Source organism: Bradyrhizobium sp. RDI18 (assembly GCF_043203335.1).
Classification (GTDB): domain Bacteria; phylum Pseudomonadota; class Alphaproteobacteria; order Rhizobiales; family Xanthobacteraceae; genus Bradyrhizobium; species Bradyrhizobium retamae.
Genome location: NZ_JBICRN010000008.1, coordinates 3178085 through 3408770 on the forward strand (window position 1 = coordinate 3178085; position 230686 = coordinate 3408770).

At 60.4% G+C, this 230686-nt stretch carries 190 protein-coding genes and 13 pseudogenes (2 of these 203 cut by a window edge); 91 read left to right on the top strand and 112 right to left on the bottom strand.

Annotation, left to right across the window (positions count from 1 at the left end; genetic code table 11):
• Nucleotides 1-512 carry the 3' portion of a Spy/CpxP family protein refolding chaperone gene (locus tag ACFXS9_RS24380; protein ID WP_392692829.1) on the top strand. The gene continues 478 nt to the left of window position 1, outside the view, so only the last 512 of its 990 coding nucleotides appear in the window; its start codon lies off the left edge, out of view; the stop codon is at nt 510-512.
• 520 nt (nt 513-1032) lie between these two features.
• Here the strand turns inward: ACFXS9_RS24380 and ACFXS9_RS24385 are convergent.
• The 12 genes and pseudogenes from ACFXS9_RS24385 to ACFXS9_RS24440 form a co-directional block, all read right to left on the bottom strand.
• Nucleotides 1033-1413, bottom strand: a complete 381-nt coding sequence (locus ACFXS9_RS24385; RefSeq protein WP_334376658.1) for a hypothetical protein — start codon at nt 1411-1413, stop codon at nt 1033-1035.
• Between the two features lie 189 nt (nt 1414-1602).
• Nucleotides 1603-1893: a hypothetical protein gene (locus ACFXS9_RS24390; RefSeq protein WP_392692830.1), complete on the bottom strand. Its 291-nt coding sequence runs from the start codon at nt 1891-1893 to the stop codon at nt 1603-1605.
• 223 nt (nt 1894-2116) lie between these two features.
• Nucleotides 2117-2980, bottom strand: coding sequence for a sugar phosphate isomerase/epimerase family protein (locus ACFXS9_RS24395; protein ID WP_392692833.1), 864 nt, complete (start codon nt 2978-2980; stop codon nt 2117-2119).
• On the bottom strand, nt 2980-4173 hold the full coding sequence (locus tag ACFXS9_RS24400) for a dihydrodipicolinate synthase family protein (protein WP_392692836.1): 1194 nt from the start codon (nt 4171-4173) through the stop codon (nt 2980-2982). The genes ACFXS9_RS24395 and ACFXS9_RS24400 overlap by 1 nt, the downstream gene beginning before the upstream one ends.
• A gap of 12 nt (nt 4174-4185) precedes the next feature.
• The gene (locus ACFXS9_RS24405; protein ID WP_392692839.1) at nt 4186-5337 is read right to left on the bottom strand and encodes a Gfo/Idh/MocA family protein; all 1152 of its coding nucleotides are present in this window, start codon (nt 5335-5337) and stop codon (nt 4186-4188) included.
• Nucleotides 5334-6737: a hypothetical protein gene (locus tag ACFXS9_RS24410; protein WP_392692842.1), complete on the bottom strand. Its 1404-nt coding sequence runs from the start codon at nt 6735-6737 to the stop codon at nt 5334-5336. Before ACFXS9_RS24410 ends, ACFXS9_RS24405 begins: the two co-directional genes overlap by 4 nt.
• Nucleotides 6738-6748: 11 nt before the next feature.
• Nucleotides 6749-7597 carry an ABC transporter ATP-binding protein gene (locus tag ACFXS9_RS24415; protein WP_392692845.1) on the bottom strand — a complete coding sequence of 283 codons (849 nt, stop codon included), beginning with the start codon at nt 7595-7597 and terminating at the stop codon, nt 6749-6751.
• 153 nt (nt 7598-7750) lie between these two features.
• A complete protein-coding gene (locus tag ACFXS9_RS24420; RefSeq protein WP_065744176.1) occupies nt 7751-8749 on the bottom strand; it encodes an ABC transporter substrate-binding protein in 999 nt (332 codons plus the stop codon).
• A gap of 55 nt (nt 8750-8804) precedes the next feature.
• Nucleotides 8805-9613, bottom strand: a pseudogene (locus ACFXS9_RS24425) (ABC transporter permease).
• Between the two features lie 249 nt (nt 9614-9862).
• Entirely contained in the window at nt 9863-10570 is a 708-nt protein-coding gene (locus ACFXS9_RS24430; protein WP_392692848.1) for a TetR/AcrR family transcriptional regulator, read from the bottom strand.
• 98 nt (nt 10571-10668) lie between these two features.
• Nucleotides 10669-11541, bottom strand: a complete 873-nt coding sequence (locus ACFXS9_RS24435; protein WP_392692850.1) for a VOC family protein — start codon at nt 11539-11541, stop codon at nt 10669-10671.
• Nucleotides 11538-12797 carry a Glu/Leu/Phe/Val dehydrogenase gene (locus ACFXS9_RS24440; RefSeq protein ID WP_392692852.1) on the bottom strand — a complete coding sequence of 420 codons (1260 nt, stop codon included), beginning with the start codon at nt 12795-12797 and terminating at the stop codon, nt 11538-11540. Before ACFXS9_RS24440 ends, ACFXS9_RS24435 begins: the two co-directional genes overlap by 4 nt.
• Before the next feature lie 242 nt (nt 12798-13039).
• Here ACFXS9_RS24440 and ACFXS9_RS24445 point away from each other — a divergent pair, with 242 nt between their 5' ends.
• On the top strand, nt 13040-13933 hold the full coding sequence (locus ACFXS9_RS24445; protein ID WP_392692854.1) for a sugar kinase: 894 nt from the start codon (nt 13040-13042) through the stop codon (nt 13931-13933).
• Nucleotides 13934-13957: 24 nt separating this feature from the next.
• Nucleotides 13958-14872 carry a ribokinase gene (gene rbsK, locus ACFXS9_RS24450; RefSeq protein WP_392692856.1) on the top strand — a complete coding sequence of 305 codons (915 nt, stop codon included), beginning with the start codon at nt 13958-13960 and terminating at the stop codon, nt 14870-14872.
• 19 nt (nt 14873-14891) lie between these two features.
• Here rbsK and ACFXS9_RS24455 read toward each other — a convergent pair.
• Nucleotides 14892-16113: pseudogene (locus ACFXS9_RS24455) on the bottom strand (NAD(P)/FAD-dependent oxidoreductase).
• Between the two features lie 272 nt (nt 16114-16385).
• On the opposite strand from ACFXS9_RS24455, the gene ACFXS9_RS24460 reads away from it, so the two are divergent.
• Nucleotides 16386-17177 (top strand): enoyl-CoA hydratase/isomerase family protein, encoded by a 792-nt coding sequence (locus ACFXS9_RS24460; RefSeq protein WP_392692858.1) that lies wholly within the window; start codon nt 16386-16388, stop codon nt 17175-17177.
• A 171-nt stretch (nt 17178-17348) separates the two neighbouring features.
• Here the strand turns inward: ACFXS9_RS24460 and ACFXS9_RS24465 are convergent, their stop codons facing one another.
• Entirely contained in the window at nt 17349-19055 is a 1707-nt protein-coding gene (locus tag ACFXS9_RS24465) for an IlvD/Edd family dehydratase (RefSeq protein WP_392692860.1), read from the bottom strand.
• Nucleotides 19056-19222: 167 nt separating this feature from the next.
• Between ACFXS9_RS24465 and ACFXS9_RS24470 the strand changes: the two genes are divergently transcribed.
• Nucleotides 19223-19360, top strand: a complete 138-nt coding sequence (locus ACFXS9_RS24470) for a hypothetical protein (RefSeq protein ID WP_392692862.1) — start codon at nt 19223-19225, stop codon at nt 19358-19360.
• Entirely contained in the window at nt 19357-20049 is a 693-nt protein-coding gene (locus tag ACFXS9_RS24475; protein WP_392692864.1) for a GntR family transcriptional regulator, read from the top strand. Before ACFXS9_RS24470 ends, ACFXS9_RS24475 begins: the two co-directional genes overlap by 4 nt.
• On the opposite strand, the gene ACFXS9_RS24480 is transcribed toward ACFXS9_RS24475, so the two are convergent.
• Nucleotides 20046-20870: an NAD-dependent epimerase/dehydratase family protein gene (locus ACFXS9_RS24480; RefSeq protein ID WP_392692867.1), complete on the bottom strand. Its 825-nt coding sequence runs from the start codon at nt 20868-20870 to the stop codon at nt 20046-20048. The genes ACFXS9_RS24475 and ACFXS9_RS24480 overlap by 4 nt on opposite strands.
• Nucleotides 20871-20964: 94 nt before the next feature.
• Here ACFXS9_RS24480 and ACFXS9_RS24485 point away from each other — a divergent pair, with 94 nt between their 5' ends.
• The gene (locus tag ACFXS9_RS24485) at nt 20965-21933 is read left to right on the top strand and encodes an SMP-30/gluconolactonase/LRE family protein (RefSeq protein ID WP_392692869.1); all 969 of its coding nucleotides are present in this window, start codon (nt 20965-20967) and stop codon (nt 21931-21933) included.
• Between the two features lie 2 nt (nt 21934-21935).
• Here ACFXS9_RS24485 and bla read toward each other — a convergent pair whose 3' ends face one another.
• The 4 genes from bla to ACFXS9_RS24505 all read right to left on the bottom strand — a co-directional run bounded on the left by bla (nt 21936) and on the right by ACFXS9_RS24505 (nt 28317).
• Nucleotides 21936-22826, bottom strand: coding sequence for a subclass B3 metallo-beta-lactamase (gene bla / locus ACFXS9_RS24490; RefSeq protein ID WP_392692872.1), 891 nt, complete (start codon nt 22824-22826; stop codon nt 21936-21938).
• Between the two features lie 148 nt (nt 22827-22974).
• On the bottom strand, nt 22975-24405 hold the full coding sequence (locus tag ACFXS9_RS24495) for an aldehyde dehydrogenase family protein (RefSeq protein ID WP_392692874.1): 1431 nt from the start codon (nt 24403-24405) through the stop codon (nt 22975-22977).
• 190 nt (nt 24406-24595) lie between these two features.
• Complete coding sequence (locus ACFXS9_RS24500; RefSeq protein ID WP_392692877.1) at nt 24596-25693, bottom strand: ISAs1 family transposase; 1098 nt, start codon at nt 25691-25693, stop codon at nt 24596-24598.
• Between the two features lie 257 nt (nt 25694-25950).
• Entirely contained in the window at nt 25951-28317 is a 2367-nt protein-coding gene (locus tag ACFXS9_RS24505) for a transketolase (RefSeq protein ID WP_392692880.1), read from the bottom strand.
• Between the two features lie 136 nt (nt 28318-28453).
• Here ACFXS9_RS24505 and ACFXS9_RS24510 point away from each other — a divergent pair, with 136 nt between their 5' ends.
• Both ACFXS9_RS24510 and ACFXS9_RS24515 read left to right on the top strand, forming a co-directional pair.
• Nucleotides 28454-28915 carry an Lrp/AsnC family transcriptional regulator gene (locus ACFXS9_RS24510; RefSeq protein WP_057844495.1) on the top strand — a complete coding sequence of 154 codons (462 nt, stop codon included), beginning with the start codon at nt 28454-28456 and terminating at the stop codon, nt 28913-28915.
• Between the two features lie 809 nt (nt 28916-29724).
• Nucleotides 29725-30618, top strand: coding sequence for a LysR family transcriptional regulator (locus tag ACFXS9_RS24515; protein WP_392692883.1), 894 nt, complete (start codon nt 29725-29727; stop codon nt 30616-30618).
• 9 nt (nt 30619-30627) lie between these two features.
• On the opposite strand, the gene ACFXS9_RS24520 is transcribed toward ACFXS9_RS24515, so the two are convergent.
• Nucleotides 30628-32067: an FAD-binding protein gene (locus ACFXS9_RS24520; RefSeq protein ID WP_392692886.1), complete on the bottom strand. Its 1440-nt coding sequence runs from the start codon at nt 32065-32067 to the stop codon at nt 30628-30630.
• A gap of 453 nt (nt 32068-32520) precedes the next feature.
• Here ACFXS9_RS24520 and ACFXS9_RS24525 point away from each other — a divergent pair, with 453 nt between their 5' ends.
• The gene (locus ACFXS9_RS24525) at nt 32521-33669 is read left to right on the top strand and encodes a DJ-1/PfpI family protein (RefSeq protein ID WP_392692888.1); all 1149 of its coding nucleotides are present in this window, start codon (nt 32521-32523) and stop codon (nt 33667-33669) included.
• 118 nt (nt 33670-33787) lie between these two features.
• Here ACFXS9_RS24525 and ACFXS9_RS24530 read toward each other — a convergent pair whose 3' ends face one another.
• The 11 genes and pseudogenes from ACFXS9_RS24530 to ACFXS9_RS24580 all read right to left on the bottom strand — a co-directional run bounded on the left by ACFXS9_RS24530 (nt 33788) and on the right by ACFXS9_RS24580 (nt 46103).
• Nucleotides 33788-34870: a zinc-binding dehydrogenase gene (locus ACFXS9_RS24530; RefSeq protein ID WP_392692891.1), complete on the bottom strand. Its 1083-nt coding sequence runs from the start codon at nt 34868-34870 to the stop codon at nt 33788-33790.
• Nucleotides 34871-34913: 43 nt separating this feature from the next.
• Nucleotides 34914-37799, bottom strand: coding sequence for an autotransporter domain-containing protein (locus ACFXS9_RS24535; RefSeq protein WP_392692893.1), 2886 nt, complete (start codon nt 37797-37799; stop codon nt 34914-34916).
• A gap of 248 nt (nt 37800-38047) precedes the next feature.
• On the bottom strand, nt 38048-38989 hold the full coding sequence (locus tag ACFXS9_RS24540) for a DMT family transporter (protein ID WP_392699989.1): 942 nt from the start codon (nt 38987-38989) through the stop codon (nt 38048-38050).
• A gap of 199 nt (nt 38990-39188) precedes the next feature.
• A pseudogene (locus ACFXS9_RS24545) lies at nt 39189-40047 on the bottom strand (HpcH/HpaI aldolase/citrate lyase family protein).
• A 4-nt stretch (nt 40048-40051) separates the two neighbouring features.
• Nucleotides 40052-40507: a MaoC family dehydratase gene (locus ACFXS9_RS24550; protein WP_392692896.1), complete on the bottom strand. Its 456-nt coding sequence runs from the start codon at nt 40505-40507 to the stop codon at nt 40052-40054.
• Complete coding sequence (locus ACFXS9_RS24555) at nt 40507-41283, bottom strand: enoyl-CoA hydratase/isomerase family protein (protein WP_392692899.1); 777 nt, start codon at nt 41281-41283, stop codon at nt 40507-40509. Before ACFXS9_RS24555 ends, ACFXS9_RS24550 begins: the two co-directional genes overlap by 1 nt.
• Before the next feature lie 69 nt (nt 41284-41352).
• Entirely contained in the window at nt 41353-42069 is a 717-nt protein-coding gene (locus ACFXS9_RS24560) for an ABC transporter ATP-binding protein (RefSeq protein WP_392692902.1), read from the bottom strand.
• Nucleotides 42066-42824 carry an ABC transporter ATP-binding protein gene (locus ACFXS9_RS24565; protein WP_392692905.1) on the bottom strand — a complete coding sequence of 253 codons (759 nt, stop codon included), beginning with the start codon at nt 42822-42824 and terminating at the stop codon, nt 42066-42068. The genes ACFXS9_RS24560 and ACFXS9_RS24565 overlap by 4 nt, the downstream gene beginning before the upstream one ends.
• A gap of 2 nt (nt 42825-42826) precedes the next feature.
• Nucleotides 42827-43849, bottom strand: coding sequence for a branched-chain amino acid ABC transporter permease (locus ACFXS9_RS24570; protein ID WP_392692908.1), 1023 nt, complete (start codon nt 43847-43849; stop codon nt 42827-42829).
• Complete coding sequence (locus tag ACFXS9_RS24575) at nt 43846-44748, bottom strand: branched-chain amino acid ABC transporter permease (protein WP_392692910.1); 903 nt, start codon at nt 44746-44748, stop codon at nt 43846-43848. Before ACFXS9_RS24575 ends, ACFXS9_RS24570 begins: the two co-directional genes overlap by 4 nt.
• Before the next feature lie 95 nt (nt 44749-44843).
• Nucleotides 44844-46103 (bottom strand): ABC transporter substrate-binding protein, encoded by a 1260-nt coding sequence (locus ACFXS9_RS24580; RefSeq protein WP_392692913.1) that lies wholly within the window; start codon nt 46101-46103, stop codon nt 44844-44846.
• A 169-nt stretch (nt 46104-46272) separates the two neighbouring features.
• On the opposite strand from ACFXS9_RS24580, the gene ACFXS9_RS24585 reads away from it, so the two are divergent.
• From ACFXS9_RS24585 to ACFXS9_RS24630, 10 genes are all read left to right on the top strand, one after another.
• The gene (locus ACFXS9_RS24585; RefSeq protein WP_392692915.1) at nt 46273-47769 is read left to right on the top strand and encodes an AMP-binding protein; all 1497 of its coding nucleotides are present in this window, start codon (nt 46273-46275) and stop codon (nt 47767-47769) included.
• A complete protein-coding gene (locus tag ACFXS9_RS24590) occupies nt 47766-48422 on the top strand; it encodes a TetR/AcrR family transcriptional regulator (protein WP_392692917.1) in 657 nt (218 codons plus the stop codon). Before ACFXS9_RS24585 ends, ACFXS9_RS24590 begins: the two co-directional genes overlap by 4 nt.
• Nucleotides 48412-49185, top strand: a complete 774-nt coding sequence (locus ACFXS9_RS24595) for an SDR family NAD(P)-dependent oxidoreductase (RefSeq protein WP_392692919.1) — start codon at nt 48412-48414, stop codon at nt 49183-49185. Before ACFXS9_RS24590 ends, ACFXS9_RS24595 begins: the two co-directional genes overlap by 11 nt.
• A gap of 14 nt (nt 49186-49199) precedes the next feature.
• Nucleotides 49200-51110: a flavin-containing monooxygenase gene (locus tag ACFXS9_RS24600; RefSeq protein WP_392692922.1), complete on the top strand. Its 1911-nt coding sequence runs from the start codon at nt 49200-49202 to the stop codon at nt 51108-51110.
• Nucleotides 51111-51647: 537 nt separating this feature from the next.
• Nucleotides 51648-52277: a 2-hydroxychromene-2-carboxylate isomerase gene (locus ACFXS9_RS24605; RefSeq protein ID WP_392692925.1), complete on the top strand. Its 630-nt coding sequence runs from the start codon at nt 51648-51650 to the stop codon at nt 52275-52277.
• A gap of 120 nt (nt 52278-52397) precedes the next feature.
• Entirely contained in the window at nt 52398-53411 is a 1014-nt protein-coding gene (locus ACFXS9_RS24610; RefSeq protein WP_392692928.1) for a GAF domain-containing protein, read from the top strand.
• A 290-nt stretch (nt 53412-53701) separates the two neighbouring features.
• Nucleotides 53702-55396: a TolC family outer membrane protein gene (locus ACFXS9_RS24615; RefSeq protein ID WP_392699991.1), complete on the top strand. Its 1695-nt coding sequence runs from the start codon at nt 53702-53704 to the stop codon at nt 55394-55396.
• Between the two features lie 255 nt (nt 55397-55651).
• Nucleotides 55652-57868 (top strand): type I secretion system permease/ATPase, encoded by a 2217-nt coding sequence (locus tag ACFXS9_RS24620; protein ID WP_392699992.1) that lies wholly within the window; start codon nt 55652-55654, stop codon nt 57866-57868.
• A complete protein-coding gene (locus ACFXS9_RS24625; RefSeq protein WP_392692931.1) occupies nt 57855-59108 on the top strand; it encodes an HlyD family type I secretion periplasmic adaptor subunit in 1254 nt (417 codons plus the stop codon). The genes ACFXS9_RS24620 and ACFXS9_RS24625 overlap by 14 nt, the downstream gene beginning before the upstream one ends.
• A gap of 222 nt (nt 59109-59330) precedes the next feature.
• Nucleotides 59331-60344, top strand: coding sequence for a transglutaminase-like cysteine peptidase (locus ACFXS9_RS24630; protein WP_392692933.1), 1014 nt, complete (start codon nt 59331-59333; stop codon nt 60342-60344).
• Between the two features lie 84 nt (nt 60345-60428).
• Here the strand turns inward: ACFXS9_RS24630 and ACFXS9_RS24635 are convergent, their stop codons facing one another.
• Nucleotides 60429-74024 carry a DUF5801 repeats-in-toxin domain-containing protein gene (locus ACFXS9_RS24635; protein ID WP_392692936.1) on the bottom strand — a complete coding sequence of 4532 codons (13596 nt, stop codon included), beginning with the start codon at nt 74022-74024 and terminating at the stop codon, nt 60429-60431.
• Between the two features lie 213 nt (nt 74025-74237).
• On the opposite strand from ACFXS9_RS24635, the gene ACFXS9_RS24640 reads away from it, so the two are divergent.
• Together ACFXS9_RS24640 and ACFXS9_RS24645 are read left to right on the top strand one after the other, a co-directional pair.
• Complete coding sequence (locus ACFXS9_RS24640) at nt 74238-74681, top strand: hypothetical protein (RefSeq protein ID WP_392692939.1); 444 nt, start codon at nt 74238-74240, stop codon at nt 74679-74681.
• A 216-nt stretch (nt 74682-74897) separates the two neighbouring features.
• A complete protein-coding gene (locus tag ACFXS9_RS24645; RefSeq protein WP_392692942.1) occupies nt 74898-75281 on the top strand; it encodes a hypothetical protein in 384 nt (127 codons plus the stop codon).
• A 470-nt stretch (nt 75282-75751) separates the two neighbouring features.
• Here the strand turns inward: ACFXS9_RS24645 and ACFXS9_RS24650 are convergent, their stop codons facing one another.
• Nucleotides 75752-76069 (bottom strand): hypothetical protein, encoded by a 318-nt coding sequence (locus ACFXS9_RS24650; protein ID WP_392692944.1) that lies wholly within the window; start codon nt 76067-76069, stop codon nt 75752-75754.
• 18 nt (nt 76070-76087) lie between these two features.
• Entirely contained in the window at nt 76088-76297 is a 210-nt protein-coding gene (locus ACFXS9_RS24655) for a hypothetical protein (RefSeq protein WP_392692947.1), read from the bottom strand.
• 399 nt (nt 76298-76696) lie between these two features.
• Here ACFXS9_RS24655 and ACFXS9_RS24660 point away from each other — a divergent pair, with 399 nt between their 5' ends.
• On the top strand, nt 76697-77947 hold the full coding sequence (locus ACFXS9_RS24660; protein WP_392692950.1) for a GTP-binding protein: 1251 nt from the start codon (nt 76697-76699) through the stop codon (nt 77945-77947).
• 1309 nt (nt 77948-79256) lie between these two features.
• Nucleotides 79257-84423, top strand: a pseudogene (locus tag ACFXS9_RS24665) (DUF4082 domain-containing protein).
• A 134-nt stretch (nt 84424-84557) separates the two neighbouring features.
• Here ACFXS9_RS24665 and ACFXS9_RS24670 read toward each other — a convergent pair.
• Nucleotides 84558-85145 (bottom strand): acyltransferase, encoded by a 588-nt coding sequence (locus ACFXS9_RS24670; RefSeq protein WP_392692952.1) that lies wholly within the window; start codon nt 85143-85145, stop codon nt 84558-84560.
• 578 nt (nt 85146-85723) lie between these two features.
• Here ACFXS9_RS24670 and ACFXS9_RS24675 point away from each other — a divergent pair.
• Entirely contained in the window at nt 85724-86902 is a 1179-nt protein-coding gene (locus tag ACFXS9_RS24675; RefSeq protein WP_392692954.1) for a metallophosphoesterase family protein, read from the top strand.
• On the opposite strand, the gene ACFXS9_RS24680 is transcribed toward ACFXS9_RS24675, so the two are convergent.
• The 3 genes from ACFXS9_RS24680 to ACFXS9_RS24690 form a co-directional block, all read right to left on the bottom strand.
• Nucleotides 86856-88169 carry an HlyD family type I secretion periplasmic adaptor subunit gene (locus ACFXS9_RS24680; protein ID WP_392692957.1) on the bottom strand — a complete coding sequence of 438 codons (1314 nt, stop codon included), beginning with the start codon at nt 88167-88169 and terminating at the stop codon, nt 86856-86858. The two genes, ACFXS9_RS24675 and ACFXS9_RS24680, sit on opposite strands and share 47 nt — an antisense overlap.
• Nucleotides 88154-90106 carry a type I secretion system permease/ATPase gene (locus tag ACFXS9_RS24685; RefSeq protein WP_392692960.1) on the bottom strand — a complete coding sequence of 651 codons (1953 nt, stop codon included), beginning with the start codon at nt 90104-90106 and terminating at the stop codon, nt 88154-88156. The genes ACFXS9_RS24680 and ACFXS9_RS24685 overlap by 16 nt, the downstream gene beginning before the upstream one ends.
• Nucleotides 90107-90189: 83 nt before the next feature.
• On the bottom strand, nt 90190-93171 hold the full coding sequence (locus ACFXS9_RS24690) for an Ig-like domain-containing protein (protein ID WP_392692963.1): 2982 nt from the start codon (nt 93169-93171) through the stop codon (nt 90190-90192).
• Between the two features lie 746 nt (nt 93172-93917).
• Here ACFXS9_RS24690 and ACFXS9_RS24695 point away from each other — a divergent pair.
• Nucleotides 93918-94170: pseudogene (locus ACFXS9_RS24695) on the top strand (integrase core domain-containing protein); the annotation flags it as partial.
• Nucleotides 94171-94263: 93 nt separating this feature from the next.
• On the opposite strand, the gene ACFXS9_RS24700 reads toward ACFXS9_RS24695, so the two are convergent.
• Nucleotides 94264-95574, bottom strand: coding sequence for a right-handed parallel beta-helix repeat-containing protein (locus tag ACFXS9_RS24700; protein WP_392692965.1), 1311 nt, complete (start codon nt 95572-95574; stop codon nt 94264-94266).
• A gap of 418 nt (nt 95575-95992) precedes the next feature.
• On the opposite strand from ACFXS9_RS24700, the gene ACFXS9_RS24705 reads away from it, so the two are divergent.
• Both ACFXS9_RS24705 and ACFXS9_RS24710 read left to right on the top strand, forming a co-directional pair.
• Nucleotides 95993-96799: a hypothetical protein gene (locus tag ACFXS9_RS24705; protein ID WP_392692968.1), complete on the top strand. Its 807-nt coding sequence runs from the start codon at nt 95993-95995 to the stop codon at nt 96797-96799.
• Nucleotides 96762-97436: a hypothetical protein gene (locus tag ACFXS9_RS24710; protein ID WP_392692970.1), complete on the top strand. Its 675-nt coding sequence runs from the start codon at nt 96762-96764 to the stop codon at nt 97434-97436. Before ACFXS9_RS24705 ends, ACFXS9_RS24710 begins: the two co-directional genes overlap by 38 nt.
• Here the strand turns inward: ACFXS9_RS24710 and ACFXS9_RS24715 are convergent.
• The 3 genes from ACFXS9_RS24715 to asnB all read right to left on the bottom strand — a co-directional run bounded on the left by ACFXS9_RS24715 (nt 97427) and on the right by asnB (nt 101554).
• A complete protein-coding gene (locus ACFXS9_RS24715; protein ID WP_392692973.1) occupies nt 97427-98308 on the bottom strand; it encodes a glycosyltransferase in 882 nt (293 codons plus the stop codon). The genes ACFXS9_RS24710 and ACFXS9_RS24715 overlap by 10 nt on opposite strands.
• 466 nt (nt 98309-98774) lie before the next feature.
• On the bottom strand, nt 98775-99674 hold the full coding sequence (locus ACFXS9_RS24720; RefSeq protein ID WP_392692976.1) for a glycosyltransferase: 900 nt from the start codon (nt 99672-99674) through the stop codon (nt 98775-98777).
• Nucleotides 99675-99685: 11 nt separating this feature from the next.
• Nucleotides 99686-101554, bottom strand: coding sequence for an asparagine synthase (glutamine-hydrolyzing) (gene asnB / locus ACFXS9_RS24725; RefSeq protein ID WP_392692979.1), 1869 nt, complete (start codon nt 101552-101554; stop codon nt 99686-99688).
• A 165-nt stretch (nt 101555-101719) separates the two neighbouring features.
• On the opposite strand from asnB, the gene ACFXS9_RS24730 reads away from it, so the two are divergent.
• The 11 genes and pseudogenes from ACFXS9_RS24730 (at nt 101720) to ACFXS9_RS24780 (ending at nt 112757) form a co-directional block, all read left to right on the top strand.
• Nucleotides 101720-102700, top strand: coding sequence for a glycosyltransferase family 2 protein (locus ACFXS9_RS24730; protein ID WP_392692982.1), 981 nt, complete (start codon nt 101720-101722; stop codon nt 102698-102700).
• 1193 nt (nt 102701-103893) lie between these two features.
• Nucleotides 103894-104397, top strand: a complete 504-nt coding sequence (locus tag ACFXS9_RS24735) for a UDP-N-acetylglucosamine--LPS N-acetylglucosamine transferase (RefSeq protein ID WP_392692985.1) — start codon at nt 103894-103896, stop codon at nt 104395-104397.
• Nucleotides 104394-105032 (top strand): glycosyltransferase, encoded by a 639-nt coding sequence (locus tag ACFXS9_RS24740; protein ID WP_392692988.1) that lies wholly within the window; start codon nt 104394-104396, stop codon nt 105030-105032. The genes ACFXS9_RS24735 and ACFXS9_RS24740 overlap by 4 nt, the downstream gene beginning before the upstream one ends.
• 77 nt (nt 105033-105109) lie before the next feature.
• Nucleotides 105110-106159, top strand: a complete 1050-nt coding sequence (locus tag ACFXS9_RS24745) for a Gfo/Idh/MocA family protein (RefSeq protein ID WP_392699994.1) — start codon at nt 105110-105112, stop codon at nt 106157-106159.
• Nucleotides 106160-106212: 53 nt separating this feature from the next.
• Nucleotides 106213-107715 carry an oligosaccharide flippase family protein gene (locus tag ACFXS9_RS24750; protein WP_392692991.1) on the top strand — a complete coding sequence of 501 codons (1503 nt, stop codon included), beginning with the start codon at nt 106213-106215 and terminating at the stop codon, nt 107713-107715.
• A 30-nt stretch (nt 107716-107745) separates the two neighbouring features.
• Nucleotides 107746-107907 (top strand): annotated as a pseudogene (locus ACFXS9_RS24755) (N-acetyltransferase); the annotation flags it as partial.
• Nucleotides 107908-107967: 60 nt separating this feature from the next.
• Nucleotides 107968-108198, top strand: a pseudogene (locus ACFXS9_RS24760) (DapH/DapD/GlmU-related protein); the annotation flags it as partial.
• Nucleotides 108199-108399: 201 nt separating this feature from the next.
• A complete protein-coding gene (locus tag ACFXS9_RS24765) occupies nt 108400-109509 on the top strand; it encodes a DegT/DnrJ/EryC1/StrS family aminotransferase (protein ID WP_392692994.1) in 1110 nt (369 codons plus the stop codon).
• Between the two features lie 76 nt (nt 109510-109585).
• Entirely contained in the window at nt 109586-110581 is a 996-nt protein-coding gene (locus ACFXS9_RS24770) for an NAD-dependent epimerase/dehydratase family protein (RefSeq protein WP_392699996.1), read from the top strand.
• Nucleotides 110578-111717, top strand: a complete 1140-nt coding sequence (locus ACFXS9_RS24775) for a DegT/DnrJ/EryC1/StrS family aminotransferase (RefSeq protein WP_392692996.1) — start codon at nt 110578-110580, stop codon at nt 111715-111717. Before ACFXS9_RS24770 ends, ACFXS9_RS24775 begins: the two co-directional genes overlap by 4 nt.
• A complete protein-coding gene (locus tag ACFXS9_RS24780; RefSeq protein WP_392692999.1) occupies nt 111714-112757 on the top strand; it encodes a glycosyltransferase in 1044 nt (347 codons plus the stop codon). The genes ACFXS9_RS24775 and ACFXS9_RS24780 overlap by 4 nt, the downstream gene beginning before the upstream one ends.
• Nucleotides 112758-112928: 171 nt before the next feature.
• On the opposite strand, the pseudogene ACFXS9_RS24785 reads toward ACFXS9_RS24780, so the two are convergent.
• From ACFXS9_RS24785 to ACFXS9_RS24805, 5 genes and pseudogenes are all read right to left on the bottom strand, one after another.
• Nucleotides 112929-113178: pseudogene (locus ACFXS9_RS24785) on the bottom strand (IS5/IS1182 family transposase); the annotation flags it as partial.
• A gap of 217 nt (nt 113179-113395) precedes the next feature.
• On the bottom strand, nt 113396-114442 hold the full coding sequence (locus ACFXS9_RS24790; protein ID WP_392693002.1) for a glycosyltransferase family 1 protein: 1047 nt from the start codon (nt 114440-114442) through the stop codon (nt 113396-113398).
• A 756-nt stretch (nt 114443-115198) separates the two neighbouring features.
• Entirely contained in the window at nt 115199-116626 is a 1428-nt protein-coding gene (locus tag ACFXS9_RS24795; protein ID WP_392693004.1) for an HlyD family type I secretion periplasmic adaptor subunit, read from the bottom strand.
• The gene (locus tag ACFXS9_RS24800; protein WP_392699998.1) at nt 116623-118839 is read right to left on the bottom strand and encodes a peptidase domain-containing ABC transporter; all 2217 of its coding nucleotides are present in this window, start codon (nt 118837-118839) and stop codon (nt 116623-116625) included. Before ACFXS9_RS24800 ends, ACFXS9_RS24795 begins: the two co-directional genes overlap by 4 nt.
• The gene (locus tag ACFXS9_RS24805) at nt 118817-119128 is read right to left on the bottom strand and encodes a hypothetical protein (RefSeq protein WP_392693007.1); all 312 of its coding nucleotides are present in this window, start codon (nt 119126-119128) and stop codon (nt 118817-118819) included. Before ACFXS9_RS24805 ends, ACFXS9_RS24800 begins: the two co-directional genes overlap by 23 nt.
• 902 nt (nt 119129-120030) lie before the next feature.
• Between ACFXS9_RS24805 and ACFXS9_RS24810 the strand changes: the two genes are divergently transcribed.
• The 4 genes from ACFXS9_RS24810 (at nt 120031) to ACFXS9_RS24825 (ending at nt 125677) form a co-directional block, all read left to right on the top strand.
• Nucleotides 120031-122103: an AAA family ATPase gene (locus tag ACFXS9_RS24810; protein WP_392693010.1), complete on the top strand. Its 2073-nt coding sequence runs from the start codon at nt 120031-120033 to the stop codon at nt 122101-122103.
• A gap of 5 nt (nt 122104-122108) precedes the next feature.
• Complete coding sequence (locus tag ACFXS9_RS24815; RefSeq protein WP_392693013.1) at nt 122109-122351, top strand: hypothetical protein; 243 nt, start codon at nt 122109-122111, stop codon at nt 122349-122351.
• A 223-nt stretch (nt 122352-122574) separates the two neighbouring features.
• Nucleotides 122575-123768 carry a polysaccharide biosynthesis/export family protein gene (locus tag ACFXS9_RS24820; protein WP_392693016.1) on the top strand — a complete coding sequence of 398 codons (1194 nt, stop codon included), beginning with the start codon at nt 122575-122577 and terminating at the stop codon, nt 123766-123768.
• 430 nt (nt 123769-124198) lie between these two features.
• Nucleotides 124199-125677, top strand: a complete 1479-nt coding sequence (locus ACFXS9_RS24825) for an undecaprenyl-phosphate glucose phosphotransferase (protein WP_392693018.1) — start codon at nt 124199-124201, stop codon at nt 125675-125677.
• Between the two features lie 384 nt (nt 125678-126061).
• On the opposite strand, the gene ACFXS9_RS24830 is transcribed toward ACFXS9_RS24825, so the two are convergent.
• Entirely contained in the window at nt 126062-126424 is a 363-nt protein-coding gene (locus tag ACFXS9_RS24830; protein ID WP_392693021.1) for an H-NS family nucleoid-associated regulatory protein, read from the bottom strand.
• On the opposite strand from ACFXS9_RS24830, the gene ACFXS9_RS24835 reads away from it, so the two are divergent.
• Nucleotides 126423-126935: a hypothetical protein gene (locus tag ACFXS9_RS24835; protein ID WP_392693024.1), complete on the top strand. Its 513-nt coding sequence runs from the start codon at nt 126423-126425 to the stop codon at nt 126933-126935. The two genes, ACFXS9_RS24830 and ACFXS9_RS24835, sit on opposite strands and share 2 nt — an antisense overlap.
• 209 nt (nt 126936-127144) lie before the next feature.
• The gene (locus tag ACFXS9_RS24840) at nt 127145-127492 is read left to right on the top strand and encodes an H-NS family nucleoid-associated regulatory protein (RefSeq protein ID WP_392693026.1); all 348 of its coding nucleotides are present in this window, start codon (nt 127145-127147) and stop codon (nt 127490-127492) included.
• A gap of 1137 nt (nt 127493-128629) precedes the next feature.
• On the opposite strand, the gene ACFXS9_RS24845 is transcribed toward ACFXS9_RS24840, so the two are convergent.
• Both ACFXS9_RS24845 and ACFXS9_RS24850 read right to left on the bottom strand, forming a co-directional pair.
• Entirely contained in the window at nt 128630-130981 is a 2352-nt protein-coding gene (locus tag ACFXS9_RS24845) for an Ig-like domain-containing protein (RefSeq protein ID WP_392693028.1), read from the bottom strand.
• Between the two features lie 1422 nt (nt 130982-132403).
• Nucleotides 132404-132811 (bottom strand): hypothetical protein, encoded by a 408-nt coding sequence (locus ACFXS9_RS24850; RefSeq protein ID WP_392693031.1) that lies wholly within the window; start codon nt 132809-132811, stop codon nt 132404-132406.
• Nucleotides 132812-132951: 140 nt separating this feature from the next.
• On the opposite strand from ACFXS9_RS24850, the gene ACFXS9_RS24855 reads away from it, so the two are divergent.
• The 8 genes from ACFXS9_RS24855 to ACFXS9_RS24890 all read left to right on the top strand — a co-directional run bounded on the left by ACFXS9_RS24855 (nt 132952) and on the right by ACFXS9_RS24890 (nt 138860).
• The gene (locus ACFXS9_RS24855; protein ID WP_392693033.1) at nt 132952-133101 is read left to right on the top strand and encodes a hypothetical protein; all 150 of its coding nucleotides are present in this window, start codon (nt 132952-132954) and stop codon (nt 133099-133101) included.
• 424 nt (nt 133102-133525) lie between these two features.
• Nucleotides 133526-133747, top strand: a complete 222-nt coding sequence (locus ACFXS9_RS24860; protein ID WP_392693035.1) for a PilZ domain-containing protein — start codon at nt 133526-133528, stop codon at nt 133745-133747.
• Between the two features lie 275 nt (nt 133748-134022).
• A complete protein-coding gene (locus ACFXS9_RS24865) occupies nt 134023-135747 on the top strand; it encodes a hypothetical protein (protein ID WP_392693038.1) in 1725 nt (574 codons plus the stop codon).
• Between the two features lie 64 nt (nt 135748-135811).
• On the top strand, nt 135812-136267 hold the full coding sequence (locus ACFXS9_RS24870) for a hypothetical protein (RefSeq protein ID WP_392693041.1): 456 nt from the start codon (nt 135812-135814) through the stop codon (nt 136265-136267).
• A 52-nt stretch (nt 136268-136319) separates the two neighbouring features.
• The gene (locus ACFXS9_RS24875; protein ID WP_392693043.1) at nt 136320-136613 is read left to right on the top strand and encodes a hypothetical protein; all 294 of its coding nucleotides are present in this window, start codon (nt 136320-136322) and stop codon (nt 136611-136613) included.
• A gap of 41 nt (nt 136614-136654) precedes the next feature.
• A complete protein-coding gene (locus tag ACFXS9_RS24880) occupies nt 136655-137686 on the top strand; it encodes a TAXI family TRAP transporter solute-binding subunit (RefSeq protein ID WP_392693046.1) in 1032 nt (343 codons plus the stop codon).
• 140 nt (nt 137687-137826) lie between these two features.
• Nucleotides 137827-138309 carry a hypothetical protein gene (locus tag ACFXS9_RS24885; RefSeq protein ID WP_392693049.1) on the top strand — a complete coding sequence of 161 codons (483 nt, stop codon included), beginning with the start codon at nt 137827-137829 and terminating at the stop codon, nt 138307-138309.
• Nucleotides 138309-138860: a hypothetical protein gene (locus tag ACFXS9_RS24890; protein ID WP_392693051.1), complete on the top strand. Its 552-nt coding sequence runs from the start codon at nt 138309-138311 to the stop codon at nt 138858-138860. The genes ACFXS9_RS24885 and ACFXS9_RS24890 overlap by 1 nt, the downstream gene beginning before the upstream one ends.
• A gap of 310 nt (nt 138861-139170) precedes the next feature.
• Here ACFXS9_RS24890 and ACFXS9_RS24895 read toward each other — a convergent pair whose 3' ends face one another.
• Together ACFXS9_RS24895 and ACFXS9_RS24900 are read right to left on the bottom strand one after the other, a co-directional pair.
• Nucleotides 139171-139500, bottom strand: a complete 330-nt coding sequence (locus tag ACFXS9_RS24895) for a hypothetical protein (protein ID WP_392693053.1) — start codon at nt 139498-139500, stop codon at nt 139171-139173.
• 180 nt (nt 139501-139680) lie between these two features.
• The gene (locus tag ACFXS9_RS24900) at nt 139681-140073 is read right to left on the bottom strand and encodes a hypothetical protein (protein WP_392693056.1); all 393 of its coding nucleotides are present in this window, start codon (nt 140071-140073) and stop codon (nt 139681-139683) included.
• Nucleotides 140074-141150: 1077 nt separating this feature from the next.
• On the opposite strand from ACFXS9_RS24900, the gene ACFXS9_RS24905 reads away from it, so the two are divergent.
• Nucleotides 141151-141321: a hypothetical protein gene (locus ACFXS9_RS24905; RefSeq protein ID WP_392693059.1), complete on the top strand. Its 171-nt coding sequence runs from the start codon at nt 141151-141153 to the stop codon at nt 141319-141321.
• A 220-nt stretch (nt 141322-141541) separates the two neighbouring features.
• Here the strand turns inward: ACFXS9_RS24905 and ACFXS9_RS24910 are convergent, their stop codons facing one another.
• The 4 genes from ACFXS9_RS24910 to ACFXS9_RS24925 all read right to left on the bottom strand — a co-directional run bounded on the left by ACFXS9_RS24910 (nt 141542) and on the right by ACFXS9_RS24925 (nt 145073).
• Nucleotides 141542-141934 (bottom strand): hypothetical protein, encoded by a 393-nt coding sequence (locus ACFXS9_RS24910; RefSeq protein WP_392693061.1) that lies wholly within the window; start codon nt 141932-141934, stop codon nt 141542-141544.
• 588 nt (nt 141935-142522) lie between these two features.
• Nucleotides 142523-142960, bottom strand: coding sequence for an NUDIX domain-containing protein (locus tag ACFXS9_RS24915; protein ID WP_392693063.1), 438 nt, complete (start codon nt 142958-142960; stop codon nt 142523-142525).
• A gap of 423 nt (nt 142961-143383) precedes the next feature.
• Entirely contained in the window at nt 143384-143659 is a 276-nt protein-coding gene (locus ACFXS9_RS24920) for a hypothetical protein (protein ID WP_392693066.1), read from the bottom strand.
• Nucleotides 143660-144827: 1168 nt separating this feature from the next.
• Nucleotides 144828-145073 (bottom strand): hypothetical protein, encoded by a 246-nt coding sequence (locus tag ACFXS9_RS24925; RefSeq protein WP_392693069.1) that lies wholly within the window; start codon nt 145071-145073, stop codon nt 144828-144830.
• Between the two features lie 136 nt (nt 145074-145209).
• Here ACFXS9_RS24925 and ACFXS9_RS24930 point away from each other — a divergent pair, with 136 nt between their 5' ends.
• Entirely contained in the window at nt 145210-146349 is a 1140-nt protein-coding gene (locus ACFXS9_RS24930; RefSeq protein WP_392693071.1) for a PqqD family peptide modification chaperone, read from the top strand.
• 7 nt (nt 146350-146356) lie between these two features.
• Complete coding sequence (locus ACFXS9_RS24935) at nt 146357-147412, top strand: nucleotidyltransferase family protein (protein ID WP_392700000.1); 1056 nt, start codon at nt 146357-146359, stop codon at nt 147410-147412.
• Nucleotides 147413-147491: 79 nt separating this feature from the next.
• On the opposite strand, the gene rfbD is transcribed toward ACFXS9_RS24935, so the two are convergent.
• Nucleotides 147492-148406 carry a dTDP-4-dehydrorhamnose reductase gene (gene rfbD / locus ACFXS9_RS24940; RefSeq protein ID WP_392693073.1) on the bottom strand — a complete coding sequence of 305 codons (915 nt, stop codon included), beginning with the start codon at nt 148404-148406 and terminating at the stop codon, nt 147492-147494.
• Nucleotides 148406-148960, bottom strand: a complete 555-nt coding sequence (rfbC, locus tag ACFXS9_RS24945) for a dTDP-4-dehydrorhamnose 3,5-epimerase (RefSeq protein WP_392693075.1) — start codon at nt 148958-148960, stop codon at nt 148406-148408. The genes rfbD and rfbC overlap by 1 nt, the downstream gene beginning before the upstream one ends.
• 138 nt (nt 148961-149098) lie before the next feature.
• Between rfbC and rfbA the strand changes: the two genes are divergently transcribed.
• The 3 genes and pseudogenes from rfbA (at nt 149099) to ACFXS9_RS24960 (ending at nt 152402) form a co-directional block, all read left to right on the top strand.
• On the top strand, nt 149099-149974 hold the full coding sequence (rfbA, locus tag ACFXS9_RS24950; RefSeq protein WP_392693078.1) for a glucose-1-phosphate thymidylyltransferase RfbA: 876 nt from the start codon (nt 149099-149101) through the stop codon (nt 149972-149974).
• 26 nt (nt 149975-150000) lie between these two features.
• Nucleotides 150001-151067: pseudogene (gene rfbB, locus ACFXS9_RS24955) on the top strand (dTDP-glucose 4,6-dehydratase).
• Nucleotides 151068-152207: 1140 nt separating this feature from the next.
• Nucleotides 152208-152402 (top strand): hypothetical protein, encoded by a 195-nt coding sequence (locus ACFXS9_RS24960; RefSeq protein WP_275185206.1) that lies wholly within the window; start codon nt 152208-152210, stop codon nt 152400-152402.
• 379 nt (nt 152403-152781) lie between these two features.
• Here ACFXS9_RS24960 and ACFXS9_RS24965 read toward each other — a convergent pair whose 3' ends face one another.
• The 3 genes from ACFXS9_RS24965 to ACFXS9_RS24975 all read right to left on the bottom strand — a co-directional run bounded on the left by ACFXS9_RS24965 (nt 152782) and on the right by ACFXS9_RS24975 (nt 154111).
• Nucleotides 152782-152955 carry a hypothetical protein gene (locus ACFXS9_RS24965; protein WP_392693081.1) on the bottom strand — a complete coding sequence of 58 codons (174 nt, stop codon included), beginning with the start codon at nt 152953-152955 and terminating at the stop codon, nt 152782-152784.
• A gap of 309 nt (nt 152956-153264) precedes the next feature.
• On the bottom strand, nt 153265-153639 hold the full coding sequence (locus ACFXS9_RS24970) for a hypothetical protein (protein ID WP_392693084.1): 375 nt from the start codon (nt 153637-153639) through the stop codon (nt 153265-153267).
• Nucleotides 153640-153802: 163 nt separating this feature from the next.
• Nucleotides 153803-154111 (bottom strand): H-NS family nucleoid-associated regulatory protein, encoded by a 309-nt coding sequence (locus ACFXS9_RS24975; RefSeq protein WP_392693086.1) that lies wholly within the window; start codon nt 154109-154111, stop codon nt 153803-153805.
• 1088 nt (nt 154112-155199) lie between these two features.
• Here ACFXS9_RS24975 and ACFXS9_RS24980 point away from each other — a divergent pair.
• The 4 genes from ACFXS9_RS24980 to ACFXS9_RS24995 all read left to right on the top strand — a co-directional run bounded on the left by ACFXS9_RS24980 (nt 155200) and on the right by ACFXS9_RS24995 (nt 158860).
• Entirely contained in the window at nt 155200-155385 is a 186-nt protein-coding gene (locus ACFXS9_RS24980; RefSeq protein ID WP_392693089.1) for a hypothetical protein, read from the top strand.
• An 860-nt stretch (nt 155386-156245) separates the two neighbouring features.
• Nucleotides 156246-157754 carry a helicase HerA domain-containing protein gene (locus ACFXS9_RS24985; RefSeq protein WP_392693092.1) on the top strand — a complete coding sequence of 503 codons (1509 nt, stop codon included), beginning with the start codon at nt 156246-156248 and terminating at the stop codon, nt 157752-157754.
• Nucleotides 157755-157991: 237 nt separating this feature from the next.
• Entirely contained in the window at nt 157992-158474 is a 483-nt protein-coding gene (greA, locus tag ACFXS9_RS24990; protein WP_392693094.1) for a transcription elongation factor GreA, read from the top strand.
• Nucleotides 158475-158584: 110 nt separating this feature from the next.
• Nucleotides 158585-158860 carry a hypothetical protein gene (locus tag ACFXS9_RS24995; RefSeq protein WP_392693097.1) on the top strand — a complete coding sequence of 92 codons (276 nt, stop codon included), beginning with the start codon at nt 158585-158587 and terminating at the stop codon, nt 158858-158860.
• Nucleotides 158861-159070: 210 nt separating this feature from the next.
• Here ACFXS9_RS24995 and ACFXS9_RS25000 read toward each other — a convergent pair whose 3' ends face one another.
• From ACFXS9_RS25000 to ACFXS9_RS25015, 4 genes are all read right to left on the bottom strand, one after another.
• A complete protein-coding gene (locus tag ACFXS9_RS25000) occupies nt 159071-159268 on the bottom strand; it encodes a hypothetical protein (RefSeq protein ID WP_065749664.1) in 198 nt (65 codons plus the stop codon).
• A 246-nt stretch (nt 159269-159514) separates the two neighbouring features.
• A complete protein-coding gene (locus tag ACFXS9_RS25005; protein ID WP_392693099.1) occupies nt 159515-160348 on the bottom strand; it encodes an N-acyl homoserine lactonase family protein in 834 nt (277 codons plus the stop codon).
• A 2-nt stretch (nt 160349-160350) separates the two neighbouring features.
• Nucleotides 160351-160734, bottom strand: coding sequence for a carboxymuconolactone decarboxylase family protein (locus ACFXS9_RS25010; RefSeq protein ID WP_171582870.1), 384 nt, complete (start codon nt 160732-160734; stop codon nt 160351-160353).
• Nucleotides 160735-160778: 44 nt separating this feature from the next.
• Complete coding sequence (locus ACFXS9_RS25015; protein WP_392693102.1) at nt 160779-162122, bottom strand: MmgE/PrpD family protein; 1344 nt, start codon at nt 162120-162122, stop codon at nt 160779-160781.
• A 183-nt stretch (nt 162123-162305) separates the two neighbouring features.
• Between ACFXS9_RS25015 and ACFXS9_RS25020 the strand changes: the two genes are divergently transcribed.
• From ACFXS9_RS25020 to ACFXS9_RS25075, 12 genes are all read left to right on the top strand, one after another.
• A complete protein-coding gene (locus ACFXS9_RS25020; RefSeq protein ID WP_392693105.1) occupies nt 162306-163199 on the top strand; it encodes an NAD(P)-dependent oxidoreductase in 894 nt (297 codons plus the stop codon).
• A gap of 32 nt (nt 163200-163231) precedes the next feature.
• Nucleotides 163232-164227, top strand: a complete 996-nt coding sequence (locus ACFXS9_RS25025) for an MmgE/PrpD family protein (RefSeq protein WP_392693108.1) — start codon at nt 163232-163234, stop codon at nt 164225-164227.
• On the top strand, nt 164224-164628 hold the full coding sequence (locus tag ACFXS9_RS25030; RefSeq protein WP_392693110.1) for a hypothetical protein: 405 nt from the start codon (nt 164224-164226) through the stop codon (nt 164626-164628). Before ACFXS9_RS25025 ends, ACFXS9_RS25030 begins: the two co-directional genes overlap by 4 nt.
• A gap of 102 nt (nt 164629-164730) precedes the next feature.
• The gene (locus ACFXS9_RS25035; RefSeq protein WP_392693113.1) at nt 164731-165681 is read left to right on the top strand and encodes a branched-chain amino acid ABC transporter permease; all 951 of its coding nucleotides are present in this window, start codon (nt 164731-164733) and stop codon (nt 165679-165681) included.
• Nucleotides 165682-165683: 2 nt separating this feature from the next.
• Nucleotides 165684-167456, top strand: a complete 1773-nt coding sequence (locus ACFXS9_RS25040; protein ID WP_392693116.1) for an ATP-binding cassette domain-containing protein — start codon at nt 165684-165686, stop codon at nt 167454-167456.
• Complete coding sequence (locus tag ACFXS9_RS25045) at nt 167443-168150, top strand: ABC transporter ATP-binding protein (protein WP_392693119.1); 708 nt, start codon at nt 167443-167445, stop codon at nt 168148-168150. Before ACFXS9_RS25040 ends, ACFXS9_RS25045 begins: the two co-directional genes overlap by 14 nt.
• 29 nt (nt 168151-168179) lie before the next feature.
• A complete protein-coding gene (locus tag ACFXS9_RS25050; RefSeq protein WP_392693121.1) occupies nt 168180-169439 on the top strand; it encodes an ABC transporter substrate-binding protein in 1260 nt (419 codons plus the stop codon).
• 40 nt (nt 169440-169479) lie between these two features.
• Nucleotides 169480-170700 carry an ABC transporter substrate-binding protein gene (locus tag ACFXS9_RS25055; RefSeq protein WP_392693123.1) on the top strand — a complete coding sequence of 407 codons (1221 nt, stop codon included), beginning with the start codon at nt 169480-169482 and terminating at the stop codon, nt 170698-170700.
• Nucleotides 170701-170732: 32 nt separating this feature from the next.
• Entirely contained in the window at nt 170733-171140 is a 408-nt protein-coding gene (gene pcaC, locus ACFXS9_RS25060) for a 4-carboxymuconolactone decarboxylase (RefSeq protein ID WP_392693125.1), read from the top strand.
• On the top strand, nt 171134-171904 hold the full coding sequence (locus tag ACFXS9_RS25065; protein WP_392693128.1) for an SDR family oxidoreductase: 771 nt from the start codon (nt 171134-171136) through the stop codon (nt 171902-171904). Before pcaC ends, ACFXS9_RS25065 begins: the two co-directional genes overlap by 7 nt.
• Nucleotides 171905-171984: 80 nt before the next feature.
• Nucleotides 171985-172701 (top strand): GntR family transcriptional regulator, encoded by a 717-nt coding sequence (locus ACFXS9_RS25070; RefSeq protein ID WP_392693130.1) that lies wholly within the window; start codon nt 171985-171987, stop codon nt 172699-172701.
• A gap of 51 nt (nt 172702-172752) precedes the next feature.
• Nucleotides 172753-173724 carry a tripartite tricarboxylate transporter substrate-binding protein gene (locus tag ACFXS9_RS25075; protein ID WP_392693133.1) on the top strand — a complete coding sequence of 324 codons (972 nt, stop codon included), beginning with the start codon at nt 172753-172755 and terminating at the stop codon, nt 173722-173724.
• Between the two features lie 148 nt (nt 173725-173872).
• Here the strand turns inward: ACFXS9_RS25075 and ACFXS9_RS25080 are convergent, their stop codons facing one another.
• The 16 genes and pseudogenes from ACFXS9_RS25080 to ACFXS9_RS25155 form a co-directional block, all read right to left on the bottom strand.
• Entirely contained in the window at nt 173873-174145 is a 273-nt protein-coding gene (locus ACFXS9_RS25080) for a hypothetical protein (protein WP_392693135.1), read from the bottom strand.
• Nucleotides 174146-174458: 313 nt separating this feature from the next.
• Nucleotides 174459-174731, bottom strand: a complete 273-nt coding sequence (locus ACFXS9_RS25085; protein ID WP_392700002.1) for a nuclear transport factor 2 family protein — start codon at nt 174729-174731, stop codon at nt 174459-174461.
• Nucleotides 174732-174758: 27 nt separating this feature from the next.
• A pseudogene (locus ACFXS9_RS25090) lies at nt 174759-176070 on the bottom strand (HlyD family type I secretion periplasmic adaptor subunit).
• Nucleotides 176057-177872, bottom strand: a pseudogene (locus ACFXS9_RS25095) (type I secretion system permease/ATPase). Before ACFXS9_RS25095 ends, ACFXS9_RS25090 begins: the two co-directional pseudogenes overlap by 14 nt.
• 45 nt (nt 177873-177917) lie before the next feature.
• Nucleotides 177918-178673, bottom strand: a complete 756-nt coding sequence (locus tag ACFXS9_RS25100) for a hypothetical protein (protein ID WP_392693138.1) — start codon at nt 178671-178673, stop codon at nt 177918-177920.
• A gap of 104 nt (nt 178674-178777) precedes the next feature.
• Nucleotides 178778-179497, bottom strand: a complete 720-nt coding sequence (locus ACFXS9_RS25105; RefSeq protein ID WP_392693140.1) for a hypothetical protein — start codon at nt 179495-179497, stop codon at nt 178778-178780.
• Between the two features lie 77 nt (nt 179498-179574).
• Nucleotides 179575-182169 (bottom strand): TonB-dependent hemoglobin/transferrin/lactoferrin family receptor, encoded by a 2595-nt coding sequence (locus ACFXS9_RS25110; RefSeq protein ID WP_392693142.1) that lies wholly within the window; start codon nt 182167-182169, stop codon nt 179575-179577.
• 231 nt (nt 182170-182400) lie between these two features.
• Nucleotides 182401-183432, bottom strand: a complete 1032-nt coding sequence (locus tag ACFXS9_RS25115) for a FecR family protein (protein ID WP_392693145.1) — start codon at nt 183430-183432, stop codon at nt 182401-182403.
• 106 nt (nt 183433-183538) lie between these two features.
• On the bottom strand, nt 183539-184051 hold the full coding sequence (locus ACFXS9_RS25120; protein WP_392693146.1) for a sigma-70 family RNA polymerase sigma factor: 513 nt from the start codon (nt 184049-184051) through the stop codon (nt 183539-183541).
• 300 nt (nt 184052-184351) lie between these two features.
• Nucleotides 184352-185230, bottom strand: coding sequence for a TonB family protein (locus ACFXS9_RS25125; protein ID WP_392693148.1), 879 nt, complete (start codon nt 185228-185230; stop codon nt 184352-184354).
• On the bottom strand, nt 185227-185724 hold the full coding sequence (gene exbD, locus ACFXS9_RS25130; protein ID WP_392693151.1) for a TonB system transport protein ExbD: 498 nt from the start codon (nt 185722-185724) through the stop codon (nt 185227-185229). The genes ACFXS9_RS25125 and exbD overlap by 4 nt, the downstream gene beginning before the upstream one ends.
• 6 nt (nt 185725-185730) lie before the next feature.
• Nucleotides 185731-186828, bottom strand: a complete 1098-nt coding sequence (gene exbB, locus ACFXS9_RS25135; RefSeq protein ID WP_392693153.1) for a tonB-system energizer ExbB — start codon at nt 186826-186828, stop codon at nt 185731-185733.
• Nucleotides 186829-187264: 436 nt separating this feature from the next.
• Nucleotides 187265-187573, bottom strand: a complete 309-nt coding sequence (locus tag ACFXS9_RS25140; RefSeq protein ID WP_392693156.1) for a hypothetical protein — start codon at nt 187571-187573, stop codon at nt 187265-187267.
• A gap of 217 nt (nt 187574-187790) precedes the next feature.
• Nucleotides 187791-188066, bottom strand: a complete 276-nt coding sequence (locus tag ACFXS9_RS25145; RefSeq protein ID WP_392693158.1) for a hypothetical protein — start codon at nt 188064-188066, stop codon at nt 187791-187793.
• On the bottom strand, nt 188047-188469 hold the full coding sequence (locus ACFXS9_RS25150; RefSeq protein WP_392693161.1) for a hypothetical protein: 423 nt from the start codon (nt 188467-188469) through the stop codon (nt 188047-188049). Before ACFXS9_RS25150 ends, ACFXS9_RS25145 begins: the two co-directional genes overlap by 20 nt.
• Nucleotides 188470-188488: 19 nt before the next feature.
• Nucleotides 188489-190576, bottom strand: a complete 2088-nt coding sequence (locus ACFXS9_RS25155) for a TonB-dependent receptor (RefSeq protein ID WP_392693164.1) — start codon at nt 190574-190576, stop codon at nt 188489-188491.
• Between the two features lie 308 nt (nt 190577-190884).
• On the opposite strand from ACFXS9_RS25155, the gene ACFXS9_RS25160 reads away from it, so the two are divergent.
• The gene (locus ACFXS9_RS25160; RefSeq protein ID WP_392693166.1) at nt 190885-191496 is read left to right on the top strand and encodes a TetR/AcrR family transcriptional regulator; all 612 of its coding nucleotides are present in this window, start codon (nt 190885-190887) and stop codon (nt 191494-191496) included.
• 33 nt (nt 191497-191529) lie between these two features.
• On the opposite strand, the gene ACFXS9_RS25165 is transcribed toward ACFXS9_RS25160, so the two are convergent.
• Both ACFXS9_RS25165 and ACFXS9_RS25170 read right to left on the bottom strand, forming a co-directional pair.
• Nucleotides 191530-191748 carry a gamma-glutamyltransferase gene (locus ACFXS9_RS25165; RefSeq protein WP_392693169.1) on the bottom strand — a complete coding sequence of 73 codons (219 nt, stop codon included), beginning with the start codon at nt 191746-191748 and terminating at the stop codon, nt 191530-191532.
• A 934-nt stretch (nt 191749-192682) separates the two neighbouring features.
• Complete coding sequence (locus ACFXS9_RS25170) at nt 192683-193411, bottom strand: S-adenosyl-l-methionine hydroxide adenosyltransferase family protein (RefSeq protein ID WP_392693172.1); 729 nt, start codon at nt 193409-193411, stop codon at nt 192683-192685.
• A 154-nt stretch (nt 193412-193565) separates the two neighbouring features.
• Here ACFXS9_RS25170 and ACFXS9_RS25175 point away from each other — a divergent pair, with 154 nt between their 5' ends.
• From ACFXS9_RS25175 to ACFXS9_RS25185, 3 genes are all read left to right on the top strand, one after another.
• Nucleotides 193566-193772 (top strand): DUF2905 domain-containing protein, encoded by a 207-nt coding sequence (locus tag ACFXS9_RS25175; RefSeq protein WP_392693174.1) that lies wholly within the window; start codon nt 193566-193568, stop codon nt 193770-193772.
• Between the two features lie 443 nt (nt 193773-194215).
• Complete coding sequence (locus ACFXS9_RS25180; protein WP_392693177.1) at nt 194216-194356, top strand: hypothetical protein; 141 nt, start codon at nt 194216-194218, stop codon at nt 194354-194356.
• 22 nt (nt 194357-194378) lie between these two features.
• On the top strand, nt 194379-194864 hold the full coding sequence (locus ACFXS9_RS25185; RefSeq protein ID WP_392693179.1) for an adenosine-specific kinase: 486 nt from the start codon (nt 194379-194381) through the stop codon (nt 194862-194864).
• A 158-nt stretch (nt 194865-195022) separates the two neighbouring features.
• Here the strand turns inward: ACFXS9_RS25185 and ACFXS9_RS25190 are convergent, their stop codons facing one another.
• The 3 genes from ACFXS9_RS25190 to ACFXS9_RS25200 all read right to left on the bottom strand — a co-directional run bounded on the left by ACFXS9_RS25190 (nt 195023) and on the right by ACFXS9_RS25200 (nt 196838).
• A complete protein-coding gene (locus ACFXS9_RS25190; RefSeq protein WP_392693181.1) occupies nt 195023-195559 on the bottom strand; it encodes a hypothetical protein in 537 nt (178 codons plus the stop codon).
• A complete protein-coding gene (locus tag ACFXS9_RS25195; RefSeq protein ID WP_392693183.1) occupies nt 195538-196392 on the bottom strand; it encodes a Rieske (2Fe-2S) protein in 855 nt (284 codons plus the stop codon). Before ACFXS9_RS25195 ends, ACFXS9_RS25190 begins: the two co-directional genes overlap by 22 nt.
• Before the next feature lie 287 nt (nt 196393-196679).
• Nucleotides 196680-196838, bottom strand: coding sequence for a hypothetical protein (locus ACFXS9_RS25200; RefSeq protein WP_392693185.1), 159 nt, complete (start codon nt 196836-196838; stop codon nt 196680-196682).
• A 311-nt stretch (nt 196839-197149) separates the two neighbouring features.
• Here ACFXS9_RS25200 and ACFXS9_RS25205 point away from each other — a divergent pair.
• Nucleotides 197150-197401 (top strand): annotated as a pseudogene (locus ACFXS9_RS25205) (helix-turn-helix domain-containing protein); the annotation flags it as partial.
• A gap of 138 nt (nt 197402-197539) precedes the next feature.
• Here ACFXS9_RS25205 and ACFXS9_RS25210 read toward each other — a convergent pair.
• On the bottom strand, nt 197540-198484 hold the full coding sequence (locus tag ACFXS9_RS25210; RefSeq protein WP_392693188.1) for a LysR substrate-binding domain-containing protein: 945 nt from the start codon (nt 198482-198484) through the stop codon (nt 197540-197542).
• 217 nt (nt 198485-198701) lie between these two features.
• On the opposite strand from ACFXS9_RS25210, the gene groL reads away from it, so the two are divergent.
• The 5 genes from groL (at nt 198702) to ACFXS9_RS25235 (ending at nt 203013) form a co-directional block, all read left to right on the top strand.
• Nucleotides 198702-200345 carry a chaperonin GroEL gene (gene groL / locus ACFXS9_RS25215; protein WP_392693191.1) on the top strand — a complete coding sequence of 548 codons (1644 nt, stop codon included), beginning with the start codon at nt 198702-198704 and terminating at the stop codon, nt 200343-200345.
• Nucleotides 200346-200518: 173 nt separating this feature from the next.
• Entirely contained in the window at nt 200519-200986 is a 468-nt protein-coding gene (locus tag ACFXS9_RS25220) for a thiosulfate oxidation carrier protein SoxY (protein ID WP_392693193.1), read from the top strand.
• 21 nt (nt 200987-201007) lie between these two features.
• On the top strand, nt 201008-201334 hold the full coding sequence (gene soxZ, locus ACFXS9_RS25225) for a thiosulfate oxidation carrier complex protein SoxZ (protein WP_392693196.1): 327 nt from the start codon (nt 201008-201010) through the stop codon (nt 201332-201334).
• A gap of 84 nt (nt 201335-201418) precedes the next feature.
• Nucleotides 201419-201724 (top strand): c-type cytochrome, encoded by a 306-nt coding sequence (locus ACFXS9_RS25230; RefSeq protein ID WP_392693199.1) that lies wholly within the window; start codon nt 201419-201421, stop codon nt 201722-201724.
• 8 nt (nt 201725-201732) lie between these two features.
• Nucleotides 201733-203013 carry an FCSD flavin-binding domain-containing protein gene (locus ACFXS9_RS25235; protein ID WP_392693201.1) on the top strand — a complete coding sequence of 427 codons (1281 nt, stop codon included), beginning with the start codon at nt 201733-201735 and terminating at the stop codon, nt 203011-203013.
• On the opposite strand, the gene ACFXS9_RS25240 is transcribed toward ACFXS9_RS25235, so the two are convergent.
• From ACFXS9_RS25240 to ACFXS9_RS25295, 12 genes are all read right to left on the bottom strand, one after another.
• Nucleotides 202998-203261 carry a hypothetical protein gene (locus ACFXS9_RS25240; protein WP_392693203.1) on the bottom strand — a complete coding sequence of 88 codons (264 nt, stop codon included), beginning with the start codon at nt 203259-203261 and terminating at the stop codon, nt 202998-203000. The two genes, ACFXS9_RS25235 and ACFXS9_RS25240, sit on opposite strands and share 16 nt — an antisense overlap.
• Nucleotides 203258-205156 carry a heavy metal translocating P-type ATPase gene (locus ACFXS9_RS25245; RefSeq protein WP_392693206.1) on the bottom strand — a complete coding sequence of 633 codons (1899 nt, stop codon included), beginning with the start codon at nt 205154-205156 and terminating at the stop codon, nt 203258-203260. The genes ACFXS9_RS25240 and ACFXS9_RS25245 overlap by 4 nt, the downstream gene beginning before the upstream one ends.
• On the bottom strand, nt 205153-205872 hold the full coding sequence (locus tag ACFXS9_RS25250) for a sulfite exporter TauE/SafE family protein (protein ID WP_392700004.1): 720 nt from the start codon (nt 205870-205872) through the stop codon (nt 205153-205155). The genes ACFXS9_RS25245 and ACFXS9_RS25250 overlap by 4 nt, the downstream gene beginning before the upstream one ends.
• A gap of 55 nt (nt 205873-205927) precedes the next feature.
• Nucleotides 205928-206050: a hypothetical protein gene (locus ACFXS9_RS25255; protein WP_392693209.1), complete on the bottom strand. Its 123-nt coding sequence runs from the start codon at nt 206048-206050 to the stop codon at nt 205928-205930.
• A gap of 14 nt (nt 206051-206064) precedes the next feature.
• Nucleotides 206065-206187, bottom strand: coding sequence for a hypothetical protein (locus ACFXS9_RS25260; RefSeq protein WP_392693212.1), 123 nt, complete (start codon nt 206185-206187; stop codon nt 206065-206067).
• A gap of 31 nt (nt 206188-206218) precedes the next feature.
• Nucleotides 206219-206461 (bottom strand): hypothetical protein, encoded by a 243-nt coding sequence (locus ACFXS9_RS25265; protein ID WP_392693215.1) that lies wholly within the window; start codon nt 206459-206461, stop codon nt 206219-206221.
• Nucleotides 206421-206612 carry a hypothetical protein gene (locus ACFXS9_RS25270; protein ID WP_392693218.1) on the bottom strand — a complete coding sequence of 64 codons (192 nt, stop codon included), beginning with the start codon at nt 206610-206612 and terminating at the stop codon, nt 206421-206423. The genes ACFXS9_RS25265 and ACFXS9_RS25270 overlap by 41 nt, the downstream gene beginning before the upstream one ends.
• Nucleotides 206613-206618: 6 nt before the next feature.
• Complete coding sequence (locus ACFXS9_RS25275) at nt 206619-208307, bottom strand: cbb3-type cytochrome c oxidase subunit II (protein WP_392693221.1); 1689 nt, start codon at nt 208305-208307, stop codon at nt 206619-206621.
• Nucleotides 208304-209761: a cbb3-type cytochrome c oxidase subunit I gene (locus ACFXS9_RS25280; protein ID WP_392693224.1), complete on the bottom strand. Its 1458-nt coding sequence runs from the start codon at nt 209759-209761 to the stop codon at nt 208304-208306. The genes ACFXS9_RS25275 and ACFXS9_RS25280 overlap by 4 nt, the downstream gene beginning before the upstream one ends.
• A gap of 109 nt (nt 209762-209870) precedes the next feature.
• A complete protein-coding gene (locus tag ACFXS9_RS25285; RefSeq protein ID WP_392693227.1) occupies nt 209871-210326 on the bottom strand; it encodes a c-type cytochrome in 456 nt (151 codons plus the stop codon).
• Nucleotides 210327-210338: 12 nt separating this feature from the next.
• Entirely contained in the window at nt 210339-211469 is a 1131-nt protein-coding gene (locus ACFXS9_RS25290; RefSeq protein WP_392693229.1) for a metallophosphoesterase family protein, read from the bottom strand.
• A gap of 131 nt (nt 211470-211600) precedes the next feature.
• On the bottom strand, nt 211601-212338 hold the full coding sequence (locus ACFXS9_RS25295) for a carboxypeptidase regulatory-like domain-containing protein (RefSeq protein ID WP_392693231.1): 738 nt from the start codon (nt 212336-212338) through the stop codon (nt 211601-211603).
• Between the two features lie 266 nt (nt 212339-212604).
• Here ACFXS9_RS25295 and ACFXS9_RS25300 point away from each other — a divergent pair.
• Both ACFXS9_RS25300 and hemA read left to right on the top strand, forming a co-directional pair.
• A pseudogene (locus ACFXS9_RS25300) lies at nt 212605-213170 on the top strand (SCO family protein).
• A gap of 93 nt (nt 213171-213263) precedes the next feature.
• Nucleotides 213264-214499, top strand: a complete 1236-nt coding sequence (gene hemA / locus ACFXS9_RS25305) for a 5-aminolevulinate synthase (RefSeq protein ID WP_392693234.1) — start codon at nt 213264-213266, stop codon at nt 214497-214499.
• A gap of 839 nt (nt 214500-215338) precedes the next feature.
• Here the strand turns inward: hemA and ACFXS9_RS25310 are convergent.
• From ACFXS9_RS25310 to ACFXS9_RS25355, 10 genes are all read right to left on the bottom strand, one after another.
• Entirely contained in the window at nt 215339-215764 is a 426-nt protein-coding gene (locus ACFXS9_RS25310; protein WP_392693236.1) for a FixH family protein, read from the bottom strand.
• Nucleotides 215761-216690, bottom strand: coding sequence for a branched-chain amino acid ABC transporter permease (locus ACFXS9_RS25315; RefSeq protein ID WP_392693238.1), 930 nt, complete (start codon nt 216688-216690; stop codon nt 215761-215763). Before ACFXS9_RS25315 ends, ACFXS9_RS25310 begins: the two co-directional genes overlap by 4 nt.
• Nucleotides 216691-216692: 2 nt before the next feature.
• Entirely contained in the window at nt 216693-217583 is an 891-nt protein-coding gene (locus ACFXS9_RS25320; protein WP_392693240.1) for a branched-chain amino acid ABC transporter permease, read from the bottom strand.
• An 18-nt stretch (nt 217584-217601) separates the two neighbouring features.
• On the bottom strand, nt 217602-218321 hold the full coding sequence (locus tag ACFXS9_RS25325) for an ABC transporter ATP-binding protein (RefSeq protein ID WP_392693243.1): 720 nt from the start codon (nt 218319-218321) through the stop codon (nt 217602-217604).
• Nucleotides 218322-218330: 9 nt separating this feature from the next.
• Nucleotides 218331-219071: an ABC transporter ATP-binding protein gene (locus ACFXS9_RS25330; RefSeq protein WP_392693246.1), complete on the bottom strand. Its 741-nt coding sequence runs from the start codon at nt 219069-219071 to the stop codon at nt 218331-218333.
• On the bottom strand, nt 219064-219975 hold the full coding sequence (locus ACFXS9_RS25335) for a branched-chain amino acid ABC transporter permease (RefSeq protein WP_392693248.1): 912 nt from the start codon (nt 219973-219975) through the stop codon (nt 219064-219066). Before ACFXS9_RS25335 ends, ACFXS9_RS25330 begins: the two co-directional genes overlap by 8 nt.
• An 11-nt stretch (nt 219976-219986) precedes the next feature.
• Complete coding sequence (locus tag ACFXS9_RS25340; protein WP_392693250.1) at nt 219987-220877, bottom strand: branched-chain amino acid ABC transporter permease; 891 nt, start codon at nt 220875-220877, stop codon at nt 219987-219989.
• Nucleotides 220878-220955: 78 nt separating this feature from the next.
• A complete protein-coding gene (locus ACFXS9_RS25345; protein ID WP_392693253.1) occupies nt 220956-222152 on the bottom strand; it encodes an ABC transporter substrate-binding protein in 1197 nt (398 codons plus the stop codon).
• Between the two features lie 339 nt (nt 222153-222491).
• Entirely contained in the window at nt 222492-223214 is a 723-nt protein-coding gene (locus ACFXS9_RS25350; RefSeq protein WP_392693256.1) for a nitroreductase, read from the bottom strand.
• A 12-nt stretch (nt 223215-223226) separates the two neighbouring features.
• Nucleotides 223227-224909 (bottom strand): AMP-binding protein, encoded by a 1683-nt coding sequence (locus ACFXS9_RS25355; protein WP_392693259.1) that lies wholly within the window; start codon nt 224907-224909, stop codon nt 223227-223229.
• 140 nt (nt 224910-225049) lie between these two features.
• Here ACFXS9_RS25355 and ACFXS9_RS25360 point away from each other — a divergent pair, with 140 nt between their 5' ends.
• The 4 genes from ACFXS9_RS25360 to ACFXS9_RS25375 all read left to right on the top strand — a co-directional run bounded on the left by ACFXS9_RS25360 (nt 225050) and on the right by ACFXS9_RS25375 (nt 228983).
• Nucleotides 225050-225892: a TetR/AcrR family transcriptional regulator gene (locus ACFXS9_RS25360; protein ID WP_392693262.1), complete on the top strand. Its 843-nt coding sequence runs from the start codon at nt 225050-225052 to the stop codon at nt 225890-225892.
• Nucleotides 225879-226040 (top strand): hypothetical protein, encoded by a 162-nt coding sequence (locus ACFXS9_RS25365; protein WP_392693265.1) that lies wholly within the window; start codon nt 225879-225881, stop codon nt 226038-226040. The genes ACFXS9_RS25360 and ACFXS9_RS25365 overlap by 14 nt, the downstream gene beginning before the upstream one ends.
• A gap of 64 nt (nt 226041-226104) precedes the next feature.
• A complete protein-coding gene (locus ACFXS9_RS25370; protein WP_392693268.1) occupies nt 226105-227844 on the top strand; it encodes an acyl-CoA synthetase in 1740 nt (579 codons plus the stop codon).
• Between the two features lie 260 nt (nt 227845-228104).
• Nucleotides 228105-228983, top strand: a complete 879-nt coding sequence (locus tag ACFXS9_RS25375) for a Bug family tripartite tricarboxylate transporter substrate binding protein (protein WP_392693271.1) — start codon at nt 228105-228107, stop codon at nt 228981-228983.
• Between the two features lie 318 nt (nt 228984-229301).
• Here the strand turns inward: ACFXS9_RS25375 and rpiB are convergent, their stop codons facing one another.
• The 3 genes in view from rpiB to ACFXS9_RS25390 are tightly spaced (at most 57 nt apart) and all read right to left on the bottom strand, a layout consistent with a single transcriptional unit that may run on beyond the window.
• The gene (gene rpiB / locus ACFXS9_RS25380) at nt 229302-229748 is read right to left on the bottom strand and encodes a ribose 5-phosphate isomerase B (RefSeq protein ID WP_392693273.1); all 447 of its coding nucleotides are present in this window, start codon (nt 229746-229748) and stop codon (nt 229302-229304) included.
• A gap of 57 nt (nt 229749-229805) precedes the next feature.
• Complete coding sequence (locus ACFXS9_RS25385; RefSeq protein WP_392693276.1) at nt 229806-230603, bottom strand: transporter substrate-binding domain-containing protein; 798 nt, start codon at nt 230601-230603, stop codon at nt 229806-229808.
• 17 nt (nt 230604-230620) lie between these two features.
• Nucleotides 230621-230686: the final stretch of an amino acid ABC transporter ATP-binding protein gene (locus tag ACFXS9_RS25390; RefSeq protein WP_392693279.1), read on the bottom strand. It continues 690 nt past the right edge of the window; only the last 66 of its 756 coding nucleotides appear in the window; the start codon falls outside the window, past its right edge; its stop codon occupies nt 230621-230623.

Here is a 230686-nt window from a genome sequence, read left to right on the forward strand (position 1 = left end):
CCGGCCGCTTGCGGGCAATGACGAACCGCGTCAGCGCAACGCTCGACGCGGTGAGGATCGTCCGGCCGGCACTGGAGCAGTTCTATAATTCACTGAATGACGAGCAAAAAGCGCGCTTCAACGCGCTCGGCCCGAACGTCGGCGAGCGTTCGCAACAGCAGCCGCAGCAGGAAGCGAATACGCAAACCGAGCGCTGCGGCGAGCCGAAGTCCAGCCTCACGCAGCTACCGATTGAGCGGATCGAGGCCGTGATACATCCGGCAGGCAAACAGAAGGACGCGCTCGATCTCTTGAGCAAGGCGACGAACGACGCGGTCCAGAAGTTGCAGGCCGCCTGCCCCGACGACGTGCCGCTGACACCGCTGGGACGGCTGGAGGCAATGGAGAAGCGGCTCGACGCCATGCTGCAGGCGGCCGCGCTGGTGCAGCCGGCTCTCGATGAGTTCTATGCCACGCTGAGCAACGAGCAGAAGGCGCGCTTCAATACGATGCCGCAGGTCGCAAGCCAGTGACTGAAACATGCCCGGCATCCTTCTTGACGAGGATCGAATGAGGCAATCGCACTTTGTCACGCTGCTCGCCCGGCCAACATCCAGCCGGCGAGACGCACGTTTGCGGCACGGTCGGACGTTCCTGATAGGCGCGTTGAGCGGACTGGCGTATATGCTTGCTTCGCCTTCCGCCCTGCCCCAGGCGCCGCAAGGCGCGGAGGGTGTCTCAGGACAACAGGCATTCAACAATGCCTGTCGGACGTGCCACATCATGAGAGAGGGCGACAATCGGCTGGGTCCCAACCTGCACAAGATTGTCGGACGGAAAGCTGGATCGCTACCAGACTATGGGTTTTCCAGCGCAATGAAGGAGGCAGGATTCGTCTGGGACGAGGAGAAGCTCGATCGCTTCATTGCCAACCCCGATGAGGTCGTGCCCGGCAACAGCATGAAGCCGTATGGCGGCCTCTCATCGAGCGAGGATAGAAAAAGATCATCGCCTTCCTTGCTCAATCACGATAACGCCGCAGCCTGGGAAGTTCTAGTTGCCCGCCGTGTTGAAGCGGGAAAGGTCGCAATCCCGTTCGGCATATCTCACGCGCCGCAGGCCCTCGCGGTCTTCGACCACGGTCGGCCGGCAGCGTTCCCTCCAGGCAGCCTGGGCGGCTTCATCGGCTTTCAGTTCTTCCGCGGTCCGGGGCGTGATCTTCACGGTGCCGCGGCTGCCGACGTAGAAGTTGGTTTGCTGGCTGGGAAGCAGCGGCGCGCCCGAGGCAATGGCCGCGGCCTTGGCATCCGCTGCGGCCCGCGCCGCGCGGGCGGCCTGGGCGGCATCTGCGGCATGGCCGTGGTCCATCGCGAATTGCGCGGACGCGGACGATACCGAAGCGACGACGATCGAGATTGCGATGAAGACGCGCATGGACACTGCCCCTTGATGAATGCGTCCGTCAGGAATGACTGACAAGCATTGAGGCGGCGTAAAGCTGTGTGACTAACCGGATCGCAATTTGATCGATAAAGGTTTAGCGGTCTTTCGGGCGCGCGTTGCCCACCGTTCATCGAACTGTAGGGCTCGGAATTCTCCTCGCTCGCGGCGAGGAGAATCTTGCTACTCGCTGCGGCCGAACTCGCAGCCCTTGCGGGCGTACACCAGGCGGACGACACCTTCGTTGTCGTAGGTGCGTTTCGGCTTGCAGAACGCTTCCCACTTCTCGATGCTGGCGCGCCTTGCCTTTGCATCTTCCTGATCCTGCGCCTCGCTGCGCACCGGATCGTCCAGGTAGGACGTCGTGCATACCCTGCCGTGGAACTTGCTGTAGGTGCAGCGTTCCACGACCTGCCAGGCCTGCGCCGATGTCGACAGCAGCGCCAGTGTCGCAATTGCGTAAAGGATCTTCATGTTGTCGCTCATCGCTCGAGGAGACTTTCTCCGTGCGACTAGCTAGCGCCGGAGTTTATCGAGGCGCAACGGTAACCCTTTGTTAATCTAAATACCCGCGGAAAAGGTTAAATCTGGAACCGCGCGCTGTCTCTTCACGCGACGCTATCACAACCAGAACGCGCGGCAGTTCACATACGAGACAACATCGTCCGTCATTGAGACAGCGGAAGCGTGACGGCTGCTAGACCACCGTCCGATGCCGCGCGATGCAGGTCTGCAGGACCTCGTCCATCGGCCTTGTCCACCACTCGCTGGAGAAGATTTCGATCTCGGAATAGCCGGCAAAGCCCTGCGCCTCGACCGCTGATCGCACAGATGTGATGTCGACGACGCCGTCGCCCATCATGCCGCGGTCGTTGAGGATGTCTTTTGTCGGCACCAACCAGTCGCAGACGTGAAACGCCAGCAGGCGATCTTTTCCCGCGCGCGCAATTTGCGGCATCAATTCCGGGTCCCACCAGATGTGATAGACGTCGAGCGCAACGCCGAGCGCGCCGGTGCGCTGCGGATCGAGCTGATCGCAGATGTCCAGCGCCTGCTTCGTCGTGTTCACGCAGGCACGGTCGGCGGCGTAGGCCGGATGCAAGGGCTCGATCGCGAGCGGCATGTTGGCCTCTCTCGCGTATTCCAGCATTTCCGCGATCGCGTCATGAACCTGCGTACGCGCAGCCGCAATGTCCTTCGAGACCGCGCTTCCCGGCCGCGAATACTGCGGCAGGCCGCCGACGACCAGCACGATGCAGGGCGCACCCAGCGCCTTGGCTTCATCGACGGCACGGCGGTTGTCGTCGCGCGCCTCGGCGCGATGCGCCGCATCCGCCGTGAACATGCCACCGCGGCAATAGCCGGACAATTCAAGGCCGGCGTCGCGCACGGCCCGCACTGCGCGGTCGAGGCCGATGGCCGCAACCTGGTCGCGCCAGGGATCGATAGCGCGGATGCCGTGGCGCGCACAGGCGTCGATGATGGCAACGAGGTCGCCCTGCTTGCGGACGGTCGCCGTGTTCAGCGACAGCCAGCGATGATCGCTCGAGAAATCACGCATCAGGGTTCGATGCCGCGCGTTGCCAGCACCGTCTTCATGCGCCGCGTTGCCAGTTCAGGGTTGGACAGGAGGCCAGCCTTGTCGGCCAGCCGAAACAGTTCGGCCAGATGCAGCGTCGAGCGCGTGCTCTCCTGCCCGCCGACCATGGTGAAATGATCCTGGTGGCCGTTGAGATAGGCCATGAACACGATGCCGGTCTTGTAGAACCGCGTCGGCGCCTTGAAGATATGGCGCGACAGCGGCACCGTCGGCCCCAATACGTCATGGAAACCGGCCTCGTCGCCGGCAGCCAGCCGCGACAGTGCATAGGACGCCGCCGGAGCGATGGCATCGAAGATGCCGAGCAGCGCATGCGAAAAGCCTTGCGCGTCGCCCGCGATCAGTTCCGCGTAGTTGAAATCGTCGCCGGTATACATTTTGACGTTCTTGTCCAGCCGCCGGCGCATGTCGATCTCGCGCTGCTTGTCGAGCAGCGAGACTTTTACGCCATCGACCTTGGCGGCGTTGGCGTTGATGATGGCAACCGCCGTATCCATCGCCTTGTCGAGATCGGCCGTTCCCCAATAGCCCGACAGCGCCGGGTCGAACATGTCGCCGAGCCAGTGGATGATCACGGGCTCGCGAACCTGTGACAGGACCTGGTTGTAGACCTTTGCATAGTCGTCGGCACTGCGGCCAAGCTTTGCCAATGCGCGCGAGGCCATCAGGATGATGCGGCCGCCGGCCTCCTCGACCGCCGCGATCTGTTCCTCATAGGCGCGGATCACGTCGTCGATCGATTTTGCGTCTTCCACCGCGAGGTGATCGGTGCCGGCGCCGGAAAACACCAGCGCATTGTCCTTCGCTTTCGCAGCCTTTACCGAACGCCGGATCAGTTCCAGCGAAGTCGGCCAATCCAGCCCCATGCCGCGCTGCGCGGTGTCCATCGCTTCGGCAACGCCAAGGCCGAGATCCCAGACATGCTCGCGGAACGCGATGGTGCGGTCCCAGTCGATGGCGGATGTCAGCCACGGGTCGTTGTCGGCGAGTGGGTCCGCCACGACGTGGGCGGCAGAAAACGCCGCGCGGTTGAGCGCACCTTCAAGCTTCGCCGGAAACGTCCGCGATGCCGCCAGGCGATAATCCTCGATTTTGCGATCCGCCGTCGGCAGCTTCAGCGATAGCGACGACATCGGCAGGACGGGCTTGTTCATGTTTAAGCCTCCTCACACCTTGATCGGGGCAACGTCGATCCAGCGCCGCTCGCGCCAGCTCTGCAGCGCGCATTCGGCGAGCTGCACGCCCTTGGCGCCTTCCAGCAGCGTGTATTTGTAGGGCGCGTCCTCGCAGACGTGGCGGATGAACATCTCCCACTGCTCCTTGAAGCCGTTGTCGTAGACAACATTGTCGGGAACCTTCTGCCAGTCGGCGTAGAAATCGTGGGTGCGCTTCTCGTCCGGATTCCACACCGGCCGCGGCGTCGCCTGGCGCGCCTGGATCACGCAGTCGGTCAGGCCCGCCACCGCCGAGCCGTGGGTACCGTCGACCTGGAAGGTGACGAGGTCGTCGCGGTAGACGCGCGTCACCCAGCTCATGTTGATATGCGCGATCACGCCGCCCTTGAGGCGGAAGGTGGCATAGGCAGAGTCGTCGGCGGTCGCCGTGTACTTCTTGCCCTGTTCGTCGAAACGCTCGGGGATGTCGGTGGTGCCGAGGCAGGAGATGCTCTCGACCTCGCCGAAAAGATTGTCGAGCACGTAGCGCCAGTGGCAGACCATGTCGAGAATGATGCCGCCGCCGTCCTCGCTGCGATAATTCCACGACGGCCGCTGCGCTTCCTGCCAGCCGCCCTCGAACACCCAATAGCCGAACTCGCCGCGCACCGACAGCATCCGGCCGAAGAAGCCGGAATCGCGCAGGAAGGCGAGCTTCTTCAACCCCGGCAGGAACAGCTTATCCTGCACCGTGCCGTGCTTGACGCCTCTGGCCTTGGCGAGCTTCAGCACCGCGACCGCCTCCTCCAGGTTGGTCGCGATCGGCTTTTCGCAATAGACGTGTTTGCCGGCCTCGATCGCCTTGGTCAGCAGCGACGGGCGCGCCTGCGTGGTCGCGGCGTCGAAGAAGATCTTATCGCTCTTGTCAGCCAGCGCCTTGTCGAGATCGGTCGACCAGCGCTCCACGTTGAAACGCTTGGCGAGCCGTTCCACCTTGTCGGCATCGCGGCCGATCAGGATCGGGTCGGGCAGCATGCGGTCGCCGTTCGACAGCAACACGCCGCCCTGGTCGCGGATCGCGATGATGGAGCGGACCAAATGCTGGTTGAGTCCCATCCGGCCGGTCACGCCGTTCATGATCAGGCCGAGGCGTTTGGTCGTCATACTGCTTTCTCCAAAAGAATTCTGGCTGTGGGCTGCGCGAGTGGCGACATCGCGGACCAGTCCGGATGCGCGGCCGTGGCGAAGCCAGGTGTGGTCAGCGATCCCGTCAGGAGATCGCCGTCATGGATCGCGAGACGAATTTTATCGCCGTCGCGGACGTAGAGATCGGGATGGCCCGCGAGAAACGCCTCCGCCTCCGCGGCCGGCGTGTCGCCAAAACCATCCACATAGTGGTGGCCGTTGCGCTCGGCATGGGTGACGCCGATCAGTGCGCCGAGCGCGAGGTCCTGCTGCACGGCAAGGCCCGCCTGGCAGGTTAGGTCCTCGCCGGCGATGAAGCATTTCTCGCCGGCGGCACTCCATCTGGCCGCGCGCGTGGCGTTGATCACCGACTTGTAGATGCCCTTGCAGGATTTCGAGGAGATGCCGCGATAGCCGAGCGCCCGCGCCACCGGGAAGGCATCGTAGGAATCGTCGGCCTCGTCGATGATGAAATCGCGCTGCGCCAGCGCGCCAAGCGGCGATTGGCGGGTAATGTCGCGTGGCATCGGCTGCTCGATGTAGAGGAGCTTTTGCGCGATCGGCTGCAGCGCGGCATCGCGGTCGAGTTGCTCGACAAGCGCATTCAATGCAGTGAGGTCGGCGTACTGTTCATTGGCGTCGAGCGTGACACGGAAATCGTACGACAGCGTCGCCAGTTCATTGCCGATCCGGATCAGCCGATCGGCATCGTGCGCGGGGTCGCCGTTTAGCTTGAGCTTGAAGTAGCGCGCGCCGGCGTGTTCTCTGATGTCGGCAACGCCGCCCTCGCCTTCGACCTTGTCGTCCATGCCAACCGTATGCCGGATCGCGACGCGCTCCAGCCGCTTCCGGCCTGCGAGAAAGCGCGACACGTCGTCATCGCCGAGATCGCGCGACAGGCGTGCATCCACGCCGGCGATGTTGTCAGCCATGCCGTCGAAGAAGCCGGTTCCCGTGCAACGCAGCAGCGCGTCGAGAATCGCCTTGTCGATCTCGGCCGGCCCGTAGGCCGCCGCCAGCGGCGGAATGTCTTCTCGCGCGCAGGCCTCGATCTGCGCGCCGATGCAGGCCGCATGCAGGCCGAACGCAGTCTCGAAGCCGGAATGCGCCAGATAGGTGCCGCGCGCGATCAGAAGCGAGCGACGCAGTTCATCGACTGTCTGCTCTGGCGCGAGATGTGGCCGCTTGTCGAACCATTTTGGAACCAAGAACTCGGCGCTCGCGCCGGCAGCCCTGCCCCTGCCTTCGACTTCGATCTCGACGCGCACAAAGGCCTGCGGCGTTGCATTGATCACGACCGCGCCGAACCGGAACGGCCGGGCGAAGGTGACCGGACGTTCGAAAAAGGTGATGTCTCGTACGGCCAAGCGTAACGGCATCGAGCCAGCTTTCAGTCCAGCGCGCTTTGCGTGAAAAAATGCTTGCGAATCCGCTGCACCAGTTCGGTGAAGGCGGGATCGGCCATCGCGTCGAGCGAGCGCGGGCGCGGCAGCGGCACGTCGTAGATCGCGGCGATCGCGCCGGGCCGTTCGGTCATGACAAGCACGCGATCGGCCAGGAACACGGCTTCCGGAATCGAATGCGTGATCAGCAGCACGGTCTTGCCGGTCTCGCGCTGGATCCGCATCAGCTCGACATTCATCTTCTCGCGCGTCATGGCATCGAGCGCGCCGAACGGCTCGTCCATCAGCATGATCTTGGGATCATGTACCAGCGCGCGGCAGATCGAGGCGCGTTGCTGCATGCCGCCGGACAATTGCCAGGGCAGCTTTTTCTCAAAGCCTTCCAGGCCGACCAGCTTCAACAGCGCTTTCGCCCGCGGCAGATATTCGTCGCGCGGCAATTTCTTCATGTCGATCGGCAACATCACGTTGGAGAGGATGTTGCGCCAGGGCAGCAGCAGCGCGTTCTGGAACACGATGCCGACATTGCCGTGCGGTTTTGTAACCTGCTCGCCTTCGACCAGAATCTCTCCCGTCGACGGCGCGAGCAGCCCGGAAATCATCTTCAACAGCGTGGACTTGCCGCAGCCGGACGGGCCGACCACGACAAAGAACTCGCCCTCGTTGATGTGGAAATCCAGCGGCCGCAGCGACGGCACGTCGCCGTCGCGCGAGCGATAGGTTTTTGAGACGCCTGATAGCGTGATGCCAGGTGCCGCGCTACCTGCGCGATCTGACACCAGACGCAGATGTGCGGTTGGTTGGTCGATCTCGGTTGGTTTGGTCGCAGGATTCATTCAGCAAAGTCCATCTTTCCGTCGTCCCTGCGAACGCAGGGACCCATACGCCATGACTTATCGTTCGGGCACTCTGGCAGAGACCCTCTGCAACAACTACGGCCGGTGATTATGGGTCCCTGCGTTCGCAGGGACGACAAGGTCACGCGTCCCTCACGAACCGCCCTGCGGCAGGTAGTCGTTGGTATAAAACGCCTTCGGATTGTCCTTGGCCTTGGCATCCAACCCGCCATATTCGACCATCAGATTAACCGTGTCGGTCATGTTCTGGTCGGTCACCTGGAACGGCCGCTTGTTCTTGGTTTCAGCCGTCCGGTAGAGCGGGATCGTCAGCTCAAAACCCTTCGTCAACGTCTCGATCTTGCCGCCCTTCGGGTTGGCATCGAGGATCGACTGCGCCGCACCCTTCGGATCCTTCTCGGCGGCTTCGACCGCTTTCGTCGTCGCCGACATGAAGCGCTTGACGAGATCGGCATTGGCCTTGACGAAATCGGTGTTGGCGACGACGCCCGAGCAGACCATGTTGATGCCGTAGTCGGCGAACTTGATCGCGTTGACGTCCTTACCCGTCGCGTCCTTGATCTTCATCGACTGGTCCATGACATAGCCGAGCAACAGATCGGCCTGGCCGTTGATGACGGCGTTGAGCTTGGTCTGGCCGTCGCCGGCCACCGTCTGGAAGTCGCTTTCCTTCAGGCCGGTCTTCTTCAAAAACAGCGGCCAGATCTGCGTCATGGAATCGGCCGGCGTGATCGCCACCGTCTTGCCCTTGATGTCCTCGGGCTTCTTGATGTTCTTTTCGACAAAGCCCATCGCCGACATCGGGCTGGTCTGCAGCAGCACGCCGGTGGCCACGATCGGCGCACCCTTCACGGCCGCGCGCATCATGGTGGGCACGTCGACATAGCCGAAATTGGCGGTCTTGGCCGCAACGGCCTGCGTGGTCGCCGCCGAGCCGCGGCCTTCCTGGATCTCGAGGTCGATGCCCTCTGCGGCATAAATGCCCTTGGCCTTGCCGTAATAGAACGGCGCGTGCTCGCCATAGACGTACCAGTTCAGCATCAGCACCACCTTGTCGGCGGCCGATGCCGGAAGCACTGAAAGCGCAGTCCAGATCAGGGCGGCGGAGATCGCCGTTATCACTCGTATCATGGTCATCCTCCCGTTTGGTGATGCAGCCCTTGGATAGGCCGCCTGTTGGTTTGGCTTAGGAAGCAAAAATGATGTCCTCGCGCTGGCTGACATGCCAGGGAATCACGAGGCGTTCGATCCGGTCGACGACCCAGAACAACACCACGCCGAGCAGCGCCAGGATCACCAGCGCGGCAAACATGGTCGGCAGGTCAAAGGTGCCGATCGAGCGCTGCATCACGTAGCCGATGCCGGAATTGGAGCCGACGAACTCGCCGACGACAGCACCGACGACGGCAAGCGTCACCGAGACTTTCAGGCCGGAGAAGATCGCCGGCATCGCATGCGGCAGGTTGACGGCGCGAAACACTTGAAAACGGCTGCCCTGCATCGCGCGGGCGAGATCGACCATGTCAGGATCGACCGATTTAAAACCCTGCACGGCCGACACCACGACGGGGAAAACCCGAGCAGGAACGCCGAGATCACCTTTGGGATGATGCCGAAACCAAACCACACCACGAACAGCGGCGCGATCGCGATCTTCGGCACGGATTGGGAGAATACCAGCAGCGGATAGACATAGCTCTCCACCGTCTTCGATCCCGCGATCAGCATCGCGACGGGAATGCCGAACACGGCCGACAACAGGAAGCCGCAGATGGTGGCGTAAGTGGTGGGCCAGGCCTGCCGCAGCAGTTCCGGCCAATCCGTGCGCAGCACCGCCACGACATCGCCCGGCGCCGGGATCTGGTAGGCCGGAATCTGGAACAGGCGGATGGTGAGGTCCCACATCACCACGATGAACAGCAGGAACAAAAACGGCCGCACCCACGCCGCGTTCAGCGCTTTCGACACGCCACTCTCGCGCTTCAGCTCGGCCACGTCCCGCTCCCTGGTCATCGTCTTATGGATGGGAAATTAACCCGTTGGATAAATACTGGCAAGCGCGTTTTTATGCGACGAAATGGCCTGTTCCGTCGCCCTACGAATGCCCCGGCGTCATGACCCCGTCCCCCCTGCGAACGCAGGGCCCATAACCACAGGTGTCTGTTTTGCGAACGCTGGGGCCGCCGTCCCGGTACGACAATCAAGATCGGTGGTTATGGGTTCCTGCGTTCGCAGGAACGACGGTTAGACCGGCTGATGCGCCGGCGGCCGCACGCCCGGTGCGTCGGGCTTGCCGAAATCCGCGGTCGATTTCCCCGTCAGCGCCGCAAGCACCAGCGCCACCATGTGCGCCAGCCGCTCGTCTCTCGCCTCCTTCTTCAGGAGATCGCGGCCGAAGATCACGGAAAGCGTCGCGCTGTTGGAGAGATAGAAGAAGCACAGCGCGGCGATCGAGATATAGAGCTGGACGGGATCGACAGCGACGCGGAAATCGCCGCTTTCGACGCCGCGCGTCACCACGGTGCGGATCATCTCGACGAACGGCGAATGCATCGACTTCACCTTGGTCGAGCGCTTCAGATGGCGCGCTTTTGCGAGATTTTCAGTGTTGAGCAGCGCCAAAAATTCCGGGTTGCGGAGGAAATAGTTCCAGGTGAAATCGATCAGCCGTTCGATCGCCTCGGGCGGATCGAGATGTTCGAGATCGAGCCCGCGCTCCTCGGAACGGATCTTCTCATAGGCGCCTTCCAGCACCGCAAGGTAGAGGTCTTCCTTGTTGCCGACGTGGTAGTACAGCATGCGCTTGTTGGCGCCGGCGTTGGCCGCGATGCGATCGACGCGCGCGCCGGCCAGGCCATGGGCGGCGAATTCCTGCTTGGCGGCCTCGAGAATGCGAAGCCGCATCCCCTCGGGGTCACGCTGCCATTTCTGAACGCGTTTTGCCTTTGCCAAATCAATCGCCCGTTGGTCGCATCGGGCAAGCTGTAGCATGCAGGGAAGCGTTTGAGAATGAAGGTTGTTCACCCTCCCCCTCCAGGTAGGGGTAAGCTTCAGTCGGGCTTCCCCGCCGAGGGCTGCACCAGCAGCGTGGGCACACCGCATGTGCCGCTCCGTACCGTCATCACCTGCGTTCCGGGCTTGCGGCCGGTGCGAACTTCCGAGACGTCGACGCCGGCCTGGACGAGCCGCGCATGGGTGGCGTCGATGTCGATGACGCGCCAGCACAGGCCACGAAGCCTGTCTCGAAGTTTGTCTTGAAATTTGTCCTGCGACGCATCCGTCTCCTTGCCCGGCCGGTGCGTGACCTCGACGATGAGGTCGCCGCAGCGGAAGAACATCAGCCGGCCCCAATCGGGGTGCGAGCGGTCGAGCGCCATGTCGAGGCCGAGCCGCGCACCGTAGAGTGCTGCGGCCCGTTCCGGGTCCGACGTCGAGACCACGACATGGTCCAGCGCCGTGATCGAGCCCGGCGTGGTTCTAACCGACAGCGGGCGCTCCTTGTCGCGCTCGAGGAAGAACATGCGGACGCCGCGCGTGGCCTCCGTTGCCGCGCGCGTGCGCTTCCACGACAGCACAGCACCCGAGATCGCGTCGCGGCTTTCGACGTCGGCGATCACGTCCGGCTTCAGCGTCAGCCGGTCGAGCCTGCGATGCATTTTGGCGATGTCGCTGGTTCTGAAGCAGATGCTAGCGAGCCCCTCGCCTTGCGCGGCAAGAACGCTGCGAATGCGGTCGGCGTTGGCGCCGTCGCCGCTTGGCGCCATCAATTCCAGCGCGGTGTTGTCGAGCGTGAACAGGACGCGGTCGGCGCCGTCCCCGCTGTTCTGCCAGGCCGGTGCGCGGGCAAACAAGGTCTGGTAGGCGGCGGAGGCTACGTCGATATCGCCGGTGAGAACGACGACGTGATCGAGGCCGATGATCACGGAAAAAGTCCTCGGACGTTCTTGGCGGCGCGCACCTTCTCGACGCCGATCGCCATCGCCGCCGTGCGGTGCGGGATCTTGTCGGCTTTGGCCCGCTGCAGCATCTGGTCGAAGGCGCGATCGAGGATCGCGTATTCGCGCCGCGTCACTTCCTCTTCCTCCCAGAACAATTGCTGCAGGTCCTGCACCCACTCGAAGTAGCTGACGACGACGCCGCCGGAATTGCAGAGAATGTCGGGGATCAGGAACACTTCGCTTTGGCGCTTTTCCAGCACCAGATCGGCTTCCGGCGTGGTCGGACCGTTGGCGCCCTCGGCCAGCACGCGGCACTTCAGGTTCTCGGCGACCCTGGCATCGATCACCCGCTCCATCGCCGCCGGCACCAGCACGTCGCAGGGCAGTGTGAGGATTTGCTCGGGATCGAAAGTCAGCTCATTGGAGAACCCGGCGATACTTCCATGCGCGCCCGCATGTCGCATCAATGCCGGAATATCCAGCCCCTTCGGATCATGCAGCGCGCCGGTGTGATCGCTGACCGCGATGATCTTCAGGCCATATTGTTGTAACTCCAGCGCGGCGTAGGAGCCGACATTGCCAAAGCCCTGGATCACGGCGGTCGCGCTGCCCGGATTGATCGATAGCTCCTTGAGCACCCGCTTGGCGAGATAGGCGACGCCGCGCCCGGTTGCTTCGCGCCGGCCGAGCGTACCGCCGGACGAGACCGGCTTGCCGGTCACGATCTCGGTCACGGTTTGGCCTTGGTACATCGAATAGGTGTCCATGAACCAGGCCATCACCTGTTCGTTGGTGCCCATGTCCGGTGCCATCACATCGGTATGCGGACCGACGAACGGGATCATCTCCTGCATGTAGCGCCGCGACAGCCCTTCCAACTCACGCTTGGAGATCGTGGTAAGATCGACATTGACGCCGCCCTTGGCGCCGCCATAGGGCAAACCGACAAGGGCACATTTCCAACTCATCCAGATCGCGAGGGCTGCGACCTCGCCGATGTCGACAGAGGGTGCGAATCGCGTGCCGCCCTTGGTCGGACCGAGGGTGAGGTGGTGTTGGACACGATAGCCTTCGAATACTGCGACTGTGCCGTCGTCGCGGTGGATCGGGCAAGAGACAGTAACCGCCCGCTTCGGCATCAGGATGCGGTCGCGCTCGTCCATCGGAATTTCCAGATGGTTGGCGATGACGCCAAACTGATTAACCGCCATGTCGAACACGGGACCGGAATAAACCGTCATCATTTTCCTCCACTTTTGTCGCGCCGGTGGGGAAACCAGGGCAGCCGTCAGCCGTTATACGACGGTATGCCCAAGCCCCCCTTAAGGACGGTCGCGGTCTCCTCTATACTCCGATCTCAAGCGGCAAAGACGGCACGGTTGCGAATAATTTCAGCGAATGCATCCGATAACCAGTGCTAATGTGGGTGCGCCGCGCCGGGACCATCTTCGCCCAACACTCTGCAGGATATGACGGAAAACGCATGCAGGCCCTCTTCATCGGACAGACCTATATCGACGTTACCTTCATCACCGACCACATGCCGACCGGCGACGAAAAACATGTGGCCTCGGCCTACGCGGTGTCGTTTGGCGGCAACGCCGTGACGGCGGCGTTCTGCTGCGCCAAGCTCGGAATCGTGCCGGACCTGATCGCGACCATGGCCAACGACTGGCTCGGCCGCATGTTTCAGGACATGGCCGCGAAATATGGAATCTCGATCCATCCACGCAAGGTCAACTCCTCGTCGCTGTCGTTCATCATGCCGAAAGACGGCAAACGCGCCATCGTACGCTGCCGCGACGACGAGCACATTCATCCCTTCCCGATGCTGAACTTGAAAGGCTGCCGCGCGCTGCATGTCGACGGCCATCAGCCGGACGCTGCGATCCACTATGCCAAACTCTGCCGCGAGGACGGCATTCTGACATCGCTCGACGGCGGCGGCCTGCGCACCAACACCCATGAGCTGCTGGAATTCATCGATGTCGCGATCGTGGCCGAACGGCTGTGCGAACAGATGGACAAGACGCCGGAAGCCATGCTGGATTATCTGAAGAGCCGCGGATGCCGGATCGGCGGCGTCACCATGGGCGAGAAGGGCCTGCTCTGGTATGACGAGACCGGCGCCGTCCGCCGCCTTCCCGCGCTTCCGGTTACGCCTGAACGCGTTATCGATACCAACGGCGCAGGCGACGTCTTCCACGGCGCCTATGTCTATTCCTATCTCGCCAATCCCGCTAAAAGCTGGCAGGAGCATTTCGAGCTTGCGCGCGCCGCCTCGACCTTCAAGGTCCAACGTCTCGGCAACGAGGCCGGCCTGCCGACGCTCGCCGACATCCAGGCGATCACGCGGGAGTTTCAGGTCAGCGCCTGAGGAAGCGAACAGGGGTTAGTACGCATGGGGCGCGTGTTCGTCGCCGGCAGCATCAACATGGATGTGGTGGCGACGGCCGACCGGCATCCGAAGGTCGGCGAGACCGTCGCAGGCCAAGCGGTGCATTATTTTCCAGGCGGCAAGGGCGCCAACCAGGCCGTGGCCGCCGCAAAGCTCGGCGCACCGTCAACGCTGATCGGCCGACTGGGCGCGGATGCGTTCGGCCAGCAATTGCGGCAGTTTCTCACCGCCCAAGGCGTCGACCTCGCTTTGGTCAAGGACACCGCGGATGTCCATACTGGAACGGCCGTGATCACCATCGCCGACGCCGACAACACCATCGTCGTCGTACCCGGCGCCAATGCGCTGGTCAGTGCCGGGGATGTCACAGCCCCCGTGCTTGCCAAGGGCGACGTTGCCGTGAGTCAGTTCGAAATTCCGCAAGCCACGATCATCGCCTTCTTCAAACGGGCACGCGCGGCTGGCACGACTACCATCCTAAATCCGGCGCCGGCGACCGTCTGCGGCCGCGAGCTGCTCGATCTCGTCGATATCCTTGTTCTCAACGAAACCGAGCTGGGGATTCTCGCACAGACCGAGCTTCACGACACTGACGACCCCATCCGTTTCGCCGAAGCGGCGCGGCGCCTGCCAACGGGCCTCGACAAAACCATCTGCGTTACACTCGGCAAGCGCGGCGTGCTCGCGCTTGTGGGCGGCGAACCTTTGCTGATTGCGGGACGGGCCGTAAAAGCCGTGGACACCACCGGCGCCGGCGATTGCTTCGTCGGCGCCCTCGCCGCGCAGCTTGCCAACGGCAAGGCAATCCACGACGCGCTCGAATACGCCAATGCCGCCGCATCGATCTGCGTACAGCGAATGGGCGCCGCGCCGTCGATGCCGACGGCGGCGGAGGTGGCGGCGGTTTTGCGTTCGTAGCCTGACTTCGCAGGATGGGCTAAGTCAACGCACCCTTCAAGTCGAAGCTCGCGTCGGCAGCCTGCTCGGGCGTGATCGAGCCATGGGCGGCAAGCAGACGCCGTCCGAACATGTGATCGCCCGCGCGATTGACGGACTCGATGCCGACGAGTTGCCCGCCCCCTGTAGCAAAAGGCCGAGAATGCCGCTTGGGCTTGATCGCCGCGCACGACCACGCGGTCGTAGCCGGTGGTTAGTCCCGCAATCTGCAGCTTGTCGGGCCCCTGATCGCTCCAGAACCAGGGCAGGCCGTCATACGGCTTGGCATCGCCGGTCAGGCGGGCCGCGACGCAGCGCGCGTGGTCGGTAGCGTTCTGCACCGACTCCAGCCGCAGTGAGCCGCCGAAACGCGGGCTCGCAAACAGCGCGCAGTCGCCGATCGCCGAGATATTGGGATCGGCGGTCAGCAGGTGCTCATCGACGATGATGCCCGACGCGACCGGAAGGCCGGCGTCCGCCGCCAGTTCCACATTCGGCAACACGCCAACGCCGACCACGATCAGGTCGGCTTTCATGTGCCGGCCATCGCTGAGGCTGACGCCCGTGACCTTGTGGCCGTCGCTCTCGATGCTGGTGACTTGCACGCCCAGATGAATACGAATGCCCGCCGCGGTATGGCGCGATTGAAAGAATTCCGAGATCTCCGCCGTCACGGCGCGCGCCATCACCCGCGTACCGAGTTCGACGACGTCGACTTCGAGGCCCTTGGCCCGCGCCGTCGCCGCGAACTCCAGCCCGATAAATCCGGCGCCGATGACGACGACGCGCTGGCCTTCGGTGATGTAGTCGCGCAGCGACTGGCTTTCGTCGAGCGTGCGCAAGTAACGCACGCTGTCGAGATTGGCGTTGGGAATGTCGAGCAGGCGCTTGCGCGCCCCGGTCGCCAGCACCAGATGGCCGTAATCGAGCGAAGCGCCAGAGGCGAGCGCCAGCTTGCGGGCGGCGCGGTCGATCGATACCGCACGATCGGAGATCAGGTCGATCTTCTGGTCGAGATAGAATTTTTCTGGCCGGAACATCAGGCTGTCGGGCCCGCCGGTTCCTTTCAGATAGGCCTTGGACAGCGGCGGACGCTGGTAGGGCAGATGGCCTTCATCGTTCAACAACACGATGCGTTCCGAAAAGCCGTGCTGGCGCAGCGAGGCCGCAACCTGATAGCCGGCGTGGCCCGCGCCGATGATGACAACCGCTCCTGCCGTCATAGGGACATCCTACGTTCGAGCGCACGGGAATGACCCATGTCGTTTCCTCTCCAGTGATTTTGGCTTGCCTGCCTCGTCCCCTGGGAGCGGCGCTCGTGTCCGTCCCGAACGATGACGGGTGCTATCTGACCTCATGGAACGACGAGACGCAAGGGCGTCGGCGGCCCTGAGGGCGGCGTTTGCCGCATTTTGCGGGCCTGGCTGGGGATTGTCACGTCTTGCCTTCTCTATTTAAATGTCCGGCCCATACGCCGCGTCCCCGAGGCCTTGCCATGTCGACTTCCGATGAAGCCGCCGCCCCTGCCCTGCTCAGGATCGAGGGCCCGATCGCCACGATCACGCTCAATCGCCCCGCGGCCTTCAACTCGATCAATCTGTCGATCGCGCAAAAGCTCGAGCAACTCGGCGCGGAGGTCGAGGGCAATGACGACGTAAGGGTGCTGGTGATCGAGGGCGAAGGCCGCGCCTTCTCGGCCGGCGGCGACCTGCAGACCATCGGCGCCGCCACCGCGAACGATACGATCGCGCCCGTGGTCGGGGAGCTGTTGAAGCACTACCACGCCTTCATCGAAGCAGTGCGGCGGATGCCCAAGATCGTGCTGTCGAGCGTCCACGGCTCCGCAGCCGGTGCCGGCATGGGCTTGGCATTCGTCACCGACCTCTGCATCGCAGCCGATGACGCCCGTTTCACGCCGGCCTATGCCAAGATCGGCGTCTCGCCGGATGGCGGCAGCACGGTCGGCATGGTCGGCACCGTCGGCACCCGCCGCGCGCTGCAGATCTTTCTGGCCGAAGACAGCTTTACCGCGCAGCAGGCCTATGAGTGGGGCCTGGTCGCCCGCGTCGTTCCGGCGGCAGAGTTGAAGGCTGCAACGCGCAAATTCGCCGAGCGGCTGGCACAGAACCCGCCGGCAGCGATCAGTGGCACCAAGTCGCTAGTCTATCAGGCCGCGGTTACGCCGACGAAGCAGCAGCTCGATGCCGAGGAGGCGAAGATCATCAACGCCATGCAAACGGAAGAATTTCGCGTTGCGGTGAAGAAGTTCACCAGCAAGTCCAAATGAGAGCGCCGAGCAAGTAAACTAGCTGTCGTCCCTGCGAACGCAGGGACCCATAACCACAAGCGTTCGTTGTTTTTGAAGGCGTCAGCCATCTCGCTCTAACCGCGAGAGCAACGCGGTATGGGTCCCTGCGTTCGCAGGGACGACACCTAGGTTCGGGCTGCAGCGGGCAAGCTAGTTCTTCCCCTGCCCACGCATGAAGTTGAAATCGCAGCCCTCGTCGGCCTGCAGGATCGTCTCGTTGAACAGATGCGCGTAGCCGCGCTTGGCCCAATCGGGCGTCCCGGCCGGTGCCAGCGCCGCGCGCCGCTTTTCCAGTTCCGCCTCGTCGACGAGCAGGTCGATGCTACGCTTGGCGACGTCGAGCCGGATCATGTCGCCATTCTTCACCAGCGCCAGCGGCCCGCCCACGGCCGACTCCGGCGTGATGTGCAGCACGATGGTGCCGAACGCCGTTCCGCTCATCCGCGCGTCCGATATCCGCACCATGTCCTTGGTGCCGCCACGTGCAAGCTTCTTCGGGATCGGCAGATAGCCCGCTTCCGGCATGCCCGGCGCGCCTTTGGGGCCGGCGTTGCGCAGCACCAGCACGTCGTCAGCGTTGACGTCGAGATCCGGGTCGTCGACCCGCAGCGTCATGTCTTCGACCGATTCGAATACCACGGCGCGCCCGGTGTGCTGCAGCAGTTTTGGGCTCGCCGCCGATTGCTTGATGACGGCGCCACGCGGCGCGAGGTTACCATGCAGGACGGCCATTGCGCCTTCGGCCTTGATCGGATTGTCGCGCGGACGGATGACATCCTGTCCCGGAACATCTTCCGCGCCGGCGACAACGTCGCGCAGCGTTTGGCCGGTGATGGTCTTGGCGTCGAGATCGATGAGATCGCCAAGTTGCGCCATCAACTTCGGCACGCCGCCGGCATGATGGAAATGCTCCATGTAATGCTCGCCCGACGGCTTCAGATCGACCAACACCGGCACCTCGCGGCCGAGCCTGTCGAATGTCTCGAGGTCGATCTTGTGCGGCGAGCGATGGGCGATCGCGGTGAGATGGATCAGGCCATTGGTCGAGCCGCCGATCGCCTGCATCACGACCTGCGCGTTGCGGAACGATGCCGGCGTCAGAATCTCGCTCGGCCTCGGTCCCTTGGCTTTCGCCATTTCGGCCGCCACCCTGCCGCTAGCCTCCGCCGAACGAAAGCGTTCGGCATGCGGCGCCGGGATCGTCGCGCTCATCGGCAGCGATAACCCGAGTGCCTCGGTAATGCACGCCATGGTGCTGGCGGTGCCCATCACCATGCAGGTGCCGACCGACGGCGCAAGCCGGCCGTTGACGGCTTCGATCTCGTTGTCATCAATTTCGCCCGCGCGATATTTTGCCCAGAGCCGGCGGCAATCGGTACAGGCGCCGAGCACCTCGCCCCTATGATGCCCGACCACCATCGGGCCCACCGGAATGATGACGGTCGGCAGATCGGCTGAGACTGCGGCCATGATCTGCGCCGGTAACGTCTTGTCGCATCCCCCGATCACGACCACGGCGTCCATCGGCTGCGCGCGGATCATCTCCTCGGTATCCATCGCCATCAGATTGCGCAGGTACATCGAGGTCGGATAGGCAAAGCTCTCGGCAATCGAAATCGTCGGGAACACCATCGGCATCGCACCCGACAACATCACGCCGCGCTTCACCGCTTCGATGATTTGCGGAACGTTGCCGTGACAGGGATTGTAGTCGCTGTAGGTATTGGTGATGCCGACGATCGGTCTGTTCAGCGCATCATCCGAGTAGCCCATGGCCTTGATGAAGGCCTTGCGCAGGAATAGCGAGAAGCCAGCATCGCCATAACTCGTCAGTCCCTTGCGAAGTCCGTCGGCCATTTTCTTCTTCCTGTCGTCGTGGATGGGCACTTAAGGAGCCCGACAGATTATTGTCAATGTTTGGATCATTTGGCGCCGTGAGCGGGCCACATCGTCCAACATACCGCGGTATTATTGACAATAATGTGCTTGCGTGCTGACTTTCCGTCCAAACCGGAAACGCGCTCATGAACCAACCGTTGCGCACTGGCATCGTCGGCGCCGGCATGGTGAGCCGCCATCATCTCATCGCCTGGGCGAGCATATCAGATCAGGCCCGCGTCGTGGATTGCCATCGGCGGTCGGGCTGGGAGGCCTTGCGATGAAGCCGCAGGAATCACTGACCGAAATTTCCGCGCCGACGCGCGAGGAGGAACAGGCGGAAGTGATCCGCCGGCTGGAAGAGGACGTCATCTTCGGCCGCTTCGCGCCGGGCTCGCGGCTGGTCGAGGACACGCTGATGCAGCGCTACGGCGCCAGCCGGCATTTCGTCCGTCAGGCGCTATTCCAACTCGAACGCCAAGGCATCGTGCTGCGCGAAAAGAACATCGGTGCCACCGTGCGGTTCTATTCGGCCGAGGAGGTGCGCCAGATCTACGAGGTCCGGGAAATGCTGACGCGGCAGGCAGCGCTGATGATTGCGCTGCCCGCCCCGGCCAGCCTGATCGAGCAGTTGAACGAGTTGCAGCGGCAATATTGCGCCAGGGCCGACGCGCAGGATTTGCGCGGCATTCATGAGACCAACGACGCGTTCCACGTCGCGCTGTTTTCCGCCTGCGGCAACCCGTATCTGGTGCGCTCGCTGCAGGATTACATGAACCTGACGCTGCCGATGCGCGCCAAGAATCTCGCCGACAGCGAGGGACTGGCACTGTCACGTCGGCAGCATGAATTGATGATCGAGCTGTTGAAGGGCCGCGATAGCTGGGCGCTGGCGCAGCTCTGCGTCGATCATATGCAGTTCAGCAAATCGGATTATCTCGGGCGGATCGCCGAGGATGAAGGCAAGCGCTAGCGCTTGCTCCAATCCACGATCCTGCTCTCGTCGCCGTCGAACTCCATGCTGCAGAACGTGCCGCCCTGGTAGTAATCGCCGACCGGATCCGGCTTCAGCTTGGCCTGCTCGGCCATCGCATGCTCGCGGAAATCCTCGGCCCGGCCGGTCGGCCGATAGCCGAGCTCGTAGGCGCGATGGTTGTCCCACCAGGCGCGCTCGTTGTAGGAGGCGCCGTAGAAGATTTCGAAGTGAATGTCGGGGTGGTCGAGCCCGATGCGGCAGAGCTGCACCAAGTCCTCCGGTTTCAGCCAGATTGACAGGCGGCGGTGATCCAGCGGCATCTCGCCGAAATTGCCGATCCGGATACAGGTGATGCCAAGCCCGTGCTTGTCGGCATAGAGCGCGCCCACGGCCTCGCCGAACACCTTGCTGACGCCATAGCGGCTGTCGGGCCGCGCAGTGACGTCGGTGCCGATGCGGTGATGGCGCGGATAGAAGCCGACCGCGTGGTTCGACGAGGCGAACACCACGCGCTTGACGCCTTTTTTCCGTGCCGCTTCGAACAGATTGTAGCCGCCGATGATGTTGGACTGCAGGATCGAATCCCACGGTCCTTCGACCGAGTAGCCGCCGAAATGCAGGATGCCGTCGACACCTTCGCAGATCGCCTCGACCTGCGCCATGTCTGCGAGATCGGCCGGCTTGAACTTCTCGTCCTTGCCGAGATCGGCAGGCGGCTTCAAGTCGCTCAGCAGCAGGTCCGGATAGATCGGCGGCAACAGCTTGCGCAAGGATGTGCCGATCCCGCCGGCCGCGCCGGTCATCAATATGCGTGGCATTTGTTTCCTCTTAGTCTCGCGATCGATTTGCGGTCATTAGCAGGTAATGATAGCTAACCCAAACGCTCTGGAAAGGCACCAACGAGAACAGCAAATGTCCGATGCAGCATCGCATTCAGCCGGCTGGCGCCCGGCCACCTATTACCCCGATCCGGCCATCCGCGCGCTCGATCCGCGGTTCGAAAAATACTGGCTCAAGCTGTCGGCGGTGGAGCGGCTGACCACAGGGTTGCGCTGGGCCGAAGGGCCGGTGTGGTTCGGCGACGGGCGGTATCTGCTGTGCAGCGACATTCCGAACCAGCGTATCATCAAGTGGGAGGAGGAGACCGGCGCGGTCAGCATCTTTCGCAAGCCGTCGAGTTTCGCCAACGGCAATACCCGCGACCGCCAGGGACGCCTGGTCACGTGCGAGCACGGCGGGCGGCGGGTGACGCGCACCGAATATGACGGATCGATCACGGTGCTGATCGATTCCTTCGACGGCAAGCGGCTGAACTCTCCGAACGATGTCGTCGTGAAGTCCGACGGTTCGATCTGGTTCACCGATCCGGTGTTCGGCCTCCTCGGCAATTACGAGGGCTACAAGGCCGAGCCCGAGATCGACGCCAATGTCTATCGGCTTGATGCCGCGACCGGCAAGGCGACCATCGTCGCCGAGGGCGTGCTGGGACCGAACGGGCTCGCTTTCTCGCCGGATGAAAAAATCCTCTACATCATCGAGTCCCGTGGTGTGCCCAACCGCAAGATCCTCGCTTATGACGTCTCGCCTTCCGGCGACAAGCTTTCCGATAAGCGCGTGTTTGTCGATGCCGGCCCAGGCACGCCGGACGGCTTCCGAATAGACATCGACGGCAATCTGTGGTGCGGCTGGGGCATGGGCGATCCCGAACTCGACGGCGTCGTGGTGTTCGCGCCAGACGGCGTCATGATCGGCCGCATTGCGCTACCCGAACGCTGCGCCAACCTCTGCTTCGGCGGCGTGAAGCGCAACCGCCTGTTCATGGCCGCGAGCCAGTCGATCTACGCGCTCTATGTGAACACGCAGGGCGCGCCGGGCGGATAGGTCTACCCCTTCTTTTCCTGCGCGGCGGCGGTTTGCTTGGCAAGCGCGTCTTCAAACGCCTTCTCCAGCGTCGCCGCATAGGCGTTGAACTCGCCGGGGCTGACGAACGGATTGGGCGCGCCATCAGCGAGCTTGGCGCGCTTCTCCGCCATCTTGTACATTTCCGGATGCGGCGCGAGCAGCACATCCGGCTTGATGTCCTTTGCCCGCGCGAACGTCTTCCGGTAATCGGTAACGATGCCGGAATAGGTCGGGTTGCCGGCGAGGCGGTTCAGCGCCACCGTGCCGCTGCAGAAGATGAGGACCGAACGCGTGGCATCACCGTCCTTTACCGAGAACGACCAGCTCGTGCAGCCCGGCGAATGGCCGGGCGTTTCGCGGGCGGTCAACGTGACGTCACCTACCGTGACCGTGTCGCCTTCGCGAACCGTGCGATCGACCTTCACGGGCGGGAACGCCAGCGCGGCATCTTCCTGCGCGCCCGGATAGTAGCCGCCTTCGAGCAGCGGCTTGTCGGCTTCGCCGGCGACCATCTGGCCGCCGCTGGCCTGCTTCATTTCGGCAAGGCCGCCGGTGTGATCGATGTGCGCGTGGGTATTGAGCAGATATTTGATATCAGTGATCTTGAACCCGAGTTTCGCGATGTTCGCTTTGATCTGCGCCGTTGATTCCGGCATTACCGTATCGACCAGGATATGGCCCTGCGGCGACGTGATCAGATAGGAGGCCAGGCCGTCGGTTCCGACATAATAGACGTTGCCGATCATCTTGAACGGCTCGGTCGGCGTGTTCCACTTTACCTTGAGGGCCGCGATCAGGTCCTTCGGCGTCTGCGCCTCCGCGGCGGCAGTCAGCGGCATCAGCGCGGCGAGTGCAACGGCAATTTTCTTCACGGGCATCCTCCACACTTTTCTTGTCGGATCGTCGCTGTATCGGCGCGCGTTGACGTTGGCTTCAGCCTGACGATGATTCTGGTCAAAAAAATGCCGGCCGCGGTTCCGCAGCCGGCATCTTTCACGATCGGCGCGAGCGCCGCATTGATTACGCCGCGTTGTAGCCGGCAACCGCCTTGACCTCGAGATATTCTTCGAGGCCGTACTTGCCCCATTCGCGGCCGTTGCCGGACTGCTTGTAGCCGCCGAACGGCGCGGTGCGGTCGTTCGGCACGCCCTGCAGGTTGACGTTGCCGGCGCGGATCTGGCGGGCGACGCGGCGCGCGCTTTCTACCGTATCGCCGGAGACGTAACCGGCGAGACCATAGGGCGTGTCGTTGGCGATGCGCACCGCATCGGCTTCATCCTTGGCGCCGATGATCGTCAGCACCGGTCCGAAGATTTCCTCCCGCGCGATCGTCATCTCGTTGGTGACGTCGGCGAAGATGGTCGGGCGGACATAGAAGCCCTTGTTGACGCCCTCGGGGAGACCGGGACCGCCAGCAACCAGCGTTGCGCCTTCGTCGATGCCCTTCTGGATCAGCGCCTGGATCTTGTCCCACTGGCCGCGATTGACCACGGGGCCGATGGTGGTGCCCTCGGCACGCGGATCGCCAGCCTTGGTCTTGTCGGCGACGCCCTTGGCGATGGCGGCGACTTCCTTCATCTTCGACAGCGGCACGATCATCCGCGATGGCGCGTTGCACGACTGTCCGGAGTTGTTGAACATGTGCATCACGCCGCCGGTGACGGCCTTGGTGAGATCGGCGCCTTCGAGGATGACGTTCGGCGACTTGCCACCCAATTCCTGGCTGACGCGCTTCACGGTGGGCGCAGCGCGCTTGGCGACGTCGACGCCGGCTCGGGTCGAGCCCGTGAACGAGATCATGTCGATGTCCGGATGCTCGGCCATCGCGGCGCCGACTTCGGGGCCAAGGCCGTTGAGCAGGTTGAACACGCCCTTCGGCACGCCCGCTTCATGGAGGATTTCCGCGAAGATCAGGGCCGAGGTCGGCGTGAATTCCGACGGCTTCAGGATCATGGTGCAGCCGGCGGCGAGCGCGGGCGCGACCTTGCAGGCGATCTGGTTGAGCGGCCAGTTCCACGGCGTAATCATGCCGACGACGCCGAGCGGCTCGCGCACGACGACGGCCGAACCGAGTGTCTCCTCGAAATGATAGTTCTTCAGCACTTCGAGCGTGGAGGCGATGTGGCCGAGGCCGGCGCCGGCCTGCAGCCGTTCGGCCATCGGCAGCGGCGCGCCCATCTCGTCGGACACGGCGGCGCCGATCTCCTTCATGCGGCCCTTGTAGACCGCGACGATCTTTTCCATCAGCGCGATGCGCTCCTCGCGGCTGGTCTGCGAATAGGTCACGAAGGCGCGCTTGGCGGCGGCAACGGCCTTGTCGAGGTCGGCCTTGGAGCCGAGCGCAACTTCATACATCGCTTCCTCGGTCGCCGGATTGACGACGGGTGTGGACTTCTTGACGACAGGATCGACCCAGGCGCCATCGATGTAGAATTGCATGCGATTGACCATCGGAAACCTCTTTAATCTCGGAGCAATGGAGGGAGGAACGGAAGCGTTCGGCAGGCATCCTTGCACGAAAGCCACGGCAGTTGAACCCGCCATATGCGGGGTGCCGCAATGCGGCAGGCGCTGGATATAAGGGTGGCGAGCGGAGGGGGCAAGGTGTGTACCTTTGTTTACCCTCCCCTGGAGGGCAGGGCTATCGCATGTGAGCAATGAGTTCGAAGAGGAAGGCATCGTTCCAGCCAGCGCGCTTGAGCTTGAGGCGCAAGGAGGTGGTTGTGTCGGGATGGGCTCTGGCAACATTGAGGGCAAGGCGCCTGAGTACGGCAAGGTTGGCCGGGCCGTTGTCCTTGCGATTGCGGGCCAGATCCTCGTCGAGGATGACATCGAGCGGCCAGTGCAGGCCGTTTTCGATGGTCCAATGGGTGCGAACGATGCGCAGAACCTGCGTGCGGCTGTAGTTTTGGCTCATCAGGAAGTAGCGCTCGACGGTTTTGTCCTTGCCGCGCTTGCTGCTGATCCGCGCGACGGCTTTGAGGCCCGGAAAGTTGTGCTTCCGCTCCATATCCTTGACGGGCACGACAAGCACGCTGCGCTTTTCCTTTCGGCCATGATCTGCCTCGGTGGTGGAAACCGGCTTCTTGCCCTTGCGCACCGCTGCGGCAATCGCCGCCCTGGCGTCGGCCAACAGCGCTGGCTGGTTCTCCTTCACCGCCAGCACGTAATCGCCGCCCCGCGCCACGATCTCCTTGGCCATGCCGCGATGGCAGTGCAGCGCATCGGCCGTCACCACGCAGCCTTTGAGCTGCAGAAGTTCGATCAACTGCAACGCGCCAGCAGCTTCGTTGTTGTTCGGCGCCTGCACGTTGGCCAGCGCCATGCGGGTCTGCGCCGCCCAAGCGGTCACCATGACCGGCGGCATGTGGCTCCTGCCGCGCTCGTAGCCGCGCCGCAGCGCTTTGCCGTCGAGCGCGATCACGCCTTTTGGCCGTTCGATCTTCGCGCCTTCGGCAAAGGCTTTCATGAAGCGCTGGAAGGCTTTCTCGAACGCTTTCGGATCGAGCATGCGGAACACGCGGCTGAACGTGTCGTGGCTCGGCAGACCATGCTCGAGCACCAGCACGCCCTCCCAAAGATAGGCCTTCATTCGCGCAAACAGCGCCATGTCGGTGCAACTCGTTGCCCCGCACAGCGTCGCCATCAAGGCGATGAACAAAATCTCCGTCAGATCGTGCAGCGCATTGTCCGCGCGCGGGTCCGGCAGTTCCTCGAAGCACTCCGCAAATCGATTCATCGGCCGCTCCATCCGAATCAGGAGCTACCTTCAGAATCAATTTCTCACCGCTTCGCAATAACTTACGGAATTGAACATGCGATTCCCCTGCCCTGGAGGGGGAGGGTCGGCTCACATGAAGCGCAGCGTAATGTGAGACGGGGTGGGGTGATCTCTCAACTCGGGCGCTGCCTGCGAGGAGAGACTGTCACCCCACCCCGCCGAGCATCTTGCTTCGCGCGATGCTCGTCGACCCTCCCCTCCAGGGGAGGGTGAAATCACACCGCCATCTTCCGATGCCGCACCGGCGCGCCTACGGTGAGGCTTTCGGCGGCGTCGATGATGGCGTTGGCGTCGATGCCGTAGTGGCGGTAGAGGTCGCCGATCGTGCCGGTCTGGCCGAACTGCTCGACGCCGAGCGCTTCAGTGCGGTGGCCACGGACGCTGCCGAGCCAGCCGAGCGCAGCCGGGTGGCCGTCGATGACGGTCACAATACCGCAATCGCGCGACAGCGGCGCCAGCAGCTTTTCGATATGACTGAGATGCTGGATGCCACGGCGGTCACGGCGCAAGTTCCGCGCGGCGGACCAACCCGCATGCAGCCGGTCCGCGGAGGTTACCGCCAGTAAACCAACATCGCGGTGGCTTTCGCCGATCAAGCCCACCGCCTCGATCGCCTCGGGCGCGACCGCGCCGGTATAGGCGATCACGATATCGCAATTGGCACCTGGCTCGCGCAGCCAGTAAGCGCCCGCGGTGATGTCGCTCTGCAGGGTCGGCGTCATGATGCGCTGCGGCTGGTCGACCGTGCGGGTCGACAGCCGCAGATAGACCGAACCGCCCTCGCCGTCTTCGCGCTGCATATGGCGGAAGCCCCACCCCATGATCACGGCAAGTTCATCGACGAACGCCGGCTCGAACGAGGTCAGCCCGTCCTGCGCCATGCCGATCAAGGGCGTCGCGATCGACTGATGCGCGCCGCCTTCCGGCGCCAACGTGATGCCGGATGGCGTCGCCACCACCATGAAGCGCGCGTCCTGGTAACAGGCGTAGTTCAGCGCATCGAGGCCGCGCTCTATAAAGGGATCGTACAACGTGCCAACCGGCAGCAGCCGCTCGCCGTTGATCTGATGCGACAGCCCGAGCGCCGACAGCATGATGAACAGGTTCATCTCGGCGATGCCGAGTTCGAGGTGCTGCCCCTTCGGCGAGAACTCCCAGGTGTAGGCGGACGGGATCTTCTCCTGCCGGAACAGATCGTGGTTTTCGGCTTTGGCGAACAGTCCGCGGCGGTTGACCCAGGCGCCGAGATTGGTCGAGACGGTGACATCAGGCGATGCGGTTACGATGCGCGCGGCCAGTTCGGTATCGCCGCGCGCCAGTTCATTGAGCACCAGCCCAAAACCCTGCTGCGTCGACATCTGCGCCGCCGGCTTGAAGGTAAGCCGCTCGGGCACTTCGATCACTGGCGCGGTCAGCCGGCGGCGGCCTTCCTGGTTGAAGGGCGCTGCCGCCAAAAATGCTTCGAGTTCGGGCGGCGATTGCGACAGGCCTTCGAACTTGTCCCATTCATGGCCGGGTCGGATGTTCTGCGCGGCGCGCCACTTCTCCATCTGCGCCACGGTCATCAGGCCGGCGTGGTTGTCCTTGTGGCCCTGCATCGGCAGGCCGACGCCCTTGATGGTGTAGGCGATGAAGCAGACGGGCCGATCGTGATCGATCGATTCAAACGCCTCTATCATGCTGGCCATGTCGTGGCCGCCGAGATTGGACATCAGCGCCAGCAATTCGTCGTCGCTGCGGCGGTCGATCAGTTGCGAGACCTGCCCCTGATCGCCGATGTCGTCCTGCAAGTGCTTGCGGAACGCCGCGCCGCCCTGGAAGCATAGCGCCGCATACATCTGGTTCGGGCAATTATCGATCCAGCGCCGCAAGGCCTCGCCGCCGGGCTCGGCGAATGCGGCCTGCATCAGGCGGCCGTATTTCACGATCACGACCTCCCAGCCGAAATTGCGAAACATCGTCTCGAACTTCGCCCACAGCCCTTCGCGGACGACCGCATCGAGGCTCTGGCGGTTGTAATCGACCACCCACCAGGTGTTGCGCAGCGCATGCTTCCAACCCTCGAGCAGCGCCTCGAAAATATTGCCCTCGTCCATCTCGGCGTCACCGACGAGCGAAATCATCCGCCCCTCGGGGCGCTCCTTCATCCAGCCGTGGGCAGTGACGTAATCCTGCACCAGCGAGGAGAACAGGGTCTGCGCGACGCCGAGGCCGACCGATCCGGTGGAGAAATCGACGTCGTCGGCGTCCTTGGTGCGCGACGGATAGGATTGCGCGCCCTTGAAGCCGCGGAAATTTTCCAGCTTGTGGCGGGTCTGGTGGCCGAACAGATACTGGATGGCGTGAAACACCGGGCTTGCATGCGGCTTCACCGCGACGCGGTCCTGCGGCCGTAGCACGGAGAAATACAGCGCCGACATGATGTTGGCGAGCGAGGCCGATGACGCCTGATGGCCGCCGACCTTCAAGCCGTCGACGTTAGGCCTGACGTGATTGGCGTAATGGATGGTCCATGACGACAACCACAAAACCTTGCGCGCCAGCGCGGTCAGCATTTCCAGGCGTGCGGGCTCGATCGGCATGGCCATGCTCCGGAGCGTTCAGTATGCGCCGATTTTAGCGGGCGGTGGGCCACCAAAATTCTCAATTTCCTGCGACATACCGCCCGATATTGGGATAGTTTCCCACAATCCGCTTCCAAACCCCGAGTTCATCCCAATGCCCTCCCTCGACGCGATCGACCGCAAGATTCTTGCCCTGCTGCAGTCCGACAGCCGCATGACCATGCAGGAACTCGCCGACAAGGTCGGCCTGTCCGTGTCGCCCTGCCATCGCCGCGTCAAGCTTCTGGAAGAGCGCGGCGTCATCACCCGCTACATCGCGACCGTCGACCAGAAATCGTTGGGCTTGCATGTCAGCGTCTTCATCTCGATCAAGCTGGCGCGGCAGAAGGAGGAAGACCTCAACCGCTTTGCCAAAGCGATCTCGAAATGGGACGAAGTACTGGAGTGCTATCTGATGACCGGCAATCGCGATTACCTCCTGCGCGTCGTGGCGGCCGACCTCTCCTCCTATGAAGCGTTCCTGAAGACCAAGCTGACTCGGCTCGACGGCATCGCGTCCATCGAGTCGAGCTTTGCGCTGAGCCAGGTGAAGTATTCGATCGCGCTGCCGGTGTAGCTCGGCGCTCACGCCGTCATTGCGAGCCAACGGGGTCGCAATGACGGGGAGACAGCGACACCCACCATCGTCGTCCCTGCGAACGCAGGGACCCATACTCCGCGGCAGTTCCTGTTGGAAAAGACATAACAACAACCTAACAAGACAACTTCGGCCGGTGGCTATGGGTCCCTGCGTTCGCAGGGACGACGAAAGAGTTTTCGGATTCAATTCTCAAAGCCGAATACACGTTCGCGATCTCGCGACATGAACTGCCCGAGGTTTGCCTAGAATCTCCCGCCCTCTCATTGAGAGGGCGCAGGGAAGACCGGGTGCTGGCTGCACCCGCGGTCTCGTGTGCTGCTTGCGCATAAAAAATGCACACGAGCATACAGGTACAGCGGGAGCATCCCGGCCTTCCCTGCGCAATGGCTTTACGGCTTACTTCGTGCTCTTCCCGGAGAACGGCTTTATTGCCTCCGTCGTCGGCGGGACACTTCCCGCCAACTTAACGCCAGCACCGCGGCGCCCGAACCACACGACTTCGCCGTACGCTTCCTGCGCCTACGTCTTGCGCATTCCGCGTCCATCGCATCTCACCGCACGTTCGTGACGATCGCGAGCGCCCCTCAATGGGTGAGACGGGCGGAAATATGCGGCTGATTTGCCTCTCGCGTGAAGCGGAATATTTTTGATTCTTTCTGATTCCCGGGCTTGACACGATTTCTGAAAATCAGAAGTGATTTGCCTGTCGCGCCTGCCGACCTTGCAATTACTGGGTGTTCGATCCACCTTCCCAAGGGGCGGTATATCAGACGCGGCATATCGAATTGGAACGGTTGGACGATCTCGAAGCCTTCCTGGCGGTCATCGAGAAGGGCAGCCAGGCGGCGGCCTCTCGTCATCTTCGGCGCCCGTTGCAATCCCTCAACCGGTCGCTGATGGCGCTGGAACGTGCGCTCGGCGTCGAGCTCGTCAAACGCACCACGCGGCGGTCGGAGCCAACCGAGGCCGGGCGGGTATTTTACGAACGCATCAAGCCGGCGGTTGCAGAAATCATCGAGGCGCGGGCCGAGGCAGCCAACCTGCGCGGCGAAATTCTGGGGCCGTTGAAAATCGGTGCGCCCATTCTGTTTGCGTCGTCCTACGTGGCGCCGATCGTCAGCCGTTTTCTAAAACTCTATCCCAACGTGGATGTCGAGCTTCGAGCCTCCGACGAGCAGGTCGATCTCGTTGCTGATGGCCTCGATATTGCCGTGCGGATCGGCGACTCCGCCGATGAATCCCTGATCGCACGGCGATTGCATACGCTGCGCGTGGTCGTCGTCGGCGCGCCGTCTTATTTCGCCGAACATGGCCGGCCGCAGCATCCAGGCGATCTCGATCGACACGCCTGCATCTTGCGGGCCGGCGCCGAGGTCACCGACAAATGGCCGTTTCGGATCGACGGCCGGCTGCAGTCGACCAAGGTGCACGGCCGCTTTCGTTCGAACAGCGCCGCTTCGATCCGGGCTGCCGCGCGCGAAGGCACCGGCCTTGCCCGGCTGCCGCTGTGGCAGATCAGCGATCTTGTCGCGCAGGGCGCGCTCACGATCGTGCTGCCGGAATTCGAACCCGAGGGAATGCAGATCCAATTGGTCTGGCCTCCGACACGGGCGCCGCTGGAGCGCGTCCGGCGTTTCTCGGATTTTCTGGCGAGCAGCCTGAAGACCGATCTGCTTTAGGTCAGCACGTCAGAATACATTATATCCGGGCGCCAGCAGATGTTGTGGATCGTAGCGCCGCTTGGCTTCGCGAAGCTGCGGCAAGCTTGATCCGAAGTGAACCTCCCAATCGCCAGGCGACATGGCGAAGGCACCGACGGGATACTGAACGCCGCCGGCTTCGCGAATGCGATCGTAGAGCGTACGATTTGCCGCGACCATCCGCTGTGCCGCCGCCGCATCGTTCGATGCGGGGATGCGAATGAGGTTGAAGACAAAAACGACATCTTCCTCCGGCAGACGAACCAGCGGCGTATGAAACACTCTCGTGAGCAACGGGTAGAGAGTTATCCGCCCGAACGGACCAACAGCATCGCCCTTCAGACCAGCCAAAATATCGCCGGCGACCCGTTCGGCGTTGCTGCCGCGCAGGAACGTCAACAACCAGGGCTGCGAATTGGACCACTGGCCTTTGGAGCGCAGCAGATTTTCGAACTTTCCAAACGCCAGGGCGTCCTCGCGATAGGTCAGGTCGGCGATGACGGCGGCGCCGCGCTCATCCGACAATCCGGAAAGCACCGCCTTGTCATCGGGGGCCGAGCCGCTGCTATAGGGTATCGCGCCGTCGAGCTGGTACCGCCAACCGCCGCTGCCATCGGGAAGAATGGCCCCCTGCAACTGGTCGAAGCGCCCCTCCGTCAGCACGCGCCGCTGGTCCGCCGTCAGGAAGCGCAAATCACGATAGAAGAGCTGAAAGCGCCTGATACGCTCGGGAGCGCGCACCAGGCGCAGCGTTGCCCGCGTAATGATGCCGCATTGGCCCAGGCCGGCGCGGACGCCGTCGAAGAGATCGGCGTTACTGGCCGCCGAGCAACTCAGTTCATTGCCATCGCCCGTCACCACGTCCATCGCAATGACGTTGTCGGTTTGCATGCCATGCCGGGATGACGTCGCGCCGATGCCGCCCACCGCGATCGTTCCTCCGACCGATAGGCCGAGATAGTTGGTCAGCACCGGCGGCGTCAGTCCCTGCGCCAAGGTTGCATCAAGCAGATCTCGCCACACTGTACCGGCGTCGACCACGACGCGATCGTGCTGGATATCGTGGATCACGTTCATCGCGCTCATATCGACTACAATGCCGTCTGCGGACAGCGGGCGGCCATAGATCGAGTGACCCTGACCGCGCGCCGCCACCTTGACGTCGCGGCCTTTCGCCCAGCGCACCAGGCCCGCAATGTCGGCGCTCGATGCGGGCCTGAGCACGCCGCGCGGTTGCTTGTGAATGAGGCGGCCAAAATCATGGGCTGCGGCGGCGCGCACCTCCGGCTCAAGGCGGACATTGGCAGGCAGAGGCGGACCGTCTGCCGACACCGCCTGCGCCGATGCTGCCAAGGCGCTGGCGTGCGAAGCGAGCGCGGCGGTGACGCCGAGGCCTGCGCCCAAGAACATACGTCTGTCCGATGGCATGAAGCCCTCCCTGTCCAGAAGCCGTGACGCTCGCCCGCAAAACTGTGGCGCTACTCGGCATGAGACAATAATTGCCAGCCGGATGGACATTCCCGCAAACCGGGATGATCCCGGCGGCAGCGATCGCCGTTCATGCTGTGAGGTGAAAGTCTGACGCCCATGCAACCGCCGCCGCGATCTCGGCGTGCGTTCCCCGGACGCTGCGCAGCGCGTCAGCGCTGCGCAGCAGAGCCGGGGTCCATCTCACGGGCACAATGGGTCCCGGCTCTGCGGAGCAGCGTTTCACGCTGCGCCGCGTCCGGGACACGAAATTGAGTGATCGCGTCGTCGACATTCACCTCACGACCATTTCGACGCATGGCCGTTTTCGCCGGATTTACGTCATTTCAGGCGGATCACTGCCGCTGTAGACTGCGGTTGGTCGATATGAGTGAGGCGCGTGCCGGCAAACCGATGAATTCGCGACGTGTATTGTGGAGCGCGCTCGGCGCAGTCGCGCTTGTAGCCGTGATCGGCGGAGCCTGGATTTTCTCATTGCCACCGGCGTCCTCGGCCGCGGCCCCGCCGGCGATTACGCAAGACGAGCGCGATGCGACGGTCGCGGCGCTGAAGCCGCCGAAGCGGCAGCGCCCGCTGATCGCGATCATCGGGATCAATGACGCCACCGAAACCACCGATTATTTGATGCCCTACGGCATCCTCCGGCGCGCCGATGTGGCCGACGTCGTGACGCTGGCGACGAAACCGGGTCCGGTAACACTCTTTCCGACGCTCAAGGTCGAACCGCACGCGACAACAGCGGACTTCGATGCGCAGCATCCCGACGGCGCCGACTATGTCATCGTCCCCGCCATGAGCCGCGACGACGATCCCGATGCGCTGCAATGGATCCGAAGCCAGTCGGCCAAGGGTGCAATCGTGATCGGCGTCTGCGCCGGCGCCAAGGTGGTCGGCGATGCCGGGCTGCTGCACGACAAGCAGGCCACCACGCACTGGTATTCCGTCACGGAGTTGCGCGGCAAGCATCCCACCATGCGCTATGTCAGAGACCGGCGGCTGGTGGTCGACAAGGGCGTGGCGACGACTACCGGGATCACGGCGTCGATGCCGATGTCGCTCACGCTGATAGAGGCGATTGCCGGCCCCGACAAGGCGCGCGCCGTCGGCCGCGAGATCGGCCTCGCCGAGTGGGATGCGCGCCACGAGAGCGACGCGTTCAAGTTCACGCGCCCGTTTGCGCTGACGGCTATCCGCAACACGGCCGCGGTCTGGGCGCACGAGCAGCTCGGCATCGAACTCAAGGGCGGCGTCGACGAGGTGTCGCTGGCGCTCGTCACCGATGCCTGGTCGCGGACCTATCGCTCACGGGCGGTGACGTTCGCCAGCACTGCCGGCGCGCAGCACAGTCGCGGCGGCTTGCGGATACTTCCCGACCAGGTCGCGGCGGACTGGCCCGCGGCGCGATTGCTGCCGGCGAACGAGAATGCGAAACCGGCGGAAGCGCTGGACCACGCGCTTGTGGGCATTGCTGCGCGCTACGGAACAGATACCGCCGACTTCGTCGCGATGCAGCTCGAATATCCGAAGCGTCCAGCGCCGTAGGGTGAGCAAAGCGACTTGTCCGCCGTAGCTCGAAGAGCGAAGGTGGAAGCGTGCCCACCATCAAAATGATGGATGGTGGGCACGGCGCAAACGCGCCTTTGCCCACCCTACACGGCCCTCACCGCCACGGCTCGACGATGATCTTGGTGTGCACTTCCGGGTTGGCGAGATCGGCAAAGGCCTTGGCGACGCCGTCGATGCCGACGGTGGAGGTCACCATCGAGGCGGCGTCCACCTGCCCTTCCGCGATCAGGCGGAGCGAATAGGCGAATTCCTCGGGCGAGTAGCCGAGCACGTATTGAACATTGAGCTCCTTCAGGATGCCGAGCATCGGCTCGGAGCGGTCGGTCTCCATGCAGACGCCGACCACGACGATGCGGGCATCGCGCGGCGCGCCCTCGAACACCTGCTGGATCAGGCCGGGCACGCCGACGCATTCGAAGATCAGCGCGGGTTTCAGCGCCGGCAACAGCGCCTGCAGCGGCGGGCGCGCGGCCTTTTCCTCCGGCGACATCTGGGCGTGCTCGGCCCAGGTCGCGTAAGGCTGCGAGCGTGCGGGATCGACGACGACGTCGGCGCCGAGCTTTTCGGCGAGCGCGCGGCGAGCCGGCGAGTAATCGGCGGCCACGATCGGGTGCAATCCCCTGATCTTCAGCGCTGCGATGACGGCGAGCCCGACCGGGCCGCAGCCGATCACCAAGGGCACCTCGCCTCCCCTGATGCTGGCTTTTGCCACGGCATGAACGCCGACCGCGAGTGGTTCGGTGAGCGCGGCGTGTTCGGCGGCGAGACCGTTCGGAACTTCGAGCAGCAGGGTTTCGCTGAGCAGCAGGCGCTCGGCGTAAGCGCCGACATTGTCGTTGGAATAGCCGATGCCCATCGGGCCTTCCGGGGTCAGCAGCGCCGGCAGCGAGCAAACCCTGGTGCCCGCCTTGAACTTGCCCGTGGTGCCAGGACCATAGTCCAGCACCTCGCAGCAGAATTCATGGCCGAACACGACGTCGCGCGAAAGGTCCATCGGCTTGCGGCCCGGAAAATGCTTGGCGAGCTCCACCATGCGCTGCGCGTGCTTGCGCGCATGCAGGTCGGAGCCGCAGATGCCGCAGGCCAGCGACTTCACCAGCACCTGCCCGGCACCGGGTTTCGGCTCCGGCATCTCGTCGACGACAATTTCCCCGATGCGGAAAATGGCTGCGCGCACGAAAGATCCTCCCGGTGATTTTTGCTTACCTTAGCACGGAGGATCACCACGAATAGCGCACAACGCCCTTGCCGGCGTAGGAACTGGTGACGTCGGACAACTGTCCCTCGAAGATCGCGGCGGCCGACCAGCCGTTCAGCCATTTCATCTCGGCTGCGCCCGTGACGAGCGCGGAATCATGCGCCTGCGCGGCGCCGTTGACGATGAAGGCCGCGCCCGGCAGCGTCTGGAAAAGCGCCGTGACGTTGCGATCGGTATTGAAATCGTGCGCCCAGGCGGCGCGGCCGCGCAAGGTGAGGACACCATTTTGCACGGCAAAGGACTTGTCGGTGCGAACGCCGAGTTCGCTGCGCGAGGCCGTGACGTCCTTGGCCGCGTAGTTCAACGCAAAGGTCCCGGTGCCCGCCAGCACCTGCTCGGCATAGGCCGGCAGGCTGTAGGTGGTGAACTGGCCGGCGGCATAGGGCGTGATGCCCATCCACGGCGTCGTATAGCGGTAACCGCCCTCGATGCGGCCGGAATAGGCGGTGGCGTTGAACTCGGCGCGCAGGCGCTCGAAGCCGGCCACCGTGACGGTGCGCTCCGTGGTTACATCCTGCCAGCCATACGCGGCAGCAGCGGTGACGTAAGCCTGACCCATATCGTGCCGCACGAAGGCGCCGGCCTGGAACAGGTCCGAGCGCCCTGAGCCAAAACCCGAGACGCTGAAATTGGTGCCGCCGCCGGCGAGCGCAAAGCCTGCCAGCGTGTCGCGCGAGAGGCGATAATCGGCGCCCACGGCAAAGCCAAACACACGCGCGGTCGCGTCGTTCGAGCCGAGCGTGGCATTGCCTGACGTGTTGCTGCCGCCGCCGAAGACGGAGCCCCAGACGCTCCAGCGCTGGTCGAACAGATCGTTGCGCGCGATGTCCGCCTTGGTCGGGAGTTTGGCAAAGGCGTCGCGCACGGCGCGGGGCTTCTTCGCGGCATAGCCGAGCGCGCTCTCCTCGGCGAACGGGATTGCACCGGTGTTGCCACCGACGCCGCCATTGCGGCCCGCCACGAACGGATCCGAGATCAGCGACAGGAACAGGTTCATGGCATCGAAAGTCGCCTGCTGCGATCCGGTCGCCAGTTCACCGGAGACCTGCGTCAGGCCGGCCGGCGAGAGCGAGGCGAAGCCGGCCGGGATGCCGCCGGTGGTATTGAAGAAATTGGTCAGCGCGTTGGCCACGTTCTGCTGGTTGACATTGAGGCCGCCGCCATAGTTCAGCGCGAAATTCAGATAGACGTTGTTGGCGTCATAGCTGAGGCTCGGGTTCAGGTTCGCCGAAACGCCCGACACAACCGGATTGAACGTGTCCGCTACGCCGCCGGTCGCGGTCAGGATCGTGTATTGCTTCGTCACCGTGCCGCTCGGAACGACCACGACGGTCGCACCACCAAGCGTCGCCACGCCGGTGACCCTGGTGAGATCGCTGCTCGCGCCCGAGACCTCGACCATGTAACTCGACGCCGCCGAGAAGGTCAGGCTGCCCGCCACGTTGAGCGCGCCGATCGAATTGCCCGGCGCCAGCGCGCCGCCATTGACGAGGACATTGTCGATGGTGCCGGTGCCGCCGAGCGTGCCGCCGGCGTTCACGGTCACGAGGCCATTGATGACGCCGTTGACCGAAATCGTGCCGCCGAGCACGTTCCAGTTCTGCGCGCCGGTGCCGGTAACGGTCCAGTTCGAGCTGTCGACCTTGTTGAAGATCGAGAAGCCGTCATATTGCTGGCCGGCGCCGATCAGGCTGAGGTTGAAGGTATCCTTGCCGGTACCGCCAAGCTGCAACGTATCTGTTCCGTTGCCGATCACGAGGCCGTTGATGACGCTGCCGGGTCCGAGCGTCAGGGTGCTGTTGCCGCAGCCGCAGAGTTCGATCGCCGCGAATCCAGCCGCGGCATTGACCGTGCCGGAGTTGAAAACCGTGCCCGTGCCCTGGAGTAAAATACCCGTCGCGTCCGCGCCGACGTTGATCGTTCCGGTGTTGATGATGGAGTTGCTGCCGCCGAAACTGCTGACGTCGATTCCTACGGCGGCGAAGCCATTTCCGACGGTGATGGTGCCGCTGTTGGTGATGGTGTTGGAATCGCCGAGCACGACGATGCCGACCGTATTGGCGACGATGCCGAGCGTATCGTCGCCAAGAAGGATACGGCCGCTGTTGCTGATCGTGGCGGACGAGCCGTTATAGGCGACGCCAGCGCTGTCGGTGCTGCCATTGATGGTACCGAAATGGGTGATCAGTGCGCGGTCGCCCTGCGCCAGGATCCCGACGGTGCTGTTGGCAACGTTGATCACGCCGCTGCTCGTGATCAGGGCATCGTCGCCGAACACATCGATTCCGGTGCTGAGGGGACCCGCGTTGATCGTGCCGGCATTGTTGACGATGGCGCGATTGCCCTGCATCGAGATGCCGGAGGCTTGGCCGAATATGGTAATGGTTGCGCCGGCGAGGTTGCTGACGGTGTTGTCGTCGTTGATCGCCAGGATGCCGTCCGCCGGCCCGGGCGCGGTGATCGTGATTTGGCCTGCGTTCGTCACCGTGCTGTTGCCGGCGACGAAGATTCCCTGACTTAGGTCGGCCATGATAATGACGCCGGAGACGGCGTTGACAATCGTGTTGTTCACGCCGGCGAAGATGCCGGTGCTCAATGTCCCGCCGGTGATCGTTCCGCTATTGGTAATGGTATTGAAGTCATTGACGCCGATGGCCGAGCCACCGCCGCCGTGGCTGACGACAGCCCCCAGCAGCACGTTGACGGTGAGACTGTTGACGCCGCCGCCGGCCTGAAAGCCGCCGAGGGTGCTGCCGCTGCAGGTGACGGTATCGCCGCTCGATGCCGGATCGGGCGCGCAGGCCGCGTTCGCGGGCGCGAGGCTGAGACCAACGAAAAATGCCGACATAGCAACTGCCCGCGCAGCCGCATCCCGGCGACGTCGGCCCTGCGCCGACGGAAGCAACTGAAGAAACAACGCCCGAACCCCATTATCAGGCGCTCTTCCGGCGCCCGTCGGAGCTCCCTAGCATGGGTTCCACCGCAGGATTACGGATGCGGGGTTGAATCCGTTAGTATTGCACGACAACCAGGCGTTTTACCGCGCGGCTGTGGCACGCGCGCCACGTTTTTGGCGGCCAGGCTATTCGGGCGGGATCAGGCGTTGGGCGACGACTCGCCCGAGACCGTCAGAAGCTGCGACCGGCGGACCCGTTCGCGATGGGCGGTGTAGAGGCCGGAGGCGACGATGAAGGCGGCGCCGGTGATCGTGTAGGCATCGGGGACTTCGCCGAAGATCAGGAAGCCAAGCACGCTGACCCACAGCAATTGCGTGTAGGAAAACGGCGCCAGCACGGAGGCGTCGGCATAGCGGAACGCCAGCACCACGATCCACTGCCCCGCGGTCGATGCGACACCGATCAGGATGCCGAAGGCGATATCGTGCCAGGTCGGCGTCACCCAGACGAACGGGACCAGCGCGGAGAGAATGAGCAGGCCCGCGATCGACGAATAGGTCATGGTGGTGATGGCGCGCTCGGTGCCGCTCATCATCCGCGTCATGATCAGCGTGCAGGCCCAGGCCAGCGCCGAGACCAGCGGAAAGAACGCCGCGGGGTGAAACGCGCCGGTGCCTGGACGCAGGATGATCAGCACGCCAACCAGGCCAACGCCGGTCGCGATCCAGCGGCGTAGGCCGACCTTCTCGCCGAGAAAGATGATCGACAGCGCGGTGACGAACAGCGGCGCGACGAAACCGGTGGCAGAGGCCTCCGCAATGGGAAGAAACCGCAGGCCGGAGATGAAGAACAGCGACGAGCCCAACAGCGCCGCGCCGCGCAACAGATGCAGGCCGCGGCGTTTGGTCTGCAGCGCATAGAGCGGGGAACCCGGCAGCATCGCCGGCGTCATGATCATCGCGAACACCAGGAAGCGGATCCAGGCGATCTCGATCGAAGGCAGGGTCGCGGACAGATATTTCGCCGTGACGTCGGAGGCGCCGAGAAACACCGTCGAGGCCAGCACCAGCGCGATGCCCTTGAACGGCCGATCGGCGCGCGCGGGCGCCTTGCGGACGGTGGCGGTTTCCTTCGATGGCAAAGGTAATGGAGCGCTGTCCAGCCTGGCGGCTGCGGCGGGGGGCGGCGTCACGGCAATCTCGATAGGCAGCAATTTTCGAATCGGGCGAGGTTGTAAAAAACACCAATTCGCCCAATGCGACTAGGTCCGAAAACAGGATGCCGATATGCGCTGAGGGCGCGATGGCAACACTTTGTTAAGGATGGTGCAGATGACCGCGCTACCGTCCTCGCAGCGCCAAAATCTTCTCCGCGGCGCGCAGATGCGGCTTGTCGATCATCTTGCCGTCGATCTTCACGACACCTGACGTCGGATTGTCGTTGAACGCTTTGACGACCTTTTCCGACCAGGCGATTTCCTCATCCGTCGGCATGAAGGCGGCATTGACGACATCGACGTGCTTGGGATGGATCACCGCCTTGGCAAGGAACCCATCCTGTCGGGCGGCAATGGATTCCTCCCTGAGCGCGTCGAGATCGTTGATGTCGGTGGCGATGGTATCGATGGCGACGACGCCGGCCGCGGCCGCGCTGATCAGGCAGAGATCGCGCGCCAGCAGGAACGGGCCATGAAAGCGGCCGGCGGTCCGGTTGCGCGACGCGCCGAGCGACGCAGCGAGATCCTCGGCGCCCCACATCATGCCCCACAGCCGCGGGCTCATGTTCTCGAAATCCAGCAACTTGAGCACTGCCCTCGCCGTCTCCGTCGCTACGGTGACGATCCTCGTCGATCCCTGTTCAATCCCGGCGGCGGCCTCGAAGGCATCGAGATACAGCGACAGACGGTTCACGTCGGCAGCGCCGGCGCATTTCGGCAGCACGATGCCGTCAGGTCGGCCCGGCATGACGGCCGCGAGGTCGCCAAGCGTCAAGTCGGTATCGAGCGCGTTGACGCGGACGTACATCTTCTGGTTCGGATTCCGGGCGTCGAGCATCTCGCGCACGATCCGCCGCGCCCCGACTTTCTCATCCGGCGCGATCAGAATCCTCGAGGTCGAGGATCAGCGCGTCAGCCGCGGTCTTCTTGGCGCTCTCGAACTTGCGCAGGCTGTCGCCGGGAACGAACAGGAACGATCGCATCGTTTTACGCTTTCGGTTTGCAATGCATCAGGCCGGTCCGGCGGCAGCTTGCCACCACCTCGCCGCGCTGATTGGTCATGGTATGCTCAAACTCGACAATGCCCTGGTTCGGCCGCGACTTGCTCTCACGCTTGGATATGATCTTGGTGTGCGCCCTGAGCGTATCGCCGTGGAATACCGGTTTTGGAAATTTCACATCGGTCATGCCGAGATTGCCGATCGCGGTGCCGAGCGTCGTGTCGTAGACGCTCATGCCGATCATGATGCCGAGCGTATAGAGGCTGTTGAACAGCCGCTGGCCGAATTCGGTATTCTCGGCGAAATGCGCGTCAATATGCAGCGGCTGCGGGTTCATGGTTAGGAGACTGAACAGCGTGTTGTCCATCTCGGTCACCGTGCGGCTGAACTCGTGATGGAATTCGCGGCCGACCTCGAACTCCTCGAAATACAATCCAGCCATCAGCGCCCCCTGTAGTTTGGCGTTCGCTTCTCGACGAACGCATTCAAGCCTTCCTGACAGTCCTCCGTCGTTGCAACGAGTGCAAAGCTCTCGGCGGCATTTTCGACCGAGCGGCGGAAATCGGCGTCCACCGCCCGCATGAAAGCATCGCGCCCGATCTTCATGACGATGGGGGATTTGGCAGCAAGCTTGCGCGCGACCTCCCGCGCCCGATCCAGCGCGATTCCCTTCGGAACGACCTCACTCAGCAACCCCATGCGAAAGGCAGTTGCGGCATCGAAAGGTTCGCCGAGGAACAGCGGCCCAAAAGCCTGGTGCTTGCCAACCAGCCGCGGCAGTTGCACGAAGTGAATGGCCGGGATCAGCCCGACATCGATCTCGGGATAGCCGAAGGTACAGCCTTCGCCCGCGATGATCATGTCGCAGGAGATCGCAATCGTCATGCCGCCGGCGCGAACCGCGCCGTCGACTGCAGCAATCGTCGGCTTACCCATGCGATACTGGGTATCGTTGAGCGCAAAATACAGCCGTTCGAGAAACTTCTTGGTCTCAATTCCGGGCTTGCCGCGAACAATATCCAGATCGAGCCCGGCGCAAAACACCTTGTGCGCACTGCCGATAATAACAGCGCGCACCTCCTCGTCGTCCCTCGCCTTCGAAAGCGCCGCCAGCAACGCATCGATCAGGTCCATGCTGAGCGCATTGACCGGCGGGCGATCCAGCATGATCTCGGCAATATTGCTAGATACGGAATAACGAACCAGATCGGTACTCATGCCGTGCCTCCCCTGACCTGACGCACCGCGCCGGCCTCGACCAGATCGTCGATAGTGCTGGGCCGAAAGCTACAGCGCGAGATAGCGCTGCCGAATATTGTCGTTGGCTTTCAGCTCTTCGATTCCAGATGTGTAGACGATCTGGCCCTTGTCGATAACCGTCGCGTGGCTCGCAAGGCCAAGGCAAAAATGCATGTTCTGCTCGGCGATCAGCACGGTGGCTCCGGTGCCGCGAAGCTGCCGCAAGAGTTCGCCGATCCGCTGCACGATGATCGGCGCCAGCCCCTCGCTCGGCTCGTCCAGCAGCAGCAGCGCGGGATTGCCCATCAGCGTGCGCGCGATCGCCAGCATCTGCTGTTCGCCACCCGACAGCCTTCCCGCGATCCGATGCCGCAGCGGCTCCAGCAGCGGAAACACGTCATAGATGCGCCGGATCGGCCATTCATCCTCCCCATTGGGACCCTTCTTGGCACCAATGACCAGATTGTCCTCGACCGTGTGTTCGGGAAAGATCTGGCGATCCTCCGGCACGAAGCCGAGGCCGGCGCGCGCGATGTGATGCGGCTTCAGCCCGGAGACAACCCTGCCTTGCAAGGTGACCGTGCCGCGGCGGGCCGGCGCAAGCCCCATGATGGCCTTCATGGTGGTCGATTTGCCGGCGCCATTGCGGCCGAGCAGCGCCATCGTCTCGCCCTGCTGCACCGACAGGCTGACGCCGAACAATATCTGGCTGGTGCCGTAATAGACGTCGAGGTCCTGGACCTGCACGACCGGCTGCGCACTCATACAGTGATCCCCGCATGGTGTTCGGTGCCGAGATAGGCCTCGATCACCGCCTCGTTGCGGCGGATCGCATCCGGTTTGCCGGTTGCAAGAATGCGGCCGTAGCAGAGCACGACGATCTCGGGCGCGATCTTGAACACGATATCCATGTCGTGCTCGATGAACACCACCGTGATCTTCTGCGTCTCCCAGAGCTCCCTCACCTTCTCGATCATCCGCCAGCGTTCTTCAGTGCCCATGCCGGCGGTTGGCTCGTCGAGCAGCAGCACCTTCGGATCGAGCACCAGCGCGAGTGCGATATCGAGCAGCTTCTGGTCGCCATGCGACAGCGTCGCCGCGGTGCGGTTTCGCTTGCTGGCCAGTCCCAGCAATTCCATCGCATGCTCGGCGCGGTCGCGGGTCTCCGCCAGCGGGAAGCGACGGTGCAGGACGCTGGCTTTGCGCTGATCGGCGCACACGGCTGCCAGCATCGTCTCCTGCACCGTCAGCGACGGAAAGATGCTCGCGACCTGGAACGCGCGGCCGATGCCGTGGCGAACGATCTCAGGCGGCGGGCGCCCGGCCAAGTCGAGGCCGTTGAGCAATATCTGGCCGGCGTCGGGCTTCAACGCGCCGGTGATCAGGTTGAAGAACGTGCTCTTGCCGGCTCCGTTGGGGCCGATCACGGCGGTGAGCGAACCATCTGTGAAATCCAGCGTGACATTGTCCGTCGCCTTGACGCCGCCAAATGATTTGGAAAGGGAGCGTATCTCCAGCATGGCTAGCCGCGCTCCCCAGCGCCGTCACGGCGTTGCGCGTACCATTCGACGACGAAATCCATCAGGCCCTTCCGCAGGCCGATCGCAAAGAACAGGATCACGATCCCCAGCACGAGGCCGTGATAATCGGTCAGGCGGGTGACGGTGTCGTTGAGGATCAGGAGCAGCACCGTGCCGACCATCGGCCCGAGGAATGTGGTCACGCCGCCGAGCATGTTGATGAAAATGCCCTCGCCCGAAATGGTCCAATAGGCGAATTCCGGATAGGCCCCGGAGACGAATAGCGCCATGATGATCCCGCCGGTCGAGGCGAACAGCGCCGCGAGCACAAAGATCGTCAGTTTGGCACGCCAGACATCGATGCCGATGAAGCTCGCACGCGTTGCGTTGTCGCGGATCATGCGCAGCGTATAGCCGAACGGCGACTGCGCGATCCGATGCATCAAGAACAGCCCGATCACCAGCAACGCGCAACTCGCGACATAGAGATGCAATTGATTCGACAGATCAATGCCCAAAAATGGCGGCCGCGGAATGCCACCGCGCAATCCCTGATCGCCGCCGGTCAGCGATACCCAGGACAGGATCGTCGAGTGGATCAGCATCTGGAACGCCAGTGTTACGAAGGCGAAATAGATTTCCTTCAACCGCACGCAGATGGCACCAATGACGAGGGCCACGGTAAACGTGATCCCCAGCGTTGCGACGAAAGCCACCGGGACGGGAACGCCGGTTTTCTGCATCATCAACCCGAAGCCGTAGGCGCCGAGGCCGAAGAACATGCCGTGGCCAAACGAAATCAGGCCGGTGTAACCGACCAGAAGGTTGAGCGACGTCGCGAACAGCCCGTAGGCGGCGCAGCGGATCACGAAGTCGAGCAGCAATTTGCTGCTGAAGACCGTCGGCAACAGCGCCAGTACGACAAAGACCGCAAGCGCGATCAGGGCATCCCGATTGCGCCGCGTCTTTGCTTCATGGGGCACCTCGAGTGCCTGCGCGCCCTGCTCGGCCTGCAACTCGGTCATGCGACCTCCTTGCCGAACAGGCCGGTCGGCCGCGACACCAGCACGATCACCATGAACAGGTACATCAGCCCTTCGGTAAACAGCGGAAAACCGAGCGAGCCGAACGAGCGGATCATGCCGATCAGGAGCGCACCGATCAACGCGCCGAGGATCGAGCCCATGCCGCCGATCACGGTGACGATGAAGGATTCGATCAAGACCGAGAATCCCATGCCGGGCGTCAGCGAACGCACCGGCGCTGCAAGTGCGCCGGCAAGTCCCGCCAGCATGCCGCCCAGCGCGAACACGCCGCCATAAATGAGCCCGGTGTTGATGCCGAGCGCGGATACCATGCCAGGGTTATGGGCGGCCGCCCGGATTACCTTGCCGATCCTGGTGCGGGCAAGGCCGAGCCCGAGGATCATGGCGGCCGCGAGCGCAACACCGATCAAGAGCAGATAATATGGTGGCACCACGCCGCCGGCGATGAACAGCGGCGCCACCTGGAACGCCGCCGGCATGCCCATCGATTTGAACTCGGGCCCCCAGATCATCCGCACCACGTCATCAAAGATCAGCACGAAGGCGTAGCAGACGAGAAGCTGCATCAAAACGTCAGCGCCGTAGACCCGGCTCATGAAGACGCGTTCGAAGATCAGGCCGAGGATGGCGGTACCAGCCGCACCACACAGCATCGCCAGCGCAAAACTGCCGGAGAACTGATAGGCCGTCATCGCGAAGTAGGCGCCGAACATATAGAAGGCGCCGTGGCTGAAGTTGACGACCTTCAGTACGCCGAAGATCAGCGTCAGCCCGACGGCGACGAGAAACAGCAACATGCCGATGATGAAGCCGCTGGTGGTTTGCGTCACCAGACAGGCGGAGCTGGCGAGACAGCCGGTAAGCGCGTCGAGGTCCAAGGGAACACATCCATTCCAGCGCGCCGGAACAGCACGCGAAGATCATTCGGCGGCGAACGGGCGGCAGCTTGCGCCGCCTCCGCCGTCGCGGTCAATCAGGTGTAGCCCTTGCTCTTCTTCCACTCGGCTTCGAGTTCGAAGATCGTCTTCCAGTCGCCCGGCTGAACTTGCGGCACGTACGGCTCCTGCGGGATCGTGGTTCCCCAGCCGATCGCATAGCCCACCAGCGTCTGGTCCTCGGCACGCATGGTGACGGTGCCGTCGGCGCCGAACGGCGACTTGATCTTCAGGCCGCGGAGCGCCTCCGCGATCTTCTTGCCGTCGGCCGAATTCGCTTTCTTGGACGCTTCCGCGAGCAGCATGACCGCCGTCGCATTCTCCCACGACCAGTTGGTGGGATATTCGTTGTATTTCGCCTTATAGGCATCGCCCCACGCGGCGTTCTCAGGCGTTGCCGGATAGGTCTTGATGTAACGGTTACCGGAGTGAATGCCCTTCGGCAGGTTCTTCACGACAGTCAACGCGGTGTAGTCGGCCATGTTGACTGCGAACACTTCCATCTGGCTGAACAGCGCGTAGATGTTGGCCTGGTCGATGTAGGACGTGAGGTCGCCGCCCCACAGGCAGGAATACAGCGCCTGCGGCTTGGCCTGCAGGATCTTTGTCACGACCTCGGTGTAATCGGGCTGGAACAGCTTTGGCCAGGACTCGCTGATGATCTCGATGTCGGGCGCGAAGCGCTTCAGATATGTCACGTATTCGCCGGTGGTATCGCGGCCATAGGCGTAATCGGGCGAACAGGTTGCCCATTTCTTCAAGCCCTTGGCTTTCGCAATGGTCGCGGCGTAGCTGCCGCCGACGATCGAATCATGCACGCCCTGGCGCGCGGTGCGGAAGGCGTTCGGAATGTGCTGCTTGGGGTCGGCGGTCAGCGCGGAAGTTTCCGAATTGGTGTGAAGACAGAGCACGCCCAGATCGCGCGCCACCTCGTGCACGGCGAACGCGCCCGACGACGCTTCCGCGTCGATCAGGATTTCGCATCCGTCGGTGTTGACGAGTTCGCGTGCGACGCGGGCGGCTTCCTGCGGCTGTCCCTTTGAATCGCGGATCACCATCTCGATCTGGCGTCCAGCGAGACCGCCGGCAGCATTGACCTTCTCGACTTCCAGCATCACGCCATTGCGCGATGAGGTGCCAAGCTGCGCCACGCGGCCGGAGAGAATGGTCGGCATGCCGACCTTGATGGTCTTGGCTTGCGCGCGCGCCACCCAGGGCGTCGCGAATGAAACGGCACCGGCGCCCATCATCGCCAACGTCGCACGTCGGCTTACGCCCGGTTTGCGGGTTCTCGTCATTGCTTCCTCCCTGTGGATTGGCGTTCCCAATCCGTGGCCGGAGATCGTGACGCCTCCGTATGCCCAGAGGATTTCAGAGCAAGGGGGGTGACGTCAAGCCAAATATGAATTACGAGTCAGAATTCATATATCGGGAAAGCCAGACCGAAAGCGGCGTTTCGAGCGGCAAATGATCAACCTTTCGAGCTTCATCGCTTTTCACGCCCGGCGGACGCCGGAACGCTGTGCGCTGAAATACCGCGGCGAGGATATCTCCTACGCCGCGTTCGATGACCGCATCCGGCGGGTTGGCGGCTGGCTCGCTGCGCGCGGGATCGGCCCCGGCGACGTCGTCGCGGTGCTGATGCAGAACAGCACGGCCTTTCTCGAACTGGCATTTGCGACCAGCCACATCGGCGCGGTGTTTCTGCCGATCAACTATCGCCTGTCCGCAGATGAAGTCGGTTACATCGTCGCCAATTCCGGTGCGCGCATCCTGATTGCGGACGAAGAACTCGCAAGGTTTGCCGCAGGCGGCGCACCGGTGGTGCTGCTCGATGCGTCAGCGCAATCCACGGTCACACGGCTTGCGCCCGACATCGCGCCCGCCCCGATGCACGTCCGGCAGCCGCGCGACCTGATGCGGCTGATGTACACGTCAGGCACCACCGACCGCCCCAAAGGGGTGATGCTCACTTACGAGAACCTGTATTGGAAATCGGCCGATCAGACGCTTGTCTTGGGATTATGCGCGGAGACGCGACTGCTGGTGGTCGGTCCGCTCTATCACGTCGGCGCGCTCGACCTGCCGGGTATTGCGGTGCTCTGGCATGGCGGCCTGCTTTCCATCCACCGCAACTTCGAGCCCGAGCAGGCGCTCGCCGCCATCGAAGCCGAGAAGCTCAACGCCGCCTGGTTTGCGCCGGTCATGACGACCGCGATCCTCGCCTGCCCGACCCGCGACCGCTACGATGTCTCCAGCCTGCGATGGGCGATCGGCGGCGGCGAGAAAACCCCGGAAGCACGCATCCGCGCCTTCTCCGGCTACTTCAAAAATGCCCGCTACATCGACGCCTATGGGCTGACGGAGACCTGCGGCGGCGACACTTTCATGGAAGCCGGCCGCGAGATCGAAAAGATCGGTTCTACCGGCCGCGCCATTGCCCATGTCCAAATCGAAATTCGCGATGACGCCGGCAACCGGCTGCCATCAGGCCAGAACGGCGAGATCTGCCTCCGCGGCCCCAAGGTCACGCAGGGCTATTGGAACGATCCCGGGAAAACCGCGGCCGCGTTCTTCGGTGACTGGTTTCGCACCGGCGACATAGGCTATCTCGACGAAGATGGCTTTCTCTATCTGACCGACCGCAAGAAGGACATGATCATCTCCGGCGGCGAGAACATCGCCTCCTCCGAGGTGGAGCGCGTCATCTACGAGCTGCCGCAGGTGCGCGAAGTCGCCGTGATCGGCATGCTGGACGAGCGTTGGGGCGAGAAGCCGGTTGCGGTCGTGGTGCTTTCGGATGGGGCCACGCTGGATTTGCCTGATCTCATCGAACATTGCCGCACGCGCCTCGCCAGCTTCAAGGTACCGAAGCAACTTATCATCCGCGATCATCTACCGCGCAATCCCTCGGGCAAGGTGCTCAAGCGCGTACTGCGCGCCGAACTGGAAACTCACGCATGACGCAATCATCGCAAGCCGCACCCGGTAAGGTCACGAAGTTGAACCGCGTCGAGCGCAACGCCTGGACCAAGCGCAGATTGTTCGACGCCGCCACCAAGATCGTCGGCAAGTACGGTTACGCCGAAGCCTCCGTCGCCCGCATCACCGAGGCAGCCGGCGTGGCTCAAGGCACGTTCTACAATCATTTCGAGAACCGCCAGGAACTGCTCGATCAATTGCTGCCGAAGATCGGCATCGACATGGTTCACTTCATCCGCGAGCGCACGGGCACCGCAGATGCCGCGAGGCAGGAGATCGAGCGCTTCAGCGCCTTCTTCGATTTCATCCGCGAGGTGCCGGAGTTCCTGCGCATCCTCAACGAGGCCGAGTATTTCGCACCGGTCGGCTACCAGAAGCATCTCGATAACATCGCGACCGCTTATGTGCGCATTCTCAAGCGCGCCCGCACGGCCGGCGCCATCGTTGATTTCAGCGACGAGGAGTTCGAAGCCATCGTTCACATGTTCATGGGCGCACGCGGCTACCTGAGCCGGCGATACTCATACGCTGGCGGCGCGGTCACGGCCGCGCCCGACCACGTCATCTCCGCCTACCGAAAGCTGGTCACGCGCGGGCTGTTCACACCGGACAAAGGCAACAGCCATGACCGCTGAAGGCATCGTTCTCGTCACCGGCGGCTGCCGCGGCATTGGCGCCGCGACCGCAACGCTTCTCGCCGGACAGGGCCGGAAGGTCGTTATTGTCGATATTGCGCCAGAACCGCTCGCGGAAACGCAAATCATCCTGTGGCCCACACCCTTCGATGTCGCGAGCGAAAGCGCTGTTGTCAGCGGCATCGCCGATATCGAGACCGCCCACGGCCCGATCACAGCTCTGGTCAACGCCGCCGGCGTGTTCGGCAAGATGCACAGAATCGAACGCGTGCGGATGGAGCAATGGGACCGCGAGATCAATATCGACCTGCGCGGCACGTTTCTGGTGGCCCGCAACGTCGGCGTGAAAATGGCCGAGCGCCGGCGCGGCGCGATCGTCAATGTCGCCTCCGTTGCCGGCATGACCTCAGGCCCGATCCACGCCTATACCGCGGCGAAGGCCGGTGTCATCCAGATCACGCAGACGCTGGCGGCCGAATGGGGACGCAGGGGCGTCCGCGTCAATGCGGTCTCGCCCGGCTTCACCCGCACCGCGGCGCTGGAAGCCGGCATCGCTTCGGGCGCGCTGAACAAAAAGTGGCTCGAAAGTCCGACCGCGATGAACCGGCTGGTCGAGCCGATCGAAGTCGCGCAGGCCATCGCTTGGCTGCTGTCGCCGCTGAGCAGCGGCGTAACCGGAATCAACCTTCCCGTCGATGCCGGTTATATCGCCGGCACCACTTGGGCCGCCTATGGCGGCTTGCCGGAAGCACCAGGCGCGTAAACGAGGACACCAGCATGAATATCGAGCTGCCGCGCAAGAAACTCGATCTGTCATCGGCCATCGCCGAGGGCGATATCCGCGTCCTGCTGATGGTGCTGGTGCACATGACCGGCGATGCGCGCTGGCTGGAACCGCCTTACAGGCCCAAGCGCGACGTCCGCCTGATTCCGGATCCGCACGCCGGTCTGCCTCCGGAAATCCAGGACGAGATCCGCGCGGCCGTCTTGCAGCTGTTCGCCAACGGTGAACCGAAGCCCGTCATCACCGATCCCGGCAATGAATTGATGCTGAAGATGATGCGGGCGACGCTCGGCGAAGACGTGGCACCCGAATATGCGCCGCTGATGCGCGAGGAAATGGGCTTCATCCCCCGGGAGGCGCGCTGGACCAAACCGCCATCGGACGACAAGCTGGCGCAGCAGCACGTGCTGATCGTCGGCGCCGGTGTCTGCGCCATCGCGCTCGGCGTCGCCCTTGGCCGGCTCGGCATCCCCTACACCATCGTCGAGAAGAACGACGAACTCGGCGGCACCTGGTATGTCAATCGCTATCCCGGCTGCGGCGTCGATACGCCCAACCACTCCTACTCGTTCTCATTCGGCCCGCGTAATCCGTGGACGCGCTATTTCGCCCAACGCCAGGAATTGCTCGACTACCTCAGGAAGGTGGCGCTTGAATACGACATCCGAAAGCATCTTCGCCTCAACACGGAGCTGACATCGTCGCGCTGGGACGAGCGCAAGCGACGCTGGATATCGACGTTGAAGACCGCCAATGGCGAAGAGATGTTTGAATCGACCACGCTGGTCAGCGCGATCGGTCAACTCAACGACCCCCACCCTGCGCACTTCAAGGGCGAGGAAGATTTCAAGGGCGTGATGCTGCACTCCGCCCTGTGGTCCGACGACATCAAGCTCGACGGCAAGCGCGTCGCCGTCATCGGCACCGGCGCTACCGCCATGCAACTGGTGCCGTCGATCGCCGACCGTGTGGCGTCGGTCACCGTTTATCAGCGTACCGCGCAATGGGCGCGCCCGGTCGCGGGCTATTCCGATCCCATCACCGAGGGCGCGCAATGGCTGCTCGCGCACCTGCCGTTTTATGTGCAGTGGTACCGCTTCAACATGTTCTGGCGATATGGCGACGGCCTGCTGCCGTTCCTGCGCAAGGATCCCGACTGGCCGCATCCCGAGCGCGCCGTCAACAAAGGCAATGACCGGCATCGCGAAGAACTCACCAATTTCATCCTCTCGGAGTTGAAGGATCGCCCTGATCTGATCGAGAAATGCGTGCCGACCTATCCGCCTTATGGCAAGCGTATCCTGCTCGACAACAACTGGTTCAAGACGCTGACGAAGCCGAATGTCGAACTGGTCACCGACGGGATCGACCATTTCGCGCGCGACGGCATCGTCGCCTCCGACGGCAAGTTGCGGCCCGCAGACATCATCGTCATCTCGACCGGATTCAAGGTCACCGAAATGGCGGCTCGCCTCAACATCACGGGGCGCGATGGAAAAAATCTGAAGGCAGCCTGGGCCAACGACAATCCGACCGCTTATCTCGGGCTCACCGTGCCGGACTTTCCAAATCTTTTCGTGATGCTCGGCCCCAATTCAGGTCCCGCACATGGCGGCAGCGTGATCTTCCAGTCGGAGTGCCAGAGCCGCTACATCTCGGCCTGCCTCGTCGAGATGATCGAGCAAGGCATCGCTGCCATCGATGTTCGTCCGGAAGCGCACGATCGATACATCGAGAAAGTGGATGCCGAGCACGAGCAACTGATCTGGACACATCCCGGGATGACGACCTATTACCGCAACAAGCAAGGTCGGGTTTTTTCGGCGATGCCATGGCGGTTCGTAGACTACTGGGCGATGACCCACGAGCCTGATTTACACGATTACCGCCACACCAAGGCCTGACATCCAGTGCCCGCGGGAACCCGGCGGATGTTTACTTGACACCTGCCTTCATCTGCCGCAGCATTTAGCACGCTGCACCTGTAGGACTCGCGGAGCATTGGGCTCCCCGCTCCGCAGGCATTGGCGGTTCGGTTAGATGATCGAGGCGACACGCAGCGGAAGCGGACGTATCGTCCGTTGGCCAACTCTTGGAGAGGAGCATGACGCCACCGGATCAGACCGGTGACCTTGCTCAGCGCAAGGTCCAGGTGCGGTTGAGGTCATAAGCAGCTGCCAGCCTCATTGCACCTTCAACAATCCAAATCTATCCGCGGGACTGGAGCGCAAAGGCCACGCGCAAGCCGGATCCTGAGAACATACTGGTGTCTACCAGAAATCCTTCGCCTATAACGAAGATGTAGGGCCCCGCGATGCTCTTATGCACCGGGGCCCATTCGTTTTGGCGGGCTCATTCATTTTGGAATGTCAAAACCGCGTCGCATGGTTCCGTGCTCTACTCGGATCGGAGATACTGATCCGATGGGACAGGGCAACGCCATGGATAGACCGCGCGTCCGCATCTACACCGACTACAAGAGCCCCTACGCGTTCGTCGCCAACAAGCGGCTGTTCGAGCTCGAGGAGATTTACGGCGTCGAACTCGAATGGCTGCCCTACACGCTGCGCATCCCGGAATTCATGGGCACCGTGGAAGAGCGCACGCCGCATTTCTGGCGCAAGGTGCGGTACGCCTATATGGACGCGCGCCGCTATGCCAACGCGCAGGGCCTCATCATGAAGGGTCCGCGGCGCATCTATGATGCCTTCTATGCCAGCGCCGGCATGCTGTTCGCGCAGCGCCACGGCCTGTTCCGCTCCTATCATGACACGGTGTTCCGCCGGTTCTGGAGTCATGATCTCGAGATCGACGAACTCTCCGATATTTCCGGCGTGATCGCCTCGCTCGGCGGGTCGTCAGAAGAATTCGAAGCTTACGTCCACGGCCCCGCGCGGGCAGAACACGACCGCATCATCGACGAGGCGGAAGCGCTCGGTGTGTTCGGCGTGCCGACCATGGTTTTCAACGGCGAATTGTTCTGGGGCGGCGATCGCATCGACATGCTGATCGAGCGCATCCGGAACCCGGAATCGATTGCAGCGGCGCTCGGCAGTCGTCACCGGACATGAGATCGCAGACAAGGGCCGAGACCCCGCACGAACTTTGGGCGGAGCCTGCCTGTAATTTGATCGCACATATCGTCGCCAGATCGCCGATGCTGACGTCAGGCGTAGCGACAGGTGCGTCCGATGAAGACATTCATTCGCGTCGTTGAATTGTGGGTGCCCGACCGAACCCGCACCCGCCTGGAGTTCGGCGGCTGCCTTTGCAGCGACGAATATTCGGAGTTCAAGGCTGTCAGCGAGAACGCGCTGTTTGCCTATGACGAAGGGCTGCCCGGCAAGGCCTGGGCTTGCGGCCATCCCGTCATCCTCACGAAATTTGCAAACTCCTATTTCAAGCGCACGGATGAGGCGATCGAAGCCGGATTGACCTGTGGCGTGGCGCTGCCGGTCTTTGCGGGCGAATTCCTGATGGCCGTGATGGTGCTGTTTTGCGGCGACGACGAAAAGCACGTCGGCGCGATCGAACTCTGGCACAACGATCCCGAGAAGTCCCACGAAATGGGACTGGTCGACGGCTATTACGGTACCGCCGACATGTTCGAGTTCAATTCACGGCATACCAAGTTCCCGCGCGGGTTTGGCCTGCCCGGCCGTGCGTGGAAGGCGGGCATGCCGCTCATTATCAAGGACCTGCACAATGCCAGGAGTTTCCTTCGCTGGGAGGAAGCGAGCGAAATCGGAATCAATTGCGGCGTCGGCATTCCCTACACGACCCCGCCGGATCAGACCTGGGTCATGACCTTCCTGTCCGCGCAGGCAACGCCGATTGCCAGACGGTTCGAGATCTGGGTGCCGGATCCGTCGCGAACGGAATTGGTGTTTCAGTCCGGCGATTGCAGCAGGAATGCCGATCTGGCCTCGCTTTATGCCGAAAAAGACGATACGCAAGGGCGAAGGCAGTATCGGCGGCGCTTGGGCGACGGGAATGCCCGCGATCAACGAACATCTGAAGGTCGACGGTTCCGTTGCAGCGCAGACGGCGCGCGCAGCGGGCATGAACCAGATCGTCGTTCTTCCCGTGATCGAAAACACCCTGCTCAGGGCCGTCTTGGCTTGGTATCTCTGAAGGCGCCTTCAAAAATTCAGCGCGGCGCACGTACACGACAACGGCGCAGGGTCGTGTCCAAGAGATGGTGATTAAAACGAATTAAATATTGCTACTCGAGGCGGCCCCAGTTTTCTTTCCAGAGACTGGGGCCGTTTCACTAGATCCTGCGAGCCGTTCCCGCCGATCCCGTCGGCCCGTCGGTATTAAGCTACTAATTAACCGGAACTCACAGTTATTCAAGGATGCCTTAAGTTGGGCGAACCTGTGGCTGAAATGTCATAGGGGAATCCGGTTCCCTTTGCTAGTTTGTGCCCGATTTAGCGCAGTTATTGAAGCGTTTAACATCAAGTTTTTTCAAGTTGGGTGGGGACGGGGGCAAATGAAATCGTCGTTTTGTGCGGTCGCCAGCGTGCTTTTGGCGACAGCAGCGCCTGTGGCTGCGGAACCCTTTTCCATTAATGATGCATTGAGGCAGGCCACTCTCACGAATCCGGGCGTCGGTGAGGCATCTGCAAATCGGCGCGCAACAGAGTCGGAACTCCGCCAGACACAGAGCACATTGCTGCCACAGGTTCGGGTGGAGGCCCGGTACGGTCCTGAAAAATTCGACCAGAGCGCTGCGGTCGTGAGCGGTTCGGCGTTGCCGGTTCCCGCACCCGGAACCGGCACTTGGCGAAATGGAACCCAGGGGTCGGTTGTCGTACGACAGGTACTGTTCGACGGATTTGCCTCCATTCATGACATCTGGCGGCAAACGGCCAGGGTTAACGCGGCCGCCTTCCGGGTCCGGGAACGGACAGAGCTCATCGCGCTGGATGCAGCGGAAGCCTATGTCGATGTCGTCCGGTATATGAGGCTGGTTGATCTCGGGCAGCAAAACGTTGCCAACCACGAGCGGATATTCTCCAACGTGCAATCCCGCTTCTCGGGCGGCCGGGCCGGCGAAGGCGACTTGGAACAGGCGCGGGAGCGCGTGGAAAACGCGAGGGCGACGCTCGCGGAGTTTCGAAGGAATCTGGAGGAGGCCCGCGCCAAGTACCGCAAGGTCGTGGGACTGGAGGCGTATAATCTGCGCTTCCCGGCCCCGCTGGCGGGGTTGCCGAAAACCAGGGATGAAGCGCTGGCGATCGCGGTTCGCTTCAATCCGACCATCAGGGCCGCGCAGGCAGATGTGGACGCGGCCAAACACGCTTTCCGGGTCACGGACGGCGCTTTCGTGCCGAACCTCTCGCTCGAGGGCCGGGCGACCCACCTCGACAATACCTACCCGTATCTCGGCGTTACTCACGACGACTATAGCGGCAAGGTCGTGATGTCCTGGGACGTCTTCCGCGGCGGCCAGGATAGTTGGCGCCGCACCGAGATGGCCGAGCGTCACACCGAAGCGACCATGCGTCACGCGCGGTTGCAGCGGGACGCGCTGGAATCCATCGACAAGGCTTGGGCTGCGCGGACAGTTACTGCAACACGCGTTGCGGCCTTGACGCGTCAATTGCAGGCGGACCGGAAAGCCATCGCGGCCTACGACAAGGAATACGAACTCGGTCAACGGTCGTTGATCGATCTGCTCAATGCGCAGAACCAGTATTTCAACGCGGCGGTCTCGCTGACCTCTTCGCGTGGCGTCATTGTGTTCGCCGACTATCAGATGCTGGCGGCGATGGGAACGCTGCTTGAATATCTCAAGGCTCCTCCTCCCGTGGATGCCGCGCCGATCGACCTGGCGCCGCTTGGCCTGCCCGTTTACAAGTTCCCGACGCCACGCCTGACCTTGCCGCAGACCGGATCAGAGCCGCTGCGTGTTGCAAATGCAGCCATCGACGCTTCCGCAGCTCCCTTGGCCTTTGCCGCCGCGGAACCACGGGAAGGATTTAGCGACCGCTGGCCGCGTGGGGCAGCCACAGCACGGATGCTCGGAGCGCCGGAATGGTTCGCCCAGAAGCATGGCCGTAGCCCAAGCCAAGCGGTCGTCGCTCACGTCGACCCGACGGCGCAGCTATCGATGTCGTATGCTTCGGCGCATGAGGGCAAGCCGTATTGGCTGCTGTCGGCCTTCCCCTCCGAGAAGAAGTAAACGACAGATTATCTGAGGTGAGAAGTTAATATAAGGCGCGGTTAATGGCGCCGGAAGTGTCTGCTAATTAACTGTCTGAAAGAATAGCCGAATCCAGCCCATGCTTCGGACGGCGATTTATTATATTCTGACGGCTTATTAGCCGCGTCGGTTGCGCGTGTCTTATTTACTTTACTGATGATCAGAGGCACTAGGTTGTTCTCCCGGACCTCCAAACAGGCGCAAGCCCGGCCGGCCGAAGACGAAGCGGACGGGATCGTTAGCGCCGCCGACGTCCATCCGCCACGTCAGGACCCCCTCGCAGCGTCTCTGACCTATCTGGCTGCCCATCATGGCCGAGCGGTAAGTCGCGAGGCGTTACTGGGCGGGCTGCCCATCCTTGATGGACGGCTGTCGGTCGCCCTCTATGACCGTGCCGCGAGGCGCGCCGGACTGGAAACGGAGGCGATCAAGCGGGACATCCTCGACATCCCCGCCATCGTTCTCCCTGCGGTCCTGATCATGAAGACCGGCAAGGCGCTGATCCTTCTGGGAATCGATCAGGCTAGCCAAAGCGCCAAGATCCTAGACCCAACGAACCAGCCTGCCACGCCGCAGGTTCAGAGCATCAAAGCGCTTTATGCGGATTACACAGGCTACACCTTCCTGGTGAGAGCCGCGGCCGAAGCCAATGCACGAGCGGTTGCCGCAGGAGATCTTCCCCGGAGCCATTGGTTCTGGTCGGTCGTCAAGGTGCATTGGCGCAGCTACGGGCACGTCGCCCTCGCAGCCTTTCTGATCAACATGCTCGCGCTGGCGACGCCGCTGTTCACCATGAGCGTGTACGATAGAGTCATTCCGAACGGCGCGCTCCCTTCTCTGGTCGCGCTGGCGATCGGGATGGGTATCGCGATCGTTTTCGACTTCGTGCTGCGCACCGTGCGGAGCCGCATCATCGACATGACTGGAAAGACCGCAGACGTCGTTCTCGCCGCCAACATCTTCGAACACGTGATGGCGGTGAAGATGGCGCAGCGTCCAACCTCAGTCGGCATCATCGCCAATCAGCTTCGTGACTTCGATTCGGTTCGCGAGTTCTTCACGTCCGGCAGCGTGGTCTCCGCGACGGACCTCGTTTTCGCCGTGCTCTTCATCGCCATCCTGTTCACGATTGCCGGTCCGCTGGCGTGGATTCCGCTCGTGATGCTGCCGATCATGATCGCGCTCGGATTTACGATGCAGCGTCCGCTCGACCGCGCCATAAAACGAATGCAGGCCGAGTCCGCGGCACGCCATGGCGTGCTGGTGGAGTCCCTCGCGGGGATGGAAACGGTCCGTGCAACAGGCGCCGAGGCCCGGATGCAAACGGCCTGGGAACGGTCGGTCGCAGCAACCGCGCGGTCGGGAGAGGACGTCCATTTCTGGTCGTCGCTGACATTGACGAGCGCGAATGCGGCGCAACAGCTTACCAGCCTCCTTCTGCTCATCGTCGGTGTGTTTCTCATTCTCGACGGCAAGCTCAGCGTTGGCGCCCTCGTTGCTGCCAATATGCTGGCTGGCAGGGTTTTGGCGCCGATTGCCGGGATCGCGTCCGTCATCACACGCGGCACCCAGACATTGTCTGCGCTCAAGTCGATCGACCGTATCATGTCGCTGGAACGCGAGCGGTCTCCGCAGCGCGCCTATGTCGCCCGCAAGATCGAGCAGGGCCGCATCAGCTTCGAAAACGTCAGCTTCTCGTATCCGAACGCGCCCGGCAAAGCGCTCGACAAGGTTTCCTTCAAGATCGAGGGCAGCGAGCGAATTGGAATTATCGGCCGTGTCGGCTCCGGCAAGACAACGGTCGGACGTCTCCTGCTCGGCTTCTACGAGGCGCAAGAAGGACGCATCCTCGTCGACGGCGTCGACTCCCGGCAATATGACCCGTCGGACCTGCGCGCCGGCATCGGATTTGCGATGCAGGACACCGACCTCTTCTTCGGGAAGCTGCGCGACAACATTGCACTGGGCAAGCCCGAGGCGACGGACGAAGAGGTGCTTGCTGCGGCACGTTTGTCCGGCGTCGAGAGCTTTATCGCCAGCCATCCCATGGGATACGACATGCCCATCGCCGAAGGTGGCCGCAGTCTTTCGGGCGGGCAGAAACAGGCGATCGGGCTGGCGCGCGTGCTCATCAGGAAGCCTCGCGTGCTGTTCCTGGACGAACCCACCGCGCATTTTGACGTGCGCAGCGAAACTGAATTCCTGGAACGGCTCAAGGGCATGCGCGGAGAACAGATGACCATCATCATCTCCACCCATCGCCTTTCGCTTCTCGGAATGGTCGATCGTCTGCTGCTGTTTGACAATGGTCGGCTGGTTGCAGACGGACCGCGGGACAAGGTCCTCGCTCTGCTGCAAGGCAAGCCTGCGGCAGCTCCGCCCGAAACCGTGGCGCAACCCACTGTCGCGCCTCGCGCAGCCCTGGTGCAAAATCCCAATGCCGGCATCTGATTTTGCCTTCGCCAATGACATCCGTGCGGCAGCAGCAATGCGCACACCGCGAACCTCGCGCATGCTCTTGCAGGCTTTCCTCGCCCTGCTCGTGACGTTTCTGGTCTGGGCGCATTTCGCGGTCCTCGAGGAAGTCAAACGGGGCAATGGCCGCGTCGTGCCTTCCCGCCAGACCCAGGTCGTCCAGACCCTTGAAGGCGGTATCGTCGGTGACATCCTCGTTCAGGAAGGCGCCATCGTTAATCAGGGCCAGTCGCTGATGCGAATCGACGACACCAAATTCGCGTCCGAGTTTGGTGAGATCAGGGAACGACGCGGTGCGATGGCGGCGCGCGTTGCACGACTGGAGGCAGAGGCGCGCGGACGAAGCGAGATTACGTTCCCCGAACAACTCGACCAAGTGGTTCCGGCGGTAGTCGCTACCGAGACCAGCGTCTTCAAGATGCGTGGACAAAAGTTGGCGCAGGATGTGGACGTCCTAAAGCAACAGGTAACCAGACTGACGGGCACGCTCAAGCTTCTGGAACGCGAACTCGAACTCACCCGCAAGCTCTATGAGCAGAAGGTCGTACCCGAGATCGAGATGCTGCGGCTCGACCGCCAGGCCACCGAAATGCGCGGGCAGCTCGCCGAGGCACAATCGAAGATCGCCAATACCCTTGCGTCCTTTCGATCGCAGGCAGACGAAGATCTGGCCAAATCAAAGGGAGATCTTGCGGTGCTCGATGAAAACATCAAATCCGCGCAAGATCGTGTGCGACGCACTGACCTGAAGGCCCCGGTGCATGGCATCGTCAATAAATTGAACGTGACGACGATCGGTGCGGTGGTTCAGCCCGGCGCCAATGTGATGGATATCATCCCACTGGATGACACGCTGCTGGTGGAAGGCCGCATACGGCCCCAGGATATCGCCTTCATCCGCCCCAATCAGGACGCGGTGGTAAAGCTCTCGGCCTATGACTCGTCGGTGTACGGCTCGCTAAAGGGCAAGGTGGAGCGGATAAGCGCCGATACTATCGTCGATGATAAGGCGGCCGACCGGTCGGAGCGCCAGGAAACCTTTTATCGCGTGATGGTTCGTACCGATAAAAACCATCTGGGCACGACCAAAAACTCTTTGCCGATCATTCCCGGCATGGTCGCCACGGTCGAGATCCTGACCGGCGAGAAATCCGTGCTCGATTACCTTCTCAAGCCGGCCCGTACCCTGCGGGACGAGGCCATGCGCGAGCGGTGAGCATGTTGCTTAACGGAACGTTGCTGTCACCCGTTCAACTTTGAAGTGATTTTGAAGCATCCGAAAAACCGGCGATTGACCGCCTTTTCCGACATTCCCTCTATCCTTGCCTCCCCTTAACTCACCATAAGCGGCGAAGGCCGCAGTTTCCGTCCCGATAACAGATTGGGGCGGCCGATCGACGCAAAGACGTTGACTGACGCTCCTGACAAAGGGGACGTCATGACGCCGCGCGTAAAACTGCGGAGCCCACGCTCGCATGCGTTGGCCGCGGGGATCGTTCTCGCGCTCTGTGTTGGCGCTGCATCCGGCGCATTGGCCGCCGAGGATGCGTCGCTGGAAGAGGCCGGGGCAGGTCTCGCGCCGGGCGGCGACCAGGCGTCGCCGGCGAAATTCTTCAGCATCAATGCCGTCCTTGCCAAGCATGATCGTCAGCGTGGTCGGAGCATCACCGATGGTGTCCGCCTCGCCGCCCTCACCCCTTCGAACACGGCAACGGATGCGCTGCCTGCGCTTAGGGAAGCACCCGCGGCAGGTGCCGAACCGTTCGGATTGTTCACATTCCGCGCGCCCGACGGCCTCCTCTGGCGCAAATGGCGCGGCGTCGAAGCCGCCATGGTGAAGGAGCAGGCTATCCTCGATCATTGCCGGGCGGACGCCGGCAATTGTCCTGCCCACGCCGCCCAATTCCTTCGGCTCGTCAACGCGGTCGGGGCGAAGTCGGGACGCGACAAGCTTGATGAGGCCAACCGGGGCGTCAACGCGGCCGTCCGCTACGTCAGCGACCTCTCCCAGCACGGCGAGCCCGATCGATGGAGCACGCCGCTTGCGACGTTCGCCTCTGCGAAAGGCGACTGCGAAGATTATGCGATCGCGAAATATGTCGTGCTGAGCGCTGCGGGCTTTGCCCGCAACGACCTGCAGCTCGTGCTGGTCCGTGATCGCGTGGTTCGTCAGGACCATGCGGTATTGGCGGCACGTGTGGACGGCCACTGGCTATTGCTGGACAACCGGTTCTCGACGTTGATGGCGGATACCGAAGCCACGCGCTTCACGCCGCTGTTTGCGATCGATCGTCAGGGCGTTCACCTCTTCGCCACCCCCTATGCGGAGCGACCGCTTGTAGGCAGCGAACTCGAGGCGGCGCCGGCCGCGGCCGTCAGCGGCAAGGCCATTGGCGTCGGTGCGCCCGCCGATAGCGCATCCGGGCTGAACACCCTGCCCCTGCTGATGTAGCGCATACGTTCCGCGCCCATCGGAGCGGCAAGAAAAAAGCCCGCCGGACCGATCCGGCGGGCTTCTTCAATTCGGAGCGTCAGCTCAGAGACCCGGCTGCAGATGAGCCGTATCCACCGTCCCGCCGGCCTGAATGACGGCAAGAGCCATCTTCGCAGCCGCTGCCGAGGTGTCGCCGAAGGCGTCGTGCGTGAGCGGCTGGTCCACTGTGGTGAAATGCGTCAACTCGCCTTCGCCTTGCGAGCCCAGCCCCTCCGGCGGGAAGCTCAGCTCACCATGGCCCGGCCCAAAGTCGAGGATCTGATCGAACCCATGCGGCAGCTCGTGGTGGGTCGTATCGGCCGGAGCAGATGCCCCGAGCGACGCATCGAGATCGACCTCGACGAAGGTGCCGGTGGTGCCGTCCGCGTAAGTAAACGAGCCGACCCCCGCAATCGTCTGCCCGTCGATGGGAGCACCAGCCGTCGTCGCAAGATCGATGCTCTTGATGCCGAGGTCGCTGAGCTTGGTCAGTTCGCCGCCCTCGCTGACGCCGTTGTGGTTGGCGTCCTGCCACATCACGAGATCGCCAAATGCCTGATCCTTAGCGTCGATCACGCCATCATCGTTGCCGTCGAGGCTCGCCAGCGCGGCAATGCCGTCAGCGAAGTGACCGCCATTGAAGTTCGGCGTGAACAGCTCGTTGCCGCTTTCGATCTTGCCGGAGCTGTCGAGATCCAGGGCAAGAATGCCGTCCTGGCCATCGGCGGTCCAGGCGATCTGGTCTTGTGCACCATCGCCATTAATGTCGAACTGGACCCCGTCGCTGATGGAGCTGAACGAAATGCCGTGAGCTCCGAGATCAAGAACTACCGGATCGACGCGCCCGTTCCCGATCAGCGTCGCGAGGCTGGTCCCGCCACTGGTCAGGGTAACATTCTCCAGATCGACCAGGATATCGTTATTGTCGCTCTGGCTACTGGCCACCTGCTCGTAAACATAGGTGTGGTTGACGCCGTCGATCGTGGCCGTGAAAGCTACCGTAGCGCCGCCGCTGCCCAAATCGTTTTGCCGTAGATAGTCGACTACAGCAGCGACATCCTGGATTGAATCAAGCGTGAGCGCGCCACTGAAGGTGTCCGCATCATCGAACGTGATAATGCCGTTCGAAATGGCGTGCGATCTTACCTGATTTCCGCCGATCGTCAGGTCCGAGTTGGATCCGTTCGTACCCGCCGCATTCGAGGCAGCAAAAGGCGTGCCGTTGAGCGTTAGCTTGTCAGCAGCAACATTGAAGTCCTTGATAATATCGTAGCCGGCAATCGTTCCGCCGTCTCCGCTGCCTCCGATAGTAACCGCAGATTCGCCACTAAAGATGCTAAACGTATCCCCGCTAGCACCACCAAACATGATGTCGCGCCCGTCGCCACCGTTAAGTGTATCGGCGAGATTGTTACCGATCAGAACGTCATTTCCGTTATCGCCGTTAAGCGCGTTGGAAGCCCCAGACCTACCGATCAAAATTTCGTTGGCGTTACCACCGGTCAGGGTCGTTGCGCTCGTCGATCTGTTGTCGATCGTCACTGTGACAGCCGCCGTCGTGGCAGATCCATCAGTGGCCTTATAGGTGAACGAGCCGTTGTTCCCGCCGTTCAAGTTGCTTCCATCGTCCGTAAACGTTACAGAACCGCCGTTGCCTGTCCCGGTCGCATGAGAGGTCGTACCGCTGGTGCCTGCGCTGACCGCAGTAACATCCAGTACGTTGTCCAGATCGGTGTCGTTGGCTACCAGCGCCCATTCCGGGATCACGACGGCTGCATTGTTGCCGACATTGGTAATGACCGTATCTGCGGCAGCAGTCGGCGCATCGTTCACCGCGGTGATGTTGATCGTCGCGGTATCGGTGGCGGTCAGCGAGCCACCGCTGCCGGTGTCGCCGGTGTCATTGACCAGCAGCGTCAGCGTCGTATTCGCCGGCGGTGCATCCACATTAGCGTTGTAGACGATCGTACCGCCACTTCCGAACCATCCGCCATTGGTATCGGTGCCGGCCAGCAGATTGTTGAGCTCCGCGAGCGTCCCGGTGACCGTGACAGAGGAGGTCCCGCTGCCGGTGATGCTGTCGACGCCACTGTTACCGGCCCCCACGGTCAGGGTTCCAGTTCCGACCGACAATGTCATGGAGATGACGTTGCTGCCCGCATCGATGTCGCCCACCGAAAGGCCGGTGTTGTGGAGGTTCAGGTTCGTTTGCTCTGTTGCGCTGTAGGAAGCCAGCGTAATCGTCGCCGTCGGCGCGTCGTTCACCGAATTGACAGTGACCGATGCCGTATCAGTTGCGCTCGAGAACGCAGAACTGCCGCCGTTGGACGAGGTGTCCACCTTCGTGCCGGCGGTGCCGGTGCTCTCATCCCACGCGCGGAACGTGATGCCGTCCGTCACGGTGCCGTTGAAGTTGGCGGCCGGCTTGAAATACAGCCGGGTACCGGCATCTGCTGCAAGCAGCAGCGCGCTGGTGCTGCTGACCGCTCCCACCGCAGCCCAAGTGACTCCATTGTTGGTCGAGTAGTACCAGGTGCCGTTCGCACTGTTGGTAGCCGTGATGGCAATGCCGAGGCCCGGGCCATCTGCATCCGTCACGTTATCAAAGCCGCCGCCGCCAAGCGTGCCTACGGCTCCGGACGGCGCAGGCGCATCTTCATTGACGGCCGCGATGACCGGTGAATCCGTGGCGTCGAGAACCGGCGCTCCGTTTACATTGTTGACGTTGATCGTCAGCGTCGAGCTGGCGGTATCGCCGTCATTGTCCGTCAAAGTGTAGGTGAAGGGACGGCCGAAACTGGACGTGATTGTGGACGGCGGCGTGTAGGCATAAGTGCCGTCATCCAGATCAATGACGAAACTCTCGCCGGCGCTGCCGGTGAACGTGATCGTCAACTGGTTGGTGGCGGCATTGAAGGTGGCGGTGTTCGACCCCGAACCCGACGTGGTGATCGCGTCAGTCGCAGGGTTGTAAGTGTAGGTCTTGCCGCCGATTTCGATCGACTTCACATATCCGCCGTCAGCACCGAACGACGTCGGAATGCTGCCGTCGATCACCGAGCCGGTGATGGACGGATTGACCGTGCCGGCCAGCGTCGACTGGAGCTGATTGAGGTCGGTGACGATCAGGGCATCCGTATCGGTGCCCGTGCCGCGCCCGTCATAGGCCAGCGGATCGAGGTAGGTGCTGTGCGCCGAGGAACCCAGTCCGATCGCGAAAGATACGATGTCGTTGGCGTTGACGAAGTTGACCCAATCCGTGAGTTCGTCGCCGGACACTTGTTCGCTCGTCGGATCTGGTTGCCCGTCCGAAATGAAGTAGGCGACATTGCGCACACCGGCCGTCGTCAGCTTGCCCGCATCATCGAAGGCGTCAGGCGCAAGCGCCGTGGCATCGTCGTAGTCGGTGCCATCATTCGCCGTCAGGCCATCGATGTAGGTCTTTGCATCCGCGACCGACAGCCACACGCTGCCCTGCTTTTGCGCGGAGTCGTTGAACTTGATGATCTGGACCCTGACGTCGCCAACGGCGTCATACTGGTCGAGCAATTCCTTGGCGGCGGCCTTGAGCAGGTCGAGGCGCGTTGCGTAACCGGATACGCCTGAACTGAAGTCCATACTTCCGGAACGATCGAGGATCAGCAGGATGTTGGTGTCCGAGGATCCCTCGGTCACGGTCTTGACGATCGGCGCTGCGACCGGGATGTCATCATCGATGGTGATGGCCAGCGTGCCGGTAGCCTTGTCGGCGATAGGCAGCGTGGCATCCTTGACCTGGTAGGTCAGGTTGACGGTCGCGTCGTTCTCGTTGCCGCCCGCATCATGGAGAACCGGCTTCAGCAGCGTGAACACATAGTTGCCGTTGCCATTGTCCGACCCGCCATCCACGACGACCGTGAAGATCGCGCCGCGCGCGGCGGACGATGCGGTCAGGGTATTGTTGGTGGCGTTCCAGCTATACGTAACGCTCTCGGAACCAACCAGACCCGTCGTGCCGTCCATCGGCGCAAAGTTGATCGGATCCGAGGCCGCCTTGCCGTCCGTGTTGTAGTTGTGCAGCAAGGTACCGCCGGCGGTGATGGCCTCCCCGGACAGGTCGTCAGCGAAGGTACTGCCGGCAATGCCATTCGGAAGACCTTCATCGTCCAGCGAAGCCGAGGTGTTTCCTGCGGTCGGCAACGAGTTCGTCTGGACGCTGCCAAGCGTGACGGTTGCCGTTGAGGTATCGCCGTCGCCGTCCCTGATCGTATAGGTGAAGCTGTCAGCACCCGTGTAGCCAGCCTCCGGCGTATAGGTGAAGGTGCCGTTGTTGTTGTACACGACGGTGCCGTGCGCCCCGTTGGTGACGGTAACCTGGCCGGTGAGCGGCGAATTATCCGTATCGACCCCATCGGCGCCGTACTTGTCGTTACCCAACAAGCCGGTCAAGAGCGTCGCACCGGTGATGGTCGTTGCCCAGGTGTCGTTCACCGCTGTTGGGGCGTCGTCGACGATATTGATTTTGATCGTCGACGTAGCAGTTTCGCCGTCGCTGTCCGTAGCTACGACGCTCAGGTTTTCGGGCAGGCCGTTGTTACCCTGCAGCGAAGCATGCTGCCCGTTGTCAACAAGCGTGTAGCTGTAGCTTACGGTGGTGCCGTCGAACGCGGTTACTGCAAACGTATTCCCGGTTGCTGTCGTAAACGAAGTGGCGGTAAAAACTCCGTTCGTGACGATGGCGTGACCGTCAATCGTCAGGCTGTTGAGCCCGTCGGCCGCCGCAATAGTAAATGTTCCGCTCTGCGTGAGGTTTCCGGAGTCCGGGCTCGAGCCGGCCGACTCGCCTACGCCACGGCTCGCCAGCAGATCGTTTTCATGGACGGTGATATCGCCGTCTTCGCCGTTGATCCCCGAAATCGTGACGCCGTGATCGGAAATGCCGATCGTCAACGTGGCGGTCGAGACATCCCCATCGCCGTCGGTCAGCGCATACGTAAAGACGTCGTTCGCAACAACCGGCGACCCGTCGAAACGGGTATAAGTGTAGTCGCCGTTCTCGTTGAGAACGAGCGTGCCGTACTGGCCGATGACCTGGAAGTTTTGCGAGCCGTCCGGCGTCGTGACAGTGGTGACGCCGACGACGCCCGTAACTTTCGCGCCGTCTGCGCCAAGCACGTCTGCGCCGAAATTGGTCGTGCCTACCCCGGTGATGACATTGCCAGTAGCCGTCGCATTGTCGGCGTATGAAAAATCATCGAAACCGAAGTAACCGGGACCGTCGACTACAATCTTGTCGACGCTGCCCAGAGCAGAGAGATTTACATAGGTGGGCCCGCCCGCTGCGCCCTGATGGATGTCCTGGGTAAAGCTGCTGACCAGAACGCCATTCACATAGCCGGAAATGGCAATCGTCATCGGCTCAGAGCCGCTCGACGAGAACCAGGCTCCGAGTGCCGTGAACTTGCTGCCATCGGCGTGGGCGATAGTGATTGGGTCGCCCGCAGTTCCGGTATAGCCCGGCTGCTCCACGCCGTTCTTTTCACCGATGAAGACCAGGTTGCTGCCCGAGTGCGGGGCATAAGTCGCGAACGGCCCGGAGCCCGCCGGATTGTGAATACCCGTCTGAATGAAATTGAACCCGTGATAGGGCGACGCAACCGGCGTCTCGCCATTCTCGCCAAGCACGACGTCATCGAAATTCAGGGTCTGCACGGCACTTGAAACGGAATCGATATCCGCGTTCGCCACCGGAACGTCGTCGTCGACACCGACCGTGAAGCTGCCGTTCACCGCGTCACCGTCGGAATCGGTCGCGGTATAGTTGAACGTCAGGCGGATGTCGTTCTCGTTGTTGCCCGTAGCGTGGTCGAGTTGATCCTTCAGCACGACGCGGAATGCGCCGGCGCCTTCATCGGACAACGATACTTCAATGACGGTGCGTCCGCCGGCAACGCCAGTCAGGATGGTGCCATCGGCATTGGTCGAGAAGACCACCGCCTCGCCCATCGAGGTGAGCGCGGACACGCCCGACACGCCGACGCTCGCATTGGCGAACGTCAGGCTGCGATCGCCGACACCATCCAGATGATCATGGGTCAGCGTGCCGAACGAACCCGAATTGATGTCCACGCCGCTATCGAGGTCATCGGCACCCCACTTGATGTTGAGGTAACCTGTCGACGTCGTCTCATTGGCGTCGCCATCCGTGTTGGCAACGTAATTGTCGCCCGCTTGAGTGTCGTGGCTACCGAACGCGAGCGGTCCTGTCAGACCGTCCTCGTCGACGAAGGTCACGGGAACGAGGCTGACATTGTCGATATAGGCGCCGAGCGAATTCTCCTGGCCGGCTCCTTGGAAGCCGAGCACATCGCCCGCGCCGGTCCCGATCACGCTGACGGTGATCAGTTGCCAGACACCCGCCGTCACGCCCGTCGAGTCGATGGATTTCACCACCTGCCCGTTCCACAACACGTTCAGGCTACCGCTGTCGGCGTTACCCTCGTTGGGACGCGGCGAATAGTAGAACGCCAGTTCATAGGCCTCGCCGGCATGCGTACCGCCGATCACCTGCTGAATGATCGTGTTGGTGTGGCCGGAATCGTTGTAGTGGTCGCCGCCGGACAGATTCCCGCTGCTGAGATCGGAATCGAGCTCGATCAGCGCGTTGCCGTCCTGTGCGAACACGCCGCCGACATTGCCGGTCTGCACTTCGAACGGCACATCACCGTGTGGGCCGGCCGGGCCGAGATTGGCCGAGGTCCAGCCAGCCAGTGAGTGGTAGATCGACCATTGATTGTTGCCGAGACCGTGACCAACTTCGAAGCTGCCGTTGACGACGAGATTGTTCGTCGCGGCCACCGGTCCAATGATCGGCATATCGTCGTCGATCGAAACCGAGAGCGTGCCCTTGACGGCATCGCCGTCACGGTCCGTGACGGTGTAGGTCAGATTGAGCTTGATGTTGTCTTCATAGGCCGTCTGCGTACCGCCGACATTCGGATCATCATGGACAGGATGATCGACCTGACCAAGCAGCGAGAAGCTGTACGCGCCTGTCGACGGGTTGACCTGAATCTTGAACGCAGCCGTCGCGAACGCATGCGACGGCGTATCGGTCAGCGTCGAGGCATAGAGGGTGTTAGTCCCGGCATCCCAGAAGTACTGAAGCGCCTGGTTGCCAGCCGTAATCGCATGATTGCCGGCATCGACAACCGCAAATCCGTCCAGCGGCGCGAAGCTGATCGTGCCCGCCTCGTCCGCGCCGACCAAGAAACTCAGCGTGCCAGTCGCCGGCGACACCGATGCGGCATCGTCGCCCGCAGACGCGGTGTCGTGGTTGCCGGACGCCAGATCGTCCTCGTCGACCGTTACCGTCGCGTTCGGTCCGGTGACCGGAATATCGTCCTCGATCCCGATCGTGAACACGCCGCCACTGGTGGTCGTGGTCGAGGCATAGGAGAAATTATTGACGCGGATCTTGTCGCCATCCGCAAGATCGAAGCGAATGACGAGATGGTCGAACGTCCCGGACGGGTCGATCGTCACCGCGCTTCCATCGCCGGGCAGCGTCAGCGTACCGCTGTCATAACCCGCGCTGCCGGATACCGGCACGCCGCCGTGATAGGCGACCCAGGAAATCGTTCCAGTGCCGCTCCCATTGATGGTGAAGCTGAACGAGTCGGTGCCGGCTCGCCCAACAATGAAGCCCTGGTTGTCCTGGATCAGGTTATTGCCGATCCCGACGCCCTGCCCGGAGACGTTGAACGAGGCTGCATTGTCACCAGCCGTATTGACGAAGCTGTTCGCAGCCGTGCCGGTGAACGTCAGGCCGTCGAACGTCACGCCGCCCACCGTATAGGTGTCGTAGTGTCCGGGCTGCAGGGTTAGCGGGGTGGTCACCGTCGTTGTGGTGGTCGGCCCCTGGAGCTGGATTTTATCACCGTCCTGATCGGTGAACTGGATCGCGCCCGTAAAATCGAGGATCAGCTTCTGGTTGTCGTCATTCGCCGGCGCGTTCGGCAGATGGTCGATCTGGTCCTTCAGCGTGAACGTGTAGTTGCCGTTCGGCTGGACGTCGAGCGTGAACACCACGCGGTCGCCGCCGGAGAATCCGGCCGTACCATCGCTGTCGACATAACCGGTCAGCACCGTTCCCGAGACGCTGTAGAGCACCGCAGCGCCCTTGGACGTCACCGCTGTCAGGCCGGCCGGATTGGCGAGCAGCGAGAACGTTCCCTGCTCGTCGGCGCCGACCGAAACGAGCGTCGCCAGCGATCCCGTCGCGACGGTGGTCTGGCCACCTTCGGCATTGCCGATCGACTGATGATTCGAGTTGGCGTCGGTCAGCGCATCTTCCTGAACCGCACCGGAAACCGAATTCTGGGTCTGAACCGGGATATCGTCCTGGACGGTGATGGTGAAGCCGCCGGAAAGCGTCACGCCGTCACTGTCGTAATCGACGAAGCGTACCACCGACGAGAGATTGATACTGAGGGTGTTCTCGCCATTGCCGACGGCATGGTCGAGTTGGTCCTTCAACGTGAACGTGTAGTTGCCGTTGGACTGGATCTGCAGCGTGAACACGGTGATGCTGCCCGCCTTGGCGGTCAGCGTGTCACCCGAGATGCTGTAGCTCAGTGCGGTGTTGTGAGACGTCAGGTTTTGGTTCTGCAGAGCGGAGATGCCGCTGCTATCGAGAACGAACGTTCCGTTTTCGTCCGCGCCCACTTTGAAGAGCGAGGTCAGCGAGCCGTTCGCAACTGCCTTGCCGCTCGAGCCGTCTTCGTTATTGCCGACAGAATTATTGCCGCTGTTGGCGTTGGTTAGATCGTCTTCTTCAACGGTCGCAGTAACGGACGCGTCGCTGACCTGGATCGGAATATCGTCCCGGATCTGGATCGTAAACGCACCGGTCGCCAGCTTGACCGTGTCGCCATCGCCGTCGGTAGCGATGATGTATTCGGACAGATCAAGCGCTGTCGTCAGCAGGTTTTCGGTGTTGTCACCGTTTTGGCCATCCAGCGACGGATGATCGATCTGGTCCTTGAGCGTGAAGACATAGGAACCGTTGGACCCGACCGTGAGCGTGAAGACCTCGCGATCGGTGCCGGCCTGGTAACCGGAATTCCCGCCCTGATCGACGTAACCGCGCAGCGTATTGCCGTCGGATACGATCAATATGTCGCCGCCCTTGGACTCCAGGCCGGTGTTGATCGGGCTGTTCTGAACGACGAGATCGAATGCCGTTGAAGCCGGACCATCCGCACCGAAATTGACCAGCGCATTCAGCGCGCCCGCGGCAATGGCCGAACCCGTGCCGGTGGTCTCGCCAGTACGATTTGCATCGAGATTGCCCGTGGGCAATCCGTCTTCATCCACGGCAACCGAGATCGTGGCCCCGGTGATTGTCGGGCCGTCATCCTCAAAACGGACTTTGCCAGAAATATCCGCCAGATCCCTCGCGGAGTCGCCGTCACGATCGGTGACCGTAACGGTGGCAAAAACCTTATTGCTTGCGATCGCAACATACTCGTCCGCGTCGCCGGTATTACTGTGTTCCAGCGAGACGTACTGGACTACTGAAACCTTGCCGGTGACCGGATCGATCGCGATCGCAAACGCCGCCGGGTCGCTTCCGGTGTTGGTCGTGCTCGATCCAGAGTCCGGACCGTCATAGCGGCCGACGATCAGATCGCCTTCCTTGAACAGGTAGATGTCCTTGCCATCGGTCGTTTCGAGGCCGGAATTGGTGCCGTTTCCACCATTTAAGGTGAGCGAAAATACCTTGGAATTCGAGCTCGCCGAACCGTCGGCGCCGAAATTGGTCGAAACCGTCAGCGCCGCGCCGTCACTCTGCGCAAATCCGATCGCGCCATCGATCTTTTGGGCGTTCGTAAGATGCGGATCCGAGCCCTTGTGGTGAACATTGGCGAACAAATCCCTGACCGCCTGTACCGTCGTATCGTCGTCGGATGACTGAACGTCCGGCGTCTCGTCATGAACAACGGAGAAGCCGCTCGCGGTATGTACTTCGACCGACGGACCGTCATCGAGGAAGGTGATCAGCTTGCCGATATTGACCGAGTCGGACGACTTGTCGCCGTCGGAATCGGTGACGGTAAGCGTAGCAATGATCTTGCCGTCGAGATTCTGCTGGACCGTAAGCGGGTCGTCGGGCGACGCGTCATTGAAATTAGTGCCGTTATCATTGGTCTCGTTGGAATCGCCACGGTCGTCATGCTTGATCGAGAGATATTGGGCGATGCTGACCTTGCCGTCGGAATCGATGGCAATCGCGAACGCAACCTTACCGTTGAAGGCGCTATTGGCGTCGGAAACCGTGCCGAGGATCAGGCCATCGGCGTTGACGGAAAGAACGATCTTGCCACCGTCGGTTACGAACAGGCCGGAATCCGTTCCGTTGCCGCCTGCCACGCTCAGTGAGAACGTGTGCGGATAAGGTGGATAGTCGGCGCCGATGGTCGAATCGTCGATAACAACAGCGAAATCCGACCGCGCATAGGCGATTGCGCCGTTGCCCGAATTGCCACCATTGTTGTCGCCCGGCACGTCCGGATCATCGCCGACGATACCCGTCGCTTCGAGCTTGGCGAACAGATTCCTGACGCTGCTTGCCGTCGTATCGTCCGCCTGGTTGCCTGGCGTTTCGTCGACCGTGACCGAACCCCAACCAGGATCGATATCGGCATGCGGAACGTCATCAGTCACGTTGATCGTGAACTTGCCGGTCAAGGCGACGGTATCGCCATCCTTGTCGGTGAAGGTGACAATGGAGCCGAGGTCGATGTTGGGAATTGAGTGCTGGACGCCATCATCGAGCGGGCCGGAGCGCAGATCACTGTTCTGGCCGCTACCCTCCGCATGAATCAGTTCGTCATACAGGCGGAATTCATACGCGCCGGTCTCGGTGTTCAGCGTCAGCGAGAAAACCTGGTTGCCATTGGGATTGGGCTCGTAGCCCGTGACGATGATTTCGTGGGAGTCAACCGGGCCGTTGGAAATCGCATAGGTCAGCAGCTTGCCGTTCTCGCCATCTCCTTGGGCGGATTGCTTCGAGTACAATCCAAGCGCGGTCAGCTTCGCAATGGCGTCGGACGAAAAACCGAACGTGCCGGTCTCGTCGGCGCCGACCGAAACCAGGCCCGCCAGCGTGCCCGACACGATCGCAGCGCCAGTGAAATTCTCCGTGGTGGAGCCGTCGGCGCTGCCGTCGTTCGGACTGGTGCCCTGTGACCACCGCGTGAGGATATCGTCCTCATCGACCGTGCGGGAAATCGAGGCGCCGGTCAGGACGGGGATATCGTCCTGAATCTCGATCTTGAACGTTCCTTCGCCCAGATTGATGTGGTCACCGTCACCGTCGGTGGCAACGATAAAGGCCGAAAGATCGAGCGATGTGGTGAGGATGTTTTCGCCGTTGTCGCCCTCAGCATTATTCAGCGTCGGGTGATCGATCTGATCCTTCAGCGTGAAGGTGTAGGAGCCATCCGCTCCGACCGTTAGCGTAAAGACTTCGCGATCGCCGCCCGAGAAGCCCGATCCGGCAACGCCGGTTTCGACATAGCCATGCAGCGTCGTGCCATCGGACACGATCAGCACATGAGCGCCCTGCGACGTCAGGCCGGAATCGACCGGCGTGGTCTGAACAGCCACCTTGAATCCTGTCGCCGCAGGTCCATCGGTGCCGAAATCGACCAGCGAGGCCAGCGAACCGGTAGCAACCGCCGAACCCGTTCCCGCCAGCTCTCCCGTGCGTCCGGCGTCGGCGTTGTGAACTGCCAGTCCGTCTTCGTCGACGGTGCCGATCACGCCACCCTCGCCGATTAGCACCGGACCATCGTCCTGGAAGACGATGCTGGACGTTTCACCGCCGGCGATCTGGATCGTCGCGGAAGATGTCGCGGTGTCGTTGTCGACGTCGGTGATAGTCGCCGTCAGCGTAATGCCAAGGCTTGCAAATACAACCTCGCCCTCATCCTGGTTGGAACTGAGCAGCGTGAGCGCCTTGCTGGAATCGAAATTGTTGCCGTCCTGGCCATGGTCGATTGCCATGTATTGGTCGATCACGAGTTGACCGCCCGACAGGCTGCCTGCGTTGACGAGCGTGACGCGGATCGCGATCGGACCATTGGGATTGTTGCCGACATGACCCACGATCTCTGTGTCACTGACCTTGAAAAGATAGATGGTGTCGTCACCGTACAGGCCGCTGGGATCGGTCACCTTCAGTGTGCTGGCGACGCCGCCAGACGGACCGGAGCCCCCCGTTAGCGAGAAGCTGTACTGATAGGTGGTCGACTTCTCGCCGTCCGTTCCGGGGTCCTTGACCACGCTGAACAGCGCCTGCAGCGCGCCCTGACCCTGCTCTTCGCCGCCCGCGGCCGTCTTCACTTCGCCGATCGGGACGGTGCCGGTCGGATCCGGCATTGTCGAGCCGGTATCATCAAGCGGCCCCGGGAAGCCGTCGGGATTGGGATCAAAGCCGATCGATTCATCGAGCGATAAAGGCGCGAGTTGCGCAGAGCCTTCGACCGGCTCGACCACCGATACGGAAATGGCCGGACCGTCATCGTCGAATGCGACGCCGATGGAATCTGCCGATACGTGCGTAACGACCACGCCGAGCGCATCGGTGACGACTTGCTGAACGAAAACAACGTCCGCGAGCTCGATCCGATCATTCGGATCGAGCGTGTTGCTGTGCTGAACGGCTTCGTATTGTGCGACGCTCAGCTTGAGGGAGACGGGATCCAGATAGAGCGCAAACGCGATTGCGCCGCCGGCGTTGGGAGTCGTGCCGTTCCCCTCACGCGCAACAATGAGATTTCCTTCCGTGAACAGGAAGATCTCATTCCCGGTTGCGGTCGCTTTCAGTCCGGTATCGACTCCGGCAAATGCGGCGCCGGTCGACGTGGTCAGCACATAGGCCACCGTACCGGGACCATTGGTGCCGAAGTTGACGTTCGCCGCGGCGATTTCGGACACAGCGCTCTGCGCCCACCCAATCAGTCCGGCCTGCTGGAAGACGGCCGGCAAGAGTGGATTGGCTTGATCATCTGCGGTGAGTTGTACACCGAGCGTCTCGTCATGAACCGTCAAGGCGCCCGCGAGCGTGAAGCTGCCCGAGGGCGCGACGTTCGGGGTGCCGTTGAAAGTCTCGGGAGTCAGGGCGAAAGTGCCGAGCGACTCCTGTCCGAGCAGGTCGAGCGGATTGCCCGTTGCCAGCGGATCGACGGAGCTATTGCTGAAGTTCGCGCCGCTGGCTTGGGCATTGCCGCCGCCCTCGCCGGCCGCCGGCAAAATCGACTGGTCCGTCGTGATCGGAAACAGGCTTGCGAATTCGCTGACCGAAACGTCGCGCCCCGGCGCCACTTCGATAGTCAGGTTCTTCAGGGCATCATGCCTTGAATCGAAAAACGGCTCGACTGTCACGGTCGACCTGTTGTCGAACAGGATGATCAACCTATCGCCGACATGGACGAGCGTGATCTTCTCGTTCGCGATCCCTGAAAAATCGACCTTGACCTTCTGGTCGTATCCGAGATTGACGACCACCGCCTGGTCGCCCATCGGCTTCGTCAGCTTGAAAATTCGGGGAGGTGAGGAACTGTTGGCGGGAGTGGAACCGGAAAGCTGAGCGACCTGAAATTGCGCGTTCATTAGTCTAAGTACTCCGCCAAAAAATGCGTTTAATTCAAGTTTGCAAAAAATATTCCAAACTTTTGACGTATTAGGCTATTGTTAACCGTATCTAGGGTCAACAAAATCAATTGGTTAACCTCCGCTTTTTGCCTCGCTGTGGTAAATTTGAAATGGCGGCAAGCGCCTTGAAAATGGCTTTGAAATGAGCGGCTTGCCTCGAACTGACCAACATTGGCGGCCGAGCGAGGACATCAGATGAAGGTTTTATTAATCACCGGCGCCCTGTTTTTCGCCGGCCTGGCAGGCTGCGCCTCGGCCCAGGAGCAGTCCCGGACGGTCGAGCGAACGGTCAAAAGCGTGCCGAACAGGGACACCCGGATCGGGGTCTACCTCAACGTGCAACCCGATTGCACATCCGGGCCACTGCCAACGATTCGACTGGTCAGCCCGCCCGCCTCCGGCAAGGTTGTCGTCAAGAACGCGAAGGTCAAGGCTACCAACTACAAGGCCTGCCTTGCGCTGGAAGTGCCGGCTTATGTCGCGTTCTACAAGTCGCCTGCGGATTTCCTCGGTAATGACGTGTTGACGATCGAGGTCAAGTATGCCGGCGGCCGTACGGAAATCCAGAAGATTACTGTGAACGTGATGAGGGCGGGCGGGGAGCAAAAAATCTAATCGCCACGATTTGATTGGTGAGCACCGACCCTGATGGCGAATTCGTCGGGCGATTGTCCTCAACGGTAAATCGCAAGGGCCGGGGTCGATCCAGGTTGACCAGCAGCAACCACCCCAAAGACACAGGTCCTGCCGGTGCACAACGGATTATCAGTTTGACGGTACGGCTGATTCTTGCTCTGTTGACTGCATTCTCTTTTTTACTCGGGGGCAGCCATGCGCGCCGCATTGGGCAAATTCGTTTTGATCACAGCTTCATTGGGATTCACCGCATGGGCGAGTACGCATCCGGCCGGCGCAGCGGACCTCGGTTTGATAGCCGCGGGGCCCGGCTCAATAGGTAATTGCTCCGAAATCGTTTTCACTTGCGAGAATGGCAGGCAGTATCCTCTCTGCCCGATTGCAACGAGCATCGTCGGTGAAGTCGTTACCGCATCGCTGCACACGGGCCATCGCGGGGGCATTCACGTTCGGTTGGTCCCGATGGGCGTCGGCTACCGATATGCCGGGCGCGGAGTATGGCTGGACGGCTTCCGCGAGAACGCGCTGCTCAACTTCGGAAAGCACAGCCAGGTCGCATGCACGATCCAGCGCTCCTGATCACGCACTGACTCCACGTAAAATCGGAGCCGAATAGGCCAGCCCCTACCCCTTTGTGCGGACTACGACGTGCGACGCGCGGGGGCGCATGTAGGCTTTGGGCTGGACAAAGCGTGCACAGTGATCATTCCACTGCTGCAACTGCCAATTCCACTTCAAGCATCCGGATTCCACTGCCGGATCATATCCCCAATCCAGCCGATAAGGCTCATCCCCGAAGGGATAAGGACCGCTGTAAGCGCTGCTGCTTGAAAGGGCCACGAGCGAAATGGCTGCGCCAACAATCGCAAAGAACGATTTTTTCATAAGAACCCCGATCTGGAGCGCACACGCCGAAGAGTGCCAAATGGCTTCACGCTTTTCAAGCGACGAGCAGTGGTTCGACCGCGGTTTCCGCCGGTCCGACGCAACTCTTGTTCTGCCTGATTGATATCGCCCCCGCCTATCATCTTCGGCCAACTGCGCAGGATTTAGATTTCACACGCGGTCAGTCGCGTTGCGGGATCAATCGGTCGTCGGTGCTGCAACTTTCGCTGCGGCTCGACTTCAACCGCGATAGCAGAGAGAAAGATGTCCGGGTCCAGAACATCTCTCCGCAATAACTCGCCCGCCAAAACCTTGACAAAGGAGAGTGCCGCGAAACCATTGTGCGAGGTATCACCAAATGAGCATGAGGTGGCCTGCGGACTCTCCAGTTCGTCTTGACGGCGGTTGAAGGCTGCGATCGCAGCGGCGGATTCTGAGCTCAAAGCAGCCAGCTTGCTAGCAGCGCACGCATTCATGTCCATGAAAAGGGATAGGACTTACTAGGTAGCTCGATCTCGAAAGCGTCGATACTTGGTTGGGACCGGCTCGGCCGGCAGTCCGTTCTCTCCCAGAATATCTGCGACCAGTTCATCCTTGACCACCTTCTCCATCACAGCTCGCACAAGTCGCGTGCGCGAGACACCGCGCTGTTTCGCAGCCTCTTGGAGATACTCAACTTCCACGGGGATAACGATATTCTTGATGGTCACGGCCAGTCCCTCGATGCTCCTTTGCTCTACTGATCTGCTCTCTGCTGACCAGCAATCTTGGCAAGAGTTGGAGAGGACGAAGGCAACCGTCGCCTTTCTGCTTTGCGCTACGCTCATGTGCATGGAAACATGCATAGCCACAAACTGAGATAGATGTTGGCTTGCAATTAACTTCGCCCTGACCGTGGGAAACACTCCGCTAACCCCAAATGGCCTCACGGCAGGGGCACCGAACATCGGCTTGTCATTTAATTTGTGGGAAATCGACTATACTTTACACGATCCAGGGAGCCGTATTAAATGAATGCCGACATTTAATCACGGAGCGAGCTGCGGACGTATTTCAACTTCATCCCGCGCGAGATTCTGTTCCGTCCGCAGGTATAGGCTAGCAATATTATGAAGGAGAGATCGAGCGAGGCAGATCGGCTGCCAGTCACAGTGCTCAGTGGATTTCTGGGCGCTGGGAAGACAACCTTGCTTAATCGCGTACTGATGAATCGCGAAGGCCTACGCGTTGCAGTCATCGTCAATGACATGAGTCAGTTGAACATAGACGCAGACCTGGTCCGCAACGGTGGTGCCAACCTTTCACACACGACCGAGTCGCTCGTTGAGCTCAGTAATGGTTGCATATGCTGCACGTTGCGCGACGATCTCCTGGTGGAGGTCAGGCGATTGGCCGAACAACGGCGATTCGATTACCTTCTGATCGAAGGAACCGGGATTGCTGAACCTCTTCCCATTGCGGCAACGTTCTCTTTTCGCGACGAAGCCGGTGCCTCCCTTTCCGATGTTGCGAGACTCGACACGATGGTCACCGTCGTGGACGCCCTGAGCCTGCTCGCTAACTATAGCAGTCGCGATCTGCTGCGCGATCGCGGCGAGTTGCGCGATACGTACGACCAGCGGACGCTCGTCGATCTTTTGGTTGAGCAGATCGAGTTTGCTGATGTGGTGGTAATCAACAAAGTGTCAGAAGCGACAGAGGCGACACGTGCGGAAATTCGTAAGGTAATTGCCGCACTCAATCCCCAGGCGCGCCGATTCGAGGCTGACTTCGGAGAAATTCCTCTCAAGGCGATTCTTGACACCGGCCTTTTCGACGAAGCGAAGGCTGCGACTCACCCGCTCTGGTATAAAGAGCTATACAGCCCCGATTCCCACGTGCCGGAGACCGAGGAATACGGCATATCCAGCTTCGTTTACAGGGAAAGACGTCCCTTCGATCCCGTTAAGCTGTTGTCGTTTCTCAACAAGCCATGGCCGGGCGTGATACGCGCCAAAGGGCACTTCTGGCTCGCCACGCGTCCGGATTGGGTGGGTCTTCTCTCCGTTGCCGGCATGCAGCGTCGGTGCGAGCCCATGGGCTATTGGTGGGCGACAATCCCGAAGCCGAGTTGGCCAAGCAACCCTCAATTTCAAGAACAACTCAACAGCCGATGGGATGGCGCTTGGGGTGACCGCCGTCAGGAACTCGTGTTCATCGGTTCAGATATGGACGAAGCGCAAATCCGAGCCTCGCTGGATGCTTGCCTTCTCCATTCGGAGAACGGGTTCGATCCGCAGAGCTGGCGTAATCTGAGCGACCCTTTTCCACCGTGGCATTATCCTGATCACGCGAACCAAACTGGCGTCTCCCTTCGTTAGCTAGATGCGAGTTCAATGCCTGCTGGCGCGAGACGTTCCACGGCGAGAACAGTCGGTCTAACTGGCACAATCACCTCGTGAGACGGCCGCCCCTTTTCGCTGTCTCAATCACGTCGAAGGACGCGCTTGGGATCACCAAGCAATCCACGATTCTCTGCCCATCCAATAACAAGCACGGCCCTCACACCCCCTCCTTCTTGGGGGACTTTGGTCTGGAACGAAAGCATCGCAACCTGGCCCACCCCGACGCGACCGAGCGGTCCTCGAACGTTACCGGAGTATACGCTGGCCTGATTCATAATCTCCGGTTGAAAAACTCAGCACGAAACAACCATAATGATTGCTCCAAAAATAGATATCCTACCGAACCAACCAATTCAGAAATCAAAGCTATTCGTCATTTGACGGAGCCCGGATCGATATATAGTTAATCACCAAAACTTGTTGCTCGACATAAGGAAACATTAGTATTAAATACATTTATCTCATTAATTTTTCCGTTTAATTAGACGGAAATTAAACATTGCCGGCGGGCCATGGTCTTAGCAATCATTGTGGATGACGAAGCGGCGGCGGCCAAGCGGCAGATCGAACGCTGTGGCTTGTCGAACCAGGATGCATGCTCGTTCACGGTCACTGCCCACCCTAACTTGGCTTTCCGGCGGTCCGCGATTGGCCCGTCCATTGAAGCTGTCGCTTCGGCATCCACTCAGTCATCTCGGCTACAGAGTTCAGAGCCTGTCATTCGTATTCCCCTCTCTTTGGCGAGGATATCATGAGGTCCTTGTACGAAGCTTCTGGTTTGAGCCGTATTGCTCTCGGATTGCAGGCTTGGCCACGCACAGGCCCGCGAGGCAATACTAGGGCGTCCGATTCAAGCGCCGAATACGAGTCGCTGTTCGCCGCGCGAAACTGGTGGGAATTTCCGAACCTCAACGCTGTCGGTATCGCGCCGTCCGCGTTCACTGAAATTGTAGAGGCCCGCTTTGCAGGTGTGACAGCGGTAGTCCGTGCGCCTGCCTCGGCGGCAGACGAGCCAGCAATGTCAGAGCCCGTCGTCCTCCTTGGCAGGGTCCCTTCGGCGGCGTTAGCTCCACCCCCGATCGGATCTTCGGCTCCGCCTCCGGCGGTTGCCGCCATTTGTGGGTGCGGCTACTTCCTGGCCCCAACACAGATGCTCGATCAAACAGCAGCCACTCTGGCGCATGTGCATTTGATCGGCCAGTTGCAAGGCACTCAAGTGTCCGGCGGGGCGAATTTCGTGTTGACCAGCCAGACCAGTGTCATGGGAGCTTCGGTCAGCGCCGATATGTCCACACAGAACGTTGCTCCGATCAAGGATTGGGCGTTGGTAGGAGGTCAGACTGGCCTCCCGACAGCGCCCGGCCCAATCGGAACTCTGTCTGGTTCGGTTACGACTGCAACGCAGGATATTACCGCAAGGGCCTCACCAGCGACCACAACGACATCGTCCAATCTCGCGGCCGCCGCGGCAACGTCCACAAACCCGATCGTTCTTGAGAATCAAAAGCAGGGCACCCCGCAGAGTGTGTGGGATATCGACGGCGCTGGCAGTTCGAATATCGAAGGTTTTGCCACCGACATCAGCGTCGATAATGGCAGCAGAGTTGACTTCAAGATCAATACGAACTCATCAAACTACCGGATCGAGATCTATCGCCTCGGCTACTACGGCGGCATGGGTGCTCGGTTGGTCACCACGATCCAGCATACGGGCGTACAAAATCAGCCTGCGCCGCTGCGCGACGCGGCCACCGGCCTGGTCGATGCCGGCAATTGGTCTGTCTCCGCATCCTGGGACATCCCGGCGGATGCAGTGTCCGGCGTCTATATCGCAAAACTCGTGCGCCAGGACGGCGTTGAAGGAGCCAATCATATCCCCTTCATCGTGAGGGATGACAGCAGCACCAGCGACATCATCTTCCAAACCTCGGACACGACCTGGCAGGCCTATAATGGATGGGGCGGCGCAAATTTCTATGGCGGCAATGGTCCCGCGACGGGTCAAGGTGGAGGACGCGCCTACGCGGTGAGTTACAATCGCCCGATTGCCACCAGGGGCAGCGTAGGCACTGCTTCCGGTCCGCAGGACTATCTCTTTGGCGCCGAGTACTCGGCGATCTACTGGCTGGAGCAGAACGGCTACGATGTCTCCTACATGGCAGGAGTCGATGTAGACCGTTACGGCAGTCTGCTTCTTAACCACAAAATGTATCTCGATGTTGGTCACGACGAATACTGGTCGGGGCAGCAACGCGCCAATGTCCAGGCGGCCCGTGATGCCGGCGTGAATCTGTCGTTCTGGAGCGGCAACGAGATGTATTGGCGCACGCGCTGGGGCAACAGCATCAGCAGCGACGCCACCGCCTACCGCACCTTGATTTCCTACAAGGAGACCTGGTCGCCGTCAGCGTCGATCGATCCAAGCAACGAGTGGACCGGGACGTTCCGTGATCCGCGCCTCAGCCCGCCGGCGGTCGGCGGTGGCATTCCGGAAAATGCCTTGATCGGACAGATGTTCCAGGTCGATGATGTCGGCGCCAATAATGGCGACGCCTTGCAGGCAATCACAATTCCCTACGACGACGCCAACCTGCGCTTCTGGCGCAACACCAGCGTTGCAAATCTTCAGCCTGGACAGACTGCGACGCTGACCGATAACTATCTCGGCTATGAGTGGGATGAAGCGCCCGACAACGGATTCGATCCCGCCGGACTGGTCCGGCTGTCCTCGACGACGCTTCCAGTCAATACCTATCTACTTGACTACGGTAACACAACCGGGGCCGGCGTCTCGACCCATAACCTGACGCTCTATCGCGCGCCGAGTGGTGCATTGGTATTCGGGGCCGGCACGGTCTACTGGTCGTGGGGCCTGAGCGACAACCACGACCTGGTACCAACTCCCAGCGACCCACGCGTGCAACAGGCGATGGTCAATCTTCTGGCTGACATGGGTATTCAGCCGGGGACGCTTCAGTCAGGCCTGGTCGCCGCTACCGCCTCTACTGACTCCACCGCTCCAACCTCCACCATCAATCCTATAGCAAGCTTCAGTGCGGGAAGTGTGGTCACGATTTCCGGCACGGCATCGGATCTGGGTGGCGGCGTGATCGGCGCCGTGGAGGTATCAACAGACGGCGGCGTGAATTGGTTTAATGCAACCGGTGACGAGAACTGGACCTATACCTGGTCGCCCCAGGTCGCCGGCACCTACACCATCAAGAGCCGTGCGGTCGACGATTCCATCAATCTGGAAACGCCTTCAGCAGGTCGCACGGTAGTCGTCACCGCTCCGTCTTACATTTCGCTCTTCTCGGGCTCGTCAACTCCCGCCACCGTCAATACTGTGGACGCAAGCGCGGTTAATTTGGGTGTGAGGTTTCAAACCTCGGTGGCCGGCGCGGTAAGCGGAATCCGCTTCTACAAGAGCAGCCAGGATACAGGCACACACCGGCCAGCTCTGGTCAAGCACCGGTACCTTGCTGGCAACCGCCACCTTTACGAACGAAACGGCGTCCGGCTGGCAGAGCGTGACCTTCTCCAATCCGGTCACGCTGACGGCGGGTGCCACCTATGTCGCCTCCTACCACACGAATGTGGGCCACTACTCCTCCAGCGTGAACTACTTCACCAGCAACGTGACGAGCGGTCCACTGACCGCTCTCGCCAATGGAAATGGCGTCTATACCTACAGCGGTAACGTCGCGTTCCCGACAAGCACGTTTCAGTCAACGAATTTCTGGGTTGACGTGATGTTCAATACTTCCACCGTCAACAACCAGCCGGTGGCAACGAATGATACCGGGCCAATTCTGACCCAAAATTTGGCCTCGACAATCGCGGCGTCGTCCTTGACCGCCAATGACAGCGATCCCGATGGCGATGCGTTAAGCATCATAGGAGTGGGCGCGCCGACGAACGGCACCGTCGTCCTCAACACCCAGCCCAATCCCCAGAACAACACCATCACGTTCACGCCCACCGCCGGGTATACCGGTCCGGCGAGCTTCAGCTACACGGTCTCAGACGGACGTGGCGGGACGGCGACGGCCAATGTCAGCTTGACGGTAGTGCCGCCTGGAGCGGCTCCGGTCAGCCTGTTTAGCGCGTCGGATACACCCGCGCAGACCAACCTTAATGACGGAGCCCAGCTCGAAGTTGGGATGAAGTTCACGTCATCTGTGGCCGGCCAGATCACGGCTCTGAAATTCTATCGCAGTGCGGGCGACACTGGCACCGACGTCCTAAATCTCTGGACTGCAACGGGCGCCCTTCTCGGCAGCGCGACTTTTACCAATACGGCAGCCAGCGGCTGGCAAACCGTTACCCTGCCGTCCGCGGTTTCGATCGCCGCCAACACCACCTACGTTGCATCCTACCACACGACCGGCGCCTATGTGGCGACCAACAACTACTTCAACACGTCCGTCACAAACGGCCCCTTGACCGCACCTTCCACGGCGGCGATCGCCGGCGGCAACGGTGTGTATGCCTATGGCGGCACCAGCACAACCGGCATCTTCCCGACGAGCACCTATGGCGCCGCAAACTATTGGGTCGATGTGGTATTCACGTCGACCAGCATCAACCAGCCGCCGGTTGCCAACAACGATAGCGGTTACACCACCACGCAGAACACCGCGCTGGCGGTTGCGGCCGCGGCGCTGCTCGCCAACGACACCGATCCGGACGGCGGTACACTGACGGTCACGGGCGCGAGCGGTGCTGTCAACGGCACCGTCAGCTTCAACGCCCAGACCAACGTCGTCACCTTCACGCCGACTACCGGCTACACCGGCGCCGCGTCCTTCAGCTACGCGATCGCCGACGGACAGGGCGGCAGCGCCACTGCAACGGTCAGTCTGACCGTCAATGCGGCAGCCAACCAGCCGCCAGTCGCAAACAACGATAGCGGCTATAACGCCATACAGAATACGGCTCTGACCATTGCCGCATCGGCTCTGCTTGCCAACGACACCGACCCGAATGGCGATCCGCTGACCATCACGGGCGTGAGCGCTCCTGTCAACGGCACCGTCAGCTTCGACCCCCAGACCAATGTCGTCACCTTCACGCCGACTACCGGCTACACCGGCGCCGCATCCTTCAGCTATGCCATCTCGGACGGCCGTGGTGGCGCGGCAACGGCAACGGCAAGTTTGACAGTGAACACGCCGACGGTGAGCTTGTTCTCGAGTTCGAACACGCCGGCGGTTCTCTCGGACCCCGACACTTCCCAAGTCAATCTCGGCGTGCAGTTCACATCCTCCTCCGCCGGCAGCATTACCGGCATCAAGTACTATAAGGGACTAAATGATACCGGCACCCACACCGGCTCGTTGTGGAGCAGCACGGGTACCCTGCTTGCGACCGCGACCTTCACCAACGAAACAGCGAGCGGCTGGCAGACGGTGACGTTCAGCAACCCGGTATCAATCACCGCCGGAACCACCTACGTTGCAAGCTACCACAGCAATGGCCGCTACGCGTACACCAGCAACTACTTCACCACTGCGCACGTCAACGGACCGCTCACGGCACCCGCAGCCAACAACGGCGTCTACACCTACGGCACGGGAAACCTGTTCCCGACAAGCACCTTCAGCGCCACTAACTACTGGGTGGATGTGCTCTTCAGCCCCGCGAGCGGCGGTGCCAACCAAGCGCCGGTCGCAGCGAACGACTCCGGATTCAGCGTCACTCAAGGCTCCACGGTCACGATCGCAGCGTCTGCGCTGCTCGCCAACGACACCGATCCGGACGGCGATAACCTGACGATCACTGGCGTCAGCAATGCCGTCCACGGCACCGCAAGTTTCAACGCCCAGACAAACGCCGTTACTTTCACACCCGACTCCGGCTATACGGGACCGGCCTCGTTCACTTATGCCATTTCCGACGGCCGGGGTGGTTCGGCGAATGCGTCGGCCAGTCTGACGGTCAACCCGGCATCAGCGAGCGTCGTAAGCCTGTTCAGCTCCAATCCAACGCCAAGCCTGGTATCAGTTAACGATCCGAACTCAGTCGAGCTCGGGCTAAAATTCCAGGCGTCCAGCAACGGCGACGTCACAGGGCTGCGCTTCTACAAGGGCCCATCGAACACCGGTACCCATGTCGCGCATCTCTGGACCAGTACCGGCACCCTGCTCGCCACCGCCACCTTCACCAACGAGACGGCGAGCGGTTGGCAGCAGGTGAACTTCGCCACACCGGTGACGATCACTGCAGGAACGACGTATATTGCGTCCTATCACACGTCAGGAAACTACGCCGCCGATCCCGGCCTGTTTAACTCGGCGGTTACCAACGGACCGCTGACTGCACCATCGTCCGCCACGAGTGGAGGAAACGGCGTTTACGCTTACGGATCAGGCGCACTTTTTCCGACGAACAGCTTCAACTCCACGAGTTATGGCGTCGACGTTCTGTTCCGTCCGCAACTTGTGGCCTGACAGGGAGAATTTGCTCGCTTCATCGGGGCTTCGGCGACTTGGACCAAGTCCTCGATCGCCCGGCTCCGATGGACGTCTCGCTGCCGAACGGCATGTCAGATCGATGGATTGCTGCCAAACACTGAGGAGTTAGTTCACTCGTCGGGCCGTTCGGATTTCGGCCGAGATGCTTCAATGCCGTAAAGTCGTGCGGGAGAGCCGAAGGCCTTAGCTCCTGGTGGTATATCCCGATTGACCAGCGAGTTTGCGCCGATCACCGCTCTGTCACCTACCGTCACCCCCATCTGAATGACGGCATTTGGGCCGATGTAGACCCCGTGACCGATTTTTGTCGGCGCGTAGTCGACCGGCTTCGCTCCAAGCGAGATCGAGCGATTCACGGTGTTGTGTGTGTAGATCTGAACACCAGCGGAAATGGAGCACCAATCGCCGATCTCAAGACCCCCACCCGATCCATCCAGAAGGCAGCCCGGGCCGATCCAGGTATTTCGACCAACGATGACGTCACTCAGGACGAGCACATTATCATACATCGTCGTGCCCTCTCCGAACCCATAGGCAGCAGCATTGTCATGCCGTTCGGAAAGCAAATCCGCGATTGACACTCTTCGATTGAACTGTCGTTTCTTGCGAGCTGCAAGAAGTTGAAAAAAGCGCCGACAGAGCGCCAACCATTCGTCAGCCTGTTCTTCGGTGATTCGATGATCAAACCTTGAGTCCATGGGCTTCTGCGCTCTCCGCCTACGCATGAATGGGATCTCGACCTGAAACTACGCGTTCTGGCATGTCATGGGAATGGCGAAGTTGCCGGTCGTTGCACTTGGCGTCACAGCCCCTGGTGACCTGTCAAAAGAATTCGTCTTCCTGCGTATCCTTAACCGGCCAAAGTTTTCCGAACGCGCGGCAGCCCTTCCACTGAGGGATGCTTTTCGTCAATCCTGGACCTCCCAAGGAAATAGCTCTACGGCATCGACGTTAGTGGATTGCGACAACTTCGCAGCCAAGAACGGGGCGAGCTTCTCTGCGATCCTCTGCCGGTCAACTGTATCTCGCGACCGATCGCCTCGGAATACAGACGCTGCATATGGTGTTACGCGGCATCCTGCATAGGACTTGGCCGGACTCTGTTGTTGCGGGCACCAAGAGGGCTTGCCCATCCCAAGTGACATGGTCGAACAACCAGTGAATCACATTAAATATCTCCAATTTAATGTGAGATATTATATTGCGGCAATTTTCTCGGCAAGCTATCATTTAAATATATTATATTATCATTTAAAATTAAGAGCTTGTCTATTTTATGCTCGAAGAGCTCCTTGTCATTATTGGCTTGGAAGTGGTTCTACTCGTTTCGATCGCAGCGATGACGTTTCATCATAGGCGAATGGATGTGCTTAGTGGACGCTACTTTGCAAAAGATCAAAGCGATCACATGACGCCTGATTCGGGCATCGAGCGGCTCGAGTGCGAGCAAACGGCACGGCAGAAGGACGTGCTGACACCTCCGCTCGACGAGAGGTCAAAACCGCCTCTGCCCCGTAGCTCCGAACCGACACGTATTCGGGAGTTGTGGCGCTCTTGCATTCGCCGCCTTGCAGCCGCCCAGGTCTCGGCGCCGGCGGGTCGAGCTTGGGGTTCGCGGCGCGCGCAATCCATGTCGAAGGCTGACGTCTCGACCAGGGCGCTTGGCCAGGGCAACCAAACGCGCGCGGCACTCCCTGAAGGTATCAGAATATATGCGGTGGGCGACGTGCACGGCCGCTCCGATCTTCTGGAGAGGCTGCTGGCGGCCATCGACGCCGACTGCAAACAACGTCCGGCCCCCCGCCCAATTACCGTCTTTGTCGGTGACTATATTGACAGAGGACCCGACTCGCGAAATGTGCTCGATTTGCTGCTACGATGGCAGCAGTGCCACGAAGCAATCTTCCTTCGCGGAAACCATGAAACATTCCTGCCGCGTTTCCTCGCCGATCCACGCAGCTTGGACGAATGGCGACAGTACGGCGGTCTCGAAACCCTGCTTTCGTATGGTCTTAGACCGAGCATCAATCCTGATCGAGACGAACAGACCATGCTGGCGACCGAGTTCGCGGAAGTTCTTCCGCGAGAGCATCTCGATTTTCTGCAATCGCTCGACTTGACGTTTAGCTGTGGCGATTTTCTCTTCGTCCATGCCGGCGTTCGTCCCGGCGTTCCAATCCACGAGCAGACCGAGAATGATCTGCTGTGGATTCGTGACGATTTTCTCAACTGCGAACAGCCGTTCGAACGATTTGTGGTGCACGGCCATACACCAGTGAACGAGCCCGATCTGCGGCTGAACCGGCTCAATATCGACACAGGAGCTTACGCAACAGGGCGGCTTACCTGCGTCGTCATCGAGAACACTGCTATTATCCAGTTAGCCAGTGACGAGTTGGACGCAACGCTCAGCGCTCCTTCAATGCGTGCTGCGCCTGATCCTGCAAGGGCTTGAGCAGATAGGACAGCGCGGTTCTCGACGGCGTCTTGATAAAGACCTCGACCGGCATACCTGGCACCACCTTGGCCGATCCGAGCTTTGCCAGTTCCTCGGGCTTGAGCAGAACGCGAGCCGTGTAATAGCTCGCGCCAGTTCGCTGCTCCTGCGTGAGGTCTGCGGAGACCACCGCGACCTCCCCGTCAATCTCGGGGGTCGTCTTCTGATTGAAGGTCGCGAACCGGAGCGTCGCCAGTTGCCCGACATAGACCTGATCAATTTCGCGGGGAGCAATCTTGACCTCAATTGCGAGGGCGTCGGCGTCCGGCACGATAAGCATAATCTGCTCGCCCGGGGCGATCACGCCTCCGACAGTATGGACCGCGAGCTGGTGAACTCGGCCGGACTGAGGCGCTCGGATGTCGATGCGATTGAGCTGGTCCACCGCCGCGATCTTTCGTTCAGCAAGTTCGGACAGCTTTGAGCGGGTTTCGATCAAATCCTTGCCGACCTCGGTTCGCAAATCCTGATCGATTTGGATGATCTGAAGCTCGACCTCGGCGATTTTTCCCTTTGCCTGCGCGATCATCCCGGCCAGTTGACTACGCTCGCCCTCCAGACGAGCGCTGTCGCGCTCCAGCGCGTTGAGACGGGCGATCGGGACGAGATTCTTCTGCCAGAGGCCACGAACTCCCTCCAGTTCCCCGAGGATGAAATTGACTTCTTTCTGCTTGGCCTCGGCTTGTCCTGTATAGCCCTTGATCTCATCCTGAAGCTGCGCTCGTCGCTCCTTGAGCTGAGACTTCTGCCCGTTCCGCGCCTGGCCGCGAAGATCGAATAACGCGCGTTCGGCAGCGATGGCTCGCCCGGCTTCGGAACGGCTGTCTTTCATCCTTTCCAGCAGCGCCTTTGGAAACGCAATCTCGTCGACGCTGTCCCGTTCCGCTTCGAGGCGAGCCTGGCGAGCGAGCAGTTCGTCGAGGCTCTTGGTGACGATCGTCGCGTTAGCAAGCGTCTGTGTTTCATCGAGACGAATTAGTATGTCACCCGCATTAACCTTGTCTCCGTCTCGGACCCGCAGTTCGCCTACAATGCCGCCAGTGCCATGCTGAACTTTCTTAACGCTCGAATCGACTACGACGACGCCTTGTCCGATCACGGCGCCTGACAACTGCGAAGTCGCCGCCCAGCCACCGATTCCAAACGTCACGAACGCCGTCATGATGATTCCAACGACAATGTACCGCTGAATCGAGTGCAGCGCCGGGGTTATCGCGCTGTCCATCTCGCGCCTCCCTGGTGGCTGTCCGCCACCACTTTGAGCGGCACAGGTGTCCGCAGCACGGTCCTGAGAACCTCCTCTTTCGGACCAAACGACTGCACTCTTCCATCGCCCACTACCAATACCTGATCGACGCCTTCAAGCGCTTTTGGACGATGGGCAACCACTACGACGATGCCACCGCGGTTACGCACGCTAGCGATAGCCTCGGTGAGAGCTGCTTCCCCCTCTGCATCGAGATTTGAGGTCGGCTCGTCAAGCACCACCAGGAAGGGATTGCCGTAGAAGGCGCGCGCAAGTCCAATCCGTTGTCGCTGGCCAGCGGACAAGGTCATTCCGCCCTCACCAACCTGCGTACTATAGCCCTCCGGGAATGAAAGGATGAGATCATGCACACCTGCAATCCGTGCCGCTTCCAGGACAGCGTCCGGAGTAGCTTTTAGATCAAATCGCGCAATATTGACGGCGATGCTGCCGTGGAACAGTTCGATATCCTGCGGCAGATAACCGATATGTCTGCCCAATGCTTCCGAGGACCACTGATCCAGCGCAGCGTTATCGAGCTTGATCTTACCGCGAAGCCGTGGCCAGACACCGACAAGCGCACGAGCCAACGTCGACTTGCCGGCCCCGCTCGGCCCAATGATTCCGACGGCCTGTCCCTTTCGCATCTGGAACGAAACGTCACTAAGGATCAACTTCTCTGAATCCGGCGCCGCGACATAGAGCTGCTCCACGACAAACGCCTCGGTCGGCGCCGGCAGCGCGAGCGGCTCCTTCTCCTTGGGCAGGAGTTCAAGCAACTGATCCAGCCGTTGTCCGGACTGACGTGCGGCGACGAATCCTTTCCAGTTGGCGATCGCCGTCTCTACCGGAGCAAGTGCCCTGGCCGTCAGGATCGATCCAGCAATGATGATGCCTGCCGTGGATTCCTGATTGATGACAAGGACCGCGCCAACGGCGAGGACCAGAGACTGGAGAAACGAACGAAGGATCTTGGAAAGCCCACCGAGTCCGCTCGCCACATCACTCGCGCTCTCGTGCGCCGCAAGGTATTTTGTATTGATGGACTGCCAGCGTTGCGCAGCTTGCCGCCTCATGCCCATGGCCTGGAGAACTTCGGCGTTTCGTCGCCCCTCTGCAGCGAGCGCGCTGCGTGAAACCGCCAATCGCGAAGATGCCTTCGCCGGCCCGCGCGTTCGCATCTCGGTCGCAACCGTTATGGCGACCAGCAGCAGTCCGCCTATTAGTGCGGTTACGCCGATCCAGAAATGAAAAAGAAAGCAGATGCCGAGATAAATTGGCATCCACGGCAGGTCAAACAGCGCGATCGGCCCGCCTCCCGAAAGAAAGCTGCGGACCAGATCAAGATCCCGCAGCGGCTGCATACCGTCACCATCGCCGCGCGTTTTCAGCGGAAGACGAACCAGTGAATCGAATACGCGCACCCCGAGCCTTTCGTCGAAGTAGCGTCCAATCCGCGCGCTGATCCTGTTTCGGACCAGATCCAGGCCGCCCTGAAATGCGTAGAGCACCGTTGCAAGCAACAAGAGCGCGACCAGGGTCGGTATGCTGCGGCCCGGCAGCACCCGATCGTAAACCTGAAGCATGAAGAATGAGCCGGTGAGCATAAGAAGGTTGCTCAGACCACTGAACGCTGCCAGAGCCCAGAATATCCGGCGGCACGACCCCAAGAAGACCGATATTTCGGATCGCGGCTCGTCGTAATCTTGCGCCGAGCGCCAGCGCGAGAACAGGCGCTGTCGAATGCCTTCGACCACCCGCTCTGCCCATTGAGTCAACTCTGAAATGCGCAAGCGCGAGCGCGTACGTTCCGCCAGAATCCCCAGGGCGGCGACAAATACCGCCCAATTCGATACTTCTATCTGCGCTAACTTCTCAGACGGGAGGATTACCCCCCGCCGTCCGAAATCAGTCATGGCACTTGCCCCTTGAACCATGCCCTTATTGAGGTGATATCCCCAAGGCCGATTAAATACCAACTCCGTTTTACAACCATTGCTTAGGCGAAGTGGAAGTCCTGACCACTCAGCGCACTCAGCTTGGTATTCTTCAGCGTGAGTGTATCGCTTCCGGTGGAAATGACGATATCCTGACCAACTTGGCTCGCGTGCGAGAGAACGCTCGCAAAGTTGTCGAATACGTTCTTGCTGAACTGGATCGTGTCTTGCACAGTTCCGCTCGCCACGAAATCCTTAATGACGTCGCGGCCGAAATTTGCGGCAAACACGAAAGTGTCGGCCTGACCGCCGCCAACCAGGATGTCATTACCTGAGGTGCTCTTCAGCGTGTTGCTGCCTGTCGAGCCAAGAAGCGCGCTGCCTGAAGTACCAACGACCTGGCCGCTGCTATCGATCTGCTTGGCAGTGTACGTATGTACAGCGTCGGATACGGCGGACGACGTCTTGAATGACCAGGTGCCGTCGGCAGCCGTAGTTACCGTTCCCAGCGATGCGTTGCCATCGTACAGCTTGATCTGACTGTTGGCATCGGCAACGCCTTTGATCGTGACGATGCCGCTCCAGTCCTTGTACATCGTGGTCAAACCGACAGACGCACCCGCACTAGAAGCACCAATTACACCGTCGCCATTCAGGTCCTGGTGGAAAGTCGTCTCCAGCGACTTCAGCGCGGTGCTGCTGCCCGACGAAACACCGATGGCATTGGATGTGAAGTTGCCGTTGCTGTCAGTGGCCCACACAAGATACTGGTCCGCATCATTGTATTTCCACGCGACTTGATATCCGCTTGACGTCTGCTCGGTACCGATCGGCGTCCACGCACCAAATTGACCGGCAGTCACCGCTGCGCCGTTGAGCTTCAGCGAGGGCCCCGTGCCTCCAGCCACAGGGTCAAGGAAGTAGTTGGCACCGGTCCCAATCAAGGTCGTCGAGCCGTACGACTCGATGACCGCCGTTGGCACACCAATCGTGCCGTCGCCGTTCAGATCCTGATGGAAGCTCGTCTCTATCGACTTCAGCGCGGTGCCGCTGCCCGATGAAACGCCGATGGCATTGGATATGAAGTTGCCGTTGCTGTCAGTGGCCCACACAAGGTACTGGTCTGCGCCCGTGTATTTCCACGCGATTTGATATCCGCTTGCCGTCTGCTCGGCACCGATCGGCGTCCACGCACCAAATTGACCAGAGACCACCGCTGCGCCGTTGAGCTTCAGCGACGGTCCGGTGCTTCCAGCCACAGGATTAAGGAAGTAGTTGCCCCCAATATTGACGGTGCTGGTTGAGCCAAAAGTCTCGATGACCGCCGTTGGCACACCGATCGTGCCGTCGCCGTTCAGGTTCTGATGGAAACTCGTCTCCATCGACTTCAGCGCGGTGCTGCTGCCCGACGAAACGCCGATGGCGTTGGATATGAAGTTGCCGTTGCTGTCAGTGGCCCACACAAGGTACTGGTCTGCACCCTTGTATTTCCACGCGATTTGATATCCGCTAGCCGTCTGCTCGGCACCGATCGGCGTCCACGCACCAAATTGACCAGAGACCACCGCTACGCCGTTGAGCTTCAGCGAGGGCCCCGCGCCTCCAGCCACAGGGTTGAGGTAGTACTTGTCACCACTCTGAACGAAACTCGTCGTGCCAGCCGACTCTATCTGCGTAGTTGGCGCTGACGACGACCCACTGATCACGCTGCTGATCGACTGCGATGCGGTGCTCACATTGCCGGCCACGTCCGTTGCCTTGACCGTCAGCGCATGAGTGCCGATTGACAAGGCATTCGTCGTGACGCTCCAAGCCCCGCTCGAGTTCGTCGTTCCCGTTCCGACCACCGTGTTCCCGTCGTAGATCGTGACCTTGCTGTTGACCTCGGCGGTCCCGGACAGCTTGACCTGGTTGGCATTGACGATGGAATTGCTGCTCAGGACCGGGGCAGTCGGCGCTACCGTATCCACCGTCATGGTCACCGCAGCAGACGCGGCACTGGTCTGGCCGCTTGAATTGGTCGCAGTCGCGGTCAGCACATGTTTCGCGTTGCTCAGGACCGAGGTGATGTAATCCCAGCTTCCCGTCGAACTGGCGGTCGCGGTACCGATCTGGGTCGAGCCGTCGTAGATCTTGATGGTGCTATTGGCGGCCGCCGTGCCCTTGAGCTGGAGCGTATTGTCGCTGGTGATGCCATCGCCGGCCACGCCGGTGTCGTTCGAGAACGACGCGATCGTCGGTGCGGAAGGCGCGGTGGGCGTCGAAGGCGGGGGCGGCGCCGAGGTTGGGTAAGGCGTCGGGTCGGTGTTGTTGTTCCATTGGACATTGTTGCGAATGGTCGGGCTCGAGTTCGTGACCGAGATATAGCCGTAGTACCCTCGGTCGAGGTAGTTGTTCTCGATCAGAACATTGGTGATGGCACCGTTCGATGTTGAGGCATCCGTGTACATCGTGAACGACGGGTCACCGAGCATCAGGTTGTCTCTGACGATGACATCGTTGATGGGGCCAAAGTCGTTCTTGATAAAGACGGCGGCCGTGCCGCCGTTACTGGGTACGGAAATCGTATTGTGCTCGACCACCACATGGTTTTGGCGGCCCAGGAGGGTGACGCCATCGTAGTGCGGATCGGCGCTGCCGTAGAATAAGTCGTGGATATAGTTGCTACTGACGGTGCTCGCGCCGTCCGTTAATTGGATGCCAATCGAGACATGCCGAATGTCGTTGCCGACAAACGTTCCGGAGCCGAGAATGCCCGAGTTGGTTAAGTTGCCTCCGATGATATCGCAGTACTCAACCCGAAGGTTGGGCGCGTCCTCGCCCTCGATGCCCCACCAACCATTACTCTGGATGATGCAGTTACGGATCGTTACGTTCGCAGCGTCGATGGTAAGTTGGCCGTTAATGACCATGTTCTCGATAATGGTGCCGTCCCTCGTGATGTTCATCGGCCCCGTGTAGGGGGTGAGCGTCACGCCAGCCTTTACGCCAGCAGTCGTCGCGTCCGGCATGCCGAAACGGGCAGGATCAACGATACCAGTCATGTGAATCTCCCCTTTTGCACGGCGGTAGGATGTTGACTCACGGCGCGCGACAGATGCATGGCTACGTGATTAGGCTGGTAATCCAACGGGGAAGGCTTTTTTGAGACCTTAAGTGGGCTTAGCCGGGATCATTTTTGTTCTCTTCGATCGTTTGCTTGCCTTCGCGGCGTCGAAAAACGGGTGCCCGCACGACTAAACCCCAGAGATATTTACGCTTACGGGATTTGTGGGAATTGTGGCGCGCCAATCGCGCACAAACAGCATTCGCGACGGTGGCGTTACACTGAAACGAAGCTCTTGGCTGCGACATTGGAGTATCGAGATTCTCGCGGCTTAGTAAAGCTGATAATATTGACGCTTTCGGCACTCGTTGATCCGGCACACGCAACATAAAAGCTGCGCTTTAAAAATTGTTTCGCGGAATATTTCTCATTCTATTTAATCGACAGATCTCACTATTTCATCGACAGATCTGACCAGATCGAGGCGGGCTGGTGAACGGTAAGTAATTTAAATTGTCGTATTTAATATTAATTGCCGAAGCGATTGACTGTATACCTATTAAATATGCGCGATCATTTCCGTTTGGCCGTGCCTCCAGGTGTTCGACATCTGACAATTTCCCTCATCGGGCATAGGCGCATCTATAGAAATATCCCATCATCAGATTTCCATGGTTTGGCCGCCCAGGAGAGTGACGCCGCCATCGTAGTGCGGATCGGCGCTGCCGTAAAATAAAATAAGTCGTGGAGCGTTGGCACCAGACCCTGAAGAGCCGCATCCTGCTCAACAACGACTATCTGCCAGGTGATCTCGAACGGCAGATCGACGCTTTCGTCGCGCACTATAACCACGTGGGCTATCACGACAGCCTCGACAACCTAACTCCGGCCGAGGTTTACTTCGGGAGAGCTGAGACAATCCTCGCAAGAACGCCTGCACATCAAGCGTGCCACTATTGCAAACCGTCGCTTGCAGCATCAGCCGCAGGCCGCCTAAACTCTAACCCTGATGAGCCAGAGCCTCCATTCTCGAAATGCCTGTGCGGGGAACTGGAATCCGTATCCGCAGATACGCCAAGCAAAAGGGCCATCATCTTTTTGGGTACGGGATGGGCTCTCTTTGGTTATCCCATTGGATATTGTTGCGGATGGTCGGCTTCGAATTCTCGACCGCGATGTAGCCGTAAGACCCGCGCTCAATGTAGTTGTTCTCGATCGCGACGTTGGTGATAGCGCCGTTTGGTGTCACGGCGGCCACGTACATCGCATACGACGGATCGCCGTAGATCAGGTTGTTCCTGACCACCACATCGTTAATGGGGCCAAAGTCGTTCTTGATAAAGACGGCGGCCGTGCCGTGGTCATTGGGTAAGGAAATCGTATTGTGCTCTATTACCACATGATTTTGGCGGCCTAGAACGGTGATGCCGTCATAGTGCGGATCGGCGACGCCGCTCGCCAAGTCATGGATGTAGTTATCTCGAATCGTGCTGGCGCCATCGGTTGTCTGTATGCCAATCGTAACGCCCCGAATGTCGTTGCCGACGAACGTTCCCGATCCGAGGATTGCCGAATTACTGGCCGCCCTGGCGCCCGGGCCGATGATGTCGCAATTCTCGATACGAAGGTTGGCTGCTCCCTCACCTTCGATGCCCCACCATCCAAAATTCTGAATGATACAGTTTTTAATCGTGACGTTCGCTGCCTTAACTGAAAGCGTTCCGTTGATGATGACGTTCTTGATCACTGCGCCCGGCGTCGTGATGGTCATTGGGCCACTATAGTTCGTCAGGGTAACGTCAGCCGGGACACCCGCCGTATCCGCGGTAGGCAGGCCGAAGCGAGTTGGATCGATGATGCTTCCCGCCTGGGGCGGTGGCGGGAGCTCGCCGCCCTTGTTTTCGCGCTCACGCCGCAACTCGTCCCGCTTTGGCCCAAGTCGCTTCTCACGTTCGAGCCGCAGCTCTTCCCGCTTAGGTCCAAGTCGCTTCTCGCGTTCGAGCCGCAGTTCTTCCCGCCGCTGTTCCAGCCGTTCACGAGTGGCGTTGACGCGAGATTGCCATTCCTCCGGGGACAGCTTGTTTGAATCACCTGTCGCGTGATCCTGCGCGAAGCACACGCTTGAAAAACCCGCGGCTAGGCAAGCCATGGCGACAAAAAACAGACTCCGGTTCATGCTTGTCCCGCCCTGCTGATCAGGATCGCGAACTAGCCCCATCCATCGTACCTGATCTTGATGATATGTTTGGCAGCCCGCCACTGTCTCGTATACGGAAATCGCATTGTGCTCTATTACCACATGGTTTTGGCGGCCTAGGACGGTGATGCCGTCATAATGCGGATCGGCGACGCCGCTCGCCAAGTCATGGATGTAGTTATCTCGAGATCGGGCTGGCGCCATCGGTTGTCTGTATGCCAATCGTAACGCCCCGAATATCGTGGGGGCGGTGGCGGGAGCTCGACGCCTTTGAAGTGCGGATGATTAAATTCCCAAGGAAATCCCGCCGCCATCGTTGGCGCTGTTTCGACTGAAGCCGCAAACAACGCGGCGATCAAGGCGCGAGGAGACTTTCGTTGAGAGCACAGTCCGTGACTTGTTTGCAGACAGTGGCAAGACCGGTCGGGCTTTGTTGAGGGCGACCACTGTACAACTGAAACCTCGTGAGGCCGTGGCCACTTTATCACCCTACCAAGCACGTTACTATATAAAGAATTAAGAGCTGGCAGTGCCCTTAATTTAATTGTTAAATACAACTACTGGGCAAAGATTAACCCCTAAATGTATTTTTCCGGGCGACAAGGCAGGAACGGAGTAGTAGATGGGCATTGATGTGGGTGTCTACGCCGGGTCACGGCGTTACCGGGATCTGGAGGGAACGATTCCCCGTGCTCCCCGGCGACACGCCATCGGTGCGGATCGGTCGGGCAAGAAGAAACTACCTTGGCCCGTTCGTCTTTTCTTGGCCTCCTTGGTCCTCCCTTGGGTTGTGACAGTCGGTCCTGTCTCGCTGTCCATCTCCCGCGTGATCCTACTCGCGATGGTCCTTCCCTGCCTGGTCAAGTGGATCGGCGGCGCGTCAGGACGGATACGCGCCTCCGACATAGCCCTGCTGCTGTTCTGCCTCTGGAGCGCACTGAGCCTACTCGTGGTCCAAGGCCCGATAGACGCCGTGCAGCCGGCCGGCATCCTGTTTGTTGAAACGATGGGCGCCTATCTTGTGGCCAGATGCTACATCCGGGACGCCGACGACTTCTTCAACATGGCACGCATGCTGTTCTGGATCGTGGCGCTTCTCTTTCCGTTCGCGCTCTCGGAGGCACTGACCGGACGCAATTTTCTCCTGGAACTTTTCGCAGCCATTCTTCCGTCCTATGCGGACGCCGGCAACGATATGCGTGCGGGTCTTCGGCGAGCCCAGGTCGTTTTCGAGCATGCGATCCTGTTCGGCATCTGCGCCGGTAGCGCTCTCCCTGACCCATCTGGTCCTGGGCCACCGCATTCCGCTGTTTCAGCGGTGGCTGAAGACTGGGCTCGTTGGAGCAACGGCTTTGCTATCATTGTCATCGGCCCCAATCGCGGCCATCGTCGTGCAGGCGGCGTTGATGATGTGGGGCGCGCTCTTTAGGAAGAGCCCGTACTGCTGGAAATTTCTCTGGTGCCTGTTCCTGGCAGCTTATCTCGCCGTCGTATTCGGCTCCAATCAGACCCCGGCCCAGTTCTACATTTCACACTTTACCTTCGACCCGGCCACAGGCTGGCATCGCCTACTGATCTGGGAGTTCGGTTCTGCTTCGGTTCTGAATCATCCGCTTTTTGGCACTGGATTTGGCGATTGGGTGCGATCTAGCTGGATGTCGACAAGTGTCGACATGTTTTGGCTCCTAACTACTATGAGGTTCGGCATCCCGGGTGGCCTTCTGATGGTATTGTCCTTCTTCGCGGTGTTTCTCGGCGTGAGCTTCAGGAAGGGCCTGGACGACCGGCTGATCGCCTATCGAACTGCTTATCTGATTATGATGACGGCGTTCTTCCTAGTGGGCTGGACAGTCCACTACTGGGGAACGGCTTATCTTTGGTTTATATTTCTTCTTGGCAGCGGGGTATGGCTGCTGGACGCGCGGATCGACGACGGTGTCCGATATCGTCTGGATCTTTCAGACGATCGGCGTCGAACTGCCCGTGAAAGGGGCGCGTTGCTCGGCGGGCCATCTTTGCCGGCCTCCAGACGCGGTATGGCTCTAGCGCAACGTCGTCAAAACTGAGGTCCGCTCCGGACTCGCCACGACGCCCAGATCAGCTTTGCCCGGGTCAAACCGTCCTTTCCGAGCAATCGCATGGCCAGTGCTTTCACCGCCTTTCTGCTTACCTCCCTGGCGAGGCGTGCCGGTTGCGCCACCAGGCGGTCAAGCATCCGCTCGTGCACACTTGCGTTTCGAACATCATTGATCAAGCCGGGAAACCGGTCGATATGAGACGAAGAGCTTACCCGCTTGCCGCGAATTCTGTTACTGACGTTCCGCCCATGAATAACCTGCAGCCACCCGGGCTCCCCGCCAATCTCAATTACGGGCATGTTCTCTCCGAGTAGATTGTGCCAGTTGGACCAACAGGTGATCGGAGACTCCCAGGTTTCCCGCACCGAGCAAAAGGCATTGCGAGGGTCCTTGAAGGTGTAGAGCGTGTTCTCACTCTTGATAAGGCCCTGTGCGATATAGAGCGCCGTTCTTTCCCCCTTTCGACCCGCCAATTGAATTCGATCGATGAAATCTGTCGCCAGACCGTCATCATTATCGAGATTGGTAGTAATGAGTTCGGCGCGCGGAGACCCAACAACGGTACGGATGTCGGCGCAGAGTTCCGCGCGACTCACGGAGGATCGAAAGAACGGCTGGTAGACGCCGAGAGGGCGGTGCTCTCGCATCCAGCGCATCAGCCATTCAGGGCTCTCGGGGTCAAAGTATATGATCCAATGGAACTCTTTATTGGTTTGGGAGCGGACAGACGGTAGACAGTATCTCTCGAATAGTTCCACGCGTTGTTGTAGCCAGCCATCCTCAGCCCGGATTATACTTTCGGCGCTTACGGAAGGCAGGTTAAACCGCGTTAGCAGAACGTGGTCGATGTTGGGTGTCATAGGTGCAGGCAATGGAACTGCTCCTGTCTTTGGCGCGCGGCAGGTGTTAATTTATTTAATTATGCCATTTTAAATTAACTCAAAGAACGGGAATAAACAAATAGAATGAAATCGGCGGACGATGTTTTTTCGTCGATTTCTAAAAATGCGGTTATGATTAAGCGTTAACTTGATCCGCTGGCCGCACCCTTGGCCAGCGACCGTAGTTTCGCGGGTCCAAGAGCCCGTCCCGTGTCACGACGGCACTCGCACCGACCTTTAGCTCCTGCGTCAATGATGACCCCGCATAAGATCGCCGCGTTCGATCCGATCGAGGCTCGCCTGCTGATCCGGATGGGCTCCACCGAAGGCAAGCCGGAAAAGGATCAGAACGCGGATGTATTCCGTATCATGGCAGCGGGCTCGGCGCGTGGGCACCTGATGGCAGGTGGGCAATTGTCCGATCTTGGAGCAGTGCGTCCGTCTTCTATTTCCGATTCCACGCTGCCGAGATTTTTAGGCTGTCGTCCCGGAGTAGCACTCCGATCATGCGGCCACTGCGATAGAGCCTGATCGCGGTCAGACAGAGAAATGCCAAGATGCGCTCCCGCGGACCTGAGACACGGGGCGAGAAGAGCAGTGTCCGAAATTCCACAACTGGAGATCCGGCAACTGCGATCGCCCTGCCCAACCAACGCAGCGCACCAAGGCGTCGGGGCCGGATGCGCTCGTAGTCATGAGCGATGTGCCTGTCCCATTTCCCTGTCAGCTCGGCGAAGGTTTTCCGAGCGGGATGAAACACGATCATTTCCGGTACATACCGTATAGCATAGCCTGCCGCGCAGGCGCGCAGGCCCCAATCGCGGTCCTCGGCAACCTCGATCCCCGCGAAGGATCCGACCTCGGCGACGACCGACGGCAACGTTGCAAGATTGCCCGTTCCCGAAAACCCTTCTGCGATGTGTTCGTTGTTGCGGTAGGAATAGATGCTTTCATATGGTTCGAGAAATGTGGGCCGCGAGGGATTTTCGTAACTGACCTGAACATCGCCACCGATGATCCGAGTACGTCGGTCGGCAAAGGCGGCCTCAATCGCAGCGAGCCAGCCGGGATCGGCCCGGCAATCGGCATCGATAAATGCTAGGATGTCACCGCGCGCCTCGCGGATTCCGCGGTTGCGAGCCGGCCCTGGGCCAGGAATGGATTCTGAGACCAGTCGGACATCAGGCCAAGCAGAACAAACCGTGCTGGGCAACCTCGCCGACCCGTTATCGACGACGATGATCTCGATCTTGCTAGTGATGGCGCGCTGGGCGTGCAGGGCTTCCAAACCAAGCGCGAGGTAGGCTTCCTGGTTGAGGTGCGGAATGATGACTGAGATCAGCATTGCCCGTCCGATCAGAAGAACTCGCGCAGGAACGTCTCCAGCGCGAACAGAGCCCAGAGCGTCTTGTCGTGATTCTGCTGTCCTTTTGCATGCTCGTCCAGGTAGAGCCCGACTGTTGCGCGGTCCAGGTAGGGGCCGCTAATGCTATCCGACCCGAGCAGGAGTTCTCGCGCCGGATCGCGCAACGGGCCGCGAAACCATTCCGTCACCGGCATTCTGAAACCGTTCTTCCGCCGGGCTAAAACCGATTTCGACAGTCGTGGGCCCAAAGCCTCACGGACAATCCGTTTAGTAACACCCCATTCGATGCGCTGACTGTCCGGCAAGGTGCTGGCGAACTCCGCGAGCCGAACGTCCATGAACGGTGCGCGCGCCTCAATCGAGGCAGCCATTGTCATCATGTCCATTCGCTCGAGCAGGTTGTCAGGCAGCCAGGACGTCTGATCGAAATGCAGTACACGGCGCAACGGTGTACTTCCCGCCGCCGCACTGAAGGGGCGCGCATCGGGCTGGCGGCAGACCGCGGGGCCGGTCCACAGTGTCTTGCGTTCTGCCGTGGTAAGCGCGCCGAACCAGGAGACCATTCGCTCATCGAACCGGCGCGTGCTCATTGCTCTTGCGGCAATTCTCAATCTCCGGCCCACCGCAGGAGCCGGAGATGTCGCCGCGAGTAGAGCATGCCCCGCGACCGACAGCAGTCCCGGCCCGGCAAGGCGGCCAAGATGCCTCTCCACAAGATGCTTCGGATAGCCACCGAACATCTCATCAGACCCCTCACCCGACAGGATGACCTTCACGTGTTTCGCAGCCTCCACCGACATCATGTAGATCGGCAGATCGGCGGTCTCCGCGATTGGCGCGGCACGATGACGGCTGAGCATTGGTAGCAGCGCGGTCAGGTCATCCGGCACGAGTTCCAGCGATGTATGGGTCGTGCCGATCTGACGTGCGGTTTCGGCGGCGGAGCTCAATTCCGAAGCTGGATCATCCCGGAAACCGACCGAAAAGGTTCTTATTTCAGGGGCGCCGAGATGGGCCAGCGTCGCCACGATCGCCGTGGAGTCGAGCCCGCCCGACAGGAACGCCCCGAGCGGCACATCGGCTCTCAGGCGCAGCTTCACCGCCTCATCGAAGACAGCGAGAAACCCGGCGACGGGGTCAGCGGGTGGCGTACGGTGTAGCGCTGTCTCTTCCGGAGCGGTCCAGTAGCGCCGCGTCGTCATCTCTCCGTTCCGCCATATCAGACAGCTTCCCGGTGGCAGCTTGCGGATATTACGAAAGAAAGTGAAGGGGCCGGGGGCGTAACGCCAGCAGAGGTATTGGTAAAGCGTGTCGATGTCGAGTTCGGCACGCACTTCCGGATGAGTAAGCAAGGCAGCTATTTCGGAGCCGAACACCAGCACCGGCCCGGAAGCCGTCTGCCGCTCGGCGAGGAACAGCGGCTTCTTGCCGAACTGATCCCGCGCTAGCACAACGGTCCGCGTAAGGTCGTCATGCAGCACAAAGGCGAACATGCCCCTGAACCGGGGCAGGCACTCGGCCCCCCAGGTGCGCCAGGCTTCAAGGATAACCTCGGTATCCGAGCAGGTCGTGAATCGGGCGCCACGCGCCAGGAGCTCGTTCCGGATCTCGATGTAGTTGTATATTTCGCCGTTGAACACGACGGTGAACCGTCCGTCATGGCTGGCCATCGGCTGGCTGCCGCCTGCGAGGTCAATGATCGAAAGGCGCCGGTGCCCTAGTGCGGCCACGGCGCCTCCGGAAAGGGGCAAAATGGTCTGTCCTTCGCCATCCGGTCCGCGATGCCTAAGAGCGTCCGTCATGTTTTGAAGGCGTCCGGCATCCGCCGGCGGTCCTATCCATCCCGCAATGCCACACAAGGTCTATGTCCTTCCGTCAGAAAATATCTGTAGTGAATAGAGCTTCATCACAATTGGTCGTGGTTAAAGAACCTCGCTGCAAGATTGCACGGAGATGGCTTCCATAATACAGAATTTCGAGGTTTTTGGCATTGGTTGCAACCGGCAAAGCAGGGATCACGGCGCGTGACGAAAATAACTGGCGAATTCGGGCAGTCTGCGCCCCTCGTTTCCATTATCGTCGTCAGCTACAACACGCGCGAGATGACGCTCGAATGCCTGCGGTCGGTCTTTGCGCAGACACGCCAGCGCTTCGAACTGATTGTGGTGGACAATGCCTCGTCCGACGGATCCGCCGCTGCGGTCGCGGCAGAGTTTCCAGATGTCCGCCTGATGGCGGAAATCGAGAACCACGGCTTCGCCAAGGCCAACAACATAGCTGCGTCCCATGCCCGCGGGGAGTATCTTCTGTTGCTCAACCCCGATACCGTCGTGCTTGAGGGAGCCATCGACCGGCTTCTTGATTTCGCGCGTCGTGTGCCCGAAGCTGGAATCTGGGGCGGCCGGACGCTTCACGGTGACCGCAGCCTCAACCCGACCAACTGTTGGCGGCGCATGACGCTCTGGAGCGTGGCGAGCCAGGTCGTGGGGCTATCGAGCCTGTTCCGCCGCAGCACGCTCTTCAATCCCGAAGGTTACGGCGGTTGGTCGCGCGACAGCGAGCGCGGGGTCGATATCGTCACCGGGTGTTTCCTACTGATCCGACGAGAATTCTGGAAGGAACTCGGAGGTTTTGACCCGAGCTACGTGATGTATGGCGAAGAAGCCGATCTCTGCCTGCGCGCCCAGGCGAAGGGGGCGCGGCCGATGATCACGCCCGAAGCTCAAATCGTCCATTATGCCGGTGCTTCCGAAACAGTGCGGTCCGACAAAATGGTGCGGCTACTGCGTGCCAAGGTGCTGCTGATCCGGCGGCATTTTCCTCGTTGGCAGCGGCCGGCCGGCCTGATGCTCTTCCGGCTTTGGCCGCTCAGCCGATACTGGGCAACGCGCGCGCTAGGGCGGCGTATGGCTGCCCAAACTTGGGGCGAGATCTGGCGACGACGGCCCGAATGGTGGCATGGCTGGCCGGAAACTGGGAACGGCCCGTCTTCCAGTCCCGGCTGATCGGAATGTCAATCGCGCTTCCGCTGTCGAGCTGATCTACATCCGATTTTTTGCTTCTTTTACCAGCAGATGGCAACAGCGGTCGTCTCGTCGGGGCGGGATTGCGCAGACGGAACGAACGCGAGGTGCCCCGCACGGCTGCCATCCAAATGGGCCAGACTCACGCCTTAGGCGCGATCCCGAAATTTTTCCGAACGGCCATAAGCGATTTGGTAATCCCGAAAATTTTTCACGCCCTGGATCTGGGTGATCAGGTCTCCCGCTCCTTTCCGCGGGTTTACGTCGACACTGATATCGTCATTACTTCTCATGCGATTCGAGCGCTGGCGGCCCGTCTCGAACGGGGCGACATGATGGCGGTCGCGCCCACACCCGATTTAGATACAACGGGTTGTTCCTGGCCGGTGCGTCTCTGTTTTTCAATTCGCCGCCGTCTCCAACTTCCCGTCAGGGCTTTGGCGGATCGGCCGTATATGCACTGTCCGAAACCGGGTGCACACGCTTCGCACAGGTTCCGGATGTCATTGCCGACGACACCTTCGTTCGCCGTAAGTTCAAGCCCGAAGAACGGGAGACGCTGACGTCCGCCAGGTCAAAGGTGTTTCCAGCGCGTGGGATTCGGCAGTTGATCACTGTAAGAACTCGTGCGTGCGCTGGGACCTTCGAACTCGCTCGTCGTTTTCCCAAGTTGCGCGCGAACACGAGTGAGACCAACAACCGGGCACTGATCGGATTGTTCAAGGACCGCCGCCTGTGGCCAGGGCCGGCGATTTATTGCTACGTCACCATCGTTGCCCGGTGCAGAGCCGTAGTTCCCTCGCACTTCAGAACTTCCGCCTGGCAACGGGACGATACGTCCCGGCATCCCCTGTCCGCCCCTCACTCTTACCCAACGCGCCCGGCCGGCGGGTTTGGGCGCATACGTCCCGCAACTCCGGATGGAGTGGGCGCATCTCTGGCGTACGATGCGATCTTACGACCGTCTATCCAGCCTGACCTCAGACAGAATTAACCGAGCGCAACTTTAAATGCAGCGCAAAATATTTAAATTGACTCCAGCCTATCATTTAATATATATATCATAGTTGAAATTTAAATAATCCGTTACATGAGAAAGACCCTCACCAGAGGTACGAAACTGGCCACTTATTGTCGCAACGCTCATTTTCAAATTTCCAAACAGGTGCCAGCCGATGCTTCAGAAGGTGCATCAAAACGACAAAGCGTTGTCGTCGCGGTCGCGGCCCAATCGTCCAAAACTATTGGCGGTCGCCTCGGGTGGAGGCCACTGGATCCAACTTATGCGCATCACGCAGGCATTTGCCGATTGCTCGGTCACGTTTGTCACGGTGCATGATTCTTATCGCGATCAGGTTGCAGGCCATAACTTCTACGTCGTCAACGATGCGAACCGCTGGAGCAAAATTGCGCTGTTGAAAGCGGCGGTCAAGCTTGCCGGGATCGTCTGGAGCGAGAAGCCGGATATCGTGATCTCCACCGGTGCGGCTCCAGGATATCTCGCACTTCGGTTGGGGCGAATGATTGGCGCGCGAACCATCTGGCTCGACAGCATCGCCAACGTCGAGCAGCTCTCAATGTCTGGATCGAGAATCGGTCGTTTCGCCGACCTCTGGTTAACTCAGTGGCCCCACCTGACGCGGCCAGGAGGCCCCTATTATGCGGGATCTGTCCTATGATCTTTGTGACAGTGGGTACTCAGGGACATTTCGACCGCTTGGTCCGGACCGTCGACGAATGGGCCGGGAAACACGGACGAACCGACGTGTTCGCCCAGACGGGACCGTCCGATGCAAGCTACAGGCATATTCGGTCTGAGCAGTTTGTCGATCCGGCGAAATTCCGGGAGCACGTTGAATCAGCCAGCTTGGTTATAGCCCATGCAGGCATGGGTTCGATCATTACTGCGCTCGAGTTGGGAAAGCGAATTATTGTCATGCCCCGCCGAGCGAGCATGGGAGAGCAGCGAAACGATCATCAGATGGCCACCGCAAGACGGTTCGCCCAACAGGGACGTATCGAAGTTGCGTTCGACGAACGTGAGTTGCTGGACAAGCTGGATCATCTGGATGTCATCGACGAAACCGAGCCGCTAAGCCCGCAGGCGTCACAAGATCTCATTGCATCCATCCGCGCGTTCATCAGGACGGGACACGTTGATGTCGAAGCGCATCGGCTTAGGTACGATCAGATGACGTTACAGAACGGCCGATCATCTGTGCCTTCTGCGCGACGCGAGGACACAGGGCTCGACTTCGTCCACAGCTCGCCGGTCGTGCCGATCCTGGGCGAAGTCGGAAGCGAACCAAAATGATTGCAGAAGATCTTTCTGCCGAGACGTGCCGCTATACGCTGAAAGTTCCACTAATTAAAGAATTATAGGTGCTTGAAATGATCGGGATTGGCATTGTCGGATATGGATACTGGGGTCCGAACCTCGTCCGCAATTTCGCGAGCAACGAGTCGTCGCGTGTTATCGGAGTTAGTGATCTGGATGCGGCAAAGCTATCCGCTTGCACGCGTCGCCACCCCGAAATATCGACGACTTCCAATTTCACCGAACTTCTGCGCAATCCGCGCGTAGATGCCATCGCGATCGCAACGCCGGTTCACACACATTTTGAGCTAGCTCTCGCTGCACTGAACGCAGGAAAGCATGTGCTTGTAGAGAAGCCACTTGCTCAAACGTCCGACCAAGTGTGCCGTCTCGTCGACGAAGCCGATCGGCGCGGGTTGACGCTGATGGTAGATCACACCTTCCTATATACGCCGGCGGTGCAGAAGATCCGCGAACTCATCCTTCAGGACCAACTTGGCGAGATCTTTTATTACGACAGCACGCGATCGAGTCTCGGTCTATTCCAAAGCGATGTGAATGTGATCTGGGACTTGGCTGTCCACGACCTCTCTATCATCCAGTATCTCCTTGACGAGGACCCAATTGCGGTTTCGGCGACGGGATCAAGCCATGTCACCGGTTCACCGGAGAACATGGCGCATATCACGTTGTTCTTCGAGGGCAAGTGCGTCGCTCACGTCAGCGTCAATTGGCTCTCTCCCATAAAGGTGCGCCAGACGTTTGTTGGCGGCAGTAAGAAGATGATCGTTTATGACGACCTTGAGCCCACCGAAAAGATCAAGGTCTATGACAAGGGCATCACTCTAAATGCGCAGGCCGAGAATGCCCATCAATTCCGGATCGGATATCGGGCTGGCGACATGTGGGCGCCCCATATCTCGACGAAGGAGGCACTGCAATCCGAGGTCGAACATTTCGTCGAATGCGTGAGCACCGGCGCATCGCCGATTTCCAATGGTCTATCCGGCCTACGGGTGATCGAGGTGCTGGAAGCGGCGTCTCGTTCGATCGCCGATCACGGCGCGCCGGTCAGGCTGAAGCAGCAGCGCCCTATTTCAGAGCGCGTCAGGGCGATTGCTTGAGCTACGATGGCCGGAGACGCTCCTGATCGGACAAAAGCTGTGACAGACTCGCAATGAACTCCGTGCAACGCTCAATCTTCTTCTCCGCGGTCGAGCGATACGCGAGTTTGGTCCTGTTCTTTGTCTCGACCGCAGCCCTGGCGAGACTGCTGACGCCCAAGGAGTTCGGCATCTATGCGGTCGTTCTCGCAGTGACGTCGGTATTTTCGGCGTCGTCCCAGGAGTTCGGCGGGCCCAATTATCTCATTCAGAAGGCTTCTCTCTCGGAAGAGAACATCAGGGCCGCATTTACGATTACGTTTGGCCTGTCGGTCGTGATCGGAGTTCTCCTTTATCTGATCGGCGGCGCTCTCGGCGCGGTACTCGGCGCCAACGGTGTCGAAGCGGGCATTGGCATTGCCGTTCTCAATTTCGGCATCACTCCGTTCTCGATGACGATCATCGCGCTGCTTCGTCGCAACATGCAGTTCGGCATCATAGCGGCCAGCAACCTCGCGTGCAGTTTCACGGTGGTAGTCGTGTCGATCGGGCTCGCGGTGATGGGCTACAGCTATCTTGCGCCGATCTGGGGAATGATTGCCGGAAGCGCCGTTCAGGCAGTGTATCTGATCGGAATGCGCCGGGATTTGCGGATCTTCAGGCCCTCGCTCGCAGGGTATCCGGAAATCGTCCGGTTCGGACTGTACTCGAGCGGGGTGGTCCTTATCAACGTGTTCTACAATTCGGCGCCCCAGCTCTTCCTCGCGCGCATGCTGGATTTCGCGGCCGTCGGCCTTTACAGCCGGGCAGTGACCTTGACACAGATGTTCGACAGGCTCGTGATCCAGGTCATCAGTCCAGTGATCATGCCGGCCATCTTTGCTCAGACCAGCGCCGGCGCGAACCTTAAACGCATCTATCTCCATGCAATCTCGCTGCTAACGGTTCTGCATTGGCCGTTCCTGATCTTCATGGCGGCGATGGCCAAGCCGATCATTTCGGTTTGGCTGGGCCCCTCCTGGCTGGAGGTGGTTCCGTTGGTCCGTCTGCTATGCATTGCTCATCTTTCGCTATTCGCCGCCTGCCTCACCTACCCTATCCTGGTCGCCGCCGGGAGCGTGCGAGACACGCTACTCTCGTCGCTAATCTCATTGCCGCCGTCGCTCCTCATCATGTTTGCCGCGTCTTTCTTCGGCGTGGAGGCCGTGGCGGCATCGGCACTGCTGACGTTGCCATTCCAAGCGGCCGTGGCGATCCACTACGTAGGTCGGCATCTCAATTTGCGGCTGGCCGATCTCATTCACTCAATGCAAAAGAGCGGTATCGTCGCTGTCTGCAGTGGCGCAACAGCCGCTATCTGTGCGTCGTTGGTCGAACAGGGCATGATAGGACCTGCGGCCGGCATTCTGGTCGCCTGTGCGTCCGCTGCAGGCGTATGGATCGCCGCGCTGTTCGCGGTGCAGCATCCGCTGCTGCCGGAGCTAAAGGCTCCGATCGCTCGCGTCCGTTCCGCGACCTCGCGCTTGGTAGGCCATGTCCCGGTTCCAGCGGCCAGGACGGACCGCGACATTTGCTGAGAGTTCCCTGTAACATCGAGAGAAGGTGCCATGCCCATCGCAGAAAACGTCCAGCTCGGTCATGATGTGCGGATAGTTCATCCGGATCTCGTCAATCTCTACGGTTGCTCGATTGGCGACGAGTCGCGGCTCGGCACGTTTGTCGAAATCCAGGCCGGCGCAACCATCGGCGCTCGCTGCAAGATCTCTTCGCACAGCTTCATCTGCGAAGGCGTGAGCATCGAGGACGAGGTGTTCATCGGGCACGGCGTGATGTTCACCAACGACAAATATCCGAGGGCAACAGCCGCGGATGGACGACCTCAGGGCCCTGCCGACTGGACCGTGGAGCCGACGCGTATCTGTAAGGGAGCGTCGATTGGGTCCAATGCAACCATCCTGTGCGGCATAACCATTGGTGCTGGAGCCATTGTCGGTGCCGGCGCGGTGGTGACGAAGGATGTTCCCTCAGGCGCAGTCGTGGCGGGGGTGCCTGCACGCGTCATGCCGGCGCCAGAGGCTCAGCCTCTCTTGCAGGCCGCGCGCGTCACGGCCTGACCGCGCGGTTTACCAAATGACTCGATTAAATCAAATCTGACAAATATTCTTTTATTTGTTTGCCATTATAGCTCTATTTAATTTAAATAGCGATGTAGATAATAATCGAGGCGGCCGATTGGACGTCGATATGCAGGGATCAGGACATTGATACCGTTTCTGGATTTGAAAGCTCAGTATCGCCAGATCAAGCCGGAAGTCGATGCCGCGGTCATGCGCGCGATCGATAGCACGCAATTCGTGTTGGGACCGGAGGTCATGGCCTTCGAGAAGCGTTTTGCGACCTATTGCAACGTCAGCCATTGCTACGCCGTCAACAGCGGCACCTCGGCTCTGCATCTGGCGCTGCTTGCGGCAGGCGTAGGCCCCGGCGATGAGGTCATCACCGTGTCGATGACCTTCGTCGCAACTACAGCCGCAGTGCTTTACAGCGGTGCGAAACCTGTCTTCGTCGATGTCGATCCCGTCACCTGGACGATGGAGCCGGCCTTGATCGAGGCCGCGATCACGCCGCGAACGAAGGCGATCTTGCCTGTCCATTTGCACGGTCTGATCGCGGACATGGATCCCATCATGGAGATCGCTCGCCGACACGGGCTCGTCGTGATCGAGGACGCCGCGCAAGCCCACGGCGCCGAATACAAGGGGCGGCGCGCAGGGTCGATCGGTGATTTAGGCTGCTTCAGCTTTTATCCCGGTAAGAACCTCGGCGCCTTTGGCGAAGGCGGGGCGGTGGTGACCAATCAGTCAGACTTCGCCCGACGAATTGCGCTGCTCCGCGATTGGGGACAGGAAACCAAGTACAATCACGTCGTCGCCGGCTACAACTATCGCATGGACGGCGTCCAGGGCGCGGTCCTCAACGTCAAGATGAACTACATCGAAGCTTGGACCGAGGCACGCCGGTCAGTGGCCGCACAGTATGATCGCCTGCTGGCGAAGCATCCAGTTGCGCGGCCACATCCGCCCACCCATAGCCGGCACGTCTATCACGTCTATGCACTTGGCCTGCCACGCCGCGATGAGGCGTTGAGCGCGCTTCAGGAAGCCGGCATCGGCGTGGGTATTCACTATCCCGTTCCGGTCCATCTGCAGAAGGCCTACGCCAATCTCGGCTATCGCGCCGGCGATTTCCCGGTCACCGAACGGCTGGCCCAACAATTTCTCTCGCTCCCAATCTATCCAGAGCTACGTCCGGAGCAGGTAGTCGAGGTCGTGACACAACTCGAGCAGGTCGAGCTCGCCGAGACCGCTTAGGTCTTCGGTTGATAGGGACCAGCTTTCATGAGCCGATACCGGTAACACCCACTGATAGGAGAGCATCTTGGCTGATCTGAAGGGGAAACGAATTCTGGTCACCGGCGGAGCCGGATTCATCGGCTCGCATATCGTCGATCTCCTGTGCAACGAGGGCTGCGCCGAAATTGTCGCGCTCGACAACATGATCAGAGGACGACCGGAAAATCTCCGACGGGCGATGACCCGCGGGCCCGTTCGCATGGTCCAGGGCGACATCCGTGACGGCAAGCTGATGGCATCTCTTGTTCAGGCTGCCGATATCGTCTTCCACCAGGCCGCCCTGCGCATCACCCATTGCGCGGCCGAACCGCGCCTGGCCAAAGAGGTCATGGTCGACGCGACGTTTGACTTGCTCGAATTGTGCGTCAAGCGCGGCATCGAGAAAGTCATCGCCGCATCCTCCGCGTCTGTATACGGCATGGCAGAGGAGTTTCCGACCAGCGAGCGGCAGAATCCTTACGACAACCGCACCCTCTACGGGGCCGCCAAGGCCTTCAACGAAGGTCTGCTTCGCTCATACAAGGACATGTATGGGCTCGATTACGTCGCCTTCCGATACTTCAACGTCTACGGCGACCGGATGGATATCCACGGTCGCTACACCGAGGTGTTGATCCGCTGGATGGAGCGGCTCGAAGCCGGATTGCCACCGATCATCTTCGGTGACGGTCAGCAGACCATGGACTTCATTCATGTTCGTGATGTCGCGCGCGCGAATATCCTCGCGGCCCGATCAAGGGTGACCGACGATGTGTTCAACGTTGCGAGCGGAACCGAAACCAGCCTGATACAGCTCGCACAGGCGCTTGCTTCGGTTATGGGCCATCGTAACTTGACGCCGGAATTCGCGCCGGAGCGTTCGATCAATCCGGTGCCACGTCGGCTGGCGTCGACAGAGAAGGCGGAACGGCGGCTCGGCTTCCGTGCGACCGTCCCGCTCGAGCAGGGTCTCGCCGATCTCGTGAAATGGTGGCGGGTCGAACGCGGATCGCTCTCGGCGAGCCGCCAGCAAGAGGCGGCTGCCTCGTGATCCCGATTGCGCTGCCACTTCTCGGCGACGATGAGGCCGAAGCGGCTCGGGAAGCCGTGCTCTCCGGCTGGGTTTCGCAAGGGCCGCAGGTGGCCGCCTTCGAGCGTGACTTTGCGGCTCTGGTCGGCGCGCCCCATGCGTGCGCCGTTTCCAACTGCACTACGGCATTGCACCTTGCCCTAGCCGCACTCGACATCGGTCCGGGTGACGAAGTGATCACGGCCAGCCATTCCTTTATCGCGACCGCCAATTGCGTGAGATATTGCGGCGCTACTCCCGTTTTCGTCGACATCGATCCGGACACCTACAACATCGATCCCGACCGCGTGGCCGAAGCGATCACGTCCAACACACGCGCGATCATCGCGGTCCACCAGATGGGGATGCCCTGCGATCTCGCCGCGCTCGTTGCGATCGCCGATCGCCATGGCATTGCCCTTATCGAGGACGCCGCCTGTGCTGCAGGGAGCCAGATCCGCATGAACGGCGGCTGGGATCGGATCGGCAAGCCCCACGGCCGGATCGCGTGCTTCTCCTTCCATCCCCGGAAGGTGATCACGACCGGCGAAGGCGGAATGCTCACGACCTCAGATCCCGAGCTCGACCGAAAGTTCAGGTTGCTTCGCCAACACGGCATGAGCGTCCCGGACACCGTGCGGCACGGCTCTCCGCAAGTGATCTTCGAGGACTATCTCGCCGTCGGCTTCAATTACCGCATGACCGACATCCAGGCCGCGGTCGGCCGCAAGCAGCTTACGAAATTGTCGGACATCGTGAGCCGCCGCCGGGCCGTTGCCGCGCGCTATGCGGAATTGCTGGGTAACATCGAAGGGCTGAGCTTGCCATTCGAGCCGGAGTGGGCCCGCTCCAACTGGCAGAGCTATTGCGTGCGTCTGCCGGCCCGGCTGGATCAGAAAGCCGTCATGCAGAGCCTCCTCGATCAAGGTATCGCCACACGCCGCGGCATCATGTGCTCGCATCGCGAGGCGCCCTACGCGGAGGCGGCGCGACGCCACGATCTCGGACAATCGGAACTTGCGCAGGATCATTCGATCCTGTTGCCGCTCTATGCACAAATGACCGATACGGATCTTGAGCTGGTCGCTTCTGCGCTGCGGGCTGAGGTCAACCGATGACCGGCCAGACTTCTTTCAGCGTTGTGATCCCTTGCTACAACTATGCGCGCTATCTCAAGGCCTGCGTCGAAAGCGTCCTCAGCCAAGGCGTCAAAGTACAGGTGATAGTCATCGATGACTGCTCAACTGACGAAACGCCAGCGATGGGTACCGCTCTCGCGAAGGATCCGCGGGTGATCTTCCATCGCCACGAAGTCAATCAAGGCCACATCAAGACCTACAATGAGGGCCTCGCCCTTGCCACCGGTGACTACACCGCGCTGATATCCGCCGATGACTTGCTCACACCTGGCGCCCTGAAGCGAGCGCAGGCGGTTTTTGACTCCCATCCAGAAGTCGGCATGGTTTACGGACATGCACCGTACTTCCAGTCGAACGACGAATTGCCGAAGCCCCGCATCGGCAAACCGCGAGTCGATATCTGGGATGGCCGGAAATGGATTGCGCAGCGTTGCAAGACCGCGACATCGTGCATCTCTTCTCCCGAGGTGGTCGTCCGGACGTCACTTCAACGGCAGCTCGGGGGGTATTGCGCCGATCTTCCTCATGCGGGGGACCTGGAGATGTGGCTGCGGTTTGCCGCGCACTCATCTATCGCCTATCTGGCCGAGGTGGACCAGGCGTACTATCGCCGGCACACTGCCAGCATGCAGTCGACAACGTTCAATTCCATACTTGCAGATCTCAAGCAGCGGAGAGCTGCATTTGAAGCTGTATTTCGCGTGCACGGACACAAGATCGAAGACGTGGAGCAGCTTCGCGAAACTGCGCTCCGCGCTCTCGCCAAAGAAGCCCTTTGGAGAGCATGCTGGTCCTATGATCGCCGCCGCCTTGACAGAGTTTCCGTTGATGATCTGGAGGCGTTCGCCTTGGCAACCTATCCAGGCGCAAGTTCGCTAAACGAGTACCGGGGATTGCGCTGGCGTCAACGCCTTGGTCCGCGGTGGCCGCCTATCCTGCAGCCGGTTTTGCCAAGCGGCTATGTTCACTGGGTAAAAGGTCAACTCTGGGGGCGACGGCGCCGCTTATTTGGCGTTTAGTCTTTTCGTCCCAGTTCCCCGGCAAGGGAGGCCATTATTAGCTTCGATGGCTCCCTCGCCGTCTATTGATAAGCCGGATTGTTGGTGACTTGGGTTGCAAAGGCGCGCCAACACCTTGGCGTACAGCACGAACTAGCCGCCGAGGAGCAGGCGGATTGGTGACGATGGGGGCTTGACACCGATTTCGTACGGCGCGGCGGCCTTGCCTTGCCGATGCATTCGACCTCCAGCGAAGGAATGAAGCTTCCAGCCGCGCTGGCGCTGCTGCGGCGAGCGGATCTGGAGTGGCCGCCCGAGCGGAAGGGCGAACGCCTCTTCGAGGACTGGCCGACCTTCGATCTTGCGGCGGATTTCACAGATGTCCGGTCGAGCCGGCTGCGCAGGATCGCAACTGCCGCTGATGCCGGTTGGACTGTTTGGCTGATCGCCGCATGCGGCAGCCTGAAATGCGGACAGGGGATCACGCTTCGCCCTTTCGAAAACAAAAATTCCAGGGTTCCGGTGCCGACAGCACCAGAACTCTGCAATCTCAAAACAGCCCGTCCGTTCTTCAAGTGCGGCTCGCTCGCGTGCTTCGACTGCATGCCGCCGCTCGAATAAGATACGTACACATTCAAAGATTTATCGTGTGTCCGCCCTCAATACGAAATCGATCTTGCCATCGCCTGATCTTGGGGCTGATCTTCCGCATACGCTGTCACTGAGCGACGAAGAGCCGTTGCGACGATCCGCCCCGCCTCCTCCCAAGATGCTGAGGATACGCTGGACGATGCGGAAGTGGCTAGCGCCACAAAATTGTCAGTAGATACTACGTCGCTCAGAGCATCAGCCAATGCATGGGGAGTCGAAAGTGCGTAACGCACAAATGAGTTGCTTAGAACAACGCGGTTGTGCTCAGCATCATTCACAACCGGAATGCATCCAGCCGAGAGCATTTCGTGCGGAACAAGAGAGACATTGGTCATCGACAGGCTTAATCCTGCAAAGCAGCGATTATAGATGCCATTGAGTTCGCTCGGCCGCAGTAACCCGTGATCCTTAAAAGGAAACGGCAACGTGCCGACGCGGGCACCATAGAAGTGGATCGCTATATGCGGATGCCGCTCGGCAAACAGCTGGAGAGCCATAACGCCGAGTTCAAAGGCTCGCCGCGGTACATCAGGTTTAGCGTAGAATACAACTCCATCTCGGACACCATCTCTGTTCACAATGTGATAGGTGCTGTCACAGCCGAAATCGAATGAGTCCGCCGTCATTCCGTACTCTGCCCGCAGCTTCTCTGCAAGAAATCGGCCCGCAGTGATCGCATGAAAGCCCATGCGATAGGTATGTTCTGCGAGGACGTTGCGGGCACCCGGTGGATGAAACCATGGTTCAAAATCCTGGACGAGGTAGAAACGCATGCCGCGACAACGATCATTGAACACCGAATATGCGGTCGGCCATGCGGTTGCCACGACAGCGTGAGCGTCAGCCATTCCGCCGGCCGCATCGTGTATTTCCCCGTTGAATCTCGGAAACGCCCTGCGTACTTGACGGCTATAATAGGCGGCATCGCCTCCATAAACGTCATAGAGGTAGACGCGGCAGATATTTCCGGTTCGCTCCAAATACTCGATTAAGCGGAAAATAGTGGTGTGACCGCCGGAGCCTGCGTGCGGAGGCGCCATAACCCAATTTACCACCAGGGGACCTTTCCCGTCGAAAGGTAATGGCGGCCAAGACCGGCGTACTCGAATATCCGCTGACAGCACGTCGGCCGGCCGAACTTCCAGAGGTGTAGATGTTGGGGCAATGCGATCCGCAATTGCGCGTTGCAACCAGTCTTGGACGCCTTGTGTACCCTGCTCTACCCAAATGCGATGAGCTTGGCGGTACCGTCGGCCCACCTCCGCACCGGTACGTCCCAACATTGCGGACGTTAAGCCCCGAAAATAAGACCTCGTGACTGAGGTTAACATGGCGTATCCAACTCCTGTCCAAATGGCTTATTCTCCGAGACCCAGCACCCCGCTAAGACAGCTCTTTAAGCGACGCACGTATCCCGATACATAGACCCCAAAACATCAACATAAACAGCGGACCGTAAGACTGTCGAAGGTGAACACCTAGACTACGAGCGCAAATGCGCGACGCATTCGATGCAAAGATCTCGCGGGCGCAGCTCCTGAGTTGCCGCGGCTTGGATGAGTGATGTTTGAAGAAATCTAGCGAACATCGGATTCCAAAACACAGTGCAAGGAGCACCCAAATCGAGGGGACACGGCGTTCGGGGACCGATTACCTCCGTCAAACGCTCTGGCATTGGCAATAAGTGGGCACTCCAGTCTACCCGTGACCGTTGTGGACGACAGACGTTCGAAGCTGAGTCCGATCCACAGAATTGTCTTCTCGCATCGCCGCTACCAACCGGGAGCGTGTAGCACCTCTGCTTCGATCTTCTACGGCTCACGTATGCTTTCATCCAACCCGCGCAGTAACGGATAGAGGAAATAGGATACCACGCTCCGTTGCCCGATTTTCATTTCGGCCGTAACGGCCATGCCGGGGATCAGCTGCGTACGGGCGGAGGGCAGCCGAAGTTGCACGTCGGACAAATCGATCAGTACGCGGTAATGGGGAACTGTCGTGCGACGCGCAGCTTCGGCTTTAGGGTCTGGCGCAAATGAATCCTGACTGATGACGCGGACCGTTCCTGTTCCCGTCCCATACTTCTGGAAGGGGAAAGGCTCGAACTTGATCCGCACCGGCTGGCCTACCGATATTTGCCCGACATCCCTGCCCTCCACGTTGACCTCCGCCTGAAGCGGTACATCCCGCGGGACAAGCACGAAAAGCGTTTCCGCCTCTCGCACGACCGAACCGATCGTACGGCTGGCGACCTCCAGCACGATAGCGTCTGCCGGGGCCCTTAATACAATTAGTTGTCGGCGCAATTCGACTTTTTTCAGCTCTTCCGCTGCGCTGTCTCGCTTTGTCAGCGTCTCGACAAGGTCCTGGTACGCCGTGCGGCGAAAATCCTCGGCGAACACTTTCTGATCGGCTCGTGCTTTGTCCACCCGATGCGCGTAATCGGCGATATTGCCGCGTACACGAGCCAGACTACTTTCGACGTCGAGGCGAGCATCGCGGGAAAGCAGGAAATTCAGCTTTGATCCGACTTCCTTGTCCATCAACGTGCTGCGCATTGACTCGATCGACCGCATGTTATCAAGCCGCTGCGCCAGGACTGCTTCTTCGTTCTGCGCGGTTTTCAAATTGGCCTGAGCTGAAGCGATCTGCGCATCAAAATTCTGCATCTGCGCGTCGCGAGACGACTTCCTTTGCAGGAACATCTTTCGCTGCAGGACGGCATCGGCATCATCGAGGTCAGCGACGGCATAGTCAGCGCCAGCCAACTCAGCTCTTAGTCGAGCGATCGATGCATCGAAACCGGCAACTCTGTTTCGCAACTGGTCGTGATCCGCCTGCGAGAATGTCGGATCGAGCGTCGCCAGCAGGTCGCCGCGGTTTACCCGATCGCCGGCCCTGACATGGATCTCCCGGATAACCGAGGTCTCCAGCGGCTGCACCACGAGGTTCGGACGCATGGTAACCAGCTTACCTTGAGCCGTTACAATCATGTCGACCTGTGACACCGTGGCCCAGGTAACCGCAGCTACAATCAGTGCAAGGACACAATAGAGCGTTAGGCGTGCGAAACGCGGCGGCGACCGTTCCTCTACCTCGATCGCATCGGACTGAAATTCGGCGATCAGGCGCGGTTGCCGGGAGGCGGCCCTGAACAGCCTTGCCCGACGCCGCCCAACTTTTCGAGGCTGCGCCGACTTATCCGCATTCGCTATGGCTCGCGGTTTCTCCATCTTCATGCGATTTGCTTCATCTGCTGGTTCCAGAGATGTCGGTAGATGGTGCACTTCGAAAGCAAACGATCGTGACGATCCACGTCAACGATTTGACCGCGGTCGATCACCAGGATCTCGTTGGAGTCCGCGAGCATCGACAGTCGATGGGAAACGATAATAACGGTCCGTCCTTCGGCGATCCGCCGTAAGTTGCGGCGGATGATCATCTCGCTCTCGGAATCCAGCGCGCTGGTTGCCTCATCGAGAATGAGAATACGGGGGTCGGTGATGAGTGCCCGAGCGATCGCAAGACGTTGCTTCTGACCGCCCGACAGGTTTGAAGCGTCCTCTTCAATCATCGTATCGAAGCCACGAGGCAAGCGCTCGATGAATTCGTCGGCGCCGGCGAGCTGCGCGGCCCTTACTACTTCGGCAAACGTCGCATCGCGCTTCACGCAGGCGATGTTGTCTCGAACCGTACCTCGAAACAGAAAACTATCCTGCAGAACAACGCCGAGGTTCCGGCGCAGATGCTCGAGCTCGAGCTCCCGGGAATCGTAGCCGTCGATCCGCAGCAAGCCCTGCTGCACCGGATACATTCCAGCAATCAGGCGCGTAAGTGTGGTCTTGCCTGAGCCGCTGCGGCCGACGATTCCAAATACCGCGCCCGGCGCGATCGAGAATGATACGTTGTCCAGGGCCGGCGCACCTTCGGCACCGTACCTGAAGGATACGTTCTCGAACTCAATCTTCCCGGTCAGATCCGGCCGCAATCCATCGCGGTTGCCATCCCTTTCTGGCTTTTGGTTCATTACTTCGCCAAGCATTTTTACGGCCAGGGCGACTTCCTGATATTCGTGGACCATGGTGACGAGCTGGACCAGTGGTCCAGAAACTCGCCCTGCCAGCATGTTGAAGGCGACCAGTGCGCCGATGGTCAATTCGCCGCTGAAGACGTCTAGCGCGCCGAGGCCAATGATCCCAAGGGTCATCATCTTCTCGAGAAATCCGGTGACCGCCTGGGCTACCGCTGAAATCTTCTCGACACCAAAGCGCATGGACACCGATTGTGCGCACCGATCGTCCCAGGTCTTGCCTTGCAATGGCTCCATGGCCAGCGACTTCACCGTGCGCATGCCATGTACCGTCTCGACCAACAGCGCCTGCCGCGCACCTTCCGCCTGGTACAGATCATAGAGGCGCCGGCGGAACGGCCCCATCAACAAGGCGACAACGACAGCGATGACAGCGGTAAAGGCCATCACCACACAGGTCAGCTTCAAGCTGTAGAGCGCCAGTACCGGGATGAACACGAACAGCGACAACCCATCGAGTGTTGTCAGGAAAAGACGCCCGGTCAGGAATTCACGAATTCGCCCCGCCTGCTGCATATGCTTTACGAGAACGCCGGCCGAAATGTGCTCGAAGAAGGTTACAGGCAGGCCCAGAAGATGGCCGAATGTCTTGGTCGCGACACGGATGTCGACCTTATTCGTCGCATAGAGCAGCAGGTAGCGTCGCAAGAAGCCGAATATCGCATCGAACACCAGTGCAGCGGTAGCGCCGGCCGCAAGCACGTAAAGCGTAGTGAAGCTCTCGTGCACCAGGACTTTGTCAATGACTAGCTGAAAGAAGATCGGAAGCGCGAGACCGAGCGCATAGAGCAGCAAGGCACAAATGGTGACATCGATGAACAGCCGCCACTGGCGCAGCAGTTCGGGAACGAACCAGCGCAGCCCAAATTTCTTTCGGCCGTCCGACGACAGGTTTTCGCGCTTGATCAGGATGGCGTCTCCCTGCCATCGCGAGCAAAATTGGTCTCGGTCGACGATAAGCGGCTCGTCCTGGCGTTCGGCGAGCGGGTCAAAAACAACGACCGCCGCCGCACCATCCGATCTCTCCGCGGTGCGAAGAACGGCGACCCAATTGCCGTTCGAGAGCTGGAGTAGAACCGGATATGCATCCCCCATCCGGAAGAGAACACCCCAATCGAGCCGCGTGGCTTGCGCGCGCAGGCCCGCCTCCTTCGCCATCCGCAGCAAGAGTTCCACAGACGGCGGAGAACCATCGACGGCATAGGCGTGTCGCAGGCGCTCGACTGGCAAATCGATGCCGTGGTGGACCGCCACCCTGGCGAGACAGTCTAGTGCGGTCTGCGGATGCGCATCTTTCGATGTCGAAACGGGCGCTCCCGCTGCAGCGGAACCGCCAATTTCAGCGGAAATTGCTTGAGACATTCGGCGACCGCGGGCTGTTCGGGGTGGGTTGGCCGGCAGGTGAAGCACCGTGCGACGGATCGGTGCGCCGAACTGCGCCAGCATCGACCAGGCCCTGAAGTGCCTTCTGCATCACCTCAACTGAGTTCGCGAACGACTCCACCGAAAAGATCAGTCTTTGACGAAACACCCGCTTCGGAGCGTTGTTGGCATCCCGTTCGGTCGGTGAAAGACTGAACAGGTCCACACGCACGATCGAGCCGCCGACAGTGATTTCGCTTATGCCGTCCGTAAAGAGTTCCGTGTCCATTGTGGTGACTCCTATGCTGCCAATTCTGGCCTGAAGATCAACGCCGTAGCTCGTCTAATTGAAGTCATCAGAGACATACTCGAACCGCCGCAGGCCAGGGGGCCCATGTCCCCGGCCCGAACCGGCGAGCACAGGGGAGTACATGGGCAAGTATTTGAATAGGCAGCACGACAACAGAATCCGAAGCGGTCGGCGAGAATAATCTGCATTTAATATCCATTTAAAAGCCGCGTCAATTCGATTCTAAAATTAAATGTAGCGTCTATGAGACTCTGCGTCACCGGGAGAATCCGAATTGAACCGGATCGCCGGGCGCTTCCGTCGTTGCATCGAGCCTTGATCCGCTTCCGGTTCCCCGAATTAACAATGGTCGCTCCACTTCCGATCTGCCGCAAGGATGCGCAAAACAAATTTGGGTTCCAGAAATAACCCCCTGAGCGTCCATCAAGCTTAATTTGGAGTTTTATTTGCAGACCATTGAGCTCTCGCTAGATTGAAGTATGCCAAAGCGCCATGAGCCAACGATGAAAGATGATCTGACGGTTCGCTACGAGGAAATTCTTCGTCTCCGCGAGGAACTTAAGAAGTTGCTTGCCCGCTCAAAACAATCAAGTTTTCGAAAGAAATCTAACTCGTCGAAAAAATCGAGTCGCTCGCGCGACTAGAATCCCCTCTGGGCAACCGTCGCCGAGTACCTTGCGGATATCGCCGCAATGTTTTCAACCTACCCAAATTGATTAACTACCATTATTTAATTTTGGACAACCAATTTTTTCCTGTTATATTTAAATGCCTCAAATCCGGCCGGAGACTTCAACCGGCGTCTGGCCACACGATTGGTGCGGCCGTCGGCGCGGCGAATCACAGGCGGCGCAGCGAGCAGAAAAATGCTTCAAACTAACATGTTACAAGCCGAAAAGACCCGCGGCCCGCAGCCCAGCACGGCATACGGCGATGATTCCGGATCTGGCGGAGTAAGCGAGATTATCAATTTCGCGCTGGGCTTACTGCGACGCCAATACCTCGTGATCATCCTTACCGCGGCGTTCGCAATTACATCCTGCGCAATCTATCTGCGGATCACCCCACCGACTTACACCGCCCGCGTGCAGGTTCTGCTGGCGAACCCCAGGGCACAGTTCGTACAGCAGCAGTCGATACTTTCGGAGCCCGCCTTTGACCACAACCAGATCGAGACACAGATCCAGCTGCTCAAGTCCAGCGCACTCGCCACATCAGTCATCAATCAGCTGAACCTCGTCAACGATCCCGATTTCAGCGGTTCCGTATCCTCTCTGGCGTCGTTGTGGCGGGGGCCACGAACGTGGAACTCGACCCTGCCAGAGCCGTCCAAGGCGGGGACCCCAGCGACGCTGCCCGATACGGTTATCGCAGCATTCCAGGACCGGCTCTCAGCAAACCGGGTTGGCGTGAGCAGCATCCTGGAGATTAGCTTCAATTCAAGCAACGCCGAGCGGGCCGCCGAAATCGCAAACGCAGTTGCGAAGGCCTACATCAGCGAACAAATTAATGCGAAATTCGAAGCCAATCGAACTGCAACGAGCTGGCTTCAGGACAGGCTGCGCGATCTTGGCGACCAGGCGCTCAATGCTGAGCGCGCTGTTAATCAATACAAATCTCAGAACAACATCGTGTCCCCGGAAGGAAAGTCGATCGACGAGCAGCAGGTCACAGAGCTCAACAATCGGCTGATGGCGGCTCGGGCGCAGCTGACCGAAGCATCGGCCAGGTTAAATCAGTACGACGCTATATTGCGCACCAACCCGGCTAATTTGTCTTCGATGGGCACCCTGGACGCTGTTGGCTCCGACGTTACCAGCAATCCGATCATAAATGGTCTCCGACAGCAGTATCTTGAACTGACGAGACGCGAAAGCGAGTATTCGGCCAGATTCGGACCTAATCATCAGGCCGTTCTCACTCTACGCAATCGTATGCGCGATCTGCGTTCTTCGATTTTCGAGGAGGTCAGAAGGCTCGCCGAAAACACTCGAAATGACCTCGAAGTTGCCAAACAGCGACAGCAACAGATTGAGAAACAATTGGCCGAAGCGGTGGTTCAATCGCGCACAACGGATGCGGCTGAGTTAACCATAAGGGAGCTAGAAAATCGTGCGAAGGGTTTGCGCAGCCTGTCTGACATGTTCCAGCAGCGCTACATCGGCTCCAAGCAGCAGGAGAGTTTTCCCATCTCCGAGACAAGGATAGTTCAGCCTGCGTCGCCGCCGCAGAGCAAGAGCAAGCCGAAAAGTAAGATAGTCATGGCGCTGGGCTTGATTGGCGGCATCGGCTTCGGGATCATGTTGGGCTTGCTCCGAGAGCTAATGGATCGCGTCTTCCGCACCTCCGCGCAGATCGAAGCCGAACTGGGACTGCCATGCCTCGCGTTGGTGCCGGAGCTCGTCGTGCCGCAGTCGCCGATGCGCAGAGCCAAATCGCGCTCGACCGACGGGGATCCGGGCCAGCGGACCATTGCGAGGGATTCGGCTGTCCACCGTGCCGTCATCGACAGGCCGCTATCGAGGTTCGCCGAGGCGATACGTTCGATCAAGCTGGCAATCGATCTCAATGCGACCAAGACCTCAAATCAGGTTATTGGCATCACCTCAGCTCTTCCCAATGAGGGCAAGACCACGATTGCAGCTTCCCTGGCACAGCTCGTTGGGCATGGTGGAAAGAGCGTCATCATCGTCGACTGCGACCTGAGGAATCCCTCACTGTCCTCCAGTCTCGCACCAAGTGCAGCCGCCGGCATAATCGAGGTCACCAATGGCACTCAGTCGATAGAAGAGACAGTTTGGCGGGACGCGACGACGAACCTGGCGTTCTTGCCGGCCGTTCGTCGGAACGACCTGCTGCACAGCAGCGAACTCCTTTCGACTGACTCAATGCACAAGCTCTTCGACCGATTACGGGCGAGTTATGACTACGTCATCGTCGATCTTCCCCCCTGACACCATTGGTCGATGTTCGCGCCACAACACAGCTCGTCGACCACTTTATCCTCGTCGTCGAATGGGGACAGACGAAGATCGACGTCGTCAAGCATGCGCTGCACACCGCGCCTACCATCCACGACAGTTTGATCGGCACTGTCCTCAACAAGACCGACATCAAGGCAATGGCTCGCTACGACAGCTATTTGCGCGATTACTACAGCGAGGACCACTGCGCCCGCTACGGCCTGTCCAGTTCCGGCTAAGCAGGGATTTGTTATTCTATATCGGTGATAATTAGTTGTTCGCGCTGGCCCGCAACTGTTGCAGGCCCGCAACACACGGGGACTGCTTTCAGTTAGATCGACGAACAGGCTGGTTCGATTCGCCCAGCAGTGCCAACGTGCGCACCATTGGTCTCAGGTGATAGTTGGGGGAACAGTTCTGATCCGGACGCTGCAAATCGGGGCGAGAATCGCGGTCGGCATTATGACCCTGTTCTGTGCCGGATGTATCATCACGCCGGGTAGCGGTCCGTTGGGCGCTGACGTCCAGAGGGCCAAGGAAGGCAGCGAGCCGGCCGCCCTCCCCTACGCGCTGGTCAAGCTGACCCCGGAAGTCGTCAACATTCTTGGCCAACACATACCCAGGCTATCCACGGCGTTTGCCGCTCAAACCCCGCCGAAGGCATTTCGCTTCGGGATCGGCGACATTGTCAGCGTCACTATTTTTGAGGCCGCGGCCGGCGGTCTTTTCACGTCCGAAGCGGGCGTTCGCGCTGGCAATTTTGTCACCATTCCCAACCAAGCGGTCGACGAACTAGGCAATATCTCGGTTCCATATGCGGGTTCTATTCGGGCCAAGGGCCGCACGCCCTTCGAGATTAGCAAGGAGATCACGGACAAACTCAAGGCTCGCGCCCTTGAACCGCAGGTGGTGGTCAATCTCGCGACGCAGAACACTTCTTTGATCACCGTCCTTGGTGACGTGCGAAACGCCGGTCGTTTCCCAGCCAGTCCTTCTGGCGAACGCGTCCTCGACGCGATCGCACGTGCAGGCGGCCCGTCCGCGCAAGGCTACGACACTTGGGTCTCACTCAAGCGGATGGGACATCGCGCCAGTGTGCCATTTGGCGCGCTGATGTATGAGCCCGCCAATGACATTTATGTGCTCCCCAACGATGTCATTTACCTATTCAATATGCCTCAGACCTTCGTCGCGTTTGGCGCTGGCGGGACCCAAGGCCTATTCAAGTTCGACGCGTGGCGCCTGTCGCTGGCCGAAGCAATCGGAAAACAAGGCGGACTGAATGACGCTCAAGCCGACCCGGCCTCGGTGTATCTCTACCGCGGTGAAACGCGAGCGATTGCCAAAGAGATCGGTGTCGACGTCAGGCCATTTCAGGGCGACATCATTCCGATCATTTTTCATGTAAACCTTCGAGATCCCTCGGGCTATTTCCTGGCCCAGTCCTTCGCCATGCGGAACAAGGACGTTATGTACACATCTAACTCGGTTAGCGTGGAAACCACCAAGTTCCTGGTCTTCCTGAGAACCATCATGGCGACCGTGAACGACCCGATCATCTACGCAACCAACTTCTTTGCTCTCAAAGCTGCTGCTTCGGGCACCGGAACGACGACGATTATCACAACGCCGCCGCCGATTACGAGCACCCCATAGTCGTTGAGTTCCGGCTTAACACCGGAACACGGGGATTGATGAGGCAAATGAATATGAGCGCCGGTGCGGGTCGCATTTGACCGCGCCGGCCCGGCTTTCGGCCAACGTTGTCCTACCCGCGCCACAGCGCCGCGACCGTCGCGCAGCCCAACGCTGCATAACGACCTAACCCGCCTTCAACCAAGGCTGACTGGAGGACGCAGGATCGATCCCTGCGAGGGATGATGATCGTCCTTGCCAAGCGGGGCGGACCTCCACTACCCGTTGCCGCACGGATCATTTGCGAATGGGAAACCAGCCGGCCATGTCGTCCGCGACCGCAAAAATACCCCAATTTATTTAATTCGACGCCGCTTTTATCTTGATTTATTTAAAGCGTTAATAATAGATTAAAACTTAATTGCAGAAAGCTCGAACTTCGGGTTCTGGCATGAACTTTATTAACCGACATATTGCAGCCGGCCTCCACGAGGGAATTGCCCTCGAAGAATACAGCTCTCCGTTGGGTGCCCAACGGAAATGGCCAATTCGGTATGGGTCCATCGAGTTGGTTGCGATCTGCGCCGATCTCGCCACCATCGTTCTCGCAAGCATCATCTCGGTCTTCTTGTACCGGATCTACAGTAGTTGGGCAGCGGCAGATCTTGCAAACGCGATCGGCTCGGCCATCGTCGTATCGGCGATGTTTGTGTCGTTGCTGAAGATGCGGGGCATGTACAGGCCAAGCGAACTGCTGGTCCTGCGCAGTCAGATCCGCGCCGTTTGCGGCGCGTTGCTATACGCATTTATCGTTCTCGCTGCTGCGGCCGGTTTGCTCAACTTCGGTGACGATTTCTCTCGCGGCGCCGGAGTAGCCTTTGCGCTTACCAGTCTTGCATTGCTTCTTGTCGAACGAACTCTCATGAAGAGCTTGCTCATGAGGGGCCTCAGCGGAAGAAAGTTCGCCGGCGGCAATATCATTCTGATTTCGGACCAACCACAATCCAGTGATGTGGGGCTGGTGCCTGCGCTGACCATGCTCGGTTTTTGTGTGACCAAGCATTTCAGTTTGCCTCCGCCCCATTCCGGCTCAGATCACCGCAAGCGGCTCAGCGCCCACGTCATAGAGAATGCGCGTGGCTCTAACGTCGAGGAGATCATCGTCGAGGCAGATCCCAACCGATGGGCAGAATTACGCGCATTTGTCGCCGAACTGCGAGTTCTGCCGACTCCGGTCGCCTTTGTTCCTGTCGGAGCGCTTTCGGAGATGTTCCGGCGGCCCACCCGGGACCTCGGTAGCGCCGTATGCGTGGAAGTTCAGCGAAGACCGCTTACGTTTCTCGAGCGCGCCATCAAGCGGTTCTTGGATTTGATCGGCGCCGGCCTTGCCTTGCTTATTCTGTCACCCCTGTTTGCTGTAGTTGTCATAGCGATCAAGCTGGATTCATCTGGTCCGGTCCTTTTCAGACAGCAACGCTGCGGCTTCAACGGTCGGAGCTTCTCGATCTACAAATTCCGCACTATGCGCGTATTGGAAGACGGGCCGTCGGTCGTCCAGGCGCGACCGGTCGACAGCCGTGTGACCCGCATTGGAAAATGGTTGCGTCGCACGAGCATCGACGAACTACCGCAGTTGCTCAACGTGCTGGACGGAAGTATGTCACTTGTTGGACCGCGCCCGCACGCCATCTCGCAGGATGGCCAGTTTGATAAGGTTGTCCGCAACTACGCCTTCCGGCGGCGCGTGAAGCCCGGGTTGACAGGTTGGGCGCAAATACACGGGTGCCGAGGACCCACACCCACCACCGCCTCTATTGAGCGGCGGGTAGAGTACGATCTTTGGTATATCGACAATTGGAGCGTTCGGCTGGATCTGGTTATCCTGCTCCAGACACCAATTGAGGTACTTCGCGCTCGGAACGCCTATTAGATGCCAAAGTGGACGTCGATAGTCGTGCCCCTCAGTGAAGCGGCACGTCGCAGGGTAAGCGTAACCGATGCGGTGCCAATTCGAGCCCGGAAATTAGGAATTAGTATTGCTTCTCTTGAACCAGAGCGTCAGCGATGTGCGCCAGAAGCGCCTGTTCGTCCGTTTGGATCGTCCGGCGAACGCTGTGATTTCGCGACGTCGTCTTCTCGCCTTGCGGAAGGCCGGGCACTAGCCCATTCAGTTCATTTTCGATTTCTGCCCAATCCCGATTGGTCACCGCTTGCCTCTGCCGCGCATCGATAATGCCTTACGCCAGGTTATCCCAGTTCGCCGGCCGCACCTCCAATTATTGATTTCGTGGTTAATAATACCTGATCGATCAGCTCACGCTCGCTGACGGGCCCTCGTACCAGTCTCGCTAATCCGGAACTCTTCAATCTTGCGTCCCGACTTGACTGCTGCAACCAGCCACCTCGGCCGCTTGCCGCGGCCCGACCAGGTTTCGGAGGTCTGAGGATTGCGATACTTTGGCAAGACCCGGGGATACTTGCGGCGGGGCTTGCCGTCCGGTTGCAAATTCCCCAAATCATCCGCGACGATTGTGCCGCGGCTAAGCACTGCCAAGCGCTTCTCGAGTTCGCCTTTTTCGGCCCTGATCCGCGCTGATAAAATTCCGCTGATCTCTCCGTGAAGCGCCCAAAGCTCATCCAGAGACCAGGACTCAAAATCGATCTTCTTCGGAGCCATGCCGTCGCTCTTGATTCCCCTTGAACATAAGGCGATGTCACACGCCCGAATAATAATCAAGGGGGACGACAAGAGTTCCACGGGAAAATGGATTATTCTGGCTCTCTTAGAGGTTGTTTTGACACAGAAATCTAGCCGCGCGAAATGCCCAGCCTGGGCGGCCCTTTTGAACTGGCGGCAAGGCTCGGTTGCCGCCGCCGGTACTGCGCTCTCCTGCGCGCCCCCTGCCTTTGTGGTGAAAGAAAAACGACAGCCGGCATCTGATGACTTCGATGTCCTTCAGGACGCGCTGCCGAAGCTCAATCTGCTGCCTAAGTTGGCTAAGATCACTCGATGCGGCGGAGGGTACCATGCAGCGACCAACCGCATCTTGAAGACGACAAAGAGACGAACCAATAGAATAATCCATTTGGGCACCTACGCAAAAACTACAGCAATGACCCCTACCCTAATCCTGCCTTCATTCACCACGCGTCGCCCTCCCTTTCCCGACGCCCATCGACTCTTTTAAAAACAGCAAATAATCTCTTGCTTTTAACTAAATTAAATTATTAAATTTGCAATAAAATAATGTTTGGAAAAAACCAAAACCTATCAAATTCAAACTTCGCACGTATTAGGCGTCATCGCCAGCGATATTTCGAGGATTGGATGCTTCCGGAAAGACCGCAATCTGTTAGCCTTAACGGACCCGCGATGCGCAGGACAGACTTGGAGACAATGGATTTTGACGAGCTTTGGCTCTTGCATGAGCAGCTCACCAAACTCCTGTCTGAAAAGATCACCGCGGAAAAACTTCAATTGGAGCGACGTCTAGCGCAGTTGAGCCGCGTAGAGCAGATGCGCGACACTGAGGGCGCGCCCGCTAGCCGTCCCCGACGCAAATATCCAAAAGTCGAGCCAAAATACTGGAACCCCTCCCAGCCGACGCAAAAGTGGTCTGGACGCGGAAAGCAGCCGAGATGGCTGGTCGCCGCCTTAAGCGCCGGGCGGAAGTTGGAAGACTTTGCAATAGACAAAAGCGTCAATCATGCAGACGACGATAATCACAACGATGAGACCTCCTGAAGCGGGTCGCGGTCAACGCATTCCATCTGCATAGGAATTTGGCCCTCTGCACGCGTGTACTCGAGGTAGGCCACTAGATTGCTGCGAATACCTGCGACCTCCCCAAGCAATATCCCGCAAAGTTCCATACGTGACGTGAGGGCCGGTGTTGCGTTAGCCCTGGTCACAACGCGAAGCTGTTTGTGGGCGTGCTTTATTGTTTTGAACGAATCCTGAAGAGCTCTATTGTAGGCCTTGCTTGTAACGCCATTACCCATCGCATCCCCCCTGTGCCAGGAAAGCAAGGATTTTCGAAATGTTAGACGACGGTGGCGGGAGGCAGATTCAATGTTTCGAGAATTTTATGCGCTGCAATGAACAGGCCGCCGGGCAGGAGCCGGACGATGATTTGCTCGATACTACGTTGGCTGGTCGGCTCCTGCCCTTGCGCAGGGGACCCAGCAGGAGCATTTCACGGCAGCTCGAGCCTCAGCATGGAATTGGTGGGAATCGGACACCCGAGAGAACCTTCCCCTGCTGATCGGGCTGGGGCATGTTCGCACTCGAGGTTAGCTTCGGTAACACAAACAAGGGGGACCGTAATGTCGACTGCGCCTCGAATTCTCATTTGGTCGGTCTCCGTGACCGCAATCTTTGCTATTTCCACGAGCTCCATAGAAGCGGCAGATTGGACCGTCCAGCCGGTTTCGACGGCAGGAGCGGACGCTGGCGCGCACCGCTGGAATGCAAGACCGTTGCGTTCAGTCGGACTTCGCCATGCTCGGTGCGAGCTAGTAGAAGGGGTGCGGGGTGCTACCCCCTGACCGTGCCATTTTTCGGTTCCGGCTGGTATCCTGGACCTGCGCATTACGGACATTGCCGCCGCTATCGAGCGGATGCGGTCATTTCAGTCAGGTATTAGCGGCTAGCGCTGGGCAGAGGTTGATACCTGTTCGCCCCGGCGCCAACGTCCGAAGGTCCAACAAAAACACATTAGGTCGTCGTCACCGACTAGTTCGTCATCATCAATGCCCGCTAGCTGTTCGAGAGCAAGCGGCCGCTGCCTCTCCCGCGATCCTTCGCACCACAAAGATTACCAGAGTTCGGACGCGCTCATGAATTGCCTGAGCGCGTCCAAATCCGTTTGAGCCTCAACTGCTACGAGAAGTGGAAGTCATTACTGTTGATTGAGCTCAGCTTGGTATTTTTTAACGTCAGCGAGTTGTCCGCATCAGCCGAAATGACGACATTTTCGCCTACCTGCGTTGCATGGGCGAGAACGCTCGCGAAACTGTCGAAGACGCTCTTGCTGAACTGAACCACATCGTGGGACCGTCCGTATGTATCGAAATCCTTGATGAGGTCGTTCCCGAAGTTCGGCGCAAACACGAAGGTGTCAGCGCCACCATTCCCAGCAAAGAGGTCATCGCCAGAGGTGCCCTTCAGTGTGTTGCTACCTGTCGAGCCGAGGATAGCACTGCCCGAAGTACCAACAACCTGACCGGTGCTATCGATCTGCTTGGCAGTATACGTATGCACCGTGTCGGATACGGCGGACGATGTCTTGAAGGACCAGCTACCGTCGGCAGCCGTATTCACCGTTCCCAGCGATGCGCTGCCGTCGTACAGCTTGATCTGACTGTTGGCATCGGCGACGCCTTTGATCGTGACGATGTCGCTCCAGTTCTTGTACATGGTGGTCAAATCGACGGACGAAGTCGGCGCAGGTGCACTGGAAGCACCGACCTGTCCGTCACTATTGAGATCCTGATGGAAGCTCGTCTCGAGCGTTTTGAGGCCATCGTTCGTACCCGACACCTGGCCGCCCGACACGGAGCCGGTCAGGGCGCTGACATGGGAAACGTAGTTGCCGTTGTTGTCGGTGTTCCAGGCCGTGTACTGACCGGTGCTGGCCTCCTTCCAAGCAACCTGATAGCCCGTCGCCGTCCTCTCCGCACCGATCGGCGTCCAGGTGCCATCTTGCCCTTCCACAAAATCAGCACCGCCATACTTCAACGTAGGGCCGGATCCGCTGCTGCTGTAGAGGTAGTATTTGCCGCCGCTCTCAACGAGACTTGTCGCGCCAGCCGACTCGACTTGCTCACTCGGAGTTGGCGTTGGCGACGTGGGTGGAACCTGGGGAGCCGAGGTACCGATGCTGGCCGTGACCACGGCGGACGCCGCGCCGGTGTTGCCTGCCGCATCCGTCGCCTTTGCAGTAAGGCTGTGCGAACCGGCCGCAAGGGCGCCGGTGGTATAACCCCACGCACCACTGCTATTGGCTGTCGCGGTCCCGATCTGGGCGGTGCCGTCGAACACCTTCACGACGCTGTTCGCTTCCGCCGTACCAGCCAGGTTCAAGCTGCCATTGGCGTTGTTGGTTGGCGTCGCCATCGTCGGGGCCGTGGGCGCCGCGGTGTCAATTTTCACGGCAAGTACCGATGACGTCGAACTGGTGCCCGACGTCGTGGTGGCTGTGGCCTTGAGGCTATGGTTGCCGTCCGATAGCGCAGCGGTCGTGTAGGTCCACGCGCCACTGCTGTTGGCCGTGGTGGTCCCAATCTGGGTCGTACCGTCGAGCACCTTCACGGTGCTGTTGGCGGCAGCAGTGCCCTGGAGCTGGAGCGTGTTGTCGCTGGTGATGCCGTCGCCGGCCGCTCCGGTGTCGTTCGAGAACGACGCGATCGTCGGTGCGGAAGGCGCGGTGGGCGTCGAAGGCGGCGGGGTCGGCGGGGTCGGCGCCGAGGTTGGGTAAGGCGTCGGGTCGGTGTTGTTGTCCCATTGGACGTTGTTGCGAATGGTCGCGCTCGTATTCTGTACCGCGACGTAGCCGTAATGCCCGCGCTCAATGTAGTTGTTCTCGATCACGACGTTGGAGATAACGCCGTTCAGCCCGGCCTTTTGGTCCACGTACACCGTGTACGCCGGGTCACCAGACATCAGGTTGCCTCTGACGACGACATCGTTGACCGAACCAAAGTCGTTGTCGATAAAGACCGCGGCCGTGCCGTTGTTACTGGGCGTGAGAATCGTATTGTGCTCGATGACCACATGGTTTTGGCCGCCCAGGGCGGTGATGCCGTCATAGTGCGGATCGGCGCTGCCGTAAAACAAGTCGTGGATATAGTTGCCGCTGACGGTGCTCGCGCCGTCCGTTAATTGGATGCCAATCGAGACATGCGAAATGTCGTTGCCGACAAACGTTCCCGAGCCGAGAATGCCCGAATTGGTTAAGTTGCCTCCGATGATTTTGCTGTTCTCAACCCGAAGGTTGGGCGCGTCCTCGCCCTCGATGCCCCACCAACCATTACTCTGGATGATGCAGTTACGGATCGTTACGTTCGCAGCGTCGATGGTAAGTTGGCCGTTAATGACCATGTTCTCGATAATGGTGCCGTCCCTCGTGATGTTCATCGGCCCCGTGTAGGGGGTGGGCGTCACGCCAGCCTTAACGCCCGCCGTCGTCGCATCAGGCATGCCGAAACGGGCAGGATCAATGGTACCAGTCATGTGCTTACTCGCGCGTTGATGTTGATGAAGACGGTGTGGTCTTCCGCGCGCGACATTTTTGCGACGACATCACGGCTTGGCTGAGGTCATTTCTCGCAGACCAGTCGATGATTGAATGGCGGAAGCAACATTTACCGCTCGTCGGCTAAACGCCACCACTTCAGCCTGAACTGGAACTCGACTTCAGCCTCGTTCAGCGGTTCAAGACCATACGCGACACGCGCGACCTCACCGAAGGCACAGACAACTGCTACCCACTAACGGCTGCTCTTTCTTATGCCGCGCTCTCAAAACAAATCGCTACAGTGCAGCGAAACATGCGATTCCGGAGTTGACCAGTTCATTGTCTTTCGGCCCCGGATTCTGCAGTTGTGGGTCAGAAAATGTCCTCGATGGAGGGCGATGGTATCGACACCGTCACGAGCGGCATCGTGTGCTAGGCGGTTGCGGCGCGGATACGTTCGTCTTTGCCGCAGAGAAAGCACGACACGGCCGGTTTCGAAAAAAGCGAGATAAAATCGATCTCACACATTGCAACCTTTAGATCCATCTTGGCGTTTCTCATTGAATTCATGGACGTCCATTTTGGACAAGAAGCCCGAAAGAGCCGTAGAACTGCACTTGAGAATTAATCTCAACGGCCTGACATCAAGCTTAACAATCGAGTTTCGTTGCGGCCGATTCAATAGAATCCAGCATGCTGCAATTGCACCGGGCTCCGTTATCACAAATTTGGCGCCTAATTGATTACCCGACGGCCAATGGGCTCCGCGACGCCTATATTACGATAGCTCTTGATATGGCAGGGCGCAGGGCCAATTTACACATGACCAATTTACTGTACTGGCAATCTGTCTCTGTTCCGGTCTTCGCGGCTATCCGGTTTGGACAGTCTTGTTGCTGGAAGTAGTAGCAGCAGTCGCCTATCTCATCGACCGCAAGGCGCATTTGGAATCGGGATCAAGGAGTGGGGTGCTGCCTATCCACTTATGATAGTCGCAGCAAGCGTGCCGCCAGCGGGCATTTTATGTGCAATTGGCTGGCTTGCTGGCCGAGCGCTCTCGCAAGTCCTAGAATGAGCCAGCTTTCATTAAGGCGAGCGCGTCGATATTGATGCGATGGCACCGAATACTGTTTAGGCTTCCCCGACGTTCATTGCGTTCGCTACGCTTTCACCATAGTCCTTGTGGCCAGAGCTAACCGAGAGCGAGCGTGGTATTATCCTTTTGCTTGAACACGTCGGCGCGTTCGGCTTGCTCGGTTTCCTTTTCTTTGTCAGTTACCCTGAACGTGCTCTGCACTGCTCGCCTTGTGCTGCTTCGCAGTGCCGTTGCGCTTGAGCTTGCGACCGCCGCCGCGCAGTGGGTGGAGGTGCTTACGTCACACTTCCGAACCGGAGTCGTCTCATCGAACCATTTTAGGTCAATCCGCTATCTTTTGCTGGGAAGTGTGGTGCCCAAAGTCGAAATCGGGAAACCTTGTGACTAGCGCAGTCTTCAAGAACTGGACATGCCTAATAGTCGCTTCCAGTTCGTTCAAGCGCCTCTGCCCTTCTGCTATCTCGCGGCCGAGCAAATTCTGATAATGGCTATCCTCCGGATCTCGCGTTAGATACTCATCGGAATCATTGCCCAAGGTTACTGCCGATCGCGCTAACGCGTCATCGATACGTGCTTTCAGGCCAGCCTGCTCAGCTTTCGCGCCCTCCAGCGCATCCTCTATCGACCGAAAAATGGATGTAGCGCGGGCGCGGTCAGTTTCGGTATCTCGGCTGGCCGATCGCGCCTTGAAATTGACGGCGGTGCGCGCCTTTAGAAATCGCTGAAACATCTTCGAGCTTCTCCAGGATGGCTGGGTCGAGATTAGATGCTGAGTCGTCACAGCCAAGTTATCACGAAATGCGACCGTTCGGCGCAAGATTGCTTTCGTGCGAATCATGCCGGTCTATGGGCAGGGTCGAGGCTCCCCAGTTGATCATCCAAGCCATCGCCCGCGCATGGGGCCGCCCATCGCTGCCCGATTGGAACTGTGTTGATGCCGCACCGATGCCGATCTCTGATCAGCAAACTCCGAACCCGAACGAGATCCGACGTGAAAACGAGTTGTGCTCGCAGGAATGAAACCTGAAAGGCCACCAATCTTCTGAGCGCTCAAAGCCTCGCGCCGTAAGTCAACCTCCAAGCAATCTGCTTCCGGCCTGCTCGACAAATCAATTCGATGCGGCCCGCAACACCCATCTTCCCACTGTTTGCAGGTACTGGGCATGCCCGCCCCTAGATGACGGCCGCCAAATAAATGTTTATACTATTTAATTCTATTAAATAAAATAAGTTGTGGTAACCTCAAAACGGTTGAAGGCGGCTTGGGAGAGCGTACGCCGACGTGAGGCAAAGGCTCACACCATAGTCGCCTATTGAAGTAAGGCCGGAAGGCATCCGGTCTAATTCGATCATGGATCGCGTTTAGCCGTACGCGCGCATCTGTCGCCATCGGAAATAGCGAGGAGGATTTGCGCGCCTCGAACTGATTGCGTTGGAGGAAATCATGGTTGAAATGCACCCTGTAAGGCTGGGCTCAATCAGCTTCGGCCGTTCGAAAACTGTTTGCACAATTCGTAGTATTTCTGCTTACGGCGCCGCGCTTGATGTCGCTGCAGATGAGCAACTCCCTGATGAGTTTGCGCTGACCGTCATTCCCGACGGTGACCCGCGGCGCTGCGCGGTCGTTTGGCGCAAAGAGAAACGCATCGCTGTCGCGTTCTATTGACCTGCCCCCAAAGGGAAGTTGGGCGCCCTCCGGGAGCGATGCGCCGCCGCTTGGTATTGTCTTTTCAGCGTGTGAGTGATCCTTGAAAATTCAGCCTGTGAGCGATCCTTGAAAATGCCACACGCGATGAGAGCAGCCGGCCGCCAAAAACGGATTTGTCACAATTAATTTGATTTAATTTTTATTTAATAATATAAATGCGTATTAAGCTTAGGGCGTACTTGAGAAGTGAATTGTGAAGTGACCCCGTAGACCTGTTTAAAAAGGCGTCACATTTGCGCCAGCCCATTGAAACTGCTCCGAGGGATGGAAAGGAAATCTGGGTCGAGGATGATCAATCGGCTTATGATGTCGCGCATTGGTCGCCTGAGACGAAGCAATGGGTCTGGAAAAACGGCAGACCGATCAGGATCACGCCGACACATTGGTCTCCAATAGCCGAGCCTCAGTATCAGGAAGACGATCGGTCGAGCGGCCCGCTTCAGAATGATCGCGTGCGCCGATGGTTATTCGCTTCCTCGATCGCTGCAACTCTGGTTGCATCTGCGTCGCTCGGCATGCATTTCCGCACGGAGCTGGTCTCCTTTGCGACGCGATACTTTGATCTGCCAGACATTGCCGATCTCGATGCCAAGGTGGAGCTGTCGAGCAAGCCGGGCGACGAAACTGCGCGGCTCCGCCAAGCGGCGGACGTCACGGTGGAGGGACTGCGGCGGTCCCTTCAACAGGAACAGGCCGGTGCCAATGCACTCGCAGATGAGCTTTTGGAAGCTCGCCGCGAGATCGAAACGCAAGCCATGCAACTGCAGGAAGCCGTCGACGAAGCTCGGCAGCAGAAGCAGACGGCAGAGGCCGCCGCTTCCCAATTACAAGAATCCCTACGGCAGGAGCAAAAGAAGACCGCCGCCCTCACCCAAGAGATCGGCATAGCGCGCCAGGCGATGACGGCAGGCGCAGAGCAGCAACGCCACGCGCTCGAAGGGGCAGAGGCGCGCGCCGCGACACTTGCGAGTGAGCTTGCCGGAACGCGGCGCGAGATCGAAAAGCAGGCCGCACAGTCGCAAAAGGCCGTCGATGAAGCTGTACTGCAGAAGCAGGCGGCGGAGGCCATCAATGCCGAACTGCGAGAAACTCTGCGGCAGGAGCAAAGGAAAACTGCCACGCTCACCCAGGAGGTCGACGCTGCGCGGCAGGCGATGAAGGCCACCGCTGAACAACAACGCCGCGCGCTCCACGAGGCACAGGTGCGTGCCGCAACGCTTTGGAGCGAGCTTGCTGGAGCGCAGCGCGAGATCGAAACGCAGGCCGCACAGTCGCAAAAGCTTATTGAGGAAGCCGCGCATCAGAAGCGGGCGGCGGACGCTAGCGCTGCCGAATTGCGAGATTCTTTGCAGCAGGAGCAACGAAAAACTGCCGCTCTCACCCATGAGGTCGACGCTGGGCGCCAGGCATTGGCGGCCGCCGCCGAGCAACAACGCGGCGTGCTCGAGGAAACTCAGGCGCGCGCTGCGGCACTGGTGAGCGAGCTCGCTGAAACGCGCCGCGAGATCGAGGCACGGGTCGCGCAGTCGCAAGTGGCGGAGGGTGAGGACGCGCAACTAAGACAGACGGCGGAAACGACTATCACCGAACTGAGGGAATCCCTACGGCAGGAGCAAGAGAGAACCGCAGCGCTCACCCAGGAGTTCGACGCTGCGCGCCTGGCGATGACAGGAACCGCCGAGCAACAACGCCGAACGCTCGACGAGGCACAGGCGCGCACTGCGGCCCTCGCCAGCGAGCTCGCTGGAACGCGTCGCGAGATCGAGCCACAGGTCTCGCCATCGCCAGTGACGGACGAACCGGATACGCAACAAAGACGGACGGCGGAGACGACTATCGAAGAACTGGAGAGAGTCCCTACGGCAGGAGCAAAAGAAGACCGCCGCTCTCACCCAGGAGGTAGACGCTGCGCGCCAGGCGATGACGGCAACCGCCGAACAGCAACGCCGCACGCTTGAGGAGACACAGGCGCGTGCCGCAGCACTCGCGAGAGAACTTGCTGGAACGCGCCGCGAGATCGAGATGCAGGCCGCGCAAGCACAAAGAGCGATCGATGAAGCCTTGCAGCAGAAACAGACGGCAGAGGTTGCCACCGCCAAATTGCAAGACTCCCTGCAGCAGGAGCAAGAGAAGATCGGCGGCCTCATCCAGGAGGTCGGCGCGGCGCGCCAGGCGATGACGGCGAGCGCCGAGCAGCAACGCCGCGCGCTCGACGAGGCGCAGGAGCGTGCCGCAGCACTCGCGAGCGAGCTTGCTGGAACTCGTCGTGAGATAAAGACTCAATCTGCGCGGTCGAAAACGGCGGAGGATGCTGTCACGCGACAAAGACAAGCGTCGGAGCGCACCATCGCGGAACTGCGGCAATCGCTGCAGCAGGAGCGCAGCAAGATCGGAGCCATGGCGCGCGATCTTACGCCCGCGCGGCGCCCCGCGGACCAGCGCGAGCCCCCTCGGGCGCGCGCAAGACAGTCCGGTTAACCCGATCGTCCGGGCGACGCAGACTGCAGACGCGGCCGTAGCTAAACAGCCGATGGCCTTCGATGCGCAGGACAAGGCAGAGGCAGCACGATTGATCGCGCGCGCCAGTGCGCTGCTCAGTCAAGGCAATATCGGCGCGGCGCGCATCGTACTCGAGCGCGCCGTCGAGAGCGGCGACGCTCGTGCAAGTTTCATGCTCGCACAGACATATGATCCTGTCGTTTTGTCCGCATGGGGCACCTATGGAACGCGTGGCGAGTCGGCGAAAGCACGCGAACTCTACGCGAAGGCGCACAGCGGCGGCATTCGAGAGGCAAAGGAGCGACTCGACGCATTGCGTGAGTGAAGGATCAGACCCGCACTTACGAAGGACAAGTGGAGATAGAGATGAACACGCTGCCGAAACCATGGTCGTTGTTGCTCTTCGCGGCGATGGCGCCTGTTACCTGGATGCTTCAATCGGTTGACGTGTACGCGCAGCCGGCCAAGAGCGAAGCGCCAGTCACCAGCCGCGCCTCTGCACATGACCAGAGAGAGAAGATCAACGCCTGGACTGTCGGCCTCGCCGGCGGTTTGCTGGAGGGCGCTCCCATTCGCCTGGCGGCAGAGATGGCCCGAATCGTCGATGACGGTCCGAATCTACATGTTCTTCCGATCGTCACCCGGGGCGCCACCGAAAATGTGAATTCGCTGCTCTACCTGCGTGGCGTCGACACCGCGATCATCAACTCCGACGCGCTCGAAGAATACAAAATCCAGATACCGCAGATCCGAAGCCGCATAACCTATCTCCTCAACCTGTTCCCGTCCGAACTGCATATTTTCGTGCGACCTGAAATCACAACCTTGCAAGACCTCGCCGGCAAGAAAGTGAATTTCAACACCCAGGGCACGGCCGCTGCCTATTCAGGACCGCTGATCTTCAGCCGTCTAGGCATCAATGTCGAAAAGACCTTCATTCCGCACCAGATCGCTCTGGAGCAAATGCGCAAAGGCGAGATTGCCGCCGTCCTCTTCATCACCTCGAAACCGGTTAACGCTTTCGTGCGCGGACGCTGGGACGAAGGCTATAAATTTCTGTCCGTCAATTTCGACAGCAAGTTCGAGGATTACTACTTGCCGGCAACGCTTGAGGCGAGCGACTATCCCAGTTTGATCAAGCAGGGCGAACGCATCTCAACGATCGCGGTGCCGACCGCCTTGGTTGCGTTCAACTGGTCGCCGCGATCGAACCGTTACCCGCGTGTCGCCCGTTTCGTAGATCATCTGTTCTCGCGGATCGACCGGCTGCAGGCCCCGGGATTCGATCCGAAATGGAAGTCGATCAATCTCGCCGCAACCGTCCCCGGGCTAGACCGCTTCTCGGCCGCGCAGGAATGGCTGGATCGCGCGGCGCGCAGTGCACAGGCGCGGCCGTGAAGAGAGCCGCGCTCCCGCTCGCTGTGCTGTTAGACGCAGCATACAGCATGACTTTCGCGCAAGGTGCCAGCGAAGCAATGGCGCATCTTCGCGCATGCTCTAATGTGGAGCTTACCGCGCGGCAGGAATGTTTGGAAACAATGCCGCGCAGTATCACACAGGCGGCCGCGGCAGACAGTGACAACTGGCTTGTCAGCGAGACCACCTCGCCCGTGGACTATTCACCGGTCGTTGTGGCGACCACGTCGTCTCGCGGCGGCTCTGATAGCGCCACGATGCAGCTCTCGATCCACTGCCGCGGCGGCCGTACCGAACTCGTGATCACGGGACCTGCGGTTTCGCGCAGCGCCGAGGAGTACCTGATCTCCTACCGCGTCAATGACGATGTCCTAGTGCGGCTTCCCGCTGCCCGCCCATCATTTGGAGTTGGCGCCGCGCCCAGGGGCGACGTGGTGCGCATGTTACAGTCGCTCCCCGATGAGGGGGAATTCGCTGTGCGCCTTTCTTCGCGAACAGGTGCGGCGTCCGAGGGACATTTCTTGCTTGGCGGCCTGAAGACTATCCGCGAGAAGCTGGCGACGGCATGCAAATGGCCACATGCCGTTGCCAGGCCACGCAACTAATGGTCATCGAACAGGAAGGAACTCACATGACAGGACTTGGAAAAATGGCTGGAGCCACAGCGGCAATTGCAGCACTGCTCTTGGTCGCACCGCCGTCGGAAGCGCAGGTGAACAAGAAGCAATCTACGCAGGCGACCAAGCTCACGGCTGTTACCAAGACGACGCCCCCTCAGGATGCCACCAAGCCGCACCGTCTTATTCTGCAGGTAAACAGCAACGAACCAGCAATGATGAATCTCGCCCTTAACAATGCGACCAACGTAGCCCAGCATTATCAGGACCTCGGCGAGAAGGTGAGTATCGATATCGTCACCTTCGGGCCCGGCCTGCATATGCTGCGCGACGACACTTCGCCGGTCAAAGCAAGGATCAAGGCGCTCTCGGAAAGGCAGCCTTCGATTTCCTTCGAAGCCTGCGGCAATACCCGTGAAAACATGGGGAGGGCCGAGGGCAAGGAGATTCCGCTGATCTCGGAAGCAAAGGTCGTGAAGTCGGGCGTGGTGCGTGTGATGGAATTGCAGGAACAGGGCTGGACCTACGTCAAACCGTGATGCTCGATCCACGCGAGAGGCCGCGACATGGCGCGGGCGATTGCCAATCCTGGGAGGGACGGAAATCGCGCCGACTGCGCAAGGGGGCGAGATGTTGTTCGCAATGGCGCTCGCGACGAGTTCCTCCTCGCAGCACCGACCAGCGGAAACCAGCTAAGCTAGTCCCAATGCCCAGCTAAAACCGGCCTGAGAAGCGGTCCGGTTCGTGCTGCGGGTTTTGGGGCCTCCTCTCGCGGACGGACTTCTTCAACGGAATACCCTGATAGCAGACCCGAACGTCCGCTGGACGTTGAAGGGGACGAAAGGACGCCTAGGCACGGTCGTTAGCCTGGCAAGTGATGGCCACAACCTCCACTCTGTCTACCTTAATCAGCATAACAAACGTGAAATCGTCTGCAGCCGGCGCCAATCCAACAGCACGTTCGAACGCGGCTACTTCTTTCTTCGTAGCCGGCCGAAGCCCGAACACAGAATCCACTGGGCAAATGGGAACGCCGTCCGAGGTGATCTCATACAAATCCAAACGGAAGTCCGGCACCGCGCACATACCGCGTGCAAACTCGATGTTTTGCGCCTGAAGCGCAAGCGTCGGCCTTCCGTTGATATCGAGCGTGAAGATCTTGCGTTCCGGCTGCTCCAATTTTATGCCTTTTCGAGAGATAGTTTACTAAAAAAGCGGGAGAGTTTTGCTTCGCGATCACGAATGGTCAATCTTGATCGGCAATTGAATGCAGCGTCAACAGGATATTGCCCTCGAGAACGGCAGCCGGGCCACCGCGCACCACTGGGCAGCATCCAAACGCCTGCAACTCGATAGAATTCAGCCTGCCCCTCGTAAGGGCTGGGGTTCAGGATATGCCCAGGCCTCTTTTAACAGGGTATCGGTGGCTTCTTTCAAGATAGCCGCGTCATTGCCCGGCAAGTAACACGCTTCTAGATTGAACATAATGATGGTTAGTCCAAGGGCGCGCGGCCAATCACCTGCATCCGACAATTGATGTATAGTCTTTGAAGCGTGCTTCAAAACCTGATTTCGTTCTGCGCTAGAGCCGCTCGCGTAACGCCTACTTAGAAACTCGAAGCTCGACTTCACAACACCAAAGCACGCCGATTTTGCAGCAGGATCTGCCGCATCAATCTGCGGCCTCAAGTTTTCGTATCGCCTGCGGAGGACATTGGCTCGCGCTTCGTGCCGAAGGTTCGAAAACTTCATTCCCCCCTCCCGATCAGCTTCCCTGATTAATCACTAGTTAGAAACGCGGAAAATGCGGCGGCCATGCGGCGGAAAACCCCGGGATCGTCCGGGGAATTGTCCCGGTCTCGCGCGGCAAAAGCTAGCCGGCGGCCGACGATGAACTGCCCCTGCTAAATCGGATCATCTCGTTAAAAGGCTCAGTCCTATGCCTTCTGCGCGACGCTGTCGCCGTGTGCTTGCCTTAAAGCGCTAACAACCTCTACGGATCGCGCAGGCCCGACCAGCTTTCACCGATCGTCCGTTGCTTCGCCCGCGCCACTCGGCATACGGGAGGAACTCTAGCCGATACTGCATAGAAGCTTAGTGGCAGGTCAGTGCCATTTCGGATGGATTTGCCGCCCTTATCCAGCGAGTTCCTATTTTTCCAAAACAACTGGGTGGAAAGCTGCGCATCTCGAAAACTGCCACGCCGTTCCAGCACGACAAGGCGAGTTCAAGGATTGATATGGACCTAGCCTCAGCGCTTAGGCAGTTCCCTGCTCCGCACGACCGGGTGTCGCTTGAAGGGTGGCCAAGGACTCGATGGCCGACTCTTCTTCTAAGAGACGCCTTTCAATAAACTGGCGCTCAGCGTCCGTCAGCATCGTCTGCAGTAGTTGCCGGTAGCGATGCACGTTATTGCGATGCGTTCGTAATCGAACGAAACTCTCCTCAATCATAGGTCGCGCCCTCAACCGATTTTGTCGATATCAGATATGTCAATATACTTGGTTTAAAACAGGAACTCGCCCAGCCGAGGTTATCGTCGGCGAGCAGGCTGTCAATAACAAACAGACCAATGGGTTAAGCGGCGTCGTTCTGGCAATGGATCCAGCGATTTGACGGCCGCACGTAGGTCAATTCGATTACGGATTCTGGCACTTGCCAGCGAACCCACGGTGCCGTGTGGTATAGGGCGCCTGCCCACCGGCCCGTCCGCCCTCCCCAGCCCGCAATTTGCGTTGCCTGCCGTCGGAATGTTTGTATCGTTCAGATCTTGTGTCCCGGCACCCAAAAGCTAAGCTATTGGCTTTGAGGGTTTCCGGGGGAGCCGAGATGTTGCAAGGTATTAATTGGTTACTTCAAGATCCTATCGCTATTTATGTGACCGTCGGGATTGCCGTTTCAATCATACAACACTACCGGGAGATGAAGCTGATCGAGGTGAGAGCAGCCGACCTCGCGGCCCGCATTCAAAGGCTCGAGGTACTTATGATGACCAGCTAGCAGTCATCTGCGTCTGGTCCATACCATCAGTGTGACGGGTCGCGGGTTTTGCTGACCGGCGAGACCGTGATTTTCTTTCTGCTTCTCGCGGGCTTTGCTGTGATCCAGTGCAACCGACCCGCAACACCCCGCTAGCGATAGCGGACAGCGTGCCTTGGTTTGCCGAGAGGGCTCCCAATTTCGAACCAGACAACCATGCGGCTCGCGATACACTCACTGGTTAACCGTGTCCGCGATTCTGATCACGAACTGCATCAATTGAATCCCGCGGCCGGACCGCCTCAGGAGTACGCGCTGACACAATCGTGCGGAAAGGCCGCGTTTGAGTTCGCGCTTGGCGCTGCTCAAGTGCATCCCTTAGGACCGCGGTTACCTTACGATCTATAATCTCAAGGCGGTCGGCAGTTGCATTGGTTTGAAGACGAAGCTCCAGCAGTTCATCCCCGATGAGCCGCCTAACCGTTACATGCACAAGGACTGAGAAGATGTAGCAGATGAATAATGCGGCTAAACTGCTGCTTATGATTGTTCGGTATTCGGGAAACACGTTCCAGATCGCAACACCAAGAATTGCGGCTGTCGTCCAGCCAACGACCTTGAAGAATGTGTCCATTTTCAATACTCCTACAAAGAAAGTCGAAGCTTCGTACTCAAATATTCGTACGCTCCTAATTGCGGCGCTGGATTTCAGTTAGACGGAACGGGCTTGCGGGAGTCAGGACCGAAATGAGTCGATGCCGTGGGCCACGACAATTCCGAGGCCTAGAATAAGCAGAAATGCGATTACGGCATCAAACATGGCGTTAAGCCAAGGCCGCTTCTCCTGATCAGTCAAAAAGATTCGACTCCATACGAAAAAGTTTCGCCTGACTGGTGCATCGGGGTCACAATAAAGCCGGCCAAACTAGCGCTCCCTTGCTGCTTTCGCCTCGACGCAAATGTCGAAAATTCAGGCATCCGAGCAGATCACCGCTTTGGCCCCGAGGTATTGCGAAAGCCGAAGTAGGAACGCTTCGCGACCAAATCCGGCTGCGTAGGACACGCTGTGCTGAACCGCGGCGCCCGTTGGGAAATCTCGCCAGCCTGGCCTTCCGGCCGATGTACCAAAACCTGCTTCGCTACTACGAAGTAGAGATGTTCTCGCGCGCTGCCATTTGGTTGGTAGCTGCCGATCGCCATTGTTGGGGCCTCAAGAGACACACTAGATGTCGAGTTTCAGGTAAGCCTTCAATGCAAGACGCGTAGTCGGCGCCAGCCTGGGTTCTATCTCCTCAATCTCCACTGGTTCTAGTATTAGAAGAGATCCTTCTGTGACGGCCAGTGCATCCACTGGAATATCGCGTACGACGAAAAGATGTCCGTGGATCGTGCCGCTCTTGCTGTCGATGTCCTCACCCTCAAATCCTCCAAGATGCTCAAAACGATCCGGCGGGACAAAATATCCGATTTCCTCATGTATCTCGCGGACTATGCATTCCAGGAAAGTTTCGCCGTCCTCGCGGTGACCACCAAATAGCCCAATCTTGCCGGGGTTGGTGATGCCGGCAACGTCATCGCGCAATTGAAAAAGGTAACGCCCAAACGTGTCGATGATGATCGCACCGGTGGTCTCGCGGTGCCGCACTTGCTTATAGGTCATTCGTTCTCAGCTCTGCCACCACGCGCATTGATTCCTCTTCAATCTGCGCACTCCTCAATGGGGCACGTCCTGAGGACAGTCAAATTCTTTCGTTCGATCACTTCGCTCTATGACACAGACCTCCTACTTAATCTTAGCAATCGCAGCACCTCGGTGCTCAACTCGATTGTGTCTGCGGTCGGCAATTGCTTCTGGGAGGTACGCCGCGCCTGCTTTTCCATCTGCGCGAACGATGCGGCTTGCGCCAATGCGAGAGCCGACGCCTTCCACAAGCTTGGACGGCATCTGCGGTCGTTTGAGAACAGCCCCGGCCGCCAGAGCGCGACCGTGATTTTTCATCGCCACTGCGATTGCATGAATAATCTGCCCGGTAGAGCTCTTGTTCTCTTCATGCCGTTTCAGTACGCGCTTCGTAAGGGTTTTCTATGAGATTAATTTAGAAGCCCCAGCCAAAACCTGATTGCCGCTCTTGCCGGCGAGGCGACGCTTCAACTGCAGCTCTGTTTCGCGTGCTTCTGCCTGCGCGCGATGTGCAGCAGAAAAGATTTCGCGGTAACGCTGGTTGGGCCTCGTGCGCGCCGTTGCCTCTTCGGCCCTTTGGACGGCCTCTCGCAACTCGAGCAATTCGGCCATCTGAACAGCGAGCGAGCGCGTGATCTCAGTCAGTTTTTCTAATGAATGACGCAATCCTTCCGCCATCGGAACGTTCCTCCGCAAAAATCAGAGCCTTACCGAAGTGGCAACCGATGCGTCCACTGGATGACAGGTTTAACCCTACCGATGAACGTTAATTCAGTGACGCTGCTTGCATGACCAGCATCTAGCCCGCACGACGTAGGTACTTTTGTACCATCGTGGACACACTTTTTCGTATTTTACCTCGCGCCTGTCCGCAACCTACGCGCGCACCCCCGTAACATCCATTGCGCGCGCCTCACATTTAAATTGTCGTCCTTCGGATTATCATTTAATATGCCCTGAATTAATTGAACGTGGGAATTGCGTCATGTCCAACGAGATCGAAGATCGCCGTAAATTTCTGATTTCATGCGGAAGGTTCGCCGCTGTAACCCCGCCGGCTATGACCTTACTTCTTTCCACTTCGCTGACATCAACGGCGATTGCTCGGTCAGGCAGCCATAGCAACGATGGTGGGCCAGGACACTCCTTTTTCGACAATGATCCCGATCCGCCCAGGGAAAAGCAGGTCTCCGACGATCGTCGCTCGCAAAAGGACCAAGCGAGCCAGGGAGACGGCAATCACGCCTCACTTGGGAGTGGCGGAAGTGGTGGGGGTGGCGAAGGTGGTGGCGGTGGCGGACGTGCTTCGGCAGCGAAAGGCTCTGGCGGCGGCTCGGGCGACTCTCGCGGCGGCTCGGCATCAGCATCACGCGGTGGTGGTGAAGACGATAAATGGAGGAGAGGCAGCAGGCCCTGATCAGTGGAGCCGCTGCGCGTCGTGCTCGTTGTAGTCCCAACGGCGTTCAGCCTCAGGCTCGCTGAAGCGTAGTGCCAACTTCCTCCTGAGGAACATGAAATCAAAAGGTCGGACGTAACTGGCAATCGCGCTGCGCGCCCTCAACCTCGATGCCATGTAATCGCGCGCCCAGGAAACATTTGTTAGGGCAGCGGCTGCGATGATTCGCTGCTCAGGTGTAACAATCATTGATATCGCTTGACGGATACAATGCCGTAACGCCGACAGATGAACCGGCGTCTAATATGTTGCCGGCTCATGCCATGTCACCGTTGCAAGCTGTCAATCCATCCTCGAGCCGCTGAACATCATCGGCAGTTGCGGCCACCTCAACTCGCGGATTGCCGAGAAGCGTGCGCTCAACAGCCTCGTCTCGATCGATAGGAGTGCCTAGAACAACCAGTCAAGGAGCCGGTCAAGCCAGCTAGGCAGATCGGGGCGGTGGCGCGGTTTTCCACCTTCCCCACCGCTGCTGGAACGTGCAATCGCGTCGGAGTTCAGTGAAGTTGACAGCAACAGGGTCACAGCGGGAGGCGTCACAACGGCAAATCTGCCGCATGCCGCCAGAAACTTCCGCCTGTCAGCATCGAGCTCTATCTCTGCCTTGAGGACTGGTTCGTCAGTGTTCTTGTTCATGGCTTGGGATCCATTCAATTCGACCGACCGTGTCAAGTTCCCTCTCCACTTCTAGTTTACTCCATTTAAATTTTCAGATTAAATAATGTCAACTTCATCGCGAAGAATATTTTGACGCACCGTTGTGGAGCCCTGCGTGGCATTCGGACGAGATCTGACGGAACCCAGGCCAGAAAGCCCGATCCTGCTGCGTCCAGCCGCGGACGCATCGTTTGCGTTAATTGATGATCGACCGGTCCTGTTCAGCGAGAAAAACCAGCGGATCTATGAACTAAATCAGATCAGCGCTTTCGCGTGGTGCAAACTTCTTGACCAAAATAAACTCGAAACGATTGCTGATGAACTAAGCGAGCTTGGGCTAGACCGCGAGCAGGCGCGTAACGTTCTCAGTCAAGCCTTGCAACAATGGCTGGATTTGGAACTGGTAGAAATGGAATGGAGGCTTCCATTTGCCAGCGCGCTGCAGATCCGGTTAGCGCAGCGAGCAATCAGCATCAGAGCCTCCAATGACGCATTGATCAAATCTCTTGAGCCGCTCTTTTGCGACTTAAACTCGGGAAGCGATCAAGCAGATATCACGATCGAAGTTGTAGAAGTTGGTGACGAGGTTCTCTTCCGCAACTGCAGAAAGAGCATCACTCGGTGTCCCATCACGAGTTTGGCTCCCGCGATCAAGGCCGACCTCACTGAGCGAATTATTCTGCAGGATCAGCCCGATTTCGCTCTGCATGCTGCTTCGCTTGTTTTTGACGATAAAGGGCTGCTGTTATGCGGGCAGCCAGGCGCCGGTAAATCGACCCTCGCGCTTCAGTTAGTCGGCGACGAATACCGATATTGCGGTGATGACGTCGTCATGATTTCTCCAAACGGTCTCGCGCAAGGGCTTCTCTTCGCGCCGACCATCAAGCCGGGCACATGGGAGGCGATTTCGAAAACTCGCGACGATCTAGAATCCGCCACCGCCCATGATCGCACGGACGGCATACGCGTCCGGTATCTACCCGTAGCAGATGTGCATAAGAGAAGCTTCCAGGTCGAGTGGATTATCTTTCTCAATAGGGTTGACGGGACATCGGCAGAATTGAAGCCCCTTGGACAAATTGAATCCATGCAGCGAGTGATCAACGGATCTTTCGCTGCCAACGGCAAACTATCTCTAGCGGGGTTTGCAGCGCTGAAGAAAATAATCGGTGGCGCCGGATTGTTTGAGCTGACCTACGCGGAGGCTGCTGACGCAGGGCGTAAGCTGAGAGGTCTTTGTCATGGCTTTTCCTAGCAGCACTATGGTCGAGCTCTGCCAGTGCCTCAGAGGCAAAGCGCCCAGTAACCTGAATTGGATGGCCGTGTTGGAACTGGCCAACAAGACGCTAACGACCCCCTTCTTGATCGATTTGGTTGATCGACCTGATCAATCAGTTCCCGAGGATGTGAAGGTTTTCGTTCGAGAGATCTACCGGCGAAACGCGCTTCGGAACGATCTCTTGAGGGCTCAATTGGAAGAGGCGGTCGCGGCACTTAATGAACGGGACGTGATACCGGTGCTGCTAAAGGGCTCAGCAATCCTCGCAACAGCCGCTCCTGAATGCCGCGCAACGCGAATCATGGCTGATCTCGACATATTGGTCGATCCTGATCAGATGGAGACGGCCCTGCAGGCGCTCGCCGAGCTCGACTATCAGTCCCATTTTCGAGCCCCGCCGGAGAGCAAGAAACAGTACAGTGACCTTAAACGACCGCGTGACGTTGGTATGATAGACCTGCATCAAGCAGCGCCAGGTCCAGATTATTTCTATCGTTCTTCGGGCAAACTGCTTGAACATTGCATGTCCGTATCGGTTGGCCGCGGGACCGCGTATCTTCCGACCACGACTTTTCAAGCTTACATGCTGATCATTCACGACCAGTTTCAAGATAATGATTACTGGGTCGGCGAAGTAGATGTGCGACATCTGGTCGAGCTGAGAGACCTGGCTAACTCGTCGGATGGAATAGACTGGAAGCGCCTGATGTCATTTGCTCCGGGCCGCTTGACCCGAAACGCCATCGCGAAGCAGCTGGTCGCCCTGGCAGAATTGCTTGGAGTTGACGTACCTGTTGGCCTGCGCAAGGAACCCATTCCACGGCTTCAGTTTAGGAGGCTATTGCTGCAGTCCCGTTTTCCGCTTGCACGTTGGCCCCTCCTCTCGGTTGCGCTTCTTGACTATGGAAATTACAGGAGAGAGCTGGGAGCAGACTACCAGACCGACACCCGAAGGAACGCAACGCTGACATTACCACGAGTGCATACGCTGCGGCATCTCGCCGGACTTGTTGGCAATCACCGCATCGGGAAAGTCTAGCGGAGGGCGTTGGAATTGCCGTTCGTATCTGAACTGCCGGGCCGAGCGGGAAAAGGCAGTCGGGGCCTGACGGGCCGTTTCATCGAGGGATTGAAACGTCATCTGCTGCGACGAAACCATCAAGCTCCAGGGCCAATGCATCTCGCCAATTCGGCATGACCACACCGAACTCGTCCCTGAGGCGAGACAGGTCGAGGCGTGAATTGCTTGGCCGTTTGGCCTTCGTCGGAAAATCGGTGGTTGCGATTGGAACGACGGTTTCGACTTCGAGCTTGAAGCCGCGGTACCTCAGCCCTTCGACAATGGCGCCTGCAAACTCGTGCCAGCTAGTTTCCCCAGCGCAAACGAGGTTGACCACGCCACCCTTTCGCGCGAACAGGTCGTTCAGGTTCGCGAGGTTCGGCAGCACGATGTCGGCAACGGCCTTAGCGATTGCTCGAGCCGTCGTTGGCGCTCCGATTTGATCCGCGACGATGCGCAGTTCCTTGCGCTCGGAAGCCAGGCGCGCGATGGTACGGAGGAAATTGGTCCCCTTGGCAGCGTACACCCAGGACGTGCGCGCGATCAGATGCGGCCCACCGGCCGCCATGATTGCCATGTCCCCTGCAAGCTTGCTCGCGCCATAGACCGAAATTGGACCCGTGGGGCTGTCCTCGCGGCGCGGCGCATCACCGGAACCGTCAAAAACGTAGTCTGTTGAGAAGTGAACGAGCGGCACGCTGTGCTTAGCTGCCCATTGCGCGATGACCTCGGGCCCTTTGGCATTAACGAGGAACGCAAGCTCGCGCTGCTCCTCGGCGCGATCAACGGCGGTATAAGCGGCCGGATTTACGATGAGATCGGGCCTGAAATCCTTAAGCCGGTCCGTCAATGTTTCCGGCTTCGACAGGTCAAATTCGGAAGACGAAGGCGCTATAATTGTGCCTTGGGCAGTTAACAAGGGGCGCAATGCGCCGCCGACCTGGCCGCTCACTCCCGTCAACAAGATCCGCATCAGACTTGTCCATACATCGGCAGATTCTTGACGTCGTTCAGCAGCGGGGCATCGGCATCTTTGGCCGAAAGCGAGGGAGCTTCAATGCCCCAATCTATGCCGATCGCGGGGTCGTTCCAGCGGATCGAGACTTCATCCTTGGGGCTGTAAAGATCGTCACACTTGTAGAAGAAATCTGCGGTCTCGGATAGAACGACAAAGCCATGTGCGAAGCCACGAGGAACCCACAATTGGCGGCGGTTCTCCTCGCTCAGTTCTACGGCAACATGGCGTCCGAAACGCGGGCTCCCCACCCGCACGTCCACCGCCACATCCAGCACCCGGCCGCGCAATGCAGTAACGAGCTTACCTTGGGTGAAGGGATTCTGCAGGTGTAACCCACGCAACACTCCATGGCTGGAGCGGGACATGTTGTCCTGCACGAATGGACGGCTAATGCCGTGCCCGGCATAGCGCGGCAATTGGTAGGTTTCCAGGAAGAAACCGCGTTGGTCGCCAAACAGCCTGGGCTCCAGCACCAGGACTTCGGGAAGCGCTGTCACAATGACGTTCATCTGGTCCGACCGAGCAACATTTCACGTTAGCCAAATACCAAATTTATCCGACCCGCACCATTTAATATTGCATTTAATATGGTATATTTAGTATGCTATATTTAATGTGCTTCGTTGAATGAAAATGGGTGAGGGCTTATGAAGGGCATTATTCTCGCCGGAGGTACGGGCTCCCGCCTCTATCCGGTCACGACAGTTGTTTCGAAACAACTGCTACCGGTCTTCGACAAGCCGATGATCTATTACCCCCTCTCGACCCTCATGCTGGGCGGAATCCAGGACATCCTGATCATCTCTACCCCCCAGGACAAGCCGCTATTCGAGCGTCTCCTGGGCGACGGCTCACAGCTCGGATTGCGCTTTTCCTACCTCCCGCAGGCGTCTCCACGCGGGATAGCGGATGCCTTTATCGTAGGTCGCGATTTCGTCGGCAATGATCCGGTTGCGCTGGTGCTTGGCGACAACATCTTCTATGGCAACGGCTTGGCTGAGCTGCTCTTGAATGCGACTGCCCGTAGGAAGGGTGCGACCGTCTTCGGTTATGTCGTCAAGACGCCCGAGCAGTATGGCGTCATTGAACTCGACAATAGCGGCCGCGCGCTCTCGATCGAGGAAAAGCCGAAGCAGCCAAAATCAAATTTGGCCGTCACAGGACTATATTTTTACGACAATGACGTCCTGAAGATTGCCGCCGAGCTCAAGCCATCGGCGCGCGGCGAGCTCGAGATCACCGACGTCAACAAGACTTATATGGAACGCGGCGACCTCTATGTGCAGGCGCTAGGCCGTGGCTTTGCGTGGCTCGACACCGGGACGCATTCCTCTCTCGTAGAGGCCAGCAACTTCGTCCAGGTCCTCGAGCAACGCCAGGGCCTGCGCATTGCATGCCCGGAAGAAATCGCGCTGCGGCAGGGCTACATCTCGCTCGAAGCTTTTGAGGCTTTGGCCGAGAGGACCGCCAAAAGCAGCTATGGCGAATATCTGAAATCTGTAGCCGCTTCCTTCAGACGGTAGATGCGGGACATAGGGGCAAACTGAACATGCGGTTTCGAGGCTGGACAATCTTCGTTACGGGAGGCGCGGGGTTCATCGGATCCGCAGTCGTACGGCATCTGCTGCAAGACACCCACGCAAGGGTTGTCAACATCGATAAGCTGACTTACGCGGCGAATCTTGAATCGCTACCCGGCACGGCCGGGAACATGAATTACTCCTTTGAGAAACAGTGCATTTGCGATGGGCTCGGCCTTCGTCGCCTATTCGAGAAATATCAGCCAGATGCAGTGATGAATCTCGCCGCCGAGAGTCATGTTGATCGATCGATCGATGGACCCGCCGAATTCATTCAGACCAACGTGGTCGGTACTTTCACAATCTTGCAGGAAGCTTTGCGCCACTGGCGCTCGCTCTCGGGCGAGAAGCGCAAACGTTTCCGCTTTTTGCACATTTCCACGGACGAGGTGTTCGGTTCACTCGGGGACGACGGGTTCTTCATGGAGACGACGGCCTATTCGCCGAATTCTCCTTACTCCGCAAGCAAGGCATCCTCCGACCATCTGGTGCGCGCGTGGCATCACACGTATGAACTTCCGACGCTGGTTACAAACTGCTCGAACAACTACGGCCCCTACCATTTCCCCGAAAAGCTGATCCCGCACATGATCATCAGGGGATTGGCGGGCGAGTCCCTGCCCGTGTATGGCGACGGAAAGAACATCCGCGATTGGCTCTATGTCGAGGATCACGCCAAGGCGTTGAGTCTGGTCCTGGAGCGGGGAAGTATAGGCGAGACCTACAACGTCGGCGGCCGTAACGAGCGCACCAATCTGCACGTGGTCGAACGATCTGCGACCTGCTCGACGAGATCAGCCCGAACCCGAGCGGCTCCCACCGAAATCTTATAAGTTTTGTTCCCGACCGCCCCGGGCACGATCACCGCTATGCGATTGATGCCTCCAAGCTCGAGCGAGAGCTAGGATGGCGTGCGGAAGAGGATTTCGAAACTGGAATCTACAAGACAGTGCGCTGGTACGTCGACCACCAACCATGGTGGCGGGCGATTGCGAACCGGGGATACACAGCGAAGCGGATCGGATTGAACAGGTGAGCAGAGTACACCCCGGCGACCAACATCCGCTCGCACTAGAACGTAAGATGCCTCGGTCGTGCAACCAACGACGACGCCAGCGGCTCGAGAGGAGAGTAACGTCGTCTGAGTTGGCAGGGCTCGACGGTAACAAATACGCCTCCCCCTTGGGGTGCTGCTAGTTTTCGCTCCAGTTCATAGACATAGAGCTCGCCCTCGAACCACCTTAGATTTGATGCATTAGACATTCTTTCAGCGCGCGTTCGGCATTTCTTGGTTGTTGACCGTTCCTTGATCTCACGGAGGGGCCGGGCATCCCGCCCGAATTAAGTGGCTCTTTCAACTTTTGGGGAGGTCGCTTTGTGATCAGAGAGCCTGCATCGGCTCGTTGCCCCTCCTGATCGGAGGGCCCAAGGAGATCCTATCAGGCCTCGATGGAGGCTCCAATGCCGGTGGTCGAAGTAGACGGACCCACGGTGCTGGCTCGCGTTAGCGTCTTGCGTACGCTGAGCCGCTGGCATGCGCGAAAGATGGATAAACGCGAAGAAAGCTGAAGAGGGATCAATGACAGGAATCCGGCTAACTTTGCTCGTTGTCGCGAGCTCTTTTTTCACCCTCGCCGCTCAGGCCAGATGCGTTTGCCAATGTGTTGAGGGTCGCTTGCTACCGCGATGCACAACCAGCACCGATATTCCGCCCGCCTGCCCCCTGTCGGTCTGTGAAATGACACCGCCATCCATTTCGCCGCCGATGCAGGTGCCACCCGTTGGCCGCTCCCAATGCTCGCAGCGTCAGGTCTTGAATCCCGCAACCAGACAATACGAATCGCGTGTTGTTTGCAACTGAAGCGATTTTGCGAGCGTTCTCGAAAAGTCTGCTTCAGCCCAGAATGAACATTACCGAAGCGATGGCGAACGAAAGCTGCGCAATGATCCCGATCCCCACTCGCCGCTGTTCCCGATTTAATTCTTGCCGACCGTATCAAGCTTAACGAGCGAATTCTGTTGCTCTCAATCTTCGAGCGGATAGCGTACACGACGCCGGACAATTGTCCGGCTCAACGTGGCGCAGCCGTCGGGCGGCTTACAGTCAGTTTCGCCCGCCGCTCGGCGACTTCGCTAGCGTACGAGGCCGCTAACGAAACTGCGCGGAGACGGCTCCATGTTCACCGCAATTGACCCTCCTGAAACGCAAAGCTTAAAGCGAGCAGGCGCGGAATTCTGGCATCTTTGGACCGTGATACTTCCCAGGCGATCCATCACCGGCCGTCTCGTGCACGGACGCGTGTGGCGCCGACATGACGGCCGCCATTGGCAATACAAGAAATTCATCGAGTACGATGAGGATGGAGAATGATACCGAGTCCTCGAAACGATCGACGAGCAGTTTGCAGGGCAGGTATCGAGAGAGGCGCGCTGCTGTTCTTCAAGGGGCAGCCCGGCGCGCGCGGCTGCAAGGTCATTGACATCTCGGACTGTGGTGCAAAACTTCGGACACACAATCTATCGGTACTGCCGAGCACCTTCGAGCTGACCTTCGACAATTTTGAGACTATCCGAAGGTGCCGCCTAGTTTGGCGGGATGGCGAATTGCTCGGCATCGCTTTCGAAAATTAAAGGCTATGCCTCATCACATCCAATGAGCTGCGCGTCCAACTAGGCGGACGCCAAGAGCCGGTCCATCCAGCAGCCGGCGTGCAGTCCGTCAGCAATGGGCTGCGCGCTTGAATAAGCGACTAAGGATTGTGAGACTTCGTCGGCCCTACATCGCTCGACGGCTGATTGAGAATCTGCAATCTACGCTCGAGCTCGGCCTTTTTGGCCTTCAGCTTCAAGCTGAGGACATCTTGCATCAGCTCGCGGAGCTTAAACAGCTCATCGATCGTCATAGTTTCCCATTCGCTGTTCATGACGCGCCCCCACAATCATGAGTCGAAACGACTATCGATTGTAATGAGGAGTTCTATGATTCGATAGAGGGCCAATGCCCGGTATTCGGCAACGGCCCGACTATTCCATTCCATCGAGCTCGCGAACATTCCATAGCGAAACTGCCAGGATGATAAGAGATGGCATCCACGCGAGCGTGGCTCCAAATGCTACGGCTTGCAAAGTGGTCATGGATCGCTCCCAATTCCCCACTCACGAACCTAACTGCTCGTAATTAAATTGTAGTTGACAGCTCAAATCTTGGCGTGCCGATGCCGATATCAAGGCATTTATGCGGTGCGAACAGTTGGCCGCTTGGTGCGACTTTCCTCGTGATTGTGTGTGCGATGCAGCGAACGGAAAATCACATTGGCGAGATGCGTCGCTCGCAAGTTGCGCAGGCGCTGCGATCTGCAGATCAGCGAACTCTCATTTGCCTCCAAACGATAGGACGCTGCAAACGATCCGCCGAATAATATTGGCTGGTCACCCGCCAGCGGATGAGCCTCAAAGTTTTTTATGCGACGCCTGACCGTCCATGCACCGTCCATGCAAGCACAACTGATCGGCGGCTCCGGCAGGCTTTGCAGCCAGCAACCGGCAGACTGAATCCCGTGCTGTTTGTGATCTGTCGCAGCTTCAAACGCGAACTGGATATTATCCAATGACGGCGTGGATCTAAGTCGACACTCGCAAGCCGCTGTCGGGGAACAAGGTACATCTCAAGCTGTTCGCAAACGCGGAGGTAGCGAAGCGTGGTTCGAACGGTACAACCCAGAAGCGTTGCGTTTGCATTAGGTTTTAGAGTTAGCCTTATCGGGCGGCGGCTTATCGTCTATTGACCGCCTTCTTAATTCTGAAATCCTCGATACGCCTACCCGAGCGCAACTGCGCTACCAGCCAAAGCGGCTGCTTGCCACGTCCGGCCCAAGTCTCAGACGGCTGATCAGGATTGCGATATTTCGGGGGTACCGCGGGGTAGGCCCGGCGCCCTGACACTGGGGCTTCCAACAGCTTCAGACGCTCTTCTAACTGCAGCTTTTCCGCCTGGATTCTTTGCTGCAACAATTGAGAGACCTCAACATGCAGCGACCAAAGGTCGTCGGTACTCATCCGTTCGAGATCGATTCGTTTCATGACTAACTCCATCATCATTTTCTCATGCACGGGCTTCCGTTATTTCTCCGTTATTTTAATAATAAACCAAACGTTTGCTTTCGGAATAAAGTGGGGTAAAAAGCGTAGTGAGCATCTTGTAAAGTAAAATCGCGGCCAAAATGCTCACAGGAGGTTCCGGTTGTGGAACCGCCCGCTGAAGCCAGAACTTTGTTTAGTTATTGGTGCATTTTGTTTTTAGTTATGTAGGGGTTGAGTTATGCCAAAGCGCAGCCGCGACATAGAATTACTTTGTCAAAATAATGATCTAAGAGTAAGATATAAAGAGCTAATTCGCTTGCGAGCGGAAGTCGCCGGCTTGCTCTTTCCTTTGAAAAGATCGCTACCTCGCAAACATAGGATTGGCCGCAGCAATCGGTCGGCAGCACGAGCGGTACAGCGAAGCAAGCGGCCGGCGTCCTGTGCACCCATCCTGCTACTAATGCCAGGGCGTAGTGCTACATAGACCGCACTATGCCATGGTCATTCGTGAAGGTCTCCGCTCCGGCGCCCAGTCGGCTGCTATTGGGTCGCATACGGCCCTACAGTCTGCCTTGGGTACCTGAAGCCGCCCGTTCAACTTCACGCTGACGCCTAATTCGGCCTCCGCCATTAGCACGGCGCGCCGTTCATGCCGGCGAGAAGCCAAGGCGTTCTCGTTGCCTGGCTTTCCGACCTCAGTTTCACCTCGTCTCTCGAATTCTGCGGAATTGCGTTTTGTTGGTCGGCATCGGCCCAGAACGAACTGCATCAGCGATCTGCCCCTCCGCGACACCGTGCGAACACCTGGGCTTGGAGAAAATCGTCGTAGAGGCTCTATAGGCCGCACCGGCGACTGGCAGGTGTTTAGGTGCCGCCGGGGATTTAAGCGGCTCAGTTTAAGACGAAGATGCCGCCAGACAAGTATTTTAATACCGGTGTTTTTTGACAGAGCAGCGGGCGCATTATTGTCCGGAGGCGATGAGAATCTCCGAGGTATTTTCCGACTTATGTGAACCTGAATACGGACTGTCACGACCTAGAAAGAATAGCCTGATATTGTCAGGTGTGTGCGGGCGTAGGGGTAGAACATGAAACAGCCGGTTGAAGTACGGACACATCGTCTTTTGCAAATCTCGACCGATCTTCACAACCGAATGGCTGAAGTTCAGAAACTCAGAGAAATGGTGCGATCAGCGGAGGCGGTAAAGCGCGGCCAAGAGCCGGTCCATCCAGCAGCCGCCCTGCCTCCCGTCAGCAATGAGCTGCGCGTCTGAATAAGTGACTAGCGATTGCGAGACTTCGGCGGCCCTACATCGCTCGATGGCTGATTGAGAATCTACGCTTGAGCTCGGCTCTTTTTTGGCCTTCAGCTTCGCGCAGAGGACGTCTTGCATCAGTCCGCGGAGCGCAAACAATTCATCGATCGTCATAGATTCCCAGGTGAGACCTCCAATCACTCTTCATGATGCGGCTCTCACGATCATGAGTAGATCGATTCGAGATATGATCGGGAGAGCTGCGAGGTGTAGAGGGCGTGACGAGCGGAATAGGTAGATTACCAGCTACTCCATCTCCTCCCGCTCAGGAGCGTTCCATAGCGATGCTGCCAGAATGATAAGAGAAGGCGTCCACGCTAACATGGCTCCGAACGCCATGGCTTGCAAAGTGGTCATTGATTGCTCCCAACTCACCACTCACCAACCTATCAATCTAAACTTAATTCGGAGTTGAAAGTTCCATTTGCGCAATCGGTAGCCGCCACAAGCTTTTGTGCGATGCGGCGCCGGGCGCAGTTCTGACCTTTTCTAGGCCGTCCAGATCGGCAGTCCCTGTCGCGTCTTCGCGACCGCGGTTGCCGCGGACGGGCACGACGAATTGCCATGCGCTTGTCGTCGTTGTCGGTACAGGTCGCAGACCGAACGATGTCGATCTCGCCGCGCTCACGCGCTCGCCGAAACCTTCGTCCACAACCTCGGCAGCCGCCTCCGGTGCGTGAAGTGTGCTTGGTCGGCATCCATCTGGGCTGATGACGTTCGACCAGCCGTGGAGAACACGGAGTGGTCGGGCCATGGGCGCTCGACGGACTGCGATCAGGTTGTTAAGCCCGCCTCCGCAAGGAGATTTGAGTCGAGACATGACCGTTGCGATCGAGATGGGGCACACGACGGCAGGTGCCCCGGCGACTCTGGACCTTGAGGAACTGTTGGCGACTCGCCTGCTGGTGCAGGGCAATTCGGGCTCCGGCAAATCCCATCTGCTGCGCCGGCTGCTGGAACAGAGTGCCCTCTGGGTGCAGCAGACCATCATCGACCCCGAAGGCGACTTCGTGGCGCTTTCCGAGCGTTTCGGCCACCTCCTGATCGATGCCGAGCACCATACCGAGCGGGGTCTGCAGGTCGCCGGCGAGCGAGCGCGCATCCATCGCGTCTCCACCGTGCTCAATCTCGAGGGGCTCGACGCCGAGAACCAGATGCGGCGCGCCGCTGCCTTCCTCGGCGGGCTTTTCGAGGTCGCCCGCGACCATTGGTACCCGATGTTGGTAGTGGTGGATGAGGCGCAGCTCTTCGCGCCGGCAGTCGCCGGCGAGGTTTCGGACGAGGCGCGCAAACTCTCGCTTGGCGCCATGACGAACCTGATGTGCCGTGGCCGCAAACGCGGGCTTGCGGGGATCATCGCCACCCAGCGACTGGCGAAGCTCGCCAAGAACGTCGCGGCCGAGGCGTCCAATTTTCTCATGGGCCGAACCTTTCTGGATATCGACATGGCGCGCGCCGCCGACCTTCTGGGCATGGAGCGCCGACAGGCAGAGGCCTTCCGGGATCTGGAACGCGGGCAATTCATGGCACTGGGACCGGCCCTCTCCCGCCGTCCGCTGGGGCTGCGCATCGGTCCAACGGAGACCACGCCGCGCAACGCGACCCCGCGCTTGCTGCCTTTGCCGGAAGCGACAGTGGACGCACGCGCCATCATCCTGGCAGCACCGCCGCCCGAGAATAATCGGCCCCAGCGCCGGTCGCCGCCAGACCTCCTCGGCCAGCTCATGGCGGCGAAGTCAGCGGCGCTGGAGACCCGTCCCGAAGCGGCGGAGCAGCCGCTCGGCGCTGAGGAACTGGCGGAGCGGCGTGGGCGAGTGGACCGTATCCTGCGCGCCGTCATGGCGGAACCCGAGGCCGGATTCCGTGCCATCGGCGTCCTCTATCAGGAGTTCGTGGTCCGCTGCCGAATTGAGGGCCTCGGTTCGGCCGTGCCGGACCTGGGTGACTTCCGTCGCATGCTGACGCGCGCCCGCGCCGGGCTCGGCTCCGATATGGCAGAGGATGACGGGTGGCAGGATGTCTCGGTACGCGCCTCACTTCTGCCGGAGGATATGCAGGGCGTCTTCATGATGATCGCCCGCGCCGCGAAAGAAGGTTGGCCCTGCCCGGGCGATGCTGCGATTGCGCGCGCCTATGGCTCACATTCGTTGCGTCGTGCACGGCGTCTGCTGACCTACATCGAGGAGCAGGGTCTCATCGTTTGCCAGCTCGACGGTGCCGGTCGGCGGATCGTGACGCTCGTCGAACTGGCCTGGGCGACGGCACCGGGCGACCCCAATGCCGAGGAACTGCCGGCAGAGCAAGACTGCAGCAGTTCGGCTCCATGACGCGGCGGCCGAGCGCGCACTCAGATAATACCACGCATCAAGCCTGTCTGCAGCAGAGGACTGCCACAGGGCTCTGTCGAGCAAGACCAAACGAGGTAACTTGATAATGGCGCCCGTCTCGCTCCGAGGTATATGATTCGCGAAAGTCGCTGAGCGTTGCGCTACAGTTCCTTTGACGAGTCCGCGCGGTCGTCGCCGACCGCTTTTCGCATATCTCGCTGAAAAGGAGTTCTGGGCTTGAGCGTTGCCTTCACCAGGGAAGACAGTGCCGAAACTGCGTCGGAGACTTTGCTTACCGACCGCCCGATTTCACCTCATCCGAACCTTGTTACGGAAGCGGGATTAAAGGCACTGGAATTTCAGCTCCAACAGGCTCGCGAGGCGTACGAGACCGCGCAGAAGATCGAAGACGTGAATGAACGCAGGCGGCAAGCAGCAGCTCCCTTGCGTGATGCACGCTACTTTGCGGCGAGAGTTCGGACGGCTCAGGTCATCCCCAAGCCGACGTCAACTGACACTGTCGCCTTTGGGAGCACGGTGACGTTCAGGCGAGACGATGGGCGCGTACAGAAATATCGCATTGTGGGAGAGGACGAAGCGGAGCCTAAGGCCGGTTCTATTTCCTTCGTATCACCAGTGGCAAGGCTTCTGATGGGCAAAGCTGTTGGGGATGTCGTCGGCGCATCCGGTCAGGAGCTTGAGATCATTGCGATCTCGTAGCATGCCCGCACCCAGCGCCGCGCCATTGCCAACACGCGCTCGGCTGCCTCGGTGGAACACTCCGCGCCCCGGCCCGTTCTCTTCCATTACAAAGAGGAAGGAATTGTCACATGATGAAAATCGCTATTACGGTGGCGGCTGCCGCAGCGGTGCTGACGACTGCTCCGCTTGTCACTCCGGTAAAGGCCCAAGGCGTCGACGTTCAGGTCGGGCGGGACCGCGATTACGACAGGGACCAACGCCGACGGTACGACTCCGACACCACAGTAGGCGTCGGCCCAGGCGGTGTCACCATCGGTACAGGACGACGCTGTCGTACCGTGACCACCACAGTTGAAAGAGACGATGGCCGCATGATCAAGCGCAAGGAGCGCCGCTGCGACTAAAAAGCAGCGGAGCTGACGTCCGGACTCTGACCATAGCTCAACTCGGAGCGGGCACCGAGTGATGACGCTTGCGTCGCCATCACCTTGTGCGCCGGCGTTCTCCGATCGGCGTATTCCGTTTACAACCAAGCATTGGCATTGTTGTCGCAACGAACCTCGTAAGGCGCGTTGGAGAACAGAGCCCTCGCTGCGGGGCGATGTCCTCTCCGATCAAGTCTTGGCCTTCTGATCCGAGGCCGCCTCGCGGGCCAGTCGCTCTGCTTTCAATCGCTCCCGGTTTGCATGGAGCGCCTGTTGGGCGCGTTGATACTCGGAAAGTGCTACTTTGGCGTCCGCGTCTCTGAAGACCTTTCGAGCTTCCCGTTCGGCCGCGGTGGGCGTCCTCCGCTCGGATATGCGATCGCTCATTTGCTCCTCCTTCGGTCGCAAACGGTCCTGGCGCCAAGTGGTGCGCACATCAGGACCGCCAACCTAGGTGGTAGGTTTTCCTCCGGCTTGAATTTTGGGGGTGTAGGTGCCAGAGGCAGGGATTCGACGCCTGACGAACCCGTTGGTTCCATTCTGTCTTGGCGGCTTCAAGTCGCATGGCCGGTGCCCCCGAACGGCTGAGCGCTCCTTGACAGTCGTAAGGCTGAGCCATCGGTCGATGCCAGGCTAATACCGCAAAAGAAAGTCGGCGCGAACGGGCGCGGCGGCTGATGGCGGCACATCAAGCCGCACGGCGACGCCCCCAAGCTGCGGACTCGGGGGCGGATAAAGCTTCATCACGAGCGGATCGTGCCCTGGAACGATATGGCTTTCGTCCGGCGCAAGTGCCAGCAGGCGGTCGAAGCCCTCCAGCATTTCGCCGATGTGGAGCGCGGTCGTAAACGGACGTTCAGCAGCCATGTTCTCGTAAAAATGGCTGACATCGGAGGCGAGTACGACAAATCCTCGGCGGGTCTTGACCCGAACGAATTGAAGCCCGGCGGAATGGCCGCCGGCCGCGTGTATCGTAAGCCCGGGAGCGAGCTCGGCATCGCCATCATAGAACAAGACGCGCCGCGCATAGTTCAGCCGTACAATCCCGCAGATGTCATCGACCTCGAATGAATGCGATAACCTCGGATATCGCATAAAGCGCCCCGTGGCATACGTCAGTTCGCGCTCCTGCAGATGGAATCGCGCGTTGGGGAAGCGGTCGAAATTACCGACATGGTCGTAGTGCAAATGTGTCAGGATGACATCCTCGACCTCGGTCGCATTGATGCCGAACGCGCCGAGCGTCTCCACCGGGCAGCGCAGGAACGTCCTCTTTCGTTTGTTCGACACTTCCGCGTTGAACCCGGTATCGATGACGAAGATACGACCTCCGCCCCTCGCCACCCACATGAAATAGTCCATTGGCATCGGCCCATCATGCGGATCGCCACCGATGAAATGCTCGCTCCGCCGCGCATCGCGAGTAGCATAACGGATGGCAAAGAGTTCGTATTCCTGCTCGGCCATGGTCAGGATTTCGTTTCAACTTCGTTGAACGCTTCCCGCGCGTTTCGGAACGCATCTATCCCTGATGGAATGCCGCAATACACGGCGACCTGAAGCAGAATCTCCTTGATCTCGTCCTTGGTGAGGCCGTTCTTCAGCGCTCCCTTGACATGCAGCTTCAGTTCGTGAGGCCGGTTCAGCGCTCCCAACATCGCCAGATTGACGATGCTGCGGGTGCGGCGGTCGAGTCCTGGTCGCGTCCACAACGCCCCCCAGCAAAACTCGGTCGACCACTCCGCCATCGTCCGGGTGAATTCGTCAGCGCCTGCGATGGATTTGTTGACGTACTCTTCGCCAAGCACTTCCTTGCGGACCTTCAATCCCTTGTCGAACAACTCCGTCATCATCGGTTCCTTCCATTGTCTGAGTACGGTCTTTCAAGCAGCGCGGCTCAGCCATGCGCCCTCATCAGGCTCGAGACGTCGGCCAGCGTGTCGAGACGCCAAACGTCGTCGATAATGCGATCGATATCCCAATCGCTTCCGCCCAGCCGCGCGCAATCGCGCAACTTCGCTTCGATATCGCCATCCGACAACGGGTCGGCAAGACTACCCTTTGCAGCCATCACAATCTCGCTAAACGTCTCTCCGGACGTCAGTTGGATCGTGACGCGGGCGGCGCCATCCGGAAGTGAAGCGTCAAGCACCGCCTCTACCTTCTGACGCAGGGCCGCGATGTCGGGCCGAAATACGATCGCGTCCGAGAATTCGGCGACACCGGCGGCACCCAGCAAGAGCGCGCAGGCGGCGCAATGATGAATGCTGACGCGTGCGTCGCGTTCGTTGCGAACCGGACGGTCGCCGCGCGCCAGCAGGAGCGCAGAGCCCTGCACCGTGATGAGGCCGATATCATCGACACGCCGGTGCAATTCTGCCCGCAACTTGCAGCAGGCATCGATCATGGCATGGAATACGATTCCCGCCGGATAGGGCTTGTAGGTATTCTTCGCGATCTCCCAAGTCTTGCCGAGACCGCCCGTCAGACGCCCTACATCGGGTTCGTCTCCCATGGCGCGAGCCCAGCCGAGCCGCCCTTCAATGGCCCGCGGCGAAGCGGAATAGCCCTCGGCTGCAAGCAACGCCGCGAACAGGCCATTGCGCGCCGCATTGCCTACGCTGACATTCTTGGCCGCGGTCGGGAGATTTTCGACAATCCCCGCGGACTGGCTGGCCGCAATTCCGATCGCATCTGCGATCTGGCCCGCCGAAAGCCCGAACAACCAGGCACAGGCTGCGGCGGCGCCAAACACCCCGCAGGTCGATGTGATATGCCAGCCACGCGCATAATGTCCCGGAGATACTGCGTTGCCGACGCGGCATTCGACTTCCACGCCGAGAATGAATGCCGTGAGAACGGCTTGCCCCGAAAATCCTCGCGCTTGCGCCAACGCCAGCACGGGCGCCGCGACCGGCGCCGCTGGATGAATAATCGTATCGAGATGGGTATCGTCGAAATCGAGCAGATTGGCCGAAATGGCGTTGACGAACGCCGCGCCCATCGCATCGAGCCGTTCCCGACGGCCGATGATCGCGGATGTCGCAGCGCCGCTGAATGGCAATAGCGTCCGCACCGCGCCGGTAACGGCAGGATCATTCGCCGACCCTAGCGCGGTCGCGAAGAAATTCAGGATCGAGCGCTTCGCCTCGTGACTTTGCGCCGCGACATCCGTCCACGCGATGCTGGCAACGAAATCGGCGAGCGTTGTGCTGGCGCCTTGCGCTTCATCTTGCCGCACGGAGCGAATTCCTCGGACTCGTTTTTCCGACCCTATTCCGGCGCACCGCGGCGTGTCGATAGGAATCTTATGCTTGACAGATTGACTGACAATCCGGACATTCGACGAAACGCGGCCGGAGAGCCCTGCCGCAACAAGAACAATGAACACCCGCCCTAAGGCGGTGCGACAGGGAGCGAGACGATGGCGGGAGAGACGATCGGCTTCGTGGGAACGGGCCGCATGGGCGGGCCGATGGCCGGGCGACTGATGGATGCCGGCTATGCCCTGTGCGTCTACGACACACAGAGTGAGGCCAGCAAGCCGCTCGTCGAGCGCGGGGCGCGCCTTGCAAAATCGCCTGCCGAGGTTGCCTCATCCGCAGATATCGTGCTCGCGAGCCTGCCGACCCCCGACATCGTCAAGGCCGTCGCGCTGGGGCCTGACGGAATCATTGCGGGAAACCGCGCCCGCATCGTGATCGACCTGTCCACCAGTGGCCCCGGTGCGGCCAAGCTGATCGCAGAAGGATTCAAATCCAGAAACCTGACGCTGGTGGATGCTCCGGTCAGCGGCGGCATCAAGGGCGCGGTGAACGGCACCCTTGCGGTCATGGTGTCATGTCCCAAGGACACCTATGAGACGGTGCAGCCGATCTTAAAACACTTCGGAAAGCTGTTTTATACCGGCGACAAGCCTGGCACGGCGCAGACCGCAAAGCTCGCCAACAATCTGATGGCGGCGGCCGCCCTGGTGATCACGTCGGAAGCGGTTGCGATGGGCGTCAAGGGCGGTGTCAACGCCAAGGTGCTGATCGACATCATCAATGCCAGCAGCGGCCGCAATAGCGCATCCGAAGACAAGTTCCCCCGCGCCGTGCTTCCCGGCACGTTCGATTTCGGCTTCACCACCGGCCTTTCTTACAAGGACGTGCGGCTTTGCATCGATGAGGCCGAGGCCATGGGTGTGCCGATGGTGTGCGGATCCGTGGTTCGGCAGATGCTTGCCATCACCAACGCCAAATATGGCGCGTCGTCCGATTTCACGTCGATCGCGAAGGTCCTTGAAGAGTGGGCCGGCGTGGAAATGCGCGGCTAAGATTCGGGAAAGCCGAGCGAGGAACGATTGCAATGACAATCGGGTCGAGCGGATCGAACGAGACGCCTCTGGCGCGGCAACTGGCCCGCGCTTCGCTCGCCGTCGATTTCGTCCGATTCGAGGAAAGCGTCGCTGCCAAGGCCAAGATTTGCCTTCTGGACTTTCTTTCCTGCGCATTCGAGGCGCGTCATCATCCGTGGGGCCGTCAGGCGATCGGCATCGCACGCCACACCGAGAACGGCGCAACCATCATCGGGACAAGCAAGCTTGCGACACCGGGCGACGCGGCCTTTGCCAACGCGACGCTCGGCCATGGCTTGGTGCGCGAAGACATGCACGCCGCCAGCATCTGCCATCATGGCGTGGTGATCTGGCCGACGCTGCTCGCCCTGTCGGAACGAACGCCGCTGTCTGGCGCCACCCTGCTCGCCGCCGCGATCGTCGGCTATGAGGCTGGCGCGCAGATCGGGCGAGCCCTCTTCAACGCCGATCTGGCACGCCTCTATCGGCCGACCGGCCTGATCGCACCGCTGGGAGCAGCCCTCGCGGGAAGCCGTGCCCTGGGTCTCACCGAAGATGCTGCGACGAGCGCGGTTTCGATTGCCGCCAATACATCGTCCGGCCTGAACGAGTGGCCGCATGCCGGCGGCTCGGAGATGTATTTCCATCCGGGCTTTGCCGCCCGCAACGCCATCACGGCGATTGAACTGGCGGAAGCCGGCGCCTGTGCCTCGGAAACCATCCTCGAAGGCGAAGCTGGACTGTTTGCGGCCTACCGACGCCAGGCCGCGCCTGCCGGCATTCCGTTGTTTGCAGGCTCGGAGCCGGAAATCATGGCGGTCTACAACAAACCGGTGCCTGCCTGCAATTTTGCGCAAACCGCCGCGCAGGCAGCGTTGCGAGCGGCTCGTGAACTTAAGAATCCGGAAGAGATCGAGGCGGTTTCGATCCTCATTCCCGAAGCCGCGTCGCGCTATCCCGGCTGCGATTCCGGGGGCCTTACCGGAATGCGCTGCAAGCCAAGATGAGCATTCCCTTCAGCGTCGCCGCGGTACTTGCCCGCGGCGCCATCGAAGAGAACAATTACGCAGAGATCACTGATCCCAGAATCCTGCGTCTGGTCGAGCGCACCGATCTGCAATGCGATTCCAGTTTCACGGCCGCCTTCCCGGCGCAGCAGGGCGCCGAAGTCTCAATCGGCCTGCGTAATGGAAAGACGATCCGGCAACGCCTCGACAATGTCATAGCGGCCACATCGCAGGAAATCCGCACCCGCTTTCGGCAGGCCGCCGCTGACGCCATCGGCGGCAATCGCGCACGTGGTCTGGAGGAGCTTGTCGACGGCTGCGAACGGCTCCCAGACAGCGGCGTCATCGCCAAGCAGTGCCGGCTTGAACCAGCGGAGCGGCTGCTCCGGCCAGCATCATGACGATTGAGAACAAGAAAATGGGGATGCGATGAACAAACCAGAGCCGATGATGCCGGCAGCAAGCTCACGACCCACATCCTCCCGTGTGATGCGAGGTGAGCGGTGACCGCAGCGCTGGAAGGCTTTCTGCAGGCCTTGACCGCCGGCCTTCTGATCGGTGCGGTCTATGGCCTGATGTGTGTCGGGCTCGGCCTGATTTTCGGCGTCATGCGGGTCATCAACTTCGCCCAGGGCGATTTCATGATGCTCGGCATGTATGCGGCGTTCTATTTCTTCACCGCGCTCGGCGTGCAGGCCACTTTCGGCAACGCCTTTGGGCCGTTCGTGGCGATTCTCCTTGCCGGTCCAGTGCTCGCGGTGTTCGGTTACGCGATTCATCTCGTCCTGATCTCGCGCGTATCGGGCACGCGCACCACCTCCCTCGAGGGTGAAGGTCACTACGCCCAGCTCATTCTGACGCTCGGCATCGCGCTGATCCTGCAGAACGGCGGCCTGATCGTGTTCGGTTCGGTGCTGGCATCGATCCGTACGCCGCTATCGAGCTCGGCCTGGGAGCTCGGGCCGCTGTTCAATGACATCAGTGTCTTCGTCAACAAGGCGCGCGGCATCGATGCCGTGGTCTCGCTGGTAACGATGATACTGCTGACCCTATTGATCACGCGATCGCGGCTCGGAAAGTCGCTGCGGGCCGCAGCCGACAATCCCACGGCGGCAACCTACATGGGGATTGACGTCGATCGCGCGCACCGCGTTGCCTTCGCGCTCGGCACAGGCATTACCGCGATTGCCGGCGGCCTGCTCGCCACCAACTATCCCTTTCATCCCTTTGTCGGCGTCGAATACGTCATCGTCATGTATGCCGGCGTCGTGCTCGGCGGCATGGGCAGCATCATCGGCGCCTTCTGGGGCGGCATGACCATCGGCCTGGTGCAGCAGATGTCGACGCTGGTGCTGCCGACGCAACTGCAGAACGCGGCGATCTTCGCCGTCTTCCTCCTGATCATCTTCTTTCGTCCGCAAGGCTTCTTCGGACGCATGGTCGAGAGGACGTGACGATGCAGAACCTGCGATCGCTCCTCCCCATTCTGATCTTCACAGCGCTCTATGCCGCGCTGTCGCTGAGCGTCACCAATTCGTACTACCAACTGGTGATGACATTGGTGCCGGTGTGGGCGGTGTTCGGCCTGTCCTGGAATCTGCTCAGCGGATACACTGGTCTGATCTCGTTCGGCCACGCGGCGTTCTTCGGAATTGGCGCCTACACCACCGCGCTCGGTCAGATCTATTTCGATCTTTCGCCGTGGATGCTGATCCCGATTGCAGCCATGCTCGGCGGCATCGCCGGGTTCCTGATCGGATTTCCGACATTCCGGCTGTCGGGACACTACTTCGCGCTGGCGATGCTCGCCTATCCGCTCGCCATTCTCTACGTGTTCGAATGGCTCGGCTTCCAGGAAGTCACGTTGCCGATCAAGCGCGACAATCCGATCGCCTACATGCAATTTGCCGATCCCCGTCTCTACACGTTGCTGGCGCTCGCCATGATGCTGGCGACGATCCTGCTCACCCGAGTGATCGAAAAATCACGGTTCGGCATGGCGCTGCTGGCGATCAAGCAGAACGAAGCCGCGGCCGAGGCCGCTGGCATCAACACGCTGGCCTGGAAGCTGCGCGCCATCACCCTGAGCGGAGCGATTGCCGGGGCAATCGGCGGGTTCTATGCCGTCGTGCTGCTGGTGGTGACCCCGCAATCGGTGTTCGGCATGCTGGTTTCCGCGCAGGCGCTGACGGTCGCCATGTTCGGTGGGGTCGGAACGGTCTGGGGACCGGTGATCGGTTCCGTGATCCTGATCCCGCTTGCCGAAACGCTCAACGCCGAGGCGGGCTCGCGCTTTCCCGGCATTCAAGGCGTGATCTTCGGCCTTGCGATCATATCCGTCATCCTGGTTGCGCCAGAAGGACTGTTCTGGAAACTGCGCGATTTCTTCCGGAAGCGAGTGACCTCACCCGCTGTAGCGAGCCCAAGCGCGCCAGTTCAGCCTGCTGCCGCCATGGCCAATCCGTCCCGTCCGGAACGATCCAGGGGCGCGGGCGAAGTGGTGCTCGACGTCCGCAACCTGTCGCGGTCCTTTGGCGGGCTGAAAGCCGTCCAGAACGTCAGCTTCAAACTACGGCGCAACGAGATCCTTGGAATCATCGGCCCGAACGGCGCCGGAAAGACCACACTGTTCAACCTGCTGAACGGATTCCTGCGACCCGGCACCGGCGAGATTCTCCTCGACGGGCGCGACATGTCAGGCCGCAAGCCGCACGAGCTCTGCGAGGCCGGTATCGGCCGGACCTTCCAGATCATGCGTCCGTTCTTGCGTATGTCGATTTCGGACAATGTCGTGGTGGGCGCCTATGTCCGCGCCAGGACGGACGCCGAAGCGAGGCGGCTGGCGACCGAGGCGATCGCGCGTGTCGGTCTGTCCGACATTGCCGACCGCATTGCCGGTGAGCTCACGACCAAGGATCTACGGTTGATGGAATTGGCCCGCGCGCTCGCCGGGCAGCCTCGAATCCTGCTACTCGACGAAACACTGGCAGGCCTCGGGCATGACGAAGCCAACGAGGTCGTGGCGGTGATCCAGCGTCTCGCCCGCGACGGCATGACGATCGCGATCATTGAGCACACCATGCAGGCCATGGTCCGCCTGGTCGACAGCTTCCTCGTTCTCGACCACGGCGCCGTCATTGTGGAGGGCGAGCCGGAAGCCGTCACGCGCGACAGCCGCGTCATCGAGGCCTATCTCGGCAAGAAGTGGGTGGCCCATGCTCCACATTGAAGGGCTGACCGCCGGCTATTCGGCCATTCCGGTTCTGAACGGCGTCTCGATCAAGGTCGAACACGGCCAGTTCGTCGCCATCGTCGGCCCGAACGGCGCCGGCAAGACCACGCTGTTCAAGACGATCTCCGGAATCGTGCGGCCGAGCGCTGGTACGATTACCTTCGAGGGGACCGACCTGTTGTCGGTCCATCCCGCGCGTCGTCCCCATCTCGGCATCGCGCATGTTCCCGAAGGCCGCCAGGTTTTTCCCTCGCTCACCGTGATGGAAAATCTGGAAATGGGCGCGATGACCGAAGCAGGCCACCGCGACTGGAAGCGCAACATCGAGCGCATCTTCGAATGGCTGCCCGTGCTCGCCGAGCGCCGCGATCAGTTCGCGGGAACATTGTCAGGCGGACAGCAGCAAATGCTAGCGATCGGCCGGGGATTGGCGTCTTCGCCAAAACTTCTGATGCTGGATGAACCTTCGATGGGCCTCGCGCCCACGGTGGCCGATTTCATTTTCGAACGGCTGATCGAGATTCGTCGGCAGTCGAAGCTGACAATCCTGCTGGTCGAACAGCGCGTGGCGGAAGCACTGGAATCTGCCGATCACGGCTACGTCCTCGAAGCCGGCCGCGTCGCGCTCGAAGGCAACAATGAAACCTTGCGCGCGGACGACCGCGTGCGCAAGGCCTATCTCGGCATGTGACAACGATCAACAATCCATTGGGAGGAAAAATGAGCCAGCAAAGAGAAGCCAACAAGGCATCCAAAAAGTCGCTCACGCGCCGGACCGTGCTTTCCGGCGCGGCCGCCATGGGACTATCGACGATCGCGCGGGCGCAGGCGCCGGCCGAGGTCAAGGTCGGCCTGATCGTGCCGCTTTCCGGCATCTATACCCGCCCCGGCCAAGTCATGCGCATGGGCGCGGAGATGGGCGTCGAGCACATCAATGTACAGGGCGGCATCAAGTCGCTCGGCGGCGCCAAGCTCAAGCTGGTCGTGATCGATTGCGGCGATACCACCGAAAAGGCCAAGAACGCCGCGCAGCGCATGGTGGCGCAGGAACCCGATCTGGTCGCCGCGACCGGATCATATCTCAGTTCCTTCACGCTGGCAGTGACCGAAGTCACCGAGCGCGCCGAACTGCCGATGCTCACGCTCTCTTATTCGGATCTGCTCACCGAGCGTGGCTTCAAATACATCTTCCAGACCGCGGCACCCGCGAGCCGGCAGTCGGAACTAGGCCTGCCCGAGCTGATGAAGCTCGCCGAGAACGCATCGGGCAAGCGTCCGAAGAAGGTCGCGATGCTGATGGACAATACGGCGACGTCGGTTGCGACCGCGAAGGCGCTGAAGGAGAAGATCTTCGCGCAGGAAGGCCTTCAGTTGATCCTCGAGGAAGTCTGGACACCGCCGCTTTCCGACGCCACGCCGCTGATCCAGAAGGTCAGGTCGGCCCGTCCCGACCTGCTGCTCTTCATGCCCAATGCAGTATCCGACGCCAAACTCGGTCTTGAGAAAATCAACGAGTTCGGGCTGGGCCAGGGCAAGATTCCCACCGTCTCGTTCTCGATCACGATCGCCGAACCCGACATGCTGCAAAGTGTCAGCCCCGAAGTCGTCCAGGGCATCATGACGGTTGTCGCGAACTGGGGTTCGAAGGGCCATGAGGAGCTGATCGCCGAGCTCAAGGCCAAGTACAAGGAGCCCTGGATGACGCAGAACGTCATCTCGACCTATGGCGACATGTGGCTGATGAAGCTGGCGCTCGAGAAGGCCGCCAAGGCCGATCGACGCGCGGTTGCGGAAGCGTTCCGGACAATGGATGGCGGTCCTTCGAAACACTATCCCGGCGGCCAGTTGAAGTTCGACGAAAAGGGCCGTCGCGTCGGCGCCGGCGTGGTGGTCGTGCAGTGGCACTCGGGTGTACCCGTCACCGTCTATCCGCCTGATCTCGCGCAGGCAGCGCCCTTCTGGCCAAAGAAGTCTTCCTGATCTGAACAAGCCTCTCGGAGATTTTCAAGGAGTCATTGTCATGAGCAAGATTACGCGACGAACGCTGCTTGCCGGCGCCTCGATCGGACTAATGGCGCCCCGTGCGTGGGCGCAAGCACCATCTGAAGTAAAAGTTGGATTGCTGGTGCCGGTCTCCGGCCTCTATGCACGGCCGGGACTCGTGATGCGTCATGGGGCCGAGATGGCCGTGGAGCACATCAACGCGCAGGGCGGCGTGAAGTCGCTCGGCGGCGCCAAGCTTAAGCTGGTCGTGCTCGATTCCGGCGACACCACGGAAAAGGCGAAGAACGCGGCGCAGCGCATGGTGGCGCAGGAGCCAGACCTGGTGGCGGCGAGCGGCGCTTATCTGAGTTCGTTTACGCTCGCGGTCACCGAAGTGACGGAGCGGGCCAATCTACCGGTCCTCACCCTCTCCTACTCCGATCTGATCACCGATCGCGGCTTCAAATACGTCTTCCAGACGTCTGCGACCGCCGGCTCGCAGGCCAAGCAGGCCCTGCCGCAAATCGTGAAGCTTGCGGAGGCCGCTTCCGGCAAGAAGCCCAAGACGGTTGCGATCGTCACCGACAATACCGGCGCGTCGGTCGCCTCGGCGAAATCGATGCGGGAAGGCCTGCTTGCCGAAAACGGGCTGCAACTGGTCGTCGACGAAACCTTCACCCCGCCGCTCGCCGACGCTACTTCGCTGGTTCAAAAGGTCAGAGCGGCAAGGCCCGACCTGCTCTTCTTCCTGCCGACCGTGATTTCCGACGCAAAACTGCTGCTCGAGAAGATGAACGAGTTTGGCTTGGGACAAGGCAAGATCCCGACCATTTCGTTCGGCATCGCCATCGCCGAGCCCGACATGCTGCAGACCGTCAGCCCGGAATTGCTGCAGGGCGTGCTCACCTGCGTCGCTAGCTGGGGCGCCAAGGGGCACGAGGCGTTGATCGCCGAGCTCAAATCCCGCTACAAGGAACCGTGGATGACGCAGAACGCGATCTCCACCTACGGCGACATGTGGATCATCAAGGACGCGTTGGAGAAGGCCGGCAAGGCCGACCGGGTCGCGGTCGCCGACGCGTTACGCTCCATGGACGGCGGCCCCTCGAAATATTATCCGCTCGGCGAGATCAAATTCGACGAAAAGGGCCGCCGTGTCGGCGCCGGCATGACCATCGTGCAGTGGCAGTCCGGCGTACCCGTCACCGTCTTCCCGCCGCAACTTGCCTTGGCCCAACCGTTCTGGCCCAAGAACTAGGCCACCCAAACCACAATGATCTGGAAATCGTCATGGACAAAGCAACCTACGACCGCGGACTCAAAATTCGCAAAAGCGTTCTCGGTGATGAATTCGTCGACAAAGCCATTGCGACGGCCGATGATTTCAATCGTCCGATGCAGGACCTCACGACGGAGTACTGCTGGGGCTATGTGTGGGGCCGTGACGGCCTTTCGCACAAGACCCGCAGTTTCCTCAACCTCGCAATGCTATGCGCGCTCAATCGCCCGCACGAGCTCAAGACCCACGTTCGGGGCGCGCTGACCAACGGAGCCACGCGCGAGGAAATACGCGAGGTGTTCATGCAGGTCGCAATCTATTGCGGCGTTCCGGCCGGCGTCGACGCCTTTCGTAATGCGCGGGAAGTCTTCGCCGAGCTGGATCAGAAGAAGCAACTGGAGCCGCAACCGCGATGCTGAAGGGAAGGCGGGCACTCGTGACCGGCGCGACGGCAGGACTGGGACTTGCCGTGGCGGAAAGCCTTGCCGGAGCGGGCGCCAACATCATCCTTCATGATCTCGTCGAACCGAAAGCGACGGCGGATCAGCTTCGGTCTCGCTTTGATGTCGAGGTGACGAGCGTTGCCGCGGACCTGTCGCAGCGCGCATCCATCGAAGCTATGATGGCCGATTTGCTCGGACTGGGCGCGATTGACATCCTGGTGAACAATGCGGTGGCCCGGCATTTCGCGCCGGTCGAGAACTTCGCACCGGAGCGATGGGACGAAGCGCTGGCCGTCAATCTGTCGGCGCCGTTTCACCTTATCCGTCTGGCATTACCTGCGATGAAGGCACGCAATTGGGGCCGCATCATCAACATGGCCTCGATCTACTCGACCCGCGCCGTTGCCGACCGCATCGACTACGTGACGACCAAGACCGCCGTCCTCGGCATGACCCGGGCTGTCGCAGTCGAGACGGCAACGAGCGGAATCACCTGCAACGCGATCAGCCCGGGCACCCTCCCGACGCCGGCGATCCAGCGAAAGATTGCATCGATTGCAGCCGACCAAGGCCGGGCCGTTGACGAGACGACGCGCGACTATCTGGCGGCGCGCCAGCCCAGCGGACGGTTCATCGCTATGGAAAGCGTCGGAGCGATGGTTGTTTTCCTCTCCAGCCCGGCTGGACAGGACATCACCGGCGCGACCCTGCCGATAGATGGAGGCTGGGCCGCCGCATGAGCACAAACGTCCGATTGCGGAGATGATGATTCTGCCCGTAAATCTCTATTGAACCAATGCCGGTACCAGGGCGGTAGACGATGAACAAACGCGGTGAACTGCAATTCACGCTTCGAATCGAGGACGTTCCGACCGTTCGCTCGATGGTCGCGCAAAAGCTGCGCGAAGCGATCATGTCGGGAAGGCTGAAGCCGGGCCAGCGCCTGGTCGAACGGGAGCTTTGCGAGATGATGGGCGTGAGCCGGCCGTCCATCCGCGAGGCGCTCCGGGTGCTGGAGGCGGATGGTCTCGTCAATACGGTCCCTCACCGCGGTCCGGTGGTCAGCACCATCAGTCTCGAGGAAGCAAAGCAATTATACGCGGCGCGCGCCGTACTCGAAGGATTTGCCGGCCGTGAATGCGCCCGTCTCCGCGATCCGAACGTGGTGCGCAGAATCGGGGAAGCGCTGGCGCGGCTGAAGGCGGCATTCGCCGAGGGCGACTTGACCGCCGCCCTGGAAGCCAAGACGGATTTTTATGCGGCAATGATCGGCGGCTGCCAGAACGCCTTCATCGAGCGAATGCTCAGACCGCTGCACGACCGCATTACGCTGCTGCGAATTACTTCGATGTCGCATCCGAAACGTATCAACAAGAGCCTGCGCGAAGTAACCGCGATCTGGCGTGCGATCCAGAATGGCGATCCGGATCTCGCCGAGCAGTGTTGCGTCGACCACGTCAAGGCGGCCGCAGTGGCCGCGCTCAGCATGATCGAGCAATCATCCGCTCAAAAGGAAAAGGCAGTGGCGGAGGAATAGCCGGTCCCAGCCAAGGCTTCTCGACAGACGGACGGCAGATAGGAAATTGCAATGAAGTTCTTCAAAACGATGTTGCTGTTGCTGTTGTCGTTGCAGGCGCCGCCGGCTTTCGCGCAGGAATACCCGAACCGGCCGATCACCCTCGTCGTTCCGTTCTCGGCCGGCGGACCCGGCGACGTGATCGCGCGGCTGCTTGGAACATCGATGAGCGCGACGCTGAAGCAGTCTATTGTCATCGAGAACGTCGTTGGCGCCGGCGGCACGCTCGGCACCAATCGCGTCGCCAAGGCAGCGCCGGACGGCTACACGCTGCTGCTGATGCATGTCGGCCAGGCGACCGCACCGGCGCTCTATGCCAAACTGCCGTTCGATCCGATCGGCGATTTCGCGCCAGTCGGTCTCGTCACCGACGTTCCGATGCTGCTGGTGGCGCGAGCGAATTTTCCAGCAAAGGACCTGAAGGAACTTATCGCCTATGTGCGTGCTCAAGGCGACAAGGTCACCTACGGTAATGTGGGCCTCGGCTCCGCCTCGCATCTTTGCGGGCTGATGTTCATGAACGCGATCGATGCAAAGCTCACCCCGATCTATTACAAGGGCGGCGGACCGGCGCTCAACGACATCATCGCCGGTCACATCGACGTCTATTGCGATCCTGCAACCGGGCCGACGCCCCATATCCAGGCCGGTACCATTCCGGGTTATGCGATTACCAGCAAGAAACGGGCTGCTACTCTGCCGAACGTGCCAACCTCGGCAGAGGCCGGCGTACCGGCGTTCGACGTTACCACCTGGTACGGAATGTACGCGCCGCGCAACACGCCCAAGCCCATCGTGGATGCGCTAGTCGCCGCCTTGCAAAAGGCGCTCAAGGATCCGCCGCTGGTCAACCGCTTCGCCGAGCTGAGCATGACGCCGGTCGAGCAGGAGCAGGCCACACCGGCGGCGCTCGATGCCTTCCTTCGGGCAGAAACTGCCAAATGGTCGCGCATCATCAAGCAAGCAGGTATTGAGCCCCAATGACCCAACTCCCTTCAGCCTTCAATCGCAGATCAGGCCGGCTCATCATGCAAAACGGCTAGGCCGCATCGCAAAGACATTGGCGCCCTATCGCGCGTCATCGAGAACTACCGGGCGGGGCGCCGAGGATGCGAAGCAAATCGGGATCGTTCTAGAGGGTGTGAGCGCCAATCCCGAGGCACCCGAGCGCGTAGACGCCAATCGCAATCCCGCCGACAGCCCAATATCCCGTGGCGATTCCGCCAGCCCCGAGGCCCAGCGCCAGCGCCATTCCACCAACGCTCACGATGCCGAGGCTGATGCCGCCGAACGCCACCAAGCCCATCGCAGCCCCACCAAATGCGGCGAAGCCGACCGCGATATTGCCCACCGCAATGATGCCGCGGGCAGGCCTGAAGCCGACAAGCCACGTCGGGCCGAGCATGACGTGGATGAGCGGCAGACCGAGCAGAATTGTCTGTGACTTGTATTCATAGAAGTACGGCGGCCGTCCTGCCCACGCACCGCTCGCCGCCGTTGCGGAACTTTCGTTCCTGCAAAGGCCTGCCGCATTCTGGACAGGCCGTCGCTTGTTGGCTGATCTCCCGGCCACAATCCGCGCACCGTACCAAAGTCATCTTGGCATCTCCCGCATTCCTGATGTGCAGGTTCGCCCCATTTCTCAAATCGGAGCTGAATCAGTTCCACATATGGACGGCGATAAGCCAGCCCGTGCGTTCGCGCGCGAATATATTCAGCTAGTTGCCGTTGTAGGGACCACCGCCGCCGAGTCCCCGAAGTGCCCAGCGGCCCGACGCGACCAGAGAGGCATCCTTCGCGAACACGTCACCAAGATCGACGACATAGTCGCGAAAGCCTTGCGCACGGATATCGGCGAAGAACGCGCAGATCGCCTCCGCGCCGACGACGGTCGATCGTCCGGACGGCACGATCCGGGCGTCCGGGGTGTAGAAGCGGGCCAGATCGGCGACCTTGCCCGAGTTGAATGTGTGAGCCCACTCATCGACGATGGCTTGCGTCTGTGCGGTACACCAGCGCTATTCCTCGCGGAACGCTCTATTGATCTGATCCCGCAGCGGCTTGACGAGGTAGGAGATGACCGTTCGCTCCCCAGTTTGGATAAATGCCTCGGCCGGCATCCCCGGCACCAGCGCGAGCTTGCCGAGCCGCGCGAGCTCCTGCGGCGGCACGGCAATGCGAACGACATAGTAGGATAATCCGCTCTTTTGATCTTGCGTCAGATCGGCGGCAATACGGCTTACCTCGCCGTTCAGCTCCGGTGTGGTTCGCTGATTGAAGGCCGACATCCGCAAAACCGCTTTCTGGCCCAGCCAGAATCTGGTCGATATCCTGCGGCTGTATCTGCGCTTCCAGCGCCAGCCTGTCGCCATCAGGCACGATCAGCATGATCGTATCGGCCGGAGAAATCACGCCACCCACCGTATGAACTGCAAGCTCGTGCACCAAGCCGCTTTGCGGCGCGACGAGATCGATGCGCTTCAGTTGGTCCTCAGCCGAAACCTTGCGCTCGACGTACTCGGCCGTTTGCGATTCGATCTCACGGAGGCTGTTGGCCACTTCGCTGCGAAGGTCCTGATCGATCTGGATGATCTGAAGCCGTGTCTCTGCAATCTTGCCGCCGGACTGGGCCTGCGCCGCAGCAAGCCGGCCGCGCTCGCCGTCAAGGTTGGTGCCTTCGCGCTCCAGCGCCATCATGCGCTGGATCGGCACGAGGCCATTGTCCCAGAGTTCACGCACCCCCTTGAGCTCGCGCTCAATCAGCGCGATGCCTCGCACCTTCGCATCTTCCTGGGAAATCAGGCCACGTATTTCCTTCTCGTACTGAAGGATGCGTTCGCGCAACTGCGCTTTCTGACCGAGCCGAGCTTCACGGCGAAGCTCGAACAGTTTGCGTTCCCCCGCCAAGAGCTGCGCGACGTCGCTATCGCCGGCGCGCACCATCAACGCCGCCGGAAACGAGATCGCCGGCGCCTCATCGCGCTCTGCTTCCAGCCGCGCGCGGCGCACGGCAAATTCATCCAGCCGCTTGGTGACGATGGCGAGGTTGGAACGCGTTTGCGTCGCATCCAGCCGCATTACGACGTCACCCGCGGTGACGCGCTGGCCCTCGCGCACCAGGATTTCGCCAACCACACCGCCAGTTGGATGCTGCACCTTCTTCACATTGGAATCGACGACGAAGTGCCCGGTCGCGACCACCGCGCCAGCCAGATTTGTCGCCGCTGCCCATCCGCCGATCCCTGCCACGAGGAACAGACTTGCGAGGCCACCGACGAGAAGATGGTGCCGGATCGAACGCGCGAGGACGACATGATCAGCGTTCGACATTGATGTCATCCGTATATTGGTCGGGCGATCTGCCTGTACCCGGTTCGGTGGCCGCCGTCGCGACGACGCGGAACGGAGCGGTGGAGCGGAAACCGGCCGAATAGCCGGCAGCCGTCGTCATCGTTGCCGGTGGAGGATTTGCAGCCTTCAGGGCGCGTGACAGCACCTCGTCACGTGGTCCAAAGGCCTTCATTCTTCCTGCTTCGATGACGGCCACGAGGTCCACCACACCGAGCGCGCTGGGACGATGAGCAACGACAACGACGATACCCCTGCGCTCACGCACGGACATCATTGCCTGGACGACGGCCTTCTCGCCTTCCGCATCGAGGTTCGCGTTGGGCTCGTCGAGTACGACGAGAAATGGATCACCGTAAAGCGCGCGGGCGAGACCGATGCGCTGCCGTTGCCCTGCCGACAAGGCCGAGCCCGCCTCCCCGATACGGGTCTCATAGCCGCGGTCAAAGCGGAGAATGAGATCGTGTGCGCCCGCCGCACGGGCCGCAGCGACGATGGCGCCGGCATCGGCATCAGTTTCAAAACGCGAGATGTTTTCGGCGATGGTACCGTCGAACAGTTCGACGCTCTGTGGCAGATAGCCGACGTGACGACCCAGTTCTTCCCGGTCCCATTGATCGAAGCCGGCGCCATCGATGCGCACCTTGCCGCTTGCCGGCGCCCAGACGCCGACCAGCGCGCGCGCGAGTGTGGACTTTCCACTGCCGCTCGGGCCGATGATGCCAAGCGCGCTTCCCGCCGGCAGCACAAAATTGACGCCCGTAACGGTTGGCTTCTTCTCGCCGGGTGGAGTGATGCTCATCGCTTCGGCGCGCAACTCGCGCTGCGGCTTCGGCAGCACCATGATCGCAGGCGTCTCAGGTATTAGCGCGAACAGTTCCTTAAGCCCGCTCCAGCTCTGCCGCGCCATCAGGAAAGGCTTCCAGCTTGCAATCGCGAGATCGACCGGTGCCAGCGCGCGGCCCATCATGATCGAACTCGCGATCATGACGCCGGCGCTCGTCTCCTGCCTCATGACCAGATAAAGCGCCAACCGCCAGCATGCCCGATTGCAGGATCATACGCAGCGATCTGGACACACCGCCGAGGCCGCCGGCGATGTCGCCGGCGCGCCGGTTTGCGGCGAGGTAATCCATATTCGCCTTTTGCCAGCGTTCCGCCACACGACCGCCAAGCCCCATGGCGCAAACCACTTCGGCATTGCGCCGGCCAGCCTCCATCAGCGCGTTGCGCGCCATGCCGTGCTGCATCGCCGCGCGCGTCGGTCCGCGCGACAGCGCATCTGTGACAACCGTGAGCGACACCAGCACGATCGCGCCCACAAGCGCAGTAATGCCGATCCAGAAATGGAAAAGGAAGCAAATACCGAGATAGAGCGGCATCCATGGCAGATCGAAAAGTGCCGTCGGTCCCTGCCCGGAGAGGAAGCTGCGAACATTGTCGAGATCGCGCAGCGGCTGCAGGCCGTCGCCCGGCATCCGGGCTTCGAGTGGCAACCGGACGATCGCCTCATGCACGCGACCGGACAGTTTACGATCGACGGTCTCACCGATCCGCAGCAGTACGCGGCCGCGGATCACATCCAGCATCGATTGAAACGCGAACAGAACCGCAGCCAGCACCGCAAGCCCAACCAGCGTGGACAGACTGCGGCTCGCCAACACGCGATCATAGACCTGCAGCATGAACAGCGGCGACGTCAGCGCCAGGATATTGACCACGCCGCTGACCACCGCAATTCCGGCAAGCGCCGACGCCAGCGGCGACACGACCGCCGCAGCCATAGGCTGCGACGGCTTGCGATGCGGGATTTTGAGCACGGGCGGCTCTCAGACCAAAATATTGCCGCAGAGAATCAGGTTGGCAATGTCGGTTCCGACATAGCCGTCCAACTGGAGCGTGTTCGTGCCGTCGGTGATGGTGAGAACGCCGGTGTTGTCCCACCAGTTGCTGTGGTTGAGGAACAGATCGGCATAGCTCGAAATGCCTGTCACCGCCTGCAGATCGATAACGTCGTCATTTCCGGTATCGGTGCCGAAGTCAACGATGACGTCGTCGGCCCAGCCGTCGGCAAAGGTGAACGTATCATCGCCGAGATTACCGGTGAACGTGTCATTGCCGGCAAAGCTCAGCATGACGTCGTTGCCGACGGTGCCGTTCTGGATGGTGCCCTGCTCGGCGAAATAGCCATAGAGCGCATCCAGGCTGCCGTTCTGCGACAGATCGGCAATTGCAGCGTCAAAAGTCGGCGTCAGCGTTGCGCCGCTGAAACCGACCGACAGGCCTTCATCCTGCACCCACTGATCGGTGGACGACACGTAAGCGAGATTGCTGCCAAGCGTCAGCGTGGATACCGTGCCATCGACAACACCGGGCGCATAGCTGAAATCATTTCCGTTCACGATCACGGACGACTTGCCATTGTCCACGCCGCCGACGGTACGCGTTCCGGCATACCACTGGTCCGACACGTTCTTGACGGCGTTAAAGCCGCCCGTGCCGCGATACTCGAAATTGTCGACCCAGTTGTCCAGGAACGCGGGAAGGCTGCTGCTCGCGCTCGTGTAGTCCAATACCAATGCCATTCTCTAACTCCTCGGATTTTCTTGACGATGATGCTCGGAATTATTGCAGGCTTCGCCGCGTTCACGGGTGAGCGCGGCGTCGCCTTCAGAAGTCGGGATATCTCTTACGCAAATTCGAAGTTCGCGGCCGTCAGACTGGTTACGCCCGTGACTTTGATAATGTCAGTGAAATCCGAGCTGCTGACGTAGGTGTCGCTTCCGACCGTAGCAATCGTCAGATCACCAAGTCCCGTCGCTCCCCATGCCGAAACGTCGAGGACGTCATTGGCAAGATCGAAGCTGTTGACGGTGTCGAGCGCCGACCCGTCCTGGAATACGAACGTGTCGTCCCCACCGAAGCCGAGGAGCGTGTCGTTAAGCCCGAGATTTCCGACCTGGATTGTACCTTGCTCGGCAAAGTAGTCCGTCAGACCCGGGAAGGTGCCCAGACCGTCAACGGCTCCGCCATGCGACAGGCTGTAGATCGCATAGGCGAACGTGGTCGTATCCGGCATGTAGCCGCTCACGTTCGTGATGATGAGCTCTTCATCCTGCACCCACAGATCCTGACCGGCGTCATACTCGAGGTTTCGGCCGAGCGTGAGCGAAATGACATCGCCATTGAACATGCCGGGCGAATAGCTGTAGTCGTCGATCTCCATGATCACTGAGGGAATGTTGTTGTCGACGCCTTCGGTATCGAAGCCGGCGGACCACTGATCCTGGCCGGAAGAGAATGACCGGGAGAACCAGCCATTGTCGTTGTAGGAGAAGTTCGTGTCATAGGCGGCCAGATAGGACGGAAGGTTGCTGCTTGCGGCGGTCAATTCAATTAACAGCGTCATCTGTTGTTCCTTTTGCCTGTTTCATCTGTTCGCCCCAGGACGAACCTCGCATCCACGGCCAGCGCCCGCGGAATTCCCTAGAATTTGTAGTTGAGCGATACCGTGGCCGTTCGTCCGGGCGCGGCGTAGAAGTTGGCGCCAACGGCAGGAGCGTAAGCAACGTCGGTGAGATTGGTGACCGCGAAGCGCAGCTTCGTCATCGGATCGAAGGCATAGGATCCGTAGATGTCGTAAACCCGATAGCCGGCCATTTCGTAGCCAGTCCGAAGCGAGCCCAGCGCCGGCTCCGTCTTCGAGACGTCGGTGACACGACCGCCCAGCGTCAGCTTCTCGTCGAACATGCGCACACCCGCATCAAGCGTGACCCGCAGCTTGGGCTGCTCGAAGATGATCGCGGCTCCCTGTCCGCTATTGATCGGCATGCTTCGACCGGCAGGAGAAGTAAAACTGTCGGCGAACTCCGTATCGATGCGCGTGATTGTTCCGCCAATATAGAGAAATCTGGCATCGTAATTGACTTCGACTTCGATCCCCTTCATGCGGGTGATGCCGTCGAGGTTCACATATGACGTGTAGCTTGGCACGTTACTTTGTGCGTAGCGAATCTTGCCGAGGCTGATGTAGTCGGTGATCTCCCTGTAGAAGCCTACGGCCTTGAAACGGAACGTATCTCGCTCCGTCAGAATTCCGTTGCTCGAGACGTTTGCGCCCAGCTCGTAGGTTTCGCCTCGTTCTGGCCTGAGAGCCGGGTTTGGCGCGTATCCACTGATACTCACCGAGTCGTGCCCGCCGTTGAGAAACGACTCCATGATCGTGGGCGGTCGGTAGCTCTTCGAGTATTTGACGAACGGCTGCAGCCATTCGAACGGCTTGACGGCAATGGTTACCGACGGCAGCAAGGCTCCGCCGGACTTGTCGACATGGGTGTCGTATCTCGGGGTGTACACCGGACCAAGTATCGGCTTGGGGTCCGTTCCCGGAAAGCAGATGCCGGGCGGAAACGGCGGCGACGGCAGGCAGGTCGGGGGCGTCCCAGGGGTGTAACCGATGATGTCCTGGGTTGGGCTGCCATAGACCACCGCAGATCCCACGGCGTGATACCAGTCGTAACGCAAGCCACCCGAAATGGTCAGCCAATCGGTCGGTGTGTATTTCGCGTTGCTGAAGCCACTGACGATATCACGCTTGCCGCTCGGCGTGCCGCCCGAAAGTGTGTTTGAGTAATCCGTGCCGTCGGCTGCCACAAAGCCACGGGTGAGAACGGTCTTGCCGTCATCGTTGAAGGCTTCCATGCCGTAGTTGAGAGCCAGGGATCCCAGAGCCGTCTCGAAGCTGCTGGTGTTCTCGACGCTGCCGCCGAGCGTCCCCATGACGTAGTTCGACGGGCCCGTCGACAGGACCGAGCCTTGCTCGACCTTGTTGTTCCTGAGGTTGTTGTAATAGAAGCGTGCCCTCAGATCGATCAGTTCACTATCCGTCTTCCAGTCGAGCGCAGAAGTGTAAGTGTTGTTGACGACGCCCTCCGTCGCCTTCACCAGATTGCCGTTACTCAACACGAAATCGTAGTTTCCGGTGTTGAACCTGGAATCGTTCCGCACCCAGCCAAGCGTGACCTTGACGTCTTCCGTAACCTGGCCTTCGGCTTTCAGAATGCTGGAGCGAACTTCCTGGCCGGAGAACAGCAACACGTCCCCGGCATAGGTTGCCGCACTATTGATGGTGCCGTTCTTGCCGATGTCATAGGCGCCGATATTCTTGTAGCTGATGCCGCCGAGAACGGAAAATCGTTCGGACAGCCGCACCGCAGCAGCCGTCGAGCCGTCGAAGTTGAATTGATTGGTCCCGGTGGTGAGGTTGACCTGACCACCATATTGTTTACCCGGCGCGATCAGATCCTCAGCCAGAAGCGTCCGGTAATTGACAGAACCGCCCAGCGCACCGGCGCTGCCGACGCCGGACGTCGTGCTTTTCTCGATGTCGACGGCACGAATAAAGGCCGTATCGACGTAGGTGCGCTGCGTGGCGCCATGCGCACTGCGCTGAAAACTCTGCCGCGCGCCATCGATCATGTTGGCGATGCGATCCTGGTCCTGAAGGCCGCGGATATTGACGCTGATGCCCGGGTTCTGCGCTTCCGAGCGGTTGGCATAGACACCGGCGACGTTGTCGAGCAGGTCGCGGGCGTTGCGGGTTGGACTGCTCTCGATCGCCTCGCGCGAGATCACGCTGACGGCGGCCGGCGCCTGATAGACCCAGTCCGGCGTACCCTGATAGCCGGACCCTGAAATGGCATTACGTCCGCCCGATATAACCAGTGGATCGAGCTGGGTTGCGCCGGGGACATATACCTCCGCCGCCGACGACGACGTCGTCCCGATAACGGCGGTACGATCGGCCGTGACGCGAAACGTGACACCCGTGTTTCGCAACATGAGCGCCAGCGCTTGCTCCGGTGTAAAGCTGCCGTTGACGGCATTGGATGTCAGCCCGCGCGACGTTGCGGCGGACAACGTCACCTGCAGGCCCGACTGGCGGCCAAAGGCATTGAGAGCAGCACCGAGTGGCTGCGCAGGAATGTTGAAGTTTCGCGGCGCTGCCGCGTCATCACCCTGGACTTGAACTATTCCAGAATCGGGCGACGCCTGTGCGAATGCGAGCGAGGCGCTGTCCACCGCGACTATCGCCGCAAGAAGACACACAATACGCCCAGCGGTCGCAGATCTTTCATTGATTATGTTGAATATTGTCGACCTAGAAACGCAAGCCACAACCCATACCTCAGCCCGTTGCTACGCATTCTTCTTTCGAAATGCGCTTCCCGACTAAAGACGATCGGCTCGATTATTTTTTTCAGGATCTGCACGCATTCGGCGCGAGAAACGGCTTCGCAGTTTAGATTCGGCTTAAAGTCGTGAAACGATGCGCGCGAAGCGAGAGACTTGGTGAACCTTGCCACCATGCGGCTGCACCAACGCGCGCAACGCCCGGTCGGGGTCGCGCAGGTCATACAGGCCGGTGACCGTCTGCTGCGCCAGCGTGATATCGGGAATTGCGATCCAGGCAGCGTGATAGCGCTGTATCTGTTCGACGACGGCACCGATGGTTGCATCGTTGACGAACAGCCTGCCCTCGCGCCATGCGCCAATATCCTCCGGTGCGATGTCGCTCCTTGTCATCGCACCCGATCTACGATCGATGACGAGCATCTGTCCCGGGGCCAGCACGGCGGGGGGCGTGCGTTGGGCCGCATTGGAGGAGACACCGACAGCGCCCCGTGCGAGCTCCACTTGCGTCGCCGATGATGAGAGACGGACATCGAAGGCCGTGCCCGTCACCTCGACCTTCACACCGCTGGCATCGACGACGAACGGCCGCCCCGGATTGCGGATCACATCAAAGAATGCCTCGCCCGCGAGCAAACGGACTTGACGTCGGTTTGCCGAAAAGTCTGTCTTGATGGCACTGTCAGCAGCGAGAAGAACGGTCGTACCATCTTCGAGCGTCACCAGCCGGCTCTGTGCAGTCGTGGTAAGATAGTCTGCCTCCAGCCGCAACAAAAGCGAAGGGACGGCAATGACAAGCAGACACGCGGCGAGACCGGTGGCCGAAATGGCCGCCACCCACCGCCATCGCCGCCCCGTGACGCGCGAATGATTTCGAGACCGGACTCGGGGCCCCTTGCCGACATCAGTTGACAACGTCTGTGGTGACCGTGGCCGCCAGACGTGCTCGTACACTGGCTTCCCCTCGCCCAGCAGATGCCAGCTTTCCCGAACCCGGTGCCACGCAGCTCGGTGCTCGCTGGAGCGTGAAAGCCAGGCGTTGAAGTCGTCCTGCACGCGCGAGTCGTCCGCCGCTTCCCGAAGACGCAGCAGCCAATCCGCCGCTTCGTCCAGCAGGGCTTCGGGCTTGCCCCCATTCTTATTCAGCGACATCACGTGTCCTCGTCCCGGAACCTCATCCCCAGAGCATGCGATCATGTCTCGCCTGCTCTGAATAGACGAATAGGTCGGAGCTCTTTTTCACGCCGGGAGAATTATGTCACGTATGATCGCGACCGGTCCGCTTCGCGATATCCACCAGAGCCGTATGGATCATCCGGTGCACCGTTGCGACGGAGAGACCGAGATGCGCCGCAATGTCCTGAAGCTTATGCCCTCCAAAACGGTGCATTTCGACGGCAATCCTGGTTTCCGTCGGCATTTCAGCGAGCATCGCTGCGATCTGGCGGATGTCGTCGCGCAACAAGGCGCTCTGTTCCGGCGAGGACTCGGGGCGCGGCATCGCCCAATAGAACGTCTCGTCGAGTGGATCCCGGCTTTCGAGCTTTTTGCGCCGCAGGAGATCGAGGGAGAGATTGCGGACGATGCGGTAGAGATAGGCTGCGGGCTGCTCGGGCACGTCGGCTGCCGGCCGGGGCGGCACGAATTTGAGGAACGCTTCCTGCACGATGTCCTCGGCCGTCTCGCGCGAACCAAGAATAGGTGTCGCATAATCGATCAGAGCTGAACGATGAGCGAGAAAAATTACGCTGCGGGTATCGCTCCTCTTCACGTCAAGCGCTCCACCGGACGATTGGCGCAGGCCGATCGCGGGATTGCCAAAAGATCGCGCAAATCACACCCCCACCTGCGATGTTCGTCGCATGCACGGTCGTCACACTAGGTGCTGGTCCCTCTCATCCCTGCCCGGACGTCAAAGCCTGGAATGCTCCACAGGCAGCTATCGCGAGGCCCCAACCCGCTTTCTCTCTAATGGTGCCTCAGGCGTTTCACAACTACGGATGTTTAGATAGGCTCCAAGCAGCAGACTGGCTCGTCGAATTGGGTGCGCGCCCACGTTCATCGTCCCACTTCACGGGTCGTACTGGATGAGAACGGTGAGCGTGAGGGCACTGTCTGCGACATCCGGCGGGGGTGCTGGCACGGGACTGGCGCTGCGGGGCGTCGAAACGGCCTTCGCGTCCAGCACCGGATTTCCGGAGCTCCGGACGAGACGCGAACTCAATACGCCGCCCGAGCGGTTGATGACGAAAGCTACCACGGCCGTGCCCAACGGCCCGCCCGGGCTTCCACCTTTATGACGAATGAGGTGAGCGTTGACGCTGCTCCGCCATGTGGCGGGTGACGTCGAAGGATTGAAGGCCAAACTCGACGACGGCGCGGCCGCCTGATCCGCCCGCGGATTTGACGTCGCCAGCGGCGCCGTAGTGCGATCTATCTTACGGTCGTCCGGTTTCTTGCGCTCGGCCATCTTTTTCGGCGGTGGCTTCCTGGCGGCCTTCGGCTGCGGCGGTGGCGGCGTCAAGGTGGCTTCCGCGTTTGCCACTTCCGGCAGCTTCGGCGCCTCAATTTCCGGCGGCGGTGTTGGCGCCAGCGGGACGTCCTCAACTGGCTTCTTGACCTCCACGACGACCGGCTCGGGCTTCTCCTCCGGCAGTTCAGCAGGCTTGTCGCTCTTTTCCTCCATGGGAGATGGCTGCGCTTCGGTCATCCGTTCATCGGGTGGCAGTCGATCCGGCGGCGCTTCGGGCGCGACGGCCAGTGGCGCCAACTCCATCATCACAGCGGCTGGCGGTTCACCCGCAGCCGAGGCTTCTTCCCGGTTGAGCGCCAGCCATATTCCGCCTGCATGCAGCCCTAAGACTGTGGCCCCTGCCAGCGTCCATCGCAGCACGGAATGCAACGCGACGCTGTCCGGCCGAGCGTCGGGATCACACCAGCCGAATCTCATGGCCGCTGCGCCGGCGCGGCCTGTTGCGCAGGAGGCAACGCGCCGGACAACTGTCCGCCGCTCGCGAAGCCCTGCCCGGTATCTTCCAGCCCGACCAGCGCGATCTTGAGATAGCCCGCATTGCGCAGCAAATTCATCACGCCCATCAGATCGCGATAGGCGATCACGCCGTCGGCGCGCAGGAATATCCGCTGCTGGCGATCGTTGCCCGTCTGCCTGTCGAGCGTCGCCTGCAACGCTCCACGCGGCACATCCTCGTTGCCGAGCGCCAGGGTGAGATCCGGTTTGACGCTGAGAAAGATCGGCTTGTCTGGCCTGGCCTGTGGCGGCGCGCTGGAGACCGGCAGATCCACCGCCACATCGACAGTCGACAAGGGAGCGGCCACCATGAAGATGATGAGAAGGACAAGCATAACGTCGATAAAGGGCGTGACGTTGATCTCCGAGAGTTCGGCAAGGTCGCCGTCCTGCGGGTCCCTGAGCGAGACTGCCATGATCGCTCACTCCGCCGCCGATGCGATAGCGCTCATCTTCGGAACGGCATGGATGATCTTTGCGGGTGCAATGCCCTTCTCCTGCCGCTCCAGGTCGCGCGACATGTGCTGTAGGACTTCGCCCGAAGCGTCCGACAGCAATGCGCGGTAGCCGGCTATGGCGCGGGCAAATACGTTATAGATGATCACCGCTGGAATGGCCGCGACAAGGCCGATGGCGGTCGCGAGCAATGCTTCGGCGATTCCGGGCGCAACGACGGCGAGGTTCGTCGTTTTCGATTGCGAGATGCCGATGAACGAATTCATGATGCCCCACACCGTGCCGAACAGACCGACGAACGGCGCCGTCGCGCCAATCGTCGCGAGAAGTCCGGTGCCCCGCGCCATGTCTCGGCTCGCTTTTGCCTCGATGCGGGACAGCGCGATCGCGAGACGCTCCTTAACTCCCTCAGCGGACAGGTCGGTCGAGCGCTTCAACTCCTGAAGCGCAGCATTGACCAGATCGGCGACGCGGCCATTCTTCGTCCATCCGGCATTGATCTCCCGTGATGCGTCTGCGAGGCTTTCGGCGCCACTCAGCTTGCGCGTCGCACTACGGGCGTTGCGTTTGGCGCCTGTGAGTTCGACGCCCTTGGCCAACCACACCGTCCAGGTCAATAGTGACGCAAAGGCAAGGCCGACCATCACCGCCTTCACGACCATGTCCGCCTGCATGAACATGCTCCACGGCGACAGATCGTGCGGAAGCGTCGCGGGGCCAACCGTCTGGGCGGCAGCCGGCGCATTCGATGAGACTGGCGCAGCGGCCGGGGGTTCCGCCATTGCCCGCGACGCCTGTGGCAGCGGCGCCGCCGATACCGCGGCGTCAGCGCCGACAGATGTCGCTGATGATGGCGATGTCGCCGGTCGCTCCGCAGCGGTCGCGGAAGATGCCGGAGACGACGGCAGCGGTGATGCGGGTTGCGCCTGGGTCGACGGCTCCACCTGCTGGGCTGCTACTGGGCCGGCGACACCGGCCGACACGACAAGCGCCGTCAACGCCATCCGCCCAAATCTGCACCCTGTCCGCAGCGCTTCGGCCAGTTTCGTCATCTCGCCCATCATCGTTCAATCTTTCATTCTCGTTCAACCGCGCACGTCATGAGGCGCGCAAGCGCCCTCACCGCCAGGGCCTGTATCAATATTATCGTCACGCCAGCCGCAGCCTTTCGGCTCCTCGAACGTAAGACGTTTAAGGATGATGTTTTTCCCAGCGGTCGGGGTACTATTTTCGCGCAGCCGCCATCTGACTACGGCACGCCTGCGTCAATTCTAGGCGCTGCGTACACTTATGCTTCGCACCAGCGAAATTTAGAAGCGCTCAAAATTGAGAAGACGAGCGACCACGCCGAGATGGATTATTCCGGTGGCGGAATCGCCGCAGTATTGGTCGTGCGGCCGGCGAACATGAAAGGGACTTCCCGAGCGGGCCGTCGGCTCTACGTAGACGTCGAACCCCACCGATGTGCACGAGATCGGCGGGGCTCGCGTGCATCAAGGCTTATGCACGTCCGACAGCCTGCATGATACGCAGATCAGCAGACGGGATGGCTTCTATTGACGCGGCCAATGTCGCCTGCAGAACCGCGATATCGGTACGCGGATTTGGCTTCCAGCCGCAGGGACAACCGCCATCGGTGCCATGCTGATCGGCGACTTCCTTGTAGATTGCTCCGAGGGCGGACGCGGCGAGGTTCATCACCGTCATGGGCGGAAGCCGACTGGTACGAAGAACATCGCAGAAAGCGGTCATGATGGACCGATGCATCTCTGCGCCTACAGATTCGTTGTCAGGGTCTGACCGGGTCACTGCTCGCCTCCTCTTCTTTGGTCGCGTCATGACAGGCGGCCGCGGCAATCCCGACGCGCTCAGAGAAGAGCTCCGCGCAATCGGCCCATCAACACCGACGACCGTTACGCCCTGATATGGCCGCCATCAAGCCGTCGCGCGCCTATAGCAATTTGAAACATTCGAAATCTGGAAGCACGGGCGTCTTGCCGTTACATGCCAATCGCTTAGACAACTTCTAAGTCAGATTCTGTTTTGCTGGACGGACGGCGCTTCGCCGCCGGCGTCCGAGCCGCACGATCATGCGCCGGCGCCAGCGGCGGACGCGCGGAATGTCGATCGAGAACAGCGTCAGCGCCGGCGGCAACAGAATGAATCCGACCGGCGGGAGCACGCCCCTGATCATGAGGGCAACACCAAGAGCGATCCGCACACCGCGGCGCTTGGGGATGCGAAGGCGTCTTTTGCCGATGCGCAGATAGGCGCGCGTCTCGCTATTCGGGTTCGGAGGCATCGGGCAAGGCCGTTCCTGCCAGGGCCAGGCTCGCCAGCCGTTCCGCTTCCTCTACCGTGGCCACGACGCGGAAGCGTATTCCGAACGCCGCGGCAATCACTGCGCCCTGGGCACGCTTGAGAAGACGCTTTGCCTCGTTCGGCTCGATACTGAAGATGCCCTGGCATTTGGCGGCAAGCCGCGCCTTGTTGGCTTTGAGGAAGACCGTGCGAAGCTTTTGATCCTCGTGCGCTTCTTCCTCTACCGAGTCAGGAAAGATCATGACGAAGGAGCGCTCCTGACCAAGCAATGCATCGAGCTCGTTCGCCCAGGTCGGCCCGTAACCTGGCGGCAATCCGCGACCGTGTAGCACCACGACTGGAAACCGCGAAACGTCGTGCAGCTTGAAATCCTCTGTTCTCATAGGCGGTACCTTCTCAACGCTAGAACTTCGCGGTTGCCCCTAAGCCCACGATGCGGCCCTGCCCGACGCGCACGGATTGCGTCGTGGGTCCAAAACTTTGCCCGAAGGCCTCATACCGCTCGTCGAGCAGATTGTTCGCGAAGATATACGTGTCGAAGTTCTGCCCTTTCCAACCGAACTTGCCGTTGACGACGCCGTACGATGGGAGGTCGAAACTGTTGGCGACATCTGCCGCGCGAGTACCGACGAACTGGTAGTTGCCGCGAACGAAGAAGTCCCCCTTGAGTCCGAGGGGCGCGGCCGAAACCTGATACTGGAAGCCGACATTGGCGGTCACGGGCGCCACGTTCGGAACGCGGCCACCGTTTTTCGCGCCGGTCGCGCCGCCGAGCGGAACGTTCACGAGTTCGGCGCGGGTAATGCCAACGCCTCCGAACACCTCAAAGCCGGGCATGAAACGAACGGTACCTTCGAGTTCGCCGCCCGAGGATTGATAGTCGAGCGTTGCGACGGTGAACGAGGCCGTCGGTACATTGAAGACGAACAGATGTCCGTTCTTGACGTCATTGAAGAACAGCGCACCGGTCAGTTTGACGCGATGGCCGAACAGTTCGGACTTGAAGCCGGTTTCATAGGTCCAGCTTGTGGAAGCAGCGAATGGGGCCTCGGGCTTGCCGAGCGGATTGTTGATGGAATTGGCCGGAAAACCTCCCGTAACATAGCCGCGTGCGACCGTGGCATAGGTCATGAAATCCCGTGCCCAGTCGTAGCTCAAGCCCGTGCGCCCGGTGAGGAAGTCATCCTTCAGGCCCAGATCCTGGGCATAGCTGGCGACGGTGCCGGGCGTGCCAACGCCGCGGTAACGGTAGGAGGCCGTTTTCTCCTCATGCGTCGCGCGAAGCCCCAGCGTGCCTTTGAGCGCCCCGACGAGCGGCACCGTCGCCTCGCCAAAGGCCGCGTAGCTATTGGTCGTGAAGTCGTTGTTGCGGATTCCTGTCGCCGTCGCAAAAGCCGGCGTGACCGAACGGGCATTGCCGTCGAGCCCAACTTCGGTGCGAAAAAGATTCAAGCCCGTGGTCCAGCCAATCGTGCTCTCCTTCGGCGCGGAGAGCCGAAGCTCCTGCATCCAGGTATTCTCACCGATGCCGATGTTCGCGATATCCGCACCCGGCACGCTGAAGAAGGCAGGCGGCAAGCCGGTGAGCTTCGAGAACACGAGGGAGTCAGTGAGGTCAGTGACTTGAAACGAGGTGGTGCGCTGAAAGTTCGAGACGGAATCGAAGACGACCGGCCCGAAGTCGTGCTTGACCTTCAGATTGTAGTTCTGGTTCTCGCGATCCACGTCATTGCGCGGATTGACGGCGCTCACGGGAAAATCGGCCGCGCCGCGAAGCAGCCAGCGCGGCACGGTGTCGTCGTCTTTGTTGTAGGATCCGCTGAAGGTCACCGTGGTGCGATCGGTCGGCGTGTAGAGAAGCGAGCCGCGGAATGCGCCGATTTTTGTAGCGGCATCATTGCCGCCGAGCAGGATGTTCGGGACGTCGCCGCCGAAGTTCGAGTAACGCATCGCCACGCGTCCCGCGAGGAGATCCGGGATCAGCGGAGAGTTCGCAATCAACTCGCCCAGGCCGTAGCCTTTGGTCCCCCATTCACCGGCCAGCGAGAAGGAGCGATCAAACGTCGGCAGGCGTGAGACGATGTTCACTGCGCCGCCTTGCGCGTTACGGCCGAACAGCGTTCCTTGCGGCCCGCGCAGCACCTCGACCCGCTCGGTATCAAGCAGACTCGGCGCGATGCCATACACCGACTGCGGCGCCTCATCGACATAGAAGACGACGGAGGTATCGTCCGGAGATACCGGCGAGAACGATCCGACACCACGGATGTTGGCGAGATTTGAGGACTGCCCTCCGAGATCGACGAAATTGAAGTTCGGCACCGAGCGCGCGAGGTCGGCGTTTGAGCGGGTCTTGGAAAGGTCCTCGAGCTGCGTCCCCTCAACCGTCGTCAGACTGATGGGTACATCTTTTTCGACCTCGGGTCGCTTGCGGGCTGTAACCGTAATTTCCTGAAGCTGGGTCGCCGGTCGAGCCACGGCCCGGGGCACGACTCGCTTCTTCGGCTTCGGCGGCACGACCGTAACGGGCGGAAGCTCTGTCGCCTGCTGGGCCAATGCCGCGTCGGACGCGAAGCCGCCAGCGAACGCTACCGTTGCGCCAAGCGCGGCGGTCCGGCGCGTCCAATGCCCGCGGTCGCTCCGCTCCCGTTTTCCTCTCGCTACATTTCCCACCGCAAGCCCCATTTCCTGACCGGTTGAGCAGTCAACATTGACCGGTTGACCTGTCAAGTCGAAATTCTTAAACGATTTAGAATGCTTAGAGGTGACGGATGAAGCCCTCGCGGTCAGTCAACCAAATGCAAGCCGGACGCGACGCCATCCTTCAGGCGGCGCGGACGGAATTTGCGAAGAGCGGGTTTCACGGCACCAAGATGCGCGACATCGCTCAGCGGGCAGGCGTCTCCCAAGGGCTGCTCCACCATCATTTCCAGGGCAAGGATGGACTCTGGAACGCGGTCGGAGAGCAAGCCTCCGCTGAATTCCTCGCTAATGTCGCCAATGTCGTCGCGCAAGAAACGCTAAATGCGGAATCGATACCGACGGCCATCCGGACCTACCTGCGATACTGGCGCGAGCACCCGGACGCGTTCCGCATCAATCTGTGGCGCTTGCTCGACGGGCCGACAGAGGAACGCAAGTCGCGTTCGCGCAGCTTGAACGAGCGAGCCGTTCCGCTCATCAAGCAGGCGCAGCAAGCCGGGCTGTTGCGAGCCGACATGCCGACCGGCTTGGTGCTGTGCGTCGCCGGAAGCCTGGTGCAATTCTGGCTGCATAGCCGGATCGAAATGCAGGATGCCATCGAGATCGGCGGCGGAGAAATGCCCGATGATGAGCAATTTATCCGTCACATTATGCGATTGATCGAAACGCCGGCGGCATCAGCGGCTCGGCCGCCGCGATCACTCTGATCGAACATGATTGCTAACTCCAGCCCGGGCAACTCACGCTCCCAGGCGAAGGAGAGCATGCCGCCGGATCGGAACATTGACAAATGCGGGGTCGGCAGTGGCCGCGCGGCGATCGGCGGCGGCGATCTTCAGCGCCTCGAGCACCAGATGCAGCGTCTGCGGCGTGCCGAAGCCGGATGCTCCGATATCATAGGCTTCCAGGATATTGAGAATCTGAATGGTATGCACACCACCCGAGCACGAGGCGACCAAGTTCGCCTCCGTACATGACGCCAGGATCGGATTGTGTGATCGTTCTCCACAAAAACCTCGCACGAGACCCGTTCTGTTCTCGGCGACCGTTCCCGTAACCTATTGAAGAAAAAGGTTTTCGCGATGGTGGGCGCACCAGGGCTCGAACCTGGGACCCGCTGATTAAGAGACACGCTGTCGGCCTTGATTTCTCAAGAGAATTTTTCCAACCGAACCAAAATCCGTGCATTACATATCAATGGCTTGCAGCGAAAAATCCAACTGCGAAAGCGCGTCATTTTTGGTGGATCGAACTCGTCCGAGGCCTCGGGGGTTCGTTCTCAATGGGCCGCTGCATCGGGAGAGCCGCTATTTTCGAAGCCCTGTTTTCGTATCGGCCTTGATCTACGCCGACCAATCGGCTGGGTTTGGGAAAGTTGCTGGTTTCCGACGAACGACTTAAGCCGACCGCAAGACATTGATTTCCGCAAACTATGTCCGCCTTGATCGAGCCTCCGAATGGCGGAATCAAAATCAGCTTGATTATTCAACGATTTCAAGGCGCATTTGGAAGAAATGCCAAAAACTCCCTCTAGCAATTTCAATAGCTTGGCAGTTGTTTCCAAATCAAGAAGCAGCCTCGCAGGGAGGATCAGTCCCGAAAAACCTGATGCAACTGGGCTGCGCGCGTGTCGACAGCGAATAGACGCTCCATGCAAGCACGCATCGGAGGCTTGCTTCAAAGTTCAGTCTTCGCGATTTCACTGCACCCGGTATTTGCTCATGTAGTGTTTGCGCAGGATCTTGCGGGTCTGCTCCGCAAGGCGCCTGTTAACGCTAGCCTGCGGCTTGTCGCGGCGCTCCGGCGGCTTCGGCTGATGAGGATGAGGGCGCTGCTTGGTCGAATGTTGCCTTCGGGTTAAGGCGGCAAGCCTTTGTTCATGCGACGAACTCGTCATGCGACAATCTCGACCGGACTGCCGATGGCAAGACCGAGATCGCGGTCCGCCCGCCCTTGATTGACGGCAATTTCGGCAAGCCCATTGGAGTTCTCATACCAGAAAGCCGCGCCTGGCGGCAGATCACTGAAGGTCCTCGCGCGGTCCAGAACCCGACCTGCCGCGGTCAGCCTTGCGCCGGGCGGCAGCATCACCGCCCTCAGCCCGGTCATGGCATTGCCGTAGTGATCGACGTAGACGATCTCGCAGAGGTCGTCCGGCCAGTCCGCCCGGCGATCTGCGCCATCGTGACGTGGCTGGCCGGGGGGCGGATCACCGCGCGCCAGCATGGCTGCCACCGGGGCGAAGAGGTCACGCCCGTGAAAGCTGGCCGAGAGACGCTTCGGCTTCCAGTCGATGTCCCAGCTGCGCGTCTCTCGGGCACGGCGCTGGATCAGCTCAAACAAGCCGTTGCCGGGGCCGATAAACCAGCGGCCGTCGGCCTCAAGAAAAATGGACGGCCGCGTCCCGCCGACGCCGGGATCGACAACGCAGAGAAAGACGGTTCTCACCGGAAACCATGCAGCATAGGCGGCCAACAGATACGCCGATGCCTTGGGATTGCCGACTGGCGCATCGGCGAAGAGGTCGATAACAGGTATGCCCGGCGTCATCTGGTGCAGCACCGCCTTCATCTGACCCGTATATGGGCCGTGCAACCCAAAATCCGTGAACAGCACAATCATCGTGTCAGCTTGCCCAGGTGCGTGTGTCCACTTCGCTCGAAAACGCTATACTGACCCATCCGAGCCGTGCGACGGACCGCGGTCACAGCAGCACGCCAAATCCCGCTTGCTCTCCCTCAATCGGCTCGCCCACTGTGATCGTAGGCTCAGCGCAATGTCGATCTCGCGTCTGCTCATCATCTTCGGCTTGTCGCTCGTTGCGCTTGGGCTGCTATCGCCAGTGATCAACAAGATCGGCTTGGGCCGGTTGCCCGGCGACATTGTCATCGAGCGCGACAACTTCCGCGTTTATATCCCGCTCGCAACATCGCTGCTGGTCAGCGTGATGCTTTCCCTGATCCTTTGGCTCGCTAACCGTTAGCCGTCGGCGCCTCTTGCTCTGGGTGGACGGCGCTCGGGAGTGTTCGCGGCCGGCTTGCCGGCAGCAGCATAGTCTGCGCCGTGAGCAGCCACGGCATCCACATAAATCGTGTGGCCTGCACCCAAAACGTGAAAGGGTTAGCTGCCTCGAACGAGGACCCGAGCGCTTCGAAGGATGGCGTTGCCCGCAGGTTGATTGATATCTGCTCCCAATCACCATTCGGCGATTGCCGGTGAATGATGTCGATGTCGAGGCCGGGCAAACGGGCGCTTGCTCTTGTGGCATCGATCTCGCTCTCTCGACTGCATGTACGCTCAGGCATCGGCCCTCACCATCTCCGTGCACCGCTTCCATCGCGCTGGTGATTATCGCTCATCATTCCCGGTAATGAAAGCTCGCAGACTTGCTGCCGCGACCATGGCTGCTCCCCGCGGGCCGCCGTGATGTTCCTCGCCATCAACGCGGCCGGCGAAGTGGTCCAGGCGTTCGAGACCCACGAGGAAGCCGAAGCGTGGGTGGCAGCGAAATCGGCCGCCTGTGGCGGCTTGCAATCACCTTCCGGCGGCCTACCATGGAATGCGTAGCTCACCCTGCAGGAGCGCAGCCATGGAACTCACCGTGGTGCCCATCGTCAAGCCGGACGCCGCCAACTTCATCTTCGGCCAGTCGCATTTCATCAAGACCGTGGAAGACCTCCACGAGGCGCTGGTGGGCGCGGTTCCGGGCATCCGCTTCGGGCTGGCCTTCTGCGAGGCCTCTGGTAAGCGGCTGGTGCGCTGGTCGGGGAATGACGAACCCGCCCTCGCCCTCGCACGCGACAACGCATTGGCCATCGGCGCCGGTCACACTTTCCTGATCTTTCTGGGCGACGGGTTCTTTCCCGTCAACGTGCTGGCTGCGGTGCGCGCGGTGCCGGAGGTCTGCCGCATCTATTGCGCGACGGCCAACCCGACACAGGTGATCGTCGCACAAACGGAGCTGGGCCGCGGCGTGCTCGGCGTGGTGGATGGCGCCTCGCCGCTGGGTGTCGAAACCGACGCCGACATTGCGTGGCGGAAAGACCTACTGCGCCAGATCGGCTACAAGCTGTAGTGGCTGGATGAAGCCGAAGCCGACAGGATGCACCACCACCTGCAGCTGACGCTGCCACGCATCGAACGCCAAGAAGCGCGCGCCAGGATCGCGGCGAAGATCGCAGCGCGTCAGGTCTGCTTTCAGATCGCCCTTAATGCGCCCTCAGCGCGTGAACCTCAGGACGATCCAGCCTCTTGATGCAGCTCGCCGTCCCGCATTAAGCGGCGGGCGATGTCGGCAGTTTGCAGTGAGGCGCGTTCTGTCGGTGAATGGGCCGCCAGATAGCGGGCGACCGCGATCAGGATGTGTCGGCCCTCGTCCGTGTCGCCCCACGCGGCGAACTGCCGGACTCCCGCCTCCAGCATCTGATACGCATGGAAGCCTGCATCCTCTCGCAGCACCGCATGCGCGAGCGTAGCGATCAACGCCTGCGGCGAATGGCCGAGCGTGAGATGCCGTGCCACCAGGCTTGCGGCGAGATCGACATGTCTCTGCCGGTCGAAGGCATCGAGCAAGGCGGCGCCGATCGTCTCTGGATCCGCGGGCAGATCATCGAGCTGCTCGCCGCCGTCGCCCGGGATGTGTGCCGGCGGCACATTGAGAAAGCGAGCAAGGTAAAGCGCCATCGCCCCATGCAACAGGCCGCGAACGGCTGTGACGTGAGTGTCGATGTTGGCAGTCCCGATCCGCGTCAGCCGACCAGGTCGAGGCACTCGAACGCCTTGTTGATGAAGTCGAGCGAGTGCCCGGTGTCGGCGAAAGCCCGCTCGGTCCCGGCGGCGAACAGCGCATCAGCGAGTTCAGCCGGGGAGGTGCCGGCCGCAATCGCCGTGAGCAGGGTGCGCTCCGCTGCCTCGCGATGGCGCACGTTTGTCCAGCGCCGCAGCCAACGTTTGAGCGCGGCCGGATCCGGCCGGCTTCCAAGCGGCGCGCGTTCCCGCCGCGGCGCCTCGCCGTCGCAGTCCGCCGCCACGCGGCGCGCGCCGTGGAATGGAGCGAGGTAGGCTTCCTCCTCCGGCAGCAAAGGCAGGATATTGGCGAGTGCCGTAAGGATCGTAAGACCGACGCCCCAGCCGTCGCGATTTTGCGCCCCGAACAGCGCCACCTCCCGCACGATTTCGGTCTGCGGTACGCCGGCCGCGAGCTGACCATGTATGGCCTTGGCAATGACGAGGCCAAGATTGTGGGCGAGGCCGTTCGCAAGCCGCTGATGCCAATGCGCGGCGAGATCGGCATGCGTGAACGTGGTCTTCACCCAGACGTCACCATTGCGTACCTCGACCGGGCAGATCGGCACGTCGTCCGCCCACAGGTCGAAGGTGCAGCCGCTTTCGAGATCGAAGCGCGCGTGGTGCCAATGACAGGTCAAGATCCCGTCCTCGACGCTGCCGCGCTCGAGCGGAAAGCCCATGTGCGGGCACCGATTGTCGAGGGCGAAGACGCGCCCGCGGTCGTAGACGACGAGGATCGGACGATGGCCACCGTGCACAACGAGCCGCCCCTCAAGGCTGCCCGCCAGCGCAAATTCCTTGCTCGGCGCGTCCATGAGCATACCTCCCATTGTCGCTTTGGGGCCGCTGCAGGTACTCCGCAACATAGGCATCCCTTCGCGCAAAGGCGCGAGGATGCCGTGGTTTAGGGGCTGCGCGAAAGGAACTGCACTGGATCATCAAGCGGTACGGAACTGAGGTACAGCTCGCTCATTGATGCGCCCGCCGAATAATGGGATGAACGCCGTATTCCTGTCAGTCCCTCAGCTCCGTTTGCGTACTGAGCACAAGCGCCGAATTTCCGAATGTGCCTACCCCGGAGCTCATCCAAGGATAGGCAGGTTCATGTCGGCTTCCGGGGATGGAATAGCTCTTCGACGGACCGTTTCGGATCCTTGATCCGAGAGCGGTCCTTGCGATCATTCTTCTGCGCTTCGAGCTTCTGCAGGAAGCGGAAACGCGGCGATCGGGTCGCGTGCCCCGATCGGCCGTGCTTGGTCATGCCGAAACCCTTTTGGCCGCCATGCGTCATTTGATCACCAACGAAAGCTGTGCGGCTCATTTCTTGCACCCCGGAGCCGCCGGGCCAAGCTTCATGCGGTTCGCCGTAAGCACGATCAGAAAGAAAGGATAGCCCTGACCGTCAAAAGGCGCGAGGCCGGGACGGTCGGTTTGCGAGAGCAAAATGCTGCAGTGCGGCGCGTTGGGCCCAGTTCGCCGCGCACGCCTCCGGACCTGTCGGGCCATGCGATCATCTTGGGGCCGGTTAGTGTGAGCACGGACTGGTCTTCCGAAAGGGCGGCACGCCTGCGTCGGTTCGCATTGAAGGGGGCGAACGGCTTGCCCAGCAAGTCCGTCGCTGCTGAGCTAGGCCTCCACGAGCACACAGTAGGCAAGTGGCGTCGCCGCTTCTTGAAGGATCGCGGCGATGGTCTGCTTGACGAGGCTCGCCCGGGCCGACCTCGAACTTTCGACGACGATCAGATTGCCGCCGTGATCGAACGGACGTTGCGCACCACGCCTGTCGACGCGACGCACTGGTCGATCCGTTCGATGGCGGCGGAAATTCGCGCTTTCATCGACCTGCATAACGAAAATCCAAAGCCCTTCAAATGGACCAAATCTTGGCTTCAGTTAAGCGCTTCTGCCGCAAAGCTCAGCAGACCTTATGCGACGATATTTGGATTCACGTGATTAGCACCACTAGATTTCCCTCCGCAGACCGGTGCGCTCGTGGCGGGTACATTGCGGCCGGGCGGGCGCGTTCAGCGCGTCCTTCACCATCTGACCGAGCGCCAGGAAATCGACCTTGCGTGGAGACGTCCGGCGCCACGCCAGCCCGATACTGCGGCCGGGTTGCGGTTCGACAAAACGCAGGAGCTTCACTCGGTCGTCGCGCAACTCGGCATCGGCCGCGACTTCTGGAACTAGCGTGGCGCCATATCCGCTCGCCACCATCTGCATGACCGTTGCAAGGCTCGTTGCACTCAGACTCGAGGCCACAGTCCAACGCCCCTTGGCACAATAGTCGAGCGCCTGATCCCGCAGACAATGGCCTTCTTCCAGCAGAATGAGCTTACGCTTCTTCACCTCGCCGGGCGTCACGCGCGCCGTTTCCGGAAGAGGGTCGTCGGCGGGTACAGCAAAGAGGAAGCGGTCTCTCATGAGATGGAAAACTTCAACCGCGGCCGCCTTGAGCGGCAACGCCAACAACAATACTTCGAGAGCGCCACGCTCGAGATCCGCGAGCAGCACCTTGGTCTGTGCTTCCACCAAATCAAGGCGCAGATCGGGATACCCGAGTTCCAGTTGCGGCAGCAACCGCGGCAATATATACGGCGCCAGCGTCGGGATGACGCCAAGGCGCAACGTTCCGCTCAGCACCTTGGCTCTGTGTTGAGCCAGGTCTGTCAGGTCGCGCACTGCACCAAGGATCACTCCGGCGCGTTGCGCGATCTCGATGCCAAGTTCGGTGAACATCGGCGCGCCCGGGCGCCGCTCGATCAACTCTGTGCCGAGAACCCCTTCCAGTTCGTGGATCTGCATTGAAAGAGCGGGCTGGCTGACACAACACTCCGCCGCGGCTCGTCCGAAATGCTGATGACGGGCAAGCGCATCAAGATAACATAGCTGCCGGGTCGTGATCACCTCGATAAGATATTCTTAATGCCGCGGCAAAGCAATTTGATTGGCTTTTTGGCCGCTAGCTTAAAACATTGGACGGCTTGAAATCGCGCGGGTTGAAGTCGCCAGCTCAAGCGCGCCGCACGTGCACGCGTTGTGCGGACAACCAAAGGGAGGGCCGCAAGTTGGGACTTACGCCCGCGGCGCCCGCGAGGTCGCCTGATCAAATCGGGAACCATCCATGGTAGGCAAGCAAATCGCATTTTCCGGCAGGGCGCGTGAAAGCATGCTGCGCGGTGTCGACATTCTCGCCAACGCGGTGCAGGTGACGCTCGGGCCCAAGGGCCGCAACGTCGTAATGGAAAAGTCGTTTGGCGCACCCCGCATTACCAAGGACGGTGTGACCGTCGCCGGAGATATCGAACTCGGGAACAAATTCGAGAACATGGGGGCGCGGCTCGTGCGCGAGGTCGCGAACAAGACCTCCTATGTCGCCGGTGACGGCACAACCACTGCAATCGTGCTTGCGGCTTCCCTCGTTCGCGAAGGCACCAAGGCAGTCGCCGCCGGCATGAATCCGATGGACCTGAAGCGCGGCATCGACCTTGCGGCCGAGGCTGTCGTCGAGGATCTCAAGAGGAACTCGAAGAAGATCACTTCCAACGACGAGATCGCGCAGGTCGGCACCATCTCCGCCAATGGCGATGCCGAAATCGGCAGGTTGCTCGCCGAGGCCGTGAAGAAGGTCGGCAACGAGGGCGTGATTACGGTCGATGAGGCGAAGTCGCTCGGAACCGAGCTCGACGTGATCGAGGGCATGCAGTTCGATCGCGGCTATGTCTCGCCCTACTTCGTCACCAATTCCGACAAGATGCGGGTGGAGATGGAGAACCCTTACGTCCTTGTGTATGAGAAGAAGCTCTCGGACCTGCGTGAACTGCTGCCACTGCTGGAAGCCCTGGCGCAGACGGACAAGCCGCTGCTTGTTATCGCCGAAGAGGTCGAAGGCGAAGCACTCGCCACCCTCGTGGTCAACAAGCTGCGCGGCAGCCTCAAGGTCGCGGCGGTGAAAGCGCCTGGCTTTGGCGACCGCCGCAAGGCGATGCTGCAAGACGTCGCCATCCTTACCGGCGGTACCGCCATCTTGGAAGATCTCGGCATGAAGCTTGAGAACGCCACGCTCGACATGCTCGGCCGCGCCAGAACGGTAATGATCGACAAGGAAAGCACCACGATCGTCGGCGGTGCCGGCAAGAAGGAGGACATCGAGGCCCGCATCAACCATATCAAGAAGCATATCGCGGAGACCACCTCCGACTATGACCGCGAGAAGCTAGAGGAGCGGCTCGCCAAGCTCGCCGGCGGCGTGGCGGTGATCCATGTCGGCGGGGCGACCGAGATCGACGCGAGGGAGCGCAAGGATCGCGTCGACGACGCGATGCATGCGACGCGCGCCGCGGTCGAGGAAGGCATTTTGCCGGGCGGCGGCGTGGCGCTGCTGCGCGCCGCCAAGGTGCTCGACCGGGTAAAGCCAGCCAACGAGGACCAGAAGCATGGCGTTGACATCGTCAAGAAGGCAATCGGTTGGCCAGCGCGCCAGATAGCACTAAACGCCGGCGACGACGCCTCGGTGGTGATCGGCAAGATCCTGGAGAAGGAACAGTACAACTGGGGTTATGATGCCCAGACCTGCGAGTACGGCGACCTGGTCTCCAGGGGCATCATCGATCCAACCAAGGTGGTGCGCACCGCGCTGCAGGACGCGGTCTCGGTCGCCAGCCTACTCATCACCACTGAGGCCATGGTTGCCGAACTGCCGACGCCGCCGCCGCCACCTTTGCCGGGCCATGACCACGACCACCATCGCAGAGACATGGAATTCTGAGCCGATCGCGATCGCGCACGCGGGCCCCCCTCGGCCGCGCCTACGGTCGCAGGCGCCTCCCCTCCCCCGCGAGGAGGAGTCGTCTTGTGAGAGCACCCATGGTAAGATTTTAACGTCAGAAATATCGAGCGCCCGCTTGGAGAGTTCCGCCTGTCGATAGCGAGGATCTCGCGTTGGAGAAGACAAAGCCACTTGGCGTTACGCGCCGAACCGTCTTGGCCGCCGCCGTTGCGGGGAGCGCCGGATTTGCGAGCGCCGCTCTCGCCTCGACGCAGCCGCCGAGCGATGACGCGGTGGATCTCGTTAAGCGACTGACCGGAAAAACCCCGACCGCGTCGGATCGTCTGCATCTGGCGATGCCGCAGATCTTTCCGAACGGCTATACGGTGCCGCTCACGCTCACGATCGATAGTCCAATGACCGAATCCGATCACGTCAGGCACGTTTCTGTACTGGCGCCACGAAACCCGCTTGTGGAGGTCGTCACGTTCCACTTCGTCCCGCAACGCAGCGAGCCCCGCGTGTCGACGCGCGTTCGCCTTGCCGAACCGCAATATGTTCTGGCGGTGGCGGAGATGAACGACGGCACGTTGCTGATGACCGAGACCTGGGTCGAGGTCGCCACCAACGGATGCAAATGACATCCCGGAAGGAGGTGCGGAATGTTCGCTCCGACACCCCGTGTGCAAGTGCCAAGCACCGCCGCGAACGGTGAAGTGTTTCCGGTCAAAACCCTGATCAGCCATCCGATGGAGACCGGGCTGCGGCACGATGACCGCGGCAACGCCATCCCGCGCAAGATTATCAATAAGTTTATCTGTCGCCACAATGGCGTCGTGGTGTTCAGCGTCGATCTCCACGAAGCCATGGCGGCGAATCCTTTTATCGAATTCTACTTGCGCGCGACGGAGAGCGGCCGACTCGAGTTCGTTTGGGAAGAGGATGGCGGCGGCGTCTATGTGTTGGAGCACCAGCTCACTGTCGCCTAATGTCGTGGTCATGTTGCTATGCCCCTTCGCGCCATGAGCAAAGGGATCGGCGATCGCAAATACCGGGATGGAGCCGGTCTCAGCATGCGCAAAATCATCGCCGCTTCGATTGCTGCAGGTTCGTTCATCATTCTGGCCGATCGCAGCCAGGCAGCGGATCGCGATGGTGGAGCCCAACTCGCCGCGATGTGCGCGTCCTGCCATCGTCTGGATGGCGGCAATGGTGGAATTCCGACAATCCTCGGCATGAGTCCGGAGATGCTCACCCGCGCGATGCTTGCGTACAGATCGCGTGAGCGCCCGAGCCATATCATGCGCGCCATTGCCCTGTCGCTCAGTGAGGAAGAAATCGCAACTGTGGCGCGTTATCTCGCAGCCCTGAACAAGTAGGTTAGGCCGTGAAGTCCCCGACGCGTCGAGAGTTCGGCTACTTGACGGGAGGGATGACCCTCGCAGCACTCGGCCCTCGACTGGCAGCAAGCGAGGCCAAGGCGAAAGTGGTCGTCGTCGGCGGCGGCATAGGCGGTGCCACGGCCGCCAAGTACTTGGCCGCCAGCGCGCGAACAATCGAGATAACGCTGGTTGAGCCAAATCCGAACTATACGACCTGCTTTTTCAGCAACCTTTATCTCGCCGGGCTATGCTCGCTCGAGTCGCTTACGCACGGCTATAAGACGCTGGCGCAACGATACGACATAAATGTCATTCATGACTCCGTGGCAGCGGTTGATCCGGTCGCAAAAACCGTCGGGCTTAAGAGTGGTCCAAAATTACCTTACGACCGCGTCGTCGTTGCCCCTGGCATCGCTTTCAATTACGACGCCCTCGCGGGCTATGACGAGGCGGCGACGCAGGTCATTCCGCACGCCTGGAACGCGGGCCCACAGACGCAGCTGCTGCGACAGCAACTCGAAAGCATGGAGGATGGCGGCGTCTTTGTGCTCGTCGCACCCCCCAATCCGTTCCGCTGCCCGCCCGCCCCATACGAGCGCGCCTCTCTGATTGCTTATTATTTCAAACAGCACAAGCCGCACTCGAGGATCCTTATCCTTGATGCAAAGGACAGCTTCAACGCGCAGGATCTATTTCTGGATGCGTGGGAGCGACACTATCGGGGTATGATCGAATGGCTACCTGCCCAATTCACCGGTGGAATAAAGGCCATCGACGTGAAGGAGCGATCCGTCAAGACAGCGAGCGAGACGTTCAAGGCCGCGGTCGCAAATGTCATACCCCCGCAAATGGCCGGCCAGTTCGCGCAGAAAAACGGCCTCGTGGATCAATCTGGCTGGTGCCCGATCGATCCCATAACGTTCGAATCGAAGCTACAGCCGGGAATCCATGTCGTTGGCGATGCGACCAGTGCTGGCGACATGCCGAAATCGGCGTTCGTTGCGAATAGCCAAGCCAAGGCCTGCGCGTTTGCCATAGCCGCGGCGCTGACCGGGTCCGAGCGCGTTCCGCCTCGTTTGTTCAACACTTGCTATACTCATCTTGGTCCCGACGATGCAGTGAGCAATGCTATCAGCTTCAAGCCCGCGGCCGGAACGATCAAGATCGTCGACAACTTCGTCAGCCAGGTGCAGGAAAGCGCCGAAACCCGCCGCCGGGCCGCACGCGAGGCGCAAAGCTGGTACTCTGCCTTTACGAGTGACACGTTCGGCTATGCCACTTTCTGATTTGAAGTGGCCGTGCTGCGAGATGCAGGAGCGCTCTCCGCCGCGGCGGATGGAACTGGTTGGGGCAGCCGCTCCAACCGCAGCGAATTCAGGACGACGATGATGCTTGAGCCGGCCATCACTGCCGCCGCCAGCACTGGCTGGAGGACTCCGACCATCGCCAGCCCAATCGCGATGAGATTATAACCGAACGCCCACGCCAGGTTGGTGAGAATGGTCGCGCGAACTGCGCGAGCGACGTCGATCACCCACGGCAGCGTCCGTAGCCCCCGGGTGGGAGCACGACCGCTGCGGCCTCGCGAGCGAGGTCCGTCGCCGAACCGACGGCGATCCCGACATCGGCTCCGGCCAACACCGGCGCGTCATTGAGGCCATCGCCGACCATCGCTACCATGCCATGGTCATGCCGGCGGCGTTCCAGCGCCGCGCGTTTGGCATCGGGTGGGAGGCCCGCCTCGATATCGCCGCTCTCAATTCCGACCGCAGCGGCAATCCGCACTGCGGCTGCCGGAAGATCGCCGGTCAACAGCGTCACGCGCACCCCACGGCGGCGCAGCGCTTCGACGGTCGAGCGCGCCTCCGGCAGCGGCGTATCGTCAAGTGAAAGCACAGCATATGCCCGCTCGTTCCAGCCGACATAGATCACGGAATGGCTGCTCGCTTCACGCCGTCTCCCGTACTCAGCCAGATTTGGCGTCAGCGACCAACCCAACTCCCGCATCAATGCGGCGCTGCCTGCCGCTACGATCCGACCGTCCGACTTGCCACGGATGCCACGCCCCGGCACGACTCGAACGTCGTGGATGGCGACTGGCTTGAGCCCGCGCGCAGCTGCCGCTGCAGCTATAGCGCAGGCCAAGCCGTGCTCGGAATGGCGCTCCAGTCCGGCGGCATGCGCGAGCACCACATCGGCGCTGGTTCCATCGCTGTCGATAGCGACAACGCGCGCCTGACCCGAGGTGAGCGTGCCGGTCTTGTCAAAGGCGATCAGCCGGATGCGCGCCAGCGCCTCAAGCGCGGCCGGGTCGCGCACCAGGCAGCCGTGTCGGGCCAGCCGTCCGATGCCCAGCGAGGTGGCCATCGGTGCCGCCAGCCCGACTGCGCAGGGACAGGCCACCACCAGTACCGCAAGGCCGATCAATAGCGCACGGTCGAACGGTAAGTGCCGCGCCCAATACACCGACGCTCCAATGCCCAGCACAAGAATAATCGGCACGAAGACGCCTACAATGTTGTCGGCGAGACGCTGGCTCGGGCTGCGGCGGATCAATGCATCCCGTACCGATCGACAAATCTGCGCCCAGCGGGTCGCGTTTGCCAAGCCGCAGCTTTGGATCAGGAGCGGCCCGTCAAGATTGATGCTGCCGGCGATCACATGCGAGCCGACGCCCTTGGCGATCTGCCGGCTTTCGCCTGTGATCAGGGCCTCGTCAGTGTGCGATTCGCCCTCCATGATCACGCCGTCGACGGGAATGCGTTCGCCCGGCCGAACTCGAACCAGTACACCTGCGTCAACCTCGCGCACCGGCCGGCGGTACTCTCCGTCGCCAATGACGACGGTGGCCCACTCACTTTCCGCGGCCAAGAGCGGCTGCAGGTCACGCGCCGCCCGTGCACGCCCGGCGGCGTCGAGGTAGTAGCCCGCTGTGAACAGCATCAGCACCATGGTGGCCGTATCGAAGTAAACCTGCGGGCTGCCCTCGATGGTGGCAAAAGCGGAATAAAGGTAAGCGGCGCCGACGCCGAGCACGATGAGTGCCGAGGAGGTCAGGCGCCCCTCCATGCCGTGGAGCCACGCCTCGCGCAGAAACGGTCCGCCGAGAATGATCACCGCGGGTGTTGCGAACAGCCAGAGTAGAAGATGAATCCAGGGAAGCATCTCGGCATCCGCGCCGCTGAAAGCGTCGCTGTACAGGAGCAGGCTGAACAGCATGATATTCATGGAGAGAAAGCCGCCGACACCGAGCCGAATCAGCAGCCAAGCGGCCTCCCATTCCTCGGTTTTACCGTGCTTGACCTGGTAGGCGATACAGCAGCCGTAGCAGCAGAATGCGCAAGCCTCACCGTTCACCGTGCGTCGCATCGCCCGCCGCCCGGTGGGTAACAGGCAGTGGCTGCACAGCGCATGGTCCGGGGCCGTCATGCTGGTTCTGTCCAACCATGCGCGAAGTGCACGGCGAAGGGCAGGATGCCGCGGCCAACGGTGACGAGACCGAGGAGCAGAATGCAACTGCCGGCCAGCCACACGCCGCGCTGCCGCCACACCGGCGCCAGCGCTCGGCCAACGCCGCCCGTCAGAAGCATTGCGGGGAAGGTCCCAAGCCCGAACGCTGCCATGGTGAGAAAGCCCGGCAATGCTCCGGCCGTGCTCGCCGCCTGGGCGGCAAAGGCGTAGACCAGCGGACAAGGCAGGAAGCCATTGAATACGCCAAACGAGAGCGGGGCGGCATGTCCCGGCGCCGTCAACAGGCTGCGCAGGGATGCCGCGAGGGTGCTGGCGCCGGAGCCTGTCGTGATGCGATGCAGGCGCGGCAGCAGGCCAAAGAACTGCAGCGCCATGGCGATCATCAGCAGTCCGGCGAGGATCGCGAGAATCCGCTGACCGGTGTCAAGCGAACCGCTCAGCAGCGGGACTGTCGTTCCCTGCGGCGTGCATATGACCTGGCCGAAGGCGCCCGCTAGTCCGCCCAGAAAGCAATAGGTCGTCAATCGACCGGTATTGTACAGCAGATGGCGCAGAACTGTCGCGCCGCGCCCCTGCGGATCTCGGCCGAGCGCACAGGCGAAGCCACCGCACATGCCGATGCAGTGGAAGCTGCCTGCGAACCCCGCGAAGAAGATTATCAGATAGGCGGCCATCGGCACATTGCCCTGCCCATCCACCTTGTGCAGCGACGGCACCGCTTCGCCGCCGCTACCCACGCATGAGATAGGCGACCCAAATGAAGAAGGCGACGGTGGCTATCGCGAAGCCGACAAACGCGATGATCTGGATCGCACTCGCATCGGCGAGCGAAAAAACCGGATTCTCGATCATGCGCGCCCTCCTGGTCAGCCGAAATAGACACGGACTACGTTTATGGCTAGCGCGGTGAACAGGAACAGCAGGTTCAAGGCCACGAGGGCGAGGATGATCCTGGCTACCAGCACCTTCTGCTCCTTCTGAACCGGCAATTCCTACTCCCTTATCTCGAATCGGAATCAGTCAGTCACCAGCTTGCGCGTGCGTCGGGATCTCTAGACACGTCCCGGTCCCAGCCCACCCCCAATAGACGACGAGATAGTACAGCGCCCAGATGAAGAGGACGACATAGACAGCCAGCAACCACACGGGAATGTAGCCGTGGCGAGACTGAATAGTGCCGCCGGCATACTCCTCCATCTCCTCCGTCTCGGCGGGTGAGCTGTTATTCGCCGTCGTGTTTGGCGTTCGCGTCGGATCCGTCATCGCCGATCTCCCTCTGCAGGAAACGTATGGATGCATCGTCGGCGCCGCTGAAGGCGCCCGAGAGCACGCCCCAAATGAAGACGCAGAGTGCACCGAGACTCATCATCAAGGCTGCAATGTAGGGGCCGACGATCTCGAAATAGATGGTCATCGCTCTTTACTCCTTGGCGGCCCGTTGCTCGGTCACGCTGTTCCCGTTGCGGCCGGCCAAGGCGTGAGCTCCGCTGCGGCTCGCTGCGGCGCGGCCGCTTGGGACGTAGGCTTTGTCCGGCGTATCCGCCTCGAGCGCGGGATCGTTGAGCGCCCTGCGATCACTGGGGGCGATCGGCAGCGGTTCACCCGACAGCGGATCCTTGTAGGCCGATAGCGCAAGCACGTAGTAGGAGAGCGCCCAGCGGTCCTCTTCCGACAGCGGATCCCGGTAGGATGGCATGGGCGTGCCGCTCAGCCCGGTCGTCATAGTGCGGAAGATGTCCTCAACGGTAGGACCTGACTTGAACTGGCCGGCGGTAAGGTCCGCCGGAGGGCTCGGAAAGCCCAGATCGTCCTTCAGCCCGGGAGCCTTTTCGCCATCACCCTTCCCGGTCTCACCATGACACTCCCAACACTTTGCACTCCGCCACACATCCTTGGCGCGCGTGAGCATCTGCTCAGACGGAACAGGCGGCCGCCCGATGTACAGGGGCGGACCTGGCGGCTCTTCCTTGAAATAGGCATAGGGCTTTGCCGGATTCGAGCGGTCGACCGCCAGCTCGTACTTGATGTACTGAATGACAGCGAGGCGGTCGATTATGTTCAGCTCGTGCCAGCCGGGCATCGCCGTGCCTCGGACGCCGCGTGTAATGGTGCGCAGAAGGTCACCATCGGTTGGCAACGGCTCCTTGGTCAGCCTGAACTTGAAAACCGCCGCCGCGAAGTTCCTCGGGCGCTGCTTGTACATGAAGGTCGCAGCCGGTCCATTACCGTCGCCGCTCTCCCCGTGGCAGCCGAGGCATCGCCGCTGATAGACCTCTTTGCCGTAGGCGATCCATTCGCTCGATCGTGGCATCGTAACATCCGTAACTTCGAGCTTTTGCGGCTCAAACAGGTCCCGCCACTTGCCACGATTCATGCCAAGTTTTTGGAGGTACGCGATGAGACCCTGCAGCACTTCTGTCTCCGCGGCGATGTTGACGGTGTCGCCGGTATATTCCTTGTTCGGTGTCCAAATGATCGGAGCCTTGCCGCGCGCCTCCATGGGCACAAACAGAAGTCCATCGGCGTTCGGCGTGAGCTTGATCTGCTCCTTGCTTGCGAATGCGAAGAGCTTCTCGGTAACGGGCGTTCGTTCCAGGCTACGACTGCCAGCTCCGTCATCGACAATCCTGACCGGTTCTGCGGGCGTGTCGAACAGTCCCCGAAAAGGCGCCATATTCGAATCGGGCGAAAGCATCCGGGGATTCCAGAAATGCGCGAGATGCCATTCGTCGCTGTATTTGAGCCCGACCCGCGTTAGATCCGGCCCGATACGCCGGGTGCCCCATAGGTGCGGCACATCGAAGGCGTATTCGCCTGCCTCGGAGACCGGACCCCAACGGCGGGTCTCGCCGGTTACCGGACGCACGTATTGCGAATGGCAGTACCAACACCCCTCGCGCAGATACGCCTGGCGGCCGAGCTGCTGCTGCGGCGTATAATCAGTGGCCTCGGCCACTACCCATTTGAGCTGGCCAAAATCGGTGCGGACCACGGCGGTCACGTCGGTCGTCCGCGCCGTCGGCTCAATAAAGGGTAGGATGCCCTGGGTGACCACGGCGAGAAAGAAGAAGAAAACCCCGGCCACCAGAGCGACAAAGCGCGCACTCATTCGGCTGGCCCTCCGGCGGGAATTGGGGCAGCACCTGGGACTGGAACGGGCTCTCTTTCCTCGGCCGGCCGACTAAGCGCGGTCATCATAAGATTGAAGACGAGCAGGGACATCCCGAGGTCCATCGTGATGCCGCTGAGGGTACGCACCAGCCAATAGGCTTTCATCCGGACCACCGTGTCGAGCCACTCGGTGCCATTCATCCATTCGAAGCCTTGCTGCAGACCGCCGGCGGTCAGCACCAGACCCATAGTGGAAATGCCGACGGTGATCAGCCAGAACGACCAGTTGCCAAGCGTCCATGACCAAAGCTCGCGATTGAACGCGCGCGGCCACACGTAAATCAGACCGCCCATCGCCCAGACCACGAACGTGCCGAAAACGGTGAGGTGCGAGTGGGAGATGACGAAGTCGGTGAAATGGGTGGGCTGCTGGATCGAGCGCAACGCCTCGGTCGAGCCCTGGAAGCAACCGACCAGGTACATCAGCGACCCCGTGATCAGGAATTTCGCGGGGAGATTCTTCCCGAATCCATCCCAACGCCCCTTCACTGTGCCGAAGAAGTTCACCAGCACGGTCCACACGGGAATTATCAGCAACATGGAGGTGATGATGGCGAGAGTCTCGGTCCAGTCGGCGATCGGGCTATACAGATAATGGTGGATGCCAACGAAGGGATAGAACAGCGCGAGCGACCAGAAACCCACCAGCGATAGCTGGTGTGCGTAAAGCGGATTGCGCACAGCGACCGGCAGAAAATAGTAGATGAGCACGTAGCCTGCGGGCGTGATCCATAGACCGACGATGTAGTGGATGTAGAGGCCGTGGAACGCGGCGCTGTTAATGCCTGAAATCGTGTAGGGAAGGATGAAGCTACCCAGCAAGAGATTCATCGTCGTCCACACGAAGGCCCCTATGAGATACCAGAGCGCCACATAGAGCGGCGCCTCAAGCCGTTGTGCGATGGTGATGAGGAACTGTGCTGTCGTCGCCGCGATGACGATGAAGATGGGAATCTCGGCGAAGAGCGGGAGCTCGCCTGCCTCCAGGCCATGGTTCTGCGCAAAAGGCAGCGAGATGAGCCCCGCCGCCAAGCTGATGTTATAAAGCCATGCTAGCGGTACGCCCCATTGTGCCCATGGTACCCGCACGCCGCACAGGCGCGGGACCAGATAGTAACATTCGCCGATGAAGAGGGCGGAAAAGGCGCCGAAGATGACGCCGTTGACATGAACCGGCCGCAGCCGGCCAAAGGTCAGCCCTAGATTACTGGTCCCAAGATAATCCGGATAGTTGAAGAGACCCGAGATCGCCACGCCCACCGATGGCGTGACGAGGAGCCAGAACATGCCCCAATAAAGCCAAGTTCGGACCACCCGCCAATCGACCAGATCATCCAAGTTGACGCCACTGAAACTGCCGCGCAGTCTCTCTGCAGGAAACACCTCCGCCATGGAGCATTCCCCCTTGCTTGTCTGTTAATGCGTTCTCTCCTGTTCCCGTATAGACGCAGCTTCGACAGCAATGACCCGCGCTAGAAGCCTCCGCTTCGCAGCATCGAAATCAGAACTTGCCCGGGTTCAACACCGAGCCGCTCTGCGACCAGTAGATGTACGCTTCCAAGGCCTTCATCGCTTCCGAGTCATCGGCGATCTTTTCTCCCTGGTTGGGCTTCTCGATGCACCAATTGATCATGTCGCGCAGCGTCGCGAACTTGGCCATCTGCGCTTGATACTTCGGGAACGTGGCGGGGTGGGTATCAGCCGTCATGGGATGGCACATGGCGCATGCCATTCCAGTTTTGGACAACACGACATCCATCGCCTGCTCGGTCGCTGCATCACCGTGGAACAGCAGATCGCCCTTGCGGACCTGCTCCATGAACACTTGCTGGTAGGAGTTCAGCAGCTGCGGCGTCACCGGATCCTTGTGCGCACCTGCAGGGCCGACCAGGGCGGCAAGCGCTACCGCCGGGGCAGCGCGGAACAGAATGAAACGGCATGTTATCGACGCGGTCATGCCCATTCCTCCCTAATATGGCCACATACTGTCAGCGATCCGAGGCCGCAAAACCTCGGGAATGCTCTTCGCATAGTCATCCGGTGACTGCGCGAACACCTGCTTACGCCACATGATGTATTCGGCTTCGACTTTGTCCTGGGCGCTGACGTCGATCTTGGCCCATCCTACCCCGTCAAAGTGATCACCGGGGTCGACCCGGATCATCGGCTTCGTCAGCTTCGGCACCCCCTCCGGCGCGTACGGCCAAGGCCATGAGGTTGCCAGCATGCCGATCGAGCGCATGGTGCCGATTTCGTTGTAGAGCACCTGATGCGTGTGTCCGTGGATGTTGGTGACCTTGGTGTAGGGCTTGAGCACCTCGTTCACCTCGCGCCAGTCGCGCACCCAGAAGTTCCACGGCGGATAGTACTCGTAGAGCGGATTGTGGCTGAAGATGACGACCGGCCGGTTCCGGTCCCAATTGGCAAGCGTCTTCTGCAACCAGTCGAGCTGATCGCGGCCAACGCCCGCCCACGCGCCGGCAACCGTTCCGTCGAGCGTGGCCATGTGACCCATACGCTCCTCGGGACTCATCTTCCTCGCCGTCCAATAGTCCGGGCCGCGACTGACGGTGTCGAGCCCGACAAAGCGCACGCCCTTATGGTCGAAGGTCCAGTGGGGTTGACCGAACAGTTCGCCCCACTTCTTACCCATGTCGAGGTACCAATCGTGCTCGCCCGGAATGTAGACCTTGCGGATGTTGATTTCTTTCAGGATCTCCACACCGAGCTCAAGTTCTTCGACTTTGCCAAGCTGGGCCAGGTCGCCGCCGAAAATCAGGAAGTCGGCCGGCGGACTCATCGCCTGCACCTCCTTGGCGGCACGCACCGTCTTCTCGACGAAACGCGTATTGAGGGACTTCGGATAGAGATGGGTGTCGGAGATCCAGGCAAACTTGAATGGCGCTTCGGCCGCATAAGCGATGTCGAGAGTGTTGAGCAGCGGCCACCAGGCGAAGGTCTCCGCTACGGTCGCGGCTCCGACGACACATGATCTGTGCACGAAGGTGCGTCGGGTAATCCGCAGCGAGGGGTCAGGATGCACCCCGGGCTGTTGGAGCACCGCAGCTATTTCACGCCGGTCGCGCTCAAGCTCGGACATGGGCTTCCTCCCTCGCAATGGTCGTTACAAGGCGTTGCTCCTCTCCACTCGGCGGCTCTGGCTGTTTGCCACCTCGCCAGATTTTCTTGTTCCTTCGGCTCGATTGTCGCCGGTCGAGCCGCAGAAGTCCGTTACTTCGCGCCGGAACCGCCTTGAACCTGCGAGGCGCCCTTCTTCAGTTCGATATTCAGATCGCTCGACTTCCCCGCCGCAACGGTCACCGTCTGCTCGTTCGGGCCGGTGAAGGGTTGGTACGCCACCAGCTTGTAGGTTCCGGCCGGAACGTCGGAGATGGTGAACTTTCCGTCGGCGCCGGTGACGGCGTAGTAGGGATTGTCGGCGACATAGATAAACGCTTCCATCCATCCATGCGCGTCACAGTCGATGCGCACCTCGCCCGGCCGCGGCAATTCGACGGGAATTCGCTGACCCTGGTTGGGCAGGGCGAGGTTGAACACGGTGCGCTTGCCGTAATAGCCGTGCGTGTTGTGGAGCATCGGATCGCTATTGACGACGTCCAGCCCGCCCACGCGTATCACCTGAATGCTAGGTTCGAATTTGCATTTCTTGTTATCGATTTCCGGCTTCTTGGCGTCCGCCGGCCAGGCTTTTCCTTTCGCGATATCGGCCAGATACACGACGGCGTTCTGCACGCTCTTGTCCGGCCCGACCTGAATGAGCGTCTCCTCGTAGGGACCGCCGCACACCTCGATGTCCTTGGTCGGAATGACCTTGCGGGTGCCGGGGGTCCGTTGAACACGACCTTGCCGGTGATCGATCCGCCGCCCGCGACCGGGCCCGCTTCGTAGGCTGACGCCGGGAGCGGCGTTGCGACCACCGCGACCATCGACGACGCCCCGATCAGCCACCTCATGGCTAAGCCAGTCATCGCAGTACTCTCCTTGATCGTTGGACGTCAGCAGGAAAATTCGTTGAGAGCTAACCGCCATTTACAGGGATTGGGAAAATCAGAACTCCTTTGCGAAACCTTAAGCAAAGCTTATGAAGCCTGAGGGCAAAAATCGTCTAAGAAATACCCGCTGAAACGGGAGGGAGGTTTGTGGCGGCTAAGCACCGCCGCCGCGGGAGGCATCTGATGCGTCGCCGTCCCACATTTTCGGACCTCCGACGGGCAATGCCTTACGGCATTGCCGTCGCGACCGCCTTGGCGTTGAGCCAACCGCTCGTGCGCGCAGCCAACTCGCCGGTAAAGATCGGCGGCCCGTTCACACTCACCTCACCTGAGGGCGCGACGATCACGGATCAGACCTACCGTGGGAAATGGCTTCTGGTTTATTTCGGTTTCACTTCGTGTCCCGATAGCTGCCCGACGGCGCTCCTTGAGATTTCCGCCGCGCTCGGAAGCTCGGCCCCGACGCCGACAAGCTCCAACCGCTGTTCATCACAGTCGATCCGCGACGCGATACGCCGGACGTAATGGGAGCCTACGCCCAGTCGTTCGATTCGAGGATCGTCGGACTCACGGGCACGCGGCAGCAGATCGATGCCGTTGCCCAGGAGTATGGAGTCTACTACGCGCCCCGTAAGAGCGGGCCGGGCGCCGGCGATTACGTCATGGACCACAGCACCTATCTCTACCTGATGGACGCTGAAGGCAAATTCGTGCGCGGTTTCGACGCCGATGCATCAGCCGAGCGCATCGCAGAGGCGGTGCGCGGCGCCATGGCAAAGGCTCGCTAGAATGCAAGTGTCGGGGACGATTAACGCCATGAGAGCGCGCCCTGACCAAGGGGATTCCACACGAGTTTGAGACCGTCGCAGGGGGACCCTGTCATGAATTACGATGACTATTTCCTTCACGCCCTCGCGCGGTTACGGAACGAGCGGCGCTACCGTGTCTTTGCCGATCTTGAGCGCATCGCCGGGCGCTATCCCCGCGCCATCTGGCACTCGCCCGCAGGGCCGCGCAGCGTCGTGATTTGGTGCTCCAACGACTACCTCGCCATGGGGCAGCACCCGAAGGTGATCGGCGCCATGGTCGAAACCGCGATCCGCATGGGCACCGGCGCGGGCGGCACACGTAACATCGCCGGCACCAGTCATCCGCTGGTCGAGCTTGAGCGCGAGCTGGCCGACCTGCACGGCAAGGAGGCGGCGCTTGTGTTCACTTCCGGTTACGTCTCGAACCAGACCGGAATTGCAACGATTGCCCGGCTAATGTCCGGCTGCATGATTCTGTCCGACGCGCTCAACCACAACTCGATGATCGAGGGCGTGCGCCAGTCGGGGACGGAGAAGCATATCTGGCGTCATAACGATCTCGGCCACCTCGAAGAGCTGCTCAAACGGGTCGAGCCGCAACGGCCGAAGCTGATCGTGTTCGAGAGCCTCTATTCCATGGATGGTGACGTCGCCCCCATCAACGGCATTTGCGATCTTGCCCGACGTTACGATGCGATGACCTATTGCGACGAGGTGCATGCGGTCGGCCTGTACGGATCGCGCGGCGGCGGCATCACAGAACGCGAGGGCGCGGCGCACCGCGTCGACGTCATCGAGGGGACGCTTGCCAAAGCGTTCGGCTGTCTTGGCGGATATATTGCGGGTGACGCCGTGCTGATCGATGCGGTGCGCTCATACGCGCCTGGATTTATTTTCACCACAGCCCTTCCGCCGGCGATTTGTGCCGCTGCAACCGCGGCGATCCGCCACCTCAAGAGCTCCAACTGGGAGCGTGCGCAACATCAGCACCGCGCGGCGCGCACAAGGGCGGTGCTTACGGCGGCCGGGCTCCCGGTCATGCCGAACGAGACGCATATCATACCGGTCCTCGTCGGCGATCCGGAGAACTGCAAGACTGCAAGCGACCTCCTGCTCGACGAACATGGAATCTACATCCAGCCGATCAACTACCCGACCGTGCCGCGTGGCATGGAGCGGCTGCGCATCACGCCTTCGCCACATCACGACGACGGCATGATCGACGCGCTCGCCACGGCGCTGACCGATGTCTGGCAGCGGCTTAACCTGCCGCGCGAGGACCGGGCGCTCGCGCAGATGAGCGCGTAGCGACGTTCCAAGCCGAGACCACGATCGCGGAAGTCGAACCGAAACAGCTGCCAGGGTGGTGTTATCGACCTGGATGAAGGCGCAAGTTTGCCGCGTTGAGGACCAATCGCGACTGGGGTTCGAGTCAGGGGAGCGACTTGAACCCCCGAATTTATTCGCTTAACGAGCTGTAGCTCGGGTGCCGAATGCGCACAGACGCATCATTCGATTGGTTGTCCGATTTGCTCGCCGTAATACCCTATTCTACGATGAACACCTGACGGACTGCCCCGACTTGTCTCCGCGGTATATGTTGAGATGAAAGCCGTGGAGATGGTCAATATGGTCACATGACGCGCGATGCCTAGTTCGATTTTCGAGCTTCAGAAACAAAATCCTATTCCAAACGCGCCCAAAGATTTGGCGGGAATAGAGTTGGCTACATAACGAACTCAGCAGCTTAAGTGCTGGCTGGGGCGGGAGGGATCGAACCTCCGAATGGCGGAATCAAAATCAGCTCGATTATTCAACGATTTCAAGGCGCATTTGGAAAAGCGAAAAATGGCCCCTAGCAATTTCAATAGCTTGGCAGTCGTTTCCAAATAAGAAGCAGCCCTCGCAGGGAGGATCAGTCCCAAAAGCCTGAGGCAACAGGGCTGCGCTTGCCGACTGTGAAGAGACCGTGAAAGCACGCAAACTTCCGATAGAACCGCTGATTAAGAGGCGTATGATTTCGTAGGAAAATCAATGTTCATTCCGACAAATCTGTCGTCAGACTCGCATCGAACCCGCAATAGGTTTTCCTTTGTCGGAATGACACGCCTCGATCTGAGCGTCGAAAGCCATCAGCTGAGAGCGCTTCAATGACTGTGGCGGCCCGGGGACGATTTGACGTCAGTGACTTCCGCTCCTTCGAAGCGCAACATCGCAATCACGCGGTCGCGCACGGCGCCGCGCAGATCGACTTGCACCGCCCAGTCGCCGTGCATCTCGAGCTCAAGGCGGGCCTGATAAACGCCCTTCTCAGCCTGCTCGATCGCTGTCACGGGACGAACGTTGTGCATGCCGGGCATCGAGGGCATTTCCGCTCCGACGGATACGGTCAGCCCGGAGAGCGGTTCGCCGGAGCGCGCGTTCGCAAGCCTAATGGTGCAGTTGTACTGCAGCACTTGCCCGGCCGAAACGCAGGTCACAACGGCCTTGGCGCGCACCTGGCCGTGCGCAGCTTGCGGATAACCGGCCATCAGTGCCGCCACGGCAACGAGCATGCAAACGATCGTTCTCATCGCGATCCTCGTCTGGTTCGGGTCGGTCCGGATATCGCGTGCCGGAACAACCGGCCAATTCTGTGCACCAGTCGCTCATCGAGCAGGCCACGCGGACGAACAATCAGCAGCAACGCAACCAGACCGCCGAAAATGATCATGCGGTAACCCGCAAACAGTCGCACGGACTCGAGGAGCCCGACGTCGATGACGACCCCGAGCAGCGGTCCAAGCGCAGTGCCGAGCCCACCGATCAGACCGTAGGCAAGAGAATGGACGCCGAGCATGACGTCGAAGGTTCGCGGCTCCACATAGGTGGTCAGATGGGCGTAGAGGCCGCCGCCGACCGCCGCGAGCGCGCCGGCGATGCCGGCGGCGAGAACCTTGTAGCGGGCGACCGCAATGCCCTGCAGCGAGGCAAGCGTCGCATCCTCACCGATCATGCGGAAGATGACGCCAAGCCGCGAGCGTTCGAGCAGCATGAAGCCCCCGAGCGTGACCGCCAGCATCGCATAGATCAGCATCATGAAATCGAGGGCTTCGATGTTGTGATCGAAGATATAACGGATATTGCGAAAGCCGTCAGTGCCGTTCGGACCAACTGGTTCGCCGTCGATGTCGATCTGATAACGCAACAGCTCGAATAGAATCCGCACCATCTCGGCGAACGCAAGCGTCGCGATCGCGAACTGAAGTCCGCGAAGCCGCAACGTCGGGATGCCGAGCGCCACGGCGCAAGCTGCCCCCGCCGCTGCGCCCCAGGCAATGGCCAGCGCAAGCGGCCAGCCCCACATCGCGGTAGCCACGCCGGCCGCATACGCGCCGATCGCAAAGAACGCCTGCTGGCCGAAGGAGATTTCTCCGGTGAGCAGCAGCAGATAGGCCGACAGCGCGACGAACGAGATGACGCCGATGTTGGACAGTACGCTGACCAGATAGTCGTCCATTGTCACGCCCTGTGCGACAGCTCGACGTCAGCCGTGCGGCCGAGCAGGCCGCCGGGGCGCGCCACAAGGAAAGCGAACAGCACGAAATAGGCAAACAGATCGCGCACCTGCGGGCCGAACAGCCAGTGGCTGTGCACCTCGACGATGCCGAGCAACAGTCCGCCGAGCAGCGCGCCGGGTATCGATCCGAGGCCGCCGATCATCATCGCGATCATGCCCTTGAGCGTTGCCCACATGCCGAACATCGGCGTCACCTGCTGGTCCACCGCCAGCACGAGAAAACCGGCCGTTCCGCCGATAGCCGATGCCGCAGCGAACGCCAGCGTGACCGAGCGCCTGACATCCACGCCGACCAGGTTCGCCGCAATCGGATTGGCGATCACCGCACGCAGGCCAAGGCCGAAGCGCGTGTGATAGAGCGCAAGCTGCACAACAGCGCCGAGCAGGAGCGCACTCGCCAGCATGATCAGGTGATCGGGACGGACGAGCAATGGACCGATCTCGAGCGCCGCGCCGGTCGCGAGCGGCGGAAACGGGTAGGTGTGACGCGGCAGGACCAGGACCGCCGCCTGCTCCAGTTGCATCCAGATCGCAAAACTCGACACCATCGACGCGATCCCGGCGCCGGCCTTCATCGGCGCGAAGCAGAGCCGCTCCACGTAGATGCCGGAGATCACCGCTCCGGTGACAACGGCGGCAGCGACCGGAAGCAGCCCGGCGCCGAAGTCCAGATAGAGCACGGTGCCGAAATAAGCGCCGATCATGACGGTGGGCCCGTAGGACAAGTTGAGGCGCCGCATGACGCCGAAGATGACGGTGAAGCCGAGCGCGAGAAGACCGTATGACGAGCCGATCATCACGCCGTCGACCGTATTCTGGATGAAATCGATCATCGGCTCCTGACTGCCGGCTCATCCGGCGGCGCGGCGAGTGCCGAGATAGGCCCGCTGGATCACCTCGTCTTCCGCCAGCTGACCGGGCGTACCCTGGAAGGTGACGCGGCCCTGCTCCATCAGAAAAAACTGGTGCGCAACCTTCAGCGCCATATGTGCATTCTGCTCCACCAGCAGGATGGTGGTCCCATCGCGATTGAGCGCCGCGACGATATCGAAGATTTCCGCCACGATAAGGGGCGCGAGGCCGAGCGAGGGCTCGTCCATCAACAGCACGCGCGGACGCGACATCAATGCGCGAGCAACCGCCAGCATTTGTTGTTCGCCCCCGGACAGTGTGCCGGCAAGCTGTTCCCTCCGCTCCTTCAGCCGCGGAAAGCGCGCGTACATGCGCTCCATGTCGGCGGCGATCTCGCTCTTGTCCCTGCGCTGGTATGCCCCCGCCAACAGGTTCTCGCGCACCGACATCTCCGGGAAGACCAGCCGGTTCTCCGGTACCAGCGCAATGCCGCGCGAGACGATCTTCGCGGGTGACAGGCCGACCAGCTCGGCGCCTTCGAGCTTGATCGAGCCGCGGCGAGGCTTGAGAATTCCGGCGATGGTCATCATCAAGGTCGTCTTGCCGGCGCCGTTCGGTCCGAGCAGGCAGGTGATCTTCCCGCCCTCAACCTGCAGCGACACGCCCTTGAGCGCTTCGATCTTACCGTAAGTGGTGACGAGGTCTGATACGTTCAGCATGATCTCACCTCACCGCGTGCCGAGATAGGCTTCGCGCACGGCAGCATCGTCCTGCACGGCAGCCGGCGTCCCCTCGGCGATCTTGCGGCCGAAGTTCAGAACGGCGATCCGGTCGGCAACCGACATGACGAGCTCGACGTGATGCTCGATCAACAGGACCGTGAACCCGTCATCGCGCATCTTGCGGATGCGGGCATCGAGCTGATCCACCTCCTCGGCATTCATGCCCGCCGCCGGCTCGTCGAGCAGCAGCAGGCTGGGCCTGGCGGAAATGGCGCGGGCGAATTCCAGCCGCCGCTGCTCGCCGAAGGAGAGATTGGCGGCGAGCTCGTGGCGCTTGTGCGCTAGGTCGAAGAATTCGAGTGTCCGCGCGATTTCCGCCTGCACGCCCGCGGAGCCGCCGAACCAGCGCTTGAAGAACATTTCCTGCCGCTGCAGGCGGGAATTCTGCGCGACCCAGAGGTTCTGCCAGACCGACAGCTGCCCGAATAGCCGGATATTCTGGAAGGTTCGTGCAATGCCAAGGCTCACCCGCGCATGGGACGGCAGGTCCGAGATATCGTCGCCGTTGAAGAGAATCCGGCCCGAGGTCAATGGAAACAGGCCGGAGACCAGGTTAACGATCGTGCTCTTGCCGGAGCCGTTCGGTCCGATCAGGCCCAGAATCTCGCCGCGCTTCACGGTCAGATCAACTCCGTCCACCGCGTGGACGCCGCCGAAATGCTTGGCGATACCCTGAAGGTCAAGCACCGGAGCTCTCCTTGCCTGCAAACAGCATGCGTTTCAGGGAGGCGACGCCGCCTGCGTCGAGAAAGCCGCGCGGCCGCAGGTTCATTGCCAGCACGATCAGCGCGCCGAACAGCAGATTGCGCCAATCGCCGAGAAAGCGCAGGCCCTCGATCAGGAAGCCTTGGATGAAGATGACGGCAAGCAGCGTGCCGAACACGTTCGAAAGCCCGCCGAGGATCGGATAGGCGATGGCGAATGTCGCGAGAATGACGCCGAACTGCACATGCTCGATATGCGTCGTATAGTGCGCGAAGATGCCGCCGCCGATTCCGGCGATGACGCCGCCGATGGTCATGGCTAATACCTTCACCGCCGTGACGTTGATGCCGGAGCTCTGCGCCGCTACCTCGTCTTCGCCGACCGCGCGCATCACGGCGCCGGCGCGCGATTGATCGAGCCACCATAGGCATGCCATCACGATCGCCACCATCAGCCAGATAAACATGAGGACGTCGAAGGTGGACCAGCCATGCTCCGGGAAGTAGCGGATCTGGCGAAAACCTTCGGCGCCGTGCGGACCGATCTTCAGCTCGCCCGCCTGGATCTGGTAGGTGAAATTAAAGAAGAACAGACGCACGGCCTCGCCGAAGGCGAGCGTCGCGACGACCAGCATCAATCCTTTCACGCGCAGCGCCGGGAAGCCGACGGCGCAGGCGGTCAGGCCGGAGACAACGGCGGAAACGCCGAGCGCGGCAAACAGGTGCCACTTGAAGATGACGGTGAGGATCGCCGCGACATAGGCGCCGACGGCGAAGAAGGCCGCCTGTGCCAGGCTCACCTGGCCGGTGAGCAGGACGCAATAGGCCGAGAGCCCCAGCAGCGTATGGACGCCGATGACCTGCGCGAGACCGAGATAGAAATCCATGCCTGCCTCTCTCAGTCGCGCCCGGCCGCCTTGGCGAAGATGCCTCCCGGCCGGAACACGAGGAAGGCGAACAAAAGCATCATAATGTAGAGGTCCCGTTCGGTCACACCGCGCAGGAACTGGAACAGGCTTTCCAGCCCGCCCACGATCAGGCCGGCGATGATCGCCCCCGGTATGCTGCCGAGGCCGCCGATCACCGTGACAATCAGGCCCTTGACGGTGAGCGGCTGAGCCAACAGCGGCGACAGCATGCCGATCGCAGCACCGCTCATGGCACCGGCAATGCCGCCCAGCATGCCGGTGACCACGAAGGTCAGGACGTTCACTTGCAAGATGCTGATGCCGCAGAGTTGCGAGGCGACCGGCTGCTGCGACACGGCGCGCGTGGCGATGCCCAACCTGGTCCGATAAAGCAGCAGCAGGAACAGTACCATGCAGGCACAACCAAGCGCGAAGACGAACATCAGGTCGCCGCGCAGCATGAACGGGCCGAGCCGGATGACCACGTCGGAGTACAGCGCCGGATAGGCCAGCGGCACGCCTTGAGTCGTGTGCACGATAACCTCGTCAATCAGCAACAACAGGCCGACGGTCGACATCAAGGTGGCCAGAGGACTGGCGACGGGGATGAACTTGAAGCCGATCAAATAGACGAGCGCGCCGATCACCCCGCCGCACAGCGCCGCCGCCATGAAGACGACGATAGCCGGCGCGGTGAGGCCGCCGAGAAGCAGCAGGCTTCCGTAAGCAGCACCTATCGACGCTGCGGCATAGGAAAGGTTGATCTTGTGCATCACACCGAAGATAAGCGTGAAACCTATTCCGAGCAGCGCGTAGGTGGAGCCGAACAGCAACCCGTCGGCGACGGACTGCACGGCATCGATCAGATCAAGCAGGTCCACTGCGGTGCCCCCACACTACAGAGTCAAGGTTGAGAAGATGCGGTGGGCCGGCCTGGCCCGCCGCCTCATTGACGGCGATCACGACGATGGCTTGTAGAGGACCTGCCAGCTCCCGTCCTTGGCATGCACGTAGAGGTACGGCTTGATCGCTTCGCGGTCGTTGGTGCGCCCAATCTTGCCGAGCAGCCCTTTTGTTTCCTTCAGCGCGGCCAGCCCTTGACGCATCTTGTTGCGATCGGCCTGCACGGTGTCGGGCTTTGCGATGATCTTCTGGCTTTCGATCACGTCCTTGAGGACGAACATGATCTCGTAGGCTGCCGCGCTGTGCAGATCCATGCTGCCGCCCTGCTTGGAGACGTTGTCGGCCGCGGCTTTCGCCTCCGGGGTGACGGGCGCAAAACTGGTCGGAATGATGATGCCCTCCGCCTGCTTGGCGCAGCCCTGCAGCGTCTCGATGCTGGAGGAACTGGTCAGGCCGATCAGGAGTTTCGGCTTCACGCCCTGGCGGTCCATCTCTCGCAGCACCCCGCAAGTCGTGAACGGGTGGGCGGAAATGGCGACGATCTCCGGATTGGTACGGCGCATTTCGCGTACCTGCGTCGAGAAGTTCGTGTCATTCAGCAGCCATTCGCCGGTCCCGAGCAGCTGGAAGCCGTTCTCCTCGGCCTGCTTCTTCATGACGCCGTAGGTGGCATTCGAATGCGCAAAGTCCTTTTCGACACCGCCATAGATCGTCTTCAGATTGGGGTGCTCCCGCTTCAGCCATGCGAACAGCGATTTGTACATTTCGAGCTCGCTCGGGACGTTGCGAAACGCCCACTCGGAAATCGCAGCGAGGCCGCCCTTGGCAGCCACGTCGGCGAACACGGGAAACTGCAGCCCGCTGTCGGAGGCATCGCCCACCTTCTTCTGCAGAATGCCGAAAAGCGACTCGGCGACGTTCGAGCAGGTCGGTCCGACTGCCACGAAAGCATCCGACGAAGCGATGCGGCGGATGACGGAGATCCCCTCTTCGGCATTGCAGCGATCATCGAGGAATTCGACCGAAAGCTTCGCTTTCGCGCCGTCGCCCAGGGTGACGCCGCCCGCCTTGTTGATCTCCTCGGCAGCCGCCTTCATGGCCGCCTCGCTGTTGACGCCGAACACGCGGACGACGCCGGATTTGGCGCCGAAACCGGTGATCTTGACTGTACGCTCCTGGGCCAGAGCGCCGCCCGAAAGACTGGTCATCGTGCCGGCAAGCAGCGCAGCCGCTGCAACATTGACAATTCTCATAGTGTCTCCTCCTGCTGAAAAGCGGGCGGTTTTTCCGCCTCCTTTGTGGTTGAGAAAATTCGCAAGGCCGGTCCCGCGTCGCCCCCGTGCTTGACCGTCCGCGGACAATGGTGAACCTGAGGAATGTCACGCCCGTTTGCAAGTGCCTTGTCTTCCGGCCCGGGCTTATGCCGTGCCGCAGCAATCGAACGGGAGGCGAGCCGGTGGCCATCCATCGTAATGGACCGGCCTGTTCGGCGGGTTTTCGGATTCGACACCGTCTCCAAAGCTCCCGTTTTTGAAGCGCTGTCCAAGCTGCGCGTACTCCGTCGCAAGATTGCAGATTGCTGTCGCATCGCATCACCTGAAATGAAATGTAGCGAACTCGTCCGGTGCCGCACGTTCGCTGACAAGCGAATTTTCCGGAGCTTGCGGATCAGCAAATCCAAGCGCCATGCCCGAAAGAATGATCTGATCGCCAGGAATCGAAAGTGCGTCATGCACGATCGAACCATATTCGCACCAAGACTGCTGCGGACAGGTTTCGAGGCCGTGCGCCCTCGCGAGAATCATGACGTTCTGCATGAACATCCCACAATCGAGCCAGGAGCCGAGGAGAAGAAAGCGGTCCATGGCAAAGAACAATCCAACGGGAGCGCCGAAGAACTCGAAATTCCTCAGCATCACGCGGTGGCGGCCCTCCAGGTCATCCCGCGTCACGCCATATAGCCTGTAGAGATCAAACCCGATGCGCCGCCGGCGGGATAGATAAGGCTCCTCTAGCGGCGACGGCATATAGGCATATTCATCGGAACGAGCACCGACATTTGCTGCTGCGAGAACGCTCCGGGAAAGCCGATCGCGAGCGGCCTCCATTGCAACGTAGACTTTCCAGGGCTGGATGTTGGTACCGGACGGCGAGCGCGCCGCATCAGCCAGGATCGCTCGTACCGTTTCCGACGGCACCGGCGTCGGGAGAAATCTGCGAACAGACCGACGTCCAGTGACAGCCTCTCTCAGGGTCAACTGTCGATGTTGACCTGCATCCCGCATCGCACTGATACTCTCGGTCTTGATGTGCATGGCTTCCGGTAATCACTGCGGATCAGAATTGCACTTCGTTGCCGCAAGCTCTTCGCGGCGCTTCTGCCTCAACACGAAGCGCTGCACCTTGCCGCTCGGCGTCTTTGGCAGCGACTCGATGAAGTGGACGTTTCGCGGATAGGCATGCGCCGCGTAGCCGACCTTCACCCACTGCTGAAGATCTTGAACGATGTTCGTCGAGGGCTTCACGTCCGAGCGAAGGACCACGAATGCTTCGAGAACTTCGCCGCGAATATCGTCCGGCACCGCAATCACGGCGCACTCGCGCACCACAGGATGAGTGGCCAACACGGACTCAACCTCAAAGGGGCCAATCCGATACCCGGCCATGATAATCACGTCATCGTCCCGCGACGAGAAGTGAAAATAGCCGCCCTCATCCTTCCAGCCGACATCGCCTGTCAAATACCAGCGCCCTGCCCCGGCAAATTTTTCGGCGCTTTTTTCCGGATCGTTCAGATATCCCGTGAACCAGGCCAGAGGGCTTCGCGGCACCTCAACAGCAACCCTGCCAATTTCCCCATCGGGAGCGGGCGCATCCTCAAGCTGCCGCAGAACGCGAACTTCCCAACCCGGCATGGGTATTCCCATGGATCCGTCCTTGAGCGGTCTCTTCAAAGCGGGATGATGGTGGTTGTTGACGAGCATGCCAGCCTCGGTCTGCCCGTAATGGTCATGAACGGGCACGCCCAACGCACCGACAGCCCACTCGTTGACCTCTGGCGTAAGCGGCTCTCCCGCGCTGGAAGCACAGCGGAGCTTCAGGATGCGCGGCGCAGCGACGGGGGCGGCGCGCAACGATCGATAGACGGTCGGAGCTGCAGCCAAGTTCGTTACTTGGTAGCGGGACAGAACTTCGTACGTGGCTTCAGCGTCGAATCCGCCTTGCAGAAGGAGGCTCGGGATGCCGGTGGTGAACGACGCAAGCACGCCGAAGTACAAGCCGTAGGCCCAGCCTGGATCGGCGGCGCACCAGAAAACGTCGTCGGAGCGCAGGCCGAGCCCGAACTCGGCGTAAGCCTGAAAGCCGGCGAGCGCCTTGATCGGCACCACCACGCCCTTGGGACGGCCGGTCGTACCCGACGTATAAATGTGTATCAGCGGCGCGTCGCCGCCGAGAGAGGCGGCTGGCAGTCCGGGGTTCTTGGCGGCAAGGAGTTCTGCGAAACGGAGCGCAGTCGGCGGCACGAGGTGCTCTGGAGCCGTGGTAATGACCTGCCACGATGCATCAGCGGGAATTTCTGCGCTGGGCGCCAGTTTGGCCTGTTGGTTCTCATCGCATACGACGACTTTCGCGGCGCTCCCCGCCAATCGCAGCGCAATGGCAGCAGGCGCAAAAGCCGTGAACAAGGGTACGTGAACGGCTCCGAGGCGCCAGATCGCCATCAGCGTTACGAGATACTCGACGCTCTTCCCCGTCAACGTGGCCACCCGATCGCCGGGTGATACGCCAAGATCTGCCAACGCCGAGGCCAGACGCTCAGAAGCGGTGCGCAGGTCGCCGTAGGTAAGGTCCGTAGCTTCCAGGTCGGCGCCCACCACGCGATAGGCCAGATTGCCCGCGGGGTGGCGATCACAAAGAAGGTAAGCTGCGCTTGCGCGCTCGTCGCTGTAGCGCGACGCGAGTTCGCGAACGCGGTCGAATGGATCCTGGCTTTGCGTTGTCGTTGGCACCGGTGCCTCCCCTGAGCGCGCCCCTTACCCACATCACAATGTCGATGGCGACTGCCGCGGCTTCGGCTCAGAAACGGAAGTTGAGAATTTCGCTTCCACACGACCTAGCATTCCCTTCCCCTTCTTTTAGCCATTCGGCAATGATTGTTGATTTCAGATTTTCGATCAAACTAGAATTGCAATTCTACCTTGTCAAGTGGCAAGATGCGCCGCTTGCTGCCGAATCCAAGTTCGGTCTTCGAAATGGGAAATTGCGACTCGGGCTCGAACAAGCCAATGATTCTGGTCGCAATCATCCTGCGCCTGATGGAGAAGTAATGGCTCGCACTCGCCCAATCAAACAGGCCGACAGCGCTCGTTTGCGTGCGCCGTCGCCCGAAAGGCGCGCTGCCATCCTTCGGGCTGCGCGCGACCTGGTGGCAGACGTCGGCTTCCGCGACGCGCAAATGGCCGCGGTGGCCGAAGCAGCCGGTATCGCGCTTGGAACTCTGTACCGTTACTTCTCCTCGAAAGCAGAGTTGATGATCGAGGTGGTGGGCTATGTTTCCCAGCGCGAGGTTGACGCAGCGGCCGGCGTGGCCATGGGCGATGGAAGCGCTGCCGAGCGGATCGGCCTATCTGCCTGGACGTTTGCAAGTCGGGCCTTGCGGGGCCGCAAACTTGCGCATGCCCTGGTGGCTGAGCCGGTGGAGCCCGAGATCGAAGCGGCACGTCTCAAGTATCGAAAGAAGCTCGCCAGAGTCTTCGAGACCGTTATCGAGCAGGGTATCCGGGACAAGGATTTTCCCTTGCAGGACGTTCATGCCGCAGCGTCGTGCATCGTCGGCTCCTTGTTTGAAGGACTTGTCGGTCCCCTTGCCTCAGACAATCTCACAACCGATCGCGAGCGGCACGACCACGCCGTCGCCATAGTCGGCTTCTGCTTGAGAGGCGTGGCAGGACGAAATGAGACGTTCATGCCGCCCCTGCGTGAGGTGGTGTAGCAAGGGCGATGCCGCCAGCGTCTGGATCGGCATCATCGACGGCTTGGTCAAGCTGGTCAGCCTTGCCAAGGCGCCGCGAGCGATCAACAATGTCGTCTTGCCGGCAATGGGGGGCGCGGTTTGGTATATGCTCAGCGCCCTGGTCTAAGAACCGGATCGAACGGCGCGCGCTGGCGCTTCGCCACAGCGCGGGCGCCACGGAAGGAGCAGCGATGGCACGATCACCGCAAGGCAAGCGTGCGGCACGGCCCAAGCGAACGATCTCCAGGCCAGCACGCAAGACGCGTGCAGCGAAGTCCAATCGACGGTCGCGCGTCGGCGCCGGCAACGGCAACGGCGTGTTTTCCGGCCTCGGCCGCAGTGAAGCAAACTTCTCCCCGCTCACGCCCATTTCGTTCCTGACGCGCTCGGCCGAGATCTATCCGGATCGGATCGCGGTGATCCACGGCAAGCGGCGCTACAGCTATCGCCAGTTCTATGAGCGCGCCCGTCGCCTCGCGTCGGCGCTCGCGGGCGCCGGCGTCAAGCGCGGCGATACCGTCTCGGTCATGCTGCCGAACGTACCGGCGATGGTCGAGGCGCATCATGGCGTGCCGATGCTCGGCGCGGTGCTGAACGCCATCAACACCCGTCTCGAGGCGGCAACGATTGCCTATATTCTCCAGCATGCCGAGGCGAAGGTGTTGATCACCGACCGCGAGTTCGCGGCGCAGGTTGGTCCCGCGCTTGCGGCGCTGAAAAAGCGGCCGCTGGTGATCGATGTTGACGACGAGCTCTATACCGGGCCCGGCGAACGGCTCGGCAAGTTCGAGTACGAGGCGTTCATCGCCAAGGGCGATCCGGACTTCGCCTGGAGTGCGCCGGCCGACGAGAACAGCGCGATCGCGCTCAATTACACGTCCGGCACCACCGGCAACCCGAAGGGCGTCGTCTATCATCACCGCGGCACTTTCCTCGAGTCCGTCGGCAACATCATGGCCTGGCCGATGCCGCCGAAGCCGGTCTATCTCTGGACGCTGCCGATGTTCCACTGCAACGGCTGGTGTTTCCCTTGGTCGGTGGTGGCGATGAGCGGCACGCATGTGTGCCTGCGCAAGGTCGATCCGGCGCTGATCTTCCCGATGATCGTCGAGAACGGCGTAACGCACATGTGTGGCGCGCCGACGGTGCTGACGATGCTGACGTCGGCGCCGGCCGAGCAACTTCGCCGATTCAACCATGTGGTGGAAATCCAGACCGGCGGTTCGCCGCCGCCGGCCAAGGTGATCGAAGCGATGGAGCAACTCGGCTTCCGCGTCACGCACATCTACGGCATGACGGAGCTGCAGGGTCCTTCGACCTATTGCGCGCCGCAGGATGACTGGTCGGCGCTGCCGCTCGCAGAACGCGCCGGCTTCGTCGCGCGCCAGGGGGTCCGCTATCCCGTGGTCGAGGGGCAGATGGTGGCCGATGCCAGGACGATGAAGCCGGTGCCCCGCGACGGCCAGTCGATCGGCGAGATCATGGTTCGCGGCAACACGGTGATGCTCGGCTACCTGAAGGAGCCGAAGGCGACGGCCGACGTCTTCCGCGGCGGCTGGATGCACACCGGCGACCTCGCGGTCGAGCATCCGAACGGCTACGTGGAGATCAAGGATCGCGCGAAGGACATCATCATCTCGGGCGGCGAGAACATCTCCAGCGTCGAAGTCGAGATCGCGCTCTACAAGCACCCGACGGTGCAGCTCGCCGCCGTCGTTGCGCGGCCGGATTCGAAATGGGGCGAGACGCCCTGCGCCTTCGTGCAGCTCAAGCCCGGCACTCAGGCGACCGAGGACGAGATCATCGCCTTCTGCCGCGACAGGCTCGCGCACTTCAAGGCGCCGAAGTCGGTGGTGTTCGGTCCGCTGCCGACGACTGCAACCGGCAAGGTGCAGAAGTTCACGCTGAGGGAGCGCGCGCGAAGCCTGTGAATTCGACCTCGCAGACCCAAAGGACCACGGGAAGGGTTCGAAATTTTACCTGTCATTGACATATTTACGTCTGGCAAAATATCCTTCGGGAACGCTCGGTCGATCCTCGGGCTGACCGACTTTCTTGCTGCAATACCACTCGTCAGAGACCGGAGAACGAAATGACGTCTCGTATTCTCGCAAGACTCGCCGTGGTGGCCGTGACGCTCGGCTTGCTTAGTGGCGCTGCGACGGCGCAAGACAAGTGGCCATCGAGGCCCGTGACGGTCATCGTGCCGTTCGCCGCCGGCGGCAACACGGACGTCATGGCGCGCATTTTTGCAGAGCAACTGACGAAGCGGCTCGGCCAGCAGTTCGTCGTCGAGAACAGGCCCGGTGCGGGCGGGGTCAACGGCCTGCACGGGATGACGCGCGCGGCGCCGGACGGCTACACCGTTGCGGTAGCAACCTCCGGTGGAATCGCTATCAATCCTGTACTGATCAAGGACAAGATCCCGTACAACGTCGAGAAAGACTTCACCTACCTCTATGGCATGGCAGCGCAGCCGAACATCTGGCTCGTCAATCCGTCCGTCCCGGCCAACACCATGGCGGAGCTGATCGCCTGGCTGAAGGCGAACCCGGAGACGCCGTATGCGACATCTGGCCCCGGCACGACGCAGCATATCTGCGGTGCGATGCTGGAGGACGCCGCGGGGCTCAAGATGACGGCCGTCACCTACCGCGCATCAAACCTCAGCATCCAGGATCTGATTGGTGGTCAGATCCGGCTCGCCTGCGACAACTTCGCCGTGGCATACGAGCAGGTGAAAGCCGGCAAGCTGCGTGCCGTCTCGATCACGTCGCCTGGGCCCTATCCACTCGCCAAGGAGATCGAGCCGACAGCCGCGACCCTACCGGGCTTCGAACTGATGCCGGCATTCGGCTGGGTCGGCCCCGCCAACATGCCGCCCGACATCGTGAAGAAGCTCATTGAAGAGCTTGTCGCGGTCGGCAAGATCCCCGAAGTCCGCACCGCACTCGAAAAGTTTGGTGTACTCCAGACCGAATTGCCAGGTCCGGCCTACGCCGAGGCGCTCGCCAAGGAGCGTGCAGGGTACGCACGTGTGATCGAGCGTGCCGGGATCAAGGTGCCCTGAGCGCCGGACAACCGCAGATTTGGTGGCGGGAGAGCGACTCGAACCCCCGAGGCTATCCGGTGGGCGCCAATTGCGCACAAGTGCATCATTTCGACTGGTTGTCCGATTTGTTCGCCGTAATACCCTATTCTACGATGAGGGCGTAACAGACCTGATCGCTCACGGCCTTGCGAAGGCTTTCATTGAGCTTCGCCACAATCTCGGGCGATGCGCCTGCCGGCATGGCGATTCCAACTCAGGATTTGACATCGAAGCCTGGAAGCTGTGACGCGACGCGAACCGAACACAAGGACCGTCGCACACTCCTAAGCCAAGGCCTCAGCCTTCGGCATCCATTTCGTGAAGCTTCTTGACGCGTCGCCGGAAATCCTCCTCCGTCGAAAATTCGGCCGCAAGAAACGAGGAGATCAGATCGTTGGCGAGCCACGGTCCAACGATCTGGGCGCCAATGCACATGACATTCACGTCATCATGCTCGACGCTCTGATGGGCCGAATGGACATCGTGACAGACCGCGGCGCGGATACCCTTCATCTTGTTGGCCGCAATCGAGGCACCAACACCGGTGCCGCACACCATGATGCCGCGGGCGACCTCTCCGGAGATGATCTTCCCCGCGACTGCCCGTGCGATATCCGGAAAATCCACCGGATTTTCGTCATACGATCCGACATCGACGACCTCATGTCCGAGGCTGCGCACGTGATCGATGACAGCCTTCTTGAGCGACCAGCCGGCATGGTCGGATCCTATGACGAGACGCATCTAGTTTTCCTCATGTGATTGGCGGCGGCCGTGACGGCCGCCACGGATTTATGTCGTTCAGCCGCGCATATCGGGTGGCAGTTCGACACCGTGGAATTTCTTGTAGATGGCGTTGAGCTTGCCGTTCTTGACGTTTTCGGTGACCCACGCGTTGAGCTTCTCCAGAAGCCGGGGCTCGCCCTTCTTCAGGCCGATGGCGAGATCGAAGCTAGCGAGCGGGATCTTGGACTCGAAGATGCGTGCCGGATTCTTGACGCCGATCTGGTTGATGATCGTGGCCGACGAACCGATGCAATCGACCTGGCCGGAGACGGCAGCCGTCACCCCGGTGGCATCGTCGTCATAGCGCGCGATCTTCAGTTCCTTGTCCTTCATGTTCGACAGCATCGTATCCTGCGTGGTGCCGCGCGAAACGCCCACGGTCTTGTCCTTCAGGTCCGGCCAGTCCTTCACGTTCAGTGACTTCAGGCAGCCGATATCCGATTGCAGCGTTGCGTAGCGCTTGGAGAAATCGATCACCTTTGCCCGCTCGGGTGTGACCGATAGAGTGGAAATGATGATATCCGCCTTGCCGGTCTGCACGTTCGGAATCCGCGTTGCGCCGGTCGTCTGGATGAACTCCAGCTCGAGTCCCCAATCCTTAGCCAGCAACTGAGCAACCTCGACATCAGAGCCGGTCGGCTTCATGCTGCTGTCCATCATGCCGGACGGGGGAATGGCAAGGTCCGTCGAGATGCGAATCTTCTTGGCCTTCGTGATGTCATCGAGCAAGTCGGCCTGCGCCGGCCCAGCCGCCAGCACGACAAGGCAGCATACAGCGACGGCGCTGCCCAGGATCTTTCGGTTTCCGATCATTGGGTTTTCCTCTCCTGTTATGATTTTAGATTGCCCGTCCCCACGAACTGGACGAGTTCCGGCGTCGTCGGCGCCGTCAGGAT

Bases quoted from the DNA above. Each gene is read 5' to 3' on its own strand.
- ACFXS9_RS24680 (WP_392692957.1), bottom strand. From the start codon at position 88,169: ATGGACAGCGCGATAACCCCGGCGCTGCACTCGATTCAGCGGTACATT.
- ACFXS9_RS24820 (WP_392693016.1), top strand. From the start codon at position 122,575: ATGACCCTGTTCTGTGCCGGATGTATCATCACGCCGGGTAGCGGTCCG.
- ACFXS9_RS24750 (WP_392692991.1), top strand. From the start codon at position 106,213: ATGAACTCCGTGCAACGCTCAATCTTCTTCTCCGCGGTCGAGCGATAC.
- ACFXS9_RS25265 (WP_392693215.1), bottom strand. From the start codon at position 206,461: ATGACGGATCCGACGCGAACGCCAAACACGACGGCGAATAACAGCTCA.
- rfbD (WP_392693073.1), bottom strand. From the start codon at position 148,406: ATGCGGATCTTGTTGACGGGAGTGAGCGGCCAGGTCGGCGGCGCATTG.
- ACFXS9_RS24610 (WP_392692928.1), top strand. From the start codon at position 52,398: ATGAAGACATTCATTCGCGTCGTTGAATTGTGGGTGCCCGACCGAACC.
- ACFXS9_RS25185 (WP_392693179.1), top strand. From the start codon at position 194,379: ATGGAACTCACCGTGGTGCCCATCGTCAAGCCGGACGCCGCCAACTTC.
- ACFXS9_RS24890 (WP_392693051.1), top strand. From the start codon at position 138,309: ATGGTCATCGAACAGGAAGGAACTCACATGACAGGACTTGGAAAAATG.
- ACFXS9_RS24505 (WP_392692880.1), bottom strand. From the start codon at position 28,317: ATGCCGATCGAGCCCGCACGCCTGGAAATGCTGACCGCGCTGGCGCGC.
- ACFXS9_RS24525 (WP_392692888.1), top strand. From the start codon at position 32,521: ATGAATTCGCGACGTGTATTGTGGAGCGCGCTCGGCGCAGTCGCGCTT.
- ACFXS9_RS24850 (WP_392693031.1), bottom strand. From the start codon at position 132,811: ATGTTTCAGCGATTTCTAAAGGCGCGCACCGCCGTCAATTTCAAGGCG.
- ACFXS9_RS25115 (WP_392693145.1), bottom strand. From the start codon at position 183,432: ATGTCGCTGAATAAGAATGGGGGCAAGCCCGAAGCCCTGCTGGACGAA.
- ACFXS9_RS24405 (WP_392692839.1), bottom strand. From the start codon at position 5,337: ATGACGACCAAACGCCTCGGCCTGATCATGAACGGCGTGACCGGCCGG.
- ACFXS9_RS25335 (WP_392693248.1), bottom strand. From the start codon at position 219,975: ATGGATTTCTATCTCGGTCTCGCGCAGGTCATCGGCGTCCATACGCTG.
- exbB (WP_392693153.1), bottom strand. From the start codon at position 186,828: ATGATGGGCGAGATGACGAAACTGGCCGAAGCGCTGCGGACAGGGTGC.
- ACFXS9_RS24495 (WP_392692874.1), bottom strand. From the start codon at position 24,405: ATGGTCAATCGCATGCAATTCTACATCGATGGCGCCTGGGTCGATCCT.
- ACFXS9_RS24570 (WP_392692908.1), bottom strand. From the start codon at position 43,849: ATGACCGAGTTGCAGGCCGAGCAGGGCGCGCAGGCACTCGAGGTGCCC.
- ACFXS9_RS24715 (WP_392692973.1), bottom strand. From the start codon at position 98,308: ATGACACCCAACATCGACCACGTTCTGCTAACGCGGTTTAACCTGCCT.
- ACFXS9_RS24735 (WP_392692985.1), top strand. From the start codon at position 103,894: ATGCTTCAGAAGGTGCATCAAAACGACAAAGCGTTGTCGTCGCGGTCG.
- ACFXS9_RS24980 (WP_392693089.1), top strand. From the start codon at position 155,200: ATGAAACAGCCGGTTGAAGTACGGACACATCGTCTTTTGCAAATCTCG.
- ACFXS9_RS24660 (WP_392692950.1), top strand. From the start codon at position 76,697: ATGAAGGAGAGATCGAGCGAGGCAGATCGGCTGCCAGTCACAGTGCTC.
- ACFXS9_RS24685 (WP_392692960.1), bottom strand. From the start codon at position 90,106: ATGACTGATTTCGGACGGCGGGGGGTAATCCTCCCGTCTGAGAAGTTA.
- ACFXS9_RS24745 (WP_392699994.1), top strand. From the start codon at position 105,110: ATGATCGGGATTGGCATTGTCGGATATGGATACTGGGGTCCGAACCTC.
- ACFXS9_RS24720 (WP_392692976.1), bottom strand. From the start codon at position 99,674: ATGCTGATCTCAGTCATCATTCCGCACCTCAACCAGGAAGCCTACCTC.
- ACFXS9_RS24385 (WP_334376658.1), bottom strand. From the start codon at position 1,413: ATGCGCGTCTTCATCGCAATCTCGATCGTCGTCGCTTCGGTATCGTCC.
- ACFXS9_RS25255 (WP_392693209.1), bottom strand. From the start codon at position 206,050: ATGATCGAGAATCCGGTTTTTTCGCTCGCCGATGCGAGTGCGATCCAG.
- ACFXS9_RS24585 (WP_392692915.1), top strand. From the start codon at position 46,273: ATGATCAACCTTTCGAGCTTCATCGCTTTTCACGCCCGGCGGACGCCG.
- ACFXS9_RS24900 (WP_392693056.1), bottom strand. From the start codon at position 140,073: ATGAAGTTTTCGAACCTTCGGCACGAAGCGCGAGCCAATGTCCTCCGC.
- ACFXS9_RS24415 (WP_392692845.1), bottom strand. From the start codon at position 7,597: ATGAATCCTGCGACCAAACCAACCGAGATCGACCAACCAACCGCACAT.
- ACFXS9_RS25050 (WP_392693121.1), top strand. From the start codon at position 168,180: ATGAGCCAGCAAAGAGAAGCCAACAAGGCATCCAAAAAGTCGCTCACG.
- ACFXS9_RS25020 (WP_392693105.1), top strand. From the start codon at position 162,306: ATGGCGGGAGAGACGATCGGCTTCGTGGGAACGGGCCGCATGGGCGGG.
- ACFXS9_RS25275 (WP_392693221.1), bottom strand. From the start codon at position 208,307: ATGAGTGCGCGCTTTGTCGCTCTGGTGGCCGGGGTTTTCTTCTTCTTT.
- ACFXS9_RS24985 (WP_392693092.1), top strand. From the start codon at position 156,246: ATGACCGTTGCGATCGAGATGGGGCACACGACGGCAGGTGCCCCGGCG.
- rfbC (WP_392693075.1), bottom strand. From the start codon at position 148,960: ATGAACGTCATTGTGACAGCGCTTCCCGAAGTCCTGGTGCTGGAGCCC.
- ACFXS9_RS24650 (WP_392692944.1), bottom strand. From the start codon at position 76,069: ATGGACATGAATGCGTGCGCTGCTAGCAAGCTGGCTGCTTTGAGCTCA.
- ACFXS9_RS24475 (WP_392692864.1), top strand. From the start codon at position 19,357: ATGAAGCCGCAGGAATCACTGACCGAAATTTCCGCGCCGACGCGCGAG.
- ACFXS9_RS24550 (WP_392692896.1), bottom strand. From the start codon at position 40,507: ATGGCTGGATTGTATTTCGAGGAGTTCGAGGTCGGCCGCGAATTCCAT.
- ACFXS9_RS24500 (WP_392692877.1), bottom strand. From the start codon at position 25,693: ATGAATCGATTTGCGGAGTGCTTCGAGGAACTGCCGGACCCGCGCGCG.
- groL (WP_392693191.1), top strand. From the start codon at position 198,702: ATGGTAGGCAAGCAAATCGCATTTTCCGGCAGGGCGCGTGAAAGCATG.
- ACFXS9_RS24410 (WP_392692842.1), bottom strand. From the start codon at position 6,737: ATGCCGTTACGCTTGGCCGTACGAGACATCACCTTTTTCGAACGTCCG.
- ACFXS9_RS25145 (WP_392693158.1), bottom strand. From the start codon at position 188,066: ATGCCTCCGAACCCGAATAGCGAGACGCGCGCCTATCTGCGCATCGGC.
- ACFXS9_RS24870 (WP_392693041.1), top strand. From the start codon at position 135,812: ATGCAGGCCGCGCAAGCACAAAGAGCGATCGATGAAGCCTTGCAGCAG.
- ACFXS9_RS24880 (WP_392693046.1), top strand. From the start codon at position 136,655: ATGAACACGCTGCCGAAACCATGGTCGTTGTTGCTCTTCGCGGCGATG.
- ACFXS9_RS25180 (WP_392693177.1), top strand. From the start codon at position 194,216: ATGTTCCTCGCCATCAACGCGGCCGGCGAAGTGGTCCAGGCGTTCGAG.
- ACFXS9_RS24595 (WP_392692919.1), top strand. From the start codon at position 48,412: ATGACCGCTGAAGGCATCGTTCTCGTCACCGGCGGCTGCCGCGGCATT.
- ACFXS9_RS24975 (WP_392693086.1), bottom strand. From the start codon at position 154,111: ATGAAACGAATCGATCTCGAACGGATGAGTACCGACGACCTTTGGTCG.
- ACFXS9_RS24740 (WP_392692988.1), top strand. From the start codon at position 104,394: ATGATCTTTGTGACAGTGGGTACTCAGGGACATTTCGACCGCTTGGTC.
- ACFXS9_RS25320 (WP_392693240.1), bottom strand. From the start codon at position 217,583: ATGATCGATTTCATCCAGAATACGGTCGACGGCGTGATGATCGGCTCG.
- ACFXS9_RS24830 (WP_392693021.1), bottom strand. From the start codon at position 126,424: ATGGCTCCGAAGAAGATCGATTTTGAGTCCTGGTCTCTGGATGAGCTT.
- ACFXS9_RS25055 (WP_392693123.1), top strand. From the start codon at position 169,480: ATGAGCAAGATTACGCGACGAACGCTGCTTGCCGGCGCCTCGATCGGA.
- ACFXS9_RS25100 (WP_392693138.1), bottom strand. From the start codon at position 178,673: ATGGCATTGGTATTGGACTACACGAGCGCGAGCAGCAGCCTTCCCGCG.
- ACFXS9_RS25045 (WP_392693119.1), top strand. From the start codon at position 167,443: ATGCTCCACATTGAAGGGCTGACCGCCGGCTATTCGGCCATTCCGGTT.
- ACFXS9_RS25345 (WP_392693253.1), bottom strand. From the start codon at position 222,152: ATGAGAATTGTCAATGTTGCAGCGGCTGCGCTGCTTGCCGGCACGATG.
- ACFXS9_RS25010 (WP_171582870.1), bottom strand. From the start codon at position 160,734: ATGATGACGGAGTTGTTCGACAAGGGATTGAAGGTCCGCAAGGAAGTG.
- ACFXS9_RS24845 (WP_392693028.1), bottom strand. From the start codon at position 130,981: ATGACTGGTACCATTGATCCTGCCCGTTTCGGCATGCCTGATGCGACG.
- ACFXS9_RS24420 (WP_065744176.1), bottom strand. From the start codon at position 8,749: ATGATACGAGTGATAACGGCGATCTCCGCCGCCCTGATCTGGACTGCG.
- ACFXS9_RS24810 (WP_392693010.1), top strand. From the start codon at position 120,031: ATGTTACAAGCCGAAAAGACCCGCGGCCCGCAGCCCAGCACGGCATAC.
- ACFXS9_RS25325 (WP_392693243.1), bottom strand. From the start codon at position 218,321: ATGCTGAACGTATCAGACCTCGTCACCACTTACGGTAAGATCGAAGCG.
- ACFXS9_RS24675 (WP_392692954.1), top strand. From the start codon at position 85,724: ATGCTCGAAGAGCTCCTTGTCATTATTGGCTTGGAAGTGGTTCTACTC.
- ACFXS9_RS25105 (WP_392693140.1), bottom strand. From the start codon at position 179,497: ATGACGCTGTTAATTGAATTGACCGCCGCAAGCAGCAACCTTCCGTCC.
- ACFXS9_RS25290 (WP_392693229.1), bottom strand. From the start codon at position 211,469: ATGTCCGAGCTTGAGCGCGACCGGCGTGAAATAGCTGCGGTGCTCCAA.
- ACFXS9_RS24625 (WP_392692931.1), top strand. From the start codon at position 57,855: ATGCCGGCATCTGATTTTGCCTTCGCCAATGACATCCGTGCGGCAGCA.
- ACFXS9_RS25310 (WP_392693236.1), bottom strand. From the start codon at position 215,764: ATGAGAACGATCGTTTGCATGCTCGTTGCCGTGGCGGCACTGATGGCC.
- ACFXS9_RS24925 (WP_392693069.1), bottom strand. From the start codon at position 145,073: ATGAACAAGAACACTGACGAACCAGTCCTCAAGGCAGAGATAGAGCTC.
- ACFXS9_RS25280 (WP_392693224.1), bottom strand. From the start codon at position 209,761: ATGGCGGAGGTGTTTCCTGCAGAGAGACTGCGCGGCAGTTTCAGTGGC.
- ACFXS9_RS25350 (WP_392693256.1), bottom strand. From the start codon at position 223,214: ATGCACATCAAGACCGAGAGTATCAGTGCGATGCGGGATGCAGGTCAA.
- ACFXS9_RS24875 (WP_392693043.1), top strand. From the start codon at position 136,320: ATGGCCTTCGATGCGCAGGACAAGGCAGAGGCAGCACGATTGATCGCG.
- ACFXS9_RS24645 (WP_392692942.1), top strand. From the start codon at position 74,898: ATGCGCGCCGCATTGGGCAAATTCGTTTTGATCACAGCTTCATTGGGA.
- ACFXS9_RS24800 (WP_392699998.1), bottom strand. From the start codon at position 118,839: ATGTCTCAAGCAATTTCCGCTGAAATTGGCGGTTCCGCTGCAGCGGGA.
- ACFXS9_RS24395 (WP_392692833.1), bottom strand. From the start codon at position 2,980: ATGCGTGATTTCTCGAGCGATCATCGCTGGCTGTCGCTGAACACGGCG.
- ACFXS9_RS25245 (WP_392693206.1), bottom strand. From the start codon at position 205,156: ATGACGGCCCCGGACCATGCGCTGTGCAGCCACTGCCTGTTACCCACC.
- ACFXS9_RS24960 (WP_275185206.1), top strand. From the start codon at position 152,208: ATGTTCACCGCAATTGACCCTCCTGAAACGCAAAGCTTAAAGCGAGCA.
- ACFXS9_RS25370 (WP_392693268.1), top strand. From the start codon at position 226,105: ATGGCACGATCACCGCAAGGCAAGCGTGCGGCACGGCCCAAGCGAACG.
- ACFXS9_RS24920 (WP_392693066.1), bottom strand. From the start codon at position 143,659: ATGGCGGAAGGATTGCGTCATTCATTAGAAAAACTGACTGAGATCACG.
- ACFXS9_RS25150 (WP_392693161.1), bottom strand. From the start codon at position 188,469: ATGAGAACAGAGGATTTCAAGCTGCACGACGTTTCGCGGTTTCCAGTC.
- ACFXS9_RS25040 (WP_392693116.1), top strand. From the start codon at position 165,684: ATGCAGAACCTGCGATCGCTCCTCCCCATTCTGATCTTCACAGCGCTC.
- ACFXS9_RS24400 (WP_392692836.1), bottom strand. From the start codon at position 4,173: ATGAACAAGCCCGTCCTGCCGATGTCGTCGCTATCGCTGAAGCTGCCG.
- ACFXS9_RS25160 (WP_392693166.1), top strand. From the start codon at position 190,885: ATGCAAGCCGGACGCGACGCCATCCTTCAGGCGGCGCGGACGGAATTT.
- ACFXS9_RS24605 (WP_392692925.1), top strand. From the start codon at position 51,648: ATGGATAGACCGCGCGTCCGCATCTACACCGACTACAAGAGCCCCTAC.
- ACFXS9_RS24390 (WP_392692830.1), bottom strand. From the start codon at position 1,893: ATGAAGATCCTTTACGCAATTGCGACACTGGCGCTGCTGTCGACATCG.
- ACFXS9_RS25125 (WP_392693148.1), bottom strand. From the start codon at position 185,230: ATGAGATTCGGCTGGTGTGATCCCGACGCTCGGCCGGACAGCGTCGCG.
- rpiB (WP_392693273.1), bottom strand. From the start codon at position 229,748: ATGCGTCTCGTCATAGGATCCGACCATGCCGGCTGGTCGCTCAAGAAG.
- ACFXS9_RS24825 (WP_392693018.1), top strand. From the start codon at position 124,199: ATGAACTTTATTAACCGACATATTGCAGCCGGCCTCCACGAGGGAATT.
- ACFXS9_RS24615 (WP_392699991.1), top strand. From the start codon at position 53,702: ATGAAATCGTCGTTTTGTGCGGTCGCCAGCGTGCTTTTGGCGACAGCA.
- ACFXS9_RS25200 (WP_392693185.1), bottom strand. From the start codon at position 196,838: ATGACCAAGCACGGCCGATCGGGGCACGCGACCCGATCGCCGCGTTTC.
- ACFXS9_RS24795 (WP_392693004.1), bottom strand. From the start codon at position 116,626: ATGAAGATGGAGAAACCGCGAGCCATAGCGAATGCGGATAAGTCGGCG.
- ACFXS9_RS24965 (WP_392693081.1), bottom strand. From the start codon at position 152,955: ATGAACAGCGAATGGGAAACTATGACGATCGATGAGCTGTTTAAGCTC.
- ACFXS9_RS25195 (WP_392693183.1), bottom strand. From the start codon at position 196,392: ATGGACGCGCCGAGCAAGGAATTTGCGCTGGCGGGCAGCCTTGAGGGG.
- ACFXS9_RS25315 (WP_392693238.1), bottom strand. From the start codon at position 216,690: ATGGACGACTATCTGGTCAGCGTACTGTCCAACATCGGCGTCATCTCG.
- ACFXS9_RS24535 (WP_392692893.1), bottom strand. From the start codon at position 37,799: ATGTCGGCATTTTTCGTTGGTCTCAGCCTCGCGCCCGCGAACGCGGCC.
- ACFXS9_RS24485 (WP_392692869.1), top strand. From the start codon at position 20,965: ATGTCCGATGCAGCATCGCATTCAGCCGGCTGGCGCCCGGCCACCTAT.
- ACFXS9_RS25070 (WP_392693130.1), top strand. From the start codon at position 171,985: ATGAACAAACGCGGTGAACTGCAATTCACGCTTCGAATCGAGGACGTT.
- ACFXS9_RS24465 (WP_392692860.1), bottom strand. From the start codon at position 19,055: ATGGCCGACGGACTTCGCAAGGGACTGACGAGTTATGGCGATGCTGGC.
- ACFXS9_RS24560 (WP_392692902.1), bottom strand. From the start codon at position 42,069: ATGAGTGCGCAGCCGGTCGTGCAGGTCCAGGACCTCGACGTCTATTAC.
- ACFXS9_RS25250 (WP_392700004.1), bottom strand. From the start codon at position 205,872: ATGGCCGCCTATCTGATAATCTTCTTCGCGGGGTTCGCAGGCAGCTTC.
- ACFXS9_RS24700 (WP_392692965.1), bottom strand. From the start codon at position 95,574: ATGGCGCCAGCCCGATCTCGAGATAACTACATCCATGACTTGGCGAGC.
- ACFXS9_RS24635 (WP_392692936.1), bottom strand. From the start codon at position 74,024: ATGAACGCGCAATTTCAGGTCGCTCAGCTTTCCGGTTCCACTCCCGCC.
- ACFXS9_RS24470 (WP_392692862.1), top strand. From the start codon at position 19,223: ATGAACCAACCGTTGCGCACTGGCATCGTCGGCGCCGGCATGGTGAGC.
- soxZ (WP_392693196.1), top strand. From the start codon at position 201,008: ATGTTCGCTCCGACACCCCGTGTGCAAGTGCCAAGCACCGCCGCGAAC.
- ACFXS9_RS24590 (WP_392692917.1), top strand. From the start codon at position 47,766: ATGACGCAATCATCGCAAGCCGCACCCGGTAAGGTCACGAAGTTGAAC.
- ACFXS9_RS24910 (WP_392693061.1), bottom strand. From the start codon at position 141,934: ATGGACACATTCTTCAAGGTCGTTGGCTGGACGACAGCCGCAATTCTT.
- ACFXS9_RS24860 (WP_392693035.1), top strand. From the start codon at position 133,526: ATGGTTGAAATGCACCCTGTAAGGCTGGGCTCAATCAGCTTCGGCCGT.
- ACFXS9_RS24885 (WP_392693049.1), top strand. From the start codon at position 137,827: ATGCCGCGCAGTATCACACAGGCGGCCGCGGCAGACAGTGACAACTGG.
- ACFXS9_RS25005 (WP_392693099.1), bottom strand. From the start codon at position 160,348: ATGGCCGAGCAGGAATACGAACTCTTTGCCATCCGTTATGCTACTCGC.
- ACFXS9_RS24835 (WP_392693024.1), top strand. From the start codon at position 126,423: ATGCCGTCGCTCTTGATTCCCCTTGAACATAAGGCGATGTCACACGCC.
- rbsK (WP_392692856.1), top strand. From the start codon at position 13,958: ATGGGGCGCGTGTTCGTCGCCGGCAGCATCAACATGGATGTGGTGGCG.
- ACFXS9_RS25025 (WP_392693108.1), top strand. From the start codon at position 163,232: ATGACAATCGGGTCGAGCGGATCGAACGAGACGCCTCTGGCGCGGCAA.
- ACFXS9_RS24780 (WP_392692999.1), top strand. From the start codon at position 111,714: ATGACCGGCCAGACTTCTTTCAGCGTTGTGATCCCTTGCTACAACTAT.
- ACFXS9_RS24840 (WP_392693026.1), top strand. From the start codon at position 127,145: ATGGATTTTGACGAGCTTTGGCTCTTGCATGAGCAGCTCACCAAACTC.
- ACFXS9_RS24520 (WP_392692886.1), bottom strand. From the start codon at position 32,067: ATGCCATCGGACAGACGTATGTTCTTGGGCGCAGGCCTCGGCGTCACC.
- ACFXS9_RS24460 (WP_392692858.1), top strand. From the start codon at position 16,386: ATGTCGACTTCCGATGAAGCCGCCGCCCCTGCCCTGCTCAGGATCGAG.
- ACFXS9_RS25360 (WP_392693262.1), top strand. From the start codon at position 225,050: ATGATTGTTGATTTCAGATTTTCGATCAAACTAGAATTGCAATTCTAC.
- ACFXS9_RS24670 (WP_392692952.1), bottom strand. From the start codon at position 85,145: ATGGACTCAAGGTTTGATCATCGAATCACCGAAGAACAGGCTGACGAA.
- ACFXS9_RS24480 (WP_392692867.1), bottom strand. From the start codon at position 20,870: ATGCCACGCATATTGATGACCGGCGCGGCCGGCGGGATCGGCACATCC.
- ACFXS9_RS24690 (WP_392692963.1), bottom strand. From the start codon at position 93,171: ATGACTGGTATCGTTGATCCTGCCCGTTTCGGCATGCCGGACGCGACG.
- ACFXS9_RS25065 (WP_392693128.1), top strand. From the start codon at position 171,134: ATGCTGAAGGGAAGGCGGGCACTCGTGACCGGCGCGACGGCAGGACTG.
- ACFXS9_RS24630 (WP_392692933.1), top strand. From the start codon at position 59,331: ATGACGCCGCGCGTAAAACTGCGGAGCCCACGCTCGCATGCGTTGGCC.
- ACFXS9_RS24995 (WP_392693097.1), top strand. From the start codon at position 158,585: ATGATGAAAATCGCTATTACGGTGGCGGCTGCCGCAGCGGTGCTGACG.
- ACFXS9_RS24915 (WP_392693063.1), bottom strand. From the start codon at position 142,960: ATGACCTATAAGCAAGTGCGGCACCGCGAGACCACCGGTGCGATCATC.
- exbD (WP_392693151.1), bottom strand. From the start codon at position 185,724: ATGGCAGTCTCGCTCAGGGACCCGCAGGACGGCGACCTTGCCGAACTC.
- hemA (WP_392693234.1), top strand. From the start codon at position 213,264: ATGAATTACGATGACTATTTCCTTCACGCCCTCGCGCGGTTACGGAAC.
- ACFXS9_RS24805 (WP_392693007.1), bottom strand. From the start codon at position 119,128: ATGGACACGGAACTCTTTACGGACGGCATAAGCGAAATCACTGTCGGC.
- ACFXS9_RS25000 (WP_065749664.1), bottom strand. From the start codon at position 159,268: ATGAGCGATCGCATATCCGAGCGGAGGACGCCCACCGCGGCCGAACGG.
- ACFXS9_RS24445 (WP_392692854.1), top strand. From the start codon at position 13,040: ATGCAGGCCCTCTTCATCGGACAGACCTATATCGACGTTACCTTCATC.
- ACFXS9_RS24440 (WP_392692852.1), bottom strand. From the start codon at position 12,797: ATGACGGTTTATTCCGGTCCCGTGTTCGACATGGCGGTTAATCAGTTT.
- ACFXS9_RS25385 (WP_392693276.1), bottom strand. From the start codon at position 230,603: ATGATCGGAAACCGAAAGATCCTGGGCAGCGCCGTCGCTGTATGCTGC.
- ACFXS9_RS24555 (WP_392692899.1), bottom strand. From the start codon at position 41,283: ATGAGTACCGATCTGGTTCGTTATTCCGTATCTAGCAATATTGCCGAG.
- ACFXS9_RS24705 (WP_392692968.1), top strand. From the start codon at position 95,993: ATGGGCATTGATGTGGGTGTCTACGCCGGGTCACGGCGTTACCGGGAT.
- ACFXS9_RS24935 (WP_392700000.1), top strand. From the start codon at position 146,357: ATGGTCGAGCTCTGCCAGTGCCTCAGAGGCAAAGCGCCCAGTAACCTG.
- ACFXS9_RS25270 (WP_392693218.1), bottom strand. From the start codon at position 206,612: ATGACCATCTATTTCGAGATCGTCGGCCCCTACATTGCAGCCTTGATG.
- ACFXS9_RS24580 (WP_392692913.1), bottom strand. From the start codon at position 46,103: ATGACGAGAACCCGCAAACCGGGCGTAAGCCGACGTGCGACGTTGGCG.
- ACFXS9_RS24905 (WP_392693059.1), top strand. From the start codon at position 141,151: ATGTTGCAAGGTATTAATTGGTTACTTCAAGATCCTATCGCTATTTAT.
- rfbA (WP_392693078.1), top strand. From the start codon at position 149,099: ATGAAGGGCATTATTCTCGCCGGAGGTACGGGCTCCCGCCTCTATCCG.
- ACFXS9_RS25080 (WP_392693135.1), bottom strand. From the start codon at position 174,145: ATGCTCGGCCCGACGTGGCTTGTCGGCTTCAGGCCTGCCCGCGGCATC.
- ACFXS9_RS25075 (WP_392693133.1), top strand. From the start codon at position 172,753: ATGAAGTTCTTCAAAACGATGTTGCTGTTGCTGTTGTCGTTGCAGGCG.
- ACFXS9_RS25030 (WP_392693110.1), top strand. From the start codon at position 164,224: ATGAGCATTCCCTTCAGCGTCGCCGCGGTACTTGCCCGCGGCGCCATC.
- ACFXS9_RS24565 (WP_392692905.1), bottom strand. From the start codon at position 42,824: ATGCTGGAGATACGCTCCCTTTCCAAATCATTTGGCGGCGTCAAGGCG.
- pcaC (WP_392693125.1), top strand. From the start codon at position 170,733: ATGGACAAAGCAACCTACGACCGCGGACTCAAAATTCGCAAAAGCGTT.
- ACFXS9_RS25170 (WP_392693172.1), bottom strand. From the start codon at position 193,411: ATGATTGTGCTGTTCACGGATTTTGGGTTGCACGGCCCATATACGGGT.
- ACFXS9_RS25230 (WP_392693199.1), top strand. From the start codon at position 201,419: ATGCGCAAAATCATCGCCGCTTCGATTGCTGCAGGTTCGTTCATCATT.
- ACFXS9_RS25175 (WP_392693174.1), top strand. From the start codon at position 193,566: ATGTCGATCTCGCGTCTGCTCATCATCTTCGGCTTGTCGCTCGTTGCG.
- ACFXS9_RS24510 (WP_057844495.1), top strand. From the start codon at position 28,454: ATGCCCTCCCTCGACGCGATCGACCGCAAGATTCTTGCCCTGCTGCAG.
- ACFXS9_RS25285 (WP_392693227.1), bottom strand. From the start codon at position 210,326: ATGACCGCGTCGATAACATGCCGTTTCATTCTGTTCCGCGCTGCCCCG.
- ACFXS9_RS24600 (WP_392692922.1), top strand. From the start codon at position 49,200: ATGAATATCGAGCTGCCGCGCAAGAAACTCGATCTGTCATCGGCCATC.